198 protein-coding genes, 4 pseudogenes, 1 CRISPR repeat array, 1 riboswitch and 1 other annotated feature (1 of these 205 cut by a window edge) are annotated in these 230,686 nt (G+C 53.6%); of the genes and pseudogenes, 74 read left to right on the top strand and 128 right to left on the bottom strand.

What is annotated here, in order from left to right:
* Together tsf and rpsB are read right to left on the bottom strand one after the other, a co-directional pair.
* Positions 1-138, bottom strand: partial view of a translation elongation factor Ts gene (tsf, locus tag ACQE32_RS16215; protein ID WP_249893523.1) — the 5' end (the start) only. Its footprint begins 714 nt before the window's first position; the window shows 138 of its 852 coding nt (coding positions 1-138); it begins with the start codon at positions 136-138; its stop codon lies off the left edge, out of view.
* Positions 139-384: 246 nt separating this feature from the next.
* The gene (gene rpsB, locus ACQE32_RS16210; RefSeq protein ID WP_165786513.1) at positions 385-1,110 is read right to left on the bottom strand and encodes a 30S ribosomal protein S2; all 726 of its coding nucleotides are present in this window, start codon (positions 1,108-1,110) and stop codon (positions 385-387) included.
* A 365-nt stretch (positions 1,111-1,475) separates the two neighbouring features.
* Here rpsB and map point away from each other — a divergent pair, with 365 nt between their 5' ends.
* From map to ACQE32_RS16190, 4 genes are all read left to right on the top strand, one after another.
* A complete protein-coding gene (gene map, locus ACQE32_RS16205) occupies positions 1,476-2,270 on the top strand; it encodes a type I methionyl aminopeptidase (protein ID WP_085067922.1) in 795 nt (264 codons plus the stop codon).
* Positions 2,271-2,354: 84 nt separating this feature from the next.
* On the top strand, positions 2,355-5,009 hold the full coding sequence (gene glnD / locus ACQE32_RS16200; protein ID WP_427022093.1) for a bifunctional uridylyltransferase/uridylyl-removing protein GlnD: 2,655 nt from the start codon (positions 2,355-2,357) through the stop codon (positions 5,007-5,009).
* A 91-nt stretch (positions 5,010-5,100) separates the two neighbouring features.
* Positions 5,101-5,928 carry a 2,3,4,5-tetrahydropyridine-2,6-dicarboxylate N-succinyltransferase gene (gene dapD / locus ACQE32_RS16195; protein WP_085067924.1) on the top strand — a complete coding sequence of 276 codons (828 nt, stop codon included), beginning with the start codon at positions 5,101-5,103 and terminating at the stop codon, positions 5,926-5,928.
* Between the two features lie 331 nt (positions 5,929-6,259).
* Positions 6,260-6,652: a DUF3461 family protein gene (locus tag ACQE32_RS16190; protein ID WP_085067925.1), complete on the top strand. Its 393-nt coding sequence runs from the start codon at positions 6,260-6,262 to the stop codon at positions 6,650-6,652.
* A gap of 86 nt (positions 6,653-6,738) precedes the next feature.
* Here the strand turns inward: ACQE32_RS16190 and ACQE32_RS16185 are convergent, their stop codons facing one another.
* The 3 genes from ACQE32_RS16185 to dgt form a co-directional block, all read right to left on the bottom strand.
* Positions 6,739-7,896, bottom strand: a complete 1,158-nt coding sequence (locus tag ACQE32_RS16185; RefSeq protein ID WP_250651884.1) for a CdaR family transcriptional regulator — start codon at positions 7,894-7,896, stop codon at positions 6,739-6,741.
* A 191-nt stretch (positions 7,897-8,087) separates the two neighbouring features.
* Entirely contained in the window at positions 8,088-9,512 is a 1,425-nt protein-coding gene (gene degP, locus ACQE32_RS16180) for a serine endoprotease DegP (protein ID WP_426974526.1), read from the bottom strand.
* Between the two features lie 151 nt (positions 9,513-9,663).
* Positions 9,664-11,160, bottom strand: a complete 1,497-nt coding sequence (gene dgt, locus ACQE32_RS16175) for a dGTPase (RefSeq protein ID WP_426982119.1) — start codon at positions 11,158-11,160, stop codon at positions 9,664-9,666.
* 105 nt (positions 11,161-11,265) lie between these two features.
* On the opposite strand from dgt, the gene mtnN reads away from it, so the two are divergent.
* Both mtnN and btuF read left to right on the top strand, forming a co-directional pair.
* Positions 11,266-11,964 carry a 5'-methylthioadenosine/S-adenosylhomocysteine nucleosidase gene (mtnN, locus tag ACQE32_RS16170; protein ID WP_427022092.1) on the top strand — a complete coding sequence of 233 codons (699 nt, stop codon included), beginning with the start codon at positions 11,266-11,268 and terminating at the stop codon, positions 11,962-11,964.
* Complete coding sequence (gene btuF / locus ACQE32_RS16165; RefSeq protein ID WP_427022091.1) at positions 11,957-12,748, top strand: vitamin B12 ABC transporter substrate-binding protein BtuF; 792 nt, start codon at positions 11,957-11,959, stop codon at positions 12,746-12,748. Before mtnN ends, btuF begins: the two co-directional genes overlap by 8 nt.
* A gap of 91 nt (positions 12,749-12,839) precedes the next feature.
* Here the strand turns inward: btuF and erpA are convergent, their stop codons facing one another.
* A complete protein-coding gene (gene erpA, locus ACQE32_RS16160) occupies positions 12,840-13,187 on the bottom strand; it encodes an iron-sulfur cluster insertion protein ErpA (protein WP_085067931.1) in 348 nt (115 codons plus the stop codon).
* A 79-nt stretch (positions 13,188-13,266) separates the two neighbouring features.
* On the bottom strand, positions 13,267-14,685 hold the full coding sequence (clcA, locus tag ACQE32_RS16155) for a H(+)/Cl(-) exchange transporter ClcA (protein ID WP_426974523.1): 1,419 nt from the start codon (positions 14,683-14,685) through the stop codon (positions 13,267-13,269).
* Positions 14,686-14,846: 161 nt separating this feature from the next.
* Between clcA and hemL the strand changes: the two genes are divergently transcribed.
* The gene (hemL, locus tag ACQE32_RS16150) at positions 14,847-16,127 is read left to right on the top strand and encodes a glutamate-1-semialdehyde 2,1-aminomutase (protein ID WP_427022090.1); all 1,281 of its coding nucleotides are present in this window, start codon (positions 14,847-14,849) and stop codon (positions 16,125-16,127) included.
* A 72-nt stretch (positions 16,128-16,199) separates the two neighbouring features.
* Here the strand turns inward: hemL and fhuB are convergent, their stop codons facing one another.
* From fhuB to hrpB, 7 genes are all read right to left on the bottom strand, one after another.
* A complete protein-coding gene (gene fhuB, locus ACQE32_RS16145; protein WP_426982116.1) occupies positions 16,200-18,185 on the bottom strand; it encodes a Fe(3+)-hydroxamate ABC transporter permease FhuB in 1,986 nt (661 codons plus the stop codon).
* Positions 18,182-19,057 carry a Fe(3+)-hydroxamate ABC transporter substrate-binding protein FhuD gene (fhuD, locus tag ACQE32_RS16140; RefSeq protein ID WP_426982115.1) on the bottom strand — a complete coding sequence of 292 codons (876 nt, stop codon included), beginning with the start codon at positions 19,055-19,057 and terminating at the stop codon, positions 18,182-18,184. Before fhuD ends, fhuB begins: the two co-directional genes overlap by 4 nt.
* 15 nt (positions 19,058-19,072) lie before the next feature.
* Entirely contained in the window at positions 19,073-19,867 is a 795-nt protein-coding gene (fhuC, locus tag ACQE32_RS16135) for a Fe3+-hydroxamate ABC transporter ATP-binding protein FhuC (RefSeq protein ID WP_085067936.1), read from the bottom strand.
* Between the two features lie 53 nt (positions 19,868-19,920).
* Positions 19,921-22,089 (bottom strand): ferrichrome porin FhuA, encoded by a 2,169-nt coding sequence (gene fhuA, locus ACQE32_RS16130; RefSeq protein WP_427022089.1) that lies wholly within the window; start codon positions 22,087-22,089, stop codon positions 19,921-19,923.
* Between the two features lie 316 nt (positions 22,090-22,405).
* Positions 22,406-24,340 (bottom strand): methyl-accepting chemotaxis protein, encoded by a 1,935-nt coding sequence (locus ACQE32_RS16125; RefSeq protein ID WP_427022088.1) that lies wholly within the window; start codon positions 24,338-24,340, stop codon positions 22,406-22,408.
* Positions 24,341-24,750: 410 nt separating this feature from the next.
* Positions 24,751-27,288 carry a bifunctional glycosyl transferase/transpeptidase gene (mrcB, locus tag ACQE32_RS16120; protein WP_426974517.1) on the bottom strand — a complete coding sequence of 846 codons (2,538 nt, stop codon included), beginning with the start codon at positions 27,286-27,288 and terminating at the stop codon, positions 24,751-24,753.
* An 80-nt stretch (positions 27,289-27,368) separates the two neighbouring features.
* On the bottom strand, positions 27,369-29,810 hold the full coding sequence (hrpB, locus tag ACQE32_RS16115; RefSeq protein ID WP_427022087.1) for an ATP-dependent helicase HrpB: 2,442 nt from the start codon (positions 29,808-29,810) through the stop codon (positions 27,369-27,371).
* A 76-nt stretch (positions 29,811-29,886) separates the two neighbouring features.
* Here hrpB and thpR point away from each other — a divergent pair, with 76 nt between their 5' ends.
* The 9 genes from thpR to panD all read left to right on the top strand — a co-directional run bounded on the left by thpR (position 29,887) and on the right by panD (position 36,885).
* Positions 29,887-30,420 (top strand): RNA 2',3'-cyclic phosphodiesterase, encoded by a 534-nt coding sequence (gene thpR / locus ACQE32_RS16110; RefSeq protein WP_426974515.1) that lies wholly within the window; start codon positions 29,887-29,889, stop codon positions 30,418-30,420.
* The gene (gene sfsA / locus ACQE32_RS16105; protein WP_426974514.1) at positions 30,417-31,121 is read left to right on the top strand and encodes a DNA/RNA nuclease SfsA; all 705 of its coding nucleotides are present in this window, start codon (positions 30,417-30,419) and stop codon (positions 31,119-31,121) included. Before thpR ends, sfsA begins: the two co-directional genes overlap by 4 nt.
* A gap of 176 nt (positions 31,122-31,297) precedes the next feature.
* Positions 31,298-31,753, top strand: coding sequence for an RNA polymerase-binding protein DksA (gene dksA, locus ACQE32_RS16100; RefSeq protein ID WP_013507920.1), 456 nt, complete (start codon positions 31,298-31,300; stop codon positions 31,751-31,753).
* Positions 31,754-31,818: 65 nt separating this feature from the next.
* Positions 31,819-32,745, top strand: a complete 927-nt coding sequence (gene gluQRS, locus ACQE32_RS16095) for a tRNA glutamyl-Q(34) synthetase GluQRS (RefSeq protein ID WP_426974513.1) — start codon at positions 31,819-31,821, stop codon at positions 32,743-32,745.
* Positions 32,746-32,782: 37 nt separating this feature from the next.
* Positions 32,783-34,189, top strand: a complete 1,407-nt coding sequence (gene pcnB / locus ACQE32_RS16090; RefSeq protein ID WP_426974561.1) for a polynucleotide adenylyltransferase PcnB — start codon at positions 32,783-32,785, stop codon at positions 34,187-34,189.
* A complete protein-coding gene (gene folK, locus ACQE32_RS16085; RefSeq protein WP_426974512.1) occupies positions 34,186-34,665 on the top strand; it encodes a 2-amino-4-hydroxy-6-hydroxymethyldihydropteridine diphosphokinase in 480 nt (159 codons plus the stop codon). Before pcnB ends, folK begins: the two co-directional genes overlap by 4 nt.
* Positions 34,666-34,771: 106 nt before the next feature.
* The gene (gene panB, locus ACQE32_RS16080; RefSeq protein WP_250651871.1) at positions 34,772-35,566 is read left to right on the top strand and encodes a 3-methyl-2-oxobutanoate hydroxymethyltransferase; all 795 of its coding nucleotides are present in this window, start codon (positions 34,772-34,774) and stop codon (positions 35,564-35,566) included.
* Between the two features lie 14 nt (positions 35,567-35,580).
* On the top strand, positions 35,581-36,435 hold the full coding sequence (panC, locus tag ACQE32_RS16075; protein ID WP_426974511.1) for a pantoate--beta-alanine ligase: 855 nt from the start codon (positions 35,581-35,583) through the stop codon (positions 36,433-36,435).
* A gap of 69 nt (positions 36,436-36,504) precedes the next feature.
* Positions 36,505-36,885: an aspartate 1-decarboxylase gene (gene panD / locus ACQE32_RS16070; RefSeq protein WP_038628123.1), complete on the top strand. Its 381-nt coding sequence runs from the start codon at positions 36,505-36,507 to the stop codon at positions 36,883-36,885.
* 39 nt (positions 36,886-36,924) lie between these two features.
* Here panD and ACQE32_RS16065 read toward each other — a convergent pair whose 3' ends face one another.
* The 5 genes from ACQE32_RS16065 to ACQE32_RS16045 form a co-directional block, all read right to left on the bottom strand.
* Positions 36,925-37,497, bottom strand: a complete 573-nt coding sequence (locus ACQE32_RS16065; protein ID WP_427022086.1) for a DUF1349 domain-containing protein — start codon at positions 37,495-37,497, stop codon at positions 36,925-36,927.
* A 20-nt stretch (positions 37,498-37,517) separates the two neighbouring features.
* Positions 37,518-38,072, bottom strand: coding sequence for a sugar O-acetyltransferase (locus ACQE32_RS16060; RefSeq protein ID WP_426974509.1), 555 nt, complete (start codon positions 38,070-38,072; stop codon positions 37,518-37,520).
* A gap of 41 nt (positions 38,073-38,113) precedes the next feature.
* Positions 38,114-38,656 carry a TetR/AcrR family transcriptional regulator gene (locus ACQE32_RS16055; RefSeq protein WP_426982110.1) on the bottom strand — a complete coding sequence of 181 codons (543 nt, stop codon included), beginning with the start codon at positions 38,654-38,656 and terminating at the stop codon, positions 38,114-38,116.
* A gap of 177 nt (positions 38,657-38,833) precedes the next feature.
* Positions 38,834-39,604: an ABC transporter permease gene (locus tag ACQE32_RS16050; RefSeq protein WP_085067952.1), complete on the bottom strand. Its 771-nt coding sequence runs from the start codon at positions 39,602-39,604 to the stop codon at positions 38,834-38,836.
* Complete coding sequence (locus ACQE32_RS16045) at positions 39,601-40,527, bottom strand: ABC transporter ATP-binding protein (RefSeq protein ID WP_085067953.1); 927 nt, start codon at positions 40,525-40,527, stop codon at positions 39,601-39,603. Before ACQE32_RS16045 ends, ACQE32_RS16050 begins: the two co-directional genes overlap by 4 nt.
* A 112-nt stretch (positions 40,528-40,639) precedes the next feature.
* Between ACQE32_RS16045 and can the strand changes: the two genes are divergently transcribed.
* On the top strand, positions 40,640-41,302 hold the full coding sequence (can, locus tag ACQE32_RS16040) for a carbonate dehydratase (RefSeq protein ID WP_208615334.1): 663 nt from the start codon (positions 40,640-40,642) through the stop codon (positions 41,300-41,302).
* A gap of 79 nt (positions 41,303-41,381) precedes the next feature.
* On the opposite strand, the gene hpt is transcribed toward can, so the two are convergent.
* Positions 41,382-41,918 carry a hypoxanthine phosphoribosyltransferase gene (gene hpt, locus ACQE32_RS16035; RefSeq protein ID WP_426974507.1) on the bottom strand — a complete coding sequence of 179 codons (537 nt, stop codon included), beginning with the start codon at positions 41,916-41,918 and terminating at the stop codon, positions 41,382-41,384.
* 248 nt (positions 41,919-42,166) lie between these two features.
* Here hpt and ACQE32_RS16030 point away from each other — a divergent pair, with 248 nt between their 5' ends.
* Positions 42,167-43,450, top strand: coding sequence for a cystathionine gamma-synthase family protein (locus ACQE32_RS16030; protein ID WP_426974506.1), 1,284 nt, complete (start codon positions 42,167-42,169; stop codon positions 43,448-43,450).
* 103 nt (positions 43,451-43,553) lie between these two features.
* Here ACQE32_RS16030 and ACQE32_RS16025 read toward each other — a convergent pair whose 3' ends face one another.
* Both ACQE32_RS16025 and cueO read right to left on the bottom strand, forming a co-directional pair.
* A complete protein-coding gene (locus ACQE32_RS16025) occupies positions 43,554-43,769 on the bottom strand; it encodes a hypothetical protein (RefSeq protein ID WP_426974505.1) in 216 nt (71 codons plus the stop codon).
* A gap of 152 nt (positions 43,770-43,921) precedes the next feature.
* Positions 43,922-45,532: a multicopper oxidase CueO gene (cueO, locus tag ACQE32_RS16020; RefSeq protein WP_426974504.1), complete on the bottom strand. Its 1,611-nt coding sequence runs from the start codon at positions 45,530-45,532 to the stop codon at positions 43,922-43,924.
* Between the two features lie 461 nt (positions 45,533-45,993).
* On the opposite strand from cueO, the gene ACQE32_RS16015 reads away from it, so the two are divergent.
* The 3 genes from ACQE32_RS16015 to speD all read left to right on the top strand — a co-directional run bounded on the left by ACQE32_RS16015 (position 45,994) and on the right by speD (position 48,145).
* Positions 45,994-46,341, top strand: coding sequence for a YacC family pilotin-like protein (locus tag ACQE32_RS16015; protein ID WP_085067958.1), 348 nt, complete (start codon positions 45,994-45,996; stop codon positions 46,339-46,341).
* 107 nt (positions 46,342-46,448) lie between these two features.
* Positions 46,449-47,321, top strand: coding sequence for a polyamine aminopropyltransferase (gene speE, locus ACQE32_RS16010; RefSeq protein WP_250651857.1), 873 nt, complete (start codon positions 46,449-46,451; stop codon positions 47,319-47,321).
* 14 nt (positions 47,322-47,335) lie between these two features.
* Complete coding sequence (speD, locus tag ACQE32_RS16005; protein ID WP_426974502.1) at positions 47,336-48,145, top strand: adenosylmethionine decarboxylase; 810 nt, start codon at positions 47,336-47,338, stop codon at positions 48,143-48,145.
* 42 nt (positions 48,146-48,187) lie between these two features.
* Here speD and ACQE32_RS16000 read toward each other — a convergent pair whose 3' ends face one another.
* Genes ACQE32_RS16000 through dtnK form a run of 3 tightly spaced genes read right to left on the bottom strand, consistent with a single transcriptional unit; the run spans position 48,188 to position 51,203 of the window.
* Complete coding sequence (locus ACQE32_RS16000) at positions 48,188-48,961, bottom strand: DeoR/GlpR family DNA-binding transcription regulator (RefSeq protein ID WP_426974501.1); 774 nt, start codon at positions 48,959-48,961, stop codon at positions 48,188-48,190.
* Positions 48,962-48,967: 6 nt separating this feature from the next.
* Positions 48,968-49,924, bottom strand: coding sequence for a D-threonate 4-phosphate dehydrogenase (locus ACQE32_RS15995; protein ID WP_427022102.1), 957 nt, complete (start codon positions 49,922-49,924; stop codon positions 48,968-48,970).
* Between the two features lie 16 nt (positions 49,925-49,940).
* Positions 49,941-51,203 carry a D-threonate kinase gene (gene dtnK / locus ACQE32_RS15990; RefSeq protein ID WP_427022085.1) on the bottom strand — a complete coding sequence of 421 codons (1,263 nt, stop codon included), beginning with the start codon at positions 51,201-51,203 and terminating at the stop codon, positions 49,941-49,943.
* Between the two features lie 233 nt (positions 51,204-51,436).
* Here dtnK and ACQE32_RS15985 point away from each other — a divergent pair, with 233 nt between their 5' ends.
* From ACQE32_RS15985 to ACQE32_RS15960, 6 genes are all read left to right on the top strand, one after another.
* Positions 51,437-52,585, top strand: coding sequence for an iron-containing alcohol dehydrogenase (locus ACQE32_RS15985; RefSeq protein WP_426974498.1), 1,149 nt, complete (start codon positions 51,437-51,439; stop codon positions 52,583-52,585).
* A 14-nt stretch (positions 52,586-52,599) separates the two neighbouring features.
* On the top strand, positions 52,600-53,484 hold the full coding sequence (locus tag ACQE32_RS15980) for a dihydrodipicolinate synthase family protein (RefSeq protein ID WP_427022084.1): 885 nt from the start codon (positions 52,600-52,602) through the stop codon (positions 53,482-53,484).
* 80 nt (positions 53,485-53,564) lie between these two features.
* Positions 53,565-54,974 (top strand): sodium:solute symporter family protein, encoded by a 1,410-nt coding sequence (locus tag ACQE32_RS15975; RefSeq protein WP_426974496.1) that lies wholly within the window; start codon positions 53,565-53,567, stop codon positions 54,972-54,974.
* Positions 54,975-55,044: 70 nt separating this feature from the next.
* Positions 55,045-56,151, top strand: a complete 1,107-nt coding sequence (locus ACQE32_RS15970; RefSeq protein WP_427022101.1) for a sialidase family protein — start codon at positions 55,045-55,047, stop codon at positions 56,149-56,151.
* Positions 56,152-56,175: 24 nt separating this feature from the next.
* A complete protein-coding gene (locus tag ACQE32_RS15965; RefSeq protein ID WP_426982103.1) occupies positions 56,176-56,652 on the top strand; it encodes a YhcH/YjgK/YiaL family protein in 477 nt (158 codons plus the stop codon).
* Positions 56,649-57,329: an SDR family NAD(P)-dependent oxidoreductase gene (locus ACQE32_RS15960; protein ID WP_426974494.1), complete on the top strand. Its 681-nt coding sequence runs from the start codon at positions 56,649-56,651 to the stop codon at positions 57,327-57,329. Before ACQE32_RS15965 ends, ACQE32_RS15960 begins: the two co-directional genes overlap by 4 nt.
* A gap of 31 nt (positions 57,330-57,360) precedes the next feature.
* Here ACQE32_RS15960 and yacL read toward each other — a convergent pair whose 3' ends face one another.
* The 4 genes from yacL to ACQE32_RS15940 all read right to left on the bottom strand — a co-directional run bounded on the left by yacL (position 57,361) and on the right by ACQE32_RS15940 (position 62,038).
* A complete protein-coding gene (gene yacL / locus ACQE32_RS15955; RefSeq protein WP_250651849.1) occupies positions 57,361-57,723 on the bottom strand; it encodes a protein YacL in 363 nt (120 codons plus the stop codon).
* 211 nt (positions 57,724-57,934) lie between these two features.
* Positions 57,935-60,532, bottom strand: coding sequence for a bifunctional aconitate hydratase 2/2-methylisocitrate dehydratase (acnB, locus tag ACQE32_RS15950; RefSeq protein WP_426974493.1), 2,598 nt, complete (start codon positions 60,530-60,532; stop codon positions 57,935-57,937).
* Positions 60,533-60,894: 362 nt separating this feature from the next.
* Positions 60,895-61,398: a phenolic acid decarboxylase gene (locus ACQE32_RS15945; RefSeq protein ID WP_426974492.1), complete on the bottom strand. Its 504-nt coding sequence runs from the start codon at positions 61,396-61,398 to the stop codon at positions 60,895-60,897.
* 400 nt (positions 61,399-61,798) lie between these two features.
* Positions 61,799-62,038 carry a type II toxin-antitoxin system RelE/ParE family toxin gene (locus ACQE32_RS15940; protein WP_427022100.1) on the bottom strand — a complete coding sequence of 80 codons (240 nt, stop codon included), beginning with the start codon at positions 62,036-62,038 and terminating at the stop codon, positions 61,799-61,801.
* Positions 62,039-62,387: 349 nt separating this feature from the next.
* Between ACQE32_RS15940 and umuD the strand changes: the two genes are divergently transcribed.
* The 3 genes from umuD (at position 62,388) to ACQE32_RS15925 (ending at position 65,275) form a co-directional block, all read left to right on the top strand.
* On the top strand, positions 62,388-62,822 hold the full coding sequence (umuD, locus tag ACQE32_RS15935) for a translesion error-prone DNA polymerase V autoproteolytic subunit (protein ID WP_427022083.1): 435 nt from the start codon (positions 62,388-62,390) through the stop codon (positions 62,820-62,822).
* Positions 62,810-64,075 carry a translesion error-prone DNA polymerase V subunit UmuC gene (gene umuC, locus ACQE32_RS15930; RefSeq protein WP_427022082.1) on the top strand — a complete coding sequence of 422 codons (1,266 nt, stop codon included), beginning with the start codon at positions 62,810-62,812 and terminating at the stop codon, positions 64,073-64,075. Before umuD ends, umuC begins: the two co-directional genes overlap by 13 nt.
* 681 nt (positions 64,076-64,756) lie before the next feature.
* The gene (locus tag ACQE32_RS15925; protein WP_427022081.1) at positions 64,757-65,275 is read left to right on the top strand and encodes a serine acetyltransferase; all 519 of its coding nucleotides are present in this window, start codon (positions 64,757-64,759) and stop codon (positions 65,273-65,275) included.
* 375 nt (positions 65,276-65,650) lie between these two features.
* Here ACQE32_RS15925 and ACQE32_RS15920 read toward each other — a convergent pair.
* The 9 genes and pseudogenes from ACQE32_RS15920 to casA form a co-directional block, all read right to left on the bottom strand.
* A pseudogene (locus ACQE32_RS15920) lies at positions 65,651-65,889 on the bottom strand (helix-turn-helix domain-containing protein).
* Between the two features lie 7 nt (positions 65,890-65,896).
* Positions 65,897-66,232 carry a type II toxin-antitoxin system RelE/ParE family toxin gene (locus ACQE32_RS15915; RefSeq protein WP_427022080.1) on the bottom strand — a complete coding sequence of 112 codons (336 nt, stop codon included), beginning with the start codon at positions 66,230-66,232 and terminating at the stop codon, positions 65,897-65,899.
* Between the two features lie 115 nt (positions 66,233-66,347).
* Positions 66,348-68,818: direct repeats of the CRISPR family, unit length 29 nt; unit sequence CGGTTTATCCCCGCTGGCGCGGGGAACAC.
* 93 nt (positions 68,819-68,911) lie between these two features.
* Positions 68,912-69,196, bottom strand: a complete 285-nt coding sequence (cas2e, locus tag ACQE32_RS15910) for a type I-E CRISPR-associated endoribonuclease Cas2e (protein ID WP_426982099.1) — start codon at positions 69,194-69,196, stop codon at positions 68,912-68,914.
* 2 nt (positions 69,197-69,198) lie between these two features.
* Complete coding sequence (gene cas1e / locus ACQE32_RS15905; protein ID WP_426982098.1) at positions 69,199-70,116, bottom strand: type I-E CRISPR-associated endonuclease Cas1e; 918 nt, start codon at positions 70,114-70,116, stop codon at positions 69,199-69,201.
* A complete protein-coding gene (gene cas6e / locus ACQE32_RS15900; protein ID WP_426982097.1) occupies positions 70,116-70,820 on the bottom strand; it encodes a type I-E CRISPR-associated protein Cas6/Cse3/CasE in 705 nt (234 codons plus the stop codon). The genes cas1e and cas6e overlap by 1 nt, the downstream gene beginning before the upstream one ends.
* Positions 70,820-71,545, bottom strand: a complete 726-nt coding sequence (cas5e, locus tag ACQE32_RS15895; protein WP_426982096.1) for a type I-E CRISPR-associated protein Cas5/CasD — start codon at positions 71,543-71,545, stop codon at positions 70,820-70,822. The genes cas6e and cas5e overlap by 1 nt, the downstream gene beginning before the upstream one ends.
* Positions 71,546-71,554: 9 nt before the next feature.
* A complete protein-coding gene (cas7e, locus tag ACQE32_RS15890) occupies positions 71,555-72,610 on the bottom strand; it encodes a type I-E CRISPR-associated protein Cas7/Cse4/CasC (RefSeq protein WP_426982095.1) in 1,056 nt (351 codons plus the stop codon).
* Between the two features lie 22 nt (positions 72,611-72,632).
* Positions 72,633-73,235: a type I-E CRISPR-associated protein Cse2/CasB gene (gene casB / locus ACQE32_RS15885; protein ID WP_426982094.1), complete on the bottom strand. Its 603-nt coding sequence runs from the start codon at positions 73,233-73,235 to the stop codon at positions 72,633-72,635.
* Positions 73,228-74,787, bottom strand: coding sequence for a type I-E CRISPR-associated protein Cse1/CasA (casA, locus tag ACQE32_RS15880; protein ID WP_427022079.1), 1,560 nt, complete (start codon positions 74,785-74,787; stop codon positions 73,228-73,230). The genes casB and casA overlap by 8 nt, the downstream gene beginning before the upstream one ends.
* A gap of 560 nt (positions 74,788-75,347) precedes the next feature.
* Here casA and cas3 point away from each other — a divergent pair.
* Positions 75,348-78,062: a CRISPR-associated helicase Cas3' gene (gene cas3 / locus ACQE32_RS15875; protein ID WP_427022078.1), complete on the top strand. Its 2,715-nt coding sequence runs from the start codon at positions 75,348-75,350 to the stop codon at positions 78,060-78,062.
* Positions 78,063-78,216: 154 nt separating this feature from the next.
* On the opposite strand, the gene ACQE32_RS15870 is transcribed toward cas3, so the two are convergent.
* The 5 genes from ACQE32_RS15870 to pdhR all read right to left on the bottom strand — a co-directional run bounded on the left by ACQE32_RS15870 (position 78,217) and on the right by pdhR (position 87,026).
* Complete coding sequence (locus ACQE32_RS15870; RefSeq protein WP_427022077.1) at positions 78,217-79,365, bottom strand: acyltransferase family protein; 1,149 nt, start codon at positions 79,363-79,365, stop codon at positions 78,217-78,219.
* 504 nt (positions 79,366-79,869) lie between these two features.
* Entirely contained in the window at positions 79,870-81,294 is a 1,425-nt protein-coding gene (gene lpdA, locus ACQE32_RS15865) for a dihydrolipoyl dehydrogenase (protein ID WP_085067978.1), read from the bottom strand.
* A 219-nt stretch (positions 81,295-81,513) separates the two neighbouring features.
* Positions 81,514-83,409, bottom strand: coding sequence for a pyruvate dehydrogenase complex dihydrolipoyllysine-residue acetyltransferase (aceF, locus tag ACQE32_RS15860; RefSeq protein WP_250651848.1), 1,896 nt, complete (start codon positions 83,407-83,409; stop codon positions 81,514-81,516).
* 13 nt (positions 83,410-83,422) lie between these two features.
* Positions 83,423-86,086, bottom strand: a complete 2,664-nt coding sequence (gene aceE / locus ACQE32_RS15855) for a pyruvate dehydrogenase (acetyl-transferring), homodimeric type (protein WP_426974488.1) — start codon at positions 86,084-86,086, stop codon at positions 83,423-83,425.
* A 175-nt stretch (positions 86,087-86,261) separates the two neighbouring features.
* Positions 86,262-87,026 carry a pyruvate dehydrogenase complex transcriptional repressor PdhR gene (pdhR, locus tag ACQE32_RS15850; RefSeq protein WP_085067981.1) on the bottom strand — a complete coding sequence of 255 codons (765 nt, stop codon included), beginning with the start codon at positions 87,024-87,026 and terminating at the stop codon, positions 86,262-86,264.
* Positions 87,027-87,563: 537 nt separating this feature from the next.
* On the opposite strand from pdhR, the gene aroP reads away from it, so the two are divergent.
* The 3 genes from aroP to ACQE32_RS15835 all read left to right on the top strand — a co-directional run bounded on the left by aroP (position 87,564) and on the right by ACQE32_RS15835 (position 91,471).
* On the top strand, positions 87,564-88,919 hold the full coding sequence (gene aroP / locus ACQE32_RS15845) for an aromatic amino acid transporter AroP (RefSeq protein WP_426974487.1): 1,356 nt from the start codon (positions 87,564-87,566) through the stop codon (positions 88,917-88,919).
* A gap of 165 nt (positions 88,920-89,084) precedes the next feature.
* Entirely contained in the window at positions 89,085-90,500 is a 1,416-nt protein-coding gene (locus ACQE32_RS15840; protein ID WP_426974557.1) for a glycoside-pentoside-hexuronide (GPH):cation symporter, read from the top strand.
* Complete coding sequence (locus tag ACQE32_RS15835; RefSeq protein WP_426974486.1) at positions 90,497-91,471, top strand: glycoside hydrolase family 43 protein; 975 nt, start codon at positions 90,497-90,499, stop codon at positions 91,469-91,471. The genes ACQE32_RS15840 and ACQE32_RS15835 overlap by 4 nt, the downstream gene beginning before the upstream one ends.
* Here the strand turns inward: ACQE32_RS15835 and ampE are convergent.
* Positions 91,442-92,296 (bottom strand): beta-lactamase regulator AmpE, encoded by an 855-nt coding sequence (gene ampE / locus ACQE32_RS15830; RefSeq protein WP_426982089.1) that lies wholly within the window; start codon positions 92,294-92,296, stop codon positions 91,442-91,444. The two genes, ACQE32_RS15835 and ampE, sit on opposite strands and share 30 nt — an antisense overlap.
* On the bottom strand, positions 92,293-92,868 hold the full coding sequence (gene ampD, locus ACQE32_RS15825; RefSeq protein WP_426974484.1) for a 1,6-anhydro-N-acetylmuramyl-L-alanine amidase AmpD: 576 nt from the start codon (positions 92,866-92,868) through the stop codon (positions 92,293-92,295). Before ampD ends, ampE begins: the two co-directional genes overlap by 4 nt.
* 346 nt (positions 92,869-93,214) lie before the next feature.
* Here ampD and nadC point away from each other — a divergent pair, with 346 nt between their 5' ends.
* The 4 genes from nadC to hofC all read left to right on the top strand — a co-directional run bounded on the left by nadC (position 93,215) and on the right by hofC (position 97,307).
* Positions 93,215-94,105, top strand: coding sequence for a carboxylating nicotinate-nucleotide diphosphorylase (gene nadC, locus ACQE32_RS15820; RefSeq protein WP_427022076.1), 891 nt, complete (start codon positions 93,215-93,217; stop codon positions 94,103-94,105).
* Positions 94,106-94,298: 193 nt separating this feature from the next.
* Complete coding sequence (gene ppdD / locus ACQE32_RS15815; protein ID WP_426974482.1) at positions 94,299-94,739, top strand: prepilin peptidase-dependent pilin; 441 nt, start codon at positions 94,299-94,301, stop codon at positions 94,737-94,739.
* A complete protein-coding gene (gene gspE, locus ACQE32_RS15810; protein ID WP_426982132.1) occupies positions 94,739-96,115 on the top strand; it encodes a type II secretion system protein GspE in 1,377 nt (458 codons plus the stop codon). Before ppdD ends, gspE begins: the two co-directional genes overlap by 1 nt.
* Positions 96,108-97,307: a protein transport protein HofC gene (gene hofC, locus ACQE32_RS15805; protein ID WP_427022075.1), complete on the top strand. Its 1,200-nt coding sequence runs from the start codon at positions 96,108-96,110 to the stop codon at positions 97,305-97,307. The genes gspE and hofC overlap by 8 nt, the downstream gene beginning before the upstream one ends.
* On the opposite strand, the gene ACQE32_RS15800 is transcribed toward hofC, so the two are convergent.
* Positions 97,304-98,344: a GMP reductase gene (locus ACQE32_RS15800; RefSeq protein WP_250651838.1), complete on the bottom strand. Its 1,041-nt coding sequence runs from the start codon at positions 98,342-98,344 to the stop codon at positions 97,304-97,306. The genes hofC and ACQE32_RS15800 overlap by 4 nt on opposite strands.
* A gap of 240 nt (positions 98,345-98,584) precedes the next feature.
* Here ACQE32_RS15800 and coaE point away from each other — a divergent pair, with 240 nt between their 5' ends.
* Genes coaE through yacG form a run of 3 tightly spaced genes read left to right on the top strand, consistent with a single transcriptional unit; the run spans position 98,585 to position 100,161 of the window.
* Positions 98,585-99,196: a dephospho-CoA kinase gene (gene coaE / locus ACQE32_RS15795; protein WP_427022074.1), complete on the top strand. Its 612-nt coding sequence runs from the start codon at positions 98,585-98,587 to the stop codon at positions 99,194-99,196.
* Between the two features lie 4 nt (positions 99,197-99,200).
* Positions 99,201-99,944 (top strand): cell division protein ZapD, encoded by a 744-nt coding sequence (zapD, locus tag ACQE32_RS15790; RefSeq protein WP_426974478.1) that lies wholly within the window; start codon positions 99,201-99,203, stop codon positions 99,942-99,944.
* A gap of 10 nt (positions 99,945-99,954) precedes the next feature.
* Positions 99,955-100,161 carry a DNA gyrase inhibitor YacG gene (yacG, locus tag ACQE32_RS15785; protein WP_085067994.1) on the top strand — a complete coding sequence of 69 codons (207 nt, stop codon included), beginning with the start codon at positions 99,955-99,957 and terminating at the stop codon, positions 100,159-100,161.
* A gap of 27 nt (positions 100,162-100,188) precedes the next feature.
* On the opposite strand, the gene mutT is transcribed toward yacG, so the two are convergent.
* A complete protein-coding gene (gene mutT, locus ACQE32_RS15780; protein WP_427022073.1) occupies positions 100,189-100,587 on the bottom strand; it encodes an 8-oxo-dGTP diphosphatase MutT in 399 nt (132 codons plus the stop codon).
* A gap of 231 nt (positions 100,588-100,818) precedes the next feature.
* Here mutT and ACQE32_RS15775 point away from each other — a divergent pair, with 231 nt between their 5' ends.
* A complete protein-coding gene (locus tag ACQE32_RS15775) occupies positions 100,819-101,217 on the top strand; it encodes a hypothetical protein (protein WP_427022072.1) in 399 nt (132 codons plus the stop codon).
* A gap of 724 nt (positions 101,218-101,941) precedes the next feature.
* Here the strand turns inward: ACQE32_RS15775 and ACQE32_RS15770 are convergent.
* The 22 genes from ACQE32_RS15770 to ilvI all read right to left on the bottom strand — a co-directional run bounded on the left by ACQE32_RS15770 (position 101,942) and on the right by ilvI (position 127,925).
* Positions 101,942-102,397: an Hcp family type VI secretion system effector gene (locus ACQE32_RS15770; protein WP_427022071.1), complete on the bottom strand. Its 456-nt coding sequence runs from the start codon at positions 102,395-102,397 to the stop codon at positions 101,942-101,944.
* 210 nt (positions 102,398-102,607) lie between these two features.
* Positions 102,608-105,313, bottom strand: coding sequence for a preprotein translocase subunit SecA (gene secA, locus ACQE32_RS15765; RefSeq protein WP_426974473.1), 2,706 nt, complete (start codon positions 105,311-105,313; stop codon positions 102,608-102,610).
* Between the two features lie 77 nt (positions 105,314-105,390).
* Positions 105,391-105,900: a secA translation cis-regulator SecM gene (gene secM, locus ACQE32_RS15760; protein ID WP_250651829.1), complete on the bottom strand. Its 510-nt coding sequence runs from the start codon at positions 105,898-105,900 to the stop codon at positions 105,391-105,393.
* Positions 105,901-106,185: 285 nt separating this feature from the next.
* Positions 106,186-107,103 (bottom strand): UDP-3-O-acyl-N-acetylglucosamine deacetylase, encoded by a 918-nt coding sequence (gene lpxC / locus ACQE32_RS15755; RefSeq protein ID WP_085072222.1) that lies wholly within the window; start codon positions 107,101-107,103, stop codon positions 106,186-106,188.
* 100 nt (positions 107,104-107,203) lie between these two features.
* The gene (gene ftsZ / locus ACQE32_RS15750; protein WP_085068000.1) at positions 107,204-108,361 is read right to left on the bottom strand and encodes a cell division protein FtsZ; all 1,158 of its coding nucleotides are present in this window, start codon (positions 108,359-108,361) and stop codon (positions 107,204-107,206) included.
* Positions 108,362-108,433: 72 nt separating this feature from the next.
* Positions 108,434-109,690 (bottom strand): cell division protein FtsA, encoded by a 1,257-nt coding sequence (ftsA, locus tag ACQE32_RS15745; protein ID WP_038628246.1) that lies wholly within the window; start codon positions 109,688-109,690, stop codon positions 108,434-108,436.
* Positions 109,687-110,529 (bottom strand): cell division protein FtsQ, encoded by an 843-nt coding sequence (gene ftsQ, locus ACQE32_RS15740; protein WP_426974472.1) that lies wholly within the window; start codon positions 110,527-110,529, stop codon positions 109,687-109,689. Before ftsQ ends, ftsA begins: the two co-directional genes overlap by 4 nt.
* A gap of 1 nt (position 110,530) precedes the next feature.
* Complete coding sequence (locus ACQE32_RS15735) at positions 110,531-111,451, bottom strand: D-alanine--D-alanine ligase (RefSeq protein WP_426982084.1); 921 nt, start codon at positions 111,449-111,451, stop codon at positions 110,531-110,533.
* Positions 111,444-112,919: a UDP-N-acetylmuramate--L-alanine ligase gene (gene murC, locus ACQE32_RS15730; RefSeq protein ID WP_426974469.1), complete on the bottom strand. Its 1,476-nt coding sequence runs from the start codon at positions 112,917-112,919 to the stop codon at positions 111,444-111,446. Before murC ends, ACQE32_RS15735 begins: the two co-directional genes overlap by 8 nt.
* Before the next feature lie 45 nt (positions 112,920-112,964).
* Complete coding sequence (gene murG / locus ACQE32_RS15725) at positions 112,965-114,026, bottom strand: undecaprenyldiphospho-muramoylpentapeptide beta-N-acetylglucosaminyltransferase (RefSeq protein WP_427022070.1); 1,062 nt, start codon at positions 114,024-114,026, stop codon at positions 112,965-112,967.
* Positions 114,023-115,240 carry a cell division protein FtsW gene (gene ftsW / locus ACQE32_RS15720; protein ID WP_426974467.1) on the bottom strand — a complete coding sequence of 406 codons (1,218 nt, stop codon included), beginning with the start codon at positions 115,238-115,240 and terminating at the stop codon, positions 114,023-114,025. The genes murG and ftsW overlap by 4 nt, the downstream gene beginning before the upstream one ends.
* Entirely contained in the window at positions 115,240-116,556 is a 1,317-nt protein-coding gene (murD, locus tag ACQE32_RS15715; RefSeq protein WP_427022069.1) for a UDP-N-acetylmuramoyl-L-alanine--D-glutamate ligase, read from the bottom strand. Before murD ends, ftsW begins: the two co-directional genes overlap by 1 nt.
* Before the next feature lie 2 nt (positions 116,557-116,558).
* Positions 116,559-117,641, bottom strand: coding sequence for a phospho-N-acetylmuramoyl-pentapeptide-transferase (gene mraY, locus ACQE32_RS15710; protein ID WP_085068007.1), 1,083 nt, complete (start codon positions 117,639-117,641; stop codon positions 116,559-116,561).
* Entirely contained in the window at positions 117,635-118,996 is a 1,362-nt protein-coding gene (gene murF, locus ACQE32_RS15705) for a UDP-N-acetylmuramoyl-tripeptide--D-alanyl-D-alanine ligase (protein WP_427022068.1), read from the bottom strand. The genes mraY and murF overlap by 7 nt, the downstream gene beginning before the upstream one ends.
* Positions 118,993-120,480 (bottom strand): UDP-N-acetylmuramoyl-L-alanyl-D-glutamate--2,6-diaminopimelate ligase, encoded by a 1,488-nt coding sequence (gene murE / locus ACQE32_RS15700; protein WP_426974464.1) that lies wholly within the window; start codon positions 120,478-120,480, stop codon positions 118,993-118,995. The genes murF and murE overlap by 4 nt, the downstream gene beginning before the upstream one ends.
* Positions 120,467-122,236, bottom strand: a complete 1,770-nt coding sequence (locus ACQE32_RS15695; RefSeq protein ID WP_426974463.1) for a peptidoglycan glycosyltransferase FtsI — start codon at positions 122,234-122,236, stop codon at positions 120,467-120,469. Before ACQE32_RS15695 ends, murE begins: the two co-directional genes overlap by 14 nt.
* Positions 122,237-122,251: 15 nt before the next feature.
* Positions 122,252-122,572 carry a cell division protein FtsL gene (ftsL, locus tag ACQE32_RS15690; RefSeq protein WP_085068011.1) on the bottom strand — a complete coding sequence of 107 codons (321 nt, stop codon included), beginning with the start codon at positions 122,570-122,572 and terminating at the stop codon, positions 122,252-122,254.
* Complete coding sequence (rsmH, locus tag ACQE32_RS15685) at positions 122,569-123,507, bottom strand: 16S rRNA (cytosine(1402)-N(4))-methyltransferase RsmH (protein ID WP_426974462.1); 939 nt, start codon at positions 123,505-123,507, stop codon at positions 122,569-122,571. The genes ftsL and rsmH overlap by 4 nt, the downstream gene beginning before the upstream one ends.
* A 2-nt stretch (positions 123,508-123,509) precedes the next feature.
* Positions 123,510-123,968: a division/cell wall cluster transcriptional repressor MraZ gene (mraZ, locus tag ACQE32_RS15680; protein ID WP_427022067.1), complete on the bottom strand. Its 459-nt coding sequence runs from the start codon at positions 123,966-123,968 to the stop codon at positions 123,510-123,512.
* Between the two features lie 539 nt (positions 123,969-124,507).
* On the bottom strand, positions 124,508-125,512 hold the full coding sequence (gene cra, locus ACQE32_RS15675) for a catabolite repressor/activator (protein ID WP_426974460.1): 1,005 nt from the start codon (positions 125,510-125,512) through the stop codon (positions 124,508-124,510).
* Positions 125,513-125,706: 194 nt separating this feature from the next.
* On the bottom strand, positions 125,707-126,198 hold the full coding sequence (gene ilvN, locus ACQE32_RS15670; RefSeq protein ID WP_085068015.1) for an acetolactate synthase small subunit: 492 nt from the start codon (positions 126,196-126,198) through the stop codon (positions 125,707-125,709).
* Between the two features lie 2 nt (positions 126,199-126,200).
* Complete coding sequence (ilvI, locus tag ACQE32_RS15665; protein ID WP_427022066.1) at positions 126,201-127,925, bottom strand: acetolactate synthase 3 large subunit; 1,725 nt, start codon at positions 127,923-127,925, stop codon at positions 126,201-126,203.
* A 737-nt stretch (positions 127,926-128,662) separates the two neighbouring features.
* Here ilvI and leuL point away from each other — a divergent pair.
* The 5 genes from leuL (at position 128,663) to leuD (ending at position 133,539) form a co-directional block, all read left to right on the top strand.
* Positions 128,663-128,761, top strand: a complete 99-nt coding sequence (leuL, locus tag ACQE32_RS15660; RefSeq protein ID WP_427022065.1) for a leu operon leader peptide — start codon at positions 128,663-128,665, stop codon at positions 128,759-128,761.
* A gap of 99 nt (positions 128,762-128,860) precedes the next feature.
* On the top strand, positions 128,861-130,426 hold the full coding sequence (leuA, locus tag ACQE32_RS15655) for a 2-isopropylmalate synthase (RefSeq protein ID WP_426974458.1): 1,566 nt from the start codon (positions 128,861-128,863) through the stop codon (positions 130,424-130,426).
* A gap of 2 nt (positions 130,427-130,428) precedes the next feature.
* Entirely contained in the window at positions 130,429-131,520 is a 1,092-nt protein-coding gene (gene leuB / locus ACQE32_RS15650) for a 3-isopropylmalate dehydrogenase (RefSeq protein ID WP_250651816.1), read from the top strand.
* Positions 131,521-131,522: 2 nt separating this feature from the next.
* Positions 131,523-132,923: a 3-isopropylmalate dehydratase large subunit gene (gene leuC / locus ACQE32_RS15645; protein ID WP_426982083.1), complete on the top strand. Its 1,401-nt coding sequence runs from the start codon at positions 131,523-131,525 to the stop codon at positions 132,921-132,923.
* Between the two features lie 10 nt (positions 132,924-132,933).
* Complete coding sequence (gene leuD, locus ACQE32_RS15640; RefSeq protein ID WP_426974456.1) at positions 132,934-133,539, top strand: 3-isopropylmalate dehydratase small subunit; 606 nt, start codon at positions 132,934-132,936, stop codon at positions 133,537-133,539.
* A gap of 55 nt (positions 133,540-133,594) precedes the next feature.
* Here leuD and ACQE32_RS15635 read toward each other — a convergent pair whose 3' ends face one another.
* On the bottom strand, positions 133,595-134,773 hold the full coding sequence (locus ACQE32_RS15635; RefSeq protein WP_250651814.1) for an MFS transporter: 1,179 nt from the start codon (positions 134,771-134,773) through the stop codon (positions 133,595-133,597).
* A 329-nt stretch (positions 134,774-135,102) separates the two neighbouring features.
* Between ACQE32_RS15635 and sgrR the strand changes: the two genes are divergently transcribed.
* The 4 genes from sgrR to thiQ all read left to right on the top strand — a co-directional run bounded on the left by sgrR (position 135,103) and on the right by thiQ (position 140,216).
* Entirely contained in the window at positions 135,103-136,764 is a 1,662-nt protein-coding gene (sgrR, locus tag ACQE32_RS15630; RefSeq protein ID WP_427022064.1) for an HTH-type transcriptional regulator SgrR, read from the top strand.
* Positions 136,765-136,801: 37 nt separating this feature from the next.
* Positions 136,802-136,904: riboswitch (TPP riboswitch) on the top strand.
* Between the two features lie 45 nt (positions 136,905-136,949).
* Positions 136,950-137,936, top strand: coding sequence for a thiamine ABC transporter substrate binding subunit (gene thiB / locus ACQE32_RS15625; RefSeq protein WP_427022063.1), 987 nt, complete (start codon positions 136,950-136,952; stop codon positions 137,934-137,936).
* Positions 137,912-139,522, top strand: coding sequence for a thiamine/thiamine pyrophosphate ABC transporter permease ThiP (gene thiP / locus ACQE32_RS15620; RefSeq protein ID WP_427022099.1), 1,611 nt, complete (start codon positions 137,912-137,914; stop codon positions 139,520-139,522). The genes thiB and thiP overlap by 25 nt, the downstream gene beginning before the upstream one ends.
* Positions 139,506-140,216, top strand: coding sequence for a thiamine ABC transporter ATP-binding protein ThiQ (gene thiQ, locus ACQE32_RS15615; RefSeq protein WP_426974452.1), 711 nt, complete (start codon positions 139,506-139,508; stop codon positions 140,214-140,216). Before thiP ends, thiQ begins: the two co-directional genes overlap by 17 nt.
* A gap of 89 nt (positions 140,217-140,305) precedes the next feature.
* On the opposite strand, the gene ACQE32_RS15610 is transcribed toward thiQ, so the two are convergent.
* From ACQE32_RS15610 to ACQE32_RS15600, 3 genes are all read right to left on the bottom strand, one after another.
* Positions 140,306-141,070: a DedA family protein gene (locus tag ACQE32_RS15610; RefSeq protein ID WP_426974451.1), complete on the bottom strand. Its 765-nt coding sequence runs from the start codon at positions 141,068-141,070 to the stop codon at positions 140,306-140,308.
* 192 nt (positions 141,071-141,262) lie between these two features.
* Entirely contained in the window at positions 141,263-141,727 is a 465-nt protein-coding gene (locus ACQE32_RS15605) for a DUF943 family protein (protein ID WP_427022062.1), read from the bottom strand.
* Entirely contained in the window at positions 141,724-142,563 is an 840-nt protein-coding gene (locus tag ACQE32_RS15600; RefSeq protein ID WP_427022061.1) for a DUF3289 family protein, read from the bottom strand. The genes ACQE32_RS15605 and ACQE32_RS15600 overlap by 4 nt, the downstream gene beginning before the upstream one ends.
* A gap of 198 nt (positions 142,564-142,761) precedes the next feature.
* On the opposite strand from ACQE32_RS15600, the gene polB reads away from it, so the two are divergent.
* The 3 genes from polB to rluA all read left to right on the top strand — a co-directional run bounded on the left by polB (position 142,762) and on the right by rluA (position 148,856).
* On the top strand, positions 142,762-145,122 hold the full coding sequence (gene polB / locus ACQE32_RS15595) for a DNA polymerase II (protein WP_426982079.1): 2,361 nt from the start codon (positions 142,762-142,764) through the stop codon (positions 145,120-145,122).
* A 153-nt stretch (positions 145,123-145,275) separates the two neighbouring features.
* Positions 145,276-148,179 (top strand): RNA polymerase-associated protein RapA, encoded by a 2,904-nt coding sequence (gene rapA / locus ACQE32_RS15590; RefSeq protein ID WP_426974447.1) that lies wholly within the window; start codon positions 145,276-145,278, stop codon positions 148,177-148,179.
* Between the two features lie 23 nt (positions 148,180-148,202).
* Positions 148,203-148,856 (top strand): bifunctional tRNA pseudouridine(32) synthase/23S rRNA pseudouridine(746) synthase RluA, encoded by a 654-nt coding sequence (gene rluA, locus ACQE32_RS15585; RefSeq protein WP_426982078.1) that lies wholly within the window; start codon positions 148,203-148,205, stop codon positions 148,854-148,856.
* Positions 148,857-149,643: 787 nt separating this feature from the next.
* Here the strand turns inward: rluA and djlA are convergent.
* Entirely contained in the window at positions 149,644-150,471 is an 828-nt protein-coding gene (gene djlA / locus ACQE32_RS15580) for a co-chaperone DjlA (RefSeq protein WP_426974445.1), read from the bottom strand.
* Between the two features lie 182 nt (positions 150,472-150,653).
* Here djlA and lptD point away from each other — a divergent pair, with 182 nt between their 5' ends.
* Genes lptD through apaH form a run of 6 tightly spaced genes read left to right on the top strand, consistent with a single transcriptional unit; the run spans position 150,654 to position 157,458 of the window.
* Positions 150,654-153,014 carry an LPS assembly protein LptD gene (gene lptD, locus ACQE32_RS15575; RefSeq protein WP_427022060.1) on the top strand — a complete coding sequence of 787 codons (2,361 nt, stop codon included), beginning with the start codon at positions 150,654-150,656 and terminating at the stop codon, positions 153,012-153,014.
* 53 nt (positions 153,015-153,067) lie between these two features.
* On the top strand, positions 153,068-154,363 hold the full coding sequence (gene surA / locus ACQE32_RS15570; protein WP_426974443.1) for a peptidylprolyl isomerase SurA: 1,296 nt from the start codon (positions 153,068-153,070) through the stop codon (positions 154,361-154,363).
* Positions 154,353-155,345, top strand: coding sequence for a 4-hydroxythreonine-4-phosphate dehydrogenase PdxA (gene pdxA, locus ACQE32_RS15565; protein ID WP_426974442.1), 993 nt, complete (start codon positions 154,353-154,355; stop codon positions 155,343-155,345). The genes surA and pdxA overlap by 11 nt, the downstream gene beginning before the upstream one ends.
* Entirely contained in the window at positions 155,338-156,159 is an 822-nt protein-coding gene (rsmA, locus tag ACQE32_RS15560) for a 16S rRNA (adenine(1518)-N(6)/adenine(1519)-N(6))-dimethyltransferase RsmA (RefSeq protein WP_250651800.1), read from the top strand. Before pdxA ends, rsmA begins: the two co-directional genes overlap by 8 nt.
* Positions 156,160-156,163: 4 nt before the next feature.
* Positions 156,164-156,541 (top strand): Co2+/Mg2+ efflux protein ApaG, encoded by a 378-nt coding sequence (apaG, locus tag ACQE32_RS15555; protein WP_085068036.1) that lies wholly within the window; start codon positions 156,164-156,166, stop codon positions 156,539-156,541.
* Positions 156,542-156,594: 53 nt separating this feature from the next.
* Positions 156,595-157,458, top strand: a complete 864-nt coding sequence (gene apaH, locus ACQE32_RS15550; RefSeq protein ID WP_426974441.1) for a bis(5'-nucleosyl)-tetraphosphatase (symmetrical) ApaH — start codon at positions 156,595-156,597, stop codon at positions 157,456-157,458.
* A 30-nt stretch (positions 157,459-157,488) separates the two neighbouring features.
* Here apaH and ACQE32_RS15545 read toward each other — a convergent pair whose 3' ends face one another.
* A complete protein-coding gene (locus ACQE32_RS15545; RefSeq protein ID WP_426982075.1) occupies positions 157,489-159,372 on the bottom strand; it encodes a PhoX family protein in 1,884 nt (627 codons plus the stop codon).
* A 106-nt stretch (positions 159,373-159,478) separates the two neighbouring features.
* The gene (folA, locus tag ACQE32_RS15540; RefSeq protein ID WP_237172446.1) at positions 159,479-159,964 is read right to left on the bottom strand and encodes a type 3 dihydrofolate reductase; all 486 of its coding nucleotides are present in this window, start codon (positions 159,962-159,964) and stop codon (positions 159,479-159,481) included.
* Between the two features lie 783 nt (positions 159,965-160,747).
* Between folA and ACQE32_RS15535 the strand changes: the two genes are divergently transcribed.
* A complete protein-coding gene (locus ACQE32_RS15535; RefSeq protein WP_426974439.1) occupies positions 160,748-161,284 on the top strand; it encodes a bactofilin family protein in 537 nt (178 codons plus the stop codon).
* Positions 161,285-161,357: 73 nt separating this feature from the next.
* Here ACQE32_RS15535 and carB read toward each other — a convergent pair whose 3' ends face one another.
* From carB to ACQE32_RS15485, 10 genes are all read right to left on the bottom strand, one after another.
* Positions 161,358-164,585, bottom strand: coding sequence for a carbamoyl-phosphate synthase large subunit (gene carB / locus ACQE32_RS15530; protein ID WP_250651796.1), 3,228 nt, complete (start codon positions 164,583-164,585; stop codon positions 161,358-161,360).
* A gap of 23 nt (positions 164,586-164,608) precedes the next feature.
* Positions 164,609-165,757, bottom strand: a complete 1,149-nt coding sequence (gene carA / locus ACQE32_RS15525) for a glutamine-hydrolyzing carbamoyl-phosphate synthase small subunit (RefSeq protein WP_250651795.1) — start codon at positions 165,755-165,757, stop codon at positions 164,609-164,611.
* Positions 165,758-166,212: 455 nt separating this feature from the next.
* On the bottom strand, positions 166,213-167,031 hold the full coding sequence (gene dapB / locus ACQE32_RS15520) for a 4-hydroxy-tetrahydrodipicolinate reductase (RefSeq protein ID WP_426982073.1): 819 nt from the start codon (positions 167,029-167,031) through the stop codon (positions 166,213-166,215).
* A 228-nt stretch (positions 167,032-167,259) separates the two neighbouring features.
* The gene (locus ACQE32_RS15515) at positions 167,260-167,538 is read right to left on the bottom strand and encodes a hypothetical protein (protein ID WP_426982072.1); all 279 of its coding nucleotides are present in this window, start codon (positions 167,536-167,538) and stop codon (positions 167,260-167,262) included.
* Positions 167,539-167,776: 238 nt separating this feature from the next.
* Positions 167,777-168,730 carry a 4-hydroxy-3-methylbut-2-enyl diphosphate reductase gene (gene ispH, locus ACQE32_RS15510; RefSeq protein ID WP_426974434.1) on the bottom strand — a complete coding sequence of 318 codons (954 nt, stop codon included), beginning with the start codon at positions 168,728-168,730 and terminating at the stop codon, positions 167,777-167,779.
* Positions 168,727-169,182 carry an FKBP-type peptidyl-prolyl cis-trans isomerase gene (gene fkpB / locus ACQE32_RS15505; RefSeq protein WP_426974433.1) on the bottom strand — a complete coding sequence of 152 codons (456 nt, stop codon included), beginning with the start codon at positions 169,180-169,182 and terminating at the stop codon, positions 168,727-168,729. Before fkpB ends, ispH begins: the two co-directional genes overlap by 4 nt.
* A complete protein-coding gene (gene lspA, locus ACQE32_RS15500; protein WP_250651789.1) occupies positions 169,179-169,691 on the bottom strand; it encodes a signal peptidase II in 513 nt (170 codons plus the stop codon). Before lspA ends, fkpB begins: the two co-directional genes overlap by 4 nt.
* Complete coding sequence (ileS, locus tag ACQE32_RS15495) at positions 169,691-172,507, bottom strand: isoleucine--tRNA ligase (RefSeq protein ID WP_426974432.1); 2,817 nt, start codon at positions 172,505-172,507, stop codon at positions 169,691-169,693. The genes lspA and ileS overlap by 1 nt, the downstream gene beginning before the upstream one ends.
* A gap of 27 nt (positions 172,508-172,534) precedes the next feature.
* On the bottom strand, positions 172,535-173,473 hold the full coding sequence (gene ribF / locus ACQE32_RS15490; RefSeq protein WP_427022059.1) for a bifunctional riboflavin kinase/FAD synthetase: 939 nt from the start codon (positions 173,471-173,473) through the stop codon (positions 172,535-172,537).
* Positions 173,474-173,527: 54 nt separating this feature from the next.
* Positions 173,528-173,740, bottom strand: coding sequence for a hypothetical protein (locus ACQE32_RS15485; protein WP_426974431.1), 213 nt, complete (start codon positions 173,738-173,740; stop codon positions 173,528-173,530).
* Between the two features lie 50 nt (positions 173,741-173,790).
* Between ACQE32_RS15485 and rpsT the strand changes: the two genes are divergently transcribed.
* Complete coding sequence (gene rpsT / locus ACQE32_RS15480; protein ID WP_038628374.1) at positions 173,791-174,054, top strand: 30S ribosomal protein S20; 264 nt, start codon at positions 173,791-173,793, stop codon at positions 174,052-174,054.
* A gap of 62 nt (positions 174,055-174,116) precedes the next feature.
* Here rpsT and ACQE32_RS15475 read toward each other — a convergent pair whose 3' ends face one another.
* From ACQE32_RS15475 to tal, 8 genes are all read right to left on the bottom strand, one after another.
* Positions 174,117-175,457, bottom strand: coding sequence for a hypothetical protein (locus tag ACQE32_RS15475; protein ID WP_426974430.1), 1,341 nt, complete (start codon positions 175,455-175,457; stop codon positions 174,117-174,119).
* Positions 175,458-175,777: 320 nt separating this feature from the next.
* On the bottom strand, positions 175,778-176,671 hold the full coding sequence (nhaR, locus tag ACQE32_RS15470) for a transcriptional activator NhaR (protein ID WP_426982070.1): 894 nt from the start codon (positions 176,669-176,671) through the stop codon (positions 175,778-175,780).
* 2 nt (positions 176,672-176,673) lie between these two features.
* Positions 176,674-177,849: a Na+/H+ antiporter NhaA gene (gene nhaA, locus ACQE32_RS15465; protein ID WP_426974428.1), complete on the bottom strand. Its 1,176-nt coding sequence runs from the start codon at positions 177,847-177,849 to the stop codon at positions 176,674-176,676.
* A 279-nt stretch (positions 177,850-178,128) separates the two neighbouring features.
* Complete coding sequence (gene dnaJ / locus ACQE32_RS15460; protein ID WP_426974427.1) at positions 178,129-179,271, bottom strand: molecular chaperone DnaJ; 1,143 nt, start codon at positions 179,269-179,271, stop codon at positions 178,129-178,131.
* 108 nt (positions 179,272-179,379) lie between these two features.
* A complete protein-coding gene (dnaK, locus tag ACQE32_RS15455; protein WP_250651783.1) occupies positions 179,380-181,284 on the bottom strand; it encodes a molecular chaperone DnaK in 1,905 nt (634 codons plus the stop codon).
* A 208-nt stretch (positions 181,285-181,492) separates the two neighbouring features.
* Positions 181,493-182,794 carry an MFS transporter gene (locus ACQE32_RS15450; protein WP_426974426.1) on the bottom strand — a complete coding sequence of 434 codons (1,302 nt, stop codon included), beginning with the start codon at positions 182,792-182,794 and terminating at the stop codon, positions 181,493-181,495.
* Between the two features lie 128 nt (positions 182,795-182,922).
* Positions 182,923-183,510 carry a molybdopterin adenylyltransferase gene (gene mog / locus ACQE32_RS15445; RefSeq protein WP_426974425.1) on the bottom strand — a complete coding sequence of 196 codons (588 nt, stop codon included), beginning with the start codon at positions 183,508-183,510 and terminating at the stop codon, positions 182,923-182,925.
* Between the two features lie 135 nt (positions 183,511-183,645).
* The gene (gene tal, locus ACQE32_RS15440) at positions 183,646-184,599 is read right to left on the bottom strand and encodes a transaldolase (protein ID WP_250651781.1); all 954 of its coding nucleotides are present in this window, start codon (positions 184,597-184,599) and stop codon (positions 183,646-183,648) included.
* 208 nt (positions 184,600-184,807) lie between these two features.
* On the opposite strand from tal, the gene yaaA reads away from it, so the two are divergent.
* Positions 184,808-185,584: a peroxide stress protein YaaA gene (gene yaaA, locus ACQE32_RS15435; protein ID WP_427022058.1), complete on the top strand. Its 777-nt coding sequence runs from the start codon at positions 184,808-184,810 to the stop codon at positions 185,582-185,584.
* A 92-nt stretch (positions 185,585-185,676) separates the two neighbouring features.
* Here the strand turns inward: yaaA and thrC are convergent, their stop codons facing one another.
* From thrC to ACQE32_RS15410, 5 genes are all read right to left on the bottom strand, one after another.
* Entirely contained in the window at positions 185,677-186,963 is a 1,287-nt protein-coding gene (gene thrC, locus ACQE32_RS15430; RefSeq protein ID WP_427022057.1) for a threonine synthase, read from the bottom strand.
* A 3-nt stretch (positions 186,964-186,966) separates the two neighbouring features.
* Entirely contained in the window at positions 186,967-187,896 is a 930-nt protein-coding gene (gene thrB, locus ACQE32_RS15425) for a homoserine kinase (protein ID WP_250651778.1), read from the bottom strand.
* Between the two features lie 2 nt (positions 187,897-187,898).
* Positions 187,899-190,361, bottom strand: a complete 2,463-nt coding sequence (thrA, locus tag ACQE32_RS15420; RefSeq protein ID WP_427022056.1) for a bifunctional aspartate kinase/homoserine dehydrogenase I — start codon at positions 190,359-190,361, stop codon at positions 187,899-187,901.
* Between the two features lie 26 nt (positions 190,362-190,387).
* Positions 190,388-190,506: a sequence feature (Thr leader region), on the bottom strand.
* Positions 190,445-190,513, bottom strand: a complete 69-nt coding sequence (gene thrL, locus ACQE32_RS15415; protein WP_071883749.1) for a thr operon leader peptide — start codon at positions 190,511-190,513, stop codon at positions 190,445-190,447. It overlaps the preceding feature by 62 nt.
* Before the next feature lie 206 nt (positions 190,514-190,719).
* Positions 190,720-191,400: a tRNA/rRNA methyltransferase gene (locus ACQE32_RS15410; RefSeq protein ID WP_250651776.1), complete on the bottom strand. Its 681-nt coding sequence runs from the start codon at positions 191,398-191,400 to the stop codon at positions 190,720-190,722.
* Positions 191,401-192,011: 611 nt separating this feature from the next.
* Between ACQE32_RS15410 and arcA the strand changes: the two genes are divergently transcribed.
* Positions 192,012-192,728, top strand: a complete 717-nt coding sequence (gene arcA / locus ACQE32_RS15405; protein WP_085068065.1) for a two-component system response regulator ArcA — start codon at positions 192,012-192,014, stop codon at positions 192,726-192,728.
* Between the two features lie 38 nt (positions 192,729-192,766).
* Here the strand turns inward: arcA and creA are convergent, their stop codons facing one another.
* Positions 192,767-193,240 carry a protein CreA gene (gene creA, locus ACQE32_RS15400; RefSeq protein WP_085068066.1) on the bottom strand — a complete coding sequence of 158 codons (474 nt, stop codon included), beginning with the start codon at positions 193,238-193,240 and terminating at the stop codon, positions 192,767-192,769.
* Between the two features lie 198 nt (positions 193,241-193,438).
* Between creA and robA the strand changes: the two genes are divergently transcribed.
* Positions 193,439-194,317, top strand: coding sequence for an MDR efflux pump AcrAB transcriptional activator RobA (gene robA / locus ACQE32_RS15395; protein ID WP_426974420.1), 879 nt, complete (start codon positions 193,439-193,441; stop codon positions 194,315-194,317).
* A 32-nt stretch (positions 194,318-194,349) separates the two neighbouring features.
* Here robA and gpmB read toward each other — a convergent pair whose 3' ends face one another.
* The gene (gene gpmB, locus ACQE32_RS15390) at positions 194,350-194,997 is read right to left on the bottom strand and encodes a 2,3-diphosphoglycerate-dependent phosphoglycerate mutase GpmB (RefSeq protein WP_426974419.1); all 648 of its coding nucleotides are present in this window, start codon (positions 194,995-194,997) and stop codon (positions 194,350-194,352) included.
* A 51-nt stretch (positions 194,998-195,048) separates the two neighbouring features.
* Between gpmB and yjjX the strand changes: the two genes are divergently transcribed.
* Complete coding sequence (gene yjjX / locus ACQE32_RS15385) at positions 195,049-195,585, top strand: inosine/xanthosine triphosphatase (protein WP_085068069.1); 537 nt, start codon at positions 195,049-195,051, stop codon at positions 195,583-195,585.
* Positions 195,586-195,591: 6 nt separating this feature from the next.
* Here yjjX and trpR read toward each other — a convergent pair whose 3' ends face one another.
* Entirely contained in the window at positions 195,592-195,912 is a 321-nt protein-coding gene (trpR, locus tag ACQE32_RS15380) for a trp operon repressor (RefSeq protein ID WP_426974418.1), read from the bottom strand.
* A 44-nt stretch (positions 195,913-195,956) separates the two neighbouring features.
* Positions 195,957-197,891, bottom strand: coding sequence for a murein transglycosylase (gene sltY, locus ACQE32_RS15375; RefSeq protein ID WP_426982065.1), 1,935 nt, complete (start codon positions 197,889-197,891; stop codon positions 195,957-195,959).
* Between the two features lie 196 nt (positions 197,892-198,087).
* Here sltY and deoR point away from each other — a divergent pair, with 196 nt between their 5' ends.
* The gene (gene deoR / locus ACQE32_RS15370; protein ID WP_427022055.1) at positions 198,088-198,852 is read left to right on the top strand and encodes a DNA-binding transcriptional repressor DeoR; all 765 of its coding nucleotides are present in this window, start codon (positions 198,088-198,090) and stop codon (positions 198,850-198,852) included.
* Between the two features lie 135 nt (positions 198,853-198,987).
* A complete protein-coding gene (ettA, locus tag ACQE32_RS15365; RefSeq protein ID WP_427022054.1) occupies positions 198,988-200,655 on the top strand; it encodes an energy-dependent translational throttle protein EttA in 1,668 nt (555 codons plus the stop codon).
* 30 nt (positions 200,656-200,685) lie between these two features.
* Here ettA and ACQE32_RS15360 read toward each other — a convergent pair whose 3' ends face one another.
* Positions 200,686-201,582: a LysR family transcriptional regulator gene (locus ACQE32_RS15360; RefSeq protein WP_426974414.1), complete on the bottom strand. Its 897-nt coding sequence runs from the start codon at positions 201,580-201,582 to the stop codon at positions 200,686-200,688.
* A 95-nt stretch (positions 201,583-201,677) separates the two neighbouring features.
* On the opposite strand from ACQE32_RS15360, the gene ACQE32_RS15355 reads away from it, so the two are divergent.
* Positions 201,678-202,679 carry a zinc-binding alcohol dehydrogenase family protein gene (locus tag ACQE32_RS15355; protein ID WP_426974413.1) on the top strand — a complete coding sequence of 334 codons (1,002 nt, stop codon included), beginning with the start codon at positions 201,678-201,680 and terminating at the stop codon, positions 202,677-202,679.
* Between the two features lie 352 nt (positions 202,680-203,031).
* Here the strand turns inward: ACQE32_RS15355 and ACQE32_RS15350 are convergent, their stop codons facing one another.
* The 4 genes from ACQE32_RS15350 to serB all read right to left on the bottom strand — a co-directional run bounded on the left by ACQE32_RS15350 (position 203,032) and on the right by serB (position 208,229).
* Positions 203,032-203,940, bottom strand: coding sequence for a LysR family transcriptional regulator (locus tag ACQE32_RS15350; RefSeq protein ID WP_250651769.1), 909 nt, complete (start codon positions 203,938-203,940; stop codon positions 203,032-203,034).
* 619 nt (positions 203,941-204,559) lie between these two features.
* Positions 204,560-205,792 (bottom strand): multifunctional transcriptional regulator/nicotinamide-nucleotide adenylyltransferase/ribosylnicotinamide kinase NadR, encoded by a 1,233-nt coding sequence (nadR, locus tag ACQE32_RS15345; protein ID WP_426974412.1) that lies wholly within the window; start codon positions 205,790-205,792, stop codon positions 204,560-204,562.
* Between the two features lie 63 nt (positions 205,793-205,855).
* The gene (gene radA, locus ACQE32_RS15340) at positions 205,856-207,238 is read right to left on the bottom strand and encodes a DNA repair protein RadA (protein WP_250651767.1); all 1,383 of its coding nucleotides are present in this window, start codon (positions 207,236-207,238) and stop codon (positions 205,856-205,858) included.
* Positions 207,239-207,251: 13 nt separating this feature from the next.
* Positions 207,252-208,229: a phosphoserine phosphatase gene (gene serB / locus ACQE32_RS15335; protein ID WP_426982064.1), complete on the bottom strand. Its 978-nt coding sequence runs from the start codon at positions 208,227-208,229 to the stop codon at positions 207,252-207,254.
* A 180-nt stretch (positions 208,230-208,409) separates the two neighbouring features.
* Between serB and ACQE32_RS15330 the strand changes: the two genes are divergently transcribed.
* Positions 208,410-209,075 (top strand): YtjB family periplasmic protein, encoded by a 666-nt coding sequence (locus tag ACQE32_RS15330; protein ID WP_426974410.1) that lies wholly within the window; start codon positions 208,410-208,412, stop codon positions 209,073-209,075.
* 107 nt (positions 209,076-209,182) lie between these two features.
* Here ACQE32_RS15330 and deoD read toward each other — a convergent pair whose 3' ends face one another.
* From deoD to ACQE32_RS15280, 10 genes are all read right to left on the bottom strand, one after another.
* Entirely contained in the window at positions 209,183-209,902 is a 720-nt protein-coding gene (deoD, locus tag ACQE32_RS15325) for a purine-nucleoside phosphorylase (RefSeq protein WP_427022053.1), read from the bottom strand.
* Between the two features lie 66 nt (positions 209,903-209,968).
* On the bottom strand, positions 209,969-211,192 hold the full coding sequence (deoB, locus tag ACQE32_RS15320; protein WP_426974409.1) for a phosphopentomutase: 1,224 nt from the start codon (positions 211,190-211,192) through the stop codon (positions 209,969-209,971).
* 181 nt (positions 211,193-211,373) lie between these two features.
* On the bottom strand, positions 211,374-212,696 hold the full coding sequence (gene deoA, locus ACQE32_RS15315) for a thymidine phosphorylase (protein ID WP_426982062.1): 1,323 nt from the start codon (positions 212,694-212,696) through the stop codon (positions 211,374-211,376).
* A gap of 109 nt (positions 212,697-212,805) precedes the next feature.
* Positions 212,806-213,585 carry a deoxyribose-phosphate aldolase gene (gene deoC, locus ACQE32_RS15310; protein ID WP_427022052.1) on the bottom strand — a complete coding sequence of 260 codons (780 nt, stop codon included), beginning with the start codon at positions 213,583-213,585 and terminating at the stop codon, positions 212,806-212,808.
* Between the two features lie 350 nt (positions 213,586-213,935).
* Positions 213,936-214,709, bottom strand: coding sequence for a TatD family hydrolase (locus ACQE32_RS15305; protein ID WP_427022051.1), 774 nt, complete (start codon positions 214,707-214,709; stop codon positions 213,936-213,938).
* A 229-nt stretch (positions 214,710-214,938) separates the two neighbouring features.
* The gene (locus ACQE32_RS15300) at positions 214,939-215,127 is read right to left on the bottom strand and encodes a CsbD family protein (protein WP_250651761.1); all 189 of its coding nucleotides are present in this window, start codon (positions 215,125-215,127) and stop codon (positions 214,939-214,941) included.
* A 47-nt stretch (positions 215,128-215,174) separates the two neighbouring features.
* Complete coding sequence (locus ACQE32_RS15295; RefSeq protein WP_003856556.1) at positions 215,175-215,336, bottom strand: DUF1328 domain-containing protein; 162 nt, start codon at positions 215,334-215,336, stop codon at positions 215,175-215,177.
* A gap of 134 nt (positions 215,337-215,470) precedes the next feature.
* Complete coding sequence (osmY, locus tag ACQE32_RS15290) at positions 215,471-216,085, bottom strand: molecular chaperone OsmY (protein ID WP_250651760.1); 615 nt, start codon at positions 216,083-216,085, stop codon at positions 215,471-215,473.
* Between the two features lie 296 nt (positions 216,086-216,381).
* On the bottom strand, positions 216,382-217,971 hold the full coding sequence (prfC, locus tag ACQE32_RS15285) for a peptide chain release factor 3 (RefSeq protein WP_250651759.1): 1,590 nt from the start codon (positions 217,969-217,971) through the stop codon (positions 216,382-216,384).
* 292 nt (positions 217,972-218,263) lie between these two features.
* Positions 218,264-219,298: a hypothetical protein gene (locus ACQE32_RS15280; RefSeq protein WP_427022050.1), complete on the bottom strand. Its 1,035-nt coding sequence runs from the start codon at positions 219,296-219,298 to the stop codon at positions 218,264-218,266.
* A gap of 231 nt (positions 219,299-219,529) precedes the next feature.
* On the opposite strand from ACQE32_RS15280, the gene ACQE32_RS15275 reads away from it, so the two are divergent.
* From ACQE32_RS15275 to treC, 4 genes are all read left to right on the top strand, one after another.
* Positions 219,530-219,835, top strand: coding sequence for a hypothetical protein (locus ACQE32_RS15275; protein WP_426974403.1), 306 nt, complete (start codon positions 219,530-219,532; stop codon positions 219,833-219,835).
* Between the two features lie 45 nt (positions 219,836-219,880).
* Complete coding sequence (gene treR / locus ACQE32_RS15270; RefSeq protein WP_426974402.1) at positions 219,881-220,828, top strand: trehalose operon repressor TreR; 948 nt, start codon at positions 219,881-219,883, stop codon at positions 220,826-220,828.
* Between the two features lie 124 nt (positions 220,829-220,952).
* Positions 220,953-222,371, top strand: coding sequence for a PTS trehalose transporter subunit IIBC (gene treB / locus ACQE32_RS15265; RefSeq protein ID WP_426974554.1), 1,419 nt, complete (start codon positions 220,953-220,955; stop codon positions 222,369-222,371).
* Positions 222,372-222,419: 48 nt separating this feature from the next.
* Positions 222,420-224,111, top strand: a complete 1,692-nt coding sequence (gene treC / locus ACQE32_RS15260) for an alpha,alpha-phosphotrehalase (RefSeq protein ID WP_427022049.1) — start codon at positions 222,420-222,422, stop codon at positions 224,109-224,111.
* Positions 224,112-224,171: 60 nt separating this feature from the next.
* Here the strand turns inward: treC and ACQE32_RS15255 are convergent.
* The 10 genes and pseudogenes from ACQE32_RS15255 to ACQE32_RS15210 all read right to left on the bottom strand — a co-directional run.
* Positions 224,172-224,440 (bottom strand): annotated as a pseudogene (locus ACQE32_RS15255) (integrase core domain-containing protein); the annotation flags it as partial.
* 146 nt (positions 224,441-224,586) lie between these two features.
* Positions 224,587-225,156, bottom strand: a complete 570-nt coding sequence (locus tag ACQE32_RS15250; protein ID WP_427022048.1) for a thiamine pyrophosphate-dependent enzyme — start codon at positions 225,154-225,156, stop codon at positions 224,587-224,589.
* Positions 225,157-225,282: 126 nt separating this feature from the next.
* Positions 225,283-225,468 (bottom strand): hypothetical protein, encoded by a 186-nt coding sequence (locus tag ACQE32_RS15245; protein ID WP_427022047.1) that lies wholly within the window; start codon positions 225,466-225,468, stop codon positions 225,283-225,285.
* Positions 225,465-225,650, bottom strand: coding sequence for a hypothetical protein (locus ACQE32_RS15240; RefSeq protein WP_427022046.1), 186 nt, complete (start codon positions 225,648-225,650; stop codon positions 225,465-225,467). The genes ACQE32_RS15245 and ACQE32_RS15240 overlap by 4 nt, the downstream gene beginning before the upstream one ends.
* Before the next feature lie 100 nt (positions 225,651-225,750).
* Positions 225,751-225,966, bottom strand: coding sequence for a hypothetical protein (locus ACQE32_RS15235; protein ID WP_426982053.1), 216 nt, complete (start codon positions 225,964-225,966; stop codon positions 225,751-225,753).
* A gap of 17 nt (positions 225,967-225,983) precedes the next feature.
* Positions 225,984-226,646: pseudogene (locus tag ACQE32_RS15230) on the bottom strand (RHS repeat-associated core domain-containing protein); the annotation flags it as partial.
* A gap of 142 nt (positions 226,647-226,788) precedes the next feature.
* Positions 226,789-227,160 carry a hypothetical protein gene (locus ACQE32_RS15225; RefSeq protein WP_426982052.1) on the bottom strand — a complete coding sequence of 124 codons (372 nt, stop codon included), beginning with the start codon at positions 227,158-227,160 and terminating at the stop codon, positions 226,789-226,791.
* Positions 227,157-228,719, bottom strand: a pseudogene (locus ACQE32_RS15220) (RHS repeat-associated core domain-containing protein); the annotation flags it as partial. The pseudogene ACQE32_RS15220 and the gene ACQE32_RS15225, both read right to left, overlap by 4 nt.
* Positions 228,720-228,921: 202 nt before the next feature.
* On the bottom strand, positions 228,922-229,191 hold the full coding sequence (locus ACQE32_RS15215; protein ID WP_427022045.1) for a hypothetical protein: 270 nt from the start codon (positions 229,189-229,191) through the stop codon (positions 228,922-228,924).
* An 11-nt stretch (positions 229,192-229,202) separates the two neighbouring features.
* On the bottom strand, positions 229,203-230,686 hold a 1,484-nt coding region (locus ACQE32_RS15210), incomplete at its 5' end, for an RHS repeat domain-containing protein (RefSeq protein WP_427022044.1).

Below are 230,686 nucleotides of genomic sequence, written 5' to 3'. Positions count from 1 at the left end.
CTGACCTGATTTACGCATGTTGTCAATCGCCAGCTCGATGTCGCCATTGGCTTCAACCAGCGCTTTTTTACATTCCATCATGCCAGCGCCAGTACGCTCGCGCAGTTCTTTTACCAGAGCAGCGGTAATATCAGCCATTCTCTCTTCCTCAGTTGTCTGTTGCCTGCGGTTTATTCCCGCTCACGCGGGAAACGGCCGCCACGGTTTTACCAGGACGACCAGTCTGCCTGCCCGCTTATCTGCTGCGGGCCAACAGCGTCTGTTAGCAGGAGTGCTTCGCAGCCAGGCCATGCGCCGGACCACGGTTAAAAAAATAAAGGGGCCATAATCGGCCCCTTACAGATCACATCTGAATGATAAGGGCTCTGTACAGAGCAAACCTTATTAAGCGTTCTCTAAAGAAGCTTCTTCTGCCTGCTCAGCCAGATCCTGAGAGCGGCCTTCGCGAACGGTGGTCGCTACAGCAGTCAGGTACAGGCTAACAGCACGGATCGCATCGTCGTTACCCGGGATGATGTAATCAACGCCATCCGGATCAGAGTTGGTATCAACGATAGCAAATACCGGGATACCCAGGTTGTTTGCTTCTTTGATTGCGATGTGTTCGTGGTCAGCATCGATCACAAACAGTGCGTCCGGCAGACCGCCCATGTCTTTGATACCGCCCAGGCTGTTTTCCAGCTTGGCCAGTTCACGAGTACGCATCAGCGCTTCTTTTTTGGTCAGTTTGTCGAAAGTACCGTCCTGAGACTGAGTTTCCAGATCTTTCAGACGTTTGATTGACTGACGAACGGTTTTCCAGTTAGTCAGCATACCACCTAACCAACGGTGGTTTACGAAGAACTGATCGCAGCTCAGAGCAGATTCTTTGATTGCTTCGCTGGCAGCACGCTTAGTACCAACAAACAGGATCTTGCCTTTACGGGAAGCGATTTTGTTCAGCTCAGCCAGGGCGTCGTTGAACATCGGAACCGTTTTCTCAAGGTTGATGATGTGAACTTTGTTACGCGCACCGAAGATGAACGGCTTCATTTTCGGGTTCCAGTAACGGGTCTGGTGACCGAAGTGAACACCAGCCTTGAGCATGTCGCGCATGGAAACAGTTGCCATGATTACCTCTGTAGTAAGTTTGGGGTTGGGCCTCCACATATCCCATGCAACCGACCTCGAAAGGCACCCCGGCGCATGTGCCGATATGTGTGTGTTATATACACGGGAGATTTATGCGTTTCCAGCAGGGCTTTTCAGCCTTACTTAGAATCGTCGGCGCGCTTTATACCATAAAGCACGATTTGACGCCAATAATTGTTCGTCTCCTTTCTGCGCGCATTGAATAGCACAACGCATTTTCCTTAATGATTACAATTACCGCCGGCCATGGTTAAACGCTCAGTGGCAGCCTACTGGCCGACCTGCTAACATGGCACCACTTGCTTTATTATTGTCGAAAATGACGACAACTGCGGATAAAATTAATGGCAATTTCAATTAAAACCCCAGAAGAAATCGAAAAAATGCGCGTGGCGGGACGTCTTGCCGCTGAAGTGCTGGAAATGATCGAGCCTTTCGTAAAGCCGGGCGTTTCCACTGGTGAACTCGACCGCATTTGCAATGATTATATTGTGAATACCCAGCAGGCAGTTTCTGCCAGCCTTGGCTATCACGGCTTCCCGAAATCAGTATGTATCTCGGTTAATGACGTGGTTTGCCACGGCATTCCCAGTGATGACAAGCTGCTGAAAGATGGCGATATCGTTAATATCGACGTAACGGTAATAAAAGACGAGTATCACGGCGATACCTCGAAAATGTATCTGGTAGGCAAACCCACCATTCAGGGTGAGCGCCTGTGCCGCATTACGCAGGAAAGCCTCTATCTGGCGCTGCGTCTGGTCAAACCGGGCATCCGTCTGCGCACGCTGGGTCGTGAAATCCAGAAATTTGTCGAAGCGCAGGATTTTTCCGTCGTGCGTGAATATTGCGGACACGGGATCGGCAAAGGCTTTCATGAAGAGCCGCAGGTGCTGCATTACGATGCCGACGACGGCGGCGTAGTGCTGCAGCCGGGCATGACCTTTACCATTGAACCGATGGTGAACGCGGGCGATTACCGCATCCGTAGCATGAAAGATGGCTGGACGGTAAAAACCAAAGATCGCAGCTTGTCGGCACAGTATGAGCATACTATTGTGGTGACGGAAAACGGCTGTGAAATTCTTACCTTGCGTAAAGATGACACCATTCCGGCAGTGCTGGTCAACGAAGCCTGAGGGCGCGACACCCGCCTGACCGAAGTTTAACAAGAGCCGACTTTACGTCGGCTTTTTTTATGGCGAAAGCGGAGCAACTCTTCAATGCGCAATGGCGTGACTAATGAAGTAATAAGTAGCCTGGCCGAATCCACGTCAGGCTGGGACGATGCGCAGCTCACCCGAGAGCAGCTAAAGCAGCATCTTGAAGGCTTTCAGCAGCATCTTGCCGCCGCGTTTGACGAAGGAAAAGATGTCGCGGCCCTGATCGACGCCCGCACGCTGTTTATTGATACCTTGCTGCGTCGCCTGTGGCGTTTTTACGGCTTCGAAGCGCGCGATGGCATGTCACTGGTTGCGGTAGGCGGCTTTGGTCGCGGCGAGCTGCATCCGCTTTCCGACATTGATCTGCTGATCCTCAGCCGTAGAGCATTGGATGAGCAGACGGCGGCAGCGGCCAGCGATCTGTTGACGCTGCTGTGGGATCTGAAGCTGGAGGTGGGGCACAGCGTGCGCACGCTGGAAGAGTGCCTGCTGGAAGGGCTTTCTGATTTAACCGTCGCCACCAATCTGATTGAATCGCGTATGCTGGTTGGCGACGTGGCGCTGTTTCTGGAACTGCAAAAGCATATTTTCAGCGACGGCTTCTGGCCCTCCTGGCGTTTTTACGCTGCCAAAATCGCTGAACAGCAGGAGCGCCACAAGCGTTATCACGGCACCAGCTACAACCTGGAGCCCGATATAAAAAGCAGCCCCGGCGGCCTGCGCGATATTCATACGCTGCTGTGGGTGGCGCGCCGCCACTTCGGCGCCACCTCACTGGATGAAATGGTGGGTTTCGGCTTTCTTACTGAAGCCGAACGCAATGAGCTGAACGAGTGTCAGGCCTTTCTCTGGCGTATTCGTTTCGCCCTGCATCTTACTCTGCCCCGTTACGATAACCGCCTGCTGTTTGACCGTCAGCTCACCGTCGCGCAACGCCTGGATTACCAGGGCGAAGGTAACGAGCCGGTCGAGCGGATGATGAAAGATTTTTTCCGCGTTACGCGGCGCATCGGCGAACTGAATCAAATGCTGCTTCAGCTGTTCGACGATGCAATTTTAGCGCTGGACGCCACCGACAAACCGCAGCCGATTGATGACGATTTCCAACTGCGCGGCAGCCTGATCGATCTACGCGATGATGCGCTCTTCAGTCGTCAGCCGGAAGCGATCATGCGCATGTTTTGGGTAATGGTGCGCAATGAAAATATCAAAGGCATCTATTCCTCTACGCTGCGTCAGCTACGCTATGCGCGTCGTAATTTACAGCAACCGCTCTGTAACCTGCCGGAAGCACGACGCTACTTTTTCGCTATTCTACGCCATCCGGGCGCGGTCAGCCGGGCGCTGGTGCCGATGCATCGTCACAGCGTTCTTTCTGCTTATATGCCGCAGTGGAGTAAAATTGTCGGTCAGATGCAGTTCGATCTGTTTCACGCTTACACGGTGGATGAACATACCATTCGCGTGCTGCAAAAGCTGGAAAGCTTCGCCAGCGAAGAGACCCGCTCGCGCCATCCGCTCTGCGTCGAGCTGTGGCCGCGTCTGCCGCAGCCGGAGCTGCTGCTGCTGGCAGCGCTGTTTCACGATATCGCCAAAGGTCGCGGCGGCGACCATTCCATTCTTGGCGCACAGGATGTACTGGACTTTGCCGAACTGCACGGTCTGAACTCACGCGAGGCGCAGCTGGTTGCCTGGCTGGTGCGCTATCATCTGCTGATGTCGGTGACCGCTCAGCGGCGCGATATACAGGATCCAACGGTGATCCAGCAGTTCGCTGAGGTGATGCAGAATGAAAATCGTCTGCGCTATCTGGTCTGTTTGACGGTAGCGGATATCTGCGCCACCAACGAAACGCTGTGGAATAGCTGGAAACAAAGCCTGTTGCGCGAGCTGTTTTTCGCCACGGAAAAACAGCTGCGACGCGGAATGGAAAATTCACCCGATCTGCGTGAGCGTGTGCGCCATCATCGCCTGCAGGCGCTGGCTCTGCTGCGTATGGACAACATCAATGAAGAGAGGCTGCACCAAATCTGGAGCCGCTGTCGCGCCGACTATTTTCTGCGCCATACGCCTAACCAGCTCGCCTGGCATGCGCGCCATTTAATGAATCATGACCTGCACAAGCCGCTGGTATTGGTCAGTCCGCAGGCGACGCGCGGCGGCACGGAAATCTTTATCTGGAGCCCGGATCGCCCCTATCTGTTTGCTGCCGTTGCGGGCGAGCTGGACCGCCGTAATCTCAGCGTGCACGATGCGCAGATCTTTACCAGCCGTGACGGTATGGCAATGGATACCTTTATTGTGCTGGAGCCGGACGGCAGCCCGCTGGCGGCGGATCGCCACCAGATGATTATCCAGGCGCTGGATCAGGCGATTACCCAAACCAGCTGGACGCCGCCGCGCACCCGCCGCCAGTCAGCCAAGCTGAAACACTTTAATGTCGATACCGAGGTGCGTTTTCTGCCCTCTTTCAACGAACGCCGCACCTGGCTGGAGCTGATTGCGCTTGATCGTCCTGGCCTGCTGGCGCAGGTGGGCGAAGTCTTTGCCGACCTGGGCATTTCGCTGCACGGCGCACGCATCAGCACCATTGGCGAACGGGTCGAGGATCTGTTTATTCTGGCTGATGATGAACGCCGCGCGCTGAGCGCCAATTTGCGACATAAGCTGCAACAACGGTTGACAGAGGCCCTTGATCCAAACGATAAAGTGTGACTCAGATCTTTTTACACAGCCGTTCGCCAAATCATCGGAGCAACAGCGATAGTGTGCGATGGTGAATGCAATAACCAGGATGAAAATACACATGCAACAGTTACAGAGTGTCATTGAGAGCGCGTTTGAGCGCCGTGCCGATATCACGCCCGCCAGCGTAGATTCCGCCACCCGCGAAGCCGTAGAGCAGGTTATCGCTCTGCTGGACAGCGGCGCCCTGCGCGTAGCCGAAAAGATTGATGGTGAATGGGTCACGCATCAGTGGCTGAAAAAAGCGGTGCTGCTCTCTTTCCGTATCAATGACAATCAGGTAATCGACGGCGCTGAAAGCCGCTATTACGACAAGGTGCCGATGAAGTTTGCCGCTTATGATGAAGCGCGCTTTAAAAAAGAGGGCTTCCGTGTGGTGCCACCAGCGGCCGTTCGTCAGGGGGCCTTTATTGCCCGTAACACCGTGCTGATGCCTTCCTATGTCAATATTGGCGCATGGGTTGATGAAGGCTCGATGGTTGATACCTGGGCGACCGTGGGTTCTTGTGCTCAGATTGGTAAAAACGTGCATCTTTCTGGCGGCGTCGGCATCGGCGGCGTACTGGAGCCGCTTCAGGCTAACCCGACCATCATTGAAGACAACTGCTTTATCGGCGCCCGTTCTGAAATCGTCGAAGGGGTAATCGTTGAAGAAGGTTCCGTGATTTCCATGGGCGTTTATATTGGTCAAAGCACCAAAATTTACGATCGTGAAACCGGCGAAATCCACTATGGCCGCGTTCCGGCTGGCTCAGTTGTGGTTTCCGGCAACCTGCCGTCAAAAGATGGCTCTTACAGCCTCTATTGCGCGGTCATCGTGAAAAAAGTTGATGCGAAAACACGCGGCAAAGTTGGCATCAATGAGCTGCTGCGCACCATTGATGAATAACGCCTGATCCTCTGCCCTGCCTTAACGGCAGGGCAAGTTCGCGTCTGTTTTCGCCTTTTCCCGCGCCGTTCCGGCCTGCGTTTTCCTTTTTCCCTCACCGTTATCCACGCCGCTTTGCCTGCAAATTAAAGGTGCGTTTATTTTTTACGCAGGCGATAATTCATCTCCGCCATTTCTGCGGCGCAATTTCCCGAAAGTCGTCGTTTATGTCTACAGTGATGACAGGCCCTTTGTGCTGCTTCAGCAGGATGCTCGTACAGCGTCAGGGCCGAAATAAGGTGTAACGGAAGAGTTGCGACGCCCTAATTTCACGTTCACAGGAAACATCGCCATGTATGACAATTTAAAAAGCCTGGGCATTTCCAATCCGGAAGATATCGATCGCTACAGCCTGCGTCAGGAAGCGAATAACGACATTCTGAAAATTTACTTCCGTAAAGATAAAGGCGAATTTTTTGCCAAAAGCGTTAAATTTAAATATCCGCGCCAGCGTAAAACCGTGGTGGCGGATGGCATTGGACAAGGCTACAAAGAGGTGCAGGAGATCAGCCCTAACCTGCGCTATGTGATTGATGAGCTGGATCAGATCTGCCAGCGCGACCAGGTGGAAATCGATCTGAAGCGTAAAATCCTTGACGACCTGCGTCATCTGGAAAACGTGGTTTCCAACAAGATCGCTGAAATTGAATCCGATCTGGATAAGCTGACGCGCAACAGCCGCTAATGAAAAAACAGGATAGCCAACATGCCTGGGTTTTCAGGAGTGAGGTTATCAACACGCCTGATACGCCGCGCTGCGGCGTATTCTCTTTAGGGCTGCTCATCCAGCTGTAGCGCCACGTACAGCAGCAGCCGATCGTCAAAATGGCCCAGGTTAAGCCCGGTCAGTTCAGAAATCCGGTTCAGCCGGTACTCCAGCGTATTACGATGAATAAACAGCGCCCGGGCGGTGGCCGAAGGCTGCACGTTATGAGTGAACCAGGCGATTAGCGTACGCCGCAACAGGCCGTTATTATCCATCGCTTTCAGTTTTGCCAGCGGACGCGACAGCTCATTTGCCTGCCAGCCGCCGCGCAGGCTATCAAGCAGCACCGGCAGCACTAAATCCTGATAAAAAAAGCTGCGCTGTTCCGGCATACGCTGTTTGCCAACGCTCATGGTGGTTTGCGCCGTGCGGTAAGAGCGGGCAATACTGCCCTCGCCGGTAAAGTAGTTGCCCAGCGCAATGCGAATACGCAGATGCCCACTCTCTTTCATGCGCCCTAATAGTTGATCAACGCGCCGCCGGTGCTCATCCTGATCGTAACGGCCATGAGCATTCAGCGCCGGTTTCAACACCACCATTTCCGTAAGGGAAACGATGGCAATCAGATTATCGCGCTCTGGCATGGTCAACAGCGTCTGTAACTGCTGCAGCTCCGCCATCGCACTGTCCACGCCCAGTTGCCCGCTGTCGACCTCTACCACCGCAACCACGCGCGGCTGATTAAGGTCGATACCCAGCCGCTGCGCCCATGCCATCAGCGCCGGAGAAAGGGTTTCACTACGGATAAGATTCAGCACCAGCTCTTCGCGCAGACGGCTATCCTGCGCCAGCATATGCAGCAGTCGCGCCTGCTCCAGCATCATCTCCGCCGTCATACAGACCAACTCGCCATACTGACGCAGTGAAACGGGATCGCCAGTCAGGCCGATGACTCCAACGATTTCACCGGCAATACGCAGCGGTAAATTGATACCGGGCCGTACGCCATGCAGATGGCGCGCAACGGCTTCGTCAATATCCACCACACGCGCTTGCGACAGCGCCAGCAGCGCGCCTTCGTGCAATTCACCAATGCGTTCCCGATCGCCGCTGCCGATAATCCGGCCACGGGCATCCATGACGTTGACGTTACTGTCGATAATTTTCATGGTGCGCGCAACGATATCCTGGGCCAGACGAGCATCCAGGTGATAGTTAGCCATCTTTCACTCCAGTCAGGGCCTGAAGAAGCAGCATACGTTGACGATCGCAGCGAAGCATTGTGCATTTGCACGAAGCACCGCTTCGGTTAATAAATTTGCGGGCGATATCACAAACTAAAAAACGGCCCGACGAACAAGCCGTCGGGCCGTTGAGCTCTCTGTTTTGCTGCGGGTTTCCCGGCAGGAACGCGTTATTGCATAAGCAGATAGATATTGCTGTCGCCGCGTTTGATATTCAGCGCCAGCACGGAGGGCTTGGTATCAAGGATTTTACGTAGCTCGCCAAGATTGGTCACTGGCTGCTGGTTTACACCAAGAATAATATCGTCTTTTTTCAGGCCGATACGTGCTGCGGAGCTGCCAGGTTTAACGCTGTCCACCCGCACGCCTTTCTGACCGTTAACTTCCGCGTTGCTCAGACCCGCGCCCTCAATGCCGGTATAGATGGTTGCGGAATCGACATTACTCTGTGAGCTTTGTTGCAGCTCAACCGTAACCGTCAGCGGTTTACCATCACGCAGCAGGCCCAGTTCCAGTTTAGTGCCAACCGGCAGCGAGCCGACTTCAGCACGCAACGCGGCAAAGCTGGAGATCTGTTTTTTGTTCAGCGAGGTGATCACATCGCCCGCCTTAATGCCCGCTTTAGCAGCGGAAGACTTCGGCATCACCTGGCTGACAAAGGCACCGCGTTGCGCATCCACTTTCATCGCTTTCGCCAGCTCAGAATTCAGCTCGGTGCCCATGATGCCCAGTTCGCCACGTTTTACCTGACCATATTCCACCATCTGTGCAGTGAGGTTCTTCACCATATTGCTGGGGATGGCGAAGCCGATACCAATGTTGCCGCCGTCCGGAGCCAGTATCGCGGTATTAATCCCAATGAGTTCACCGTTCAGATTAACCAACGCGCCGCCGGAGTTACCACGGTTAATGGCCGCATCGGTCTGGATAAAGTTCTCGTAATTTTCCACATTCAGGCCGCTACGACCCAGCGCGGAGACAATACCGGACGTGACGGTTTCGCCCAGCCCGTACGGGTTACCGATCGCAACCGTATAGTCACCGACGCGCAGGGTGTCAGAGTCAGCCATGGTAATGGCAGTAAGATTTTTAAAATCCTGAAGCTGAATCAGCGCAATATCGGAACGCGGATCTTTGCCGATCACTTTCGCCTCATAACGGCGTCCGTCGCTGAGCTGCACCTGAATTTTGGTGGCATTATCCACGACATGGTTGTTGGTGACGACATACCCTTTCTGCGCATTGATGACTACACCGGAACCCAGCGCGCGGAATTTTTGCTGAGGCGCGTTGCCGCCAGGCGCTGCGCCCTGGCACATCGGCGAGTTCAGGAATGGCGAACCATCCTGACAGAACGGCGAGTTATCACCAAAGAACTGCTGGAACTGTGGCGGCAGACGCGGCGTTTTCACCGAGGTGCTACCTTCAACGTTGATGCTGACAACTGACGGCATCACTTTTTCCAGCATAGGTGCCAGGCTGGGGAGTTGCTGAGTGGAGGAAGAGGCTGTTTCAGCAGCCATAACGTAAGTCGGACTCATCGCCATACCCAGGCTGAGAGCTAATGCGCTTAATACAAGAGTTGTTTTTTTCATTCGTCTGTTACTCGTATTGGATCAATGAAGCTGACCATCATTTTGGCCGTGTTGATGAGATTAAATTTTTACCGCAAAGTTCATCAGTAACTTTTTGGCAAAAGTAAAAAAATATTCTGCATCTTTACAAAACTCCTTTTTTATTACTTCACTATTCAACCGCCATTAAACGCCGGTATTCATCCCAGGCATAAAGATCGGTCATTCCACTAATATAGTCCTGAATCAGACGCGCACGATAATAACGTTCCCACAACAGCCGCTGATATTTATGCTCAATTTTCAAAGTGCGCATATGTTGTTGATAAGCACGGCGGTGTTTGCCAGATAGCTTATGAAACAGTCGGGTTTCGATAGGATGTCCGGCCAGGAAATCTTCGGTCATCAGCGTGGTAAAAGCTTCATAATTTAGCTTAAGCAGCGGCTGGTAAACCTCCAGCAGCCCTTTTATTACCCGATAGCCCTGTAATTCGAGCTGTTCAACTTCTGAATGATTAAATACATGGCGGCGCGCGACGGTTTTAAATAACTTCAGCAACCTGCCCTCTTCGCCCTCGTCTTCCAGCAACGCATGATTAAAGTCGCCGTTAAAAATGGCCGCCAGATTATCCACGAAACGATTAACCGCGTGGGCCACCAGCACATTTTGCACGCTCACACGCAGCGACATAAAAAATTGATCGCTTCGGCCGCGAATTTTCTTTCCGTTTGCCTCGCGCCAGGCATAACCAATGGTGCGGCTGAAAGCATCGCCGGGACGCACCGGCCCCCACAGTTTTTCCAGATAGCCATACAGCGTATCAACGTTGAAAATGGCCTTCTCTACTGCATCATCAAGGTCGGCAATACAGTAGGAAATATCATCTGCCGCTTCCATGATCCAGGTTAACGGAAAACGGTGATGCTCCTGCAGCTGCGTGGCCGCGCGCAGTTCGGCAATGTAATGGCGCTCGGAAAGATAAAAGCCCGGCTTTTTCATCAGGGTGCTGAACTGTGCTGGCTTTTCGCCCTGCCACCAGGCGGGCGCGGTATATTTCAAAATACAGGCGACCTGACAGTAGGTCAGGTTTAGCTGCAGTAGCGTATGTACCAGACGAATCGCCTGCGCGTTGCCTTCGAAATGACAAAGATCCTGACGGATAATCGCATTCAGGGCGCTGAAGTCCGCCTGCTGCTGTGCGTCGCCATCGTCTACGCCTGCCACCAGCGGATCCACCAGCTCAGCCGGTAAATTGGCGTCGAACCAGTCGTTGATCGCCGCTTCGCCAAAATGACCAAAGGGCGGGTTGCCCACGTCGTGCAACAAACAGGCCATCTCCACCAGACTTTCAAACGCGCCGGATAGCTCCTGCAGACCATATTTTTCCAGGCCGCCGCGCGTTTTCAGGGTTTCAAGGATCTCTTTTGCGATATAACGTCCCGTCTGCTGCACCTCCAGCGAATGTGTCAGCCGCGAACGCACAGCAGCGTTGCGCTCCAGCGGAAACACCTGGGTTTTCTGCTGTAAACGACGGATGGCGGCTGAATTAATAATACGCCCACGATCGCTTTCAAAATGACGGGTAATGGCATATTCGCCCTGCGGCGCTTCCCGACTGTTCCATGGGCGCTGAAAGCTGATCCGCTGCCGGAAATTAATCTTATCCATTGATTCCCCTTGTTTCTGCATGAAAACATCTTGCCGTGGGCCTGTGTTAGACTATGCAACAGTTCAAATGCTGAATTCCACTTTAATTACTTAGCGAGTAACCCTATGAAAGCAGGCATTATTGGTGCAATGGAGCAGGAAGTCACACTGCTGCGCGATAAAATCGAGAATCGTCAGACTATTTCTGTCGCTGGCTGTGAAATTTATACCGGTACCCTGAACGGTGTGGAGGTAGCGCTGCTGAAATCCGGGATCGGTAAAGTTTCCGCCGCGCTGGGCACGGCCCTGCTGCTGGAACGCTGCAGTCCTGATTTCATTATCAATACCGGATCGGCGGGTGGCCTGGATTCTTCGCTGAAAGTGGGCGATATCGTGGTATCGGACGAGGTGCGTTATCACGATGCGGACGTCACCGCCTTCGGCTATGAGCCGGGCCAGATGGCAGGCTGCCCTGCCGCTTTTCCGGCTGACAGCGCGCTGATTGCCGCCGCAGAAGCGTGCATTAATCAGCTAAATCTGCACGCGGTACGCGGTATGGTCGTGAGCGGCGATGCCTTTATCAACGGCGCAGAACCGCTGGCGCGTATTCGCACCACCTTCCCGCAGGCAATTGCGGTAGAGATGGAAGCCACGGCGATCGGTCACGTTTGTCATCAGTTCGCCACGCCTTTTGTAGTCATTCGCGCTATCTCTGACGTTGCCGATCAGGAATCTCACCTTAGCTTTGAAGAGTTTCTTAGCATTGCTGCTCAGCAATCTTCACTGCTGGTGGAAATGCTGCTGGGCAACCTGGCGCGTGGCTAAACGCCTTATCGCCTTGCTGGCGCTCTGGCTCTTTTCCAGCCTGGCGCTGGCGGCCAGCGCGCCGCGTGTTATTACGCTGGCGCCGCATCTCACTGAACTCGCCTTCGCCGCCGGGATCACGCCGGTGGCAGTTAGCGCCTGGTCCGATTATCCGCCTGAAGCGAAATCGCTGGAGCAGGTCGCTAACTGGCAGGGTATTAAGCTGGAACGCATTCTGGCGCTAAAGCCGGATTTGGTGCTGGCGTGGCGCGGAGGTTCTCCGCAGCGGCAAATCGATCAGTTGCGCACGCTGGGCGTAAAGGTTATCTGGCTGGATCCCGACTCGATTGAAAGCATTATCGCCGCGCTGCATCAGCTGGCGGCGTGGAGCCCCTCTCCACAGCAGGCCCATGATGCGGCAGATCGCCTGGCGGCGCGCTTTAAGGCATTGCAACAACCTAATAAACAACCAAAGCATCGGCGCGTATTTTTACAGTTTGGTCAACAGCCGCTGTTTACTGCCGCACGCGCAACCTTACAAAACCAGCTGTTGGCGCTGTGTGGCGGCGAGAATGTGTTTGCAGCCAGCCCGGTGCCCTGGCCGCAGGTCAGCCGCGAGCAGGTACTGGCACGCCATCCCGATCTGATTATCGTGCCTGGCGACAGCCACGCCGCCGCTCAGACGGCACGATTCTGGCAGCCGCAACTGCTGGTGCCGGTGATAGCGATCCCCGAAGACTGGCTAAGCCGTCCCGGTCCGCGTAGCGTGCTGGCCGCAGAAAAATTGTGTCAGGCGCTGCAATAGCAGGCAAAAATCAGGTGGGAAGCGCGTTTGACGGGCGATAAAGGGCAGGAATAATTAGCGTGCTTTACAGGAAGTAAAGCACGCGCTTCTGTCAGATGCTAAAGGAAGAACCACAGCCGCAGGTGGTTTTAGCATTGGGGTTGGTTACGATAAAACGGGAACCTTCCAGGCCTTCGGTATAATCCACCGCGCCACCCACCAGGTATTGCAGACTCATCGGATCCACAACCAGCGACACGCCTGATTTCTCAATGGTCATATCGCCATCGTTGATTTTGTCGTCGAAGGTGAAGCCGTACTGGAAACCACTGCAACCGCCACCGGTAATATAAACCCGCAGTTTCAGATCAGGATTATCTTCATCAGCAATCAGGGTTTTCACCTTGCTGGCTGCCGCCTCGGTAAATTGCAGCGGCAGTGCTGCTACTTCATCACTCATTGAAACACTCCGCAATTAATCCGGCTCAGGCCAGAAATGGCCGCGCTTGTCAATATTATCTAATAGCCTGGTGCAGCAATCAAGTATCCGCCCTCGCACTCTGTGCCTTTTCCCGATCCTGCTGTGCCTGCTGCTTTGCCAGCGTCCTGGCCAACAGTGAGGAGTAGAGCGGCTTGCCGCCCAGAAACTGCGCCAGCAGCGTTGCGCCGAGGCAGGTAATAATCATCGGTAAAATCAGCTGATAATTATCGGTCATCTCCAGCACCAGCACGATGCCGGTCAGAGGCGCACGCACCGAGGCGGCAAACAGCGCGCCCATACCGGCAATAGCAAAGGTACCAGGATCGAGCGTCAACGCCGGCAGCAGCGAAGCGCAGGCCATGCCGAAAGCGGTGCCCAACAACGTGCCCAACGCCAGCATCGGCGCAAAGATGCCGCCCGGCGCGCCTGAACCGAAACAGAGCAGCGTGGTAACCACGCGCGCGATAAAAATAAACAGCAGCATCCCTACGGTATAGTGCCCTGCCGCCGCGATGGGGATCAGACTAAATCCACCGCCTGCCGCTTCTGGTTTAATCACCGCAAGAACCCCGCACAGCCCACCCAGCAGCGCCCCGATAATCAGCGCTTTTTTCATCACGCCGCCGTGCAGCCGCTGAAAAAAGTCCTGAGTAATAAAAATCAGGCGGTTAAACAGCACGCCGACGATGCCGAACAGCATACCCAGCACCAGATAGAGCCACAGCGTATTAATTGGCGCACTGGCAAGCTTGCCGACGGCAATCACCGCATGTTCGCCGTTGAAATAGCGAAACACGATGCTCGACATGATCACGCCGATAAATACCGCTTTAATGGAGATCAGGCTATAGCGGAACTGCAAACGCATCTCTTCGATAATAAACAGAATGCCGGCCAGCGGCGCATTAAACGCGGCGGAAAGACCGGCGGCGGCTCCGGTAGCCAGCAGCGAATGGCGCGCTTCAGCGCTGCGCATACGGAAAAGATCCAGCACCATGCGCCCAACGTTGCCGCCCAGCTGCACCGTTGGCCCTTCCCTTCCCAGCACCATGCCAGCCCCCAGCGTGCCCATGCCGCCAAGGAATTTAACCGGGATCACGCGCCACCAGCGTACCGGACGCAGTTCTTCCAGCGCGCCTTCGATTTCCGGAATACCAGAGCCGCCCGCTTCTGGCGCAAAGCGCCGCACCAGCCAGTAACCGAAAACGGCCAGCAGCGCCGACAATAAAAAGGCCAGAGGAAAAGCCAGCCACAGATGATCGCCTGTGCTGGCCACCACGCCCAGCCGCCAGGCCTGTACCGCCGTTACCGCTTTCTCAAACGCGACCCCAATCAGCCCGGCCAGCGTGCCGACGATGCCTGCGACAAACAGAATCGCGACGGGGGTTTTATCACGCCGTAGCAGCATCCGCAGAAAATCGGTACGCCGCAGGGGAACCACATGTAACTGCTCGGTGGAGGTGGGTGTTTGGTTCATAACGCTCACATCAGTAAATTAATCAAGTCCGTTATCATACGCCGCACCCCATAAAGGGGCAAAAAATGCCAGCCTGCGCAATACTCTTTTTGCCAGCCATTCAACGTGGCCCTAAGTTCCCGTAGAATGGTCGGGTTTTTCTTTCATTCAGGAGCCGATTAATGAGTAAGTCCGAAAACCTGTATCAGCAGGCGCAGCGTTCCATTCCCGGCGGCGTAAACTCGCCGGTACGCGCCTTTACCGGCGTCGGCGGCGTCCCGTTATTTATTGAGCGTGCCGATGGCGCCTGGCTGTACGATGCCGACGGCAAAGCCTATATCGATTATGTTGGATCCTGGGGGCCGATGGTGTTGGGCCATAATCATCCGGCGATCCGCAACGCGGTCATTGAGGCGGCAGAGCGCGGTTTAAGCTTTGGCGCGCCGACCGAGATGGAAGTGAAGATGGCGGAACTGGTGTGCAAACTGGTACCGTCAATGGAAATGGTGCGGATGGTTAACTCCGGCACCGAAGCCACCATGAGCGCCATTCGCCTGGCGCGCGGCTTCACCCGACGCGATAAGATCATCAAATTTGAAGGTTGTTATCATGGCCATGCCGACTGCCTGCTGGTGAAAGCGGGTTCCGGCGCCCTGACGCTCGGCCAGCCGAATTCACCTGGCGTTCCGGTAGATTTCGCAAAGCATACCCTGACCTGCACCTACAATGACCTGGCCTCGGTACGCGCCGCGTTCGAACAATATCCGCATGAAATCGCCTGTATTATCGTTGAGCCGGTAGCGGGCAATATGAACTGTATTCCGCCGCAGCCCGATTTTCTGCCCGGCCTGCGCGCGCTGTGCGACGAGTTCGGCGCGCTGCTGATTATCGATGAGGTGATGACCGGCTTCCGCGTAGCGCTGGGCGGCGCTCAGGCGCACTATGGCGTAACGCCGGATCTGACCTGCCTGGGCAAAATCATCGGCGGCGGCATGCCGGTAGGTGCATTCGGCGGACGTCGTGACGTGATGGAAGCGCTGGCGCCGACCGGCCCGGTTTACCAGGCGGGTACGCTCTCTGGCAACCCTATCGCGATGGCCGCCGGTTACGCCTGCCTGACGGAAATCTCCCGACCCGGCACGCACGCCACGCTGACCGAGCTCACGACCCAGCTGGCGCAGGGTCTCCGTGCGGCGGCCCAGGCGGAAAATATCCCGCTGGTGGTGAACCATGTCGGCGGCATGTTCGGTCTGTTCTTCACCGATGCGGCACAAGTCACCTGTTATGACGATGTGACGCGATGCGATACCGAACGCTTTAAGCGTTTCTTCCATTTCATGCTGGAGGAAGGGGTGTACCTGGCGCCGTCGGCGTTTGAAGCGGGCTTTATGTCGCTGGCGCACAGCGCTGAGGATATCCAGCGCACGGTTGATGCGGCGCGTCGCAGCTTTGCGCGTTTGTAAGGGTTTACCTGTAGCCGGCTTAACTCGCGCCGCCATCATCAAACGTTAACGGGCGCCCTGCGGCGCCCGTTGTTATTTCACTTTCCGCAGTAGCCAGACAAAATAAGGCGCGCCGATAAAGGTTGCCAGTAGTCCCGCCGGGATCTGATTCGGAAACGCCGCCATTCTGCCGCCCCAGTCGGCCACAATCATCAGACCGCCGCCCATCAGCGCAGCAACCACCATCTGCGGCAGCGCCCGCCGGAATCCCAGCATACGTGCGATATGCGGCGCCATCAGCCCAATAAAACTGAGTGGTCCGATGGTTAGCGTCGCGGCGGCAGTCAACGCAGAAGCCAGCAGCAGCAAACTAAAACGCGCCGGCATCAGTGCGACGCCAATGGAACGCGCCGTGGCGCTGCCCAGCGGCAAAATGGTTAACCAGCGGCTGGCGAGCGGAGCTATCACCACCAGCACCACGGCTACCAGCGCGGTGCGCAACGCCTGTGCCGCATCCACGCCATAGGTTGAACCTGAGATCCAGCTCAGCAGCTGCGCCATGCGCGGATCGCCGCTGGCCAGCAGCATCGCCAGTAATGTGGTAAAGGCGGTGCTGAAAGCCATCCCCGCCAGCAGCATACGCTCCGGCGAAAAACCGCCGCGCCCGGCCACCAGCATAATCAGCAGCAGCGTAACCGCCGCGCCAAGGCTGCCGGCAGGCAGTAGCCAGGCAAAAGCGTCGCCCGGCACCAGAAACAACATCAGCACCACGCCGCAGGCTGCGCCAGAGCTGATGCCCAGCACTTCCGGGCTGGCCATGGGATTACCGGTCAGGCGCTGTATCAGGCTGCCCGCCACGCCCAGCATCACCCCTGCCGCCAGCGCGGCCACCATGCGCGGTGCGCGCCACGGTTGGAGCTGATGCCAGAGTTCGCCGCTCGCCCACAGCCAGCCGTGCGCATCGCGCCCCAGCGATAGCGCGGTAACCGCCAGCAGCAGCAGTACACCAAGCGCCGCCAGCACCCACCACAGCACATGCTGACGCTCCGCAGGCACGCGGTCGCCCTGATTCAGCGGCGACGGCACCGCCCCGGTACGCAGGCGCGGCAACAGCCACAGCAGAACTGGTGCGCCGACCAGCGCCGTTAAGGTGCCGGTTGAAATCTCACGCCAGTTATCGGTCAGCCAAATCACGCACTGGTCCGTCAGCCAAAGCAACAGTGCGCCCAGCAGCGGGGCCAGTAACATACGACTAACCAGACGGCGTGCGCCCAGCAGTTTCGCCATCAGCGGTGAAAACAGCGCGATAAAGGAGATGATGCCGACAGCATTTACCAGCATGCCGCTCAGAATGATTGCCAGCCCCAGCGCCGCCAGCCGCACCAGCGACAGCGCCATACCCAGATTTTTAGCGACACCATCGTCCAGCCCTAGCACCGTAAGAGGCCGCCGCAACAACAGCGCCAGCGCAAAGCCCAGCAGCAGACGCGGCAGCAAAAAGGTCACGTTGCTCCAGTCCTGCTGGCTTAATGAGCCAGTACTCCACAAGAAAAGGTTTTGTAGCTGATCGTGATTGAAGATAGCGAAGATCTGATTAACCGCGCCGCAGTAAAGGCTCATTACCAGCCCGGCGAGGATCAGGGTCACCGGCGACAGCCTTTTCCCCCAGGCGATGCCAAACACCAGCAGGCCGATGAGTACCGCGCCCGTCATCGCAGCGATCTGCTGCGTGAGCATTCCGCCCGGCAGCGCCCACAGGGTTGCAACCGTGATGCCAAGCTGAGCGCCGCTCGCCACGCCAAGCGTGGTCGGCTCCGCCAGCGGGTTGCGTAATACCTGTTGGAAAAGCACGCCCACCAGCCCCAGCCCTGCCCCGGCCAGCAGCGCCACCGCCAGCCTGGGCAGCAGGCTAAAGTGAAACACCATCTGATCGATATTATTGCGATCCGGCTGCATTAACGCATGTAGCCACTGCGGTGTTGGCAGATGATGAGTAAAATTCAGGCCGGTCAATGCCAGCGCGCCCAGAAACAGCGCACCGATCAGCATTACCGGAAAAGCGAAACGCCTGTGCATCATGCCTCCAGCACATTATCGAGAATACGGCAAAACGTCATCGCCGAGAGCGTTGCACCATAAAACCAGACGGTTGGCACGCGGGTAAAACGTTGCTGACGTACAAAAGGCAGCGACTGCCAAAGCTCGGTTGCAGCGATCTGCTTCATTAAGGCATTATCACCGTGGCTCAGACAGAGCACATCCGCATCAACTATGCTCGCCAGACGCTCGATCCCTACCACTGCGCTGCCCCAGAAATTCGTTTCGCCCTGCCAGGCGTTTTGCAGCCCAAGATTTTGCATCACTTCTAAAAACAGGCTGCCTTTGCCAAAAACAATCGCATGACGTTTATCAATTAACGACATCAGCAACAGCGGCTTCGCAGCGCGCGGTGCAAGACGCATACGCATATCGGCAAAAAATTCATCAAGCATCGCCAGGTGTGCCCGCGCCTGCGGCTCTCGGCCGATACGCTGCGCCAGCTGCGTTAGCGACTGACGTGCCGCCGTTAACGGCTTACCGTCGCTGTTGTTAAAGGCGAATCCCTGGCTGGGAGCGATACGCGCCAGAGTTTGCGGTGAGGGGCCATAGCCGCTGGAATAAAGAATCAGAGAGGGTTTCAGTTGCGTCAGCAATTCAAGGTTCGGCTCAACGCGCAGCCCAACATCTATTACGCTCGCAGGCAGTTCAGGCTTGCCGACCCAGTCGCGATAGTTAAACAGTTCAGCTGCGGCCATCGGCACCACGCCCAGCGCCATCATTAATTCAATCGGCAGCCATTCCAGGGCGACAATGCGCTGCGAATCAATTGTTTCAGCCCGCAGCGTTTGCTGCCAGAGCAGCGGAGAGATCGCCATAGCGGTAAGCAAACGACGGCGTGTTATTGGCAACATAACCACATCCTTGTATCAGTAAACAAAGCTGACCGGCGCGCCACCCTGCGGGTGCGGCAGAATGCCCATTGGAATGTTATAGATGCGTTCCAGCACTTCGCTGTGCATGATGTCCGCCGGCGCGCCCTGAGCGATCATCTCACCGGCGCGTAGCGCGACCAGCGAATCGCAGTAGCGTGCCGCCATATTGATATCGTGCAGAACGGCAATTACCGTCAGCCCACGCTGCTGGCTAAGACGCTGGATCAGCGCCAGCACCTCTACCTGATGCGCAATGTCCAGCGCCGACGTAGGCTCATCCAGCAGCAGGCAGCGGCTGTTCTGCGCCACCAGCATCGCCAGCCAGGCGCGTTGCCGTTCGCCGCCGGAGAGACTATCCACCAGACGCCGGGCAAGGGGCTTCAACCCCACCAGCGTAATCGCTTCCTCCACGCGCTGACGATCTTCTTCACCGTAGCGCCCCAGCGCGCCGTGCCACGGATAGCGGCCTACCGCTACCAGCTCCCGCACCGTCATTCCCTCCGCTGGCGGCAGATGCTGAGGTAAATAGGCAATCTGCCGGGCAAAGGCCTTGCTGTTCCACTGGTCCAGCGGTTTGCCATTTAACAGCACGCGCCCTTCGCTGGCGGGCTGATGTCGGCCTAACATTTTTAGCAACGTCGATTTGCCGGAGCCGTTATGACCGATAAGGCCGGTAACTTTACCGCTGGGAAAGGTAAGCGAGAGAGGATGCAGCAGCGTGCGTCCGGGCACGCGAAAACTGACTTGATCGAGCGTGAAGGTGGTTTCCTGTGACAGCTGATGTGACATGGTTATCTTCAACGGTGACGGACGCGACCAAAGCCGCGTCCGGATGGATGGATTTAGAAACGGAATGTTGCGGTAGCAACCACCTGGCGTTCAGCGCCCCAGAAACAGCCGTAAGTCTGGAAGCAGCTGGCGACATATTCGCGGTCCAGCAGGTTATTAACGTTTAACGCGACGCTAGAGCCGTACATGCCAAAGCGGCCAAGGTCATATTTCACCACGGCATCGACCACGGCGGCACTGCCCACTTTAAAAGTATTTGACGGATCGCCATAGCTGGAACCGATTAAACGACCGCCGGTGCCCAGCGTTAAACCGCTTAACGGACCTTCATTAAAGGTGTAATCGCCCCACAGCGAAGCCATATGCTCTGGCACCTGTTCCGGCGTATTTCCCTTCAGCGTAGTGTCTTTGGTATATTCCGCATCAGTATAGGTATAGGAAGCGGTCATATTGATATTTGCCGTTAACGCTGCTTTCGCTTCCAGCTCTACGCCACGCGAGCGAATTTCCCCGCCCTGTATCGATTGAAAAACATTGGCAGGATCGGACATCAGGTTGTTGGTTTTTGTCAGCTGATAGAGAGCTGCAGTCACAACAATCGGCTGGTCTTTCGGCACATATTTAACGCCTGCTTCATACTGGCGACCTTTAGAAGGCTTAAAGGTATTACCCGCAGCGTCTGCGCCGGAGTTTGGCTCGAACGATTCGCTATAGCTTACGTAAGGGGTAATTCCATTATCAAACAGGTAGTTCAGCCCTACGCGTCCGGTAAACTGGCTGTCACTGCGCTCGGTATAGGTGCCTGCCTGATAAGCACGCGTAGACTGCTCTAACCAGTCATAACGCCCGCCAGCCGTCAGAACGAAGCGGTTCCACTCCGCCTGATCCTGTACATAAAGACCCGTCTGCTTCTGCTTGTTTTGTTGATACGGCGTGGCAGCGCCAAAAGCATAATCGCTGTAATTCGGGTTACGTAAGTCCAGATCCGTTCCGGTGCCAAAGAGGGCGCTGATATCGTTGCGCATCTGCTGGAAATCGATTCCCGTTAACAGCGTATGCGTTACTGCTGCCGTAGCAAATTTACTCTCAAGCTGCGTATCAACGGCAAAATTATGCAGTTTTTCATTATCAACAACGGTATTACGCTTCAGAATATAGGGGTTACTGGCATTAACGCCGTTGCCATAAACACTTTTTTGCGCGGTTTTTGCTTCTACATAACGCAGGTTTTGACGCACCGTAAAGGTGTCGTTGAAGCCGTGTTCAAAGCTGTAGCCCACTAATTTATGCGACAGAGAATAGGTATTGTTGCGGGCGCCCTCGTTGAAGCTAACCGGCAGACGTGAGCCGTTCGGCAAAGGCTCAACTGTGCCTTCTTTTGGCAGCCAGCCGTAATAACCGGTTTCCGGAGAATCCTGCAAATTCGCCAATAACGTCAGGTTAGTTTTATCATCAGGACGCCAGGTAAAGGCCGGAGCAATAGCGTAGCGTTTCTCTTTTGCCCGCTCTTGCTGATTATCATTAGAACGCGCTACGCCGGTAAGACGCCAGGAGTATACGCCGGCATCATCAAACGCATTGCTGAAGTCAAATCCAGTCTGCCATAGATTATCGGTGCCCATCTTAAACTGCACTTCACGCAGCGGTTCTGTGGTAGGGCGTTTGCTGGTCATGGTAATGATCCCGCCAGGACTGCTTTTGCCGTACAGCACAGAAGTTGGGCCACGTAATAATTCAACGCGCTCAAGCATATAGGGATCGATGATTACTTCGTTATAGAAGTCGCCCTGAAGTTTCAGTCCATCCAGGTAGTTATTCTGATTGACCGAACCAAAACCCCGAATCTTAACGGCATCATAAGTGTTTGATGCGCCGCGCGTAGCAACCGTCACGCCCGGCGTATAGCCCAGCGCCTCTTTTACGGACGCAGGCTGATGGGTATCCATTTCCTGACGTGTTACCACCGATACTGACTGCGGGTTCTTTTCGATTGGCGTATCGGTTTTGGTGCCGGTTGCGCTGTGCTTAGCGGCGATAGTTGCAGCCGGTCCCCATGCACTTTCCTGCGGCGCGTCGGCTGTGGCATCCACCACCAGCGTCTGCTCTGCGGCAAAGGCAGAGCCTCCTCCCGCCAGGGTTAGCGCCACCAACACCGCCAGCGGACGTTTCAACAAGCCCGCCGTAGCGGAAGCAGTAAAAATTTTACTACGCGCATTTGCCATTATGTTTTCTCTGAGTGGAAATAGGTCAGGCGATGAAAAAGGAAACGCAAACGATAATTATTCGTATGCTTATTGTTGTGGTTGGATAATATGCGAAACAAACTCAGATCTGCAAGCCCTAATGCGGGGATATACGTGCCCTGCAGGCCAGCTTTAAAGCGGTGATCGAGGCGCTATGAGTCAGATCAAAAAACGGGCGCATCCTGATGCGCCCGTACAATCCCTTTGGGTTCGTGGTTTTGTCCCGCCGTCTGTTTTCCCATTCACGGCGGGAAAGCGATCAATGTTACTGTGGCATCGCCCCGCTTCATCTCTATTACGTTTTACTGGTGCGAAACACTGAAATCGCCTCACGCAACGCCCTTGCCCGTTCAGCCAGCAATCCGGAGGCCGCTGCCGACTGCTCTACCAGCGTGGCATTCTGTTGAGTCGAGCTGTCCATTTGATTAACAGCGATGCTGATCTGCGAAATCCCGGCGCTTTGCTCTTCAGAGGAGGACGAAATATCTTTAACCAGCTGCGCGGTCTGTTCGATCGAGGTAACGCTTTGGTTCACTTTCTTCCGGGCATCCTGCACCATATTAATGCCCTGCATAGAATGCACCACCGACTGCTCAATCAGCTGTTTAATCTCACGTGCGGCGGTTGCCGAGCGCTGCGCCAGCGCACGTACCTCAGCGGCGACCACGGCAAAACCTTTACCATGCTCCCCCGCGCGCGCCGCCTCGACCGCCGCATTCAATGCCAGGATGTTGGTTTGAAAAGAGATGCCATCAATCACGCCAATGATCTCCTGAATTTGCCCGGCGCTGTTGTTGATCTGCTCCATAGAGGCTTTAACAGACTCCATCGCTTCCCCGCCGCTTAATGCGGCTTCTGTCGCCTCCTGCGCCATTTCGGCTGCGTGACGCGTGTTATCCGCGTTCTGACCGATAATGGAGGTCAGCTGTTCCATGCTGGCCGCCGTTTCAGCAAGCGATGCCGCCTGACTCTCTGTCCGCTCGGAAAGATTCTGGTTGCCGCTGGCAATCTCTTCAGAAGAGCTGGCGATAACGTCCGAACTCTCCTGAATAGAAAAAACCAGACTCGACAAACGATGGTTCATTTCACTGAGTGAACGCAACAGGGAGGCTGTTTCGTTATTGCCGTCCACCTGAATATTATGGGTTAAATCGCCGCTGGCGACCTTTTGGGCAATCATGGTCGCTTCATTAAGCGGGCGGGTCACTGTTTTTACAATAAATATGGTAAAAGCAACCATCATTAAAGCTATTAAAATCAGCGATCCCAGTAACCATATCTGTGAAAGACGCTTGTTGTCGCTCTGTTGAGTAAGCAGCTGTGTAAGCGAGTCTGCAGCGGTATGACCAAGATGTTCATATTTATTTAAAATCGTATTAAAACGCAGGGTATAATCGCTTTCACTCAATTTAATCGTTTGCCGATGAGTAAAGATATTATCTGCAACCTGTAGCGCCTCCGCCGATACTTTCCATAGTTGTTCAACCGGCTGAGACAGTTTTATCTTTAATTCATCGTTCAGGGCAAATGCCTTCATAAAGTATTTATGGAATATATCCAGCGATCTCTTTGTCTGTTCTATCTGATCGGCAACCCGGTCATAGTCCGCCTCTTTCTTCACATTATTGGTCGCTAAAAACTCGGCCCCGCTGCCTCGCACCTGAGCCAGGCCAGCAATCATCTCCGGGATGCGGTTAAAAGTGCTCAGCATCAACTGATAGCTGTCCAAATCTGCGTCCAGTGACAGCTTTGAAAAATCAAGTACGTCTACAATCACATCCAGCAACGAGGAGATCAGCTTTTCATGCATTATATTATTTTCAGTCAGCGTAAACGCAGGATCGCTTAGCTTGCGCTGCAGCTCTGCCCATATATCTATGGTGCTTTGCATTTTTTTCATCGCAAATTTGGCCTGCATCATGGTCAGGTTTTTAAGCTGAGAGGTTTGCAGCTTCTCTGCCTCGCTTATCGTAGCTGAGTGGGCTGGCGAAGTGCCTTTACCCTTAGAAATGATAAGATGGCTTTCATCCCAGTGACGCTGATAGATACCGAGCAAGGTTAATAGTTCTTTTTCTGTCAGAATACCTCTAATCTCTTGCTGCTTCACATCAATTGCTTCATTGCCTTGTTTAACCAATAACGCGGTAGGTAAAACAAAAAGCACCAGGGCAAACAGGCCCAGCATTGCTAATTTAGCGGATAAATTAATATTCTTTAATAAATTTCCCACAGTAAATTCCTTTTTATTAAGACAGATACCCATATCTTTCGATTCTGCTAGCTAAAAACGCCAACCATAATTAGACAGATTTAACATCCCTGGAAAAATCTGACATTTCTTAACAGAATAAAAAGAAGCAATAAATAGCAAACCATTCACCCATTATCACTCTTCAGCGAAAGCGTTATTGCCTGAAAAAAAATAACACAGCAATTTCTCACAAAGCAATAAAAAACAAGCGAGCTCTTTGTTAAAAGCTAACAGAAAATTTCTTAGATGCGTTTAATGCTTTAAATAAAACCTAATATCCTGTTTAACACAGGCCGTTTTACCTTATCCCTCCATCAGAGCAGACAACGCCAAAAAAACGGGCGCTCCTTGCGGATGCGCCCGTTCTATTTATGGCTCAGTAACGTGGGTTAATTACCGCCAAACATGTCTTTTATCCAGCCGGCAACGCCATCGCTATCCTGTTGTTGCGGTTGCTGTTGTTGCGGTTGCTGTTGTTGCTGCTGCTGTTGTTGCATCTGCTGCTGTTGCAACTGTTGCTGTTGCAACTGTTGCTGCTGCCACTGCTGCTGACAAAGCGCGGTGGCATCCGTGGTCCATACCGGAAGCGTACGCCAGCCGCTGCTGCCGGTATCACAGACAAAATTGCCGGCAGAATCCACGGCCATCGAAGCAATATCCTCCGGCGGCGTCAGCACCAGCGGCATCGGAGCCTGGTTATCCAGATAGCGGCGATAGAGCTGCATCGCGCCTGACGAACCATAGAGCTTCGTCGGCTGGTTATTGTCGCGTCCTACCCAGGTAATCGCCACTTCTTTACCATCCACGCCAGCAAACCAGCTGTCGACCTGATTGTTAGTGGTACCGGTTTTCGCGGCCAGATGCGCGTCAGGATAGCGTGCGCCCAGCGCGTGCGCAGTCCCTCGTGCCGCCACCTGTTGCATGGCATAAAGCGTCAGATAAGCCGCCTGCGCCGGTTCAACACGCTCCGCCTGTGGGAAGCTCTGATACAGCACGCTGCCATCTTCGGCAATCACTGAGCGCACGGCAGAGAGTGACGCACGGTTACCGCCGCTGGCAATCGACTGAAACGCCTGCGCGACTTCAATCGGTGTCAGGTTAAGTGCACCCAATAGCATTGCCGGTACCGGATGCAGCTGATCTTTCGGCAGCCCCAGTTTGATCCAGGTACTCATTACGCTGTCCAGCCCCAGCGTCATTCCCAGGTTGACCGTAGGAACGTTCATGGAGTTGGTCAGCGCGTCTACCAACATCACTTTACCGCTGAAACGACGATTATCATTCTGCGGCTTCCATACCTGACCGTTGGGTTGTTTAAGCGCGATAGGTTCATCAGCGATCCAGGTATTCAGACGATACGTATCCGGCTGTGACAGCGCGGTGAGATAAGTTGCCGGTTTCGCCAGCGAGCCAATGGAACGGCGCGCCTGCATGGCACGGTTATAGCCAGCAAACTGCGGATCGGCCCCGCCGACCATCGCCCGGACTTCGCCGCTAAAGCGGTCAACAATCACCATCGCGGTTTCCAGGTCCTTCAGGCCGCGCTGTTTTTTCAGCTCCGGGATGCCCTCTTCCACCGCTTTTTCTGCCGCATCCTGTGAAACCGGATCGAGCGTGGTGAAAATTTTCACGCCGGAGAGATCTTTTACCTTATCGCCCAGTTTCGCCTGCAGCTCACCGCGCACCATCTGCATAAAGGCTGGCTGCGGCGTAATAACCCCGCCTTTTGGCTGTACACCAAGCGGTCGGGCACTGAGCATGTCATACAGCTCCTGATCGATTACCTTCTGCTGTTGTAACAGACGCAGCACCAGATTGCGGCGCTCCAGCGACAGCGTTGGATTACGCCACGGGTTATACAAGGATGCGCCTTTAACCATACCAACCAGCAGCGCCTGCTGATCGAGGCTCAGCTCATCCACCGGGCGACCAAAGTAATAGAGACTGGCCAGCGGAAAGCCCCGGATCTGATCGTTACCGGCCTGACCCAGATAGACCTCGTTCAGATAGAGTTCAAGAATGCGATCTTTGCTGTAGCGCGCATCCATAATCAGCGCCATGTAGGCTTCATTGGCTTTACGCCACAGGGAGCGCTTGTTGGTGAGGAACAGGTTTTTCACTAGCTGCTGCGTCAGCGTACTGCCGCCCTGCACCGCACGCCCGGCGGTAATATTCGCCAGGAAGGCACGGCCAATCGAGTAAAGGCTAATGCCGTCGTGCTCATAGAAATGACGGTCTTCGGTTGCGATCAGCGTATCAACCAACAGATCGGGGAAACCGGCGCGCGGCACAAACAGGCGCTGCTCACCGTTAGGGGATTGCAGCATAGTGATCAGGCGCGGGTCGAGCCGGAAGAAACCAAAGTCACGTCCGCTATCAAGGTTTTTGATTTCGCTCAGGGTGCTGTTGCTGAACGTCAGACGTGCACGAATTTGCCCTTCTTTACTGTCGGGGAAATCAAACGGACGGCGGATCATTTCGATGCTGTTCGCCTGCACGGTAAACTCACCGGGCCGCGTCATGCGCGTTACCTGGCGATACTGTGTGCCTTCCAGCAGCGCAATCATCTCTTTTTTATTGTAGGCCATGCCTGGCTCAAGGCTGACCATACGACCATACACCGCCGCCGGCAACTGCCAGACTTTGCCATCGATACGGCTGCGAATTTCTGAATCAAGGTAAACGCCATAGGCAGCCATCACCACCACAAACACGATAAATAGCTTAATCAGCCATCCCAGCCATTTTCTTTTTTTGCTGCGCGGCGGCCGCCCTTTTCCTTTACGTGGCACCGGTCTTTCCTCCTGGTAATCATCATTCTCTTCGTCGTTATACTCTTCCCTGCGGCGTCCCGGTCCACCCGATTGACGTGGCGGTTTGGGCTGTTTCCCTTTGCGCCCGATAGGTTCGCGATCGTTCCCAGACATCTGTTTCGTTTCTCCAGGTAATGGCCGGCTACTCTGTTCTTACTACTTCATTTCGAAAAGCAGAACCCTCTGAAAGATGGCTACTGCGGCGACGCATATTTTTTGGTGCGACGCGTAGGTAACGCGCTGGCCGGATCGTCAGGCCAGGCATGTTTGGGATAGCGTCCTTTCATCTCTTTTTGCACCTCCAGATATGCACCCTGCCAGAAGGCGGCAAGATCGCGGGTAATCTGCAATGGCCGCTGCGCGGGCGATAACAGCTCCAGCACCAGCGCTACGCGTCCTTCCGCAATCGTTGGATTTTGCGCCTCGCCGAACATTTCCTGCAGGCGCACCGCCAGCGCGGGCGGCTTCTCACTATCATAGCGAATCGGCAGACGACTGCCGGTCGGCACAGTGTAATGAGTTGGTAACGCACTATCCAGCCGCTGGCGTTGTGACCATGTGAGCAAATGTAATAATGCGCCCGTCAGACTCACCTGACGCAAACCTTTCATATCACGCACGTTGCTCATCTCCGGCAACAGCCAGCTTTCCAGCGTGGCGAGCAACGACTCATCATCCATCGCAGGCCACTTCTCTTCCGGAAGCCACTGCGCGGCGCATTGCAGCCGCAGCCGCACCTGGCTCGCTTCCGGCGTCCAGTTAAGCACTTCCAGCCCCTTTTCGCGGATCCAGCGCAGCATCGCCGGATGCAGTACCTCAGCATCAGGCTTCGCCAGCGGCTGTGATTTCAGCGCCAGCACGCCAATTTTATCGCGCTGCCAGGCGCGCAGTGTTCCTTTTGCTTCATCCCATTCGATATCGGTTTCGCTACGTACCAGGCCGGGGCAGTCGCGCTGAAGTGTCGTAATCTCTACTGGCAGCGCCAGCAGGATACGTGCTTCAGCCTGCGTATCGCCCTGAAGAAGCTGCGGCGCGATCAACCATTCATGCCGCGTGAGTCCATCCTCATGATCGAGCATCGCGCCCGGGCCGCCCGCCAGCTGATAGCGGCCGCTTTCACCCCGTCGGCGTGCCAGACGATCGGGGAACGCCTGTGCCAGCAGCGTTGGCGCCAGCATCGCGTCCGGCTGTCCGCCTGCGTCATTCAATCGCTTTTGTAACTGACGAGCGCGCTGTTGCCAGCCCGCGTGCAGCGTAAACAGATGATCAAGGAGATTACGGCTACCCTGACGCGGCGGTTCTTCAAGGATAGCGGCCAGCCGGGCGGCCGTTGCCTGCGCATCCCGATCGCGGGCGGCGGTTAATAACGCCGCCAGCCGTGGTTCGCTGCCCAGCTTCGCCATTGCGCGTCCCCGTACCGTCAACTGACCGTTTTCGCCAAGCGCGCCGAGCATGCTCAGCAGCTTTTGCGCCGCCAGCAGTGCCGGCGCGGGCGGCGCATCAATCCAGTTCAGCTGGGCCGCGTCATGGCATCCCCACTGCAGTAAATCGAGCCACAATGCGCTTAAATCGCTTTGTAAGATTTCTGGCTCGCTCTGCGCCGCGGCGCGTTCCGCCTGCTCGCGTGCGATCAGATGTAAACAGATGCCGGGTGATAAACGACCGGCGCGTCCAGCGCGCTGCGTCATGGACGCCTGACTGATACGCTGGGTTTGCAGGCGCGTAATGCCGCTGCGCGCATCGAAACGCGCCGTGCGTTCCAGCGCGCTATCCACCACCAGACGAATGCCGTCAATGGTTAAGCTGGTTTCGGCGATATTAGTCGCCAGTACCACCTTACGTTTCCCCTGCGGCGCTGGCAGGATCGCCCGCCGCTGCGCTGCCAGCGGCAGCGCGCCATATAGCGGACACAGCTCAATATCGCTGCTGACGCGCTGCGCCAGCTGGTTTTTCACCCGCTCGATTTCCCCCACGCCTGGCAGAAACAGCAGCAGTGAACCGCTTTCTTCGCGCAGCAGCTGGGCCACCTCGCGTGCGACAGCCTCATCAAACGGCAGTTGCGTCGGCAGGCTGGCATAGCGCCGCTCTACCGGAAAACTGCGGCCTTCGGAAACAATCAGCGGCGCATCAGGCAGACGCACGCTTAACCGCGCATTGTCCAGCGTAGCGGACATAATCAACAGGCGCAGATCGTCGCGCAGCCCCTGTTGAACATCGAGCAGCAGCGCCAGCGCCAGATCGGCCTGTAAACTGCGTTCATGAAACTCATCCAGGATAACCAGCCCAACGCCGTCCAGCATTGGATCCTGTTGCAGCATGCGCGTCAGAATGCCTTCGGTGACCACTTCCAGCCGGGTAGCAGGCCCAACGCGACTGTCGGCGCGCATGCGATAACCCACGGTTGCGCCGGGCTCTTCACCCAGCTGTTCCGCCAGACGCTGTGCGACATTACGCGCCGCCAGACGACGCGGCTCCAGCATAATAATGCGTCCGGCAATGTTGCCCTGCTGTAACAGCTGCAGTGGCAGCCAGGTGGATTTACCCGCGCCCGTCGGCGCAGCAAGCAACACCTGCGGCGCCTGTTTTAATGCCGCCAGCACCTCTGGCAGCACGGCGCTTACCGGTAATTCACTCAAACGAAACTCCGTCCAGCATTGGTCTTATGATGGTGCGCATTGTAGCATTCCTCTGTGTTGTTTACCGGAGAGTGTTATGAGCGCACGTCGTCTCTTTTTCGGCATCGGATTACCCAAACCGTTGCAACAGCAGCTGGTTCGCTGGCGCGCCGAACAGTTCCCCGAGGAGGCAGGGCGACCGGTGGTGGCCGCCAGCCTGCATATTACGCTGGCATTCCTTGGCGAAATCAGCGATGAAAAAGCGCAGGGGCTGCAACAGCTGGCCGGTCGTATTCGGCAGCCGCCTTTTACCCTACAGCTGGATGATGCCGGGCACTGGCCGCGTCCCGGCGTGGTCTGGCTCGGCTGTCGTCAGGCGCCGCGCGGCCTGCTGCAGCTGGCGGAGATGCTGCGCGCTCAGGCGGCGCGCAGCGGCTGTTACCAAAGCCCACAGCCGTTTCATCCGCATATCACCCTGCTGCGCAACGCGACGCGCCCGGTTGCCCTGCCGCCGCGTAATTTCCACTGGCAGTTTACGGTGGATCATTTTTCTTTATACCAGTCGGTTTTCGCCCAGGGGCGAACCCGCTATCGCGCGCTACAAAGCTGGCCGCTGCAGGAGTCCGTATGAATTTTGAACCGGCATTGCGTCCGGCGCGTCTGATAAGCCGCTATAAACGCTTTCTTGCGGATGTCGTCACGCCGGAAGGCGAGGCATTAACGATACACTGCGCCAATACCGGTGCCATGACCGGCTGCGCAACGCCTGGCGATACCGTTTGGTACTCCACCTCCACCAGCCTGACGCGTAAATATCCGCACAGCTGGGAGCTAACGCAAACGCAAACGGGCCATATTATCTGTGTCAATACGCTGCGTGCTAATCAGCTGGTACGTGAAGCGCTGGCAACAGAGCAAATTGCGGAATTGTCTGGTTACCCGCAGTTGCGGGCTGAAGTCAAATATGGCGCAGAACGCAGCCGAATCGATTTTCTGCTGCAGGCGCACAATAAGCCGGAGTGCTATATTGAAGTGAAATCCGTAACACTGTTACAACAGGGTAAAGGATATTTTCCGGATGCGGTGACCGTGCGAGGCCAAAAGCACCTGCGTGAACTGGCCAGCATCGCCCAACGGGGCGAGCGCGCGGTTATGTTATTTACTGTTTTGCACTCGGGGATTGAGGACGTAGCCCCCGCGCGTCATATTGACGCACGTTATGCAGAACAACTGGCACAGGCACAGCAGAGCGGAGTGGAAGTTCTCTGTTATAAGGCGCAGTTATCACCAGCGGGCATGTGGCTGAATCAGCGGATAAACCTGGCGTTGTAATATTTAGTGCGATTTGTTGTGATAAAAAGTAGCGTTGCGCTAAATACGCTTTTCCTCACAGGCTTGTCAAGACATGTTCAGGAATAATTGCCAACCTTGACTGCTTCTGTTATTTATAGCGGCCTGTTTTTTTCCCCTCTGGGGATCGATAGTGCGTGTTATCCAGGAGAAACAACATGCAAGAAGGGCAAAACCGTAAAACATCGTCCCTGAGTATTCTCGCCATCGCTGGGGTGGAGCCGTACCAGGAGAAACCGGGCGAAGAGTATATGAACGAAGCCCAGCTGTCTCACTTCAGGAAAATTCTTGAAGCATGGCGTAATCAACTCAGGGATGAAGTGGATCGTACGGTATCTCATATGCAGGATGAAGCAGCTAACTTTCCTGATCCGGTCGACCGGGCCGCTCAGGAAGAAGAGTTCAGCCTCGAACTGCGCAACCGCGATCGCGAGCGTAAACTGATCAAAAAGATCGAGAAGACCCTGAAAAAGGTGGAAGACGACGATTTCGGCTACTGTGAATCCTGTGGCGTTGAAATTGGTATTCGTCGCCTTGAAGCGCGTCCGACCGCCGATCTTTGCATCGACTGTAAAACGCTGGCGGAAATCCGCGAAAAACAAATGGCTGGCTAACGGCACGTGAAAAGCGGTGGCGCGGGATATCTGTTCCGCGCCGCCGCTGTTACGTGAAAGCGGTTATGTCTACTCCCTGTACAGGACGTTTTGCCCCTTCCCCTTCTGGTGAACTTCACTTCGGCTCGCTTATTGCCGCGCTTGGCAGCTATCTGCACGCCCGTGCTCAGGGTGGCCGCTGGCTGGTACGCATCGAAGATATCGATCCGCCGCGCGAAGTGCCCGGTGCTGCTAACGCGATTCTGCATCAGCTGGAACATTACGGCCTGCACTGGGACGGTGAAGTGGTGTGGCAATCGCAGCGGCATCAGGCCTACCGCGATGCGCTGGAGTGGCTGCGTCAGCATCGCCAAAGTTATTACTGCACCTGTACCCGTAGCCGCATTCAGCAGATTGGCGGCTTTTACGATGGTCACTGCCGCGATCTGCATCTTGATCCGCAGCAGGCGGCATTGCGGCTGCGCCAGCGGCAGCCGGTCAGGCAGTTTCATGATTTACTGCGCGGCGAAGTGCAGGTTGATGCCGCGCTGGCGGAAGAAGATTTTATTATTCATCGCCGTGACGGGCTGTTTGCCTATAACCTTGCGGTAGTGGTGGACGATCATTTTCAGGGCGTGACGGAAATCGTGCGCGGCGCTGATTTAATTGCACCCACGGTACGGCAGATTGCGCTCTGGCGTCAGCTGGGTTGGCAGGAGCCAGCTTACCTGCATCTGCCGCTGGTGCTTAATCATGATGGCAATAAGCTGTCGAAGCAGAACCATGCGCCTGCCCTGCCCAGCGGCGATCCCCGCCCGGTACTGGTCAGAGCGCTGCGCTTTCTGGGACAAGATACGCCGGAAAACTGGCAGGATATAACAACCACGCAGCTGTTAGCGCTGGCTGTTGCGCAGTGGGATTTGGCAAAAGTGCCGCGCGATGACGCGCTGGCTGCCATTGAAACGACAACACCATTCTCAAATGGTTCGCAACAGGCTATGATTAGCCGCTGATTTTACCACCGAATTATCGTCATTATCGAGGTGTCCTATTTTTACCCGAGTAGCTAATTTTTGCCGTAAAGTTCTGAGTCGTGAAGAGACGGCACTGGCAGAGGTTGAGGAAGACGAACTGCAGATGACCGTCATCCCTCGTGAAAGTCACAACATCTCGCGCAAAGACATTAGCGAAAACGCCCTGAAAGTCCTTTATCGCCTGAATAAAGCGGGCTATGAGGCCTATCTGGTGGGCGGTGGTGTCCGTGACCTGCTGCTGGGTAAAGCGCCGAAAGATTTTGATGTGACCACCAACGCCACGCCGGAGCAGATGCGTAAGCTGTTCCGCAACTGCCGTCTGGTTGGCCGTCGCTTCCGTCTTGCTCATGTGATGTTCGGCCCTGAAGTGATCGAAGTGGCTACGTTCCGTGGTCATCATCAGGCTGAAGAAGACAGCAACGCACAGCGCGGCCAAAACGGTATGCTGCTGCGCGACAATATTTTCGGCACCATTGAAGATGATGCCCAGCGTCGCGACTTAACCATCAACAGCCTTTACTACAGCGTGGCTGACTTTAGCGTGCGTGATTACGTCGGCGGCCTGCAGGATTTACAACAGGGCATTATCCGCCTGATTGGCGATCCTGAGACGCGCTATCGCGAAGATCCGGTCAGGATGCTGCGCGTGGTGCGCTTTGCCGCCAAGCTGGATATGACCATCGCGGAAACCACTGCTGAGCCAATACCGCGTCTTGCCACGCTGCTGAACGATATTCCTCCGGCGCGTCTGTTTGAAGAAGCGCTGAAGCTGCTGCAGGCGGGTTACGGTTACAAAACCTATCTGCTGCTGCGCGAATATCAGCTGTTCCAGCCGCTGTTCCCGATCCTGAGCCGTGGCTTTACCGAACACAGCGACAGCCAGATGGAGCAGATGCTGGCACAGGTATTGAAAAATACCGATACGCGTATTCATAACCAGATGCGCGTGAATCCCGCCTTCTTGTTTGCCGCGATGTTCTGGTATCCGCAGCTGGAAAATGCGCAGCGTATCGCACAGGAAAGCGGCCTCGCCTATTACGATGCGTTTGCGCTGGCAATGAATGATGTGCTGGATGAGGCGTGCCGCTCGCTGGCGATCCCGAAACGCATTACCACGCTGGTGCGTGATATCTGGCAGCTACAGCTGCGGATGTCTCGTCGCCACGGCAAGCGCGCGATTAAGCTGATGGAGCATCCTAAGTTCCGTGCCGCATACGATCTGCTGGCGCTGCGCGCTGAAGTGGAAAACAACGCTGAACTGCAGCGTCTGGCGAACTGGTGGGGTGAATTCCAGGCCGCCGCGCCGCCGCAGCAGAATCATATGCTGAAAAACCTCGGCGATGAGCCGGTCGCGCGTCGCCGTCAGCGTCGTCCGCGCAAGCGCCCTGCCGCGCCGCGCCGCGATAACAGCAGCAACGCATGACCCGCGTCTATCTCGCCTTAGGCAGTAATCTGGCCGATCCGCTGCATCAGGTGCGTAACGCACTTGATGCGCTGGATGCCATTCCACAAACGCAGCGGGTCGCGGTCTCCTCTTTTTATCGCACCCCGCCCTACGGACCGCCCGATCAGCCGGACTATCTTAACGCTGCCGTGGCGCTTGATACAGCGCTGTCGCCGGAAGCGCTGCTCGACCATACGCAGCGCATTGAGCTGGAACAAGGGCGGGAGCGTAAAGCGGAACGCTGGGGTCCGCGCACGCTGGATCTCGATATTCTGCTGTTCGGCGATCGGGTGCTGCATACGCCGCGCCTGACGGTGCCGCATTACGATATGCATAATCGCGCCTTTATGCTGGTGCCGCTGCTGGAAATCGCGCCGCAGGCCCGGCTGCCTGATGGCCACCCGCTTGCTGCAGTCGCCGCCGGGCTTGACTGCAGCGCTATCCTGCCCTGGTAACAGGCACGCCCGTTTTACCCGGCGTGCCGCCGCAACGATAAGCCATTCCTCTGACTGCGTCGATGATTTACACTTCGCCAACCAGTAAGTTGACGTTGAGAAAGTCATGAAACCTACCACCATTTCGCACCTGCGCCAGTTAAAAGAGGCAGGCAAAAAATTCGCCTCCATCACCGCCTATGACTTCAGCTTTGCCCGACTCTTTGCCGATGAAGGCATGAAGGTGATGCTGGTCGGCGACTCGCTGGGGATGACGGTCATGGGGTATGAGTCTACCCTGCCGGTTACCGTTGAAGATATTGCCTGGCATACGGCAGCGGTACGCCGTGGCGCGCCGCACTGCCTGCTGCTCGCCGATCTGCCGTTTATGAGTTACGCTACGCCGCAACAGGCCTGTGAAAATGCGGGCCAGCTGATGCGCGCCGGTGCCAATATGGTGAAGCTGGAAGGCGGCGCCTGGCTGACGGAAACCGTGCGTATGCTAACGGATCGCGCCGTACCGGTGTGTGGCCATCTGGGCTTAACGCCACAGTCGGTTAATATCTTTGGCGGTTATAAAGTGCAGGGTCGCGACAGCGAAGCTGCGGATCGGCTGCTTGCCGACGCGCTGGCGCTGGAGGCCGCAGGTGCCCAGCTGATGGTGCTGGAATGCGTTCCGGTGGCGCTGGCGCAGCGCGTCACCGAGGCGCTAAGCATTCCGGTGATCGGCATCGGGGCGGGTAACGTCACCGACGGGCAGATCCTTGTCATGCATGACGCCTTTGGCATTACCGGCGGTCATATTCCCAAATTTGCTAAAAATTTCCTTGCCGAAACCGGTGATATTCGCGCTGCCGTGCGCCAGTATATTCAGGAAGTGGAAGAGGCAAGCTATCCCGCCGCTGAGCACAGTTTCCAGTGAACAGGAGAAAGTCCGTGTTGATTATCGAAACGTTGCCGATGCTACGCCGTGAAATCAGGCGCTGGCGTCAGGAAGGCAAACGCATTGCGCTGGTGCCGACCATGGGCAACCTGCATGAAGGTCATATGACGCTGGTGGATGAAGCCCGCGAGCGCGCCGACATTGTGGTGGTAACTATTTTTGTTAACCCCATGCAGTTCGATCGCGCTGAAGATCTGGCACGCTATCCGCGCACGCTGCAGGAAGATTGTGAAAAGCTGAACCGGGCGCGGGTTGATCTGGTGTTTGCTCCGGCTCCCGCCGATGTCTATCCCAAAGGGCTGGATACCCAGACCTTTGTTGAGGTGCCAGGCCTCTCCAGCCTGCTGGAAGGCGCCAGTCGCCCCGGCCATTTCCGTGGCGTTTCAACCATCGTGAGCAAGCTGTTTAATCTGGTGCAGCCTGATCTGGCCTGCTTCGGCGAAAAGGATTATCAACAGCTGGCGCTGATACGCAAGATGGTTGCGGATATGGGCTACGATATCGATATTATCGGCGTGCCGACGGTGCGTGCGAAAGATGGCCTGGCGCTCAGTTCGCGTAACGGCTACCTGACCGCCGATGAGCGTAAGCTGGCACCGGCGCTGAGCCAGGTAATGAAAACGATGGCGAGTAAGCTGGCCAACGGCGAGCGCCATATTGAAGAGATTATCGAAAGCGCCGAAGCCGAGCTGCGTGATAAAGGTTTAACGCCGGACGGCCTGGCGATCTGTGACGCCCAAACGCTGCTGCCGCTCAATGTAGAGAGCAAACAGGCGGTTATTTTAATGGCTGCATGGCTGGGCAAAGCCCGACTGATCGACAATCAGACGGTTGATCTGACCCAGTAGACAAGCGTCGGTAATCCATGAATACTGTCGCTCAACTTTTGATTCGTTGCAGAACAAGGTAACAGAGATATGGTACGCACCATGCTGCAAGGCAAGCTGCATCGAGTGAAAGTCACTCAGGCTGACTTGCACTACGAAGGTTCCTGCGCCATTGACCAGGACTTTCTCGACGCTTCCGGTATTCTTCAGTACGAGGCGATCGATATTTATAACGTAACCAACGGCCAGCGTTTCTCTACCTACGCAATTGCTGCTGAACGTGGTTCGAAAATCATTTCCGTTAACGGCGCGGCTGCCCGCTGCGCCTGTGAAGGTGATATTTTGATTATCTGTTCTTATGTACAGATGCCGGACGAAGAAGCGCGCCAGTGGCAGCCCAAAGTGGCTTATTTCGAAGGTGATAACCAGATGAAACGCCTGGCTAAAGCGGTGCCGGTGCAGGTTGCCTGACCCTCGCAGCGGGGCAGGGTCGCCCCGCTCGCCTGCTTTTTAACTTAAATCGTGCAGCGCTTTGCCATTCGGCGGCGTCAGGCTTATGTCACTGAACATCACTTCCAGCCCGGCGCGCTCTGGGGTACAACACATTATCCCCACCTGATAACGTTCAGCTTTAGCGATATGACACAGCCGCAGCAACGGCCAGACAACGCCGTCAGCTGAATACTGCAGCCGCAGAGCATGGTCACGCAGCGTTAAGCGCATCCAGAAATCACGCGCATCGCCGTTGAACGGGCCGGTTGCCCAGTCAGAACACCCCTGAGTCAGCACGCTGCCCATCGCCGGCTGTCCATCGTTATATTCAATTCCCGCTTTTAACCAGTGCTGCTCATCAGCCATAAACATAATGCCTGCCTGATCGTACAGGGTATGAAAATCGGCACGCACCCGCGCCTGAAAAGTAAAATCTTCCTGTATCTCGCAGCCCCAAAAGTGGCCGCTGAAGCGGGTAAAACCGTACCAGATTTCGCGCCAGAAATCGGTTTGACCGTCGGTGATGACGGTTAACTGACCGTTCTCATTGCGCCAGACGGCTGGCTCATTAATCCAGTGAAACTGCGGCATAACAAACCTCAGCATAGTGATTAAATTGTTTTTAGTACCCGGCACGGATTTCCCGCCGCCACCACATTTTCCGGCACGCTTTTCGTTACCACGCTACCGGCGCCAATCACGCTGTTATCGCCAATCGTGACGCCTGGCAATATCTGTACGCCTGCGCCAATCCAGACGTTATTGCCGATGGTAACCGGGCGGGCATATTCCAGCCCTCGATTGCGCTGCTCCACGTCCAGCGGATGACCGGCGGTATGAATGCCGACGCAGGGCGCGATAAAAACGTTGTCGCCGATAGTGACCTTGCCGCAGTCAAGGATCACCAGATTAACGTTGGCATAAAAGTTTTCACCGACTTCGATATTTCGCCCGTAGTCGCAGTAAAAAGGCTGTTCAATCAGGATCTGCTCGCCGGTTTTACCCAGCAGCGCCTTAAGCTGTTTCTCCCGCTGCGCCAAATCACGCGGATCGGTGGTGTTGTAGATTTGCAGCCGGTACTTCACCTCGCCACGTTCGGCGATGAGCGCCGGATCGTAATTGGCATCGTAAAGCAGCCCCGCCAGCGCTTTTTCTGCTTCTGTCATAGTCCCTCCATTAGTGCGGATTACAAAGCCAGAAGCCTGAGCTACAGGCTGGCCAGCTGTCGGATGGCATTGGCCACCTGTTCAGGTACGACCGGCATTACTGAACGATGGATCATCATGCCTTCAATAAAAGCGTCGATGGCGACCGCCGCCGTCGGCGAAAAATGGTGCTCCAGCGCGCTGCGGCTGCGTGTCATCCATTCCAGCATCACCGGTTTTAGCTGCGGATGACGGCTGGCGAAAGCGTACAGTTCATAGCTCAGTAGCAGAGTGCGCGATGAGGAAGTGGCATCGCCAAAAATAATGGTGACTACCGCGTCTATCGCCTCCTGCTGTGTTCGTGCGCGGGTGATAAGCGCTGAGAATTGATCGGAAATATGCCGGGAAAGCTGGTTAAAAGCGGCAAAAAGCAGCGCATTCAGGCTGCTGAAATAGTAACTTACCGCGCTAAGCGGCACGGCAGCTTGCGCCGCAACCTTACGATAGGTTGTCCCGGCAACGCCATATTTTACAATTACTTCCAGAGCCGCTTCGGCGATGCGTTCGCGTCGCAGCGGATCCTGGCGCCAGCTTCTCTCTGTCATTTGTGCCTCTCTGTTTTTGCAGCTGACAGCCTGACACAGCCGATGAAATTGTACAGATGTACTAATTGAAGATGTGAGAGCGATCGCAGCCTTTACGTGAGAACAGCAGAAACGCTGCACAGGGGAGAACGCAGGCAAAAAAAACGCGCTCCGGGGAGCGCGTTCAGCAAGCGGGCATCAGGTGCGTAAACCGCGCCCGCGCTGTATCAGCGTCCAGGCGAGAATATAAAACACCACGATAAAGGCGATCAGTACCGAAAGCGTAAACACCAGCGGAACGTCGTTAATGCCCAAAAAGCCGTAACGGAAGCCGCTGATCATATAGACCACCGGGTTCAGCTTCGAAACCGCCTGCCAGAATGGCGGCAGCAGCGTCAGCGAATAAAACACCCCGCCCAGATAGGTCAGCGGCGTCAGAACAAAGGTTGGGATCAGGCTAATGTCGTCAAAGGTACGGGCAAATACCGCGTTCAGCAGGCCCGCCAGAGAAAACATAATCGCCGTCAGCAGCAGCGTAACCGCCACCATCAGCCAGGAGTGCACGTGGAACGGCACAAAAAAGAGCGAGACCGCCGTAACCAGGATCCCCACGCAGATGCCGCGCGCCACGCCGCCGCCAACGTAACCGGCGATCACGATATGGGTCGGCACCGGTGCCACCAGCAACTCTTCAATGTTGCGCTGAAACTTGGCGCTAAAGAAGGAGGAGGCTACGTTAGCGTAGGCGTTGGTGATCACCGCCATCATAATCAGGCCGGGCACGATAAACTGCATATAGCTGAAGCCGTGCATATCGCCGATGCGCGAGCCGATCAAATTACCAAAAATAATAAAGTAGAGCGTCATGGTGATGACCGGCGGCACCAGCGTCTGGATCCAGATACGGGCAAAACGGTTAATCTCTTTGGCCCAGATGCTTTTCAGCGCAACCCAATATAAGTGCATCATGCGTGACCTCCCGTTTTCCCCTGCACCAGACTCACAAACAGCTCTTCCAGGCGATTCGCCTTGTTACGCATGCTAAGCACCTGCACACCCTGCGCGCTAAGCTGGCTGAAAACGCTGTTTAACCCCTGCTCGCGCATGACCTCAACTTCCAGCGTTGAGGTATCCAGCAGGCGGTACTGGAAGCCTTCCAGCTTCGGCAAGGCGCTTTTCGCCGCCAGATCGAGGATAAAGGTTTCCGATTTCAGCTTCGAAAGCAGCCCTTTCATTGAGGTGTTCTCAACCAGTTCACCGCTCTGAATGATGCCGATATTACGGCAGAGCATTTCTGCTTCCTCCAGATAGTGGGTGGTGAGGATAATGGTGGTGCCCTGCGCGTTTAGCTCTTTCAGGAATACCCACATTGAACGACGCAGCTCAATATCGACGCCAGCGGTCGGCTCATCAAGGATCAGCAGCTTGGGCTGATGCATCAGCGCACGCGCGATCATCAGGCGACGCTTCATGCCGCCGGAAAGCATACGCGCGCGCTCGTTGCGTTTGTTCCACAGGTCGAGCTGGGTCAGGTATTTTTCTGCTCGCTGCTGCGCCTCGCGCCGTTCAACGCCATAGTAACCCGCCTGATTAACCACAATCTGAAAAACGGTTTCAAACGGATTGAAGTTAAACTCCTGCGGCACCAGCCCCAACTGACGCTTGGCGTTGACCACATCTTTTTCCAGGTCGTAACCAAAGACACGAACCCGACCGCCGCTTTTGTTAACCAGTGAACTGATGATGCCGATGGTGGTTGATTTACCGGCGCCGTTTGGCCCCAGCAACGCATAAAAGTCGCCCGCCTCAACCGACAAATCGATCCCTTTTAGCGCCTGCACGCCGCCGGGATAGGTTTTGGTGAGCTTTTCAAGTTCCAGTGCATACGTCATAGAAGCGTTATTTACCCTGTTTTGTTAACAATCGTTTTTACCGTTTAAAATTACCAAATGTTGTCCTATAGTACGGAAACGCATTTCTGCTTGTTACAGATCGATAACCATCATGAAAGATATTGATACACTAATCAGCAACAACCGCGAATGGTCCAAATTACTGGTTGAAGAAGATCCCGGCTTCTTTGAACGTCTTGCCCTGGCGCAAAAGCCACGCTTTTTGTGGATTGGCTGTTCTGACAGCCGCGTTCCAGCCGAGCGCTTAACCGGCCTTGAGCCAGGTGAACTGTTTGTTCACCGTAATGTAGCCAACCTGGTGATCCATACCGACCTCAACTGTCTCTCCGTGGTGCAATATGCGGTAGAGGTACTGGAGGTGGAACATATCATCATTTGTGGACACTACGGATGCGGCGGCGTGCAGGCGGCGGTAGAAAACCCGGAACTGGGCCTGATCAACAACTGGCTGCTGCATATCCGCGATTTGTGGTACAAGCATAGCTCGTTCCTTGGCGAACTGCCGCCAGAGAAACGCTTTGATAAGCTTTGTGAAATCAACGTCATGGAGCAGGTTTATAACCTGGGCCATTCAACTATTCTGCAATCAGCATGGAAACGTGGGCAGAAAGTCACGATTCACGGCTGGGTTTACGGCATCCATGATGGCTGCCTGCGCGACCTGGAAGTCACCGCCACCAACCGCGAATTGCTTGAACAGCGTTACCATCAAGGCATTGCTAACCTGCTGAATCAACCTGAAAGCCATCGCTAATCAGGGGCAGCATAATAGCCTTTCCGGCAACCGCTATCTTTAATCGATTGTGCTGTCTCTGGCAGCACAATCGCCTGTATTACTCTTCCAGCATGACTACTTTGCCGATGTAAGGCAGATGACGATAGCGCTGCGCGTAGTCAATGCCGTAGCCAACCACGAATTCGTCAGGAATAGAGAAACCGATATATTCAACGTTCACCGCTACTTCACGGCGCGAAGGCTTATCCAGCAGGGTACAGATGGCCAGTGACTTCGGCTCGCGCAGGCTGAGAATTTCTCGCACTTTGCTCAGTGTATTACCAGAATCGATAATATCTTCCACGATCAGCACATCTTTTCCGCGGATGTCTTCATCCAGATCTTTCAGAATTTTCACATCACGGCTGCTGGACATGCCGCTGCCGTAGCTGGATGCGGTCATAAAATCGACTTCGTGTGGCACTTCAATGGTACGACACAGATCGGCCATAAACATAAAGGAGCCGCGCAGCAGGCCTACCAGCACCATGTCGCTTCCGCTGTCACGGTAGTGCTCAGTGATTTGTTGACCCAGTTCAGCGATACGATTGCGAATCTCCGCTTCGGAGAGCATAACTTCAACGGTGTGTTTCATAGCTTCAGGCTTCGTCATCTGTCGAAAGCAGCAAAGTCTATCATATTTTGTCCGCCAAATACCCCAACGCAGCCAACCTTTGCCCCGGCGAGAAACAGATATACAGACTGCTAAACTTCCAAGACGCGTTATTTAATTATGCTTTTGGTTTTAAAGTTAGAACGTTAAGTCATTTATCAGCCAATGAGCGCCTGTGATAGCGTAAGCTCAATTTATGATGCCAGACGGCTTCATCGCCAGGAGAGATTATGTGCGCTGCTCAGACTAAAAAAACCCATATTGGTAACCGCCCGCTACAGCCGGAAACGCAAATGCTGAACTACGGTTACGATCCTGCCTTATCAGAAGGCGCGGTTAAGCCGCCGGTGTTTTTGACCTCTACCTTTGTTTTCAAAAGCGCTGAAGATGGTCGCGACTTTTTCGATTATGTCTCAGGCCGACGCGAGCCGCCTGCAGGCCTGTCCGGCGGGCTGGTCTATTCCCGCTTTAATCATCCTAACAGCGAGATTGTCGAGGATCGGCTGGCGGTGTATGAGCGGGCTGAAAGCAGCGTGCTGTTCTCTTCGGGAATGTCCGCTATTTCTACCACCCTGCTCGCTTTTGTGCGGCCTGGCGACGTTATTCTGCATTCACAGCCGCTGTATGGCGGCACTGAAACCCTGCTGAGCAAAACCTTCCATCAGCTTGGCGTGGCGGCAGTAGGCTTCAGCGATGGTCTGGATGAGGAAAAAGTACAGGAGGCAGCCGACCGGGCAACGGCGATTGGCCGCGTGGCGGTTATTTTAATTGAAACGCCCGCCAACCCTACCAACAGCCTGGTGGATATCGCCCTGATTCGCCGCGTGGCAGATAAGATTGGCGAACAGCAGGGAAGCCGACCGATTATTGCCTGCGACAATACGCTGCTTGGCCCGCTGTTTCAGCGCCCGCTGGAGCATGGCGCGGACATTTCGCTCTATTCACTCACAAAATATGTTGGCGGACACTCCGATCTGATCGCCGGCGCGGCGATGGGCAGTAAAGCACTGATGAATCAGGTTCGCGCCTTGCGCAGCGCTATTGGTACCCAGCTGGATCCGCACTCCAGCTGGATGCTGGGCCGCTCGCTGGAAACGCTGTCGCTGCGCATGGAAAAAGCGAACAGTAATGCCGAAGCGGTAGCCCGTTTCTTACGCGATCATCAGAAAGTGGAAAAGCTGCACTATCTGAGGTTTCTGGATAGCGACTCTGCGGCGGGTAAAACATTTCAGGCGCAAAGCAGCGGCGCGGGCTCAACCTTTTCCTTTGATGTTCGTGGCGGTCAGCCCGCCGCTTTCCGTTTCCTTAACGCGCTACAGCTGTTTAAGCTGGCGGTAAGCCTCGGCGGTACCGAATCGCTTGCCAGCCATCCGGGCAGCACCACCCATTCCGGCGTGCCCGCTGAAGTACGGCAGCGGATTGGTATTGGCGAAGCGACCATTCGTTTGTCGATTGGCATTGAGAACAGCGACGATCTCATTGAAGATCTCCGCCTGGCGCTGGAGCAGGCATAATCCCGCAGTATGATAAGAAAAGTTAAAGGGCTGTCTGAAAAAGGTGGCCCTTTTATAAAGGGATGGTTTTTAAAAGCACAATGAATAACGCCGCGTGAAATAGTTATGTTTTAGTTTTTTCATCCGTCCCTTTATACCAATGATAAAAAGCTGTTAGCAAATAACAGGATTTATTTACTCCCAGGAATATCAACAGTGCTGCCAGGATATCCGTAAGCTGTTGGCAAGGCGCGCTTACTCTCAAAGAGCTATGCGTAACAATATAAATAGTAGACAGATAACTAATAGAAAAAATAAGCGAAGACTTTTTACGTGTCATAATTACTCCTTTAATTAATTTCCGTATAAATCTATTTTGCTAAGAAAAGTTTTTAATTAACGATACCGCTATTTATCTGCCGCAAATGAAAAATTAAACCATTAACGCCCGATCGCGTTCACCATAATCGGGCATTGGCAAAAGATATGGGGTTATTCGACGGTAAAGCCCAGCATCATGCCGGTATCTTCATGTTCCAGCAGATGACAGTGCGCCATATACGCCTGCTGAGCGCTGGCCTTATGATTAAAACGCACCAGCACTTCGCTACGCCAGCCTTCCACATGCACCGTATCCTTCCATCCCTGCCGGTGCGGCGCAGGCGGCTTGCCGTTTTCTGAAAGAATACGGAACTGCGTGCCGTGGATATGAAAAGGATGCAGCATCGCATCGCCTTCGCCGGAAATGGTCCACTTCTCCAGCTGGCCCTGCTTCACGGCAAACAGTGGCTTGTTCATATCAAAGGCCTGGCCGTTGATCTTATTACCGTTATGGAAATCATAGCCGGAAGCGGTTTGCGGCGGCATATTCTCTATCGCATGACTGTGGTTCTGATGCGTCATTGCCTGATGATCGTGACCGGCTGAATCCGTATGTTGCGCCATAGCATGCCCTGTACTCTCATGGCCCGCCATTGCCTGTTTGCCGTAACGCTGTTGCAGCGCCTGCATCCCCAGCCGATCCAGTTGAGGATCCATCATCAGCTGTAACCAACGGCCCGGAAGGTTATCGCTGGCAGGTAACGGCGGCAAATTAGCCAACGTATCCGGCAGCGAGCCGCTGGCCATTACCCGCAACGGCAAAATATGCAGCAGCGGCAGCGGCGCATCAAACGGCGCCAGCGTCATGCCCATCTGATTAACCGGCAGCGTTACCAAATCAAAGGCTTTGCCATCGCTGGTATCCACCAGCACTTCAAAACGTTCGCCCGGCAGTAGCATTAGTGTTTCTACCTGCACCGGCTCTGCCAGCAGGCCACCATCGCTGGCGATAACGTACAGCGCGCGCTTGTCGCTGGCCGTCAGGTTAAGTGAGCGAGCGTTGCAACCGTTCAGCAGACGCAGACGCAGCCAGCCACGCGGCACCGCTTGCTGCGGATAAGGCACGCCGTTGGTCAGCATCAGATTGCCAAACCAGCCCACTGCGGCATGCATAACGTCCAGCTGATAATCAATGCCGGTACCCTCTGCCGTTAGCTGCTTGTCCTGTAAAATCAGCGGGATGTCATCCACGCCCCACTGCTTCGGCAGCAGCAGCTTTTCTGATTCCTCATCACGCAGCACTACCAGCCCGGCCAGCCCCTGCGCTACCTGATAGCCGGTCTTTCCATGCTGATGCGGATGAAACCAGCAGGTTGCCGCTGGTTGGTCGGGCGTAATGGAAACCGTGCGTTGACCGCCGGGCGCGATCGTGGCCTGCGGGCCGCCATCCACATCCCCCGGCACCTCCAGCCCGTGCCAGTGTACCGTGGTCGCCTGCGACAGGCGGTTTTCCATCAGCACTTTCAGCGTCTTACCACGCGTCATCTCAATCGCCGGACCCAGCAGCGCGCCGTTATAGCCCCAGGTATTGACCGCTTTTCCGTGCCAGTGGCTGGTGCCGGACTGAGCAATCAGGCGCACCGCACCGTGAATATCGGGCTTCAGCAGATCGGGGATCGGTAGCGCCGGGCGACCAGCGGCCAGCGCACGCCCCTGCCAGAAGGGAAACAGGCCTGCGGCACTCAGCGCTGCGGTCAGTTTAAGAAAGTCTCGGCGTTGCATGATGGCGTCCTTTATCATATTGAGGGCGTTATCCTAAACCTTGCCCTAACGGCAAAGTCAAGCTAACAAGCAAATGAACCTAAGATAGCTACATCAATAGGGTTATGGCTTGTTTAATACGCATATCAGGCTTCATCTTTGAAAGGGGCAGATTTATTACTCTTTTTATATCGGGTGGCATCAGAGGAAGGGTTCCTGTGCGGCCTGCATCATAAAAGTAATCGCCTTCAATTCGACCGGCTTTTGTTCAACTCATCTGCCTGCAGACTCTGAGACTTCCCGCAAAATGAGGTGATGACTATCAGACATGGCTCAATTACTGTGTTTCCGGCGTGAAGAAATGGCGCCTGCCAGACTGAATTGGCGATTTTTAGCACAAACGGCAACAAAGCGTAAAAATGGCCTGAAGACGGTGCATAACTGTGCTAACGTCAGATGATTGCAATTTTTAGAGAATGATTATGACGAAGGGCATCAAAGTCCTGTTGCTGTCGGGGCTTCTTGGCTTCTCATCCACCAGCTTTGCGCTTAGCGAATCAGAAGCGGAAGATCTGGCCGATCTGACCGCGGTATTTGTCTATCTAAAAAATGATTGCGGCTATCAGGATCTGCCCGATGCGCAAATCCGCAAGGCGTTGGTTTTCTTTGCCCAGCAGAACCGTTGGGATCTTACCAACTATGGCAGCTACAACATGAAATTACTGGGAGAAGAGAGCTATCGCGATCTGAGCGGCATTGCTGTCTCTAACGATAAGAAATGTAAGGCGTTAGCACGCGACTCGCTCAGCCTGCTGGCTTACGTTAAGTAATTTGCTGCTCTGTGCTCTCCTGCTGCTAATTTGACCGTGCAACCCCATGCAGAGTTAGCTATGATGTGCCGCCCAATTTTCATGGCTATTCTGAGGAGAGCCCCACCATGGCCCAAAATGAAATTTGGTATGAAACGCTTCATGCCGGCTTTGGTCAATATTTCACGGTAGACAAGGTTCTCTATCGTGAAAAGACCGAGCACCAGGATCTGATCATCTTCGAAAATGCGGCTTTCGGTCGCGTCATGGCGCTGGATGGCGTAGTGCAAACCACCGAGCGCGATGAATTCATCTATCACGAAATGTTAACGCACGTTCCGCTGCTGGCCCACGGCAACGCCAAAAAGGTGTTGATTATCGGCGGCGGCGATGGCGGTATGCTGCGTGAAGTCAGTCGTCACGCCGGGCTGGAACAGATTACGATGGTGGAAATCGACGCGGGCGTGGTCGAGTTTTGCCGCCAGTATCTGCCCAACCATAGCGCTGGCGCTTATGACGATCCGCGCTTCCGTCTGGTGATCGACGATGGGGTGAACTTCGTTACGCAAACCAGCGAAAAGTTCGATGTGATCATCTCAGACTGTACCGATCCGGTCGGTCCGGGTGAAAGCCTGTTTACCTCTGAGTTTTATCAGGGTTGTAAACGTTGCCTTAATGAAAATGGCATCTTTGTCGCGCAGAATGGCGTTAGCTTTCTGCAACAGGATGAAGCCGTGACCAGCCATCGCAAACTGGGCCACTACTTCAGCGATGTCAGTTTTTATCAGGCGGCGATCCCAACCTATTACGGCGGCATTATGACCTTTGCCTGGGCGAGCGATAACCCGGCACTGCGTCAGCTTGATACCGCCACGCTGCAGGCGCGCTTTGCGTCAGCAGGCCTGAACTGCCGTTACTATAATCCGGCAATCCATACGGGCAGTTTTGCTCTGCCGCAATATCTGTTGAATGCACTGTCTGCACCGACCGGGCATTTATAAGGAGGTGAACTAAATTGCAAAAGCTGAAACTACATGGCTTCAACAACCTGACGAAAAGCCTGAGTTTTTGTATCTACGACATTTGCTATGCGAACAGTGAGGCCGAACGCGATGGCTATATTGCTTATATCGATGAGCAGTACAACGCTAACCGTCTGACTGAAATCCTGACCGAAACCTGCTCGATTATCGGCGCTAACGTGCTGAATATCGCGCGTCAGGATTATGAACCGCAAGGTGCCAGCGTCACTATTCTGGTTAGCGAAGAGCCGATCGATCCGAAAGATATTGATAATTCGGAGCATCCCGGCCCGCTGCCTGGTTCGGTAGTCGCTCACCTGGATAAAAGTCATATTTGCGTTCACACCTATCCGGAGAGCCATCCCGAAGGCGGATTATGTACGTTCCGTGCTGATATTGAAGTCTCTACCTGCGGCGTTATTTCCCCGCTGAAGGCGCTGAATTACCTTATCCATCAGCTGGAATCGGACATCGTTACCGTTGATTATCGCGTACGCGGTTTTACCCGTGACGTTAACGGCGTGAAGCACTTTATCGATCATGAGATCAACTCTGTACAGAACTTTATGTCGGATGATATGAAGGCGATGTATGATATGGTCGATGTGAATGTTTATCAGGAAAACATCTTTCACACCAAGATGTTGCTGAAAGAATTCGATCTCAAACATTACCTGTTCAACACCAGACCGGAAGACCTGAGTCCGCAGGAACACAAGCGGATTACCGATCTGTTGTGGAAGGAAATGCGTGAAATCTACTATGGCCGTAATATTCCCTCTCTCGGCCTGAAAACGCAGTAAAGCCCCCTGCTTTACCGGGGCGGATCTTCCGCCCCGTTTCGTTTACTTGGCCTGCGTATCCACCAGCGTTAAGGCAAAATCTTCTGCGTTAAGCTGTGCCTGCGCCTCTTCACTTAGCCTGCCGTCGGTAATGACCTCCGTCAGCGCCTGTAACGGCGTTACGCAAAACAGTGACCATGAACCATATTTACTGCTGTCCGCCAGTAATATCCGCTGACGTGCATTAAGCAGCAGATCCTGCTTCAGCCCGGCCTTATCCTCCGTAGGCGTGGTAATACCTTTCTCCAGGCTCCAGGAGTTGCAGCTGACAAAAGCAATATCGGGATGAAGCGTGCGCAACAGGCGGCGTCCGTGTTCACCAATGCATGACTGACTGGAATCATCAATGCGCCCGCCGATAATCGTCACTTCAATTTGTCGGAATCCCGAAAGAAACAGCGCAATATGCAGATCGGCGGTAATGACCCGCAGCGGCAGGTGCGTGAGCTGCCGCGCCAGCTCCAGCATGGTGGTGCCCGCATCCAGCACCACCGCATCGCCCGCTTTTACGCGCGCGGCGGCGGCGCGTGCAATCGCCTGTTTCTCTGCCAGATGGCGCTGGCTTTTTTCTGACGTGGTGGGCTGCTCAGGAATAAAACGGTTTAACGTCACGCCGCCGTGCGTCCTGCTAATAACGCCCTCCCGATCCAGCTTAATCAGATCGCGGCGGATAGTGGCGGGCGAGGCGGAAATGGCCGTTACCAGTTGATCAACGGTAACCAGATTATGTGCTTTCAGATAATCCATAATCTGGTCGAGGCGACTTTGTCCTTTCATCTTTCCCTATGCAAGTTGCATCGCAAGTTGAATCGAGATGGCCATGCTCTCAGACTTCGCTTTACCTGTCCAGGCAATATCAAATGCGGTGCCGTGGTCCGCTGAGGTGCGGATAAATGGCAGGCCAGCGGTGATATTTACCCCGTCGTAGAAGCCCAACAGCTTAAGCGGAATATGGCCCTGATCGTGATACATCGCCACCACCATATCGTACTGTCCTTCATAGCACTGAAGATAAACCGTATCCGGCGGACAAGGACCGCGGGCATCAATGCCCCTCTCTTTCATCGCCTGAATCGCCGGACCAACAATGTTGATCTCTTCATCGCCAAACAGGCCATTTTCGCCGGCGTGCGGATTCACCCCAGCTACAGCGATGCGCGGATGCGTATAGCCGACGCGGCGCAAAAACGTATCGGCCATACCAATCACCGTTTCCACGCGTGGCTGATTCAGCGTATCAAGAAATTTGCGCAGCGCGATATGAGTGGTAACGTGGATCACTTTTAGTCGGTCAGTATAGAGCACCATGGCGTAATCTTTACTTTGAGTCAGCTGCGCCAGCAGTTCGGTATGGCCAGGATAGAGGTGACCAGCCGAATGCAGCGCCTCTTTATTTAACGGCGCGGTGGCGATAGCATGCACCTCTCCCGCCAGCGCCAGCGCCGTTGCGCGCTTCACGCAGCGGTACGCCAGGTCGCCCGCCTGCGCCTGAACCTTACCGGGCACCAGCGCCTGCGGATCGGCCAGCGGTTCATCCAGCACGTTAATGGTGCCGGGCGTGAAGTGCGCCTGCGCGACTGAAGTGATCTCTTTCAGTTCCATTTGCGGGAGTTTGCCCTGCGCCATTACGCGCCTTAACGTCTCCAGACAACCTACCACCACGGCTGGCGCGCCGTTTAACTCCCCTTCCGCAAGCGCTTTAACAATAATCTCCGGGCCGATACCGGCAGGATCGCCCATGGTTACCGCAATGGTTTTAGTGGTCACTGTACATCTCCTCAATAAACGAGAGCGCGTCACAAAGCACACTCTCAGAACCGAAACCGCCGGCTTTGGTAATCACCGGCAAATCATCAAGCTCACTGTTGATAAAACAGCCGCATGGAACGCAGGGCGCAACCTCCTGCTGGATGCGATAGCCTTCCGCGCCCAGCGCATGAGCAACCGCAATGGCAATATCCCCGCCCGTCAGAAACAGCCCGCCGATACGCGTCCTGTCGATAATTGCCAGCGTCAGCTCACCCAGCCGCTGGCTGAGACGCTCGCCTAATAACGCGCGACTGCAGTGAAGCTGCTGGCATAGCGCATCAATTTGTTGTCGATCCGCCGCGCTGCGGCTGGTACGTAAAATCGTGTGCTGACCAGTTGCAAGTAGCGCGCTCGCCTGCTGTACCAGCCCGCTAAAATCGGGAACGTCGTGCATAAGCAACTGCGCTGCGTCGATATCTACTACCTGCGCGCGCTGTTGATTGATAGCCAACGCCACCTGACGACGCGTGGCTTCACTCATTGACCCGGCAATCACCAGCACCGGCAGCGCCTGGCGTTTTGTAATACAGGCGCTGGCTGGCAACGCCGCCGCCAGCCCTGCCGCACCTACCAGCAACGGTGTTTCGGGCAGCGAAAGGGCCGCTTCGGCAATCAGCGCCAGATCCTGTTCGGTTAGCGCATCCACCACGACCATCACCGGTGCCTGATGTTGATACTGCCGCAGCAGCGCAGCCAGTTCACCGCTGCGCACCGCAGGCAACGCAACGTCAATCACCTTTAGCTCGCTTTGCTGCTGCAAAAGGGTTTTGATGCGTGACGAGCTAATCGGCGTGCGCGGATCGCTGGCAAACTCGGTCTGCGCCAGCGGCACCTGATGCACCAGGCACTCGCCGTTAAGGGTGGTGCGGCCTGCGCCAGGGATCGCCGCTGCGATCAGCGCCAGACCTTTACCGCTGGCGTGCAATGCGGCTTCAATTTCCGCTCCGGGATTGCCGCGAAAGGTGGAGTCGATTTTTTTGTAGATCAGCAAATCCTGCTGACGCCAGCGGGCCAGCGCCTGCGTTACTGCATCCGCCGCGTCAGAAGCCCCAAGCGCGCGGCTGTCAGTATTGATCACCAGCACATCGGCGCGGCGTGACGGCGACTGCCGGGCAAAGAGCATTACCTCAGTACGCGCGCCCTTCTTCGCCAGCTGAACCCCGGTATCATTAGCGCCGGTAAAATCATCAGCGATGACGATTAATTTCATACATTCCCCTTACTGGCTGCATCACGCTTCGCTCCCCGTCCTGTTTAAGCGTTGTACGCCGCTTACAAAAGAAACTACCCAACCCGTTAATGATTATATTCAATCATGATTGATTAAATGTGAGCAATCTCAAATTAATCACATGCGATTTCCCCTATAAAATTGACCGACAACAATCGTTTTTGAACAAACTAAATCATCGTTCAGCTTTATGGGGAGAAAAGGCAGACCTTATGAACATCAATAGCACCCTTATCAGCGGCTTTCAGGCGCTAAATGACATCAGCTATCTGCCAGAAATCCGACGCAGCCTGCTGCTGGTCACTGATAAAAATATCATCGCCATTCCAGCCGTTGCCGCGATGATTGAAAAGCTGCGTTATCAGGCAGAATCGCTGACTATTCTGGATAGTGTGCCGCCAGAACCCAGCCAGCATGACGTTGCAGCACAGCTGAAAAGCCTGGAAGGTTGTAAAGTTGAGACGGTAATTGGCATTGGTGGTGGCAGCGTGCTGGATGTCGCTAAGCTGTTATCGGTACTGTGCTTGTCGGGCGCGCCTACGCTTGATCAGCTGCTGGCGGGTGAGAAACCCACGGCACGCCTGCCTTCTCTGTTAATCCCAACCACGGCCGGAACCGGCTCGGAAGCGACGCCTAATGCAATTCTGGCAATCCCGGAACAGGAGACCAAGGTCGGCATTATTTCGCCGGTGATGCTGCCTGATTATGTGGCGCTGGCACCGGAACTGACCACCAGCATGCCGCCGCATATCGCCTCTTCTACCGGTATCGATGCGCTTTGCCACCTGATCGAATGCTTTACTGCCACCGTCGCCAATCCAGTTAGCGATAACTATGCGCTGATTGGCCTGAAGAAACTGTTTGCCAGCCTGGAAACCAGCGTGGCAGAACCGCACAACCTGCAGGCGCGTCTGGATATGCTATGGGCCTCTTATTACGGCGGCGCGGCTATCGCTCATGCCGGCACCCATCTGGTTCACGCGCTTTCCTATCCCCTGGGCGGTAAATATCACCTGCCGCACGGCGTTGCTAACGCCATTCTGCTTGCACCCTGTATGCGCGCTGTCCGTCCGGCGGCGGTGACTAAATTTGCTCAGGCGTATGACCTGTTGCCCAACGCCGATCGCTCCCTGAACGATGAAGAAAAATCCCATGCGCTGGTGGACTATTTTGCCGCGCTGGTGCGCCGTCTGAAGCTTCCCGCCAGCCTTGATGAACTGGGAATCAATGCCGACCAGCTGCCACAGCTGGTGGAGTCAGCGCTGGACGTGCAGCGTTTGATTAAAAATGTGCCCACGCCGGTCAGCGCCAGTATGGTGCGAAATATCTATCTGACGCTGTTCCCGGCCCAATCAGCCTGAATAACGAGGTAACAATGAAACAGAAAATTGAAGGCGTGCTGACTGCGATTGTAACCACCTTTGATGCCGAAGGTGCGTTTAAACCATCGGCACAGCGTGAGCAGGTGCAACGTCAGTTGCAGGCAGGCAACGGCATCTTTTGTGGCGGCACCAACGGCGAATTTTTTGTACTGAATGAACAGGAAAAGCTGGCGGTTATCGAAACCTGCGTTGATGAGACAGCTGGTCGGGCGCCGGTTGTGGCACATATCGGGGAGATCTCCACACGGGAAACGATTCGCCTGGGGAAACAGGTGGCGCAGCTTGGCGTTGACGCCGTGTCGGTCATTACGCCCTGGTTTGTACCACTCAAACAGCAGGAGCTGATCTGGCACTACCGTACGGTAGCAGACGCGCTGAAAGTGCCGCTGTTTTTGTACAACATTCCGGCGCGCACCGGCAATACGCTGCTGCCGGAAACGGTGCGCATTCTGGCCGCGCATCCCAATATTATCGGCATTAAAGACAGCGCTGGCAGTTATGAGAGCCTGAAAGGTTTCCTTGAGACAGCACAGGGGCAGGAAAATTTTTCCGTCCTGAACGGCCCCGATTCGCTGATCCATCGTGGCTTTGTTGAAGGTTGCACCGCCTGTATCTCCGGCCTCGCCAATGTTGCGCCGCGGGAAATCAACGCCATCTGGCGCACTTTTCAGGCAGGCGATCTCGCCGCGTCACAACGGGCGCAGGAAAACGTTACCGGCCTGCGCACCGATTTATACAACGTTGCCTTTTCACCCGCTGCAGTGAAAAAAGCGCTGGCGCTTATGGGCCATGACGTCGGTGAAAGTCGCTATGCCGTGCAGTTCAGCGTGGCAGAAGAACAGCAGATTCGTCAGATCGTGAATCAATACCTGCAATAACTAAAACAACCTATCCACATGATTACGTGAATAAAGGGACTACCCGGTCCCGGGGCTCATTACGTCTGAGAGAGGCCATAATGAAAGAATTTACCGCTATGGATACGCTGATCATTATCGGGATCGTGGTCGCGTATATTTTATTTACAACCTGGATGACCTGGCGGCTGCGGAGTAAAAGCAGCGGGGACTTTATGGAAGGATCGCGCGCGATGCCGGCATTTATCGTTGGCGTCATGCTGATGTCGGAATACATTGGCGCGAAGTCCACTATTGGCACCGCACAGGCTGCCTTTGAAAACGGCTTCGCCGCGTCATGGTCGGTCATTGGCGCGGCGATAGGTTTTCCGCTGTTCGGTCTGCTGCTGGTAAAACGGATCTATAACACCGGCAAAATTACCATTTCCGGCGCGATCGCGGAAAAGTACGGCACCTCCACGAAAAATATCATCTCCATCATTATGATTTATGCCCTGCTACTGGTGAATGTGGGTAACTACGTCAGCGGCGCAGCGGCTATTTCAACCGTACTCAAAGTTAACCTGCCGATAGCCGCCTTTATTACCGCCATTGTCAGCACCTTCTATTTCGCCTTTGGCGGAATGAAAGGCATGGCCTGGGTTACATTGCTGCACAGCGGCATAAAGTATTTTGGCATTTTGGTAATTCTGGGCGTAGCGCTGCATATGAGCGGCGGTATTACGCCAATGGTGCAGCAAATGCCGGACTTTTACTGGACCTGGGATGGCCACATCGGTGCCAGTACGATTGTGGCCTGGTTGATCGGCACGATTGGCTCTATTTTCTGCACTCAGTTTGTTATCCAGGCGATCTCTTCCACCAAAGATGCTGCCTCGGCTAAGCGCGCAACCTGGATTGCGTTCCTGTTCTGCCTGCCGATTGCTATCGCCATTGCGATTATCGGCGTCGCAGCGAAATTTCTGCATCCCAACATCAACAGCCTGTACGCCCTGCCCGTGTTTTTACAGGATATGAATCCCTGGCTGGCTGGCCTGGTAACAACATCACTGGTTGCCTCGATTTTCGTTAGCGTCAGCACTGTAGCGCTGGCTATCGCCTCGCTGATTGTCAAAGACTTCTATGTGCCGATGCGCAATCCTACGCCGGAGCGCGAGTTTAAAATGACGCGCTGGCTGTCACTGGCGATTGGCTTTCTGCCGCTGATATTTGTGCTGTTCGTGCCGGAGGTGCTTAAGCTCTCGTTCTTTACCCGCGCCATTCGCCTGTCGATCTCGGTTGTGGCAATGATGGCCTTCTACCTGCCCTTCTTTAAAAGCACGCGCGGCGCGAATGCCGGGCTGATCGGCGCCTGCGTAATGACTTCCGTCTGGTATCTGCTGGGCGATCCGTTCGGCATCAACAACATGTATATCGCCCTGATTACCCCGGCGGTGATTATGGTGCTGGATCATCTGATCCCGCAAAAACGTCCGGTAACTAAAACCAATATGCAAAAGAGTGGAGCCTGAAATGACGCAAGCAACCCTTAACCTGCCGACAAAAAGCATAACCGAAATCGTGGACGGCGATCCGGGGCGTATGACGGCAATGTTGCCGTCGCCCTGTCCACAAAACCATGCAGCCAATTTACTGCCGCTGCCGAATGGCGATCTGCTTTGCGTCTGGTTTGGCGGAACGCAGGAAGGCATCGCTGATATTTCCATTTACTGCTCGCGACTGAATCACGGCAGCCGTCAATGGTCGACGCCGCAGCGGCTCTCGGAAGACACCAACCGCTCGGAGCAAAACCCGGTGCTGTTTCTGGCCCCGGATAAGGTGCTGTGGCTGCTGTGGACCGCGCAGAAGTCGGGTAATCAGGATACGGCGATAGTGCGTTATCGCCAGTCACACGATATGGGCAATAGCTGGGGCGAGATTAACACCTTGCTGGATAAGCCTGGCACCTTTATACGCCAGCCGATGGTCGTGATGCCTAACGGCGACTGGCTGCTGCCGGTGTTCTACTGTCAGACCGAGCCGGGTGAAAAATGGGTGGGCAACAACGATATCAGCGCGGTGAAAATCTCACGCGATAACGGCCAGAGCTGGCAGGATGTGCCGGTGCCTGACAGTACCGGCTGCGTGCATATGAATATCACACTGCTGAAGGATGGTTCGCTGCTGGCGCTCTTCCGCAGCCGCTGGGCGGATTTTATCTGGCAGAGTCGCTCTTACGACGGTGGCCAAAGCTGGAGTGCGCCGCAGCCAACGGAATTGCCTAATAATAATTCCTCTATTCAGGTGACAACGCTGGCAAACGGCGATTTAGCGCTGGTGTTTAACAAGATGAGCGCCGCAGGCGCCAGCGAGCGGCGCGCCTCACTTTATGATGAGATTGAAGATGATGAAGACGATATTGCCGCCCAGCCCATAATGCCTGCAGGCCGTAGCGCATTCTGGGGCGCGCCGCGTGCGCCGATGACGCTGGCGCTCTCCAAAGACGGCGGCAGAAGCTGGCCGTGGCAGCGTAATCTGGAGGAAGGCGACGGCTACTGCATGACCAATAATTCGCAACAGAAGCTGAACCGGGAGCTTTCTTACCCCAGCATTAAACAGGGACCGGACGGCCTGCTGCATATTGCCTATACCTGGCATCGTCAGGCGATTAAATATGTGTGCGTGGATGAAAGCTGGGTCACGTGTTAACCGCTGTGGGATAAGGAGGAAAGGATGATTGCAGGGAATTTGCAGGCGCTGCCGCTGGCGACGCTGCCCGACACGCTTTACGCGCTGTTGGCGCGCCCGGAATGCGCTTTAACGGCGCTGCAGGCGATGCCCGACGGCCGCTGGCAGCCGGAGGGCGCTGGCTGGTTTTGCACTATCAGCGACAGCGAAACCGCCCCACTCGGGCAGCGGCATACCGAGTACCACCGACAATGGCTGGATATTCAGGTCCTGTTGGCAGGCGAAGAGATTATTCGTTATGACGTGGCGGACGCCCGCCAGATAGTGGCAGAGGAGCGTAAGCCCGATCTGTTTATTGTGAAACATGCGCAGCTGCGTCAGCAGCTTTATTTGCAGCCGGGTGATTTCGCTATCTTTGCGCCTGGCGAAGCGCATCAGGCGCTGTGCGCGGTTGATAAACCTGCGCGGGTACGCAAAGCGGTATTCAAGGTTTCTCCTGAACTGCTGCGAGGAAAACCATGAGCCGTCACGCGTTGGTAACCGGTGCCAGCTCTGGCATTGGGCGCGCTATTGTTGAACGGCTACTGCAGGAGGGCTGGCAGGTCAGTGGGCTGAGCCGTTCAGCAAAAGGCAGTGAGCATCCGGCTCTTCGCTCGATCGCCGTCGATCTGTGCGATCGCACGGCACTGGCGAACGTGTTGAGCGAACTGCCGCCGGTCGATGCCTTTATCCACGCCGCTGGCATGATGCAGGCGGCAGAGCTGGGCGCGCTGAACGAGGAGATCAGCCAGCGGCTGTGGTATTTGCATGTGCTGGTGGCAGAAAGTATAGCGAATGCGCTGGTGGATATTTTGCCCGCTGACGGACGCATTATTCTGATCGGCAGCCGTACCTCACGCGGCGCGGCGGGCCGCAGTCAGTACGTCAGCACCAAAGCGGCGATGACAGGGATGGTGCGCAGCTGGGCGGCTGAGCTGGCCCCACGCGGCATTACCGCGAATGTGGTAGCGCCTGGCGCAACGGCCACGCCGATGCTGAGTCAGCCCGGACGCGCCAGTTCGCCGCCAAAGCTGCCACCGATCGGGCGTTATATTCAACCTGATGAGGTTGCCGCGCTGGTCAGCTTTTTGCTCTCTCCCGCCGCTGCGGCGATTACCGGACAGGAACTGGTGATCTGCGGCGGCGCATCGCTCAGTTAATCAGCGGGGCAGTCGCCGCTGCCCCGCCATCTCAACGCCCCTGCATAAAGGCGCGATAGGCCGCAATCACCGCCAGAAAATCTTCAATGCCGCAAAACGAGAGACTTTCCTCATCGTAATAGCTCATGCCCTCTTCCAGCTCATCGGTATCAAAGGCGAGCTGGTTGGCGCGGATCATTACCTCTTCGCCATTCAGCGAAAGCTGATACTCATGACCCTGATGCAACCACTCTCTTTCGCTGCCTTTGACCTGCGCTGCCGCTGCTTCTACTTCATCAAGCAGCGCCATATTGCCTTTTACTTCTTCATTGAACCAGTGCCCGACCGCCTCATGGCCCATGCTCATGCGCACTTTGACCTGATTGGTGACGTCGCGTAAAAATTCATATTCCATCTTGCTGCCCTTAGCGCATGCTGCTGCGCTTCAATTCACTCGGTTGCGTGCATTATCGCAGCCTGACGTGTGAAAAGCAGCGCCTGACACGGCGCTTTAGCGAGAAAAGCGAGCGGTAAAAGAGGGATAACATACCGGAGAGTGACGCTAACTTTTTACAGGCGTAAAAAAGGGCGGAAAATTCCGCCCTTTTGTCATGCTGTTATGTCTCTCAGACCGCCGTCTGGAAAATCACATCTTTCGCTTTGTCCGTGTACTGATTCAACTGGTCAAAGTTCAGATAGCGATAGGTATCCACCGCAGTTTTATCAACCTGAGCCATAAACTGTTGATACTCGTCTGGCGTTGGCAAACGGCCCAGCAGCGAAGAAACGGCAGCCAGCTCGGCAGAAGCCAGATAGACGTTCGCGCCGGTACCCAGACGGTTCGGGAAGTTACGCGTTGAGGTAGATACCACCGTTGCGCCATCGGCTACACGCGCCTGGTTACCCATGCAGAGCGAGCAACCCGGGATCTCAATACGCGCGCCGCTCTTACCGAACACGCTGTAGTAGCCCTCTTCGGTTAGCTGCGCTGCATCCATTTTGGTCGGCGGTGCGACCCACAGGCGGGTCGGCAACTGGCCTTTATGGCTATCCAGCAGCTTACCTGCCGCGCGGAAGTGGCCGATGTTGGTCATACAGGATCCGATAAAGACCTCGTCGATCTTCTCGTTCTGCACTTCAGACAGCAAACGCGCATCGTCCGGATCGTTCGGCGCACACAGAATCGGCTCCTGAATTTCCGCCAGATCGATTTCGATAACCGCTGCGTACTCCGCATCAGCATCGGCTTCCATCAGTTGCGGATCGGCCAGCCATTTCTCCATGCCCTGAATACGACGCTCCAGCGTACGACGATCGCCGTAGCCTTCCGCAATCATCCATTTCAGCAGAACGATATTGGAGTTCAGATACTCAATGATCGGCTCTTTATCCAGCTTGATGGTACAACCGGCAGCAGAACGCTCAGCGGACGCATCAGACAACTCAAACGCCTGCTCTACTTTCAGATCCGGCAGACCTTCAATTTCCAGAATGCGGCCAGAGAAGATGTTCTTCTTGCCTTTCTTCTCAACGGTCAGCAGACCCTGCTTAATGGCGTACAGCGGGATCGCGTGCACCAGATCGCGCAGGGTGATGCCCGGCTGCATTTTGCCTTTAAAGCGCACCAGCACCGATTCCGGCATATCCAGCGGCATAACGCCGGTTGCGGCAGCGAAGGCCACCAGGCCGGAGCCCGCCGGGAAAGAGATGCCGATCGGGAAGCGGGTATGCGAGTCACCGCCGGTGCCCACGGTATCCGGCAGCAGCATACGGTTCAGCCAGCTGTGGATAATGCCGTCGCCCGGACGCAGCGACACGCCGCCACGGTTCATAATAAAGTCTGGCAGCGTATGGTGTGTCTGCACGTCAACCGGCTTCGGATAGGCGGCGGTATGACAGAAAGATTGCATCACCAGATCGGCGGAGAAGCCGAGGCAGGCGAGATCTTTCAGCTCATCACGCGTCATCGGCCCGGTGGTATCCTGAGAACCCACTGAGGTCATCTTCGGTTCGCAGTACTGACCCGGACGAATGCCGTCCACGCCACAGGCGCGACCCACCATTTTCTGCGCCAGTGAGAAGCCGCGCGTGCTCTGCGCCACATCTTTCGCCTGGCGGAACACATCGCTGTGCGGCAGACCAAGCGACTCACGCGCTCTGGTGGTCAGGCCGCGACCGATGATCAGCGGAATACGGCCACCGGCGCGAACTTCATCCAGCAGCACGTCGGTTTTCAGCGCGAACTCAGCCAGCAGCTCGTTGGTTTCGTGGTGACGCACTTCACCCTTGTAGGGGTAAATGTCGATCACGTCGCCCATATTCAGGTTATTAACGTCCACTTCGATCGGCAGCGCGCCGGCATCTTCCATGGTGTTAAAGAAAATCGGTGCGATTTTACCGCCCAGGACAACGCCGCCGCCTTTTTTGTTCGGTACGTAAGGGATGTCGTCGCCCATAAACCACAGCACCGAGTTGGTAGCGGATTTACGGGAAGAACCGGTACCGACTACATCACCGACATAGGCCAGCGGAAAGCCTTTCGCCTGCAGCGCTTCAATCTGCTTGATCGGACCTACGTTGCCCGGTTCGTCCGGCTCGATGCCTTCGCGGGCGTTTTTCAGCATTGCCAGCGCGTGCAACGGAATATCAGGACGTGACCATGCATCCGGCGCCGGAGAGAGATCGTCGGTATTGGTTTCGCCAGTTACTTTGAATACGGTGACGGTAATTTTTTCAGCCAGCGCCGGACGGTTCAGATACCACTCGGCGTTTGCCCATGACTGCATAACCTGCTGAGCATGCGGATTACCCGCTTTGGCTTTCTCTTCCACATCGTAGAAGTTATCGAACATCAGCAGCGTATTGGCGAGCGCTTTTGCCGCGATGGGCGCCAGCTTCTCATTATCCAGCGCGTCAATCAGCGGATGAATGTTATAGCCGCCCTGCATGGTACCCAGCAGTTCGATCGCTTTTTCAGGTGTTACCAGAGGAGAAGTCGTTTCGCCTTTGGCGATAGCAGCCAGGAAACCGGCTTTGACATAGGCCGCTTCATCAACACCCGGCGGCACGCGATTAATTAACAGATCGGACAGGAATTCTTCTTCACCCGCAGGAGGGTTCTTCAGCAGTTCAACCAGCGCGGCCATTTGGGATGCATCTAAAGGTTTAGCAACAATTCCCTGGGCAGCACGCTCGGCAACGTGCTTACGGTATTCATCTAGCACGACGTTCTCCTCGCTCTCATTGTATATGGCTTTCCGGCCACCTTTTTTCACGGCGATCTGTAGGATGCTTATGTAGGGTAAGGTGTCCGGTTTCGCGTCGGCCAGCATAGCAGGATTTGCTGCACTTGTTAATGCGTTTACAAAAAAGCAACATCTTTTGTCAAAGCTGTTTTCCAGACAGCGCGCCAGTCGTAGCGCTTTATTCATCTTTTTAACGATAAAAATAATTTATGGCTGAGCCGGTTTTGTTAAGGGAATAAACAGCATTGTTGTTGAGAACATAACGTTGAGGCACAAAGGAACAGGCCACACCCGTAACGAGTGTGGCCTGTTTGATGTGCTGCAAAAAGCGAAAGCAGTGCTTAGCGTAGATTATCGGGAAAATTGGCGGGCAGTTCGCTGGCCGGGCAGTTAATGACGGTATCGTCATTTTCACCCACGTCACGGACAAGGGTCAGCGTGGCGAACTCATCGATAACTTCAGTGGGATAAGCCGGGCCGGCCTCGCGATAGCTGGCCATTTCGTCCAGATGTTCGTTCTGGAAACAGACGGTTTTTTCCGGGTTGTTCATTACCCAGCGAGGGAAGAAAATGGTGCCATGAAACACCTTATCGGCGAGGTTCACGCTCAGGCTGACATCAGTGCCGGTAGGCTCTGTCCAGGAGATTTTGTAAACATCGCTGGCAAGACGCGCCAGGTAAACGTGCTGATCTTTAACCCAGCGGTTGCCCACCAGGCCGCTGTGAATACGATAATCTATTGTCTCATTGTTTTTGATATAGATTTCATAATTCCAGCCGTTGTCATAGGTGTAAACAAGATGTTTGCCAACAAAACCACTTAGATCATGTTTATCAAAGCTCATATATTTTACTCCTTTTGGTTAACAGGTAAATTATAGCTCACCTCAGCCCTTCCCCCCGGATAAATAAAATATATTTTGTTTTATATCAAAAAGATTAATGAGTGGACACAATAGAGAAACGGATGCTTGATATTTATTGCGGAATCAGGCGACTCCCATTAAATTTTTATGAATAAATGAAGAGGGAGTACAATTGGAGATATACATTTAAAATAAAGCTTAACCTTATGTGTCATTTAATAAAAACAGACAAGATGAGACATTAATTTATATAAATAAATATTTCAAATAGTTTACACTATTAAATTATAGAATACTTATCTCGCGTATTTTACGCGAGTATTTTATCTAATTAGAATACCCGATTTTTCCATGCGATTTTGCGTACCGCTCCAGCGTTTTAAGGCCAGTCCCCCAGCGGATTTTTCTCAAGATTATTCTTCTCTTGAGCGTAGCAATACAGCGTTCTCGCTATGTTTGTCCCGCCTACCCTCAGCTTGAACAGGCCACTCCCAATTACGCGACTGTGCGGCATCTTTAGCTGGCCTTCTACCTCAAGGCGTTCAATCAGCCGATACATCTGACCACGAAGACGGTCCGGCAGTTCTTCCAGTTCCTGAGCGCAAGTTCGTGTGCTAATACCTTATGCCTCGCGGAGATACGCCCCGACTGACAGCGGCAAAGCCTTGTCGGAACCACTCCGACAGCGCACAAGGCGTCAGAATCGCTTTTAGCGGGTTTGGCTTAACAGGGGGCAAGGGATAACCTATCAAACCTGAACCGGCTACGCCGGGCTACCGGTGCCCTTTACCTGCGCGTACTATTCGGCATGCGCTAACGCGCATCAAAAGCCCCTCACCAAACGCCTTACATGAATCAGATATAATCCTGAACGCCCCCTTTTAATCGACCAGTACCGGCTATAGATGTTGTTGATTTCCAGAAGACTCGAATATACTGGATAAAAAAACAGTATAAAGGTGTTCCCAATGATCCTGACCCCAGTATTCCCCTGTTTGCCTGAAGGCACAGCAGTTGTTCCTTTTTTCGCAGAAACTATCCCTGCAGGACATCCCAGCCCGGCCAGCGGTTATGAAGCTAACGAATTAAATTTACACGACTTATGTGTTAAACACCCAAGCGCCACTTATTTTCTACGGGTATCGGGTAACTCAATGCAAGACGGCAGGATCCATGACGGGGATATCTTGATTGTCGATCGCGCAGAGCAACCTGGTCACGGTAGTATCGTCATCGCCAGCATAGATAATGAATTTACGGTAAAACAGCTGTTACTAAGACCTCGCCCCTGTCTCATGCCCCTTAATCCTTCCTACAGTCCGATATATTTCGAGCCAGATAGTCTGCAGTTGTGGGGAGTTGTTACCTATTCTTTGCAAAAGCATTCAAGATGTTTGCGCTAATTGATGTTAATTCGATGTACTGCAGCTGCGAAGAGGCCTTCAACCCTTCTCTGATCGGCAGGCCTGTAGTAGTTCTCAGTAATAACGACGGCGCGATCGTAGCCCGAAACCGAGCGGCTAAAGCGTTGGGCCTGAAAATGGCTGAGCCCTATTTTAAGGTACGTCCTTTACTGGAACATCATAATGTTGCTGTTTTTTCAAGCAACTATACCCTTTATGCATCGATGTCAGCACGCTTTGCTACGGTCGTAGAGTCACTGGCGCCACGAACGGAGATTTACAGTATTGATGAGCTCTGGTGTGATCTGAAGGGAATGGAAAATGTCATGAGCCCTGATGCATTCGGGCGGCAGCTACGGCACGAAGTATGGCGCCATACGACGCTGACCTGTGGAGTTGGGATAGCTGCAACGAAAACACTCGCAAAGCTATGCAATCACGCGGCAAAGACCTGGACTGCTACGGGTGGCGTAGTGGCGCTAAGTGACCGTCACCGGCTGGAAAAGCTGATGAGCCTTCTGCCGGTCAGTAAAGTTTGGGGCGTTGGGCGTCGCACTGAAAAAGCGCTCAATGCTATAGGGATCAGGACTGCGCTCGATCTCTGCCGCATGGATATACGCCTGGCGCGTCGGCAGTTTTCAGTTGTGCTTGAGCGTACTATCCGGGAACTGCGAGGCGAACCATGCCTCGCGCTGGAAGAGCATGCAGCACCTAAGCAGCAAATCGTTGTATCACGTTCCTTCAGTGAGTGTATTACCCACCTCCAGGATATGCAGTTAGCTGTCACCGGATACGCTGTCCGGGCTGCAGAAAAGCTTCGTCAGGAAAAGCAATTTGTCAGAGCCGTGAGCGTTTTTATCCGTACCAGTCCTTATTCCACTCAGGACATGCAGTACAGCAACCAGTCAACCGAACTGCTTGTCATCCCTTCACAGGATACCCGTGATATTGTCGATGCGGCACAGCGCGCTCTGAAGCGGATATGGCGCAATGGCATTCGTTATGTGAAGGCAGGTGTGATGCTTGCCGATTTGCATGGCCGTGAGGTTCAGCTTGATTTGTTTGACCCTGGATCGATACGTCAGAACAGCGATGCACTGATGTTGACGATCGACAGAATAAACCGGGAAGGAAAGAGTCATATTTTTTTCGCCGGTGAAGGGATTAACCCCGGCTTCGCTATGTGCCGGCAGTTACTTTCGCCTGCATATACAACGAACTGGTCAGAGTTACCTACTGCGGTGATCCGGTAAGCAAACCTGCGCTGGGTGAAATTAATTTATGCAAAGATCGTAATAAAGCCTCCCACATCTCATGTTGGGAGCCTGAAACTGGCTCAAATGAGCTAAACTTATACATTCCGCGAATTTATCTTCCATCGTTCCATCATATAATTTCACCGTTTACTAAATAATGACAATTTGATTTTATTATATTGAAAAAATAACGGCTTATGAGGTTACTTTTGGCATCAAAATCATCGCTTAATAATTGCCATTCAATTGCTCTAATCAGCAACGAACCGGACCCTAACTCTAAAAGAGAATGAATTACACATATAATAATTATTTAAAATTATATTTTAAAATACCTTTACATATTGCGTTAATTCCTTTTCACTCTCCCCTATTTGAACTTTTCAGTATTTAATCTCTATTATCATGATATTTAATCTATAAAAAACCTAAATTCTTGTAGGTGAGTTATTTCTTTGATGCAATCGATTTTCATATTAAAACAAACTAACCCCCCCCCTTTAAATGAGGTGTTATTTAAAAATAGCGCCTAAAAAGCCGCTTATTCTTTCGATTGCCTTTTTGTTTTATGTTTATAATGAAAGAAAAATTCCCCGCAAATAAAATGACAGGTAACACAGCAACTCCTCCTTTAAGTGGAAAGATTGAAAATGTGGATGCTTATGAGCATCTTAAAGAATGCCTGAGAATCGAAGTCTTAAACAGAGATGGAAAGAAAAATTTTCATGGTTTAAGGTTTTGCACCGAGTGGTTTTTGGTTATAAGAAAAATTTTTATTTTTGGTGGCGTCTTGCGAGCTATATGCATACTTGTCCTTCACCAAGATTGAGGAAATGGGCGCGCAAGATAAATCATAAATTATTACGTAAATATGGCACTGATATCAGCTTAGAGGCTTTTATCGGACCGGGGATGAAAGTTAATCATTACGTTGGCATTATCGTTAGAGCTGAAAGCATCATCGGGAAGAATATTAATTTGCGCCAAAATACGACGATCGGGAGGAAGGATTCTGTCGATACATCTGGAAAAATAATTATTGGGAAAAACGTTGATATTGGAGCCCATAGTTGCATTATTGGTGATATTGTTATCGGTGATAATGTAACAATTGGCGCAATGGCATTTATAAATAAAGATGTTCCTGCTAATAGCATAGTTTATTCAGAAAAATCAATGTTTATCCGCTCAAAATGAAGGCTACGGCATTATCAGGGGAGTGGTGAATAAAGAAATCTTGCCCTGATAATGACGCGGGAAACACTATTACGGAGAGCAGTAATGGGCGACAGAGAGCTTAATTTTCAGGTTTTTTATAGAGGAGAGTCTCTGGAGCGTTTCATAAATGGCAGCCAGGTGCTTTTTCAGCGAAGCCGGCAAAGCGGCGGCGGGTATTGGCCAGGCTTACATATGACGGTGTTTTCATCATCGAGCTGGAAAAACCAACTTCACTCTACGAAGAAATAAAATACCTAATGCTCGCGAATGAGATAGCAAGGCAGAGCCATATTTTTGGCGATGATTTTCAGCTTGAGCCATGAAAAAAGCTCGTAGTTACGCAGGCTTTTGGAATCAGAAATAAAGCGTTGCAGATTCAATGCCGCACGCTTTAGCGTAGCGGGCGATTGTGTCGACGCTTGCCGATGTGATGTTTTTCTCCATCCGGGAAACTGTAGGCGGCTTCACGCCCATCCGATCGGCCACCTGTGCGCTGGTAAGCCCGGCGTGCTTCCGCCACTCCAGCAAGAGCCCTGTAAGCGCTCTTTACGCTCTTCGGCTTCATATACGGCGCGATACTCCGCATCTTGCATCATTTCATCATGGATCTGTCGGTGCGTTCTGTATTTCACTCTTCATTTCCTCCAGTCTCCGCCAGGCTGTTTCTATCTCAGCGGGCGGCGTTTTCTGTGATTTCTTGATAAAGATTCTCAGCATGTAGATTTTCTGCCCGGACTGATAAACCCACAGCCCCCGCGATATGTCTCCGCCCAAGGTTCGTACTTCGTAAAGACCGTCACCAATCGGCTTGAAGTGCGGCTCACGCAGCGATCGCGGGTCGACCTCCAGCTTTGTGACCAGCCTATCAAACTTGACGCGGACGGCCAGCGGGAGGCTTTTTAACTCAGCCTTGTCATGATAAATGACCTCAAACAATTCGCTTCCCTCCCTGAACCTAACATTAGCCTATGAGCTAAAGGGCTAATATCAGGCGAATAGATTTTTACGCAAAAACAGCCCTATTTAACATAATGGCTTTTGCGCATCGCCGCGGTTTATCCCCGCTGGTGCGAGGAACACGAAACTCGGGTAAAACCCTGACGTTGACAGGTCGGTTTATCCCCGCTGGCGCGGGGAACACTCATATATGGCTGTTTTTGCATGTCATTTGTCCGGTTTATCCCCGCTGGCGCGGGGAACACTACAACCCCATGAAGCTCTACCGTCTGTCCTCCGGTTTATCCCCGCTGGCGCGGGGAACACCAAGCCCCGGTGAAACGCGTGATCGAGAGACGCGGTTTATCCCCGCTGGCGCGGGGAACACTCCGCATCTAATACCTCCTGGAGAGTGAGAACCGGTTTATCCCCGCTGGCGCGGGGAACACATGATGTTGTGGATCAACTGAAAATACTGCGCCGGTTTATCCCCGCTGGCGCGGGGAACACTCGAACATGCGCGGGCCGTTGTAGCCGCAACCCGGTTTATCCCCGCTGGCGCGGGGAACACTCCTGTACCAGCAAGCGCACAATGATGGGCCGCGGTTTATCCCCGCTGGCGCGGGGAACACGCGACACGTCCAGGATGAATACCCGAAAGAGGCGGTTTATCCCCGCTGGCGCGGGGAACACCGCCAGTCCATGTTATACGGGAACCAGATGGCCGGTTTATCCCCGCTGGCGCGGGGAACACTTCGTTTCCCCCATCATTTCGCCAAAGGCCATCGGTTTATCCCCGCTGGCGCGGGGAACACCTGCACCAGCTCGCCGGCCCGGCGGATCAGCACGGTTTATCCCCGCTGGCGCGGGGAACACGGAACACGATCATCGCCAATGTGCGTAAGTGCCGGTTTATCCCCGCTGGCGCGGGGAACACATACTCCGCGCCGCCAACTGAAATTACGTGCGCGGTTTATCCCCGCTGGCGCGGGGAACACCGAAAACCTAATCTCGGGGCCAGCGCCAGCTGCGGTTTATCCCCGCTGGCGCGGGGAACACGTGCCGGATACGGGGCGCAAATTAAGCAAAACCGGTTTATCCCCGCTGGCGCGGGGAACACAGTTCCTGGTCAGCTATTCCGACGTGCAGAGCCGGTTTATCCCCGCTGGCGCGGGGAACACGTGCTTTTCCTACGCCGTTCACCGGTTTAAGTCGGTTTATCCCCGCTGGCGCGGGGAACACCGCGGTCCACTGGACGACTCCAGACGGGTTCCCGGTTTATCCCCGCTGGCGCGGGGAACACGCCGCAAAAATTCGCGACTTTTCCCGACAGGCGCGGTTTATCCCCGCTGGCGCGGGGAACACCTGAATTTTATAAATAGAGTACATGGCCGAGTCGGTTTATCCCCGCTGGCGCGGGGAACACACGTCGGTAACGACCCGCATAAACGGATCGGACGGTTTATCCCCGCTGGCGCGGGGAACACGCTCATTGGCTGCCCTTTTTCCCCGGCAGAAACGGTTTATCCCCGCTGGCGCGGGGAACACTTCATTCAGAAGCTTTTCCGTTGGCAAATAGCCGGTTTATCCCCGCTGGCGCGGGGAACACCCACAATTTGAGGATATTAAAAGGGCGGTTAACGGTTTATCCCCGCTGGCGCGGGGAACACGCATAATGGTAACTCCCTCAGTGTGGTGAATGCGGTTTATCCCCGCTGGCGCGGGGAACACTCCACAACATCATGACGGAGCAGGACGTTAAGCGGTTTATCCCCGCTGGCGCGGGGAACACGCCTTTTGCTCAGCCAGGGCGAGGATTCTCTCCGGTTTATCCCCGCTGGCGCGGGGAACACTACGCCGTCCGACTGGACGCTAATTACCAGGACGGTTTATCCCCGCTGGCGCGGGGAACACCCTTTCACTTCGGACTTGATGGACTCATTGACCGGTTTATCCCCGCTGGCGCGGGGAACACTCAATATCACCATCACTATTAAGCGCATATTTCGGTTTATCCCCGCTGGCGCGGGGAACACCCCAACCGTCAATCACGTCTATGTGGTCAATCCGGTTTATCCCCGCTGGCGCGGGGAACACCAGGATGGTATGTAGATCAAGGGCATTGGTTACGGTTTATCCCCGCTGGCGCGGGGAACACTTTCCTCTCAGTTCGATGTAGCGCGCATATACCGGTTTATCCCCGCTGGCGCGGGGAACACGTTGTAACGTTTCTCCGGCAGGTTCCTTTTCATCGGTTTATCCCCGCTGGCGCGGGGAACACTGCTGCCTGTTGAGACACGCCAAGTTGTGCGGCGGTTTATCCCCGCTGGCGCGGGGAACACTCATCATTACTCATCTCGGCACTGGTGAAAACCGGTTTATCCCCGCTGGCGCGGGGAACACATTAAACGTCGATCTGGCCGCTTCTGGCGTGGCGGTTTATCCCCGCTGGCGCGGGGAACACATATAAGAAAATTATAAACACACCTGATAAATCGGTTTATCCCCGCTGGCGCGGGGAACACATTTCAGGAGTAGACCCTAGAACTGCTGACAGCGGTTTATCCCCGCTGGCGCGGGGAACACTCTAAAACTATATAACTGATTTATATGATTTTTTTTATCGAGTTAAATTCTACCAACTTCTCTCAAATTTTAAAGAACAGTAACTATTTGATTTTATTGAGGCAGGAAAGAAACAAGCCGTAGTCCATCGAGATCTACCGGAATACGACGGTTTTCACCATAGGTCTGAAACTCGAAACCGGATTCGGAATTTGTTGCCCAGGCCATCACTACATTTCCCTCATCCGCTAACCCGGAAATTTGTTCCCAGATCATTTCACGCATACGCGCCGACACATCGCCGATATAAACTCCCGCACGTATTTCAAGTAACCAAACAGCCAGCCTACCGCGTAACCGCGGCGGCACATTTTCGGTAACAACAACCAGCATACTCATGTCTAACGGCTCCGGTGACCAGCTTCTCCCAGCGAAACAGGAAGCGGAATGGCAACAGGCTGAGCATCTTCAGGTACTGGCGGCGGTTCAATCTCTCCTGCCGCCAGCACCTCCTCAATAAGCGGAATTAACCTGCTCAAGGTCTTACCACTGCGGAAAATATCGCGGCAAGCAATACGCACTTCCCGCTCAGGCTCGGCGGGATTACGACGGGCTATTTCAAAAGCCTTAGGTACAACGGTATCGAATTTGATGATATCAGCAATGTCATAAACGAAAGAAAGCGGCTTACCGGAATGAATAAAACCGATAGCTGGCACATAGCCAGCTGCCAGTACTGCAGCTTCCGTCACGCCATACAAACAAGACGTTGCCGCACTGATACATTGGTTAACAGTATCGCCCTTCGCCCAGTCTTTCGGATCATAACGGCGACCTTTCCACTTAACGCCGTACTGCTGCGCCAGTAATGCATATGTTGCCCGAACACGGCTGCCCTCAATACCCCTTAATTGCTCAACTGAACGGCGGGCTGGCGCAGGTTCACCAAAACGCAGCTCAAACATCTTACGTACTACCTTAAGACGCAGATCCGAATCCAGGGCCAGCTTCGCCTGATACAACAGCTTATCTGAACGGGCACCGCCGGGCTGACCAGAGGCATACACGCGAACACCTGCCTCCCCAACCCAAACCAGTAATGTTCCTACTGTCGCAGCCAGACGCACGGCGGCATGGGAAACTCGCGTTCCGGGTTCCAGCATAATGCAGGCAACGGAACCGACAGGAATATGTGTCCGTACGCCGTTTTTATCAATCAAGACAAACGCACCGTCGATGACATCTATTTGCCCGTACTGAAGGAAAATCATCGAAACGCGATTTTTTAATGGAACAGGATTAAGAGGAAGCCAGTTCATTAGCACTTTCTTCTCACCATTAACATACCGCAACCCAGCGCCTTGCTTTTGCCAAGTCCGTAAAACAATGCCTGTTCAAATAATGCCAGGTTGGTGATACGAAGCGTCCCTTCAAAATCAACACTGCTGAAAACAATGGGTTTTTCCTGGTTTTTACGGATAAAACGGTGCTGATGATACGCCTTTACGCAAGTGCTTCGAGCCAGTGATGCGGAATCCTCTCCCCCAGCCCATAGAGCGAAATCATCTTCCTCCGGTTCGATCAGGCAAAAGCCATGCTTCTGCCCTTGCCTCTCAAGCCACGCCTGCGCCGCTTGCTGCTGTAACATTCCCCATTGTTGCTGAGGCACGCCCTGCGCTTTCGCATGATATTTAGCATCCATCATCACATCGCTACGCTTGTTATTGCGCGTAACAACCGGATTAGCGCGTAGCTGAAAATCGAGCGTTGCGCCTTCTTTAAGCTGCGGTTGAAAACGCTTCGTTTCGATGCTGAACAACGCGTGCTGTGTTAACGGCGGCGTGGCCGACAGAGTAAAAAATCGTCCGTGATCGTCCTGCCGAAACAGAAACTGGCGCGCTTCCTGTTCAGGGAAAAGCTGCCATAGCCATTGATGGCTGGCGTAAAGAGCCGCTGAATTCCATTTAGCCAACATTTGCGGAGATAACTTGCTAAACAAAAGTTGAATACGCGACAGATACATTATTCTCTCCCCCGCAGCTGTCCACAAAATCGTGTGTAGTTGCCAAATTGCCAGCGCTGACGACTTAATGGCTGGTTGCTGCTACGTTGCTTTTGCTGCCAGGCCAGGCTCTCTTCATCAGGATCGTCCCAGTAACAGACACCTTCGCTCAATGTAAAGCCATGCAATTCTTTTGGGGTCATTTCATTAGCTGCCCGACGAAGAACCTCATACAACGAACCTTTCATCAAACGTGGCGCCAGGGGTAACGCCAGAGGACAACATTTTCGCCCCAGATAGAGAGGGAAATGCGGAGCCAGTAGCCCATCGCATAAGGCATCGAGCGAATATGGCGCGCCGGGTGTAATACTTACTGCCACTTGCCAATAGCCATCACATCGATACTCTCGCTGCGAGATCAACGTGCCGACTTCCTCTGGCGCAAGGTAAAGCTCATCTCGCCGAGTGTAATAACCATGTTTTTTATTTTCACGTGGTGCGCTAACGGTGTGATAGTCCCGAAGCCAGCGATCCTGCGAAGCAAGTGCATGCACTGCCAGATGATAATGCTGGTTAAAAAGGTTCAGCTTGTCCTCTTCGTCGCGAGCTATTCCCATTGCTGCCGCCAGTAATCCCAACAGCGCGGAACGGCCGGGAACCGTAGCGGAATGGCGGATCTCGCCGACAGCCTCTTCCCCCCACGAGGCAAGCGGTGAATAGAGCTGGAAAACCAAATATTCCTTCATCGCTCATCCTCACTGGCTGACAAAAGCCAGTAATTCCGCCAGCGTTCCCTGGCTTTCCTGTACGTTTAGCTCTTTATGCGCATCCGTAGAGTGACCGTAAACTTGATCAAAATTGTCTCGCTGCTGTTTTAAGCGGGTAATTGCCGCCGGGATTTGATCGACATCGCGCACCGGCTGAAAGAACGCTGCCGCCAGTGAACGCGGCTGCCGCTGACCTATTTCAGCCAGGGCATAAGAAGCATAAGCGCGGGAAGCAAAGCTGTTTTGTTTACCGGTAGGCGATACCGTTAAGGCCGTTTCTGTCAACGCAGCGATAGTGCGTTTCGCCAGCGCCTCATCGCCGCCAAGATTTTTTACCAGCAGATCACGGCTGATGCAGATATAGGTATAGAAAAGCGCGGAAGCAAAGCCCTGCTCGCCCATATGGCCAGAGCCAGAGTCTTGTTTACTATTTAGATCGTCAACTGCAGTGAAAAAATCATCCTCAATAGTAACGGCACTAACGCCTAATGCATGGGATACCTGACAGGCAGCTTCAACGTTAAATTCGGGTGAAGAGGCCAGCATACGACCAAACAACGCCATATCTACGCTACGTCTTTCTTTGCGCAGCAATTTTACTTCTTCATCGCCAGGCTCGCGTTTGTCAGCAATGAGGGTATCGACCAGCTGCCTGATGAGATTAATTTCATGATTGCTGACATGGACAATTTGTTCAATTTCGAGTTTTTGCTCATCCGTTGCATTCTTATCTTTTTTAAGCTTCCCAAACTGGGCGGCGATTTTTTCCGCCGCCGCAATGGCTGTCTTAGAAGCAATGCCTGCGTCAATCATCGGCCTGTAAACATACTCCACGCCAATGCGACGTGTGCGTTTACCGATATAGCCATCCATCGCATCTTCGAAAGTTTCCGAACAACGCCATGCGCGCTTGAGGCTTTGCGATGAGACACGCAAACGCTCCACGCCCCCCATAAAAGCTGTTTTCGGTCTGCCGGAATCGTCACGGTTGAGGTTAGCGGGCGCGTATGCAGTAAGTAAGTGAAGCTGAATAAAGGTTGTCATGTTTAATTCCTTCTAAAAATGTCTATTTAGCGCGTGCGGTTGACAGGTATTCGCTTGCCCAACGAATACGGTTTCTGGCAAAGGGATTGTGATTTTCAGGTTGATGCTCTTCGCGTTGCTGCCACTCTTCCATCCATAAAAAAATGCTGTCGGCTAAAGAGAGAACATTAACGCCATTATCGGCACGGATTTTTACTGCTCGAATTAACAGTTGGCAAAACGCTTCAGGATCGCTGGCCTTTTGCAGGCGTTCAAAGCGTAAGGAGGAAAGAACCGGGGCCGCGCCATTTACTTTTTCGCCCAGCTGGGCAGCAAAACTTAACGTTTGTTTATTGCTTTTAATATGGGCCGCCACGCTGACAAATAATGCCAGCGCCATCTTATCAATGGCGCGCAGCGGCATATACTCCGTAAGCTGCTCAAGCAGTGCGCCATACCCTTCGCACATCATCGCGCCATAAGGTGGCTCCATACGTTTCATTTCAGCACGCCAGGCCCGGCCATTAACCTGCGGTTTACCGGGAGCTGCATAGCGCTCTGATAACATATCGAACCACTTGAGCAGCGCCTTTTGCGCCTCCGGGTGGGTAATTTTCCGCATCGCGGCGGTATTGCTGTTAAGCATGGTTGGCCTCCTTTTCTTCCCCTGCCTGTGCCAGTACATCCTTACGCGCTTTTAACTTGCGGTAGCTGCTATCCAGCACGCGCCGCGCCTCAATCTGACGCAGCAGAATATCGGTTGGGCTATCGGGATCGGTTAGTGCATCACGGTCAAACACCCGCAACGCATAGGTATGCATTTCGCTTTCCCACTGGCGCAATGCCCGACGCGCTGGCGGCGCTTTACGCTGTGGGTCTGCCATCAGGGCAGACAGCAAGATACGGAAGGCGGGTTCAGTTTCTTGCCAGAAAGCGGTATCTACCATACTGAAGTCGAATTTTGCCTCTTTCGGATTTTCGAATTTGGCGCTTTTTAATGCATTTCGCAGCAGCGTTAGCGTTTCTGATGCCAGTTGCAGGACCAAATGAATGACGTTCAGAAAGGGTTCTGGATCCGCAACCTGTATTAAAGGAATACGATGTTGATACCAGCAGCGCGCTTTGGCGTTATCCATATCCCAGGCAAAGCACCAAAGGCCGGTGTTTTTTCTTCGTCTGGCGGCGCGAACTACCTTCGCAGGCTGGCTTTTATTGAACTGATCAACACGCTCTAAAATCAGTCCCAGCCAGTCTTTATAGCTTAACCCGCCCGGCTGACCCTTTAACGCCAGCCAGGGCGCAGAGGGATCTTTTAGCGCCTGACGATAAGGTGAGAACGGATGCAGCCAGCCGTCATACTGGACGCCATAATTTTTTACGCGCATCTGCATCAACAATTTATCGTGGCTTTCTCCGCATAGATCGCAAACGCCAGCCTGAGTATGGGTAAAGTCGAGTTCAATGCGACGCGGCATTCCCCAGTAAGCCTGTAGCGGATGGGCGTTTTCCGGCGTCACGATGTTGCCAGCTTTTTCACTGGTTTTTGTCGGGGCCATCCAGGGGAAAACATTGGGGAACTGCTCAGGATTAAGATGCTCTTCCTGCGGTAATACATTAAGCCAAAGCTTTTTCCACAGCGGGATTCGTTCCTCTTCCTGCGGGACGACAAGCGTGGTTAACGGCCCACCGCCGCGCATTCCAACGCGATAGCCTGCCCCGCCCGCTGGCGAGTTGGTTTGCACCGCAAACAACGCCATCACCGCACAACAAGAACAGATGCGCTCAATGCTGCCTCGTTTTACAAAATGATCTTTATTGAGCTTAAGCGTATTGCCGCCCGGCGCTTCAATGAGTAACCCGGAGATCGGGCTGCTTTCACTGCTCAGCGGTTCAAGGCTTTGCAGGAACGCGGGTTTTTCCGGGCCGAAATGTAAAGCAGAGGAAACAGAATTTAATGCCTGTGTCCAGCCCCCCTCATCGATCCCATCGTCCCAGCATTCTTGCCAGTCATCTTCATCCTCTGGCGCAACGGTACATTGCAGTACGCCAATCAGCATTTGCCATGCCGCGCCCTGAAAATCAGCCCTGGGATACGCGACATCAATAATATTGTCATTCAATAGTTCAGACAGAGAGATTCTGGTTTTCTTTCCATCAGCAAGGATGACAGGAAGCCATTTCTCCTGGGTTAAGTCCATAGCATTACTCCTGTAAGGCTGGCCCCTCCGGGCCAGCCGGACGTTAGTGCTTCAATCCCGAGAAAAGAAGCGCTAACAAAAACAGCACTTCTTCTTGAGTTAGCGCGAAAGAAATCACCATATTTTATCCTTACAAGATTGCTGGTGACCGAGACGTCCGTTAGAATTCAGTTACCACACTGCTCCAGCCGGACGCCTGCCTCCAACGGCGGGCATCCGTTCTGGATGTATTTCCGTTGTTATACGCATACTAAAGAATCACCCAACCAATATCAATAAGCTAGTACAGTTAAGATTACATTGAAAATATCTTTTTAAGTTGCTATATTTGGTTTGTTCCCTCATGTAGGGTGCAAACTACTAGTACAGTTTCTTAAGAGTACGTTCCCTGCGGCGGCAGGGATAAACCGCTAGTACAGTTCTTTAAATTACGTTCCCCACGTCAGTGGGGATAAACTTCTGCTCTCACAACGAAGACCTCCTGTTTAAAAATTATTTATTCCGCGTGTCATACCGCTTAGTATCCTTAATATTCTTCCTTTTTATGCCAGGATAAAACTATGACAACATTATCCACGCCGGACTTCCTCCGCTATTGGGGGAAAACTAACAAATCTGAAAATAATAAAAATGATCCTTATCATTTATTAGCCTTTCACTGTCTTGATGTTGCCGCATGTGGATACTTTATTGTTAAAAACAATATTTTCAATATTAATAATATGCTTCAAAAATGTGGCATTGCGGATAGAGATGGCGCGAACTGGATAGCCTGGCTTTTTGCCACGCATGATATTGGAAAATTCGCCAGAGGCTTTCAAAAGTTCGCTCTTTTCCCGGACGCACCTTTAGTTCCTCCTGTTAGCAATGTTTCCGCTATCGAGCGCCATGACACGTTAGGTTTTTATCTGTGGAATAAAATCTTTGAGAACTGGTGCAATAATAGTAATGACTTTATTCCCGGCATTGAACAAGAGACTCGCATTAAGTTTGAAACCGCATTAACTATCTGGATGTCCGTTAGCACAGGTCATCACGGCATCCCGCCGGATACATTAAAAAACGGCAGTTCCCTGGCATTTAATACGGAAGATATTGCTGCCGCCACTCATTATCTGGAAGCTTTAAATCAGCTATTCCCCTTCACATTGGTGCAAGAGTGGCAGAAAAAAGCCGGTAAGAAGAATCTAAGGCAGCAAAGCTGGTTTTTTGCCGGCGTGATGACGCTGGCCGACTGGATAGGATCTGATGAAACGCACTTTCCATTGATAAGTTCTCCAATGCCCCTAAAAGATTACTGGCCCCTAGCCTGTGAAAAAGCCCAGCGAGCAATTTTAACGCTTCCGTCTTTGTCAGAGCGTAGTCTTTATCAAGGTCATCAGACGCTGTTCCCCTTTATTAAAACGCTTACGCCACTTCAGCAACAGGCAACGATGCTCGATATTTCTGCAGCCGGACCGCAACTCATTATTATGGAAGATGTAACGGGCGCAGGTAAAACTGAGGCGGCGATGATTCTGGTTCATCGTTTAATCTCTGCCAGTAAAGGTAAAGGTCTGTATGTTGGTCTGCCGACTATGGCCACTGCAAATGCAATGTATACACGACTGGCGAAAGCTTATCGCGCGCTGTTTGCTGAAGAAGCCAGACCTTCGCTGGTGCTGGCACACGGCGGGCGTGAAATGTCTGCCTCTTTTCGTCAGTCGGTATGGCAACGAGATGAAGGCTCAGCGGAAAATTATACGCAGGGTGATGCCAGTGCGCTGGCAGAGTGCCACGCCTGGTTTGCTGACTCACGCAAAAAAGCGTTACTGGCGGAAGTAGGTGTCGGCACGCTGGACCAGTTACTGATGGCGGTTATGCCCTTTCGTCATCAGTCATTACGTCTGTTGGGTATTCAGGAGAAAATACTGCTGCTGGATGAGGTACATGCCTACGATGGCTATATGGTGAAATTACTGGAAGGATTGCTCCGCTTTCATGCTGCACAAGGCGGCAGTGCGATTATTCTGAGCGCCACACTGCCTGCTGCGTTGCGGGAAAAATTGCTTAATGCATTTAATGATGGGGCCGGATTTGCTGCACCAGAAATCGGCGAAGAGGCAGATTATCCCTGGTTGAGTCACCTTTCTTCCGCTGGTCTTACTGAACAACCTTTGACAACGCGCCCGGAAGTACAGCGTACGGTAACCATTAACTGGCTCCAGACGCGAAGCCATGCACTGGATATTATTTATCAGGTAGTAGAATCTGGCGGTTGCATCTGCTGGATACGCAATACCGTTGATGAAGCTATGGAAGTTTTTCAACAACTGCTCAATGAAGGAAAAATCCCAGCGCAAAACATATTGTTATTTCATAGTCGCTTTGCCTTTGCAGACAGAATGGCTATCGAGGAAAAAACGCTTAACTGGTTTGGCAAAGATGCGTTGGTTTCTGAGCGTCGGGGGAAAGTTCTGATTGCGACTCAGGTTGTTGAACAGAGTCTGGATTTAGATTTTGACTGGATGATTTCTGATTTAGCGCCCATTGATTTACTGATCCAGCGAGCCGGTCGTTTGCAACGCCATACCCGTAATGCGCAAGGGGAATGTAAAAATACCTTACCTGATGAACGTCATGCGCCGATCCTGCACATACTTGCGCCTGAATGGCAGCCTCATGCGGAACAGGATTGGTTGGGAGAAGAACTACGCGGCACCGGATTTGTTTATCCGGATCATGCCTGTTTATGGCGGACTCAGGCGTTATTAAGAGCGTCGGGAGAAATTCGTATGCCCGAAAATGCCCGGATGCTGGTCGATGGCGTTTATGAGCAAAAAATTGCTGCACCTGAAAATTTACAGTCTATTGCCGACATGGCATTTGGTAAAATACTAAGCCAGCGATCTGTGGCGGCACAAAATTTATTACAGCGCGATAAAGGTTATGACAGAGAAGCCAGCGATTTCTTTTGGGATAAAGATCGTGAATTCTCTACTCGCCTGGGTGAAGAAAGCATTGATGTTTATCTCGCCTGGCTGGATGAAAACAATGCATTACAACCGATAGTAAGTGAAGGCGAATTTTGTTGGGAACAGAGTCGGGTTTCAGTACGCCGATCCTGGTGGCAAAAACAGTGCGGGGCATTTACATGCCCGAAAGATGAAGCCCTTGAGCTGTTCCGCAAAAAGCAGCACCGTCCAACAGCACACGTTATTTTGGTAACGCCAGCTGGAGAATCACCTTATTACAGCAAAAAATTTGGGTTAACTGGCCGAGCTAAAAGCGAATAAATAGAACGAGCATGGCAAGCTGCCCCGTCACTACCGGAAGAGAATGAAAGATTACTGAAACCACAAAAGCTATGGAAGACGCTAATCACCGTTCAAATAATAATCCCCGCTGGCGCGGGGATTTTTTAAACCGGACAAAGCTAACAGGGAGCACTTATCCCGTTACATCTTGTGCAGAGGGACGCGGAGCCAGTACACGTTTACCCAGCTGAATACCCGGTTTTTCTACAAAGCGATACAGTAACGTAGCAATACCATAAGTAAGCGGCAGGCAGATGCCACAGATGATCGCAAACCGCAGCGGCGCACTTAACGCGTCCATATTATAGTCCCGCAGCAGCAGAGCGATGGCAGGCACCACAATCAACAAATGCACCAGGTAGACGGAGTAAGAAACATCACCTAACCAGGTACTGACACGATTCGTCAAAATGGCGCGCGGCAGTTTTATTAACTTTTCCATCAGCGAGCCTGGACGGTGTTGCCAGAGCACTGCCGTCATGCCAATAATCATGGCCGCCTCAAAGACAATCTGCAGTTTACTAACGCCGATGGCGATAATAGCGCTGACTACGGGTGCGATTAATGCCAGCAGCAAATAAACCAGCTGTTTTTTACGCACCGCTTCTGCCATCAACATTCCGGCAATAAACACATGCAGCTTAATCAGAATCATCGACGGCATAATAAAGGCTTCATAATAGCCTGCCAGCACAAAACGGCCGATGGTACATAACAGCATGATCAGCAACAGGGTTGGCACATATCCAAGCCGCAGCGTCAGTAACATAATAAACGGGAATAGCATATAAAACTGCATTTCCAGCCCGATGCTCCAGTCAGGAAGCACGGTATTGAAACCATATTCAGGTAATAAACCAAAGATAAAACTGATATGCGCAATTATATTGGCAACCGACTGATCGGAATAGCGAGATGTCTCTGTCGCGGTGCTAGGATAAAACTGAGCAATCGTATCGCGCATTTCACCAAACCACGGGCCGTAAGCCACAGCGATAATCAGCAATAAATAGTACAGCGGAGCAATACGGAAAAACCGTCTAATCCAAAATTTCTTAACGGTGTTTGCGCTATTCCACGGCTCTTTTTCCTGGCGCTCGATATAGTTTTTCGCCATCAGATAACCTGAAAGCAAGATAAACAGATCGACGCCAATACTGGGCATAGAAACGATAGGGATCGCGCAATGCACCAGTAGGCTGGCATGCCCCAGCAATACCCAGAGCGAAGCAAATCCGCGCAGGCCCTCTAATTCAGTTGACCACCCTCTTGTCGTTGACATTTTTACCTCTGGTTAAGCCTGGTAATAGATAGAGGAAGGGTAATGAAATAGGATTACTAAACAATGTTAATGTATCCTAAAAGTAAATTATCAGAAAAAACTTAGCGCGTGCGTGGTAAAAAAAGGCCTCTTAAGCCTGTAAAAATGCGGAAATAGAGCGGTAAAATAAATAATGTTATCTTGTAATTACTTAACACGGTTAAATTTCAATACTATAAAACTTAAGCCAGTGTAATTCATATTGTAAAGCCGGGAGTTATGTACTGAAAGAAGCGTTAATTTACTGCATGCGTTATGCTTAAACTGAATTGTGGATCTTAAGTCAAATCCCTGCTGACGGCGGAAAACATGTCCTGATTGTCCATATAGTCATAATCAGAATCGGTCTCCCCCGTTAACGAGCAGAACGAAAAAGCTGTGCGGAAACCGCTGACGTTTCCTTTTAAAACGCAAAAAAAACGGCCCCTTTCGGAGCCGTTAGCATTTTTCTTACCCGCAGAAGCGTTATTTTTTCTTCGCTTTCGGGTTAGGCAGATCGGTGATGCTGCCTTCGAAAATCTCTGCTGCCAGACCAACCGACTCATGAAGCGTCGGGTGGGCGTGGATGGTCAGCGCGATATCTTCCGCATCACAGCCCATTTCGATCGCCAGGCCGATTTCGCCCAGCAGCTCGCCGCCGTTGGTGCCGACAATGGCGCCACCGATCACACGATGAGTCTCTTTATCGAAAATCAGCTTGGTCATACCGTCTGCACAGTCAGAAGCGATAGCACGACCAGAAGCAGCCCACGGGAAGGTGGCCGTTTCATAGCTGATGCCTTGCTCTTTCGCTTCTTTCTCAGTCAGACCAACCCATGCGACTTCTGGCTCGGTGTAGGCGATGGACGGAATAACTTTCGGATCGAAGTAGTGCTTCTTACCGGCAATAACTTCTGCCGCAACGTGACCTTCATGTACGCCTTTGTGCGCCAGCATCGGCTGGCCGACGATATCGCCGATAGCGTAGATATGCGGTACGTTAGTGCGCATCTGTTTATCAACGCGGATAAAGCCGCGCTCGTCCACTTCTACGCCCGCTTTACCGGCATCCAGGTTTTTACCGTTCGGCACGCGACCGATAGCAACCAGCACTGCGTCGTAACGCTGCGCTTCGGCAGGCGCTTTTTTACCTTCCATGGAAACGTAGATGCCGTCTTCTTTCGCTTCAACCGCGGTCACCTTGGTTTCCAGCATCAGATTGAATTTCTTGCTAATACGTTTGGTGAAGACCTTAACCACGTCTTTATCAGCAGCCGGGATAACCTGGTCGAACATCTCAACCACGTCAATTTCTGAACCCAGCGCATGATAAACGGTGCCCATTTCCAGGCCGATAATACCGCCGCCCATCACCAGCATACGTTTCGGTACTTCTTTCAGCTCAAGCGCAGCTGTGGAATCCCAAACGCGTGGATCTTCATGAGGAATGAAAGGTAGCTGAATCGGACGTGAACCCGCCGCAATAATGGCATTATCAAAGTTGATGGTGGTCGCGCCGTTTTCACCTTCAACCACCAGCGTATTTGCACCGGTGAATTTACCGAGGCCGTTAACCACTTTGACTTTACGACCTTTCGCCATGCCAGACAGACCGCCGGTCAGCTGATTGATGACTTTTTCTTTCCAGGTACGGATCTTGTCAATGTCGGTTTGCGGTTCGCCAAAAACGATGCCGTGTTCCGCCAGCGCTTTCGCTTCTTCGATAACTTTCGCTACGTGCAGCAGCGCTTTAGAAGGGATACAACCTACGTTAAGGCAAACACCGCCAAGGGTGCTGTAACGCTCTACCAGTACGGTCTCCAGACCTAAATCCGCGCAGCGAAAGGCTGCAGAGTAGCCCGCAGGACCTGCCCCAAGCACAACGACCTGGGTTTTAATCTCTGTACTCATCATGACCTCTTAATTGACTATCCGGCGGTCAGACGTCACTTACCTGATTCACAGTACGCCCTTCATCCACCGGGACGCGTTCACCGCAAGAGTTTACAGAATTGTTAACAGACTGCAAACCGCTTCGGCTCAGTAAGATCCCATTTCCCAACTTCAGACCGGCTTAGCATGGAAAAGCTGGCCTGTTAAAAGGCCGGCATAAGCCGGCCTTTATTGTTACTACATCACCAGACGGCGGATATCGCTTAAGGTGTTGTTGATGATGGTGATGAAACGCGCACCATCCGCACCATCGATAACACGGTGATCGAAGGAGAGAGAGATCGGCAGCATTAAACGCGGCACAAACTCTTTACCATTCCACACCGGCTCCATTGAGGACTTAGAAACGCCCAGAATAGCCACTTCCGGCGCGTTCACAATCGGCGCGAAGTGGGTGGTGCCCAGGCCGCCGATGCTGGAGATGGTGAAACAGCCGCCCTGCATTTCGCCAGCGGTCAGCTTACCGTCACGCGCTTTTTTGGAGATGGTCATTAGCTCGCGGGAAAGTTCAATGATGCCTTTCTTGTTAACATCTTTGAACACCGGAACCACCAGGCCGTTCGGCGTATCAACCGCCACGCCGATGTTGATGTATTTCTTCAGCGTCAGCTTCTGGCCATCTTCAGACAGTGAGCTGTTGAAGCGCGGCATCTGCTCAAGCGCGGCAGCAACAGCTTTCATGATGAAGACTACCGGAGTGATCTTCACATCCAGCTTACGCTTCTCAGCTTCAGCGTTCTGCTGCTTACGGAACGTCTCCAGCTCGGTGATATCGGTTTTGTCGAAGTGCGTAACGTGCGGGATCATCACCCAGTTACGGCTCAGGTTAGCACCAGAAATTTTCTGGATACGTCCCAACTCCACCTCTTCCACCTCACCGAACTTGCTAAAGTCCACTTTCGGCCACGGCAGCATGCCCGGCAGGCCACCACCGGTTGCGGCAGCAGGCGCGGATTCAGCGCGTTTCACCGCATCTTTCACGTAAGTCTGGACGTCTTCTTTCAGAATACGTCCCTTACGGCCGGTGCCTTTGACTTTCGCCAGGTTAACGCCGAACTCACGTGCCAGACGACGGATAACCGGCGTCGCGTGTACATAGGCGTCATTCTCAGCAAACTCATCTTTACCGGATGCTTTTGCCGGAGCGGATGCAGCCGGAGCCGCCTGCTCAGCTTTTGCTGCTGGCGCGGACGCTTCTTTCTGTGCTGCCGGAGCTGCTGCAGGCGCAGCGCCTTCCACTTCAAACAGCATAATCAGCGAGCCGGTGCTGACTTTGTCGCCGGTGTTGATTTTGATCTCTTTAACCGTACCCGCGAACGGTGCCGGCACTTCCATTGAGGCTTTATCGCCTTCAACGGTGATCAGCGACTGCTCGGCGGTGACTTTATCACCCGCCTTCACCAGGATTTCGGTCACTTCAACTTCATCACCGCCGATATCCGGTACGTTCACTTCTTTGGTAGCCGAACCGCCAGAGGCTGCAGGCGCGGTAGCCGCTTCCTCTTTTACCTGCGGTTTAGCTGCTGCCGCGTTACCGGAAGCTGCGGTTTCAAATACCATAATCAATGAACCGGTGCTGACTTTGTCGCCGGTGTTGATTTTGATCTCTTTAACCGTACCTGCGAACGGCGCCGGTACTTCCATTGAGGCTTTATCGCCTTCAACGGTGATCAGCGACTGCTCGGCTTCAACCTTGTCGCCAACTTTGACCAGGATTTCGGTTACTTCGACTTCGTCGCTGCCGATGTCCGGGACATTCACTTCTTTGCTTTCCGCAGCGGCGGCAGGCTGTGCATCAGCCTTTTTCTCGGCGGCCGGTGCTGGCGCTGCTTCTGCAGCGCCCTCCGCTTCAAAAATCATAATCAGCGAGCCGGTTTCTACTTTGTCGCCGGTGTTGATTTTAATCTCTTTGACCACGCCCGCCTGCGGCGAAGGCACTTCCATTGAAGCTTTATCGCCTTCAACGGTGATCAGCGACTGCTCGGCTTCAACCTTATCGCCAACCTTTACCAGGATTTCGGTCACTTCAACTTCATCTGCGCCGATGTCCGGGACATTAATTTCGATAGCCATTAATCTTTACCTCTTATGCCAGACGCGGGTTGACTTTATCTGCATCGATATTGAATTTGGTAATGGCGTCTGCCACTACTTTCTTATCGATTTCGCCGCGTTTAGCCAGTTCACCCAGCGCTGCTACTACCACATAGGATGCGTCCACTTCAAAGTGGTGACGCAGGTTTTCACGGCTGTCAGAACGGCCAAAGCCGTCGGTGCCCAGTACGCGATAATCGCTGGCCGGGATATAGCTGCGAACCTGTTCCGCAAACAGTTTCATGTAGTCGGTAGACGCAACGGCCGGTGCATCGTTCATCACCTGAGCGATATACGGCACGCGCGCTTGTTCTGTAGGATGCAGCATGTTCCAGCGTTCACAATCCTGGCCGTCGCGTGCCAGTTCAGTGAAGGAAGTCACACTGTAAACGTCAGAGCCGATACCGTAATCTTTCGCCAGGATCTCTGCCGCTTCGCGTACGTGACGCAGGATAGCGCCGGAGCCCAGCAGCTGTACTTTACCTTTGCTGCCTTCCAGGGTTTCCAGCTTGTAGATACCCTTACGGATACCCTCTTCTACGCCCTGCGGCATTGCCGGCATGCGGTAGTTTTCGTTCAGCGTGGTGATGTAGTAGTAAATATTTTCCTGCGCTTCGCCATACATACGCGTCAGGCCGTCCTGCATGATCACCGCGACCTCATAGGCATAAGCCGGATCGTAGGAGATACAGTTCGGGATCGTCAGCGCCTGAATGTGGCTGTGACCATCTTCATGCTGCAGACCTTCGCCGTTCAGGGTAGTACGACCGGAGGTACCGCCGATAAGGAAGCCACGCGCCTGTTGGTCGCCCGCCGCCCAGCAGAGATCGCCGATACGCTGAAAGCCGAACATTGAGTAGTAGATGTAGAACGGAATCATCGGCAGGTTGTTGGTGCTGTAAGAGGTCGCAGCAGCCAGCCAGGACGCGCCTGCACCCAGCTCGTTGATCCCTTCCTGCAGAATCTGGCCTTTCTCATCTTCTTTATAGTAAGCAACCTGCTCACGGTCCTGCGGCGTGTACTGCTGGCCGTTCGGGCTGTAAATACCGATCTGACGGAACAGGCCTTCCATACCAAAGGTACGTGCTTCATCAGCGATGATCGGCACCAGACGATCTTTGATCGACTTGTTCTTCAGCATCACGTTCAGCGCACGCACAAAGGCGATGGTGGTAGAGATTTCTTTGTTCTGCTCTTCCAGCAGCGGCGCGAAATCTTCCAGCGACGGCAGCTCAAGCTTCTCGGTGAAGTTTGGCTGACGGCTTGGCAGATAACCACCCAGCTTCTGACGCTGGCCGTGCAGATAGGTGTACTCTTCAGACCCTTCTTCGAAGGTCACATACGGCAGCGTTTCCAGGTTTTCATCGGTTACCGGAACATTGAAGCGATCGCGAACGTAGCGCACGCCTTCCATGTTCATTTTCTTCACCTGGTGAGCGATGTTTTTACCTTCCGCGGTGTCGCCCATACCATAGCCTTTAATGGTATGTGCCAGGATTACCACCGGCTTGCCCTTGGTCTCCTGCGCTTTTTTAAATGCCGCATAGATTTTCTTCGGATCGTGACCGCCACGGTTCAGAGCGAAAATCTCGTCGTCGGACATATCTTTCACCAGCGCAGCGGTTTCCGGATATTTACCGAAGAAGTGCTCACGCACATAGGCGCCGTTGCGGGATTTAAAGGTCTGATAGTCGCCGTCAACGGTTTCGTTCATCAGCTGGATCAGCTTGCCGCTGGTATCTTTACGCAGCAGTTCGTCCCAACGGCTGCCCCAGATCACCTTGATCACTTCCCAGCCGGCGCCGCCAAAGATGCCTTCCAGTTCGTTGATGATCTTGCCGTTGCCGGTTACCGGACCATCCAGACGCTGCAGGTTACAGTTGATAACGAAAACCAGGTTATCCAGCTTTTCGCGGGTGGCGATAGTGATCGCGCCTTTAGATTCCGGCTCATCCATTTCGCCATCGCCAAGGAAAGCGTAAACGGTCTGACCAGAGGTATCTTTCAGACCACGATGCTCCAGATATTTCAGGAACTTCGCCTGATAGATCGCCGACAGCGGACCCAGACCCATAGAAACGGTCGGGAACTGCCAGAAGTCCGGCATCAGCTTAGGATGCGGATAGGAAGAGAGACCTTTGCCATGCACTTCCTGACGGAAGTTGTTCATCTGCTCTTCGGTCAGACGACCTTCAAGGAAGGCGCGTGAATAAACGCCCGGAGAGATGTGGCCCTGGAAATACACCAGATCGCCGCCGTCTTTATCGTTGCGCGCGCGGAAGAAATGGTTGAAACACACTTCATAAATGGTCGCCGATGACTGGAAAGATGAGAGGTGACCGCCCAGCTCCAGATCTTTTTTCGACGCACGCAGTACCGCCATCATGGCGTTCCAGCGAATTGCGGAACGGATACGACGCTCCAGAGAGGTATTGCCCGGATAGTCCGGCTCTTCTTCAACGGCGATAGAGTTAACATAGTTGCTGACAGCAGAGCCTGCAGCGACATTCACGCCGCCTTTACGCGCTTCACTCAGAACCTGATCGATCAGGAACTGCGCACGCTCAACACCTTCTTCACGGATGACCGATTCGATCGCCTGTAGCCAGTCGCGGGTTTCGATCGGATCCACGTCATTATGTAAACGTTCTGACATGGGGGTATTCCTTATCTGTGTCTAATTCGTTGAATTGTCTGGAGCCTGTCTCCCTGCATTCTGATTCAGTCCAAAATGCAAGGAGACAGGCCCGTCGTTAGTTGCCGCGTATCCCTTTTGTTTTACAGGTTGATGAGCTAACCCTGCAAAATATGTGGTTATATCAGTTTACGCGTTATTCCTTACGTTGCTGTAAACGACGCAGGGAGCGTTCACGACGCGTCTGCTCCCGACTTCTGTCCAGCAATATCTCCTCGATAAACGCCAGATGGCGGTGTGAAGCCTCGCGCGCCTTTTCCGGCTCGCGGGCGACAATCGCCTCAAAAATACTGGCGCGATGACTGCTTACCTGCGCCAGCATTTCCCGGCGTGAGTAGAGCAATTCAAAGTTTTGACGAACGTTTTTTTCCAGCATCGGGCCCATTGAGCGTAGCAAATGCAGCAGCACCACATTATGCGCCGCCTCTGTTACGGCAATCTGATACTGCATAACCGCATCGGCTTCGGCATCCAGATCGCCGCTCTGTTGGGTATGCTGGATAGCCAGATGGCAATCGCGTATGCGCTGCAAATCTTCTTCGGTTCCCCGCAGCGCAGCGTAATAAGCCGCGATACCTTCCAGCGCATGACGGGTTTCCAGCAGGTCGAACTGAGATTCGGGGTGATCGGCGAGTAACGCCACCAGAGGATCGCTTAGGCTTTGCCAAAGATTCTTCTGAACAAAGGTGCCACCGCCCTGTCGACGCAGCAGAAGCCCTTTTGCCTCCAGACGCTGTATCGCTTCACGCAAAGAGGGGCGAGAAACGTCAAACTGCTTAGCCAGCTCCCGCTCAGGGAGAAGCTTTTCACCCGGACGCAGCGTTCCCTCCATGATCAGGGACTCAAGCTGTTGCTCAATTGCATCCGAGAGCTTTGGTTGGCGAATCTTACTGTAGGCCATTGTCCCTTCTTCTGCCAGGCACCGAAGTCAATTGGTAATACCAATTGCAAAAAAGTGAAGCTAAAGTAACAAAGTATTCACCTTCTGTCTATATGGCATCTGCCAGAAGCAGGGTGAAGGTCACGTCCTTAAATGGACGAAAACAGTAACGAAAATGCGTTATTTCCGGTGGGATGCTAAATATTGCCGCTGATTTTTACCAAACCTTACACAGATTTAGATCCGAATCTCATTTTATGTCATAAGCGAAAGCTATTCGTCTTTATTCGAATTAAATGGCACAAAAAAGAAATTCTGGCGTGACGGCAGCAACGTTTTTTATGGCGCGCTGCGTACCGGCAGAGAAAGCAGGTGCATTCGGGCGCGCTTAACATTATTCTTGGCGTCGGGGTAGCATCGCAGGCAATTTGCACTAACCCAAACTGTAAAATAAACAATACAAAAAGCGTAACGGTATAAATACAAGCGTACCGTCTGTCTGCGGGCATTACAGCGCCAACTCTTCAGGGAAGGCGAAGAACTAACACGAGGGTTTTTATGGAACAACAGCAGGGCGATACGCTGAAGCGCGGATTAAAAAACCGTCATATTCAGCTGATTGCATTGGGCGGTGCCGTGGGTACCGGCCTGTTTCTGGGAATCGGGCAAACCATTCAGATGGCCGGGCCATCGGTCTTATTAGGCTATGCCATCGGCGGTTTTATCGCGTTTCTGATTATGCGTCAGCTGGGCGAAATGGTGGTGGAAGAGCCGGTTGCCGGATCCTTTAGCCACTTCGCCTATAAATACTGGGGCAACTTTGCAGGCTTCGCTTCTGGCTGGAACTATTGGGTGCTGTATGTGCTGGTTGCAATGGCTGAACTCACGGCTGTCGGCAAGTACATTCAGGTCTGGTGGCCTGACTTTCCCTCGTGGGCCACTGCCGCTGTGTTCTTCGTTCTGATAAACGCCATCAACATGACCAACGTAAAAGTTTACGGTGAGATGGAGTTTTGGTTCGCCATTATTAAAGTTGTCGCGGTTGTTGGCATGATCCTGTTTGGCGGCTGGCTGCTGCTGAGCGGTCAGGGCGGCCCGCAGGCTTCGGTCAGCAACATCTGGGCGCAGGGCGGCTTTTTCCCGCACGGCATTAGCGGGCTGGTTATGGCGATGGCGGTGATTATGTTCTCGTTCGGCGGTCTGGAGCTGGTCGGCATTACCGCCGCTGAAGCGGATGATCCGTCGAAAAGCATTCCGCGTGCCACTAACCAGGTGATCTACCGCATCCTTATTTTCTATATCGGTTCGCTGGCGGTGCTGCTGTCGCTCTATCCGTGGGTCAAGGTGGTTGGCGAAAGCAGTCCGTTCGTGATGATTTTTCACGACCTTGGTGAAACGCTGGTGGCCAACGTGTTGAACGTGGTGTTTCTGACGGCGGCGCTCTCGGTCTATAACAGCTGCGTCTACAGCAACAGCCGTATGCTTTATGGCCTGGCGAAACAGGGCAGCGGCCCGCAGGCGCTGCTGAAGGTCGACCGTCGCGGCGTTCCTTATGTTGCGCTGGGCGTATCGGCGCTGGCTACGGCGATTTGCGTACTGATTAACTATTTGATGCCGGGCGAAGCCTTCGGCCTGCTGATGGCGTTGGTGGTTTCTGCTCTGGTGATTAACTGGGCGATGATCAGTCTGGCGCATCTGAAATTCCGTAGAGCGAAAGATCGTCAGGGCGTGCAGACCCGTTTCCGCGCCATTCTCTATCCGGCCGGTAACTGGATCTGTTTGGTGTTTCTGGCCGCGATTCTGGTGATTATGCTGATGACGCCGGGCATGGCGATCTCCGTCTGGCTTATTCCGGTCTGGCTGGTAGTGTTGGCGATGGGTTACGCCATCAAAAACCGATCGCAGCGAAGCTGATAATTTACCGGGCGCATAAGCGCCCGGTTTTGTTTGCGCCAATAGTTACGCTCTTCACACTTTTCTCTTCGCAGTTATTTTGTCCATCTTGATGACCAACCTGTATTAGTGCCCGCAATCGTTAAGCCGTAATAATCATTCCAGTGCTCACAGGAGAATAAAATGATGAAAGGCTCTGCGCTTCCTTTTAGAGAAAAGCTGGGTTACGGCATGGGCGACGCTGGCTGTAATATGATTGGCGGCGCCATTATGCTGTTCCTTAGCTACTTCTATACCGATGTCTTTGGCCTGTCGCCTGCGCTGGTCGGCGTGTTACTGCTTTCCGTACGCGTATTGGATGCGGTAACCGATCCTCTGATGGGCGCGATCGCCGATCGCACCCAAAGCCGCTGGGGCCGCTTTCGTCCCTGGCTGCTGTGGGTATCAGTTCCGTATGTAGTATTTAGCGTACTGATGTTTACCACGCCGGACTGGAGTTATGAATACAAGGTGGTCTACGCCTTTGTCACCTACTTCCTGATGTCGCTGGCCTACACGGCAATTAATATTCCCTACTGCTCGCTGGGCGGCGTCATTACTAACGATCCCCATGAACGCGTTTCCTGCCAGTCTTACCGGTTTGTAATGGTTGGCATCGCGACGCTAATCTTGTCGCTTACCCTGTTACCGATGACCGAGTGGTTCGGCGGCGGCGATCGGGCGCGGGGCTATCAGATGGCGATGGGCGTAATGGCCATTATCGGACTGCTGATGTTCCTTTACTGCTTCGCTACCGTGCGCGAGCGTATTCGCCCTGCTGTGCCGAGCAATGACGACCTGAAAAACGACCTGCGCGATGTCTGGAAAAACGACCAGTGGGTGCGAATTTTGCTGTTGACCTTTTGTAACGTATGTCCGGGCTTTATTCGCATGGCGGCCACCATGTATTACGTGACCTGGGTGATGGGTCAATCCACCCACTTCGCTACGCTGTTTATCAGTCTTGGCGTGGTTGGCATGATGATCGGCAGCACGCTGGCGAAGGTCATGACCGACCGCTGGTGTAAGCTGAAAGTCTTTTTCTGGACCAACATCGCGCTGGCTATTTTTTCCTGCGGCTTTTATTTCCTTAATCCACAGGCCACGGTGCTGGTTACCCTGATGTATTTTCTGCTCAATATCCTGCACCAAATTCCCTCTCCGCTGCACTGGTCGCTGATGGCGGATGTAGATGACTATGGCGAATGGAAAACCGGCAAGCGTATTACCGGCATCAGCTTCTCCGGGAATCTCTTCTTCCTGAAGGTCGGTCTGGCGGTAGCCGGGGCGATGGTAGGTTTCCTGCTCTCATTTTATGGCTATGATGCGGGCGCTAAGCAGCAGGGCAGCAGCGCGCTGAACGGTATTGTGTTGCTGTTCACCGTGATCCCCGGCATCGGTTATTTGATTACCGCAGGCGTGGTTCGCCTGTTAAAAGTCGATCGTCATTTAATGCAAACCATTCAGCAGGATCTGGCGAAACGGCGTGAAAACTATCGTGAGCTGAGCGCGCTGCGCGAAGGCAATGCTTTTGATATTAAACCAGAAGGAACGGCATCATGACTCAGTGGCCCAACCCGTTAATTGAACAACGCGCGGACCCCTTTATTTTACGCTACGAGGATCGCTACTACTTTATCGCCTCCGTTCCTGAATACGATCGCCTTGAGCTACGCTGCGCCGACACCCTCGTCGATCTTGCCGCAGCGCAGCCGGTGGTAGTGTGGCGTAAGCCTGATGTCGGTCCGATGAGCGCATTAATCTGGGCACCGGAGATTCATCATATCGATGGGCAATGGGTGATCTACTTCGCCGCAGCACCAACGCGCGAGATTAAAGAAGGTCTGTTTCAGCATCGGATGTACGCCCTGACCTGTGATGATGCCGATCCGTTAAGCGGCAACTGGCAGGAGCGTGGTCGTATCCGCACTCCTATCGACAGCTTCTCGCTGGATGCCACCACCTTTCATCATCAGGGCAAACAGTGGTATTTGTGGGCGCAAAAGGATCCGGCAATCCCGGGTAACTCAAACCTTTATCTGGCAGAGCTGGAGAATCCCTGGACGCTAAAAGGCAAGCCGGTGATGCTCAGCCGTCCTGAATATGAATGGGAATGTGCCGGCTTTAGCGTCAACGAAGGGCCAGCGGTAATTCGTCACGGCAACCGACTGTTTGTGAGCTATTCAGCCAGCGCAACGGATGAAAATTACTGCCTGGGGCTGCTGTGGATCGATGTGGATGACGACCCAATGCAACCAGCCAACTGGAACAAATCAGCCCGACCGGTCTTTTCCACCAGCTGGGAAAACCAGCAGTATGGACCGGGCCACAACAGCTTTACCGTAGATGAGGCGGGTAACGATCTGCTGGTCTATCACGCACGCAACTATACGGAAATTGAAGGCGATCCGCTGTGGGATCCGAACCGCCATACGCGCATTAAAGATATTCGCTGGGATGCTAACGGCATGCCTGACTTCGGCGTGCCGCCAGCCGATACGCTGCTAAACCAGCGTGCCGTAAATAGTCAGTAACGCGACTACGACCACGATCACCAGCGAGACCTTTTTGGCCAGCGCCACGGCTATCCGTGGCGTTTCCACGCTGTCCCACCGCTCGTCGCGCTCCAGCGAATACTGCGCCAGATGCGTTAACACCTGATACTGCGGGCGACGTAGGTCGCTCAGCACAGCAAACCAGGCCGGCAGCGCCCGCTCGCCATGTCCCAGCAGTGCATAAGCCGCACCAGCCAGCCGAACCGGTATCCAGTCGACCCAGTGCAGAATACGGTCGATCCCGGAGCGGGCACGCTCAAGCGGCGTATGGTGCTTTGCCAGCCAGCTCTGCCATGCACGCAGAAAAGCGTAACCCACCAGCAGCACCGGCCCGTAAGCACCGCCAACTACAAACCAGAACAGCGGCGCCAGATAAAAACGGTAATTGATCCACAGCAGCGCGTTTTGCAGCTCCTTCAACGTTTCCTGCTGGTTGCACTCCACCGGCATGCCGTGAATCAGCGTCAGCTCTTCCGCCATCGCGCTACAGGCATTGGCATCGCCATGACTGGCCGCCTTCAGATAAGCATGGTAATGCAGCCGCACCGAGCCCGCGCCGATACACAGTATGCCAATCAGGATCCAGAACAGCAGTTGTACCATGCCAAAAAACAGTCCGCGCAGCGACAGAATCACCACCAAAACCACCAGCATCACCACCAGCGTCATGGCAATGGTTCGCCAGAGTGAAAAGTGACGGCGTTGACGGAAAAAAGGCTCCAGTCGATGGTCAAGCTGCCAGTGTTCGCCCATTTTAAACAGGCGCTCCCAACCTAAAACCAGTAACAAGGAAAAAAGCGTCATGCATTCCGCTCCGGTAAATGTAAGCTGGCGGCTTCCGGCAAGCCGCGCAGAAAGCGAGCCCAGTCAAATGCCGGGCCAGGATCGGTTTTACGCGCCGGTGCAATATCACTGTGCCCGGTAATTTGCGCAGGTGTAATCGGATAATGCTGCATCAGCAGATGCGTCAGGGCCTGTAAAGCCTGATACTGCGCGTCGCTGTAGGCCAGCGTATCGGTGCCTTCGAGTTCAATGCCAATCGAGAAATCATTGCAGTTATCGCGGCCCTGCCAGCAGGAGATACCTGCATGCCAGGCGCGCTTATCGAAAGGAACATACTGCACGATTTCCCCATCGCGTCGAATCAGGCAGTGGGCCGCCACGCGCAGATGCGCAATATTGGCAAACCAGGGATGTGCCTCAGGGTCGAGCGTGCCGGTAAACAAAGCATCAATCCACGGGCCGCCAAACTCGCCGGGCGGCAGGCTGATGTTATGCACCACCAGCAGGCTGGGAGCCTCTCCCTGCGGGCGAATATTGAAATGCGGCGACGGCACATGGCGAACGCCCATTAGCCAGCCATCTTTTAACTCCATGCCTGGGTCTCCTGTTCGTTTTTTTCCACAGCCTAACATGAATTTGTCACTCTCTTTACATTCCTTGTGCCACTGTTAAAAACAGGTCTCCAGCGCCGGTAGGGAGACATCAGTTAACAGGTGCCGTCCGGTAACCGACAGGCCTTTTGTGGGCAGGTTAAAGAGAACATTTACCGTTTCCTTTGCAACCAATTTATTCACCAATACCCTGGCGATAACAAAAGCGCCACCATAAAAACCTTTGTAGCAAAAAAGTTTAGTGCACTAAACTTTTTCACGCTCTACTGGTGCCAGCCAGCCGTCCAGGCTACATTAAGCCCACACTAAAAACCATGACGGGAACCCTATGACACAGCGACGTTATAATCCAGAGAGCCGACGGGCGGCGCTGCTTTCACGTATCGAAGATGACATTCCAGGTAGCGTAGAGCAAGCATTACGCGAAGATCTCGGCGGCGAAATTAATGCAGATAATGATATTACCGCCAGTCTGCTGCCTACCGATAAACAGGCACAGGCCACCGTTATCACGCGGGAAGCCGGTGTTTTCTGTGGTAAACGCTGGGTAGAAGAAGTGTTTATTCAGTTGGGCAATCAGGCGCAGCTAACCTGGCATGTTGCTGACGGTGACACCATTGAGCCGGAACAAAAACTTTTTGACGTTGCCGGTCCGGCGCGCCTGTTGCTTACCGCTGAGCGTACCGCGCTTAATTTCGTACAAACGCTTTCCGGCACCGCCAGCGAAGTAAAGCGCTATGTCACGCTGCTGGAAGGCACACAAACCCGGCTGTTGGATACGCGCAAAACCCTGCCAGGCCTGCGTACTGCCCTGAAGTATGCGGTTTTATGCGGCGGCGGCGAGAACCATCGCCTGGGCTTATCCGACGCCTTTCTGATCAAAGAGAACCATATTATCGCCAGCGGCTCGATTCGCCAGGCGGTTGAAAAAGCGCTCTGGCTTCACCCGGATGTGCCGGTTGAGGTAGAAGTGGAAACGCTGGATGAGCTGGCGCAGGCGTTGGCCGCCGGGGCCGATATTGTGATGCTGGATAATTTTACCGTTGAGCAAATGCGCGAAGCGGTAAATATCAACCAGCGCCGCGCGCTGCTGGAGGTTTCCGGCAATGTTACCGACCAGACGTTACGCCTGTTTGCAGAAACCGGCGTTGATTATATTTCGGTTGGCGCCCTGACCAAACATGTCCGCGCGCTGGACCTTTCAATGCGTTTTCATTAATTCCGCCTGTGGCGCCAGGTTTGCGCGCCACCTTCCCTCAGCCAGATATGCGATCCCGCTTCCAGCCTGCGAGCCATCCAGAGTAACAAACTCATCTTTTTTCCAGTCCTGCTTCCTGTTTGTTTATCCCGTTCTCGCCTCGCCTTGCTCTGTAAATTAACGTCTGCCGGGTTATCAACATGGAGGGTTACATATGCAACAACAGGGTTTTACGCTAATTGAGCTGATGATTGTTATTGGGATCGTCGCCATACTCAGCGCTATCGGCATGCCGGCTTACCAGAGCTATCTGCAAAAGGCAGCCCTTACCGATATGCTGCAAACCATGCTGCCTTATAAAACGGCGGTTGAGCTTTGCGCCGTTGAGCATGGCGCAACGTCTGGCTGTAGCGCGGGCAGCAATGGCGTTCCCACCGCGAAGGGCTCGCGCTATGTCTCTGCGGTAAGTGTGGCATCTGGCACCATTAAGCTGACCGGACAGGAGAGCCTGAATGGCCTGACCGTAACGCTGACGCCGCAGTGGCAAAGCAATGAGGGCCAGATGAACTGGCAACGCAGCTGTGACAGCAGTAACGGCAGCCTGAAAGATAACTGTCGCGCTGTTTTCCGCTTTGATGATATTGAGAATCCATGATGAGAGAGCCAGAAAGCAATCTGCGCGAGCTATGTCGTCAATATCAGGCGGTGCTGCTCAATGAAGACGAGAAAACCATTACCGTTGCGCTGGCTGGAGTGCCCTCTGCCGAGATGCTGGAAGCGCTGCATTTCACCAGCCAGCGGCGCGTGCAAACCGAACGCTGGCCGCAGGCGCGACTGGAGCAATATCTTCAGTCAGAGGGCGACAACGCAGAAAAAGCGCAGGAGCCGATTACGCCGCTGGTCAATCATCTCCTGTTGCAGGCTTTTCAACGCCGCGCGTCAGATATTCATATTGAACCCTGTGCTACAGGTATGCGGGTTCGGCTGCGTATTGATGGAGTGCTGCAGCCGCTGCAAAACATTAGCGAAACCCAGCAGGCGGCGCTGATCGCTCGCCTTAAAATTCTTGGCAACCTTGATATCGCCGAACGACGACTGCCGCAGGATGGACAATTTACCCTGCAGCTGCAGGGCTTACAGGCAGCTTTTCGGCTTTCGACCCTGCCCGTGCGTACAGGAGAAAAAGCGGTGATCCGCCTGCTGCAAAGCGAAGCGCAGGATCTGGCGCTGGACAAGCTGGGTATGCCGCCAGATGCCCTTGCCCATTTTCGCCACGCGCTGGCCCAGCCGCAGGGCTTGATTCTGGTTACCGGCCCTACCGGCAGCGGCAAAACCTTTACGCTCTACAGCGGGTTGCACGCGCTGAATCAGCCGGGAAGAAACGTGTGCAGCGTTGAGGATCCGGTGGAGATTCCCCTGCCGGGCGTTAACCAGACGCAAATTAACCCGCGTGCCGGACTCGATTTTCAATGCGTATTGCGCGCCCTGCTGCGCCAGGATCCTGATGTTATTATGCTGGGTGAAATCCGTGATGCGGAAAGCGCCGGGATTGCGGTTAAGGCGGCGCAAACCGGTCATCTGGTGCTATCCACGTTGCACACTAACTCCACGACAGAAACGCTGACCCGACTGGGGCAAATGGGCATTCCAGGCTATCTGCTGGCCTCAGCGCTGCGCCTGGTCATTGCGCAGCGTCTGGTGCGCCGTCTTTGCCCGCACTGCCGCGCTCCGGCAGAAACCCTCCACGATTTGCCTGAGCAGAACAGGACTGGCCCACTGCAGACCTGGCAGGCGGTGGGCTGCGATCACTGCTTCTCTGGCTATTATGGCCGGCTGGCGCTGTTTGAAATGCTTCCCATAAACAGTGAGTTACAAACGGCTATTGCCGGAAACGCCAGTAGCGAAGCCTTAAGCCTGCTGGCTCAGCGACAACAGCTTAACAGTCTGTTTATTGAAGGGCTGAATGCAGTCAATCGGGGAGAGACCTCACTGGCGGAGGTTTATCGGGTAATAGGTGTCGGCCATGGCTAACTGTCGTCTCTGGCACTGGCAGGCGATGAATCAGCAAGGCGAAATCGTTGCGGGAAGCTGGCTGCTGTCGGAAGAGCAGCAAATTATGACCATTATGGCGCAGCAGCATCTCCTGCCGCTTTCCTGTAAACGCGGCAGATATTACCGCTCAAGAGACTGGAAAACGCCGCAAAAAATTGCGTTGATGCATCAGTTGGCAACGCTGTTAAAAGCGGGCTTAACGCTTTCCGTGGGGCTGCATCTGTTAAGCGAAGGCGAGACGCATGCCGGCTGGCGCGCCCTGCTGCTGGCGTTGCAGGAAGAAGTAGCGCAGGGAACACCTTTTTCTGACGCGCTGGCAAAGTGGCCGATGATCTTCCCGCCGCTCTATGCGGCCCTGATGCAGGTTGGCGAGCTGACCGGTCAGCTGGATCGCTGCTGTTTACAGTTGGCGAGCCAACAGGAGCGGCAGTTGCGCTTACATAAAAAGGTCGTGACCGCATTGCGTTATCCAGGATTTATTTTACTGGTTGCCCTGACGGTGGCGCTTGGCATGCTGTTACTGGTGCTGCCGGAGTTCGTGGCTATTTATCGTGCGTTTAATGCGCCGCTGCCCGCGTTTACCGCCGCCGTGCTGACTCTCTCCGCCGCGCTGCAACGGCTGTTTGTTCCGCTGGCGCTCGCTATAGCGTGCCTGTTTGCCGCATGGCGCTATCTGCGTCAACATCGGCCCGGCTGGCAACGTCGTGAACAACGCTGCCTCTTGCGTACGCCTCTGCTGGCAACCTTGTGGCGCGGTAGCCTGCTTAGTCAGATCTTTACTACCCTCACTTTAACGCAGCAGGCAGGGCTGCCCTTGCTGCAAGGGCTTCAGGCGGTTGAAGATACCCTCACGCCGTTACTGTGGCGCGAAGCAATGCAGCAGCTACAGAGAAAGATTGCTGACGGTACCCAGCTACATCAAGCGATTGCGGATAGCACGCTTTTTACGCCGCTTTGTCGTCAACTGATAAAGGTAGGTGAGGAAGCCGGGGCGCTGGATAACCTGCTGGCACGCCTGGCGCAGTGGCATGAAAACCAGACGCATGAACTGGCGGATACGCTGGCAGCGACGCTGGAACCGGTAATGATGATCATTACCGGTTCCATTGTCGGAACGCTGGTGGTTGCAATGTACCTGCCCATCTTTAACCTGGGCGAGGTGATTGGTTAGCGGTTAAAAACGCGGTTTTCCTGCTCCGCTACGCGAATAAAAGTCGTGCGCTTCGTCAGCTCTTTTAGCCGCTCCGCGCCCACGTAAGTACAAGCGGAACGCAGGCCGCCCAGAATATCGCGCGCCGTTGCCTCTACCGGGCCGCGCAACGGGAGCTTAACCGTCTTGCCTTCGGCGGCGCGATACTCCGCTACGCCGCCAACGTGGCGCTTCATAGCGGATTCAGAACTCATGCCATAAAACAGCATGAATTTTTCACCGTTTTCTTCCACTACGCGCCCTTCGCATTCATCATGCGCGGCCAGCATGCCGCCGAGCATCACGAAATCTGCGCCGCCGCCGAAAGCTTTCGCCACATCGCCCGGCACTGAACAGCCGCCATCGCTGACAATTTGCCCGCCCAGACCATGAGCGGCATCGGCACATTCAATCACCGCCGACAGCTGCGGATACCCTACGCCGGTTTTTACCCGCGTGGTGCACACCGAGCCGGGGCCAATCCCTACTTTCACGATATCCGCACCCGAGAGAATCAGCTCTTCGACCATTTCACCGGTCACCACATTACCGGCGCAGATGGTTTTATCCGGGCAGGCTTCGCGTGCGCGCTGCAGGAATTGTACGAAATGTTCGGAATAGCCGTTGGCCACATCGATACAGATAAATTTGAGTGCGGGAGAAAGCGCCAGTATCGCCTGCAGTTTAGTGAAGTCCGCATCCGAGGTTCCGGTGGATACCATGACATGCTGCAGCACCTGTTCAGGCACGCGTTGAACAAAGGCACGCCACTCATCAACGCTGTAGTGTTTATGCACCGCAGTCAGGATATCAAAGCTGGCCAGCACTTCCGCCATGCGAAAGGTGCCCACGGTATCCATATTGGCGGCAATGATGGGAACGCCAGACCAGGCGATGCCGGAGTGTTTAAAAGTAAACTCACGGCTCAGCTCCACCTGCGAGCGGCTTTTCAGAGTAGAACGCTTGGGACGAATCAGCACATCTTTAAAACCAAGCTTTAGATCTTCTTCAATACGCATAACATCATTCCTGGGTTTTTGGCGACGATCTGACGATCGGGTGCTGCTGCCAGCTCCAGTGACGTTATCATACGCGCTAAAAACGCGCGTACAAGACTGCGAAAATGGCTTTAATTACGCTACAATCCCGTAAATTTACCTGAAGATAGTTAATGTGATCGCCACGGCAAAATTTATAGCTGTCGCTAGCGGTTAATCGCAGGCAACCAGGTGTTTACAGGCGAAGCAGGAACTGAACAGATGTCTTATACAGTCGCGCTGACCGGTGGAATCGGCAGTGGAAAAAGTACCGTTGCTGCCGCCTTTGCCGGGCATGGCGTGGAAATTATTGATGCGGACATTATTGCCCGTCAGGTAGTAGAACCAGGCCAGCCCGCATTGCAGGAAATTGCGACGCGCTTTGGTCCAACGATTCTCCATGCGGACGGTACGCTAAATCGCGCCGCGCTGCGTCAGACTATCTTTAACTCCCCGGCTGAGAAAGCCTGGTTAAATCAGTTATTACATCCACTGATCCATGCCGAGACGCGCCAACAGCTGGCGGCGGTCCGCTCGCCCTGGTGCTTATGGGTGGTGCCGCTGCTGGTAGAAAACCGGTTGGAAAAACTGGCCGATCGGGTACTGGTGGTTGACGTTGAGCCTGAGGTTCAGATTCAACGAACCATGGCCCGCGACCAGATCACGCGCGAACAGGCTGAAAAAATCATTGCGGCCCAGGCCACGCGTGCGGCGCGGCTGGCCGTAGCGGATGACATTATTGAAAACAGCGGGCAACCTCACAAAGTGTTGCCGCTGGTCGCCGAACTGAATCAGCGCTATCTGGCGCTGGCCGGAGCGATAAAACAGGATTAACAGCATGAGCAAAATCGTTCTTTTTGAACACCCGTTAAATGAGAAAATGCGTACCTGGCTAAGAATTGAGTTTTTGCTCCAGCAGCTGCAGGCCAGTATCAATATCACCAGTCACCTTACCGCTCTGACATTTTTCCGCAACATCAGTGAGCTGTTGGATGTTTTTGAACGTGGAGAGCTGCGTACCGAGATCCTTAAAGAGCTGGAGCGCCAGCAACAAAAACTGCTGGCCTGGAGCGATGTCCCGGGCGTGGATATCCAGCGTGTAGAAGCGCTGCGTCAGCAGCTAAAATCACGCGCCAGCGAGCTAATGGCTGCGCCGCGTATTGGTCAGGCCTTACGAGAAGATCGCCTTATTGCGCTGGTGCGTCAGCGTTTAAGCATTCCCGGCGGCTGCTGCAGTTTTGATTTGCCAACGCTCCATGTCTGGCTGCATCTTGATCAGTCGTTGCGGGATACGCAGGTCGCCAGCTGGATGGAGACGTTAGATCCGCTACGCCAGGCATTGTTTATGATTCTGGAGCTGATCCGCCAGTCCGGCGTTTTCCGCCATCAGACCAGCCTGAACGGCTTTTATCAGGATAACGCTGAAGGTGCCGATTTGCTGCGCCTGCAGCTACCGCTGGAAGTCAGTCTGTACCCGCAGGTTTCGGGCCATAAAACCCGTTATGCGATTCGTTTTTTACCGCTCGACAGCGAACGTGGCGAAATTCCGGCACGTCTCGATTTCGAGTTGGCCTGTTGTTAGAGGTGTAATGATGAACAATGATGTGACTACCGTCGCCTGCCCAACCTGCGGCAAGGCGGTTATCTGGGGTGAACAGAGCCCGTTTCGGCCTTTCTGCTGTAAACGCTGTCAGCTTATCGATTTAGGCGAATGGGCTGCTGAAGAGAAACGTATCGCCAGCAGTAACGATCTGTCAGACAGCGATGACTGGAGCGAAGAGGATATTCCCCGTCATTAATTGTCAGGGCTGCAAAGCCGCCTCTGATTACGGGCGCGCCTCGGCCAGCAGGCGCGCAACCAGCTTGTGATTGGCTGGCGGAAATTCGTCAGCAATCAGCTCACGCTGTGGCACCCAACGCTGCGGCTGCCCTTCCCGTCCCCACGGCTCGCCTTGCCACTGTTCAACCAGAAAGAAGTGCAGCGTGACGCGCACATCCTGGTAGGTATGATCGGCATTACCAAATGCGGTAGCCGCGATGACGGCAATGCCGGTTTCTTCCAGCAGCTCACGCTTCAGCGCCTGCTCAGGCGTTTCGCCTGACTCGATTTTGCCGCCCGGGAACTCCCACATATTCGCCATATGGGAATTGGCCGGACGACGCGTCAGAAAGATTTCCTGCTGCGCATTACGGATGATGCCAACAGCTACCTGAAGATGTTTCATTTTCGCATCCTTGTTAATGGAATGAAGGGCAGTATAGCTTGATTTTGTTACGCTTTATACCGTTCCGGCTGCGGATACGAGCGGCTCATCTCGCCTCTCCACCGCCCTGTTCGTTGCGCTTTCTGTTATTTAACGTCACGCCAGAACAGGCCTTGTTAACAGGTCAATTAATGCGCAACTGTTTTCAAGCGGTTATAATGCCAGCGTTTGTTTTATTATGGATGATAAACAATGAATGCTTCGCTTTATTTAAAACGGCAATTACTCGCCGAGAGGAAAATAGCGCAATCGCTGGAAAAAGGGATGCGAGCATCCTTTATTTCGGCGGAGAAAACGCTGGATGATATTTATCATGGCGCGGAGCGTATTTCCTGGTACTCAAGCTGCTTTATCGATAAGCATCATGATGTTTGCCAGCAGCTAAAAACGGAAGATGTGAGGATGTGTAAAGCCTTACTGTCACTTTACAAAAGAAAGGATGTGATCGCCGAACTATTTCAATATTACATTGATTATGTTTTACAAAACATGGAAGTTGAGCAGGCTAAAGTTATTGCGTTAAAGACATTCGGCTTTAATACAGAGAGGCTTACCGCAAAACAACTAATAGAGCACTGGCTTACTCATTAGCGAAAGGAGTTTCTGAATCTCTTGTTATTAGTGCCACCGTAAGAAGCGTATTAAACACAACGGCTTTTAGTGGTTTCAGCATTATTCAATTTTATGGCAAAGCTCAGAAATCAGCCTTAGCTGCGCGTCGATTGAAAGTATTGGAGCCAAAATTTTATAACATTCTCTATCAGGCAAATATAGAAATGCTTTATATCTATGTGGAACCGGTTCTCTATAAAACAATAACAGAAATAAAGGCGTTATCTGATCCCCACCTGGAAGATATTATTGATATTTTAAGAAGGAGCGTTTCATGATAAAGTTTTTAAAAAAGCGCTTTTAGAATTTGTTTTACTGGAAACCTCGCCCATTATTGTTATTATCTTGCTTGGTATTTTCTTCTCTGCATATTTCCCCGAACATTGGGGGAAAATGATGCTGCTTAGCATTATTTTTGTTTTTTACTTTTTCATAAAATTATTTACCCGCCTGGATAAGTAAATGACTCTTTTACAATTGAAGCGATAGCATGATTCGCACAAGACCATAATTAATGATTAAAACTCTAAAAGCAGATCTATTGGCCCATTAATGTAATTTATCTTTTTTATATTAATCATAATAGTATCTGTTTTATTACTGCCAGTTGCAGGAGGAAATTAACAATAGTAACTATCCCAGCACTCTGTTGTTACTGGGCCGATTTACATATGTGATCAAATAAGAGGCGATGTCCTTCTGCTCAAAAAACAGAATGATGATTTTTAATATCCCAGCCGTAGCGGGTTTCCGCGCCTTTGCCGCCTTTGGCCGTCTGCTCCCAGTACTGCATTTTCACCGTATCCGCTTCAAACTGATATTCTATGCTGCCCAGATCGTCACCGTCATTTAACACCACCTGAGCGACAAATACATTCTCCAGCGTAATACGATAGTATTCGATACCACCAGAACCCGCTTTACAGGCTGACAGCTCTACTTTACGGATCCTGCTGCCGTTAGATGCATAAAGTAGCAGCGTCGGTGTGGCTTTATCTATCAGCGCATGGACCGTTAAATTTCTATACTCAACCAGGGCATTGTCTGCGGCACTTCGGCGGTTTCCCCAATTATGGGAAAGTACATCGATCCAGCCTGCATGATGTGCGTCCTGTGATTCTCCAGCTACGTGTTCAACTTTGAGATAAAGACTGCTCATAACTCTGCCATCCTTAAGCGGTTATACTCTGAGCAGGCGAGTATAGCTTTCCTGATTTTTAAAATCTTTAACGGTTCAGTTAATTACGCTGCTGATTTACAAAGATTTTTCACCAGCAAGATATTAAAAATTTCTTAGATCGCGGCGCTACCAACTAATGCACCCAATAAAAAAGGGAGCCTTTTGGCTCCCTTTTCGCATTCGCGTCTATCAGGCCAGGCGGCCGTGACACTGCTTGTATTTTTTACCAGAACCACACGGGCAAGGATCGTTACGTCCAACCTTACGCTCGCCGGTTTCAGCAGCCAGCGCGGCAGCCGCTTCCGTAGCATCATCAACGTGGCTTAACTGCTGCTGCTGTGCCAGACGCTCTGCATCTTCACGGCGCTGCGCTTCCATCGCCTCGACTTCTTCCGGCATACGCACCTGTACTTTGCTCAGGGTGCTGATCACTTCATATTTCAGTGATTCCAGCATGGCAGCAAACATAGCGAAAGATTCACGCTTGTACTCCTGCTTCGGATCCTTCTGTGCGTAGCCGCGCAGATGAATACCCTGACGTAAATAGTCCATCGCCGCCAGATGCTCTTTCCACAGCGAATCCAGCGTTTGCAGCATGACGCCTTTTTCAAAGCTGCGCATCATCTCGGCGCCGACCACTTCTTCTTTACGCTGATATTCTTCTTTCGCCTGCGTCATAATACGCTCGCGCAGCGTTTCCTCATGCAACTCAGGCTCTTTATCCAGCCACTGGCGAATCGGCATATCCAGATCGAAATCGTTTTTCAGGCGCTCTTCCAGCCCGGCAACATCCCACATCTCTTCCAGCGACTGCGGCGGAATATAGCTGTCGATGGTGGACTTAAATACGTCCTCGCGAATGCTGTTGATGGTTTCGCTAACGTCAGCCACGTCCAACAGTTCATTACGCTGTGAGTAAATAGCACGACGCTGATCGTTGGCAACATCATCATATTCCAGCAGCTGCTTACGAATATCAAAGTTGCGGCTTTCCACTTTACGTTGCGCGTTGGCAATGGCCTTGGTAACCCAGGGGTGCTCAATGGCTTCGCCCGGCTTCATCCCCAGCTTACGCATCATATTCGATACGCGATCGGAGGCGAAAATACGCATCAGCGCATCTTCCATCGACAGATAGAAACGGGATGAGCCCTGATCACCCTGACGACCTGAACGGCCGCGCAGCTGGTTATCGATACGACGCGACTCATGGCGCTCAGTACCGATAATATGCAGGCCGCCCGATGCCAGTACCGCATCATGACGCGCTTTCCAGGCCGTCTTAATGGCAGCAATCTGCTCTTCGGTCGGGTTTTCCAGCGCAGCAACTTCTGCCTGCCAGCTACCGCCCAGCATAATGTCAGTACCACGACCCGCCATGTTGGTGGCGATGGTCACCGCGCCCGGCTGACCAGCCTGCGCCACGATATCTGCCTCACGCGCGTGGAACTTCGCGTTCAGTACATTGTGCTTGATACCGGCACGCGTCAGCTCGTTAGATACCACTTCCGATTTTTCGATCGAAATCGTACCAACAAGGATCGGCTGACCGTTGGCGGTACGCTCACGAATATCCTCAATGATCGCATCGATCTTCTCTTTCTCGGTCATGTAGACCAGATCGGGCAGATCCTTACGCACCATCGGGCGGTTGGTGGGGATAACAATCGTATCCAGTTTGTAGATAGAGCTAAATTCAAACGCTTCGGTATCCGCTGTACCGGTCATCCCGGCCAGCTTCTCATACAAGCGGAAGTAGTTCTGGAAAGTGATCGAGGCCAGCGTCTGGTTTTCATTCTGAATCTCAACGCCTTCTTTCGCTTCAATCGCCTGATGCAAGCCATCTGACCAGCGGCGGCCCTGCATAGTACGGCCGGTATGCTCATCGACGATAACCACTTCGCCGTCTTTAACGATGTAGTCAACGTCACGCGTGAACAGCACATGCGCACGCAGGGCAGCAGTAACGTGGTGCATCAGCATGATATTGGTCGGCGAGTAGAGTGATTCGCCTTCCGCCATAATGCCTTCCTGCACCATCAGCTCTTCAATAGCGACCAGACCACGTTCGGTCAGGTGTACCTGACGGGCTTTTTCATCTACCGAGAAATGGCCTTCGCCCTGGAAAGTGTCAGAATCTTCTTTCTCCTGACGGATCAGGTTCGGGATGATTTTGTTGACTTTGATATAGAGTTCAGAGCTGTCTTCTGCCGGGCCGGAGATAATCAGCGGCGTACGCGCTTCATCGATAAGAATGGAGTCCACCTCATCCACCAGCGCATAGTGCAGTTTACGCTGAACGCGCTCTTCCGGGCTGAACGCCATGTTATCGCGCAGATAGTCAAAGCCATATTCGTTATTGGTGCCGTAAGTAATATCGGCGGCGTAGGCTTCACGCTTGGCGGGCGCGGGCATGCCCGGCAGGTTGATGCCCACTGACAGACCAAGGAACTCAAACAGCGGACGGTTGTTTTCCGCATCGCGCTGCGCCAGATAATCATTGACGGTCACCACGTGTACGCCTTTACCGCTCAGCGCATTCAGATAAGCAGGCAGCGTCGCGGTCAGGGTTTTACCTTCACCGGTGCGCATTTCAGCGATACAGCGATCGTTCAGTACCATGCCGCCAATCAGCTGCACGTCAAAGTGGCGCATGCCGAATACGCGCTTGCTCGCCTCGCGAACGGTGGCAAAGGCTTCCGGGAGCAGGCTGTCCAGCTCTTCGCCTTTTTCCAGACGAGCGCGAAACGCCTGGGTTTTCGCTTTCAGTTCATCATCAGAGAGCTTTTCGAAATCGGGCTCCATCTTGTTGATGATTTCTACCGTTTTACGCATGCGGCGCAGCGTACGGTCGTTACGACTGCCAAATACCTTGGTTAACAACTTAGTTAGCATAATAAATACATTCTCATTTTTACCGCCGTGTTTGCGGTTCATTTTTTTATAGTATATGGATTAGGACTGCTCAGGCTTCAGCTGAGAATGTAAGGTCCGGCGCGGATACCCTGTACCTGGGCCAGCCAGATGCCGATATGATAATCTGGCGTAACAGAAACGGCAGGTTGTTGCGTATGGCGGATAATAACCGGCTGACGCGGCTCGTGCGTGAGCAGTGCGTTAAGCGTATCTAACAGCGCCATTTTCTGCACGGCGAGCGGCAGGGTCTCTTCCGCATCAGGCAGATTTTGTGGCGTAAGCGCAAAGGAGAGGTGGCGAATGACGGTGCGGATCGCATGCTGATGCCAGTAATCCACGCTGAAGTTGGCGCGACGGACATTCCCCTGCAGCAGCACAAGATTATCAACCCGTACAGCGCTACCGGTAATCAGTTTTTTCGCTGTGGCTTCAGGGCGACTATTTTGTTCAGCATTCTGGGCGTGCGCAGCAGGCAGGCCAAGGCTTGCCGCCACCATGCCAAATAACAGATGCGGCCAAAAGTAACGCCTGCCTAATTGTCGCCAACGGTGAAAAATAGCGATCACAACGGTTTCCGTCTGGCAGGTAGCGACCTGCCCTTCTTCAATGAATAATTAGCGGCTTTGTTCCATCTGGCGTATCAGGCCGGTTGCCGCCTTTAGCAAGGGCAAATCTTATCATCATTGCGTGCGTTAAACATCAGATCGTAGCGGGAGGAGAAGAAAAGAGCGACAGTCTGAACGACAACGGCGCAAATAATGCGCACCGCAATGCAGAAACAAAAACGACTGGCTTTGCTGGCCGGAGAGAGTGAGCCAACGCTACCAGTCGTTTTAAAAGGTTATAGCCTGTTAAGCCAGAACCAGATTTGTTGCCTTGAACGCCACCGGCAGTTCAGCTTCGTCTTCAAAGGTCGCCCATTCCCAGGCTTCCTGTTTCGCCAGCACCGCCTGCAGCAGTTTATTGTTCAGCGCATGGCCTGATTTGTAAGCGGAAAACGCACCTACAATATTATGGCCGCACATGAACAGGTCACCGATAGCATCCAGCATTTTATGGCGAACAAATTCATCTTCGAAGCGTAAACCTTCTTCGTTCAGTACGCGGAAATCGTCTAAGCCTATCGCGCAATCTAAACTACCGCCCAGGCACAGGCCTTTGGACTGCAGGTATTCGATTTCACGCATAAAGCCGAAGGTTCGCGCACGGCTGATCTGACGCATGAACGCTTCCGTAGAGAAATTCAGCTGATAACGCTGTGAGCTGGAATCAATCGCCGGGTGTTTAAAGTCAATGGTGAAATCGAGTGAGAAACCGTTATAGGGTTTGATCTCAGCCCATTTGTCGCCATCTTCAACACGCACAGCCTGTTTAACACGCACGAATTTCTTCGCGCTGTTCAGCTCTTCAACGCCCGCGTCAACCAGCAGGTAGACGAAAGGCGCGGCGCTGCCGTCCATAATCGGCACTTCAGGCGCATTCACTTCGACAATGATATTGTCGATGCCAAGGCCAGCCAGCGCGGCGTTCAGGTGCTCTACGGTGGAAATACGTACGCCTTCATCATTCACCAGGCAAGTACTTAGCATGGTGTCGCGCACGAATTTTGCATCAGCCGGGAAATCAACCGGTGGATTCAAGTCAGTGCGACGATAGATGACCCCGGTATTAGCCGGCGCAGGGCGTAACGTCAGAGAGACTTTCTTGCCGGTATGCAAACCGACGCCAGTCGCCTGAACAATACGTTTTAATGTCCGTTGTTTGATCATCGTATTATCTCGCAAAATCATCATCCGACCGTCAGTCTATATCACTGACGGGCGAATATTTTAGCACAAAGAGCGGAGAATCCCAATTCTCGGGTTATTCCTAATCCGCCTGCTTGCGCAGGAAAGCAGGAATATCCAGGTAGTCAGGCTCTTTGCCAGGCTGCGAGCTTTGATCGTTGACCACTTTCGCAGCGGGCTTTTGCTCTTGCGGCAGCGGAGACATGCCGTGCTGCTGATAGCGATGATCCATTACCGGCTGGCTGCTTGCCTGCTTGTTGGTTACCAGGGTGATTTCCGGACGTTTGTCCATGCCAATCCCGGTAGCCACCACGGTAACACGCAGTTCATCGTTCATTTCCGGATCCAGAGAAGTACCGATAACCACGGTAGCATTATCAGATGCGAAAGCACGAATCGTGTTACCTACGGTCTCGAACTCATCCAGACGCAGGTCGAAACCAGCGGTGATGTTTACCAGCACGCCGCGAGCACCGGAAAGATCGATATCTTCCAGCAGCGGGCTGGAAATAGCCATTTCTGCCGCTTCTTCAGCGCGATCTTCACCACAGGCCACGCCGGAACCCATCATGGCATAACCCATTTCGGACATCACGGTACGCACGTCGGCGAAGTCGACGTTCATCAGACCCGGACGGGTGATCAGCTCGGCAATACCCTGTACCGCGCCTTTCAGTACGTCGTTAGCCGCACCAAACGCATCCAGCAGTGAAATGCCACGGCCCAACACTTTTAACAGCTTATCGTTGGGGATGGTGATCAGTGAATCAACGTGCTTGGAAAGCTCGGCGATGCCCTGCTCGGCAAACGCCATACGCTTTTTGCCTTCAAAGTTGAACGGCTTGGTCACCACCGCAACGGTCAGAATGCCTAACTCTTTCGCGACTTCAGCCACGACCGGCGCTGCACCAGTACCGGTACCGCCGCCCATGCCAGCTGCGATAAAGACCATATCCGCGCCGTCCAGCGCAGAACGCAGCGCTTCACGATCTTCTTCTGCAGAAGTACGCCCTACTTCAGGGTTCGCGCCTGCACCCAGACCTTTAGTAATGTTGGTACCGATTTGGATAGTCTGGCCAACTGCAGTTTTGCGCAACGCCTGCGCGTCCGTATTCACCGCGAAGAACTCAACGCCTTCGATACGCTCGCGGACCATATGCTCGACGGCGTTGCCACCGCCCCCGCCGACGCCGATGACTTTAATCACCGCGTCGTTGGTTAATTCCATAGGTTCAAACATAATTTCTCTCCGTTATGTGCCTGTCGCCTGGAGATCATAAAATAGTGCTAGCATGATCCCCTTTTAGAAAAATTAAAACTCTTTTTTCAGCCAGCTGTTGATACGTTTAAACCAGTTGCCAACTGAAGCACGTTTTTCAACATCCGCCTCACCGCTCAGGTGAGACTCTTTTCCATAGTGCAGAAGACCTACAGCCGTTGAGTAGTAAGGCTCCTGCGCATAATCCGTTAATCCGGTAATGTTCAGCGGCTGACCGATGCGCACCTGCGTATGAAACACACGTTGCGCGCAGGCGGCTAACCCTTCAATCTGCGCCGCGCCGCCGGTAAGCACAATCCCTGCTGCCAGATGATGCTTAACGCCCTGCTGGCGTAACTGTTCCTGCAACTGCAAAATTTCGTCGTTAACCAGATTCAGCAGCTCGGTATAACGTGGCTCAATCACCTCGGCTAATGTCTGACGCTGTAGACTGCGCGGCGGGCGTCCGCCCACGCTTGGCACCTCAACGTTCTCATCCTTGCCGACAATCGAGCCCAGCGCGCAGCCATGACGAACCTTGATTGCTTCCGCATCGGTCGGCGGCGTGCCGAAGGCATAAGCGATATCGCTGGTTACCACATTCCCTGCATAGGGAATGACTTTGGTATGGCGCAGCGCGCCGCCGGTATATACGGCGATATCCATCGTACCGCCGCCGATATCAACCACACAGACGCCCAGCTCACGTTCATCTTCGGTCAGCACTGCAAAGCTGGATGCCAGACCGGCAAAAATCAGTTGGTCCACTTTCAGGCCGCAACGTTCAACAGCCTTAACGATATTTTTCGCCATATCGTTGTGACAGGTGATCAAATGCACTTTTGCCTGCATGCGCACGCCCGACAGCCCAACCGGGTTTTTAATCCCTTCCTGGTAATCGATCGCGTACTCCTGTGGAATCACATGCAGGATGCGATGCTCATCACGCACGCGCACCGACTTAGCGGTATGCACAACGTTTTCAACATCTTCCTGTGTCACTTCCTCTTCAGAAATCGGAACCATCCCGATTTCGTTCTGGCAACTGATATGTTTACCGGATAAAGCAAGGTAAACGGACGAAATCTGACAGTCCGCCATCAGCTCCGCCTGATCGATAGCGCGCTGTACGCATTTCACTACCGATTCCAGATCGTTTACGCCGCCTTTATCCATACCGCGGGACGGACAACTGCCGACCCCAATAATATTGACCATGCCATCGGGCAGAATTTCCCCTACTAAAGCGGCGACCTTGGCGGTGCCTATCTCAAGTCCTACTACCAGTTTTCTGTCCGTCGCCTTGATCATTGTTGTTTAGCCTGTGCCTGATTCTGTTGCTGATTACTGTCCTGAGGCTCAATAAATGCCGGAGCCCAGCCAACGGCAGCGCCGGAGTCATAGCGCAAATCGACATAACTGACGCGCTTGTTTTCCGCGGTGGCCTGCTGCTGGAGCATCGGCCAGAGTTCAATAAACCGCTTAAGACGCTTCATGTTATCGCTACGGCCCAGCTCAATACGTACATCGTCGCCCGTGACCAATTGCCAGGAGTGGCGAGCAGTCATTGATGCTGCTTTTACGCTAAACTTGCTGGCCGCCAACATTTCATTCATTTGACGATAGCCAGCCAGTACATCCTGCTCGTTTCCTTCAGGGCCATACAGCAACGGTAGCGTTTCTTTGCCGATATGGTTAGCTGGCACGCTAAAAGATTTGCCTTCCGCATCAACCATATGTAAATCATTCCACCGTGCTACCGGCACATACTCAACCAGATGAATCTTTAATTCGTCCGGCCATTGCTTGCGTACGCTGACCTGTTTAATCCACGGCAGACGTTCAATCTGCTGCTGTATCACATTTACATCTTGTGACATAAAAGTGCCGGGCGCGCCCAACGACAGGATGGCCTGACGGATATCGTCGTTGGTGGTGTAATGCGTTTTTCCCGTCACCACCAGTTTTGAAAGCGGCAGACGCGAAGCATCATTCATCCACTTCAGCACCACGAAGCCGCCCGCCAGCATCGTGCCGATCACCAACAGCAGAAACAACATTCCTGCTAACCGAGAGCCATTGCTGCGGCCGGTGCGCGCTTTCGCTTTCTCCTGCGCGTCCCGACGTACGTTCAGAGCCGCCTGCGACATCTTAGTCGGCCAGCTCCAGAATACGCGCCACCAGCTGGGAGAAGCTCATCCCTGCCTGCTTCGCCGCCATTGGCACCAGACTGTGGCTGGTCATGCCAGGAGAGGTATTCACCTCCAGCAGATAGAAGGTGCCGTCACCGTCCATCATTACATCCACACGTCCCCAGCCGCTGCAGCCCAGAGTACGCCAGGCGTTCAACACCAGCGCCTGCAGCTCCGCCTCTTTTTCCACGCTCAGTCCGGCCGGGCAGAAGTACTGTGTATCGTCAGAAATGTATTTTGCTTCATAGTCATAGAAGTCGCTGGCTGGCTGAATACGGATCGAAGGCAAAATTTGATCGCCAAGAATGCCCACCGTGTATTCAGGACCGCTAATAAACTTTTCAATCAGCACATCATCATCATGACGAAACGCTTCTTCCAGCGCCGCTGGCAGCTCTGCAGGCTGATTAACGCGTGAAATACCCACGCTGGAGCCTTCGCTGCTGGGTTTAACAAACAGCGGCATACCCAGCTGGGCGATACGCTGCACCAGCGTCTCATCCAGTCCAGCTTCCATCTGCTGGCGGTTGAGCCACACATAGGGCGCAACCGGCAGGTTAGCGCCCTGCCAGAGCAGCTTAGAGCGCCATTTATCCATAGTGATCGCCGAAGCCATCACGCTGCTGCCGGTATAGGGGATCTGCAGGAAATCCAGAACGCCCTGTAAAGTACCATCTTCACCGCCACGACCGTGCAGGGCGATGAACACTTTTGTGTAGCCTTCTTCTTTCAACCGCATAACGGGGAAATCGCGCGGATCAACGCCATGCGCGTCAATACCCGCCTCTTTCAGACCCGCAATCACCGCCTCGCCAGACATTAACGAGACGTCGCGTTCAGCGGAGGTACCACCCAGCAGTACCGCTACTTTATCAGCCATGATGTTCCTCTTCATTGGTCTGCGGTTTCAGTTTTTGGTCAGCCAGTCGACGAGCAATCTTACCAATGTTACCCGCGCCCTGAACCAGGATCAGATCGTTGCCGCTTAATGTCGGGGCAAGGAAATCAAGGATCACATCATGATCTGGCACCAGGATCGGATCCACCTTGCCACGTCCCCGGATCGTCCGGCACAGCGATCGGCTGTCTGCGCCAGGGATCGGCGTTTCACCGGCGGAATAGACATCCAGCATCAGCAATACATCTACCTGCGACAGTACATTGGCGAAATCATCATAAAGATCGCGTGTGCGTGTATAGCGATGCGGCTGAAAAATCATCACCAGTCTTTTATCCGGCCAGCCTGCTCGCGCCGCCTTGATAGTGGCATCCACTTCGGTCGGATGATGGCCATAATCATCAACCAGCATGGCGGAACCAACGGTGCCGTTTACCTGCTGCAGCGGGAACTCGCCGAGGAAGTCGAAGCGACGCCCGGTTCCCTGGAAGCTTTCCAGCGCGCTGAGGATCTCTTCATCATCAATGCCCTCTTCCGTGGCAACGGCAACCGCCGCCGCCGCGTTTAAGGCGTTATGACGACCCGGTGCGTTGAGCGTCACGCGCATCAGCGGCTTGTCATGACGCACCAGCGTAAAGTGCCCTTGCGCGCCGTGCTGCTCGTAATCTTCGATGCGCACGTCAGCATCTTCGCTAAAGCCGTAGGTGGTGATCTGACGTCCCACTCGCGGGATCAAATCGCGGATCACCGCATCATCCACGCAGAGTATGGCCCGGCCATAAAACGGCAAATTGTGCAGAAAATTAATAAAGGTCTGCTTCAGATTTTCGAAGTCGCCCTGGTAGGTATCCATATGGTCAGCTTCGATATTGGTTACAATCGCCACCATCGGTTGCAGATGCAGGAAGGAGGCATCGCTCTCATCCGCTTCCGCAATCAGGTAACGGCTACTGCCCAGACGCGCATGCGTTCCCGCCGCTTTAACCAAACCGCCGTTAACAAAGGTGGGATCGAGTCCGCCTTCGGCATAGATGCTGGTCACCATCGCCGTGGTGGTGGTTTTACCGTGCGTACCGGCCACGGCGATCCCGTGACGGAAACGCATCAGCTCAGCCAGCATTTCAGCTCGGCGGATCACCGGAATACGCGCTTCACGCGCGGCGATAATCTCCGGGTTATCCTGCGTAATCGCACTGGAGACCACCACGACACTGGCATCGCTGACGTTTTCCGGGCGATGATGAAAATAGATGGTGGCGCCCAGCGCGGTCAGATGCTGCGTCACGGCATTAGGCGCTAAATCGGAACCGCTAATCTGATAACCTTCATTGGCCAACACTTCGGCAATACCGCCCATGCCGGCACCGCCGATGCCGACAAAGTGAATGTGCCGGACGCGACGCATCTCGGGCACGATAGAACGCAGTTTCGCCAGTTGTTGAGTATTCATCTTTTCTTTTGCCTGTCGGTACCGCAGTACCTTCTCTTAATTCTGTTAGCGCGCTACGGCGCTGACTTCTGCCGCTACCCGTTCAGTGGCATCGGGAATCGCTACCTGACGCGCCTTTTGCGCCATCAGCAGCAGCGTGGGTCGATCCCACTGCTTTAACGTTTCCGCCACCCCATTCGCAGTAAACTGCGGCTGCTCAAAAATTTTGGCTGCGCCCGCTTTTTCCAGCGGGAGCGCATTCCAGTACTGCTGACGATCTTTATGCTGAAAAGGCACAAAAATAGCAGGAAGGCCCGCAGCAGCGACTTCGCTTACCGTCAGCGCGCCGGAGCGGCATACCACCACATCGGCCCACGCATAGGCCGCCGCCATATCGTCAATAAACTCAGTGATTTTATGCTGATGCGCGCCATCCGCTGCGGCATAAGCGGCCAGAACATCGCTCTGTGCCCCTTTCCCGGTCTGATGCCACAGCGTAATGCTATCGCCCATCAGCGCCGCAACCTGCGGCATCGTCTGGTTAAGCACGCGCGCGCCCTGACTGCCGCCAACGACCAGAACCCGAATCGGACCTTCACGGCCAGCCAGACGTTGCTCCGGGCGGCTGAGTGCCAGCACATCGGTGCGCACCGGATTGCCCACTACCTCGGCATGCGGAAACGCGCCGGGAAATGCCTGCATCACTTTCGTTGCCAGCTTCGCCAGCCATTTATTGGTTAACCCGGCAATGCCATTCTGTTCATGCAGCACCACCGGAATACCGCAGCTCCAGGCCGCCAGCCCGCCGGGCCCTGAGACATAGCCGCCCATGCCAAGCACGACATCAGGCTTCCAGGCTTTCATAATGCGGCGGGCCTGACGCCAGGCGTTGAAAATCCGCACCGGCGCAGCCAACATCGCTTTAAGCCCTTTGCCGCGCAATCCGCTAATGCGGATAAAATCGATTTCGATACCGTGTTTCGGCACCAGCTCGGCTTCCATACGATCGGCGGTTCCCAGCCAGCGTACCTGCCAGCCCTGCGCCATCAGATGATGCGCAACGGCCAGGCCCGGGAACACATGTCCACCGGTACCGCCAGCCATTACCATCAACCGCTTTCCACTCATCGCGCACCTCGGGTAAACGCCTGCGCTTTGCTCAGACGCGTCTCATAATCTATGCGTAACAACAACACGATGGCCGTCGACATAATGATCAGACTGGAACCACCGTAACTAATTAACGGCAACGTCAGGCCCTTAGTAGGCAGCATACCCGCTGCCGCGCCGACGTTTACCAACGCCTGGAAGCTAAACCAGACGCCAATCGAGCAAGCCAGAAAGCCGGAAAAGCGCTGATCGATCTCCAGCGCACGTCGGCCAATCGACATCGCCCGAAAAGCGACGAAGAATACCATTAACAGCGCTAAAACCACACCGATATAACCGAGTTCTTCCCCGATAATGGAGAAAATGAAGTCGGTATGCGCCTCTGGTAAATACTCCAGTTTTTGCACGGAGTTACCTAATCCCTGCCCCCAAAACTCACCGCGTCCGAACGCCATCAGCGACTGGGTTAACTGGTAGCCGCTGCCAAACGGATCTTCCCAGGGATCCCAGAAGGAGGTGACGCGGCGCATACGATAGGGTTCGGCAATGATCAACAGGATCACCGCAAAGATGCCGGATCCGATAATTGCCAGAAATTGCCACAGCTTGGCACCAGCCAGGAACAGCATCGCCAGCGTAGTAACAAACAGCACCACCACCGTTCCCAGATCCGGCTGGGCCAGCAGCAGCACCGCCAGCACCACCATCACGCCCATCGGTTTACAAAAGCCCCAGAAGTTATTACGTACCTCTTCGACTTTGCGCACCAGGTAGCTGGCGAGATAGCAAAACAGCGAAAGCTTGGACAGCTCGGCTGGCTGAATACGCAGTGGTCCCAGCGCAATCCAGCGCGATGCGCCGTTTACCGAGCTACCAACCACTAATACAATCAACAGCATCAATACCGAGGCCAGTAGCATCATATTGCTGTAACGCTGCCAGACCGCCATCGGGATACGCAGCGTGATCAGCGACATCCCCAATGCCAGCAGCAGATAAAACGCATCACGCTTGGCAAAGTAAAACGGATCTTCTGACAGGCGCTGTCCTACCGGCATAGAGGCGGAAGTCACCATCACAAAGCCGATAATCGCCAGCCCGAAGGTCAACCACAGCAGGGTACGGTCATACAGCACCATGGTGGCCGTATCGCTATTTTCCCGGCTGCCCATTACCCACTCGCGCAGACGTACCGCTACGCCGCCCGCCAGCCCTAAGCCTGGAATACGCATCAGCCCAGCTCCCGTGCCAGCTGGGCGAAACGATCGCCGCGCTGTTCAAAATTACGGAACTGATCAAGACTGGCGCAGGCCGGAGACAGCAGAACGATATCGCCCGGCTGCACCTGCGGCGCGATAGCCCGCATAGCCTGCTCCAGCGTTTCTGTCTGGCTGGAAATTTCCGGGCGCAGCGCCGCCAGTGCCGCACCGTCACGGCCATAACACCAGACACGGATAGCATCACCCTGCAAATAACGCGTCAGCGAGGAGAAATCGGCAGATTTGCCATCGCCGCCCAACAGCAGCCACAGCGTACCCTGCGCTTTTAATCCGCTGAGCGCCGCTTCCGTGCTACCGACGTTGGTCGCTTTAGAGTCATTGATCCAGCGTACGCCGTTGCGTTCATGCACCAGTTGAAAACGATGCGCCAGCCCACGAAAAGTGGTTAAGGCTTTCAGACTGCTGGCGCGAGGAATGCCGACCGCATCCGCCAGCGCCAGCGCAGCCAGCGCATTGGTATAGTTATGCAGCCCAACCAGCGTCATCTCATCGGTATTCAGCACCTTTTCACCCTGCACCCGCAGCCAGATGCTGCCCTGCTGGCGGTTGAGATGATAATCACCTACGTCAACGCCGAAGCTAACGCAACGCTTATCGGCACCGCGTACCGGCATGGTTAACGCATCATCAGCATTCACTACGCAAACCGCCGCATTTTCATAAATACGCAGTTTGGCGGCACGATATTGCTGCAGCCCCAACGGATAGCGATCCATATGATCTTCACTGACGTTCAGAATGGTTGCCGCTGCCGCTTTCAGGCTGTGGGTGGTTTCCAGCTGGAAGCTGGAAAGTTCCAGTACATAAAGCTGGGCCGGCTGCTGCAACAGACTGAGCGCCGGCAGGCCGATATTGCCGCCCACGCCTACGGCCCAGCCAGCAGCACGCGCCATTTCCCCTACCAGGCTGGTGACAGTACTTTTTCCGTTAGAACCGGTGATCGCCACCACTGGCGCCTGTGCTTCACGACAGAACAGTTCAATATCACCAATAATTTGAACGCCCGCCTCTGCCGCTTCCATCAGTAGCGGATGCGCCAGGGCCATGCCCGGACTGGCGACAATCAGATCGGCCGCCAGCAGCCAGTCGCCGTTAAGCGAGCCCAAATAGCGCTCCACGCTATCAGGCAGCTTATCCAGGCCAGGCGGTGACACTCGGGTATCCATCACGCGCGGCGTTACGCCCTGCGCTAAAAAGAAATCAACACAGGAGAGGCCGGTCAGCCCCAGCCCGATAATGACCACTTTTCTACCCTGATAGTCAGCCATAGTTAACGCACCTTAAGGGTTGCCAGGCCAATCAGCACCAGCATCAGCGAAATGATCCAGAAACGCACGATGACACGCGGCTCCGGCCAGCCTTTCAGTTCATAATGGTGATGAATGGGTGCCATACGGAAAATACGCTGGCCGCGCAGCTTAAAGGAGCCTACCTGCAGAATCACCGACAGCGTTTCTACTACAAACACGCCGCCCATAATCACCAGCAGAAACTCCTGGCGCAGCAGCACGGCGATAGTGCCCAGCGCGCCGCCTAAAGCCAGTGACCCCACATCGCCCATAAACACCTGAGCGGGATAGGTGTTAAACCATAAGAAGCCCAGCCCGGCGCCCACAATAGCGGTGCAGACAATCACCAGTTCACCGGCGTGGCGCAGATAAGGAATATGCAGATAGCCAGCAAAATTCATGTTACCGGTGGCCCAGGCCACCAGCGCAAAACCGGCGGCCACAAAGACCGTTGGCATAATTGCCAGGCCATCCAGCCCGTCGGTCAGGTTAACCGCGTTGCTGGTGCCAACGATAACAAAGTAGGAAAGCAGAATATAAAGCAGCCCCAGTTGCGGCATCACATCTTTGAAAAACGGCACCACCAGCTGTGTCGCCGGTGTATCTTTCCCGACAGCATACATGGTGAAGGCTACCGCCAGCGCAATCAGCGACTGCCAGAAATATTTCCAGCGGGCGATCAGGCCTTTGGTATCTTTACGCACGACTTTGCGGTAATCATCCACAAAGCCCACAATGCCATAGCCGATCAGCACTGTTAACACGCACCAGACGTAAGGGTTAGAAGGATAGGCCCACATCAATACTGAAATGGTAATGGAGGTCAAAATCATGATGCCGCCCATGGTCGGCGTGCCGCGCTTGCTAAAGTGCGACTCCGGCCCTTCGCTACGCACCACTTGTCCAATCTGCAACTTTTGCAGCCAGGCGATCAGGCGCGGCCCCATCCACAGCGAGATAAACAGTGCGGTCAGCAGGCTGACAATGGCGCGAAACGTCAAATATGAGAAGACGTTAAAGCCGGAATAAAAAGCGACCAAATGTTCGGCCAGCCAAACTAACATGTTCCTTTCTCCTGTAAGGTTTGTATTACCTGCTCCATGGCGGCACTACGAGAACCTTTAACTAAAACGGTAATCACCTGATGCTCAGCAAGCAGCGATAATAAACGCGCGCTCAGCGCCGCTTTATCGCTGAAGTGTTCGCCGACACTGCTGGCATCGCTGATATGCTGGCTTAACGATCCCACGCTCAGTACCTTATCGATACCGGCATGACGGGCGGCCTCGCCAACCTGACGATGGCATTCAACCGCCTCCTCGCCCAGCTCCGCCATATCGCCGGTAACCATCACGCGATAGCCCGGCATATCCGCCAGAACCTGCGCGGCGGCGGTCATTGATCCGACATTGGCGTTATAGCTGTCGTCCAGCAGCAGCTTTTGCGGACCGAGAATAATAGGGAACAGACGCCCGGGCACCGCCTGCAGCGTGGCTAACCCCTGAGCAATGGCCTCAAGCGGCGCGCCAACCGACAGCGCCAGCGCACTGGCTGCCAGTGCATTAGCGACATTGTGGCGTCCCGGCAGCGGCAGCAGCACCGCCACATCGCCCTGCGGCGTATGCAGCGTAAAAGCCGTTCCCTGTGATTTCACCATCACATCGGTGGCGCAGAAATCTGTGGTTGCCCCTTCGGCGGCGGAAAATCGCCAGACGCGCTGCTGGGTTAACTGGGTTTGCCAGCGCAGCCAGTCATTGCTGTCGGCATTGATAATGGCTGTGCCCGTTGGCGGCAGCCCAAGGAAAATTTCGCCTTTCGCTTTCGCCACGCCCGCCAGAGAGCCGAAGCCCTCCAGATGCGCAGCGGCGAGGTTGTTGACCAGCGCGCTTTCCGGACGCGTTAATCCGGTTGTCCAGGCGATCTCGCCCTGATGATTAGCGCCCAGCTCAATGACTGCGTACTGGTGCGCCGCAGTAAGACGCAACAGCGTCAGCGGCACGCCGATATCATTGTTCAGGTTGCCTGCGGTATAGAGGGTTTCGCCGCACTGACGCAGAATGGCAGCCGTCATCTCTTTTACCGAGGTTTTACCGGAGGAGCCAGTCAGCGCCACCACGCGGGTATTGACCTGTTGGCGAACCCAGGCAGCCAGCTCGCCCAGCGCGATACGCGTATCGCTTACCACCACTTGTGGCACATCAATTTGCAAGCGCTTACTCACCAATAATGCTGCCGCACCTTTAGCAACCGCTTCGCTGGCAAAATCATGCGCATCAAAGCGCTCGCCCTTCAGGGCGATAAACAAACAGCCCGCGCTGACCTTACGCGTATCGGTGGTCACTTCGGCAATCTGCAGATTGCCGCCGATCAGCGTGCCGTTAGCAATTTGCGCCAGCGTTTCCAGGGAAACCGGAATCATGCCATCACCCCCAGCAAACGTGCGACGGTAACGCGGTCGGAATAGTCCAGACGGCGATTACCGACAATCTGATAATCTTCATGTCCTTTACCGGCAACCAGTACGATATCCTGCGGCCCGGCCTGCATAATGGCGTTGGTTACCGCTTGTGCGCGTCCCGCCATTATGCGAGCACGGCCCGGGTCGAGCAGACCGGTGAGAATATCTTCAACAATCGCGCCCGGATCTTCGCTGCGGGGATTGTCGTCCGTGATCACTATAATATCGGCAAACTGTTCAGCAATGGCGCCCATTAATGGCCGTTTGCCTTTATCGCGGTCGCCACCACAGCCAAAGACGCACCAGAGCTGCCCCTGGCAATGCAGACGCGCCGCTTCCAGCGCTTTTTCCAGCGCATCCGGCGTATGGGCATAATCCACCACCACCGTTGGCTTGTCTGGCGCGCTAAAAACTTCCATCCGTCCGCAAACCGGCTGCAGCTGACGTGCGCTGGCAATTAACAGCGCCAGCGGATAATTCAGCGTTAACAGCGTCGCTAACGCCAGCAGCAGATTGCTGACGTTGAAAGCGCCCATCAGGCGGCTTTCCAGCTCGCCATCGCCCCAGCTGGAAGCGAAACGAATCGTGGCACCGTTATCGTGATAATGAATGTCGGTGGCTTTCAGCCAGCGGCCATGTTGAGCGGGCAGTACGTTGTCAGCCATGGTGACGGCAACCGCATCGGGCAGCCTCTCCAGCCAACGCCGCCCCACCTCATCGTCGGCATTGATAATCGCTTCGCCCACCTGATGCTCGGAAAACAGCAGCCACTTCGCAGACTCATAGCGAATCATATCGCCATGGTAATCCAGATGATCGCGGCTCAGGTTGGTAAACACCGCTGCAGCAAAAGGCAGCGCCGCTACACGATGCTGCACCAGCCCGTGAGAGGAAACTTCCATCGCTGCCAGGGTCGCTCCCTGCTCAACCAGCGAGTTCAGCATATGCTGCACATCAACCGCCGAGCCGGTGGTATTTTCAGTGGGGATCAGATGACCATACAGGCCGTTACCCACGGTGCCCATTACCGCGCCGGTTTCGCCGAGCAGATTCGCCCACTGCGCCAGCAGCTGCGTGGTGGTGGTTTTACCGTTGGTCCCGGTTACGCCGATTAAACGCAACTGCTCGCCAGGCTGCTGATAAAAACGCCCGGCAAGCGCCGATAAACGCTGCGGCAGCTGCGACAGATAGACAACCGGTACGCCATGCATTTCGCGAATTTCACCATCCTCCGCCTCGCCGGCGGCTTCAGCGATAACTGCCGAAACGCCCTGAGCGATAGCCTGAGGGATAAAACGTCGCCCATCAACGTTATGGCCGGCAACAGCCACAAACAGATCGCCGGACGCCGCCACGCGGCTGTCCAGTGTCATTTCACGAAGCGGACGCTCCGGCGCGCCAGGCACCCACGGAGCCAGTAAGTCGCGCAAGTTACGATCTGTCACTTGATTCCTCTTTCTTGTTGTTGACAAGGTCATTCTTTTCAACCGGGGTCGGCAAGGCATCTGGCTCAATATTCATGGTGCGCAGAACGCCGCCCATGATGGCGCCGAATACCGGTGCCGACACCGCACCGCCATAATATTTACCCGCCTGGGGATCGTTGATGACCACCACCAGCGCAAAGCGCGGCTGGCTGGCTGGCGCCACGCCAGCGGTATAGGCAATATATTTATTCACGTAGCGGCCATCAGGACCGACTTTTTTCGCGGTCCCGGTTTTGATGGCGATACGATAACCTTTGATCGCGGCTTTGACGCCGCCGCCGCCGGGCAGCGCGACGCTTTCCATCATATGAACCACAGTTTTCACCACCGATTCAGGGAAGGCGCGTTCGCCCGGTACCGGCGGATCCACTTTCGTGATTGAGAGTGGACGCGCAATGCCATAGCTGCCGATGGTGGCGTAAACGCGCGCCAGCTGTAACGGCGTTACCATCAGCCCATAGCCGAATGAGAAGGTGGCCCTTTCAATATCGGACCACCTTTGTTTATGGGGATACAGGCCACTGCTTTCCCCGACCAACCCCAAATTGGTTGGTTTGCCCAATCCAAAGCGTGAATAGGTTTCCACTAGTGCTGAGGAGGGCATCGCTAACGCCAGCTTTGATACACCGACGTTACTCGACTTCTGCAGAACCCCGGTCAGGGTCAGTTCGTTGTAGCGCGCCACGTCTTTGATTTCATGACCGTTAACGCGATAAGGCAGCGTATTCAGCACGCTGTTTTCGCGCACGACGCCGCGCTGCAGTGCGGTCATCACCACCATTGGTTTCACGGTGGATCCGGGTTCAAAGATGTCGGTGATAGCACGGTTGCGCATCACATCTTTTGGCGTATTGCTGAGATTGTTGGGGTTGTAGGCCGGGCTGTTAGCCATCGCCAGCACTTCGCCAGTGTTGACATCAACCAGCACCGCCGTGCCGGATTCCGCCTTGTTAAAGGCCACGGCATTGTTCAGTTCGCGATAGACCAGCGCTTGCAAACGTTCATCGATACTGAGCGCCAGATTATGCGCTGCCTGACTGTCTACCGAAGAGATATCTTCAATCACGCGGCCAAAGCGATCTTTACGTACCGTTCTCTCGCCTGGCTGGCCTGTTAGCCAGCGGTCAAAGCTTTTCTCGACGCCTTCAATGCCCTGTCCATCAATGTTGGTAAAACCGATAAGATGAGAGGTCACCTGACCTGCAGGATAGTAGCGGCGGGATTCTTCCCGTAAGTGGATACCGGGCAGCTTAAGCTTTTTGATATAGTCGCCAATCGCCGGATTGACCTGGCGGGCCAGATAGACAAAGCGGCCTTTAGGATTGGCATTTACGCGGTTAGCCAGCTGATCGAGAGGCACAGAGAGCGCGTCGGCCAGCGCTTTCCAGCGGCTGTCGAGCGTGATGCCGCCGCGATCGTGCAGCTCTTTCGGATCGGCCCAGATGGCGTTAACCGGCACGCTAACAGCCAGCGGCCTGCCGGCACGGTCAGTGATCATTCCGCGCGCGGTAGGAATCGACTGAACGCGCAGAGAACGCATATCACCTTCGCGCACCAGCCTGTCGGGATTAATGACCTGCAAATAGGCAACACGCAACAGTAGTCCGATCAACGCAAGTAAGATGCCGCCGCACAGCAACGCAAAACGCCAGCTGACAAAGCTGGCCTGATCTTCCTGTTTTTTCAACTTAAGCGCTTTGGTAGCGGATCTCATGGAGTCCGGAATTCCTTATTGCTGTACCACAATATTTTCCTGTGCCGGGTCGACATGCTGCATCTGCAATTTTTCCGTCGCCGTGCGCTCAACGCGGCTATGATCGCCCAGCGCGTTCTCTTCCAGAATCAGGTTACGCCACTCAATATCCAGCGCGTCGCGTTCCAGAACCAGCTGTTCACGCTGAGCGGTCAGCAAACGCGTTTTATGCGCGGTTGTAACCACCAGCACCGCTGAAATCAGCACAGCAACCAGCAGCAGCAGCGGAATCTTAGCGTGCCGCAGCAGATCGCCGCCGATAACGCCGGGCAGGCTATGACGTTCATTGCCGATCATGATGCGGTGCGCTCCGCAATACGCAGCACCGAGCTACGCGCACGGGGGTTTTCAGCCACTTCCGCTTCACCGGGCATCATTTTCCCCAGCGCTTTTAACTGGCGACCACCCAGCTTTTGCAACTGCGCTTCCGTCATTGGCAGCCCTGCTGGCACCTGCGGTCCACGGCTCTGCTCACGCATAAAGCGTTTTACCAGACGATCTTCCAGTGAATGGAAGCTGATAATTGAGAGACGTCCGCCCGGCGCCAGCGCAACCAGCGCGCCTTTTAATGCCTGCTCAATCTCTTCCAGCTCGCTGTTAACCCAGATGCGAATAGCCTGAAAGCTCCGTGTGGCCGGATGCTTGAATTTGTCCTTGATCGGCGTTGCGGCGGCAATCACCTCCGCCAGCTCTTTGGTACGAGTCATGGGCTGCAGGCGGTTACGCTCCACAATGGCGCGTGCAATACGTTTAGCAAAACGCTCTTCGCCATAGGTTTTCAGCACAAAAGCGATATCGTTCTCTTCCGCCTGCTGCAGCCACTCGGCGGCCGAAAGCCCGCGCGTTGGATCCATGCGCATATCCAGCGGCCCATCGCGCATAAAAGAAAAGCCGCGTTCGGCATCATCCAACTGCGGCGAAGAAACCCCTAAATCCAGTAAAATACCGTTGATTTTGCCGGTTAAATCACGCGCTTCAACGTAATCCGCCAGCGCGGAAAACGGACCGTGAATAATGGTAAAGCGCGGATCGTCAATCTCTGCGGCCGCGGCAATGGCCTGCGGATCGCGATCGATGGCAAACAGTTTGCCCTGCTCTCCCAACTGAGAAAGGATCAGACGTGAGTGTCCGCCCCGACCGAAGGTACCATCGATGTAGATGCCATCTTCTTTAATATTGAGCGCGTTGACAGCTTCATCCAACAGCACCGTGGTATGTATAAAATTATCCATAGTTATAACGACAAATCCTGCAACCGCTCTGAAAGCGGCTCCTGAGCGGTTTGCTCAGCGTCAATATCTTCCCTGACTTGTTGATACCAGGTCTGTTCATCCCACAGTTCAAACTTATTAAACTGTCCAACCAGCATCACTTCTTTTGTCAGACTGGCGTGCTGGCGCAGCGTACCGGCCAGCAACAAGCGCCCCGCGCTATCCATCTGACATTCGCTTGCATGTCCTAACAGCAACCGCTGCACACGACGCTCTGCAGGGTTCATGCTGGATAAGCGAGAGAGTTTTTGTTCAATAATTTCCCATTGGGGTAAGGTATAAAGCAGCAGGCAAGGCTGATGGAGGTCAATGGTGCACACCATTTGGCCTTCCGACTCCTCAATCAGCATTTCGCGATACCGCGTAGGCACAGCCAGCCGCCCTTTGCTATCGAGGTTGACTAAGGTGGCGCCACGAAACATGTCAGCAAATGCCCTCAGTTACCCTTTTTTGCCACTTTATCCCACAATTTCCCACGAAAGGAGTTTACGGAGCGGAGGAAATCATTGTCAAGCCACGCAATGGGCGAAGCGAAATTATTTCTTAAGGAATAAAAGGAGCAAAAGTTAAGAATGAACTGACTTCGCTAACATCTGAAAAAATAAACTAATGAATAGTGGTAAAAAAATCAGAGATAAAATAAAAATGGGCAAAAAGAATACAATGTTTATTGCCTGTCAGGCAGGGGGACGCTTTGCGACACAGGCGACATTTTAGGGACATTCTGATAAAGCTTGCATGACCCACCTGACGTCTGGCGCGGCGGTTGGCCTGCTGAAGGAAAAGAGAATAAGTGAAGTGGTAAGAGAAAAAAGCCCCCAGCCGCTTTACTTTAATTTACTTAATATGGCTTCAGAGCGCTTTAAAATAAGCCTGTTTTTTATTAGTGGCGATTTTAAAAGCAAAAATATTTAAATATGTAAAAAAGGCAGCAGCGCTGCCTTACAATTAACTATTCATGTTACGCGCGGCTTAATTTTCCGCGTCGAACCAGATTGCGCCTAATCCGGGTTAAACCTGGTTTTGGCCTGCGCGGTTCATCCAGACTTGCCAATACTAATTCCAGTACCCGCTCCGCAACATCGCGGTGACGCTGCGCCACCGCTAATACCGGGCACTCAAGGAAATCGAGCAGTTCATGATCGCCAAAGGTGGCGATAGCCAGATCGGTTGGCAGGCGCCCTTCTCGCTGCAGCGTGACATCCATTACGCCCTGCAACAGACCAAACGAGGTGGTAAAAAGCGCCTCAGGCATTGGATGATCTTCCAGATAATTTTCAAACAGCGTCGCAGCCGCTGCCCGCTCAAAACTGTTGGCATAGATGAAATCAATAGGACGCTTATCATCACGCCAGGCCTCGCGGAACCCCATTTCACGCAGAAAACTCACTGAAAGTTCAGGTAGCGCGCCAAGATAAAGCACGTTTTTTACCGGCAGCTGACGCAATTCAGCTGCCAGCGCCTGCGCATCTTCCTGATCGGCACCAACCACGCTGGTAAAGTGTTCACGATCCAGCGCACGGTCCAGCGCAATAATCGGCAGCGAATTATTCGCCCAGCGCTGGTAGAAAGGATGCTCCGGTGGCAGAGAGGTGGAAACAATGATGGCGTCGACCTGACGCTGTAACAGATGTTCAATGCAGCGCATTTCGTTATCCGGCTGGTCTTCTGAACAGGCGATAAGCAGCTGATAACCGCGCTGACGCGCCTGACGTTCCAGATAGTTGGCAATGCGCGTATAGCTGGTATTCTCCAGATCGGGAATAACCAGCCCGATTGAGCGCGTTCTGCCCGCTCGCAGCCCGGCAGCTACCGCGTTTGGATGGTAATTATGCTCGCGCACGACCGCCATCACTTTCTCCACGGTTTTATCGCTGACACGATACTGCCGGGCCTTGCCATTGATGACATAGCTGGCGGTAGTACGCGACACGCCGGCAAGACGCGCTATTTCATCCAGTTTCACAATCACTCCACATCGGTAATGCCATGGCGCAGGCCAATAGCCGCAGCATAGCTAAAGGTAAGCTTTTTTTACATCTAACCGCAGAAAGCGCCAGCGGGCAACCGCTTTTAATGGCAAAAATGAGGCATATCAGAAAATAAAAAAACCCGGCAGAACGCCGGGTTAGCAACAGAATGGATTATCACCAAGGATGATTAACGCATAATACGATCGCCGCGTGAAACGCCTACCACGCCGGAGCGCGCAACTTCGACAATTTCCGCTACGTCCCGCAACGTACTAAGAAACGCATCCAGCTTATCGCTGGTGCCGGCCAGCTGAACCGTGTAAAGCGTTGGCGTCACGTCAACGATCTGCCCACGGAAGATCTCCGCGCTTCGCTTTACCTCTTCACGCCCATAGCCGCTGGCCTGAATTTTCACCAGCATAATTTCCCGCTCAATATGCGCCCCCTGCCCCAGCTCGGTAACGCGCAGCACGTCCACCAGCTTGTGCAGTTGCTTTTCAATCTGCTCCAGCGCCTTTTCATCGCCAACGGTCTGAATCGTCATGCGTGACAACGTAGGATCGTCAGTCGGCGCGACCGTCAGACTTTCAATATTGTAGCCGCGCTGTGAAAACAGACCGACCACGCGGGACAATGCGCCAGATTCGTTTTCCAGCAGAACCGATAAAATACGACGCATAATTAAGTCCTCTCCGTTTTGCTTAACCACATTTCGTCCATACTGCCACCGCGGATCTGCATTGGATAAACATGCTCGCTGCCGTCCACGTTAACATCCACGAATACCAGACGCCCCTGCGCGACCGTTTCCAGCGCCACCGCCAGTTTTTCTTCCAGTTCAGCTGGATGAGAAATAGAGATACCCACATGACCGTAGGCTTCCGCCAGCCGCACGAAATCCGGCAGCGATTCCATATAAGAATGGGAGTGGCGACCAGAGTAGATCATATCCTGCCACTGCTTAACCATGCCCAGATAGCGGTTGTTCAGGTTCAGCACCAGAACCGGCAGGTTGTACTGCAGCGCAGTGGAAAGCTCCTGAATATTCATCTGGATACTACCGTCACCGGTAACGCAAACCACCGTTTCCTGCGGCAGCGCCAGCTTAACCCCAATCGCCGCAGGCAGGCCGAAGCCCATGGTGCCGAGGCCGCCAGAGTTAATCCAGCGGCGCGGCCGCTCAAAAGGATAGTAGAGCGCAGCGAACATTTGATGCTGGCCAACATCAGAGGTGACATACGCCTCGCCTTTGGTCAGACGCCACAGTGTCTCGATCGCCGCCTGCGGCTTGATCTTGTCACTGTTGCGATCGAACTCCAGACATTTACGCGCGCGCCAGCCTTCGATGCTCTGCCACCAGTCGCGCAGGCTATCGAAATCCTGACGCGTATCCCCTTCCGGCAGCAGCTCCAGCATCTGTTGCAGCACCTGCCGCGCATCGCCGACCACCGGAATATCCGCCGCAACGGTTTTTGAAATCGTCGTCGGATCGACATCGATATGCAGCACGGTAGCGTCCGGACAATATTTCGCCAGATTATTGGTGGTGCGATCGTCGAAACGTACGCCAACGGCAAAAATAAGGTCGGCGTTGTGCATCGTCATATTGGCTTCATAGGTGCCGTGCATTCCCAGCATTCCCAGATTTTGACGATGCGTGCCCGGAAATGCGCCCAGCCCCATTAATGAATTCGTAACCGGCAGATTGAGTTTTTCCCCCAGGGCTTGCAGCTCTTCATGACAGCCGGAAAGAATGGCACCGCCGCCCACGTACATTACCGGCCTTTTCGCCCCCAGCAATGCCTGAACCGCGCGTTTGATCTGCCCTTTGTGCCCCTGAGTGGTCGGGTTATAGGAACGCATGCTGACGCTTTCCGGCCAGACATACGGCAGCTTATTGGCAGGGTTAAGAATATCTTTCGGCAGATCGATCACCACCGGGCCAGGACGGCCGCTGGCCGCCAGCCAGAACGCTTTTTTGATGATGGTCGGGATCTCTTCGGTCTGTTTCACCAGAAAGCTGTGCTTTACGATAGGGCGTGAAATACCCACCATATCGCACTCCTGAAACGCATCGTAGCCGATAAGCGAAGAAGGAACCTGGCCGGACAGCACCACCATTGGAATAGAATCCATATAGGCAGTGGCGATGCCGGTGATGGCGTTGGTTGCGCCGGGGCCTGAGGTGACCAGCACCACGCCGACGTCCCCCGTTGCGCGCGCATAACCGTCGGCCATATGCACTGCGCCCTGCTCATGACGCACCAGTACATGGTCAATGCCGCCTACGGTTTGTAGCGCGTCATAAATATCCAGCACTGCCCCGCCGGGGTAACCAAAAACATGCTTTACGCCCTGATCGATTAACGATCGGACCACCATCTCAGCTCCTGATAACATCTCCATTTTTGCCTCCCGGCTTTCAGTTTGCTTTCTACTCAGGCCGTTACCCACCATCGTCGCGCAATGCACCAGCGCCTGGCGATGGCTCTACGCAGAGTTAAACAGTGTGTTAATGCTCAAACCCTGAAATGCATTTTCAGGGGCAGGTACAGGGGGAATAAAGCCCTTGCAGATTTTTATCTTGGCTTTGGACAATTAACATAACCGCAGAAATCTTGTTGGGTAAACCCTAAACTTGTCGACAGGTTCGCAGTGGTTTTCTTAATTTCGCTGTTAACCAGACCGATTGACAGAAAAAACGCTGAAGCTGCCGCTTAATATCAGCGCATTATGCTGTGTATCGGTTTATTCATAGCAAAAACTTATCATTATCAGTTTTTTTAGCGTAACCGAAGCCGTAAAAGAAAAAACGGGAAATTATCGCTGGTAAGATATTCTGCCATACCCAATAGATTTGCTATTTTGTCCGGCAAATGTGCCGACGTTTCGGGATAAAAAATTCTGCCTTGGCCTTAACAACGCCTTATCAATCAATACCCTTTACATACCCAACATATTTAACCTTTTGATTTAAAAGAATTAAGTAAAAGTAAAAATCAACAAATATCATATATTCTGTTGATAACATCTGCTGTGATATTTATCTCTTTTCCATCAACCCTTTTTATGCAATTTACGGCTCCCCTCAGGGTTGACATCACTCACGCGATCAAGTACCAATAAAAACAGCACAGAAATTAATGGGGCCTGATTCAATGATTCGTTCATTCCGCCTACTCGGACTACTACTAAACGCATATCACTTGCGCGGTAGTCGTGTGGGCGGAATCAGTCACTGATTCAGGCTAACAAAACGAAAAAACCCGCGCCAATGCGCGGGTTTTTTTATGCTCGTGACACAGGCGAACCGGTAAAAGCCAACTGAAAGGAAAAATACGATGAGCCAACAAGTCATTATTTTCGATACCACTCTGCGCGACGGCGAGCAGGCTTTGCAGGCCAGTCTGAGTGTTAAAGAAAAACTGCAGATTGCACTGGCGCTGGAGCGTATGGGCGTTGACGTCATGGAAGTCGGCTTTCCGGTTTCCTCTCCTGGTGACTTTGAGTCCGTGCAGACCATCGCCCGCACCATTAAAAACAGCCGCGTCTGTGGGCTGGCACGCTGCGTGGAGAAAGATATCGATGCTGCTTATGAAGCGCTGCGCGTGGCGGAGGCTTTCCGTATTCACACCTTTATCGCCACTTCGCCGATGCATATCGCCACCAAGTTACGCAGTACCTTGCCAGAGGTGATTGAGCGTGCGGTCTATATGGTAAAGCGTGCGCGTAACTACACCAGCGACGTTGAATTCTCCTGTGAAGATGGCGGTCGTACGCCGATTGATGATCTGTGTCGCGTCGTGGAAGCAGCAATTGATGCTGGTGCCACTACCATCAATATCCCGGATACCGTTGGCTATACCCTGCCGCACGAATACGCGCATATTATCGCTTCGCTGCGTGAGCGGGTGCCCAACATCGATAAAGCGATTTTATCAGTGCATACCCATGACGATTTAGGCATGGCGGTTGGCAACTCCATCGCGGCAGTCATGGCTGGCGCGCGCCAGGTTGAGGGGACGCTGAATGGATTGGGTGAACGCGCCGGTAACTGCGCGCTGGAAGAAGTGATTATGGCAATAAAGACCCGCGCCGCCATGATGGACGTTCACACCAATATTCATCACCACGAAATCTGGCGCACCAGCCAGACCGTTAGCCAGATCTGTAATATGCCGATCCCGGCGAATAAAGCAGTGATTGGTTCCAATGCTTTCGCCCACTCCTCTGGTATCCATCAGGATGGCGTGCTGAAAAATCGTGAAAACTACGAAATCATGACGCCGGAGTCGATTGGTCTGAATCAGGTTCAGCTGAACCTGACATCACGCTCCGGCCGCGCGGCGGTAAAACACCGCATGGAAGAGATGGGTTATCAGGAAAGCGATTATAACCTCGATTCGCTGTATGACGCCTTCCTGAAACTGGCGGATAAAAAAGGTCAGGTATTTGACTATGACCTGGAAGCGCTGGCCTTTATTAACAAACGAAACGAAGAGCCGGAATATTTCCAGCTGAAGGATTTCAACGTCCAGTCAGGCTCCTCCATCACTGCCACCGCCTCGGTGCATATGATCTGCGGCGATGAGATTCAGTCAGAGGCCGCCACCGGCAACGGCCCGGTAGATGCCGTTTACCAGGCGATTAACCGTATCACCACCTTTGATACTGAACTGGTGAAATATCAGCTCACCGCAAAAGGCCACGGCGAGAATGCGCTGGGCCAGGTTGATATCGTGGTTGACTACAACGGGCGGAAATTCCACGGCGTGGGCCTGGCGACCGATATTGTTGAATCCTCCGTTAAAGCGATGGTTAACGCATTAAATACTATCTGGCGCGCCAAACAGGTAGAGCAGGAACTGCAGCGTAAATCGATTAAAGAACAGAAGGAAACGGTATAACCATGACGCAAACTCATCATATCGCAGTATTACCGGGCGACGGTATTGGTCCTGAAGTCATGGCTCAGGCGATCAAAGTACTGGAGGCGATTCGTCAGCGTTTTGGCATGCGCATTACCACCAGTGAATATGACGTAGGGGGCATTGCCATCGATCGTCACGGTGAACCGCTGCCTGCCGCCACGGTGACCGGTTGTGAACAGGCGGACGCAATTCTGTTTGGTTCGGTCGGCGGGCCAAAGTGGGAGCATCTGCCGCCAGCCCAACAGCCGGAGCGCGGCGCGCTGCTGCCCCTGCGTAAACATTTCAAGCTGTTCAGCAACTTGCGTCCCGCCAGCTTATATAAAGGTCTGGAAGCTTTCTGCCCGTTGCGCAGCGATATAGCCGCGCGTGGCTTCGATATTCTCTGCGTTCGTGAACTGACCGGCGGCATCTATTTCGGTCAGCCAAAAGGCCGTGAAGGCAGCGGTATGCATGAGAAAGCCTTTGATACTGAAGTGTATCACCGCTTTGAAATCGAACGCATCGCCCGTATCGCCTTTGAGTCGGCGCGCAAACGCCGCAGCAAAGTGACCTCCATTGATAAAGCAAACGTACTGCAAACCTCGGTTATGTGGCGTGAGATCGTCAGCGAAGTGGCGAAAGATTACCCGGATGTACAGCTGAGCCATATGTATATCGATAACGCCACCATGCAGTTAATTAAAGATCCGTCGCAGTTTGATGTGCTGCTCTGCTCTAACCTGTTTGGCGATATTTTGTCTGACGAGTGCGCAATGATTACCGGCTCGATGGGTATGCTGCCCTCTGCCAGTCTGAACGAGCAGGGGTTTGGTCTCTACGAACCAGCTGGTGGCTCCGCTCCGGATATCGCCGGTAAAAACATTGCTAACCCAATTGCGCAAATCCTGTCGCTGGCGCTGCTGCTGCGCTATAGCCTGGATGCGGATGAGGCAGCTAACGCCATTGAAAGCGCCATTAACCGCGCGCTGGAAGAAGGTTATCGCACCAGCGATTTGGCCGGTAACGGTCCCTCTGTAAGCACCGACGAAATGGGCTCGATGATTGCCCGCTTTATCGCCGAGGAAGTATAAAAATGAGCAAAACATTATACCAGAAGCTGTTTGATGCCCATGTCGTGCATGAAGCGCCCAACGAGACGCCGCTGCTGTATATCGATCGTCACCTGGTGCATGAGGTAACCTCACCGCAGGCCTTCGACGGGCTGCGCGCTCATGGCCGCAAAGTCCGCCAGCCGTCAAAAACCTTTGCGACCATGGATCATAACGTCTCGACGCAAACCAAAGACATCAACGCCTCCGGCGAGATGGCGCGTATTCAGATGCAGGAGCTGATGAAAAACTGCGCTGAGTTCGGCGTGCAGCTGTATGACCTGAACCATCCTTATCAGGGCATTGTGCATGTTATCGGCCCGGAACAGGGGATGACGCTGCCGGGCATGACCATCGTCTGCGGCGATTCCCATACGGCGACGCACGGCGCTTTCGGCTCGCTGGCCTTTGGCATCGGCACTTCAGAAGTAGAGCATGTGCTGGCGACACAGACACTGAAGCAGGGCCGTGCCAAAACCATGAAAATTGAAGTCACCGGCCAGGCCGCGCCAGGCATCACGGCGAAAGATATTGTGCTGGCGATTATCGGCAAAACCGGCAGCGCGGGCGGTACCGGTCACGTTGTGGAGTTTTGCGGTCCGGCGATCGAAGCGCTGAGCATGGAAGGCCGCATGACCTTATGCAATATGGCGATTGAGATGGGCGCGAAAGCGGGCCTGGTTGCGCCCGATGACACCACGTTTAACTATCTGAAAGGCCGTCAGTTCGCACCGCAGGGCGAACAGTGGGAGCAGGCCGTTAATTACTGGCGTACCCTGAAATCAGACAGCGACGCGCATTTCGATGCCGTGGTGACGCTGGACGCCGCTGAAATAGCGCCGCAGGTTACCTGGGGCACCAACCCCGGTCAGGTGATCGCGGTTAATCAGCAGATCCCTGACCCCGCTTCTTTCACCGATCCGGTAGAGCGCGCTTCGGCGGAAAAAGCGCTGGCCTATATGAACCTGCAGCCTGGCATAAAGCTGACCGACGTGAATATCGATAAAGTCTTTATTGGCTCCTGCACCAATTCACGCATTGAAGATTTACGCGCCGCCGCAGAGATTGCCAGGGGGCGTAAAGTTGCACCGGGCGTGGTTGCTATGGTGGTGCCAGGCTCAGGCCCGGTAAAAGCGCAGGCGGAAGCAGAAGGACTGGATAAAATCTTTCTTGAGGCGGGTTTTGAATGGCGTCTGCCCGGGTGCTCTATGTGCCTGGCGATGAACAACGATCGCCTGAATCCCGGCGAGCGCTGCGCCTCCACCAGCAACCGTAACTTTGAAGGCCGTCAGGGCCGTGGTGGACGCACGCATCTGGTTAGCCCGGCAATGGCTGCCGCTGCCGCCATCGCTGGCCGTTTTGCTGATATTCGTGAACTGAACTGAGGAATCGATCGTGGCGAAAAAATTTACTCAACATACCGGTATTGTCGCCCCGCTGGACGCGGCTAACGTTGATACCGATGCGATTATTCCCAAACAGTTTTTGCAAAAGGTGACCCGTACCGGCTTTGGTCAGCACCTGTTTCACGACTGGCGTTTTGAAGATGATGCGGGTACGCAGCCGAACCCCAGCTTCGTGCTGAATAAGCCGCAGTTTCACGGTGCCAGCATCTTACTGGCACGGGAAAACTTTGGCTGTGGCTCATCGCGCGAACATGCGCCCTGGGCATTAACTGATTTTGGTTTTCAGGTGGTGATCGCGCCCAGCTTCGCCGATATTTTTTATGGCAACAGCTTTAATAATCAGCTGCTGCCGGTACGGTTAAGTGAAGAAGAAGTGGATGAGCTGTTCCGTTTGGTCGCGGCCCAGCCAGGCATTGAGTTTACGGTGGATTTAACCAGCCAGACGGTTAATGCCGGCGATAAAACTTACGCTTTTGAAATCGACAGTTTTCGTCGCCACTGCATGATTAACGGTCTCGACAGTATTGGCCTGACGCTGCAGCATGATGCGGCTATCGCCGATTACGAACAGAAACAGCCCGCTTTTCTGCGTTAATCAGTAACAGGCCTTCCGGCGGTTGGCGTCGGAAGGCCTGCTTTTCTATCCAGCCCTATGCGTTGCGTACCCGCGTCGCCAGCGCAAAAGACCCTAGCGCCAGCCCCAGTGCCAGCCAGTAAACCGTATAGTGTCCAAACGACTCCGCCAGCGTTCCCTGTAAGAGACCGGCGAGAATGGTGCCGGTTGAGATACTGTTAGTGAATAAGGTGGTTGCTGCGCCTGGTCGCCCTGGCATTAAATCCTGAAACCACAACATTCCGATTCCGGCGATAATGCCGATAAACAGCGCGTTAAAAACCTGCAAAAACATCAGCGCAGTGCGCGACTGAAACAGCACCAGCCCCAGATAAAACAGCACGCCGGAAGCGATGGCGATCAACATAATACGCCGCTTGCCGGTGCGTTTTACGTAATGTCCGGCTAACAGCATAATCGGGATCTCCAGCCCGGCGGCGGTGCCCATCAGCAGCCCAGCCAGCCGCTCGGGAAGCCCCAGCACCGTACTAATATAGAGTGGCATATCAATGATATACATGGTGTTGCAGGTCCACATCATCATGGATGCCACAAACAGCAGCCGCACATCTTTATTGCGCCAGGCGCTGATCTGCGTCAGCAGCACCTCCGGGGACTGCTCTACGCGCGGCACCGACGGCAGCGCAAAACCAACCAGCGCCAGACAAATCAGAAACAGGATCGCTGCCACCACAAACATCGTGGTAAAGCCGTAATTCAGCGCCAGCGCAAAAGAGAGCGGCGGCCCAATCACCCATGCCAGCGAAAGCTGGGCGCGCATGACCGAACTAAACATCACCACTTCACGCGCCGAACGGTCGGCATATTCCCGTGCCAGCGCAAAGATTTGCGGCATGGAAACGCTGGCCAGCGAAGAGAGCAGCACGCCAAGAGTAATCAGCGTCAGGTAATGACGGTTAAAGGCAAACAGCAGGGCATTCACCAATGCCATCGAGCAACAGAACAGGATCAGCTTACGGCGATCGCCCCGATTATCCGAGCGCTTCGCCAGCAGTAAACTGACCACAATCCCGGCTACCGCGTTAACGGTATAAAACAGGCCTACCCAAAAAGGCCGCACGCCGACTTCATGCGACAGGAACAGGCTCAGCGTTGGCGCCTGCAGAGCGCCAGCGATACCCACCATAAAAGAGACGGCCATAAAAGCGAGATAAACCGGATTCAGACGGCGGCGGCGCGTCAGCAGAAATTTCATAACGTTTCCTGTACCTGGAAAAAAAGAATGGTAAGCACCCGCAAAACAGACGCCGCAGGCAGGCACACAAGCTGCATGGCTACGGTTATCGTTGTAGAAGAAAGCACAGGAAAACGAAAAAAGCCAGCAGCGTCAATGCCTGCTGGCGGTGTAATTGCACTCTACTCAGATGTTATAGCGGGGCGAGAGTTCCACAATATCGAACAGGCCCCGCCAGGATAAAAGTACGCCAGCCAATAAGGCTGCCTCCCGCACTTTTATCTGCCGTTATTATCGCCATAATAAGGAAATGGAAAAACTACCCAATCTTTTAACAGAGTTCCCCTTTTATGCCTTCATCACGCCTGCAACATCATTTTATTCGTCTGTGGCAGAGCTGTAACGGCCAGACGCAGGAAACCACGCTGCAAATGCTGGCGCAACAGATGCACTGCTCGCGTCGCCATATGCGTAACCTGTTAAATGCGATGCAGGCTGAAGGCTGGCTGCGCTGGGAGCCAGAGGCGGGACGCGGCAAACGTTCACAGCTGCATTTTTACGCCACCGGGCTGGCGCTTCGACAGCAACGCGCCGAAGCGCTGCTGGAGCAGGATCGCATTGAACAGCTGGTGCAGTTGGTTGGCGATAAAAACCAGGCGCGACAAATGATCACCTCGCGCCTGGGGCGCAGCTTTCGTCAGGGCAAACATATTCTGCGCATTCCCTATTATCGTCCGCTGCTTAACCTGCTGCCCGGCTCGCCGCTGCGTCGTTCGGAAACCCATCTGGCGCGGCAGATTTTCAGCAGTCTGCTGCGCATAAATGAGGAAAACGGGGAACTGGAACCGGATATTGCCCACCACTGGCAGTGCCTGTCACCACAGCACTGGCGTTTTTATTTGCGTCCCGCTATTCAGTTTCACCATGGCCGCGAGCTGGATATGACGGATGTGATCCTTAGCCTGCAGCGTCTGACGTCGCAGCCGCTTTTCTCCCACTTGAGCGCGATTGAATCGCCTACGGCCTGGACGCTGGATATTCACCTTAGTCAGCCCGATCGCTGGCTGCCGTGGCTGTTAGGCAGCGCCAGCGCAATGATTCTGCCCAAAGAGTGGCCAGAGCTGCCCAACTATAGCCGCCAGCCAATCGGCACCGGTCCCTATTCGGTAGTTCAGAACCAGCACTCGCAGCTTAAAATACAGGCGTTTGATGACTATTTCGGCTATCGCGCCCTGATTGATGAGGTCAACATCTGGGTACTGCCTGAAATCAGTGAAGAGCTGGTTTACGCAGGCGTTAAACTGCAGGGCGGCGGAAAGGATGAGAAATCGGAAGAGAGCCGGCTTGAAGAAGGCTGCTACTTTTTACTGTTCGATCAGCGTTCGGAAAAAGGACGCGATCCACAGATACGCCGTTGGGTCAGCACCCTACTAAACACCATAACGCTGCTGAACAACGCAAGCGCCGGCTATCAGCGCTACTGGTTTCCCGCCTGGGGATTGCTGCCGCGCTGGCATCATCGCCCGCCACAGCATACCCTCGCCAAACCGGAAGGGCTGACTGAACTGACGCTGACCTGGTATAGCGATCATATTGAACATCAGGGCATTGCCAGGCTGCTGGAGCCATTGCTGGCGGCGCAGGGAGTCCGCCTGATTACGCAGGAGATCGATTACGCCAGCTGGTATCACGGCACGGCGAAAAGCGATCTCTGGCTGGGCAGCGTTAACTTTACCCTGCCGCTGAAGTTTTCCGTTTTTGCTCTGCTGTATGAGCTGCCGCTGTTACATCACTGCATCGATATTGACTGGCAGGCTGATGCCGGACGCTGGCGTCGGCAGGAACTATCACTGGCGGAATGGTGTCAGGCGCTGGTGAATAACCATCACCTGCATCCGTTGTTTCATCACTGGCTGCTGCTGGAAGGAGAACGCAGTATGCGCGGCGTGCGGATGAATACGCTGGGATGGTTTGATTTTAAGTCTGCATGGTTTGCACCGCCGGAAACCTGATGCTTTCGTTAACCCACCGAAAACACTACACTAACAGCCGTTCTCAACGGGGTGTGGAAAACAACAAACTTTCCACTGAGAGAAACCCGTCGAACCTGATCCGGTTAATACCGGCGTAGGGATTTGAGATGCGGTATCCCCTCAGATCATGCGCCCTGTTATTTTTCCTCCTCAAGGAGCGCAACGTGTTGAAAAAATTTTTGCCCGTTCTGCTGTTGCTGTCTGCCCCAGTTTTTGCTGCCAGCCCCACGTTAACCGTTTATACCTATGACTCTTTCGCTGCTGAATGGGGCCCTGGTCCGGCGGTGAAGAAAGCATTTGAAGCGCAATGCGGCTGCGAACTGAAGTTTGTCGCACTGGAAGATGGCGTGTCGCTGCTGAATCGTCTGCGCATGGAAGGTAAAAACAGCAAGGCTGATGTGGTGCTTGGGCTGGATAACAACCTGATTCAGGCGGCGGAACAGACCGGCCTGTTTACGCCCAGCAACGTCAATACCGCCAGCCTGACGCTGCCGGACGGCTGGCGTAACCGCACCTTTATTCCCTATGACTACGGCTATTTCGCCTTTGTATACGATAAAAACAAGCTGAAAAATCCGCCGCAAAGCCTGAAAGAGCTGGTTGAGAGCGATCAACCGTGGCGGGTGATCTATGAAGATCCGCGTACCAGCACGCCGGGCCTCGGCCTGCTGCTGTGGATGCAAAAAGTGTACGGCGACGATGCCCCGCAGGCGTGGCAGAAGCTGGCGAAGAAAACCGTTACCGTCACCAAAGGCTGGAGCGAAGCCTACGGTCTGTTTTTGAAAGGCGAAGGCGACCTGGTGCTGAGCTACACCACCTCTCCGGCTTATCACCTGATCGCCGAGAAAAAGGATCACTATGCGGCGGCGAATTTTGCTGAAGGGCATTACCTGCAGGTTGAAGTTGCGGCGCAGCTGAAAAACAGCAGCCATCCGCAACTGGCGCAGCAGTTCATGCAATTTATGATCAGTGAACCGTTCCAGCAGGCGATCCCCACCGGCAACTGGATGTATCCGGTCACCAAAACCGCCCTGCCCGACGGTTTCAATACGCTGACGGTGCCGAAAACGGCGCTGGAGTTTACGCCTCAACAGGTTGCGCAGCAGCGCGCTGAATGGATTACTACATGGCAACGCGCCGTCAGCCGCTGATCCCCGGCTGGCTCTGGCCTGGCCTGCTAACCGCCACGCTGCTGGTTACCGTGGCGCTGCTGGCTTTTGGCGCGCTGTGGTTTAACGCGCCGGAGAGCGACTGGCGCAGCCTGCTGCAGGATAGCTATCTGCGGCATGTGGTTGCGTTTTCATTCTGGCAGGCGCTGCTTTCTGCACTTTTGTCAGTGGTTCCGGCGATTCCGCTGGCACGGGCGCTCTGGCGGCGGCGTTTCCCTGGTCGCCAGCTGCTGCTGCGGCTATGTGCGATGACGCTGGTGCTGCCGGTCCTGGTGGCAGTGTTCGGTTTGTTGAGCGTTTACGGACGCGAAGGCTGGCTGGCGCAACTCTGTGCACTGTTCGGCGTCAGGTATGATTTCTCCCTCTATGGGTTACAGGGCATTTTGCTGGCGCATGTGTTCTTTAATCTGCCACTGGCGACGCGTCTGCTGTTGCAGGCGCTGGAAAATATTCCCGGCGAACAGCGTCAGCTGGCGGCTCAGTTAGGGATCGAAGGCTTTAATTTCTTCCGCCTGGTAGAGTGGCCCTGGCTACGCCGCCAGATTTTACCGGCGGCGGCGCTGATTTTTATGCTCTGTTTCGCCAGCTTCGCTACCGTGCTGTCGCTGGGCGGCGGACCGCAGGCGACCACCATCGAACTGGCGATCTTTCAGGCGCTCAGTTATGACTACGATCCTGCGCGGGCAGCCTTGCTCTCTCTGTTGCAGATGGTTTGCTGTCTGGGGTTGGTGATGCTAAGCCAGCGCCTGAGTAAGGCACTGCCTGGCGGCGATGTTTCTCTGAACGGCTGGCGCGCGGCCCATCGCAGCCTGGGCTCGCGGCTGCGGGATACGCTGTGCATTACGCTGGCGCTACTGTTACTGCTGCCGCCGCTGCTGGCGGTGATTGTTGACGGCGCGCGTCAGGGCTTTAGCAGTTTGCTGCACCAGCCGGCTCTCTGGCAGGCAACCTGGACTTCGCTGCGTATTGCACTGGCCGCCGGTCTGATTGCCGTGCTGTTAACCATGCTGCTGCTGTGGAGCAGCCGCGAGCTGCGTCAGCGTCAGCGTCTGCTGGCCGGGCAGGCACTGGAGATGAGCGGCATGTTGATCCTCGCGATGCCGGGCATTGTACTGGCGACCGGCTTTTTCTTGCTGCTTAACAGCAGCGTCGGGCTGCCGCAGCAGGCAGACGGCATCGTGATCTTTACCAATGCGCTGATGGCGATCCCTTATGCGATGAAAGTGCTGGAAAATCCTATGTATGACATTACCGAACGCTATCAGCGTCTCTGTTTGTCCCTGGATATTCGGGGCTGGCAACGGGTGCGGATGATTGAGCTGAAGGCGCTGAAGCGGCCGCTGACTCAGGCGCTGGCCTTTGCCTGCGTGCTTTCCATTGGCGATTTTGGCGTTGTGGCGCTGTTTGGCAATGCCGATTTCCGTACGTTGCCCTTCTATCTTTATCAGCAGATTGGCGCCTATCGCAGTGCCGATGGCGCGGTAACGGCGCTGCTGCTGCTGCTGCTCTGCTTTATTCTGTTCACTCTTATTGAAAAGCTACCGGGACGCCATGCTAACGCTGACTAATCTCACCTGGATGTATCACCATTTGCCGATGCGTTTTACGCTGTCGCTGCAGCCCGGCGAACGCGTCGCGGTGCTGGGCCCCAGCGGCGCCGGTAAAAGCACCCTGCTCAGTCTGGTAGCCGGATTTCTGTCGCCGCACAGTGGCACTATTGTACTCAACGGCGCGGATCATACGCATAGCGCTCCTGCCCAGCGCCCCGTATCGATGCTGTTTCAGGACAACAACTTATTCGCGCATCTGACCGTGGCGCAGAATATTGGGCTTGGGCTGCATCCGGGATTAAAACTGAATGCGGCGCAGCACCAGCAAATAGAGAACATCGCACGGCGGGTAGGGCTGGAAGCCTGTCTGGATCGTCTGCCAGGCGCGCTTTCCGGCGGGCAGCGCCAGCGGGCCGCACTGGCGCGCTGTCTGGTGCGGGAAAAACCGCTGCTGCTGCTGGATGAGCCATTTTCCGCGCTCGATCCCGCGCTGCGTAAGGAGATGCTGGCGCTGGTGGATGAAGTGTGCCGCGAACGCAAACTTACGCTGCTGATGGTGTCACACAGCCTGGAAGATGCCGCACAGATTGCCGCACGCAGCGTACTGGTGGTTGACGGGCGGATTTACTGGGATGGCGCAACCCATTCCCTGCTGCGCGGAGAAACTGAGGCGGCGGAAGTGCTGGGCATTCACTACCCGCGTAAAGAGTAGATAAGCACTACCGCTTTCTGTGTGAAGCAGCAGACGAAGCGGGTTATCATGCCCGCTTCGTCATGCGTTGTGGATGAGGTAAGTAATTCTTATCCTACGAACACTTTCCATAGTAGCTGGCGGAAAATCGGCATCATTGGGTGGAACTGGATTGCCGTCAGGCTGCCCACGCCAAGTATAAAGCCCAGCGGCGCTAGCCAGCGCAGCCGCTCCACAGGCAGCCAGCGCGTCGCCCAGTCACGCTGTTTGTCGGCGCGCCACCAGCGCCAGCATAGCCATGCCCCCAGCCAAAGCAGCAGTGCCACCGCCAGCAGCAGCCAGATAAAACCGCCGCTCTGCGAATCCTTCGGCACATCGATCGCTACCCCGGCAAGGATGCCCGGCAACAGATAAAGCGGCGGCCATAAGATACTGCCAATGATGCTCGGCAGCAGAAACTTACGCGCCGGCAACTCCAGCATCCCTGCAGCCATCGGAATAAGCGGTCGCGTTGGCCCAACAAAGCGCCCTACCAGAATGGTAAACATGCTGTGCTGATGCAGCGCATGCTCGGTTCTGTCCAGCATTTTCTGGTGCTTTTTCAGATAGCTCCAGCGATGCAGTGGCCCCTGAAATTTCCAGCCAATACCATAGGAGATCCAGTCAGCCAGCAGGCAGCCCACCAGCCCTGCTGCCCAGGCGGGATAAAGCCCCAACTGGCCGCTGCCCACTAACGCGCCCAGGCTAGCCATCATGACCGTGCCAGGCAGCAGCAGGCCAACCAGCGCCAGCGATTCCAGAAACGTTACCAGTGCTACGGCAAATAGCGCCCATTCAAGTGATTGGGTAATTAGGTGTTCCAGCCAGGCTTCCATAAGCGTCCTCTGAGTCATCTTCGGCTGGATTGTCCTGAGCGGATGAGATAGCGTCAAGTAGGGATTTGTATGGGGATATTGACATGAATTGACAACGACTTTACCGCTGTCACAGAGGCGTAGCGCTCTGCCCTGCCACAGAAAAGCACGCTGGTCGGAATGATGGCAGGCTGGCGGCTCCGCCTTCCTGATTTAGTTAAATCCCACTTCAATCAGCTCACCATTCGCTTTTTGTATATAGCGGGTATTATTCAGCCAGTAACTGACTTCACCGTCACGGGTTAAGGTGATATACATTAACCGGTCCTTTTCGATACAGTTTTTTGGCGGTGGCATATCATCAAAACAAAGACGATCATATTTTTCCAGCGCTTTATAACCCTCGCCGAAGGCCCAGATAGCAATATTATAATCCTGTAGATAAGCCTTAGCGGAAAAACCATTCGCTTTCATTAATTCATCTTCATTCTTTAGCCACCAATTTATTTTTTGTTTACTGGTTAAAGGTAAGTGATCAACTAATATATGCCAGGAGTGCGGGCTCCTGTGTGTAGCGATGACGTTAACCGATCGATAAGAGAAATACGCAAAGGCTATTACTGATGTCACCATAACCGTTAAAAGTAAAGCAGCTAAACCAGTTAGTAATTTCCTCATGACTTCCCACCGGATATATTTATAATCGCACTCATATTAGTAAAATAAGGTTTATAGCCGAATCGCTGGTAACGCTGCAAAACAAACCAAATCCGAAAAAACTTAAACTGCCTAAATTTATGTTTCATAATATCAGTTTTATCAAGACCAAAGTGGTCTTGAGCCTGATAATGAACGCGGGCGCGCCATGTCTCTCTGCCCATGTCTAATGATAAAATTTTTATTTTCATGGCATAAATATCATGCACAGTAATACCCAGACCGTTAAAGCTATCCTGCGTTCTGTTGAATTTAGGCAAAATCGTGTCTTCAAATGTCGTGGTTAACCACGAGCTTGCCGAACAAGGGTAAAATCCTTTTTTATAATTTATATATCTGTCTATCGTGGCTTTTATCGCTTCTAGTGTGCTCTTCTCAGAAGAGTCTTTTAATATCTGCTCCCTTAATGCTCTGTCCAGCGCCTCATCACTAAATGGCGCGCCTTTACCATACTCCATATGGTGGATCATTTTATTAATTAGATGACGATAAGGGCTATAAAAAGAAAACGGTAAAGCCAGTCGACGCATTTCATCAAACATTAGCCTGGCACATTCGCGGTAGCTGCATATTTCAGTATCGGCACCACGCATATTATAAAACCTCGATTGTGGCAGATTGAAAGGTGATAATTTTATGCACGTATAAGGATTCACTCTCTCTGAGACATCCGTCAGATGATAAAAATCTTGTAACTGAGAGGCGGTTAAATCGCCATATTTCATATCCGCGGCGGCCGTATCGTTCATCTTCCGTTGCGTGGTAAAAATAGTATAAGGAAAAGTTAACGCTTCCATTCATTATGCTCCCTGCGGAACGTACGATTACCAGCTATTTTTGGAAATTATTTAGCGCCTTATAAATATCTTTAAAGCGCAAAAAAGGATGCAAGACCTGTCCCGAATTAGGTGCTCCGTGTCCATACTCAACGCGCCTCAGGCACTGGATAAATAACCATGTTATACTGCCCTTTGTTTCAGATAAGAGGGCTTCTGGTGAGCAACATCCGCGCAGGCTTTTTGCTGACGCGCCACTGGCGCGATACGCCCAACGGCACCGAAATCGTGCTTTGGCTGGCCACTGACCAGGGGCCGCAGCGTGTTGTATTGCCGCCGCAGGAATCCGTCGCCTTTTTGCCCGCCGAATATCAGCAGCAGGCGCAACGGTTGCTGGCCGATGAACGCCACTGGCGGCTTACGCCGCTCGCGCTGAAAGACTTTCGTCAGCGCCCGGTGCTGGGGCTCTACTGCTCGCAGTATCGTCAGCTACAGCGGCTGGAAAAGCTGCTGCGTGAAAACAACATTCCACTCTATGAAGCAGACGTGCGCCCGCCGGATCGTTTCCTTATGGAGCGCTTTATTACCGCACCGGTCTGGTTTAGCGGAGAGTCCGCAGGCAACGATCTCATCAATGCCCGCCTTAAACCGCACCCCGACTACCGTCCGCCGCTGAAGTGGGCCTCGCTCGATATAGAAACTACCCAGCACGGCGAACTCTACTGTATTGGCGTTGAAGGCTGCGGCCAGCGCATTGTCTGGATGTTAGGGCCGGAAAACGGCGATGCCAGCCAGCTCGATTTCGAGCTGCACTATGTCGCCAGCCGCCCGCAGCTGCTGGAAAAGCTGAACGCCTGGTTCGCCAGGCAGGATCCTGATGTGTTGATTGGCTGGAACGTCGTGCAGTTTGATCTGCGCGTGCTGCAAAAGCATGCTGACCGCTACGGCATTCCGCTGCGTCTGGGCCGCAATCAGCAGCCGCTGGAGTGGCGCGAGCACGGCTTTAAGCCGGGCGTGTTTTTTGCCCAGGCGGCGGGCCGCCTGATTATCGACGGCATCGAAGCATTAAAGTCGGCTTTCTGGAATTTTGACTCTTTTAGCCTGGAGTCGGTGGCGCAACAGCTGCTGGGCGAAGGCAAAGCGATCAACAATCCGTGGCAGCGCATGGAAGAGATCAATCAGCGTTTCGCCAACGATAAACCCGCGCTGGCGCGCTATAACCTGAAAGACTGCGAGCTGGTCACGCGCATTTTTGAGAAAACCGAGCTGATGCCCTTTTTGCTGGAGCGCGCCAGCGTCAACGGTCTGGCGGCGGATCGCCACGGCGGCTCGGTGGCCGCCTTCAGCCAGCTCTATTTTCCGCGTATGCATCGAGCCGGCTTTGTCGCACCGAATCTCGGCGAGATTGCGCCGGAAGCCAGCCCCGGCGGCTATGTCATGGATTCACGTCCCGGCCTGTATGATTCAGTGCTGGTGCTGGATTATAAAAGCCTCTATCCCTCAATTATCCGTACTTTTTTGATCGATCCGGTTGGACTGATTGAAGGGCTGGCGCATCCGCAGGATGACGCCTCGGTGCCCGGCTTCCGTCACGCGCGCTTCTCCCGACATAATCACTGCTTGCCTGCGATGGTTAATCAGATCTGGCAAGGGCGGGAAGAGGCGAAGCGTCAGGGCAATAAGCCCTTATCGCAGGCCTTAAAAATTATTATGAACGCCTTTTATGGCGTACTGGGCACCAGCGCCTGTCGTTTTTTCGATCCGCGTCTGGCCTCTTCCATTACCCTGCGCGGGCATGAAATTATGCAGCAGACGCGCCAGCTAATAGAAGCACAGGGTTTCGAGGTGATTTATGGCGATACCGATTCCACTTTTGTCTGGCTGAAATCGCCCCACGACAGCGCCAGCGCTGATGCCATTGGCCGGGAGCTGGTGAACCATGTTAATCAGTGGTGGCGCGTCCATCTACAGGCGGAATACCAGCTAGAGAGCGCGCTGGAGCTGGAATATGAGACGCACTTTGTTCGTTTTCTGATGCCAACCATTCGTGGCGCGGAACAGGGCAGTAAAAAACGCTATGCCGGTTTGATTCGTGAAGGCGATCGGGAACGGATGGTATTTAAAGGGCTGGAAACGGTACGTACCGACTGGACGCCGCTGGCGCAGCAGTTCCAGCAGGAGCTGTACGGACGTATTTTTCGCGGCCAGCCCTGGCAGGACTATATTCGCACCAGGGTACAGCAGCTGCTGGACGGCGAGCTGGATGCGCAGCTGGTCTATAAAAAGCGGCTGCGTCGCCCTTTGCATGAGTATGAGCGCAATGTGCCGCCGCACGTGCGTGCCGCGCGTCTGGCTGATGAGCATAATCAGAAGCTGGGCCGTCCGCTGCAGTATCAAAAAGGCGGTTCTATCCGCTACGTGATCACCACTTCCGGCCCGGAGCCGCTGGAGGCGCGAACGTCAACGCTGGACTACGATCACTATTTATTTAAGCAGCTACAACCGGTGGCTGACGGGATATTACCCTTTGTGCAGGATGACTTTGCTACACTGATTACCGGGCAGTTGGGGCTTTTTTGACAGGTGACGAATCCATTACCTTCCAGTACCATAGCGCCCTTCCTGAACTTCACCGCTCCTGAGCATCAGCCAGACACCCTATTGCCTGGCCGCAACGCTATTGTCCGAGCGGGAGCATGACATCTGTTATTACGAGAATCGAGCTAAATATCTATGCCTTTTACACTTGGTCAACGCTGGATCAGCGACACGGAAAGCGAGCTGGGGCTGGGAACTGTGGTTGCACTGGATACCCGTATGGTTACCCTGCTTTTCCCTGCTACCGGTGAAAACCGTCTCTATGCGCGAAATGATTCTCCCATTACCCGTGTGATCTTCAATCCCGGCGATACCGTGACCAGTCATGACGGCTGGCAGCTGGAAGTGGCCGAAGTGCGCAATGATAATGGCCTGGTAACCTATATCGGTACCCGTCTGGATACTCAGGAATCCGTAGAGCTGCGCGAAGTGCTGCTCGACAGCAAGCTGGTATTCAGCAAGCCACAGGATCGTCTGTTCGCCGGTCAGCTTGACCGTATGGATCGTTTTGCGCTGCGTTTTCGCGCGCGTCGCTATCAGAGCGAGCAGTATCGTTTGCCTGTTAGCGGTTTGCGCGGAATGCGTACTAACCTGATCCCGCATCAGCTGCATATCGCTCACGATGTGGGCCGTCGCCATGCGCCGCGCGTACTGCTGGCGGATGAGGTTGGCCTGGGTAAAACCATCGAAGCGGGGATGATTATTCATCAACAGCTGCTGGCTGGCCGCGCCGATCGCGTGCTGATTGTGGTGCCGGAGACGCTGCAGCATCAGTGGCTGGTGGAGATGCTGCGCCGTTTTAACCTGCGCTTTTCGCTGTTTGACGATGCGCGCTATGCCGAAGCACAGCACGACAGCGACAACCCGTTCGATACCGAGCAGTTGGTTATCTGTTCACTGGATTTTGTGCGCCGTAATAAGCAGCGTCTGGAGCTGCTGGCGGATGCCGAATGGGATCTGCTGGTGGTGGATGAAGCGCATCATCTGGCCTGGAGCGAAGGCGAACCGAGCCGCGAATATCAGGTGATTGAGCAGCTGGCGGAGCAGATCCCTGCCGTGCTGCTGTTAACGGCAACGCCCGAGCAGCTGGGCATGGAGAGCCACTTTGCCCGTTTGCGTCTGCTGGATCCCGATCGTTTCCACGATTTCGAGCAGTTTGTCGCTGAGCAGCAAAATTACCGTCCGGTGGCCGATGCGGTTGCCATGCTGCTGGAAGATAAGGCGATCGGCAACGATGAGATGAACGCGCTGAGCGAGCTTATCGGCGAACAGGATATTGAGCCGCTGCTGCAAACCGCTAACGGCAAGGGCGAAGGCAAGCAGGCGGCGCGCGAAGAGCTGATTCGTATGCTAATGGATCGCCACGGCACCAGCCGCGTGCTGTTCCGCAACACCCGTAACGGGGTAAAAGGTTTCCCGCAGCGCGTGCTGCATCAGATCCGTTTGCCGCTGCCCACGCAGTATCAGACGGCTATCAAAGTTTCTGGCATTATGGCGGCGCGCAAGTCAGCCGAAGAGCGCGCGCACGATATGCTTTATCCAGAGCAGATTTATCAGGAGTTCGAAGGCGACAGCGGCACCTGGTGGAACTTCGATCCGCGCGTTGAATGGCTGATGGGCTATCTGACCAGCAACCGTGATGAGAAGGTTCTGGTGATTTGTGCCAAGGCGGCGACCGCCCTTCAACTGGAGCAGGTGCTACGCGAACGCGAAGGTATTCGCGCTGCGGTGTTCCATGAAGGTCTTTCGCTGATCGATCGCGATCGCGCCGCTGCCTGGTTCGCCTCGGAAGAGAATGGCGCACAGGTGCTGCTCTGCTCTGAGATTGGTTCAGAAGGTCGTAATTTCCAGTTCGCAAATCGGCTGGTGATGTTCGATTTGCCGTTTAACCCCGACTTGCTTGAGCAGCGCATTGGGCGTCTTGATCGTATCGGCCAGGCGCGTGATATTGAAATCATGGTGCCTTATCTGGAGAAGACGGCACAGTCGGTGCTGGTGCGCTGGTATCACGAAGGCTTAAATGCCTTTGAACAGACCTGCCCGACCGGTCGTACCGTATACGATAGCGTGCACGATCAATTGATCGGATATCTGGCCGCGCCGGAGAATAGCGAAGGTCTGGACGCGTTTATCCATGCCTGTCGCAAGCAGCATGACACGCTGCGCTCTCAGCTGGAGCAGGGCCGCGACCGTCTGCTGGAGCTGAACTCTAACGGCGGCGCGAAGGCCGAGGCGCTGGCCGATGAGATTAGTCAGCAGGATAATCATATTGAGCTGGTGAATTTCGCGCTTAATCTGTTCGATATTGTCGGCATTAATCAGGAAGATCGCAGCGATAATTTGATTGTGCTGACGCCTTCCGATCATATGCTGGTGCCTGATTTCCCGGGGCTGCCGGAAGAAGGCTGTACCATAACTTTCGATCGTGCGCAGGCGCTGTCGCGTGAAGACGCACAGTATGTGACCTGGGAGCATCCGATTATCCGTAATGGTCTCGATCTGATTCTGTCCGGCGATACCGGCAGCTGCGCCCTGTCGCTGTTGAAGAACAAGGCGCTGCCGGTGGGCACGCTGCTGATGGAGCTGATTTACGTGGTTGAAGCACAGGCGCCGAAGCATCTGCAACTGACGCGTTTCCTGCCGCCGACGCCGATGCGTCTGTTGGTGGATCGTAAAGGCACCAATCTGGCCGATAAGGTGGAGTTTGAGAGCTTTAACCGTCAGCTGAACGCGGTGAATCGTCATAACGGTAGTAAGCTGGTGAATGCGGTGCAGCAGGATGTGCATGCTATTCTTCAGCTGGCGGAGCCGCAGGCAGCAGAAGCGGCGCGTAAGCTGATTGACGCCGCACGTGTTGAAGCCGATGAGAAGTTGAGCGCCGAGCTGGAGCGTTTGCAGGCGCTGAAAGCGGTTAACCCGAATATCCGTGAAGATGAGATCGCCGCGCTGGAGAGCAATCGCAGCGAGGTGCTGGCCAGCCTGAACGATGCCGGCTGGCGTCTGGATGCGCTGCGTCTGATCGTGGTTTCTCATCAGTAAGCTAACCGGAGAACGCACAGGCTATGGAACCCTATAACCCGCCGCTGGAACCCTGGCTGCATATTCTGTATCAGGACGATCACATTATGGTGGTCAATAAGCCGAGCGGGTTATTGTCTGTGCCTGGGCGTCTTGAGGAGCATAAGGATAGCGTGATGACGCGTATTCAGCGTGATTTTCCGCTGGCTGAATCGGTGCATCGTCTGGATATGGCAACCAGCGGGGTGCTGGTTGTAGCGCTGAATAAAGCTGCAGAGCGCGAGCTAAAGCGTCAGTTTCGCGAGCGTGAGCCGGAGAAGAGCTATGTTGCCCGAATCTGGGGGCATCCGCAGAAAGACGACGGTCTGGTGGATTTGCCGCTGATTTGCGACTGGCCAAATCGTCCAATGCAAAAAGTTTGTTTTGAAACCGGCAAGTCGGCGCAAACGGAGTATCAGGTGCTGGAGCGGGCGGCAGATAATAGCGCCCGTATTCAGCTGAAGCCGATCACCGGACGTTCGCATCAGCTCCGTGTGCATATGCAGGCGTTAGGTCATCCAATTTTAGGCGATCGTTTTTATGCGCATGAGGCGGCGCTGGCAATGGCATCTCGCCTACAGCTGCATGCGGAGTGGCTGACGATTACGCATCCCGCATTTGGCAATAAGATGACGTTTCGCCAGCCCGCCGATTTTTGACGGATTTGCGGGCGCGGATTGCATCGACTGGTGGTTCGGATGATTGCGTGGCGGGATTGCTTTGCTGATGGTTAGGCGGTAACGCGGCGAAATTGCGTGGGCTGGATGATTGTGAGGGCGTCAGCGGCGGGCGGGTCGTTCCGTAAAGACGCAAAAGACGTCATCCATGACAGCTCGGCCCGCGCCGTCCCTGCCGCGGGACGCTTTACTACACGACCCGCCCGCTGCTTCCCATACTTCTGAGTCGCCTGTTCGCCGCTTCTCAGGCTGCTGCGTTGCTTATTTGCCGCTTCTCATATTACTAAGTTATCTGTTTGCCGCTTTTTACGCTATCGAGTCACCGGAGTGCCGCTTTCCAGGCTATTAAACTGCTTGTCTGTCGCTTCCCATACTCTTGAGTCGCGGGTGCGGTACTTCTCACACTATCGAGCGGCTTGTCTGTCCCTTCCCATACTATTGAGTCGTCGGTTCGCCGCTGATCTATCAACGATGTAGTTTTTATTGGTTAAGTATCGCAAGCGCGGGCTCAAGGGAGTGGGAGGGCCGGGGCCGTGAGGCGGACCTCCCGCGCCAGGGATGGCGCGGGCGGAGGCCCCAGGGATGGGTGCATGCCGTGCCGCCGATGGCCCCGGCCCTCACGCAACCAGCACGGAGCTGCCCTCAGGTTATCCGCTGGCTATCCGGCAACCAGCACGGAGGTGCCTTCAGGCTATCCGCTGGCCTTCCCGCGTTCAGCGCGAAAACAGCTTCAGACCGATGCCATACTCTGCCGCGCCGGTTCAACAAACTATTTAAAATTTCGTTCCTTGCGAATCAGATCCCACGCAGCCTGAATCTCCTGCGCCTTCTGCTTCGCCATCTCCATCATCTCCGGCGGCAGCCCTTTCGCTACCAGCTTATCGGGATGATGTTCCGCCATCAGCTTACGCCAGGCGCGTTTAATGGTCATATAATCATCGGTGGGTTTCACGCCTAACACCTTACAGGCTGCCTCCAGCGTGGGTCCCTGCTGCGCGCCATAACCTTGCCCGCCCTGCCCGCTACCGCCCCACGAATGATATCCGCCGCCAAACTGCTGGCCGCCTTCCATCATGCGCAGAAACTGATCGAACTGCGTGCGCGAAATACCTAACTCTTCCGCGATCACATACAGCACCTGACGCTCGTTAGGATGCAGGGAACCATCGGCAAACGCGGCCTGAATCTGAATCTCTAAAAACATCCTGATCAGATCAAAGCGCCCAAAACAGGCGCTGCGTAACTCACGCAGCTTATGGCGCAGCGGATAATCGCTCTGCTTGCCTTCACGAAACGCCTGCTGCGCCTGGGCGCGCGCCGTACCGTGCAGCTGCATGCGATCCATCTGCTGAGAAGCGATCTGAATATCCGCTTCGGTTACCCGGCCCTTGGACTTGGTAAGATGCCCCATCACCTGAAACGTGGTGCGGAAAAAAATCGACTGTCGGGTCTGATTGTTAGAAAACCAGGCTTTTCCCTGTGTCTCACGGATTTTATCGACTAAGTGGCCCAGCACCAGCCCTAGCAGCAGCCCCCAAAAGCCTGCTCCGGATAACAATCCCAGCAGTAGACCAATTACTTTTCCCCAATAGCGCATATACTCCTCAATTCGCCATGCCGAAGGCTAAAAATTGCATTATCATACCTGTCATTTATCTCACTGCCTAACGGCAACGCGGACAGACAAGGATTAACACTGGCGCAACGCAGTACAGTACGTTAGTCTCTGACCGTTTTGTCGGCATGATGCCAGTAATTACGGAATTCTCGATACCGCGTATGAAAAAACGTATACCCACACTGCTGGCCACGATGATTGGCGCAGCGCTTTATAGTCAGCACGCCCTCGCCGACGATTTAATGTCGCAGTGTATGCTGGGCGTACCAAACTATACCCGTCCCGTGGTTCAGGGTGACGCCAATCAACTGCCGGTAACGATACATTCTGATGATGCGAAGGGTAACTATCCCGACGATGCGGTCTTTACCGGCAAAGTGGATATTCAGCAGGGCAACAGCCGCCTGCGTTCCGACGAAGTTCAGCTGCATCAGCGTCAACAGCCTGGCCAAACCACCCCGCTTCGCACCGTCGATGCGCTGGGTAATGTGCACTATGATGACAACCAGGTCATCCTGAAAGGTCCGAAAGCCTGGTCTAACCTGAACACCAAAGATACCAACGTCTGGAACGGCGATTATCAGATGGTGGGGCGTCAGGGGCGCGGCACCGCCGATCAGATGAAACTGCGCGGCAACAACCGCTACACCATCCTGGAAAACGGCACCTTTACCTCGTGTCTGCCAGGCAGCAATAGCTGGAGCGTGGTCGGCTCGCAGGTTATTCAGGATCGTGAAGAGGAAGTGGCGGAAATCTGGAACGCACGTTTTAAAATTGGTGCCGTTCCGGTTTTCTACAGCCCTTATTTGCAGTTGCCGATCGGCGATCGACGCCGCTCTGGTTTCTTGATCCCTAACGCCAAATATAGCAACAATGATGGCTTCCAGTTTGCGCTGCCCTATTACTGGAACATCGCGCCGCAGATGGATGCCACTATTACGCCAAACTATCAGAGCAAGCGCGGCCTGCAGTGGCAGAACGAATTCCGCTATCTGACCACCGCCGGTAGCGGCCTGATTGAATTTGACTATCTGCCGAGCGACGACGAATACAAGCGTGACGAAGCGGCGCGCGGTCATGACGATGGCGACTCTAACCGCTGGCTCTTCTTCTGGCGTCATTCTGGGGTGTATGAACAGCACTGGCGCTTTAGCGCCAACTACACCAAAGTCAGCGATCCTTACTATTTCAACGATCTCGACTCTAAATATTATTCCACGACCGACGGCTACGCCACGCAGAAGTTCAGCGTCGGCTATGCGGATACCAACTGGAATGCCACGATCTCCAGTAAAGATTTCCAGATTTTTGATACCAACCGTTCAAGAAACGTCTATCGTGCGCAGCCGCAGTTCGACTTTAACTACTACAAAAATGACATTGGGCCGTTCGATACCCATCTTTATGCGCAGGCGGTGCAGTTCTCCAACGTAAACGATGAGTTGCCGGATGCGGTACGTCTGCACGTGGAGCCAACCATTAACCTGCCGCTGGCCAACGAATGGGGCAGCCTGAACACTGAGGCAAAACTGCTGGCAACCCACTACCAGCAGAGCAATGTTGATTATTATAACTCCCGCACCGGTAACGCAGATAATCAGTTAAAGGGAAGCGTTAACCGCGTTATGCCACAGTTTAAAGTGGATGGCCGCATGGTGTTCGAGCGCAACATGAACTGGGCGGAAGGCTATACCCAGACGCTTGAACCACGCATCCAGTACCTCTACGTTCCGTATCGCGATCAGAGCCATATCCAGGCGTATGACTCTACGCTGCTGCAAACTGACTATACCGGCCTGTTCCGCGATCGTACTTACAGCGGTCTGGATCGTATTGCTTCAGCCAACCAGGTCGCCAGCGGCCTGACCTCGCGGATTTATGATACCGATCTGGTTGAACGTTTTAACGTATCCGTAGGTCAAATCTATTCGTTTACCCCGTCGCGTACCGGGCTGAACAGTACCAGCGATGAAGATGACACCGGCAGCCTGATCTGGGCCGGTGACACCTGGTGGCGCGTTAGCGACCGTTGGGGCGTACGCGGTGGCCTTCAGTACGATACGCGTCTGGATAATATTGCGCAGGGCAACGCGGTGGTGGAATACCGTCGTGACGCTGACCGCATGGTGCAACTGAACTACCGTTACATCAGCCCGGAATATGTCGCCAGTGCGCTGAACCGCAACATTACCAACAATCCGATTTACGAAAACGGTATTTCGCAGGTTGGGATGACGGCCAGTTGGCCAATCGCTGACTCCTGGGCCGTAGTGGGCGCGTACTACTACGATACCAAGGAGAAAAAGGCGGCTGATCAACTGGTAGGCTTACAGTATAGCTCCTGCTGTTATGCCATCCGCGTGGGTTACGAGCGTAAAATCAATGGCTGGGAAAACAGCGAAAGTAAGTACGAAAACCAAATCTCATTCAACATTGAGTTGCGTGGCCTGAGCCCGAACTACGGACTGGGCTCCAACCAGATGCTACGTGAGGGCATTCTGCCTTACCAGCGCGCTTTTTGATGTTGTAATGTTTGACAGGCAAACCCGCAGTGCGGAAAGAAAATGGAAAAAGTATGAAGAACTGGAGAATGCTGATACTGGGTGTGGCGCTGGCCGCTAACACCGCGATCGCAGCCCCGCAGGTAGTTGATAAAGTCGCCGCCGTGGTGAATAACGGCGTCGTTCTGGAAAGTGATGTTGATGGCATGATGCATTCGGTGAAAGCGCAGGCGCAGCAGGCTGGACAGCAACTGCCTGATGACCGCACACTGCGCCATCAAATTGTTGAACGTCTGGTGATGGATAACATTATCCTGCAGATGGGCAAGCAGATGGGCATACAGATCTCCGATCAACAGCTGGACCAGGCGATAGCTAACATTGCCGCGCAGAACCGGATGTCGCTGGATCAGATGCGCAGCCGCCTGGCCTATGACGGCGTTAATTACAACGCCTACCGCGAGCAGATCCGCAAAGAGATGCAGATTGCGGAAGTGCGTAACAATGAAGTACGCCGTCGCGTAACCATTCTGCCGCAGGAAGTCGAGACGCTGGCCAAACAGGTTTCTGCACAAAATACGCAGGGCACCGAACTGAATATCAGCCATATCCTGCTGCCGCTGCCGGAAAACCCGACGCAACAGCAGGTTGACGATCAGGAAACGCTGGCGAAACAGCTGATGAGCGAACTCAAGAGCGGCGCTGACTTCGGTAAGCTGGCAGTCACCTACTCCGCCGATCCGCAGGCTCTAAAGGGCGGCAACATGGGCTGGGGCAAAATTGAAGAGCTGCCGACTCTGTTCGCTCAGGCAGTAAGCACTGCGAAAAAAGGTGATATTGTTGGCCCTATTCGTTCCGGCGTTGGCTTTCATATCCTGAAAGTGAATGACCTGCGTGGTGAAAAACAGAATATTTCAGTGACCGAAGTTCATGCGCGTCATATTCTGCTGAAGCCATCGCCGATTCTTACCGATGACCAGGCCCGCCAGAAACTCACGCAGGTTGCTACCGATATTAAAAGCGGCAAAATCAGCTTTGCGGCAGCAGCCAGGCAGTTCTCTGACGATCCGGGTTCAGCGAACCAGGGCGGCGATTTGGGCTGGAGCTCACCGGAAATTTTCGATCCAGCCTTCCGTGATGCGCTGCTTCGTCTGCAGAAAGGCGAAACCAGTCAGCCGGTTCACTCCTCTTTTGGCTGGCACCTGATTCAGCTGCTGGACACGCGTCAGGTTGATAAAACCGATGCGGCGCAAAAAGAGCGCGCTTACCGTCTGCTGTTTAACCGTAAGTTCGCTGAAGAAGCGCAAACCTGGATGCAGGAACAGCGCGCCAGCGCCTATGTAAAAATTCTGGATGCCAATGCTCAGTAACGCTCGCGTTGTTATCACTCCCGGCGAACCCGCCGGGATTGGTCCCGATGTTACATTGCAGCTGGCGCAGCGCGACTGGCCGGTTGAACTGGTGGTTTGCGCCTCGCCCCAGCTGCTGATGGAACGTGCCCAACAGTTGGGTTTGCCGTTGACGCTACGCCAGTATCAACCGGGCACCCCTGCACAGCCGCAGCGGGCCGGTACGCTAACCGTTTTGCCGGTTGAACTGGCTGCGCCGGTTATGGCCGGAAAGCTGGCGGTAGCTAACAGCCACTACGTGCTGGCAACCCTTGCCCGTGCCTGCGATGGCTGTCTCAGCGGTGAGTTCTCTGCGTTAATTACCGGCCCGGTGCATAAAGGCGTTATTAACGACGCCGGTATCGCCTTCAGCGGCCACACCGAATTTTTTGCCGACCGCGCCGCCTGCGAACGCGTGGTGATGATGCTGGCTACCGAAGAGCTACGGGTCGCGCTGGCTACCACGCATCTGCCGCTAAAAGCGGTGTCAGACGCCATTACCGAAGCCAGCCTGCATGAAGTGATCTCTATTCTGCATCAGGATTTACAGCGTAAGTTTGGCATTAGCCAGCCGCATATTCTGGTTTGCGGCCTGAATCCGCACGCTGGCGAAGGCGGACATATGGGTCGTGAAGAGCTCGATACCATTATCCCGGCGCTGGATAAGCTGCGTCAGCAGGGCATGCAGCTCACCGGCCCGCTGCCGGCGGATACGCTGTTTCAGCCCAAATATCTTCAGCATGCCGATGCGGTTCTGGCGATGTATCACGATCAGGGCCTGCCGGTTCTGAAATATCAGGGCTTTGGCCGCGCGGTGAATATCACCCTTGGCCTGCCCTTTATCCGTACCTCCGTTGACCATGGCACCGCGCTGGAACTGGCCGGTCAGGGTAACGCTGATGCGGGAAGCTTCATCACGGCGCTTAATCTCGCCATCAATATGATCAAAGAAGTCAATGAATAATCGTGTCCACCAGGGTCATTTCGCCCGCAAACGTTTTGGACAAAACTTCCTTAACGACTCTTACATTATCGACAGCATCGTTGCGGCGATTCATCCGCAGCGCGGCGAAGCGATGGTAGAGATCGGTCCCGGCCTTGGCGCCCTGACTGAGCCCGTCGGCGAGCGCCTTGATGCGCTGACCGTTATTGAACTGGATCGCGATCTGGCTGCGCGTCTGCAAACCCATCCGTTCCTCGGCCCCAAGCTGACTATTTTTCAGCAGGATGCCATGACCTTCGATTTTGCCCAGCTTGCAGCTGAGCGCGGTCAACCGTTGCGTGTCTTTGGCAACCTGCCCTACAACATCTCTACGCCGCTAATGTTCCACCTTTTCAGCTATACTAGTGCGATCAAAGATATGCACTTTATGCTGCAAAAAGAGGTGGTCAATCGCCTGGTTGCTGGCCCGGACAGTAAAGCCTATGGACGTTTAAGCGTGATGGCGCAATATTATTGTCAGGTGATTCCAGTACTGGAAGTACCGCCGGAATCCTTTACGCCAGCGCCTAAAGTGGATTCCGCCGTGGTTCGCCTGGTGCCGCATGCTGTGCAGCCACATCCGGTTGAGAGTGTTCGTGTGCTGAGCCGCATTACCACCGAAGCCTTCGGCAAGCGCCGTAAGACACTGCGCAATAGCCTTGGCCACCTGTTCAGCGCTGAGGTCATGGAAAATCTGGGCGTTGATGGCAGTCTGCGTGCGGAAAATGTCACCGTTGCGCAATATTGCCAGTTAGCAAACTGGTTATCTGCGCATCCCGAGTCGCAGGAGAGCTAAACGCATGATTGAGTCGTCCCGAGTTTGTGTTCAGGTACAGAGTTTTTACGTCGAATCGCAATCTGCCCCGGATGAAGATCGCTACGTGTTCGCCTATACCATTACCATCCGCAATTTGGGGCACGAAAAAGTGCAGCTGCGTAGCCGTTACTGGTTAATTACCAACGGCAACGGGCGCGAAACGGAAGTTCAGGGCGATGGCGTTATCGGTGAACAACCCTCTATTGCGCCAGGCGATGAATTTCAATATACCAGCGGCGCAGTACTGGAAACGCCGATGGGCACTATGCAGGGGCACTATGTGATGATTGACGAACGAGGCGAACAGTTTCATGTCGACATTCCCGTCTTTCGCCTCGCGGTGCCTTCGCGCATTCACTGATGAGAAACCCGGCTACGGCCGGGTTTGCCGTTTCTTCTCCGGATAATTATTTCATGAGTACATACCTTATTGGCGATGTTCACGGCTGCTACGATGAACTGCACTCTCTGCTGCAACAGGTCGCCTTTGATGCTGAAAAAGATACGCTGTGGCTAACTGGCGATCTGGTCGCTCGCGGACCAGGCTCGCTGGAAGTGCTGCGCTATGTACGTTCGCTGGGCAGCGCGGTACGCATGGTGCTGGGCAATCACGATCTGCATCTGCTGGCGGTTTTCGCGGGCATCAGCCGTAATAAACCGAAAGATCGTCTCACTCCGCTGCTGGACGCGCCTGACGCGGATGAGCTTATCAACTGGCTACGCCGACAGCCGCTGCTACAGGTAGACGAAGAGAAAAAGCTGGTGATGGCACATGCCGGCATCACGCCGCAGTGGGATATTGAAACGGCAAAAATGTGCGCGCGAGAAGTTGAGTCTGTGCTCTCCAGCGACAGCTATCCGCTCTTTCTTGATGCGATGTATGGCGATATGCCGAATAACTGGACGCCCGAGCTCACCGGCCTGGCACGCCTGCGCTTCAGCACCAACGCGCTGACGCGGATGCGCTACTGCTTTCCGAATGGACAGCTGGATATGATTTGCAAAGACGCGCCCAATTCAGCGCCGCCACCGTTAAAACCCTGGTTTACTATCGCAGGCCCGGTAGCACGCGATTATACGATTATTTTTGGTCACTGGGCTTCGCTGGAAGGCAAAGGCACGCCGGAAGGGATTATCGGTCTGGATACCGGTTGCTGCTGGGGCGGCACGCTGACCATGCTGCGCTGGGAAGATCGTCAGCTGTTTATTCAGCCTTCTAACCGCCTGCAGGCCAGTGAAGCCGTAGAAACCACCCCAGCCGCGCTGCGCTCCGAATAATAACCGGGCCAGATGGCCCGGCATTGATTCTTATGCCCCGACAATACCGCCATCTTCGCGAGTGATCATGATCACTGAAGAGCGCGGACGCGGGCTGTTATGAGGGAAGTGAGAATCGCCCTCTTCTCCTGGGTGCTGTACGTTAACAAACAGGGTGCGATAATCTGGCGTAAAGGTGATGCCCGTTAGCTCACAGGATTTCGGCCCTACCATAAAGCGCCGAATTTCGCCGCTGTTTGGATCGCCAACCAGCATCTGATTATTACCCTGTCCCTGATAATCGCCCTCATTGCTGTATTTCCCGTCGGTCAGGATCCACAAACGTCCGGCGCTATCAAAGCCCAGCCCGTCCGGGCTGTTAAAGGTATTGTCTGCCGTGATATTAGGCGTACCGCGCTGCACTCCCTGCGGGTGCGCTATCGGGTTGCCGCACAGCACAAAAATATCCCAGCTGAACTGCTGCGCCGTGGCGTCGCCCTGCTCATCCCAGCGAATAATCTGGCCATAAATATTGTCGGGACGCGGGTTAGCCGCATCCACCGGCATCTTTTCATTACCGCGCTTGTTGTTATTGGTCAGTGTACAGTAGGCGCGACCGTCGTGCGGGTTCACCGCGATCCACTCAGGACGATCCATACGCGTGGCTTTCACCACATCCGCCGCCGCGCGCGCGTTAATCAAAATATCCGCCTGACTCTGGAAACCGTTTTCTGCAGTCAGTCCGTTTTGTCCGTGAACCAGCGCCAGCCAGCGGCCCGAGCCCTTCAGCGGCGTACCGCTTTTATCACCTTCGAACACCGCAACGTACAGCGTTCCCTCATCCAGCAGCGCTTTATTTGCTGCTGGATTAGCGTGATCAACTTTGCCCGTGGAGACATATTTATAGATATATTCGCCACGCTCATCGTCGCCCATATAAACCACCAGCTCACCGCTTTTTGCTACCGTCACCGCCGCGTTTTCATGTTTGAATCGCCCCAGCGCGGTTCGCTTTACCGGCACCGAGGCGGGATCGAGCGGATCTATCTCTACGATCCAGCCGTGGCGGTTGAATTCGTTGGGATTTTTTGCCACGTCAAAACGATCGTCAAAATCGGACCAGTTGCGCTCCGGCTCGCTGGCGTTGAGCGTATAGCGTTTCTGCTGCGCTGTGGGTTTGAAATCAGCGGCTTTGGTGCCGAAGTAAGTATCGAAGTTCTCTTCGCAGGTGAGGTAAGTTCCCCAGGGGGTTTTGCCGTTGGCGCAGTTGCCAAAGGTGCCCAGCACCGTTTTCCCTTCAGGATCGGCTGCGGTTTGCAGCGCCGCATGGCCTGCTGCCGGTCCGGAAAAATGCATCAGGGTGTTGGCAGTAATACGACGGTTATAGCGTGACGGACGCACCACGCGCCAGCGATTATCTTCGCTACGTGCAACCTCAACGATCGATACGCCATGCCCCGCCTGCGATTTTTTTACATCTTCCAGGCTGGTCGCTTTGCTGCCGCCGTGAGGGAACAGGTACTGTTCGTTTACATACTCATTATTGATCGCCATTACGCCACGGTTATCATCCAGGGCGAAAAAGCTCATACCATCATTATTATCACCGAACTGCTTTTCCTGATCGGCAGCGCTGTTATTTCCCTGAGGATCGAACGCAGGCGCGCCATCCACCAGCGGCTCGCCCCAGGAGATAAGCACTTCAGCCCGATAACCCGGTGCGATAGTAATTTCATCAGCGGTAGAAGCAGGAACCGCCTTAAATCCCAACAGCGGGCTACCGTTTGGTGCTGACTGCACTTTAGCCAGAGCAGAAAAGCTGACGCCGCCGCCAAGAAAGCCTGCCAGCCCTAATGCGCCGGTTCCGGCCAGCAATTTACGACGCGCCGGGCTTGGCAGTGATTCCATGTTTAATTCAAGGATTTTATCGCTCATTTTGCATTGCTTCCCGTTATAGTTTCCCAGACTGGAAGCAATGCTAGAGGGCAAAAATGACAGCAATGTTACAGCTGGCGGATAAGGAAGCTTTTAACCGACGTTATCAGCGGCGCTCAAGAATTTCAAAGCAGTAGCTGTGGGAATTTTTCTCATCAGCGTCATGAAATTCACTGAATACCGACTGCCATTCATCCGGTTCGTAGTCCGGGAAGTGCGTATCGCCTTCTACTTCCGCATCAATGTGCGTTAGATAAATACGATCTGCGCGGTCCAGCATCTGCTCATAAATACGACCACCGCCAATGACCATGATCTCTTCAACGTCGCCCGCTGCTGCTAAGGCATCGTCCAGTGAGGTCACCCAGGTTACACCATCCGTTGCTTTTCCTGGCTGGCTGCTGACCACAATATTATGGCGTCCCGGCAACGGGCGGCCTATCGATTCCCAGGTCAGACGCCCCATAATCACGGGTTTATTCAATGTATTACGCTTAAACCAGGCTAAGTCCGCAGGCAGATCCCACGGCATAGCGTTTTCCATCCCAATAACGCGATCGGCTGCTAAAGCCGCTATCAGGCTTATCATCATAAATTCTCAACAGGGTGTAAAATTGGCGCCATCATACGTAAAGGCGAAACTTTCGTCGATAGCCTGATTAGTGGATTTACGTAAAGGTTTTTAAACCGTGACTGATGGTGACAAAGGCGGCTGTTCCAGGCCGATTCGGCACTTTTTCAGGAAAACGCAGCGGCGCATTGTCCTGAAGACATCGGCGAACGCCCTCTTGTTATAGTAAGCAATAATTTGGCTCATTGTTATGCGTTCAGAGCACTTATGCTATTCAACGGGGCTGGATATGCGGGCGATTATTTCTGTGCGGCGCGACAAGAAGTGGTATAACTTCCCTTGAATACTTCCTGAAATATCGATAACTTTAAGTTCAGTTCAATTGTTATTTCCTGTTTAATCTTTAATTCCCGGAATAGCCATCAATTTAAGGCCTACTCTTTGTAATTAAAAATATCAGGATATAGTATATTCCCTAATATAATTTTCTCTACAACCATTTAATAACAAATCAGTACGAACTCTTCGCCAGACGCTCTGCCATTCCAGGAAGAGATAGTCCCGGATGAATATGCTGTTCTTCATCTTATCGCGTGTCGGTTAAATAATTAACACAGACATGGCAGGCACAGGGAGTCATAACAGACTAATATGGACAGGAAATATATTTTCTTTAATGGCGGGATCTGCTGCTGGCTGCTGGGGTTGGTAGCAAGCTTTTTTTCTTTGACCTGGGCGGGGATTTTTGGCCTCCTGGCTGTCGGGTCCTTTTTACTTTACGCATCACAACGGAAGATTGTCACTATGTTTAAAAAACAAAATAAATCAGCAGAAATAGCGTCAAAAAAAGAGCCTGTTACCTCAACGGGATTGCTGGATAAAGCCGCGCCGCATGTGGACGAGCAAACAAATAATACGGTCATTGCTCGTGATGTCTGTTTTGAGGGTAATTTAAAAGCGGTAGGTCAGGTTTATATCTATGGCGAAGTACAGGGAAATATTATCGCTAACGAAGGTGTAGTAAAAGTCATGCGCAGCGGGCTGGTCAACGGCAATATTAGCAGCCAGGAATTAATAATCAACGGCACTGTGAAAGGCGAATGCAAAGCAGAATCGATGGATATTGGCGAACATGCCAATATTAACGGCGCGCTCGATTATGTCACGCTGTCGGTGAAAAAAGGCGCCATGTTTGTAGGCAGCGTGGAAACCTCCAGGAAGCCTGACGCTACGCCTCAAACAAATATTATCGGGCTGGCATCTGCCGCAGCCGCTATCCCCAGCGATCCCGTAATCAACGTAGAAAAGGCAAACCTGCCAACCGGTAAAAAGCGCCCCTGAACGTGGGCTGCCCGCCATAAAAAACGGCTCCCGCAGGAGCCGTTTACGCTATCAGCCGGTGCTCAGGCTGACGTTATTTAGCCTTAAGCTGAGCGTGCATCTCCTGTACGGAAATCACTTTCTCCGTTGGGTCAGCATTCAGCGCCATCGCAGTAGCAAAGCCGCCGTTCAGCGTGGTGTCATAGTGCACTTTGTACTGCAGCGCGCTACGGCGAATGACGCGTGAATCCTCAATGGCCTGCCGTCCTGCAGTGGTATTGACGATATAGCTGTATTCGCCGTTCTTCAGACGGTCCTGAATATGCGGGCGTCCTTCATGCACTTTGTTCACCAGACGGGGGTTAATGCCTGCTTCACCCAGCACAACCGCCGTACCGTGCGTAGCATCAAGCTCAAAGCCGAACTTCAACAGTTTGGCAGCCAGGTCAACCACACGTTTTTTGTCGCCTTCACGCACCGACAACAGCGCCCGGCCCTGCTTTTTCATGTTGGACTGCGCGCCCAGCATCGCCTTGGAGAACGCTTCGGCAAAGGTGCGGCCAACGCCCATCACTTCCCCCGTTGAGCGCATTTCCGGTCCAAGAATCGGGTCCACGCCAGGGAACTTGTTAAACGGCAGTACTACTTCTTTCACTGAATAGTAAGGTGGGATAACCTCTTCAGTTACGCCCTGCTCCATCAGCGTTTTACCGGCCATTACGCGCGCGGCAACTTTTGCCAGCGGCACGCCGGTCGCTTTAGAAACGAAAGGCACGGTACGTGCAGCGCGCGGGTTAACCTCAATCAGATAAACTTCGTTATCTTTTACCGCAAACTGCACGTTCATCAGACCACGTACGCAGAGCTCAAACGCCAGCTTCTCTACCTGCTGCCGCATGACATTCTGAATTTCCTTGCTTAGCGTATAGGCGGGCAGTGAACAGGCGGAATCACCAGAATGCACCCCGGCCTGCTCGATATGCTCCATGATGCCGCCAATCAGTACGCGCTCGCCGTCGCAAATCGCATCAACATCAACTTCTACCGCGTCGTCCAGGAAACGATCCAGCAGCACCGGCGCATCGTTAGATACAGAGACAGCCGTCTGGAAGTAGCGCTTCAGATCCTGCTCGTCATACACAATTTCCATCGCCCGGCCGCCCAGCACATAAGAAGGACGCACCACCAACGGATAACCAATATCTGCTGCTTTCTGTACCGCCTGTTCCAGCGCCGTTACCGTGGCGTTCGCAGGCTGCTTCAGGCCCAGGCGGTCTACCGCCTGCTGGAAGCGCTCGCGATCTTCCGCACGGTCGATAGCGTCCGGGCTGGTACCGATAACCGGTACGCCAGCGGCTTCCAGCGCACGTGCCAGCTTCAGCGGCGTCTGACCGCCATACTGTACGATAACGCCTTTCGGCTGCTCAATTCGTACGATTTCCAGCACATCTTCCAGCGTTACCGGCTCAAAATAGAGACGGTCGGAGGTATCATAATCGGTTGAAACGGTTTCCGGGTTGCAGTTGACCATGATGGTTTCATAACCATCTTCGCGCAGCGCCAGCGCAGCATGAACACAGCAGTAGTCAAACTCAATGCCCTGACCGATGCGGTTTGGTCCGCCGCCCAGCACCATGATTTTTTCACGATCCTGGTTTGGATTCGCTTCGCACTCCTCTTCATACGTGGAGTACATATAGGCGGTATCGGTCGAAAACTCGGCGGCGCAGGTATCAACGCGCTTATAAACCGGATGCAGGTTGTACTGCTGGCGCAGTTTGCGTACTTCTGCTTCGCTCACGCCGGCCAGATCCGCCAGACGCGCATCGGCAAAGCCCTTGCGCTTGAGCGTGCGCAGGAAATCGGCATTCAGGCCGTTAATACCTTCCTGAGCAACCTGCTCTTCCAGACGCACCAGCTCTTCAATCTGTACCAGGAACCAGCGATCGATATTGGTCAGGTTAAATACGCCGTCTACCGACAGGCCAGCACGGAACGCATCGGCTACGTACCAGATACGCTCGGCGCCTGCATCTTTCAGCTCGCGGCGGATACGCGTCAGCGCATCGGCATCATCCAGATGTACTTTCGGGTCGAAGCCGTTAGCGCCGACTTCCAGTCCGCGCAGCGCCTTCTGCATTGACTCCTGCAAGGTGCGGCCAATCGCCATCACTTCGCCAACCGATTTCATCTGGGTTGTCAGACGATCGTTGGCACCGGCAAATTTTTCAAAGTTAAAGCGCGGGATTTTAGTCACGACATAGTCGATCGAAGGCTCGAACGAAGCAGGCGTACGGCCGCCGGTAATGTCGTTCATCAGCTCATCCAGCGTATAACCTACCGCCAGCTTCGCCGCGACTTTAGCGATCGGGAAGCCGGTGGCTTTGGAGGCCAGCGCCGAGGAGCGGGATACGCGCGGGTTCATCTCGATAATAATCAGACGGCCATTTTTGGGGTTCACCGCGAACTGCACGTTAGAACCGCCGGTTTCCACGCCGATTTCACGCAGTACCGCCATCGAGGCGTTACGCATGATTTGGTACTCTTTATCGGTCAGGGTTTGCGCCGGCGCAACGGTGATGGAGTCACCGGTGTGGATGCCCATTGGATCGAAGTTTTCAATGGAGCAGACAATGATGCAGTTATCCTTCTTATCGCGCACCACCTCCATCTCATACTCTTTCCAGCCAATCAGCGATTCATCAATCAGCAGCTCTTTGGTAGGTGAGAGATCCAGACCGCGTTCGCAAATCTCTTCGAACTCTTCGCGGTTATAGGCGATGCCGCCGCCGCTGCCGCCCATAGTAAAAGAGGGACGGATAATGCAGGGGAAGCCGACATCCGCCGCAACCTGCAGCGCTTCTTCCATATTGTGCGCAATGCCGGAGCGCGCCGTTTCAAGGCCAATCTTCTTCATCGCCTTATCGAAACGCTGGCGGTCTTCCGCTTTATCAATCGCGTCCGCTGTGGCGCCAATCATGGTCACGCCGAACTCCGCCAGCACGCCCTGACGCTCCAGCTCCAGCGCGCAGTTCAGCGCCGTCTGGCCGCCCATAGTAGGCAGCACCGCATCGGGACGCTCTTTCTCGATGATTTTACGCACCACTTCCCAGTGGATCGGTTCGATATAGGTGGCATCCGCCATTTCCGGGTCGGTCATGATGGTTGCCGGATTGGAGTTAACCAAAATAACGCGATAGCCTTCTTCACGCAGCGCCTTACAGGCCTGCGCGCCGGAATAGTCAAACTCGCACGCCTGGCCGATAACAATCGGGCCAGCGCCCAGAATCAGGATGGATTTTAAGTCAGTACGTTTTGGCATTATCTCTGTTCCTTTCCTGAAATTTATTTCTGGCCGGCACGGGCCGCTTCAATCAGTTCGATAAAGTGATCGAACAGCGGCGCCGCGTCATGCGGGCCTGGGCTGGCTTCCGGATGTCCCTGGAAGCTAAACGCGGGTTTATCTGTGCGGTGAATGCCCTGAACCGTCTGATCGAACAGTGAAACATGGGTCACGCGCAGGTTGGCAGGCAAATCGTTTTCATCAACCGCGAAGCCGTGGTTTTGCGCGGTAATCATCACGGTGTCGTTATCAAGATCTTTTACCGGATGGTTGCCGCCGTGATGACCCAGCTTCATTTTTACCGTTTTTGCCCCGCTGGCCAGCGCCAGTAGCTGATGACCGAGGCAGATACCGAATACTGGAATCTCTGTTTCCAGGAAACGCTGAATCGCGCGGATAGCATAGTCGCACGGCTCCGGGTCACCCGGTCCGTTTGCCAGGAAAATACCATCAGGATTGAGCTTCAGCACCTCTTCCGCCGGCGTCTGTGCCGGGACCACTGTCAGGCGGCAGCCGCGATCCACCAGCATGCGTAAGATATTTCTTTTTACGCCAAAATCGTAAGCGACCACATGGTAAGGCAGCTCTTCTGCAGTTTTTGCAGCAGGCAGGCCTTCATCCAGCGTCCAGCTTCCCTGCGTCCAGCTGTAGGTTTCGCGGGTACAAACCTCTTTTGCCAGATCCATACCTTTCAGGCCAGGGAACGCCTGCGCTTTTTGCAGCGCCAGCTGCGCATCCGGCGCGTCGCCCGCAATGATGCAGCCATTCTGCGCGCCCTTTTCACGCAGCAGACGCGTGAGTTTACGCGTATCGATATCGGCGATAGCGACGATATTGTTGCGTTTCAGGTAAGCCGACAGCCCTTCTTCGTTACGATAGTTGCTGGCGATCAGCGGCAGATCGCGAATAACCAGACCCTGCGCATGTACCTGAGAGGATTCTTCATCAGCGACATTGGTGCCGACATTACCAATATGGGGATAAGTAAGAGTGACAATCTGGCGAGAATAGGAAGGATCTGTGAGGATTTCTTGATAACCGGTCATTGAAGTATTGAAAACTACCTCTCCCACCGCCGATCCTGTCGCCCCAATGGCCCGACCGTGGAATTGGGTTCCGTCTTCCAGAACCAAAATCGCTGACTTATTCAAAACGTCCTCCAGGGAATAAACAGTCATAATATTTGCATATTAATTCATAACGCATCGATGAATCAATGCAAAAACCGCTGTTATTGTCGATTTTTGGCAAATTGCGCGCATTCTAATGATCGACTTATGGAATGTCTACCCTAAAGGCTATTTTTTATGTCTGTTTTAGCCATCACAGGCTAAAAAGATAAGATTCCCCCTAAAACCGAGGCTATTCCTGGCAAGAAAACCGATTGCATCCAGCAAGCAACAGTAAAAAAGACGTTAACGTGTGAAAAAGTGGACCAAATGGTCAAATTTAGCTTTAGCAGCACAACGGAAAGCAGGAAAACTTATAGAAAAAGCAATCAAAGCAACATAATAGATCAAATGCATTATTATTCAATTAAAGCAAAAAGGGCTAAGAAATAGCCCCTTAAATTCAAATAGTTAAATTAAAACAAATTTTATATATATTACAAATCATCAAGGTTAAGCACGCTTCTCATATCATAAAGGCCTGTATTTTTCCCGCTAACCCACTCAGCCGCCTTTACCGCGCCTTTTGCAAAGGTCATACGGCTGGAGGCTTTATGAGTTATCTCCAGGCGTTCACCAATATCTGCAAACATAGCGGTATGCTCGCCTACAATGTCACCTGCACGTACGGTGGCGAATCCGATAGTTTGCGCGCTGCGCTCTCCGGTATGGCCTTCACGCGCGTAAACCGCATGATCATTAAGCGACCAGTTCATTGCATCAGCAATCGCTTCCCCCATCGCCAGCGCGGTGCCGGAAGGAGCGTCAACTTTATGGCGATGATGCGCTTCGATGATTTCGATGTCCGCATACTCGCCCATGACTTTCGCCGTTTTTTCCAACAGCTTCAGCATTAAATTTACGCCGATGCTGAAGTTAGCGGCAAATACGATGCCGATCTCCTGAGCCGCCTGTTTAATCGCAGCCTTACCTGCATCGTCAAATCCGGTGGTGCCAATCACCATCCCTTTGTTATGACGGCGGCAGAAATCAAGATAGGTCAGCGTTGCTTCCGGGCGGGTAAAATCTATCAGGATATCGAAATGATCTACCACCGCCTCAAGGCTGTCACTTATTGCCACCCCAAGCGTCCCGATACCTGCCAGTTCGCCAGCATCGCTACCTACCAGTGAAGAACCTTCTCGTGCCAGCGCCGCGCCAAGCGAGACACCTTCAGTCTGCTCTATCGCCTGAATTAACTGTCGTCCCATCCGTCCGGGCGCGCCGACGATAGCTATGCGGATATCATTGCTCATATTTATTCATTCCTGACTCAAGTCTGTGCATACAAAACGCAATTAGGTTAAACAGCGGGTGCGGGACGCGCCACCATTAAGTTGGATAATAAGAATTTTAGGCTGCGGGCAAGAAATTATCAGAAAAGCAACTTATGCGGATGAGAAAAGGGAAAATGCGCCGCAAAAGGTTTACGGCGCGCTGAGCTAAACCGCCCGACGATTAACGATCACACCTCACAGAAAAGGTTATTCCACTGGTGTAACCGGTTCAGGCTTGTTTTTGCCTTTGCTGATAGCGGACATAACGATACCCATAATTGTCATCCCGCCTGATATCGCCGTACCGACAATACCTGCTGTCATAGCGACAAAACCCAGCCCAAGGGTAGGCACGCCAAGAACGGCACCGCCAACAATAACGGGAATGTTTAACGCCAGGCCAGCATAGCCCATGCCAAGCATGGCATCGGCAGGCATAAGCGCACCGCTGACGGCCTGAATCTGATTGATTTGCAACTCTCTCATTTGTAACTCCTTTTAACTTTATTATCAGAATGCTACACGCAGTCTGCATCCCTTCGAAATCAACAGGCGTTTAACGCAAAGAATAAAAGCCTGCGTGTAACAGAAAAATGCTACTGCAAGCCTCCTGCTAACTCAATGCAGCCAGAGGACATGAGTAAAATCTAACACTTAAAGGATTCGGCTGGCGGGAAGAGAAATGAAAACGCCCGGAACGGGAAAGCATTCCGGACGATGCAGATCAACCGATCTGGCGGGTTTCGAGACGTAACTCTTTGGGCACCTCAAAAACAATATTTTCTTCACGTCCGCTCAGTTCAGTGACCTCTTCGCCACCAAACTCGCGTAGCCGCTGAATCACTTCCTGTACCAGGATATCGGGTGCAGAAGCGCCTGCGGTAACGCCAACGCAGTCAATGCCCTGTAGCCAACTCTCCTGGATATCAGCGGCGGAATCGATCAGCTGTGCACGCTTACCGGCACGCTGAGCCAGCTCTGCCAGCCGGTTGGAGTTAGACGAGTTTTTAGAGCCGACCACCAGCACCACATCCGCTTCGGCAGCCAGACTGCGTACGGCTTCCTGACGATTAGTAGTGGCATAGCAGATATCATCTTTGCGCGGCCCAACGATATTCGGGAAACGCTGGCGCAGCGCATCGATCACCGCAGAGGTATCATCAACCGACAGCGTGGTTTGCGTCATAAAACACAGGTTATTTTCATTTTTCACCTGTAGTTTAAACACATCCTCTGGCGACTCGACCAGATACATGCCGCCCTGAGCGTTGCTGTATTGTCCCATGGTGCCCTCCACTTCCGGATGGCCCGCATGACCGATCAAAATCGCTTCGGTGCCTTTGCGGCTGGCACGTGCCACTTCCATATGGACTTTAGTCACCAGCGGACAGGTGGCATCAAACAGCATAGTCAGTTGACGCGCTTTCGCCTCGGCCCGTACCGCCTGAGAAACGCCATGTGCAGAAAAAATCAGGATCGCACCATCTGGCACTTCGGTAATTTCTTCAATAAAAATCGCACCGCGCTCACGCAGACTGTTGACGACGTAGCGGTTATGCACCACTTCATGACGCACGTAGATCGGCGCGCCATACATTTCCAGCGCCCGCTCGACAATGCTGATGGCACGGTCAACGCCAGCGCAAAAGCCACGCGGATTAGCTAACAGGATCCTCATGCGCCGTCCTCCAGAACCGGGTTAACTTCCAGTACTTCAATATCGAAATGAACCTTATGGCCCGCTAAAGGATGGTTAAAATCCACGGTGATTGAATCTCCGGCGATCTCGCGGATCACGCCGGGCATCTCGCTACCGTCCATACCGGTAAACAGCATAATGGCTCCGATCTCCGGCTCGCCCGCCTGCATAAAATCACGGCGGGAAAAGTATTGGATCAGATCGGGAATAACGTTGCCAAAAGCCGCCTCCGGCTCAAGCGCGAACGCTTTCTTATCGCCGGACTGCAACCCCAGCAGCGCCGCTTCCAGTGGTTCTGAAAGGCTGCCGTCGCCAAGGCGAAACAGTGCCGGTTTGCCATTAGCTCGCGTGGACTCAGCCGTAGAGCCATCTTCCAGTTTTAAGGTGAAGTGCAGCAGCACCGCGCTATCGCGCTGTACAGAATCGGTCATGCCTTGCCCTTTTGCTTCGCCTGCTTGCCGGAAGGCGTGATAAAGCCCTCCAGCACGATCAGCGCGGCGCCAACGCAGATACCGCAGTCGGCAATATTGAAGGTGGCGAAATGCCACCCGCCAATATAGAAGTCGATAAAATCGACGACAAAGCCGTGCCAGGCGCGATCAAACAGGTTACCCAGCGCGCCGCCAATAATCAGCGCGTAGGCAATATTGTTAAGTTTTTGGCTGGCGGCAGTACGATACATCATTACCAGCAGCGCCACCGCAATCGCGATGGCGATACCCGCAAAGAACCAGCGCTGCCAGCCGCCTTTATCCGCAAGGAAGCTAAAAGCCGCCCCGTAGTTGTGGGCATAAAACAGGTTGAGATACGGCATAATCGGTATCGTTTCATGCAGCGCCATGTTGTTCATCACCCACAGCTTGCTGGCCAAATCGATACCAATGACCACCACCACCAGCCAGAGCCAACGCAGTCCGGTTGCAAAAAGAGATTTACGCATCAGGCAAACTTACGCTCTTCGCCGTTACCGGCAACGTTAGTGACGCAGCGTCCGCAGATATCCGGGTGTGCGGCGTCCAGTCCAATATCGGTAGTGTAATGCCAGCAGCGCGGACATTTCTCGCCTTCCGCTTTATGCAGCACGATTTTCAGACCTTTTAACGCTTCGCTCTGCTGTGCTTCTTCCGGCGCCAGTGCATAATCTGCAACCTGAGCCCCTGAGGTCAACAGCACAAAGCGCAGCTCATTACCCAGCGCGGTCAGTTTCTCTGCCAGCGCGGCATCAGCGTACAGCGTGACCGTTGCTTCCAGCGAACCGCCGATACGTTTGTCGCTACGCGCCTGCTCAATCACTTTGTTTACTTCGCTACGCACTTTCAGCAGCTCAGCCCAATAGGCATCATTCAGCGATTCGCCTTCATCCAGACCAAACAGGCCGTCATACCACTCTTCGGTAAAGACATACTGCGCGCGTTTACCCGGCAGATAGCCCCAGATTTCATCGGCGGTAAAGGACATAATCGGTGCCATCCAGCGCACCAGCGCCTCGACGATATACCACAGCGCGCTTTGGCAGCTGCGACGCGCCACGCTGTCGCTTTTCGCGGTGTACTGACGATCTTTAATGATATCGAGATAGAAAGAACCCATCTCAATCGAACAGAACTGCATCAAACGCTGCACAACTTCATGGAAGTCGTAGCTGGCATAAGATTCAATAATATCTGCCTGCGCTGCCTGCGCACGACCCACGGCCCAGCGATCCAGCACAACCATCTCTTCCGGCTTCAGCAGATCGGTTTCAGGATTGAAGCCGTTGAGGTTCGCCAGCAGGAAACGCGCAGTATTACGGATACGACGGTAAGCATCGGCAGAACGCTTCAGGATCTCATCTGAAACCGCCATTTCGCCTGAATAGTCGGTCGAGGCGACCCACAGACGCAGAATATCGGCGCCCAGCTTATTCATCACATCCTGCGGGCTGACGGTGTTGCCCAGCGACTTGGACATCTTGCGGCCCTGGCCGTCAACGGTGAAGCCGTGCGTCAGTACCTGACGGTAAGGCGCTTTGCCTTTCATCGCCGTGGAGATCATCAGCGAAGACATAAACCAGCCGCGATGCTGATCCGAGCCTTCCAGATACATATCGGCACTGTGACCGTGGAATTCCGGACGTACATCAACCACAGAAGCGTGCGTGGAGCCAGAGTCAAACCAGACATCCAGCGTATCCGGCACCTTCATATAGTTGTCGGCATCATCGCCCATCAGATCGCGCGGATCGAGATCCCACCACGCCTGAATGCCATCCTGCTCAACGCGCTGCGCCACTTTCTCCATCAGCGCCAGCGTATCCGGATGTAGCTGCTCGGTCTCTTTATGTACGAACAGCGCCATCGGCACGCCCCAGGTGCGCTGACGTGAAATACACCAGTCGGGACGGTTGGCAACCATCGATTCAATACGCGCCTGACCCCAATCCGGGATCCACTGCACGCCTTTGATCTCTTTCAGCGACTGCGTGCGCAGCCCTTTCTGATCCATGCTGATAAACCACTGCGGCGTGGCGCGGAAGATAATCGGCGTTTTATGACGCCAGCAGTGCGGGTAGCTGTGATGCATTTTCTCTACATGCAGCAGCGCGCCTTTCTCACGCAGCAGCTCAACGATCATATCGTTGGCTTTGAAGACATTGACGCCATCCAGCTCAGGATAAGTTCCCGGCAGATAGCGGCCATCCGGCCCAACCGGGTTAGCGGTTTCCAGATTATATTTCTGACCGATCACATAGTCGTCCGGGCCGTGGCCTGGCGCGGTATGTACCGCACCGGTACCGGCATCCAGCGTAACGTGTTCGCCCAGCACCACCGGTACGTCAAAAGCGAGGAACGGATGCTGGAAGCGCATCAGCTCCAGCGCCGCGCCGGTTGCATTGCCCAGCACGGCCCACTCGCTGACGCCTGCGCGTTGCATAACGCTTTCCACCAGATCTTTTGCCAGGATCAGCGCGCGGCCTTCAATCTGCACCAGCTGATATTCAAACTCAGGATGCAGTGAAATCGCACGGTTGGCCGGCATGGTCCACGGCGTGGTGGTCCAGATAACCAGCGCGATCGGTCCCTGAACCTGGGCTGCGCCGAATTTAGCCGCTACCGCAGCCGCGTCGATGGCGTTAAACATCACATCAATGGAAGGAGACGTTTTGTCGTAATATTCCACTTCCGCTTCCGCCAGCGCCGAACGGCAATCCAGACACCAGTGCACCGGCTTGGCGCCCTTGTGCAGATGACCGTTGCCGATGATTTTGCCCAACGCGCGGATAATATTGGCTTCGGTCTGGAAATCCATCGTGAGATAAGGACGATCCCAGTCGCCCAGCACGCCCAGACGGATAAAGTCAGTTTTCTGACCGGCAACCTGCTCCGCCGCATACTTACGGCACGCTTCGCGGAACTCCGCAGCGCTGACCTTTTCGCCCGGCTTACCGATCATCTGCTCGACTTTGTGTTCGATCGGCAGACCGTGACAGTCCCAGCCCGGAACGTAAGGTGAATCGAAGCCCGACAGACCCTTGGACTTAATAATAATATCTTTCAGAATCTTATTAACTGAGTGACCAATGTGAATGCTGCCGTTCGCATACGGAGGGCCATCGTGCAGGATAAAGGTTTTTTTCCCTTTTTTGGCGGCGCGGATGATGCCGTACAGGTTGTCATCAGTCCAGCGTTGCAGCATACCCGGTTCGCGTTTGGCGAGATCGCCACGCATCGGGAACCCCGTTTCCGGCAAATTCAGGGTAGATTTATAGTCACTCATCAGATTCTCGATTCCGTGTTTCGGTTGTTACACCGGTGTTTTAAGCCCAAAAAACTCGCGGGCAGTCACCACATCTTTAGCAATTTGCTCTTTAAGCGCATCCAGCGAGGGAAAACGCTGCTCGTTACGTATTTTTTGGCGCAGCACCACGTCGATATGACGCCCGTACATATTCATTGATATATCCAGCAGATGCACTTCCAGCTGCTGACGCAGGCCGGCAACCGTAGGGCGCGTACCTATATTCGCCACGCCAGGCAGCGGTTGCTCGCTAAGTCCATGGACCTCTACGGCGTAAACGCCTTTAACCGGCGATACCATGCGCCGCAGCAGAACGTTAGCGGTAGGAAAACCGATAGTGCGGCCCAGCGCATCACCATGCACGACACGCCCGGAAAGCGCAAATGGATGGCCCAACAGCGACTGCGCCAGCGACAGGTCATCATTCGCCAGCGCCTGGCGAATCGCCGTGCTGCTGATACGTTTGCCGCCTTCACTGAAAGTTTGGGTGCTGATGACATCAAAGCCATACTCCACACCCGCTTTCTGTAATAACAGGAAATCCCCTTCGCGACCAGCGCCGAAACGGAAATCATCACCAACGGCAAGAAACCGCACGCCAAGCTTATCAACCAGCAGATCGTTAACAAAGCTTTGCGCGCTAACGGCGGCGAAACTGCGGTCGAAGCGCACGCACAGCACGGCATCGACGCCCGCCTGCGCCAGATATTTCAGTTTATCACGCAGACGCGTCAGGCGCGCCGGCGCTTTATCAGCGGCAAACAGCTCAAGCGGCTGCGGCTCGAACAGCATGACCACGACCGGCAGATGACGCTGCCGCCCCTCTTCGCACAGGCGAGCCAGCAGCGCCTGGTGGCCCCGATGTACTCCATCGAAATTGCCGATAGTCAGCACACAGCCGTCAGGCTGCGTCCGGAGATTATGAATGCCGCGTATAAACTTCATGGCTGACTCAAGTTGGTGGAAATCGGCGGATTATACCTTGTACAACCGCCAAGGTTAACCCGTCACGGCGCCTTTCCCGCTTTCCGGCGGCGATTTCCGTGCGGTAATGGCCAGGCGGCGGGGATAACGCTTTTTTTCTTGCGAAATACTGTATTCAGGCTGGGGAAACTGGTAGAATCTTGCGCCATCAATTACGTAACCGAGCGTTGTTTGTAAAACGGCGCTTATTTGCACAAATCCATTGACAAAATAAGGCGTAAAAGGCATAGTCCTCGGCCTTTGATTTGTCCGTATAGAACATATTTGGGAGTTGGACCTTGGCTAATATCAAATCAGCTAAGAAACGCGCCGTAACATCTGAGAAACGTCGCAAGCATAACGCAAGCCGTCGTTCTATGATGCGTACTTTCATCAAGAAAGTATACGCAGCAGTTGAAGCTGGCGATAAAGAAGCTGCACAGAAAGCATTTAACGAAATGCAACCGATCGTGGACCGTCAGGCTGCTAAAGGTCTGATCCACAAAAACAAAGCTGCACGTCATAAAGCTAATCTGACTGCACAGATCAACAAACTGGCTTAATCGCCACTTGTTAATCAGCTTTGAAAGAACCGGCCAGTGGCCGGTTTTTTTTCGTCCTGATTTTACGAGTCCCAAATCGCTCCGTAAGCGGCGATGCCCTGCGCTTCACACCCTTCCACTACATAATCGGTTAACGGGCGGTTCGCAATACAGATTACCGCTTCCGCATTAATCTCTTTGACCTTCTGACAGGCCAGCAGCAGCAGATCCGGTTTGCCGTGCGCATCGGTATCCCAAATCAATACGCCTGGGTGGGCCGCAATAATCTCATTAACGAACGCTTCGCCATAGGTCACAACCGGATTACGGGTTGACCAGATCAATTTACAGGGACGCGGATTGTTCACCAGATGCGGCAGCAGCGGACCAATTCCACTTCCGGTGGCGACATAGACTACCGAGTTAAATAGCTTGTTCATGCTGCCAACGCCGGGCGTGGGTATGCCCTTAAACCAGACGTGTGACGGTGGATTATCGATAAAGCGCGAGGTCCAGTCTCCGGCACGGGAGATCAGCATCCGGCAACCAGGTCGTTTTACCAGCGGAATATTGGCAAACGCATGCCATTCCGTTAGCGGATGCAGGCTAATGGCCAGCGTCGAACCAGGAAAGGGATCCTGCGGCAAAGCAAACTGAATAATTACCGCATGGGAAGAAGGCCGCGTCACTTCGATAGGAATGCGCCGTAAACGCAGCCAGGGAAGCAGAATGCTACAGGTAATAGCCAACAGTCCCCAGAAAGCGAAAGCGTGGCTGAGATGATGCCAGCGCCACTCACCGTGATGGCTGTCACGCACGAACCATAAAACCTGTAGCCATGAGAGCGCAAGCGAGCTCCAGCCAACGTAGCGATGCATATGTTCAAACAGGTTATGATAGCGTCGTCTCACCTGCGGCAGCGCCGTCAGGGAAATGGCACACAGCATCAGCACCAACAGGATATTGACCGTAAGAAGCTGAGTGGATAGCCCGCCCTGCGCCTGTTGTTGACAAAAAGCAGCTAACGTAAAAAGCAGCAACCACAGACAGCTAAAGGTGGCACAGCCAGAGTGAAGCCCGCCGAACTGATAAACGTTAGCCAAATGACGCCGCAACCGTAGCGGCCAGTGTACGGGCACACGCCATACCAGCTGAAACAGCCCGTTGATAAGGTATTGCTGACGAATCAGTACCGTCACGCAGAGGTTAGCGATCACCATATTGCCAAAGTTGCCAAGCAAAATATGATTTTCGTCCCACCAGCTACCGCTGACCAAAGCCCAACTCATTATTGACAGATTGATCATGCTGACAGTAATAAACAGCATTTGATAATGAGTAAGAACCGGAGAAGAAAATTGCTGTGTTAATTCCTGGTGAAGAACAGGTAATACCGACGCCGTTTTATTTTTTTCGTTCTGCATACTTCGCTCCTGAGATGACCTTATTCCGTCCGATGGATGGACGCCATACTCCGCCGTCAGCGCGCCGGGGAAATATGGTGGTCCTCAAGGTGGTTGGTTGACAGCGCGTAGCGTAAAGAAAGGTAAAATGGCAGTAAATGGGAAACGGAAAAATGAGACTTTTGCCTAATAGCCCGTTTTTGAATTATTGTTGGTAAATTCTTAATTATTTTATTAATGGCTGGATCGAAGAGTTTCCTCCGCTATTTCTGTTGCCGCCACCAGGCGGCAACAGGAAATAAACACAGCGCTGGAATTAGATCCAGCAAAACTATCAGTTTCTATTTATCACTAAATAAAGCGGTAAAATCTTGATTGCAGATGCGCTGCACCGCAGGATGCTGAATCATCCGCTCGGCGAAGATCACGTAATACTCTTCCATGACATCTTCCAGCCGTCCAACCTCTTTGATAGCGCCATCCTGATAAATCTCCTGGCCGTAGAGCGTCGGGGCCACAAAAATAGCGTGGTTAGCGGCCCCAAATGCTTTCATCAACGCCGCATCATCAAACTCGCCAAGGATCTCTATCTGCAGCTCCTGGTTGCTGATCCACCGTTGCAGCTGACGCCCTAACATTGAGCGACGGCCCGGAATGAGTAGGCGTCGCTCCTCCAGGCAGGCGGGAAAAGGTTTCTGCGGCAGCGGCGGCGTACACCAGAAGCTGATGCCACACTCGCCCAGCTTCACGGAAAACAGCCCCTCCTGCTGAGTCGAATCAACCGGACAATCAGATAAAATCATATCCAGCTTGTGCTGACTCAGCTGCTCCAGCAACATCTCGTGCGTAGACTCAAAACAGCGCAGGTGAATGCGCTCATCATCCTGCACTGCCGTTTCCAGAACTTTACTGACCAGCTGTTTCGATAAGGCATCCGCCACGCCGACATCAAACAGCAGATGCGACTCCTTGCGGTAGTTAACGATATCCATCATCTCCTGACTCAGCGTAAACATCCGATCGGCGTAGCGAAAAACCAGCTGTCCCAGTTCCGTTGGCACGATTCCCCTACCCTGACGTCGAAAGAGCTTGCCCTGGAGTCGCTCCTCCAGGGACTTGATCTGGCCGGTTATGGTTTGCGGCGTTAAGAAGAGTTTCTCCGCCGCGTTAACAATCGATCCCTGCTTACAAACGTGCCAAAAGTAGTAGAGATGATTGTAATTAAGATGTGTCATGCTCAGGTCTTCTTCAGGCTGTGTGGCTGATTTAACTTAACGCGTAACAGCGAATAGCCCACCACGGCAGAGAGCAGCGATCCGATCAAAATAGCCAGCTTAGCCAGTACCATCAGTTCCGCGCTCAGGTCGCCGTAGGCCAGTGAGGCGATAAAGATAGACATGGTAAAGCCGATTCCGCACAGCACGCCTACCGCCATAATGCTGCTCAGGCTGGCGCCTTGCGGCAGTTTCGCTACACCCAGTTTGATGCTCAACCAACAAAGCAGCGTAATTCCCAGCGGCTTACCGATAAACAGTCCCAGTATTATACCCAGCGGCAACATGGAGAACAGCGAATTGAAAGAAACACCATCCAGCGCAACACCAGCGTTAGCAAAAGCGAACAGCGGCAAAATCAGCCAGGTCACCCAGGGATGAAGGCCATGCTCCAGGGCTCTGGCAGGCGATTTCCCATGCTTTTCCGCTAACGGCACAAAGAAGCCTATCACTACGCCTGCCAGCGTGGCATGAACACCCGATTTTAATACCGCCACCCACAACACGACGCCAACCACCATATAGAGCGAGGTGCGGCGGACGTTAAACAGATTTAACAGCGCCAGCACGATAATAGCGCCAGCAGCAACGCTCAGAGAAAGCAGTGACAGTTCGTGGGTATAAAACAGGGCAATAATGACAATTGCGCCCAGGTCGTCAATGATCGCCAGTGCCATAAGAAATACTTTTAGCGCGGGCGGCACCCGGCTGCCTAACAACGCCAGCACGCCAAGCGCAAAGGCAATATCGGTAGCGGTAGGCACCGCCCACCCGTTACGGGTAATTTCATCGGCACCATTAAATGCCAAAAAAATCAGCGCCGGAGCCACCATACCGCCGATAGCGGCGATCAGTGGAAACACAGCTTTATCACGGCTGGCGAGCGATCCTTCAATTAACTCGCGCTTAACTTCCAGGCCGATGACTAAGAAGAACACGGCCATTAGCGCATCGTTAATCCACAACAGCATATTTTTATTGATATGCAGGTCGCCAAAGTGAAACTCTACCGGCATCGCCAGCAGCGAAGCATACACAGGCTGGGTAGCATCCATATTCGCTAACAGCATAGCCAGTATTGCCGCCACGATAAGCACAATGCCCCCGGTTGCCTCATTGGCCAATAAGCGTTTAATCATTTTCCATCTCCTTGCTAAAAACATCGCATTAAGCTTAAGCATACTGGCTTTAACGATTCGGTAAAAACAGGTTATTTGGCATAAATAACTCGGAAAAAGCGAATCATCATCAAGTAATGTTTAACTTACAAGGATAATCATATGAATGATAAAGTTATCGCGCCGAAAAAATCGGTAACCGTTAGTGGCAATTGGCCCGTGGGCCGCCTTTGGCTGGCTGTAAGATACGGTGAAGGGATGGACAAACGCCCCTGAGCGGGGCGTCTGGAGGTGCGCGTTTTAACGCGTCAAATCATCAAAAAATTTCTTCACGCCGTCAAAAAAGCTTTTCGAGCGTGGGCTGTTTTTCTCGCCGCTGGGGCCGCCGAAACTTTCTTCCAGCTCACGCAGTAGCGCTTTCTGTTTTTCATTCAGACTGACCGGCGTCTCAACCACTACGCGGCATAGCAGATCGCCCTGCACGCCACCACGTACTGATTTCACCCCTTTGCCACGCATACGGAACAGTTTGCCGGTTTGGGTTTCTGCCGGCACCTTCAACTTCACGCGACCATCCAGCGTCGGCACTTCAATTTCGCCGCCCAGAGCCGCCATCGCAAAGTTAATCGGCACTTCGCAGTAAAGATTATTGTCTTCACGCTCAAAGATTGGGTGTTTTTTCACCGAAACCTGAACGTAGAGATCGCCGGCCGGTGCGCCATGGTCCCCTGCTTCGCCTTCACCACTGAGGCGAATACGATCGCCGGTATCCACGCCTGCCGGGATTTTTACCGACAACGTTTTCGATCTTTCTACGCGGCCATGTCCGTGACAGGCGTTGCAGGGATCTTTAATGATAGAGCCGCGACCATGACAGCTCGGACAGGCCTGCTGCACGGTGAAGAAACCCTGACGCATCTGTACCTGGCCTGCGCCATGACAGGTTGGACAGGTTTGCGGCTGCGTACCTGATTTGGCTCCGCTGCCGTGGCAAACGTCACATTCCTGCAGGGTAGGAATACGGATCTCTTTGGTCACGCCGCGCACCGCTTCTTCCAGCGTCAGCTCCATGTTGTAGCGTAAATCGGCGCCACGGGCTGCGCGCTGCCGACGGCCGCCGCCGAAAATATCGCCGAACACGTCGCCAAAGATATCGCTGAAATCTGCGCCGCCGCCGCCAAAGCCGCCACCGCCAAAACCACCGCCCATGCCGCCCTGTTCAAAGGCTGCATGTCCATACTGATCGTAGGCGGCGCGCTTTTGCGCATCGGTCAAAATTTCGTAAGCCTCTTTCACTTCTTTGAATTTGGCTTCGGCTTCCTGATCGCCCGGATTGCGGTCAGGATGGTACTTCATTGCCAGGCGTTTATAAGCCTTTTTGATTTCACGCTCATCCGCAGACTTTGGGACGCCTAAAACCTCGTAATAGTCTGTTTTCGCCATTGTTATCTTTCCTGCCCTTAACATGCGTGCACGGGCGTGGAGAAACTCCTACGCCCGTGCTGGTTACCAGCGGTTGTCAGGGCAACCGCCGCGCCCGGTCAGGGGCAATTATTTTTTGTCTTTTACTTCTTCGAACTCAGCGTCGACAACGTCGTCTTCTTTCTTCGCAGAAGCGTCACCGGCGTCAGCTGGCTGGCCCTGCTGCTGAGCGAACTCCATCAGCTTGCCGGAAACCTGTACCAGCGCCTGGATTTTCGCTTCGATCTCAGCTTTATCTTCGCCTTTCAGCGCCGTGTTCAGATCGTTAAGCGCAGATTCGATCGGCGCTTTGTCGTCAGCAGAAAGTTTATCGCCCGCTTCGTCCAGCTGTTTACGGGTGCTGTGGGCAATCTGATCGCCCTGGTTACGCGCCTGTACCAGCTCTTCGAATTTACGATCTGCTTCTGCGTTAGCTTCCGCGTCGCGTACCATTTTCGCGATCTCTTCCTCGTTCAGACCAGAAGAAGCCTTGATAGTGATCTTCTGCTCTTTACCGGAGTTTTTATCTTTCGCCGATACGTGCAGGATACCGTCCGCATCGATATCGAAGGTCACTTCGATCTGCGGCATGCCGCGTGGTGCCGGCTGGATCCCATCCAGGTTAAACTGGCCCAGTGATTTGTTATCCGCTGCGCGTTTACGTTCACCCTGCAACACATGAATGGTTACCGCAGACTGGTTGTCTTCCGCAGTAGAGAACACCTGGCTGTGTTTGGTCGGGATAGTGGTGTTTTTGCTGATCAGCGCTGTCATCACGCCGCCCATGGTTTCGATACCCAGAGAGAGCGGAGTCACGTCCAGCAGCAGCACGTCTTTCACGTCACCCGCCAGCACGCCGCCCTGTACCGCAGCACCTACCGCTACCGCTTCATCAGGGTTAACGTCTTTACGCGGCTCTTTGCCAAAGAACTCGGCAACTTTCGCCTGCACCATTGGCATACGCGTCTGACCACCCACCAGGATCACATCATTGATGTCAGATACCGACAGGCCAGCGTCCTGCAGAGCAACTTTCAGTGGCTCAATAGAACGGGCAACCAGATCTTCAACCAGTGATTCCAGTTTCGCACGGGTCACTTTGATGTTCAGGTGTTTCGGACCGGTAGCGTCAGCCGTGATGTACGGCAGGTTAACGTCGGTCTGCTGAGCAGAAGAAAGCTCGATTTTAGCTTTCTCAGCGGCTTCTTTCAGACGCTGCATCGCCAGCGGATCGTTGTGCAGATCGATACCCTGATCTTTCTTGAACTCTGCTACCAGATAGTTGATCAGACGGCTGTCGAAGTCTTCACCACCCAGGTGGGTATCACCGTTGGTAGCCAGAACTTCAAAGGTTTTTTCGCCGTCAACTTCATCAATTTCGATGATAGAGATATCGAAAGTACCACCACCCAGGTCATAAACCGCGATAGTGCGGTTGCCCTGGCCTTTGTCCAGACCGTAAGCCAGCGCAGCAGCGGTTGGTTCGTTGATGATACGTTTAACTTCCAGACCCGCGATACGACCTGCGTCTTTGGTTGCCTGACGCTGTGCATCGTTAAAGTAAGCCGGTACGGTGATCACAGCTTCAGTTACCGGTTCGCCCAGGTAATCTTCCGCCGTTTTCTTCATTTTTTTCAGCACTTCCGCAGAAATCTGCGGCGGCGCCATTTTCTGGCCTTTTACGTCCAGCCATGCATCGCCGTTATCGGACTGCGTGATTTTGTAAGGCATGATTTTAATGTCACGCTGTACTTCTTCGTCCTGAAAACGACGACCAATCAGGCGCTTGATTGCAAACAGGGTGTTCTGCGGGTTAGTCACGGCCTGACGTTTAGCAGGCTGACCCACCAGCGTTTCACCATCCTGAGTATATGCAATAATTGACGGTGTGGTGCGATCGCCTTCGGCATTTTCCAGCACGCGTGCTTTGGTGCCATCCATAATCGCAACACATGAGTTGGTTGTACCGAGGTCAATACCAATAATCTTACCCATCTAAACGTCTCCCACTTAAAAACGGTCTCAATTAGGGTTGTGAATCAGTTAATGCGGACGATTTGTGTATTTTCAACTGTCCGCCTGCGCGCTTTGCGCTTCACAACGCTGGATGACTTCAAAATGGGGCCGCTTCGCAGCGCATCAAGGGTTAAGTAAAAAAAAATTTTTAGCGACCTGATGGCTGCGATGGTTTTTTTGCCACTAATCAGGCATTCACCTGCTGCAGAATTGCGCCGCGCCGTCCGGCCCAGGCCAGCCACAGCCCGGTCAGGAGGCCGATAAACGCCAGTGCCAGTACGTACCAGGCAGGTGCCAGCGGTGAGAACCTCATTAACAGCGTGACGCAAACGGGCGTCAGTCCGCCAAAGATGGCGTAAGCAAGATTGTAAGAGAATGAGATACCAGTAAAGCGTATCGCCGCAGGAAAAGCGCGCACCATAACAAAGGGCACGACGCCCACCACACCGACGCTTAAGCCTGCCAGCGCATAGGTGATAAACAGTGCCATGACCGAGCTGGCGGCCTGAGTAAAGAAAATCCAGCTGCACAGCGCCAGCAACAAACAGCCGAACGTTAAGACTTTGGCCGCGCCCAGTCGATCTGCCAGCAGGCCAGCAATTATACAACCCGCCAGCAGCATTATGGTCGCCACGCTATTGGCCTGCAGCGTAAGCGCCGCCGACAGCGCATACTGTTTCTGCAACAGGGTTGGCGCCATCAGGATCACTACCACAATGCAGGCTGAGAGCAGCCAGGTCAGCAGCATGGACATGATTACCGCCCGCTTGTGGTGTTGCAGCACGGTCCGCAGCGGCAAGCCGCCAGAAAGGGTTTTGCGCGCCTGCATCTGCTGAAAAACCGGCGTTTCATGCAGCCAGCGCCGCAGATACATCGCCAGCAGGCCGAAGAAACCGCCCAGCAGGAACGGAATGCGCCAGCCGCCCGCCGCGATGGTTTCCGGCGACAGCAGGCTGTTAATCAGCGTGGCTACCAGCGAACCCAGCAGAATGCCAGCCGTCAGGCCTGCAGTTAAGGTGCCGCAGGCGAAGCCTGTGCGTTTTTCCGGCACATGTTCCGCTACAAATACCCAGGCTCCCGGCACTTCACCACCAATCGCCGCGCCCTGCAAAATACGCAACAGCAGCAACAACAGCGGCGCTGTCAGACCAATAGCGTGATAATCGGGCAAGGCGCCCATCGCCAGCGTGGGTAAAGCCATTAACAGAATGCTCAGGCTAAACATTTTCTTTCTTCCAACCCGATCGCCAAAGTGCGCCATGACAATGCCGCCAAGCGGGCGCGCCAGATAACCGGCAGCAAAAATGGCAAAAGTCTGCAGCTGGCGCAGCCAGTCAGGAATATCAGGTGGGAAGAAGAGTTCGCCAATTACCGCAGCGAAAAAAACAAAGATGATAAAATCATAGAATTCCAGCGCGCCACCAAGCGCAGCCAGTGACAACGTCTTGTAATCCTGCCGGTTAAGCCGGCGAGCCTGTGGTTGATCCATGTTTTTTTCGCGCTTCCAGAGGTGAGAAGAAAGTCAGTAACGTGAATTTGTAAAATTCACGTTACTATAGCGTCAACTTTTCTCGCCACACCAGCGGCGCTGGATCTTATACCTGAAAAAGTTGTTTTTCAGGAGTTTGTATCACGTCTGGCGCTTTTAGGGCGAAATGCTGCTACGACATCCGGGTTGGTCTCAATGTAAGGGCCTTCCAGCAGCTGAATACAGTAAGGCACGCTGGCAAAAATACCGGCTACCTGCACCTTACCACTCTCATCTTTTAACCCTTCCAGCGTCTCTTTAATCGATTTCGGCTGGCCCGGCAGGTTAAGAATTAAAGATTGCTTGCGGATCACGCCAACCTGACGTGAAAGGATCGCCGTCGGCACAAACTGCAGGCTAATCTGCCGCATCTGCTCGCCAAAGCCCGGCATTACCCTGTCGGCTACCGCCAGCGTTGCGTCCGGCGTTACGTCGCGTCGTGCCGGGCCGGTACCGCCGGTGGTTAAAACCAGATGGCAAAAACGCTCATCCACCAGCTCGCAAAGCGTCTCTTCAATCAGCGGTTGCTCATCCGGTACCAGCCGCGTTTCGATAATAAAAGGCGTAGTCAGTGCGGAAGAAAGCCAGGCTTCCAGAGCGGGAATGCCCTGATCCTGATAAATGCCATTAGCGGCGCGATCTGAAACCGAAATGAGTCCAATGCGTAACGTATTCATAGTGATATTCATGACAGAAACTGTCGCAACGCGAACAGTTAAGGTTTGGGATTAACGGCAAGAATACTACAGGGTGGGAAAGGATGCCTAACGTGAGCTGCCGCAGCCGGAAACCGGGCTGCGGCAGCTTTGCGATTACAGCAGTTCTGCAATCATTTTTTCCAGCTTGCCCTGGTCAACCGCAAAGTTACGGATGCCCTGCGCCAGCTTATCTACCGCCATCGGATCCTGGTTATGCTGCCAGAGGAATTCCGCTTCGGTCATTTTGGCCGGACGCGCTTTCACTTCACCGCTGAAGGAGAGCTTACGCTCAACGCTGCCTTCGCTTTCCGCCAGCTCTTTCAGCAGCGACGGAGAAATGGTCAGGCGGTCGCAGCCTGCCAGTTCCAGGATCTCGCCCACGTTGCGGAAGCTGGCGCCCATCACCACGGTTTCATAACCGTGCTGCTTGTAATATTCGTAGATTTCACGAACAGAAACCACGCCTGGATCTTCGTGCGATGCGTACTCTTTCTTATCGGTATTGGCTTTGTACCAGTCAAGAATACGGCCAACAAACGGAGAGATCAGGTACACGCCCGCTTCTGCACAGGCGCGCGCCTGGGCAAAAGAGAACAGCAGCGTCAGGTTACAGTTGATGCCCTCTTTTTCCAGCTGCTCCGCTGCGCGGATGCCCTGCCAGGTAGAGGCCAGTTTGATCAGAATACGATCGTTGCTGATACCGGCATCGTTATAGAGTTTAATCAGGCTGCGCGCTTTTGCGACGCTCGCTTCGGTATCGTAAGAAAGACGTGCATCCACTTCGGTAGAGATACGGCCCGGGATCAGCTGCAGAATTTCCAGACCGATATTGACCGCCAGTTTGTCAGAAGCGTACTGAATTTGTTCTTCTTTATTGCTGCTCTGCTGACGCGCCCAGACGATGGCTTCATCGATCAGCTTGCGGTATTCAGGGATCTGCGCGGCGTTAAGAATCAGAGAAGGATTGGTGGTAGCGTCCTGCGGCTGGTACAGCTTCATTGCGGCGATGTCACCGGTATCGGCAACAACGGTGGTCAGCTGACGTAAAGAAGTAAGTTTGTCCGTCATGATGGGTTCTCTTGATATGTAACTGTCAGGGGTAAAATCTGTTGCGATAATATCACGCACGTGCCGACGCGCAATGCGCTGATGGTGCGAATCAAAAGAGGCCAGGCCGATAGTAATGATTTGCCTGGGCTGTGCGCTTTTTTGTTAAAATCAGCGGCCAGAATCAAGAAAAGTTTAAAAACCTGCGGGTTACGCTAAGGAACTATCGATGTTAATGGTCATTTCGCCGGCCAAAACGCTGGACTACACCACGCCGCTGGCGACGCTTCGCTATACGCAACCCGCACTGTTGGAAAAATCACAGCAGCTGATCGCTGTGGCGCGCGATCTGTCGCCCGCGCAAATCGCGTCGCTGATGAGCATCAGCGATAAGCTGGCCCTGTTAAACGCGCAGCGTTTTAACGACTGGCACCCTGATTTCACGCCGGAAAATGCACGACAGGCGATTCTGGCTTTTAAAGGCGATGTCTATACCGGCCTGCAGGCGGAAAATTTCAGCGAAGCGGATTTCGATTTTGCTCAGCAGCACTTACGTATGCTTTCAGGCCTGTATGGCGTATTGCGGCCGCTGGATTTAATGCAGCCTTATCGTCTGGAAATGGGCACCAGGCTGGCCAGCCCGGCGGGTAAAGATCTTTACAGCTTCTGGGGCGATACCATTACCGAAGCATTGAATGAGGCGCTGGCTGCTCAGGGAGATGATTTGCTGATTAACCTGGCGTCGGATGAATATTTCAAAGCGGTACAGCCGAAAAAGCTGAATGCACGCCTGATTAAACCGGTTTTTCTTGATGAGAAAAACGGCAAGTTCAAAATTATCAGTTTCTATGCCAAAAAGGCGCGCGGCCTGATGTGCCGTTATATCATTGAAAATCGTCTGCAGGCGGCGGAGCAGCTAAAGCAGTTTAACCTTGACGGCTATTTCTTCGATGAGGCGAGCAGCCGTGGTGACGAACTGGTGTTTAAGCGTCACGAACAGGCCTGACCTGCGGATAATAAAAAGCCGTCTGCCAGCGAATGAGCGCCCCAATGAACGAGGCGCCCTTCACGGGCAGGCGGCTTTTTTATGGCTTAGCGTCAAAACTGGGTAAGAAACACCCGCAGCTCAGCGAAGTCCGGCTTCATTTTATGCGACAGCAGCGGCAGATCGGCGCGCTCCGCCAGCTCATCCGGCAGCGGCAGCGTCTGCTGCAGGATCTCTTCAACGCTCTCTTTGAATTTTGCCGGATGCGCGGTACCAAGGAACAGACCAAATTCGCCCGGCTGCAGCTGATCGCGCAGCATACGGTAAGCGATAGCGGCATGCGGCTCGGAGATATAGCCCAGCTGCGCCAGCTCTCGCATCGTGCTACGGGTCGTTTCGTCATCCACGGCACCAAAGCCGAGATCGTTCAGGCGCCAGGTTTTCCGACGGAACAGCTCTTCGACGCGCGGCCAGTTATTCGGCTGGCTGACATCCATCGCGTTAGAAAGCGTGGCGACAGTGGTATTCGGCTGCCATGCGCCGCTGGAGAGAAAACGCGGCACGGTATCGTTCTGGTTGGTGGCGGCGATAAAGCGTTTCACCGGCAGCCCCAACGATTTTGCCAGCAGGCCCGCCGTCAGATCGCCAAAGTTACCGCTGGGCACTGAAATCACCAGCTGATTACGTTTTTCCTGCGGCAGTTGCGCCACCGCCTCAAAGTAGTAGCAAATCTGCGCCAGCAGGCGGCTGATATTGATCGAGTTAGCCGAGTTCAGGCCAATGGCTTTCTTTAACACCTCATCATCAAACGCCTGCTTCACCAGCGCCTGGCAGGCGTCAAAGTCACCGTCGATAGCGATGGTGTGAATATTGCCGCCCAGCGTACAGAACAGCTTCTCCTGCAGCGGGCTGATTTTGCCCTGCGGATAGAGGATAACCACGCGCACATTTTCCATGCCGTAAAAAGCATGGGCCACCGCCGCACCGGTATCACCGGAGGTGGCGGTAAGAATGGTGATCTCTTCATCTGCGCCGCTGATATAAGAGAGCATCTGAGCCATAAAGCGGCCGCCGAAGTCCTTAAAGGCTAACGTCGGCCCGTGAAACAGCTCCAGGCAGGCGATATCTTCTGTCACCGGTGCTACCGGCGCAGGAAACGCAAAAGCGGCCTTCACGCGCTGCGCCAGCTGGTGCGGTTCAACTTCATCGCCAATATAAGCAGAGAGGATTTTGCTGCTGCGGGTGACGAAATCCATCTCCAGCATGGCATCAATATCCGTTAGCTCAAATTCGGGCAGCTCCAGTGGAAAAAACAGCCCCTGCTGCGAACCCAGCCCTTGCTTCACCGCCTGCGCAAAGCTTACCTGTTCGTTGTGGTCCTTAAGATTGTAGAGTTTCATGCGTTATCCCAGTTTTCGTGCGCCCGCCGTGTCGGCACGGCAAATATGGACGAAGCCTTCATCATTTTGCAGATAGTTTTGCTGCAGCCAGTCCGCCATGCGCTGCGCCGTTTCCTGATTATCACAAACGGCAAACAGCGTCGGCCCAGAGCCGGAAATACCACAGGCCAGCGCGCCGATATCCTGCGCGGCCTGACGTGCCGCGGCAAAGCCGGGCAGAAGTTTCGTACGGTAAGGTTCGGCAATAACATCGCGCATCAGCTTCGCCGCCAGCTGTGGCTGAGCGGTATGACAGGCATGAATAAAGCCCGCCAGATAACGCCCGTGCTTAATGCAATCCTCTTTACGATACTGCGCCGGCAAAATCGCCCGCGCCTCAGCGGTAGAAACCTTGATACCCGGATAGGCCATTACCCATAGCCAGTCATCGAAACAAGGTACCGCCTGGCTAATAATGCCATTCTCTTCCAGCATCAGCTGCAGGCCGCCCAGAAAACAGGGCGCAACGTTGTCGTAATGCACGCTGCCGGAGATGCGCCCTTCCAGCTCGCCCATCAGCGTCAGCAGTTGAGTATCGTCCAGCGGCCTGCCGCAGAACTCATTCATCGCCATCAGCCCTGCCACTACGGAACAGGCGCTGGAGCCAAGCCCGGATCCGATGGGCATGTTTTTCTCCAGCGTCATGCGCACCGGAACGCTTTTCCCCGTGGCTTCGCAAAAGCGTTTCCAGCACTGGTAAACGATGTTCTCCTGCGGATCGGCGGGCAGCTTGCTGACAAAGCGCCCCTGATTAATCAGGCTGAACGAATCAGCCGCTTCAACGGTCACGCAGTCACCTAACAGGGAACCATCCACCGGCGACACCGCTGCGCCCAACACATCAAAGCCGACGCTGACGTTGCCAATTGAGGCCGGCGCATAAATTTTTACCATGTTTAGACTCCTAACTTCCATGACAGGGTGCGTAACAGATCGGCAAATACGCCTGCGGCGGTAACATCATTACCGGCGCCGTAGCCGCGCAGCACCAGCGGAATCGGCTGATAGTAACGGCTGTAAAACGCCAGCGCGTTCTCACCGTTTTTCACTTTATACAGCGGGTCATTGCCATCTACCGCATCGATTTTCACGCGGCAGCGGCCCCCTTCTTCAATCGCGCCAACAAAGCGCAGCACTTTGCCTGCTGCACGCGCCTGCTCAACCCGATCGGCAAAGACTTTATCCAGCTCAGGCAAGCGTTGCATAAAGGTCCCGACATCGGCAATTGCCGTAAATTCTTCAGGCAGTACCGCTTCAATTTCAATATCGCTCAGCTCCAGCTGGTAACCCGCCTCGCGGGCCAGGATCAGTAACTTGCGCGCCACATCCATACCGGAAAGATCGTCACGCGGGTCGGGCTCGGTAAAGCCCATTTCACGCGCCAGCTTTGTGGCTTCGGAGAGCGTCATGCCCTCATCCAGCTTGCCGAAAATAAAAGAGAGCGATCCAGACAGAATGCCAGAGAAGCTGATTAACTCATCGCCCGCGTTCAACAGATTTTGCAGGTTTTCAATAACCGGCAGGCCAGCGCCGACGTTGGTATCGTAAAGGAACTTGCGACGTGATTTGGCTGCTGCCGCACGCAGTTGCTGATAATAGTTCCACGAAGAGGTATTGGCCTTTTTATTCGGCGTCACCACATGGAAGCCGTCCGTCAGGAAATCTGCATACTGATCGGCCACCGCCTGGCTTGAAGTACAGTCTACAATTACCGGATTCAGCAGGTGATATTCTTTTACCAGACGCAGCAGGCGGTCCAGCTTAAACGGCTCATTTGCTTCAGAGAGCGCGCTTTTCCAGTTGCTGAGATCGATGCCATGCACATTGGTCAACAGCGCTTTGGAGTTCGCGATCCCGCATACGCGCAGGTCGATATGCTTGTTCTTCAGCCATGCCTGCTGACGATGCAGCTGATCCAGCAATGCGCTACCCACGCCGCCGACGCCGACAACAAACACTTCGATCACCTGATCGGTATTGAACAACATCTGGTGAACCACGCGCACTGCGGTGGTGACTTCATCATTATTGACCACCACGGAGATAGAGCGCTCCGATGAACCCTGGGCAATCGCAACGATATTGATATTGGCTCGCGCCAGCGCCGCAAAGAATTTCGCTGAGATGCCGCGCTGGGTACGCATGTTATCGCCAACAACGGAGACGATCGCCAGTTGCTCCATCACATCCAGCGGCTCAAGCAGGCCATCTTTTAACTCCAGATAAAACTCATCCTCCAGCACCCGACGCGCCCGCGCCTGTTCGCCCTGCGGCACACAGAAACTGATGCTGTATTCAGATGAGGACTGGGTAATCAATACCACAGAGATGCCCGCTCGCGACATAGCGGCAAACACGCGCGCCGCCATCCCGACCATGCCTTTCATGCCTGGCCCGGAGACGTTAAACATCGCCATGTTGTTCAGATTGGTAATGCCTTTAACCGGATTGGCATCGTCGCTGGTGTCGCCGCCGATCAAGGTGCCGGGCGCCTGGGGATTGGCGGTATTTTTAATCAGACAAGGGATCTGGAACTGGGCGATGGGAGCAATGGTACGGGGATGTAGCACCTTAGCGCCAAAGTAAGAAAGCTCCATCGCTTCCTGATAAGACATCGATTTCAGTAAACGCGCATCGGGCACCTGACGCGGATCGCAGGTATAGACGCCGTCCACATCCGTCCAGATTTCACAACAGTCAGCACGCAGGCAGGCAGCCAACACCGCTGCGGAATAGTCAGAGCCATTACGACCCAGCACCACCAGCTCGCCGCGTTCATTACCGGCGGTAAAACCAGCCATTAAAATCATGCTATCCAGAGGAATTTGGCTGGCGGCAATACGGCGCGTAGACTCAGCGATATCAACCGTGGATTCAAGATAATGACCATGCGCCAACAGCATGCTGACCGGATCGATAACGCTGACGCGATGACCGCGCGCCTGTAGCAACGCTTCCATGATGGCGATGGAGAGCTTTTCACCGCGGCAGATAATTGCGGCGTTAACGCTGTCCGGACACTGCCCCAACAGGCTGATGCCGTGCAGCATTTGCCGGAGCTGCGTGAATTCTTTATCAACCAGCGCCTGTAGCCGCTCCCAGGCAAAGCCCGGCTGCGCGCGCTGCAATCCCTGCAGCAGCGCAGCAAAAATCTGTTCTGCGTCGCTGATATTCGGCAAGGCATCCTGACCGCTGATGGTTTTTTCAATCATCGCCACCAGGTGGTTAGTGATTTTGGCCGGGGCGGAAAGCACGGTTGCAACCTGTCCCTGCTTCGCGTTGCTTTCAAGTATATCGGCAACCCGCAGAAAACGTTCCGCATTTGCCACTGATGTTCCGCCGAATTTCAGCACTCGCATGGTTAAGGATCTCCTGAATTTAAGCCGAAAAAAAAGCCCGCACCTTATCAGGGTGCGGGCTTTTTCTCTTTTTCCTGTATGCGTCAGCCCGCACCGTTACCTGTGGTAATGGTGGTAGTAATAATGATGGTGTTCAGGCTGTTTGTACGCATGTCGATTTTATCTGTCTGTTTCTGTGTCTGTCTGCTTTTCAGAAGTAAAGCAATCTCCTGATGAAGTCAATGGATTTATCGCCGCCGCAAAACCACTGCCACCACAGCGGAAACGTTAAATTCCGCCGCACCCGGATAAATCTGTTACGCCCTTTCCGCATGATGGAATGATTAACCAGTTTCCCGCACGTAATCCAAATTTTCCTCTAGAGATTTTTTTCAATGTCATGCAGCAATCGGTGCAGCATAGCGCTATCGCGTTGTTCCAGCAGACCGATTCGTTGTTGTATCCAGTCTGCCAGCTTTTCATCATCGGCGACCTTCAGTCGCTCCAGCAGCGCCGCTAAACGCTGGCGCAGCGCATCAAGCTGCTGATGATCTGCCGCGACAGCTGCCGTCGCAGCCACTTGTCGTAACGAAGCCAACTGATAGCAATAGACCATGACCGCCTGCCCCAGATTCAACGAAGGATAATCGTTGGCCATCGGAATGCCGGTTAATAAATCTACCTGTTCCAGCTCTTCATTTGTTAAACCGCTATCTTCACGACCAAAAACCAGTGCCGTACTGCCTGTCCATTGCTGCTTTTCGCGCAAAATCGTTTCTACTTGTTGCGGTGTTGCGTAATAACGGAATTTGGCCCGGCTGCGTGCCGTGGTGGCTACCGAAAAATCGATATCGGCCAGCGCAGCGGAAAGAGAGGAGTAGTGTTGAATATTATCAATGATATCTCCCGCCCCATGCGCCACGATGCGCGTCGCCGGATCGCGCCAGGCTTCGCTCTGAACAATACGTAGCTCAGAAAACCCCATTGTTTTCATTGCACGTGCGGCCGCGCCAATATTTTCCGGGCGGGCCGGGGAAACAAGAACAATCGGAAAATTCATATAAACCCTGAAGATAAATTTATGGAAAGCGATACTGTGACATGACGACATGTTAAATAACAGCATCAATCACATAACATACAATTAACTTATTAAGTTTTAGCGGTAAAAAGTAAGATTTAACGCCTTTAAAGTCTTTAATTAATCAGAACATTAATAACAAAGAAATATCATAAATAAGATCTTATAAATCAAAATTGTCTTTTAATAATTAACTTAGTAAACTTTTGTCCACTATCAGTTGGCTCAGACATGGTTTAAGGACCGATAATTGTGAGCTAAGCTGGCATTCTGGTGAGCATTTTTCACAAAAGTGTTAACGTGCTACACTTGATTTGATATAAGTCAACGAAGCGTTGTTTTAATGCTTATTGGTTGTAGCCTGTGCTGTTATCTTGCTGTTAATGCAGCTAGGATAACAGCCATTTGGCACTGCCGGGGCATGCAGGATTTATCCTTATGGCTGAGCTGACAATGTTGTTGACGTTGATGGATGGTGCATCAAGAACATAATTCTGTACTTCAGTTATCCGGGCAAACGTCTTTTTCACCGCGTTAACGGCAGTACATCCTGTTTCCGATTTTGTTGGCAAATTTTAGGTAGCGAACTCATGCAGATCCCGCATATTCTTATCGTTGAAGATGAACTAGTCACGCGTAACACTCTAAAGAGCATTTTTGAAGCCGAAGGCTATGAAGTGTTCGAAGCGACGGATGGCGCAGAGATGCATCAGGTATTGACCGAAAACGATATTAATCTGGTGATTATGGATATCAACTTGCCAGGTAAAAATGGTCTTTTACTGGCGCGTGAGCTACGCGAGCAGGCAAACGTTGCCCTGATGTTCTTAACCGGGCGCGACAATGAAGTGGATAAAATCCTGGGCCTGGAGATCGGCGCGGATGATTACATCACTAAGCCTTTCAACCCGCGTGAATTAACCATTCGCGCACGCAATCTGCTTTCCCGCACCATGAACCTCTCCGCCATTAGCGAAGAGCGTAAGCAGGTTGAAAGCTATAAATTCAATGGCTGGGAGCTGGATATCAACAGCCGCTCGCTGATCAGCCCGAATGGTGAGCAGTATAAGCTGCCGCGTAGTGAATTCCGCGCCATGCTGCACTTCTGTGAAAATCCTGGCAAAATTCAAACGCGCGGCGACTTGCTGAAAAAGATGACTGGCCGTGAATTAAAACCGCACGATCGTACGGTTGACGTCACGATTCGTCGTATTCGCAAGCACTTTGAATCAACGCCAGATACCCCAGAAATCATCGCGACCATTCATGGCGAAGGTTACCGTTTCTGCGGCGATCTGCAGGAATAATGCTTTAAAAACGGCGAGGCGACTCGCCGTTTCTTCTTTTAGTGCCCCCACGGCATAATGGGAACCGCACTCAGCGCATTTTTAGGCGAGCCTTCCACCACTTTATCTGAATATGAAAGATAAATAAGCGTGTTCCGCTTTTGATCGTAGAAGCGCACCACCTGCAACTTTTTAAACAAGAATGAAGTGCGCTTGCGGAAAACTGTTTCGCCCTGCGCTTTGCCCTGCGCAATGCGATCGCTTAAGGTCACCGGCCCCACCTGCTGGCAGGAAATTGCGGAATCAGACGTATCTTCTGCCAATCCTAACCCCCCTTTGATCCCGCCCGTTTTAGCACGGCTCACATAGCAGGTCACATTTTTCACGTCTGGATCGTCAAATGCCTCAACCACGATTTTATGGTCAGGACCAAAGATCTTGAACACCGTATCTACCGACCCGATCTCTTCAGCGGCCACGCCAGCAGAGAATAAGGTTGCCATTGTAATTATTAATAATTTTTTTATTATCATACCGTTACCATTGTATATTATTAAAGTTGTTCGCTATTACGTCCCGCTAAGGATAAACCGGGCCAATTCTATTGCTCCTCATTTGCATGGGGTATAGCACAATCTAACAAGTAAAACCTTCAGCGGCTTTTGCGCATTTAGTGCTATGATCCCGCGACTTTGCGTTGCCTGCGCCAACTAAGTACAAGAGGATGTTTTATGGACCAAGCTGGTATCATTCGCGATTTGCTTGTCTGGCTGGAGAGCCATCTCGACCACCCCCTGTCACTGGATAATGTGGCGGCAAAAGCAGGTTACTCCAAATGGCATCTGCAAAGAATGTTTAAAGAGGTAACCAGTCATGCGATTGGTGCCTATATTCGCGCCCGACGTTTGTCAAAAGCGGCGGTAGCGCTACGTCTTACCAGCCGTCCGATTCTGGATATCGCTTTGCAGTACCGTTTTGATTCACAGCAAACCTTTACCCGCGCCTTTAAAAAACAGTTTAATCAAACACCGGCATACTATCGCCGTGCATCAGAGTGGAACGCATATGGTCTGCGTCCGCCGATTCGCCTGGATAATTCTACGTTGCCGGAAGCGCGCTTTGTTACGCTGCCGGAAACCGTACTGGTGGGGCAAACGCAAAGCTATACCTGTACGCTGGAGCAAATTTCCCTTTATCGCGACGAGATGCGCATCCACTTCTGGCAGCAGTTCCTGCTGGAAACCGATACGGTTCCGCCCGTGCTGTATGGGCTGCATCAGGTGCGTCCGAGCCAGGAAAAGGACGACGAACAAGAGATACTCTATACCACTGCGGTGCCGTCGGATCAGCTGGCTAAACCCATGCAGTCAGCGCAAACCGTACTGCTGGAGGCTGGCGATTATGTCCAGTTTAATTATGAAGGCCCGCGCAGCCAGCTTCAGGATTTTATTCTGATGCTTTATGGCACCTGTATGCCGACGCTACAGCTGACACGCCGTCAGGGACAGGATATTGAGCGTTTTTATACGCATGGCGGAAAAAAGCTTTCCGAGCCGCCGAAAGAGATCCGCTGCGAATATTTGATCCCCATTCGCCGTACCGACAGCTGATCATTTCGGGCCCGCATTGCGGGCCCGTTTGTTTAGCGCTGCAGTTCATCCAGCGCGGGCAGATCGAGATGCGAAATATCGCCTGCGGTTTCCACTACCCAGCCGCTTGCCAGCCAGGCGCTTTGCTGATGATCGACGCGTGAAAGCGAACAGTTACGCAGCCGCAGCCGCCGTTCCGCATGTGCAGGCAATCCCAATAGTGTGCTGACCAGCACGCCCAGCGCCATGCCATGACTCACCAGCAGCGGACGACTTCCCGCTGGCAGCTCCAGGCAGGCATTCAGCGCCTGATGCATGCGCTCCGCCAGTTCCGTCATACTTTCGCCTTCCGGAATACGGCCATTTTCCGTCCCGTTAACTAACGTACGCCGCCAGCCCTCTTCTTCAGCGCTCAACGTATCGATCGGACGCTGTTCCAGCACGCCCATATTCAGTTCTCGCAATCGTGCGTCAAGCGTAACGCTACAGCCGCAAATGTCTGCGATAATTTCCGCAGTACGACGCGTGCGCCCTAAATCACTGCTGATAACGTGGGTGATCCCCAGCGACTTCACCCGCTCGCCAACCTGACGAGCCTGCCGCTCTCCTTTTTCAGTCAGTGCGCTATCCGACTGCCCCTGAATGCGCCTGGCCGCGTTCCAAACTGTTTCCCCGTGGCGAACAAGATAGACCTGTAACATGCTTTTTTTCCGTTATACTGCGTCAAAATTGCGTAGAAGGTTCAGATAATTATGTACCATGTTGTCGCTGCTACCACCAATCCGGCCAAAATTAGTGCTATCTCTCAGGCATTTCATGATGTCTTCGGCGAGGGATCCTGCCACATTGAGGGCGTTGCGGTCGACAGCGGCGTAGCCGCTCAGCCGTTAACGAATGCAGAAACGCGAACTGGCGCACGCCAGCGGGTGATGAACGCACGTAAGGTCAGGCCTGAAGCCGATTTCTGGGTCGCGATTGAAGCGGGTATTGAAGGCAACGACGCTTTTGCATGGATGGTGGTGGAAGATCACAAACAACGCGGTGAATCCCGCTCGGCCAGTTTTACTTTGCCTGCGCCTGTCATGGCGGGCATCCATGCCGGTCACGAACTGGGTGAAGAGATGGCGCGCCTTACCGGCATTGACAATATCAAGCACAAAGGCGGAGCGATTGGCGTGTTTACTCAGGGTTTGCTGACGCGTAGCAGCGTCTACCATCAGGCGTTAATTCTGGCACTTTGCCCCTTCCATAACGCTATCTATCAGCAGCCGCTTTCCCCGCCGCAGTAAGCCGTATCATTTCACGGATAGCTGCACGTCCAGCCAGGCCTTTAACGCAGGCGGCGCGGCGCGCAGGCTGTTGGAACCACGCGTAATTGTCGCAATACCCACGCCAAGATCGTTTTTCAGCTCACGCTGGCTCATCTCGCCGCGTAACAGCTCCTCAATAATGCGCAGACGTGTGCCAAATGCTTCGCGCTCGTCTGGCGTCATCATCAATTGCAGCAGCGGCAATTGTAAATCCTGCCGGAACGCCTCCTCTAACAGGCTAACAAAACGTAGCCAGTTTTCATCCTGCGGCTCGGCAGTGATCGGGATTGGGGAATGTGGAGTCATGAAATTCTTCCGTACTCATTGGCGAGTACGGAAGAGTAACATATTCAGTAGCGACGCTGCCACTCGGCATCAGAGAGAAGTTTATCCGGCTGCCCCAGGAAATAGCGATAGTAAGCGTCATAGGCGAGTACGTTTTTCACATAGCCGCGCGTTTCTGAAAAAGGAATGGTTTCAATAAAAGCCACCGCATCCAGCTGACCGTTACTGATGCGCTGCCAGGTGCGTACCCTGCCCGGCCCGGCATTATACGCCGCCGAAGAGAAGATACGGTTCTGGTCAAATTGCTGATAAACATGATCCAGATACTGAGTACCGATCTGAATATTGGTTTGCGGATCCAATAGCTGGCTGCTGTTTACATAGCCCGGAATGCTGTACATCTTCACCGTATGGGTCGCGGTAGCGGGCATCACCTGCATTAATCCAGCTGCGCCCACCGGCGAACGCGCTTTAGGATTCCATGCGCTCTCCTGCCGGGCAATAGCCATCGCGTAGCTTGGCGGTATGGTTTTACCACGCGTGTTTTGCGTGAACTGCTCCTGCCACGCCAGCGGGAAGCGCTCGGTGAGATTATTCCACAGCTTGCCGGTTATCGTGGCCTGCACGCTCAGATCCCACCAGCCATGGTTCAGCGCGTAACGCGCCAGCATTTGCTGTTGCGATGCGGTTTTGCTGGCAACCAGTCGGTTCCATTCGCTCCGCGCAAGGTTATCCATTCCCCAATACATCAGCTCACGCACGCGTGCGATTTCCGGGCCGTTATCAAGCGTGCTATCCGGACGTGGCGCTTCATCTACCCGCAGCGGATATTTCTCTCCCAGACGCTGCGCGGCTACCATCGGATAGAAGCCGCGTTCCTGCATAAGCTTACGCAGGATCTCCTCCGCTTCCTCTTTGCGTCCACGCTCCAGCAGCAGATCCGCCTGCCAGTATTGCCACTCATCTTTCTGCTTCGCGTCAGGATCCAGCCGCGCAATCCAGGTGTTTAATCCACGCCGATCGTTATTGCTTAATGCCAGACGAATACGGCGTTCCAGCAGCGACACCGAACCGCTGCTCATTACCGTGTTATCACGCCAGCGCGCCTGTTCGGATGTGACCTCTCTGCTCATTAACTGCCATGCCACCGCCTCCTTCATCTCCTGGATTTCCTGCTCGCTCATCTGCTGTAAGCGTGCCAGCCCGGGGATCATCGCGCGCGCATTCTCCCCATCTTCACGCGCCAGTCGCGCCAGCGCTAATGAGGTTGCCTGTCGGGTAAAGTTTGTTGGCCCAACGCTGCGGGCGAATGCTTCTACCGTGGCGGGATCGTTTTGCAGCGCCATGATGGCGTCGGCCATGGTTTGGTAATTGGAGGGCAGCTGTTTAGCAAGGAAATTAACCAGGCTGGTATTGCCTGCGATCATCGCCAGGCGGATACGCTCCAGCGTGGTAATTGGCGTTTGCTCACCCGCGGCTTGCCAGACAGAAAAAAGTTTGTCACAGCCGCTCGGCAGCGAGCTTCCACGCAGCCAGATTGTCTTCGCCCCTTCCCAGGCAACCTGTTGCTGGCCGGTCGCCCATTTAGCGTAATACCAGTTGCAGCGAGCAGCGACTGGCTGCGGCTCCTGCGGGCTAAATACCAGCAGACCGCGCCAGTCCTCACGGCGCGCCAGCTCATTAACAAAGCGTGACGACAGCGTGCGCACCGGCGGCAACGTGGGATAACGTTTAATAAAAGCGTTAACCGCCAGGCCGGTTTCCTGATCGAGATGCTGCGACAGCTGGCGATATTCCAGATAAGGATAAAGCGGATAATCTTTCAGCGTGGGCATCAGCTGCGCCACCACATCCATCTGATTATTATCCCATGCCTGTTTGATTTGCTGGTAGCGGCTGCGCTGTTCATCCAGCGAATCCGCCAATACGCTGCCGCTGGCGGCAAGCAGGCATAAACCAGCTAACCAGTAACGCCCCCTCTCCTTGCTGTGAGTCACCACACGCTCTCCTCTTACTGTTATCCGATCCGGCCGGATGGCCTGGCTCTCTTCATGCTAACCAGGCGGTTGGCGTCGTGCCACGTTCTTCACAAAATTTACTTTCTGGTCGGGGATCACAGTGACCGCCAGGCAGCGGCTGACGCTTCACTTTTTTAGCGTTAACATAAGGAGAAACAGACCAACAGGGAACGCGATAATGGAAACCCGGCGCGACGAGCGAATTAATAAACTGGCGCAGGCGCTCAAGCGCATCGATAAAATTCATTTGAAAGAGGCGGCGCGGCTGTTAGGCGTTTCAGAAATGACGATTCGTCGCGATCTTAACGAGCAGCCCTCCAGCCTGGTTTTACTCGGCGGTTATATTGTGAGCGATCCGCGAAATGCGCACGGGCACTATTTTGTTTCCGATCAGCAACTGCATAACGTCAATAAAAAACGCCAGCTGGCACAGCGGGCGGCCAGCCTGATTAAACCTAACGATACGGTTTTTTTCGACTGTGGCACCACTATGCCGTGGGTGATCGATGCGATAGATGAAGGCTTGCCCTTTACCGCAGTCTGCTGCGCCATTAATACCTTTCTGGCGCTTAAGGAAAAAAGCGCCTGTCGCGTTATTCTCAGCGGCGGCGAGTTTCATCCTGACAACGCGGTGTTTTCTCCGCACGGCAACCTCTCTATTCTGGATGAGATCTGCCCTACGCTGGCGTTTATTTCCGCTGCCGGTATCGACCCACAACAGGGCGTCACCTGCTACAACTTCAATGAGTTACCCATGAAGCTTCGGGCGATGGCACGCGCGCAGCGCAAGGTGTTGCTGGCTGACAGCAGCAAGTTTAATAAGGTTCTGCCGGCGCGCATTGGCGAGCTGGATCAGTTTGATATGCTGATCAGTGACAGCGCGCCGCCGCAAGCGCTGGCTGAGCACCTGCAACAGCAGGCGGTTACGCTGCTGCTGCCCTGAAAAGACCTGGCACCTGCCAGGCAAACAATCGCCCAGGATGATGGCTGTGATTAAGCAAGGAAAACCGCTAAACTTGCAGTTCTGAGCGGGCGATGTGCCCCGATTACCACACAGACCATAAGAGGCTCATTTCACGTGGCTCAATTCGTCTACAGCATGCATCGCGTCGGAAAAGTTGTTCCGCCGAAGCGTCATATTCTTAAGAACATCTCCCTTAGCTTTTTCCCGGGCGCAAAAATCGGCGTACTGGGCTTAAACGGCGCGGGTAAATCTACGCTGCTGCGCATTATGGCGGGCATCGATAAAGACATCGAAGGCGAGGCGCGTCCGCAGCCTGGCATCAAAATCGGCTACCTGCCGCAGGAGCCGCAGCTCAATCCGGAACATACCGTACGTGAATCGGTAGAAGAAGCGGTAGCTGAAGTGGTTGGCGCGCTGAAGCGTCTCGATGAGGTTTACGCGCTGTACGCCGAACCGGAAGCCGATTTTGACAAGCTGGCCGCTGAACAGGGCAAGCTGGAAGAGATTATTCAGGCACACGATGGCCACAACCTGAACGTGCAGCTGGAGCGCGCCGCTGATGCGCTGCGCCTGCCGGACTGGGAGGCTAAAGTGGCCAATCTCTCCGGTGGTGAGCGCCGCCGCGTGGCACTGTGCCGTCTGCTGCTGGAAAAGCCGGACATGCTGCTGCTCGACGAACCCACCAACCACCTGGATGCTGAATCTGTCGCCTGGCTGGAGCGCTTCCTGCATGATTTCGAAGGCACGGTAGTGGCTATCACCCATGACCGTTATTTCCTGGATAACGTCGCAGGCTGGATCCTGGAGCTGGACCGTGGCGAAGGCATTCCATGGGAAGGCAACTACTCTTCCTGGCTGGAGCAGAAAGATCAGCGTCTGGCGCAGGAAGCTTCTCAGGAAGCGGCGCGTCGTAAATCGATTGAGAAAGAGCTGGAGTGGGTACGTCAGGGCGCGAAAGGCCGTCATTCAAAAGGCAAAGCCCGTCTGGCGCGCTTTGAAGAGCTGAACAGCACCGAATACCAGAAACGTAACGAAACCAACGAACTCTTTATTCCACCGGGTCCGCGCCTGGGCGATAAGGTGGTGGAAGTGAACAACCTGCGTAAATCGTACGGCGATCGTCTGCTGATTGACGATCTCTCTTTCTCCGTGCCGAAAGGCGCGATTGTCGGGATTATCGGTCCGAACGGCGCGGGTAAATCCACACTGTTTCGTATGATGTCCGGTCAGGAACAGCCGGACAGCGGCAGCATCACGCTTGGCGATACGGTGAAACTGGCCTCTGTGGATCAGTTCCGTGACAGCATGGATAATTCAAAAACCGTCTGGGAAGAAGTTTCCGGCGGGCTGGATATCATGAAGATCGGCAATACCGAAATGCCAAGCCGCGCCTACGTGGGCCGTTTTAACTTTAAAGGCGTCGATCAGGGCAAACGCGTTGGCGAGCTTTCCGGTGGTGAGCGCGGTCGTCTGCACCTGGCAAAACTGTTGCAGGTCGGCGGCAACATGCTGCTGCTGGATGAACCAACCAACGACCTGGACATCGAAACCCTGCGCGCGCTGGAAAACGCCCTGCTGGAGTTCCCGGGCTGCGCGATGGTGATCTCGCATGACCGCTGGTTCCTTGACCGTATCGCCACCCATATCCTCGACTATCAGGGCGAGGGTAAGGTGGAGTTCTTTGAAGGTAACTTTACCGAATACGAAGAGTACAAGAAGCGTACCCTCGGTGCGGAAGCGCTGGAGCCGAAACGCATCAAATACAAGCGTATGGCGAAGTAAATCTGAAAGCGGCCTGCGGGCCGCTTTTTATTAGCGATAAAACGCCCGAAACGCCGTGCTTTGCTGGGCGAAGTCGATAAAGCGCGCCAGCGCAGGTGAATTCAGCTTGCGCCCCGGCCAGACCAGCCACAGCTCATTCCCTTCCGTTTCCCACTCCGGCAGAACCTGCACCAACTCTCCACTGGCAATCGCGGCTTCCGTCAGAAAACGCGGCAATAGCGTAATGCCAGCATCGTTGATAGCGCATTCGCGCGCATAAAGCAGGTTATCCGTTAAATGCATAGAGGGCAGCAGCCAGCGATAGTGCTCTTCTTCACGGCGCAGCAACCACTCTTTCCAGGCTCGGTGGGCGATACAGCGATGCGTCGCCAGCTGTTGCGGATGCGTGATCGGCGGATTTTTTGTCAGGTAGTTTGCTGAAGCAACCAGTAGCCGCTGACAAAGTCCAACACGTCGGCCGATGAGCGACGAATCCTGCGGCTTGCCGGTACGCAGCGCCAGATCGAATCCTTCCTGCACCAGGTCGCGCATATCATCAGACACCGACACTTCCAGCGTAACGTCCGGATAGCGCTGCTGGAACTCAGCGTTACAGCGCGCCAGCAGCGTCGCCCCAATACCGGCGGGCGTGGTGATCCGCAATCGGCCGCTTGGGTTGTCGCGCAAGCGCTCAATAGCCAGATCTGCACGTTCGCTGGCCTGTATCATCTCCTGACAGTGAATAAGATAGCGTTCACCTGCGAAGGTCAGGTTGAGCTGGCGCGTTGTGCGATTGAGCAAACGCAAACCTATCGCCTGTTCCAGCTGGCTAATGCGCTGGCTGACGCTCGATTTTGGCAGACCGGCGCGCCGGGCAGCGGCAGTAAAGCTTCCGCTTTCAGCCACCAGCGCAAACAGCGCCATATCCTGTAACCGCTTTAACGCCATTGTTCACCTGTTACGAACACTGTATGAGTTATTGTCCATCTTATCACTGTTGCTCTGGCCTATTACACTGACTCCATCAACTAAGGAGAAATCATATGACTATGCGTGCTATTGCTGTTAATCCTCAAAACCCGGCGCAGTTCACAGAAATTCAGTCGGAAAAACCCACTCCTGGCGAGTACGATCTGCTGGTGGAAGTTAAAGCCGTATCAATCAACCCGGTCGATACCAAAGTGCATAAAGGCGTACAGAAGAGCGGTCTGCAACAGCCGCGTATTCTGGGATGGGATGCCAGCGCAGTAGTGGTTGAGACAGGCAGTAAGGTGACGCAGTTTGCGCCCGGAGACGAGGTTTACTACGCGGGCGATATTACACGTCCGGGAAGCAACAGTACCTTTCAGCTGGTAGATGCGCGCATTGTGGGCCGTAAACCGCAGAGTCTTGACTGGGGCGCAGCGGCAGCCATCCCGCTAACGGCATTAACCGCCTGGGAAGGCCTGTTTGAGCACCTGCGTATACAGCAAGCAACCGAAGAGCAAACCCTGCTGATTATCGGCGGCGCTGGCGGCGTGGGCTCGCTGGCCATCCCCTTTACCAAACTGCACAGCAAAGTTCGGGTCATCGCTACCGCCTCACGTCCTGATTCGGTGCAATGGTGTAAAGAGCGCGGGGCTGATATCGTGATCAACTATAAAAATATGCCGGAGGAGCTGGAGCAGCACGGTATCAAACAGGTGGATTATATTTTCTGTCTGAACGATACCGACGGTCACTGGGATACCATCGGCAAGCTGATTGCGCCGCAGGGCCAGATCTGCACCATTGTTGAGAATGCGCATCCGCTGGATATGGAACAGTTGAAACTCAAAAGCGCGGCGTTGCACTGGGAATTTATGTTCACCCGCAGCATGTATCAAACGCCGGATATGGCTCGTCAGGGTGAGATCCTTAACGAAGTGGCTCAGCTGCTGGATGCAGGAAAAGTAGAGAGTACGCAGAACGAAACGTTACACGGATTAAGTGTTGAAACACTTACTCAGGCACATGCGCGTGTCCTTGAAGGACATATGCGTGGCAAAGTAGTTATTACTTACTGATTGCCGCTGTTCTGCTGCATTAATAGTGCAAAACGTTAAATGTTTCATTAAAAAAGTAAGTGAATCGTAGAGATTAAAAAACGCCCCTGAATCGGGGCGTTCATTTGCGTTAAATAGTTATTATTTTAAGTGATTTCGAAACCGTTTCCTTAACCTGTTTCAGCCCAACCCATTTTACTCCCGCCACCCTATTGCGCAGTTAAATAATGCTAACAGATAATATCTGTATTACCTCTGGTTAAATTTAACTGATGATATTTTTGTTTACTGTTTCGCCATAGATAATTTCTAACAAAAATAAAGACAGCTTTCTTAGACTGTTATTTTTAATAAACCTGCTCTGCTGCTGAGGTTAGAAATCGAGCAAATCTTTCGAGATATCACGCAGCCATTTATGAGAAGAGCAGTTATGATAGCGAGGATGCCATGCCTGAATAATACGCACTTTCGGCAAATCAAAATCGGGCTTAAAAAAGTCCACATCAAGGTTCATTCGCTGTAAAACATCAACAACATACATCGGAACGATACCCAGACTGCGAGTTTGAATAATATTTTCGATAATAGGCAGGTATCCTGCGCTGATACCATGAATTTTGCGTTTATAGCCGCGCTCGCGATAAAGGCTTTCCATCTCTTCTTTCAGCCTGTTTTTGGGCACGATAAGAATAAACTCTTTTAGGTTTTTCAAAGACTTTTCCATCAGAAAAACAGGATGGTCTTTGGTGGCTATCAATACGCATTCACTGTGGCCGATAGTTCGTATCTTCACCTCCGGGCTGAGGCTTTTATCCTCCCCGATATAGAGATCAATATCTTCGCTGCGCAGCACACAGGATGTCGCGTTGTCATAGTTAAAATTAAAGATGTGGTTGGTATTCTCCTGAATGCTTTTTTTCATCAATTTATAGCTAAGCTTAGACATCAGGATATCATTGGTAACGATGTTAAAAGAGCGTGGCAGCTCTTTGCCGTTGAGCTCAATATTTTGGTGCAGAACATTTTGGATATTATCCAGCAGCTCTCTAAGCTGAGGTTTAAGGCGTACCGCTAATGGCGTCAGCTCCAGACTCATGCCAGAACGAACCAAAAGCTGATCCTGAAAGGTGTCTCTGATTTTATTCAATGATTTACTAATTGCGGGCGGAGTCACATTAAGTTTGTCCGCCGTTTTGCTGACACTTTTTTCGTTAAGCAAAGTATCCAGGATAGGCAGCAGGTTTAAATCCATTCTTACCAAATGATTAATATCTTTATGCATATTTTACACTCCCTTGATTCTTCCCGGTTATCTCTGCGCCCAAAATATAAAATTACAGGCTGATTTCACCCTGAAGATAATGTACATGATGCCGTCTCGCATAGAATGACTTCAAAAAATCCACGAACCTGTAACGCTATTAACAACTCCAATTAAAGCAATCCAAATAAAGTAACCTGTTTTCCAAAAGCCGAGAAAGCCACTGTATAGTTAACAATACATGTACTGTGTCTTCATATAATGAAAAGGAAAATTAATATATACAGGCACCTTAGTTAATGAAACCCTGACAATATATAAGCTATGTCTCAAGTTGCCGCTATAATTTCACCCTCCATATCAAGTCAATTTCAGTTTAGCCAATAGCTTAAATAAATAACCTGAGGTTAATTATAAAAATAAACAATAAAATCAACAAGTTAAAGCAAAAAATGCATAAATACTTTCTATTAAGCGTGATAATTCATGGCTTCTTTTAAAGAAACCCTTAAATTAAACTGCAAAAAGTTAGCCTGCCTTATTAAATAACTAAGCTGATTTACTTCGGGAGAGATAACAATGAGAACATTCCGAATAAAATGGCTGACGGTATAATATCGCCATCAGCCGCCCTGCCTTTTTACTTTCCGTTTTCCAGCATATTTCTTACCAGTTCAACACAACGCAGAAAACGTTGGTCATAACTGTCTTCAGTAACATGCTCATATTTTATTTGATTTTCATCTAACATTTTGATTAACAATTCCTGAAACTCACGTCGATCGACGGAGCTACCCAGACTGCGCAGGCCATCTGCGACCCAGGGCACATTGTTTTCCAGCAGGATGACTAAATCGAAACGGTATTCGTCAATCAGCGCCTGTACAAACGGGTGTTCACGCCCTTCGTACTTTTTACAAAATGCCTGGGTAGTCACAAAATCGGTATCGATAAAGGCGACCTTGTTGGCATATTTCACTGCAAAATCAATATACTGCGCCTGCCCTAACGCAATTTTGTCATAGTCGGAATACTGCAACGCCATCTCATCTCCGCCAAGATGCGAGAATACGTAATCCCGTCCATACTCCCAGGCGCTGGAAGTATTAAAAATATTAGCCAGCTTATTCACTAATACTGATTTACCGCTCGATTCCCCGCCCAGTATCGCAACGGTACGTACGAAAAAAGGTTTTACTTCGGTAGGGATATACTCCCAGTATCGAAAAGGATTCTGGCGAATTTGCGCGCCGCTGATATTCATAAAAGAGCGCTGCGGATCGATCACGATGGTTTCAATGCCCAGATGCTCGCGATACTGCGGCGCGTCCAACTCTTCGCTGGTATACACACAGCCTGGCTCAATTCCCTTTTCCGCCATAAAGGCCGTAATGCCCCGACTCCAGACATCCCAACCGTGCGGATAAGGCTCCATCCCCTCTTCATTAAAGGCATGAATGCGAATATTTTTTTGATATTTAAACGTCTGCAAGAGCCAGCGCAGGCGATCGCTAACGGTGGGCTGCTGTGACATGGCGCTGTTTTCAAACAGCTGGCGATCGCGCGGTTCATCATGTCCCATAATAATATGCAGCTCATCAACCTGGCTGCAGGCGCGCTGAATCAGATAAATATGGCCGGTGTGCAGAGGATAGAACTTGCCGAACACCACGCCAATGGTTTTCTCGCGGCGGGGAAATTCCAGACCCAGAAAGCGATGCAGCGCCTCCAGCTTTTGCGCGCTGGGGCTTTTGATTTTGGCATTGAGCAACTGGCTCAGGTAGCCTTTCGTCATTCCGCTGGCGTCTGCAACCTGCTGCAACGTATGTCCCTGCTGGCGAATGGCGGTTTTTAAATATTCGAATGATGACATAATGCCTCCTGCGAAAAGGGGTGGGCAGTGCCCACCCCAACGACAGGTTAACCTGCGCTAAAATTATAACTCATCCAGGATCGCCAGCGCGTCAGCCAGCTTTTTCACCGGATAAACTTTCATGTTCTCCAGCGCCTTTTTCGGCGCATTAGCCGCCGGGACAATAGCGCGTTTAAACCCATGCTTAGCGGCCTCGGAAATACGCTCCTGACCGCTCGGCACCGGACGAATTTCACCGGCTAACCCCACCTCGCCGAAAATCACCAGATCGTTGGGCAAGGGCCGATCGCGCAGGCTGGAAACCATCGCCAGCATCAATGCCAGATCGGCGCTGGTTTCTGTAACCTTTACCCCGCCGACAACATTAACAAACACATCCTGATCGGCCATCTGTAACCCGCCATGACGATGCAGTACCGCCAGCAGGATCGCCAGGCGATTCTGTTCCAACCCTACCGCAACGCGACGTGGGTTAGACATCATTGAATGATCCACCAACGCCTGGATCTCTACCAGCAGCGGACGCGTGCCTTCCCAGACTACCATCACCGAACTCCCGGCGGTAATCTCATCGCCGCGCGACAGAAAAATCGCCGAGGGATTGCTGACTTCACGCATGCCCTGCTCGGTCATGGCAAACACGCCCAGTTCGTTCACCGCGCCAAAGCGGTTTTTATGGCTGCGCAGCGTGCGGAAACGGGAATCCGCGTCGCCGTCCAACAGCACTGAACAGTCGATGCAGTGTTCCAGTACTTTGGGACCAGCCAGGGAGCCATCTTTGGTGACATGCCCAACCATCACAATCGCTACGCCGCGCGTTTTGGCAAAGCGCGTTAAATAAGCTGCGGTTTCGCGCACCTGCGCCACGCTGCCCGGCGAAGACTGAATATCCGCCATGTGCATCACCTGAATAGAATCGATCACCATCAGCTTCGGCTGTTCCTGCTCGGCAATCATGCAGATCTGCTCAATGCTGGTTTCCGACAGCATATTCAGGTTCTCGGTAGGCAAACCAAGACGATGCGCGCGCATGGCAACCTGCTGCAGGGACTCTTCGCCGGTGACATACAGTGTTTTCATATCCACTGACAGCTTGCACAACGTTTGCAGCAGTAGCGTACTTTTTCCGGCGCCGGGATTGCCGCCAATCAGAATAGCGCTGCCGGGGACTACGCCGCCGCCCAGTACGCGATCGAACTCTTTAAAACCGGTTGAGAAGCGCGGCAACGCTTCCAGGCTAATTTCTGACAGCTTCTGCACGCGGCTGACGCCGGCGGTGCCGGAGTAGCCAGACAGACGCTCATTACGCGCCGCAGCCGGCGAGGCCGCCAGCCGCACTTCGGTGATGGTATTCCAGGCGTGACAGGCGCTACATTGCCCCTGCCAGCGCGGATAGTCTGCGCCACATTCGTTGCAGACAAAGGCACGTTTTACCGCTTTAGCCAACTCAGTTCCTCAATTATCGCGTCTCGTGATGCAGGCTGCCGCTGAGGATGCAAAATACGCCCATCAGATCGGCATGCCGAATCGTCACTTCAGTTTGTTCATTAACTTTCGGCTTGGCATGGTAGGCGATGCCTAACCCGGAAGCCTTAATCATCAGTAAATCGTTAGCGCCATCGCCAATCGCTACCGTTTGTTCAACGGGGATATCAAAACGCTGCGCCAGCTTCGCCAGCATATCGGCCTTATACTTCGCATCCACTACCGGGCCAATAACCTCACCGGTAAATTTACCGTCACGGATCTCCAGCTCGTTGGCAGCGATAGCGGCAAGATGCAGCCGGTCACGCAAATATTCGGCAAAGTAAGTGAAGCCGCCAGAAGCGATAGCCACCTGCCAGCCTAACGCCTGCAGCTTCTGCACCAGTGTGCTTAACCCTGGCATTAACGGCAGCGTATCACGCACCTGCTTCAGTATATTGGCGTCAGCGCCTTTCAGCGTAGCCACGCGCTGACGCAGGCTGGCAGTAAAATCCAGTTCGCCGCGCATCGCGCGCTCGGTCACCTCGGCCACCTGCTCGCCGCACCCCGCCAGACGCGCAATCTCATCGATACATTCGATCTGAATCGCGGTGGAATCCATATCCATTACCAGCAGGCCCGGCGCTTTCAGATAAGGAATTTTACCCAGCGACGCTACGTCCAGTCCCCGTTCGTGAGCCAGACGCGCCGCACGCGGCGTCAGCGAGCCCGCCAGACGGATCACCTGATAATCATCCACGCTCCAGGCGCTGACAATCACCATCGCGGCACCCAGCTGGTGTTGATAAGCCGTCAGCGAATCTTTATCCAGCTGATGCCCGTAAAGCAGCCAGCCGGTACGCCCGGCACGATAATCCAGCGGCATCACTTCGTCACCGCTCAGTGAAAGAGGCAAGCCCGGCCAGAGAGAAACATCGGAAGGCAGGTCGCACCAGGTCAAACGATTAGGCATTACAGCTCCTGTCGGAAAGATGATCGGCTGCCGCCATCAAAGGACGTTCTGTTTGACATCCGTGCCGGGCCACAGCCTGTAGAGAAAACCTCGCAAGAGGCTACCCTGTCAGCCGCGCTTCTGGCAACATAAAGTCGCAAAAACAGACTACCGTTTGTTGATTACGTTTTAAGGTTGCCAATGGCTAAATCCAGGCTCAAATTCCGTCTGCACCACACAGCGATTGTGCTGATCTGTCTGACGCTGCTGGTCGTCCTGATGCAGGGCGCTTCATGGTTCAGTCTGGGCCATCAAATGGCGCGCTCTGAACAGGTAGAAGATCTGGCGCGCACCCTGACACGTCAGGTTGCATTTACGCTTACGCCGCTTATGGACAGCCCGGACGATAACCGCACACAAATCGCCGCCATTCTCAAACAGATGACGGATAACAGCCGTATCCTCGACGCCTCGGTTTATGACAGCGAAGGTTCGCTGGTTGCGCGCAGCGGCGAAGGCATCAGCGTGCGCGATCGTCTGGCGCTGGATGGCAAACGCGCGGGCAGCTACTTTAACCATCAGCTGGTGCAGCCGCTGGAAAACAGCGACGGCCCGCAGGGATTTTTACGCGTCACGCTGGACACGCATGTGCTGGTAACCGAAGCGAAGCAGGTGGATAACACCACCAATATTCTGCGCCTGATGATGCTGCTGGCGCTGGCTATCGGCATTATTCTTACCCGTACGCTGTTGCGCGATCGCCGTACCCGCTGGCAACAATCCCCTTTTCTGCTGACCGCCAGCACGCCGGTTAAAGAAGATGATGACGAATCTGATGAGGCGTCAGACGAGGCTAGAAAAAGCTGAGGCGTAGCGTTGTCGGCAGGGGCAAGGCGCTGAAGAAAGCGTAATACAGAAGGCGCAGACGGGCGGAAGAAAATAACCGGACGAGGCAGCCTCGTCCGGTAAATCAGTCAGGCTTTGTCGCCCAACAGTACCGACTCCAGCGCGATTTTAACCATATCGCCGAAGGTGGTTTGACGTTCCGCCGCCGTGGTCTGTTCATGCGTGCGGATATGGTCGGAAACGGTACAGATGGTCAGCGCTTTCGCGCCAAACTCTGCCGCCACGCCATAGATGCCCGCCGCTTCCATTTCCACGCCGAGAATGCCATATTTTTCCATAACGTCGAACATTTGCGGGTCCGGCGTATAGAACAGGTCGGCAGAGAAAATATTGCCTACGCGCGCCTCAATGCCCAGTGCTTTCGCCGCGTCTGCCGCGTTACGCACCATGTCAAAATCGGCGATTGCTGCAAAATCGTGATCCTTGAAGCGCATACGGTTCACTTTAGAATCGGTGCAGGCACCCATGCCGATAACCACGTCGCGCAGTTTCACATCGGCACGTACCGCGCCGCAGGAACCCACACGAATGATTTTTTTCACGCCGAACTCGGTGATCAGCTCTTTTGCGTAGATGGAGCAGGATGGAATGCCCATACCGTGACCCATAACAGAAATGCGACGACCTTTATAGGTGCCGGTGTAACCCAGCATACCGCGCACGTTGTTCACTTCTACCGTGTCTTCCAGAAAGGTTTCCGCGATATGTTTAGCACGCAGCGGATCGCCCGGCATCAGCACCACGTCCGCGAAATCACCCATCTCAGCATTAATATGAGGCGTAGCCATTGTCGTTATTCCTTGAAAAAATGAAACACGCCAGCCCGGCAGCTGGCGTTAAATGAAAGCCGCGTATTACAGCATGCTTTTGCCATATTCCATATCGGAAAGGCCGAAGTATTTTGCTACCGTCTGCCCGATATCGGCAAAGGTATCGCGTCCGCCGAGGAAGCCCGGTTTAACGCCTGGGCCATAGATCAGAATCGGGATATGCTCACGGGTATGATCGGTGCCGTGCCAGGTGGGATCACAACCGTGATCGGCGGTGAGGATCAGAATATCGCCCTCTTTTACCTGCGCCATCAGCTCTGGCAGACGGCGGTCAAACAGCTCCAGGCCACCCGCATAACCGGCAACGTCGCGACGATGCCCCCAGGCGGAGTCGAAATCCACAAAGTTGGTGAAGACGATGGCGTTATCCGGCGCCTGCGCCATCTCTTTAACCGTGGCATCAAACAGCGCATCAAGGCCGGTCGCTTTGATCTTTTTGGTAATGCCGACGTGCGCGTAGATATCGGCGATTTTACCCACCGAGATCACCTCACCCTGCTTCTCTTCCACCAGCTTTTTCAGGATGGTGGGTGACGGCGGCTCAACGGCTAAGTCGTGACGATTGCCGGTACGTTCGAAGTTTCCGGCTTTATCGCCGACAAACGGACGCGCAATCACGCGACCAATGTTGTAATCACCTTTATCCAGCTCTTCACGGGCGATTTCACACAGATCGTACAGGCGTTGCAGGCCGAATGTCTCTTCATGACAGGCAATCTGGAATACCGAGTCGGCAGAGGTATAGAAAATCGGCTTGCCGGTTTTCATATGCTCTTCACCCAGTTTATCCAGAATCACCGTCCCGGAAGAGTGGCAGTTGCCGAGATAACCCGGAAGTCCGGCACGCTCCACCAGTGTATCCAGCAGCGCCTGCGGGAAACTGTTTTCCGTATCGCTGAAATAACCCCAGTCAAACAGCACCGGTACGCCAGCGATTTCCCAGTGGCCTGACGGCGTATCCTTACCGGAAGAGAGCTCCTGCGCCCAGGCATACGCGCCAATGATCTCCGCCTGCGGATCCAGGCCCGGCGGGAAGGTGCCGGTAGAGGCTTCCGCCGCTTTTCCCAGCCCTAACGCGGTCAGGTTCGGCAGATGCAGCGGCCCCTGACGTCCTTTATCCGCCTCGCCGTTGAAGCAGGCCTGCGCAATATGACCCAGCGTGTCTGAGCCTTTATCACCATATTTTTCAGCGTCTTTACTGGCACCGATCCCAAAGGAATCCAGCACCATGATAAATGCACGTTTCATGCTACTCTCCTGCGCTTACGCGCGATGAGAAAAATAAAAAAGCGATCAGAACAGTATGCCGTCTATACCTGTGGTACTTCAAGCCGCAGATGCGTAGGCTGCGCTCATCATTCCGGTCAGTGAGACCTTCAGGCTTTCAGGTTCCCCTTGCCGCCTTCCTGCAGCATGAGATAGTCGGGCGTTAGCTGCTAATTCTGCGATAGATAACCGGCGTTGCAGCAGGTTGACTGTCACCAAGCTTAACCGCCGCTTTGACCGCCTGTGCCGCTTCCTGCCAGCTGGCCTCGCTGGCGGCATGGATCACCGCCAGTGGACGTTCCGCGTCTACGCGATCGCCCAGCTGCACCATCTCATTCAGGCCTACGCTGTAATCGATGCTGTCGCTGGCGCGACGACGTCCACCGCCCAATGCCACGACCGCCAGGCCAAGCGCGCGGGTATCCATTTCATTAACGATACCAGGCGCATCGGCATACACCGCCTTGCTCAGCATCGGGGCCGGCAGGTAGCTGTCCATCCTTTCAATAAAGTCTGTCGGGCCTTTTTGCGCCGCCACCATACGCGCAAATACCTCAGCGGCGCTGCCGTTATCCAGCACTTTCTGCAACTGCTGTCGGGCTGAGGCATCGTCCTGCGCCAGGCCACCGGAAATTAACATTTCACTGCAGAGCGCCAGCGTCACTTCCAGCAAACGCGGATTGCGATAACTGCCGGTAAGGAACTGAACCGCTTCACGCACTTCCAGCGCGTTTCCGGCACTGGAAGCCAGCACCTGATTCATATCCGTCAGCAGCGCGGTGGTTTTACAACCCGCGCCGTTGGCCACGCCCACGATCGCCTGCGCCAGCTGCTCTGACAGTTCAAAAGTCGGCATAAAAGCGCCGGACCCCACTTTCACATCCATCACCAGCGCATCCAGCCCTTCGGCCAGCTTTTTCGCCAGAATCGAGGCGGTGATCAGCGGAATAGAGTCGACCGTTGCGGTAATGTCGCGCGTGGCATAAAAACGCTTATCCGCCGGTGCCAGCGAATTGGTTTGGCCGATAATGGCAACGCCGGTCTGTTTAATAATCTCCCGGAAACGGCTATCGCTGGGGAAAATATCAAAGCCGGGGATCGCTTCCAGCTTATCCAACGTGCCGCCGGTATGACCCAGGCCGCGCCCGGAGATCATCGGCACATAGCCGCCGCAGGCCGCGATCATCGGCCCCAGCATTAGCGAAGTCACATCGCCCACGCCGCCGGTAGAATGCTTATCCACCACCGGGCCGTTTAAATTCAATGATTTCCATGACAGCACCGCGCCGGAATCACGCATCGCCATGGTCAGCGCCACACGTTCCGGCAGCGTCATATCATGGAAAAAGATCGCCATCGCCAGCGCGGCGATCTGCCCTTCTGATACGCTGTTATCACGAACCCCGTTAATAAAGAAGCGGATCTCTTCTTCACTCAGCGCATGGCCGTCACGTTTTTTTCGAATAATTTCTTGTGGTAAAAACAAGGTAACCCCCTGTTTAACGGATCAATAAATCAGGCCTGGTGTCCCGATCCAACGGTGCAGAAAAATTATTTTTAGCGGACGGCAGGCGCCCGCTATGGTGAAAGGAAACTCAGTAGCTGCTGGTGCTGCGCGCGCTTTCATAGCCCGCCGCGTTCAACAGGCTTGCCAACAGGCTGGAGGCACCGAAACGGAAATGACGCGCGTCCGCCCAACCGCTGCCCAGAATGTCATCAGCAAGCTGCAGATAGAGCGCCGCATCTTCTGCGGTACGCACGCCGCCCGCAGGCTTAAAGCCAACGCAATCCTGTACCCCTTTATCACGGATCACTTCCATCATGATTTTTGCCACTTCTGGCGTGGCGTTTACCGGCACTTTACCGGTAGAGGTTTTGATAAAGTCAGCGCCCGCATCGATAGCGATTTCAGAAGCCTGACGGATTAGCGCTTCCTCTTTCAGTTCGCCGGTTTCAATGATCACTTTCAGTAATACACTGGCCGCCGCGCAGGCTTCCTTGCATGCCTTGACCAGTTTAAAGCCGGTTTCGCTATCGCCAGCCATCAATGTGCGATAGGGAAAAACCACATCCACTTCATCCGCGCCATAGGCAATGGCCGCGCGCGTTTCCGCCAGCGCGATCTCAATATCGTCATTGCCGTGCGGGAAATTGGTCACGGTAGCGATACGAATATCGGGCGTGCCCTGCTCACGCAGCGTTTTACGTGCGATGGGAATAAAACGGGGATAGATACAGATGGCGGCAGTATTGCCTGCCGGGGATTTAGCCTGCTGACACAGCGCAATCACTTTGGCGTCGGTGTCATCATCGTTAAGGGTGGTTAAATCCATGAGTTTCAGCGCACGCAGCGCGGCAGCGGTTACATCAGTCATAATGCTCTCCAGAAAGATTCAGTGAGCTTCCGCCAGTGGAAGACTCAACACGAGGTCTTGGTTCCTTGAAGAGGGTTGAGATCCATCTCACCTTGCCAGCGATGCTGATTCGCTTTGATGTTACGATTTTAACATCACGGGCAAACTCTTTATTGTGCGTAAGCTCACATTTAATTAAGAAACGCTACCATCAAGTCTACATTTGATGTGACGTCTATCGCATTAAAAGCGCCACAGCCGTAGGCCGGAAGCGTTTTATGCGCGCTATCATACCGCAGAAGCGCAAATGTGAGAATTATCACATTCGCGCTTTACCTGTTCTTAAGATCCCTTGTGATGCGGTCGTCTTGTTAACATAGCTGAAACAGTTTCTCACTGTTACTGGCAAGGGTGGCCGCGATCTCTTCCGGCGCTTCCTGACGCAGCTCGCATAATGTTTGCCATACCTTTACCACCTGCTCTGGCCGATTGGGCTGGCCCTGAAAGCCGTTCAACGGCATATCAGGCGCATCGGTTTCCAACAGCAGCGCTCCAAGCGGCAGCTGCGCAATGGTATTGCGCGTTTTGCTGGCACGGGGATAGGTAATGGTGCCGCCTACGCCGATAGCATAACCGGCAGCAATAAACGCCTGCGCCTGCTGCACGCTTCCGGCAAAGCCATGTACCACGCCACGGCGCGGCACCTCGATACGTCGCAGGTGCTGCGCCAGTTTGTCATGCGTGCGCCGGGAATGCAGGATCACGGGCAGATCGTATTTCCGTGCCAGCCGCAGCTGCGCATCAAGAAAATATTGCTGGCGATCGAACTGAGGATCTTCCATATAGAGATCCAGCCCGATCTCACCGATCGCCACCAGTTTTGCGGATCGCTGACGTAGCTGCTGCTCCAGCTGCTCCAGCGCCGCATCATTGTGCTGCTGAATCACAATGGGATGCAGTCCCAGCGCGGCATAAAGCGGTGCATGCTGGCGTGCCAGCTGTAACACCCGAGCAAAGCGTGTAGCCTCCACCGCCGGAACGATAATTTTCTCTACGCCTGCCTGAGCGGCGCGTGACAGGCTTTCCTCCTCGTGCCCGGTAAACGGAGGAAAATCGAAGTGGCAGTGGGTATCAATAAATCTCACGTCAGCGCTCCTCAACATATCTCAGGGATTATTCTGCGCTATTTTATTTGCCGCTGCATTGCAGGATGCGTAACGTGGCCTTTTATTCTGGAATGGCAGAATAGTAGCGTAAAAGAGGTGTTTCAGAGGGGGAGGAACAAACAGGTGACGGGGTTAGCCGCGCAGGGACAGAGAAAAAACAGAGGCCGGCACCGCCCTCTACAAAGAAAGCGGGCCAGCTTATAGCAGATCAGCGCAGGGATTTATCGTTTGTGGCATCGTCGTGCTGCTCACGCCCGTAATCTTCCTGCAAAATACCGGAGAGCCAGTCATTGTTTCCTGCCATCCAGGCGTCGTCGTTATCAAACCACTCCGCCCACATCAGCGCCATCTGGCCTTTCCATTGTTTCCATTTGCCTGCAACGATGTCGCTATTCATGACTGGTCTCCGCTAAATTCACTGGATCTGTCTGTTTAGCTGGTTACCTAGGGTCGACGACGACCGGTAAACAGGCTGACGAGGAACAGAATAATACCTACCACGAAGACAATTTTAGCTGCCCATGCGGCTGTACCAGCCAGACCGCCGAAGCCTAATGCCGCCGCGATCAATGCAATTACCAGAAAGATAATACCCCAACGAAACATAAGCCTCTCCTTTACCATAGTTAAAATCGAACTGCTTAGCTCAGCCAATTCATGGACAGTAAACCCATGAACTTTATTTTTTTAACGGGTTAGCTGCGGCACAGACGCCAGAGGTTGACCGTGCCGCAAAAACATTAAGGTTTAACCGTCAGGTCATTCTTAACGCTTTTTACGCCTTCAATAGCTTTGGCGATACTTTCCGCACGTTCTGACTGTGCTTGTTTTTCTACCGTACCAGAAAGCTGGACCACGCCGTTGGTGGTTTCAACTTTAACGTTCCGGGACGGTACAATGTCATCCGCTAATAGCTTAGCTTTGATTTCGCTGGTTGTAGCGGCATCACCTGCATAACCGCTCACTGACTGTTTTTCGCTGTCTCTGACGTGTAGTTTATCGCTGACGGATTTTACGCCCTCAACTTTCTTCACCAGTGCCACAGCCTTTTCAGCCTGATCCTGCGAAGAAACGAAACCGCTCAGGGTCACAACGCCCTTCTGAGTTTCTACTGAGATATCCGTACTTGTAATCGTTTCGTCATCTACCAGCGCAGCTTTCGCTTTAGCGGTGATGGCGCTGTCATCCATAAAACCATCGACTTTTTTCATAGAACTATCGATTGTGGACCCTGCGCTATCCGCAGCATTCTGCGTTTTCTGTGATACAGATTCATCTGCCAGAGCAGAGCCGCTCAGCAGCGCAGAACCCACCATCACAGCCATCAGAGTCTTGGTAATCTTAGTCTTGTTCATCGATATCTTCCTTCTTATACGTTATTCCACTCACAACCGTAAGCGTAGCGGCAACAACCCCATGTGCCGCTTAAATGGATGTCGGGAGGCTTTCGCCGCCGCTTTTTGCATCCGACAAACTAAGCATAGTCAAGGATTGGCATTCGTCGCGTTTTTTTGGTTAAAAAACAGTTAAGAAGGCGTTTTTGAGGACTTTTTAAGAGGAGTCTGTAGCGAAGGCGGATAAATTTGCGCTGGTACTATAAAAACGCATCGCGAAGGAGAGTACGGCCTCCGCGATGCGTGAACAACGCTGATTAATGTTCGCGCGTTTTGCGGAACAGCACTTCAGGATAGCGCTCCTGCGTGAGGTTGAGGTTAACCATGGTCGGGGCGATGTAGGTCAGGTTATCGCCGCCATCCAGCGCCAGATTGACTTCATTCTTACGCTGGAATTCGTCGAACTTTTTCACATCGTCGCATTCAACCCAGCGCGCGGTCGAAACGTTAACCGATTCGTAAATCGCTTCCACGTTGTACTCGCTTTTCAGGCGCGCCACGACCACGTCAAACTGCAGCACACCTACCGCACCCACAATCAGATCGTTATTGGATACCGGACGGAACACCTGTACCGCACCCTCTTCTGACAGCTGCACCAGCCCTTTTAACAGCTGCTTCTGCTTCAGCGGATCGCGCAGGCGAATACGACGGAACAGCTCTGGCGCAAAGTTCGGAATACCGGTGAACTTCATGTTTTCGCCCTGCGTAAAGGTATCGCCAATCTGAATGGTGCCGTGGTTATGCAGACCGATAATGTCGCCAGGGAAGGCTTCTTCAACGTGCGAACGGTCGCCCGCCATAAAGGTAAGCGCATCGGAAATGACCACATCTTTACCGGTACGCACCTGACGCAGCTTCATGCCCTTCTCGTACTTACCGGATACAACGCGCATAAAGGCGACGCGGTCGCGGTGTTTCGGATCCATGTTAGCCTGGATTTTAAACACGAAACCGGAAAACTTCTCTTCGCTGGCTTCAACGCTGCGCGTATCGCTCTGGCGCGGCATTGGCGCAGGCGCCCAGGAAACCAGGCCATCCAGCATATGATCAACGCCGAAGTTGCCCAGCGCGGTACCGAAGAACACCGGCGTCAGCTCACCCTGCAAAAACGCTTCCTGCTCAAACTCATGCGAAGCGCCCTGCACCAGCTCCAGTTCGTCACGCAGCTGCGCTGCCAGATCTTCGCCGACCGCGCTGTCCAGCTCAGGGTTGTTCAGCCCTTTGATGGTGCGCACTTCCTGAATGGTATGGCCTTTACCGGTCTGATACAGATAGGTTTCATCGTTATAGAGATGATAAACGCCTTTGAACAGCTTGCCGCAGCCGATTGGCCAGGTAATGGGTGCGCAGGCGATTTTCAGCTCGTTTTCAACTTCGTCCAGCAGCTCCATCGGATCGCGGATATCACGGTCCAGCTTGTTCATAAAAGTCAGGATCGGCGTATCGCGCAGACGCGTAACTTCCATCAGCTTACGGGTACGATCTTCAACCCCTTTCGCCGCGTCGATTACCATCAGACAGCAGTCAACGGCGGTCAGGGTACGATAGGTATCTTCAGAGAAGTCTTCGTGCCCCGGCGTATCCAGCAGGTTGACCAGGCTATCGCGGTAGGGAAACTGCATTACCGAGGTAGTAATAGAGATCCCGCGCTGTTTCTCCATTTCCATCCAGTCAGATTTGGCATGCTGATTAGAGCCACGGCCTTTTACCGTACCGGCGGTCTGGATCGCCTGTCCGAACAGCAGGACTTTTTCGGTAATGGTGGTTTTACCGGCGTCGGGGTGAGAAATGATAGCGAAGGTACGACGACGCGACACTTCTTGCAAAAATGTGGTATTAGACATCGGAGTTCTTCTGTTGATGCCGTGACGCGACATTATTGCAGGCGTCACAGCCGTTAATTCATGAGGGCCTGCGACATTGCCAGGCCCGGCACCGGAACCATGCAGCGCACCTGAAGCCTACGCGATGTAAGCCTGGTAAATGCTGCAAAAAGACATGATGGTCTACATTGGATCCAGCCCCGTGTAACAATGTTGAAAAGTCAGGCAATGAGGCCGCATAGCTTACCTTAAGTACATAAAAAAAGCAGGCCGAAATCGCGCGTTTTCCGCAGCGGCGCGCAAAGCCCGGGCTTTATTGCACAGCATCCCGATCGGCCTGCAAATGACTAAGCCGGATAAGCGTTATCAGGCCGTTGCTGATGCGCACCGAGAGCACATTATCGCCCTGCTGCCAGCTAAGCCAGCTTTCACCGTTACGCTCATCCGCCTCGCCGGGGCCGTACTTGCGCTCAGCCTCATCAACTGTCATTCCAACATGCACCCCACGATGCGTCGCCAGCGTTGGGTTCACCAGCGTGATTTCGCCCAGATAGTTATCGTCCGGACTGTGCTGTTTTTGCTGCCAGTGTTCATTGCTTGCCACCAGCATTAACGCATCATAGCGGTGCTGGAAATAACGGTAAGCGGCATCGGCGTTTGGCTTTTCTTGCTGTGGCTGCAGGCGCTCCGGCGGCAGACTCATCATAATATCTTCATTCCATACCTGCCCCAGCGTCAGCGCAACGCCATTGACCTGTACGGAAAAATCTTCCACCGTGAGTTCGGCCACCGCAGGCTGCTCACTGTTTTCCAGCGGATAGAAATCGTCAGGCTCCACGCCCGCATCGGTTTGCAGCGTGCCATTGATTTTATTGGCTTTCATGAAAAACAGGTGCGGCGACGTTTCCGGATCGCCGCCGCAGGCCGGATGGTTACGGTTTTCACGCACGTCGATCAGGTAGTTTTCCGGATCATCACTGTCATCAACAAAACTCATGCTCAGGCACTCCGTGGAGAGCGGCGTAAGCTGACGCTGACGGATAGCCTGCAGGGCTGCGCTGATCACCGCATCCTGCTTTATCTCATCACTCTCTGCAAGCGCAGGCGTAACCGCGTCAGCAGCCGACTCCGGCGATAGCGTTGGCGTGCCTGTTGCTGGCGATGAGGTCGCAGGACCTTCCGGTTCGGATAATTGATTATCTGTTGCAGATGCGGTGGGCATCATAGAGAACTGCTCAGCCGGCGGGGTCAGGATCGCGCCGGTAATATCAGGCAGCCCGGCGGCCAGCGCGTAGCTGCCAGTTACCGCCATGATGATCAGCAGTCGTGTTAAACAGGAAAGAAACATAGCTGTGCTCGTCAGAGTCAAAGCGCAATCCGCGCAGAAAGAGGGTTATCATTGTTATCGGCCCGCCAGGAGCCAACTGGAATTTAACAATGGCTTGCCGGAAAGAGTCAAAGAAGATCGGCGCTGTCAGCAGCTTTTTACTTTAGTTACCGGCCTTTCGCACAGAGTCATTGTTCTCAGGACAGGCATCCTCTATCTTGGTGAGTTAGTTCACTAACAGGAAGGCATCCCATGAACGACAAGAAAATGATTTCAATCGATCAGTTTAATGAAAATGAGCGAGCCGTTATAGATGAAACGTTCAGGGGGCTGGTGCAGAAATATAAACTTCGTACCGGCAAAGAGCCTGATGGTAAAAAAGAGAAAGAGTTCACCACCGAAGCCAGACAAATGGTGATGGCCATCAAGCAGAATAATGAGAAGGAAAAAGCGCTGGCGGAGAAAAAGCCGGTGCGTAGAAAGAAACCTTCTGCGCTGGCTGAAAGTGAAGTGGCAGATTTTAACTGGTCCGCCTCAATAAAACGCGGCAAAAGATAAAACTGTAGTATTGATGACTTATTGTTGTTTTCCAGGGAAGAGAGTATGCAGAACCGCCTCACCATCAAAGATATCGCGCGCTTAAGCGGCGTGGGAAAATCGACCGTGTCGCGGGTACTGAATAATGAAAGCGGGGTCAGCGAACGCACGCGTGAACGTGTTGAAGCGGTAATGAATCAGCACAGCTTCGCCCCTTCCCGCTCCGCGCGAGCCATGCGTGGACAAAGCGACAAGGTGGTGGCGATTATTGTCACCCGCCTCGATTCCCTGTCGGAGAACCTCGCCGTTCAGACGATGCTGCCCACCTTTTATGAACAGGGTTATGACCCGATCATGATGGAGAGCCAGTTCTCACCGCAGTTAGTGGCAGAGCATCTGGGCATGCTGCAGCGTCGTCATATTGATGGCGTGGTACTGTTTGGTTTTACCGGCATTGATGAGGAGATACTCACGCCGTGGCAATCTTCCCTGGTGCTGCTGGCCCGGGATGCCGCTGGCTTCGCCTCCGTCTGCTACGATGATGAAGGCGCTATCTTTACCCTGATGCAACGCCTGTACGAACGCGGGCACCGTCATATCAGCTACCTCGGCGTACCGCATAGCGATGTCACCTCAGGACAGCGCCGTCACCATGCCTATCTGGCCTTCTGTCGCCAGCATAAGCTTTCTGCCGTGGCATCGTTACCCGGACTCAGCATGAAGCAGGGTTACGAGCAGGTAGCCAGCGCACTGACAGCGCAAACCACGGCCTTGGTCTGCGCTACTGATACGCTCGCACTGGGCGCAAGTAAATATTTACAGGAACAGCGCATCGACAATTTACAGCTGGCAAGCGTAGGTAACACGCCGCTGATGAAGTTCCTGCATCCAGAAATTATTAGCGTCGATCCCGGCTACGCTGAATCAGGTCGTCAGGCTGCCATGCAGCTGATAGCCCAGATCAACGGCCGCAGCGAACCGCGCCAAATCATTATTCCCGCCACGCTCTCCTGACCACCCAAACAGAAATTATTGTGATCCCCGGCCGGTTTCGGGAACGTTCCCGTTTTACCCGTTGTGCTTAAAGAGTAGGCTTGCGCTCACCTTATACCCCTCCCATCAGTCATGAGGTTTCATGATGAGCAAAGTAAAACAATCGGATATCGACCAGCTGATCGTGCTGGTTGGCGGGCGCGACAACATCGCCACCGTCAGCCACTGTATTACCCGTTTACGCTTTGTGTTGAACGATCCCGCCAAAGCCGATCCCAAAGCCATAGAGACACTCTCGATGGTAAAAGGCTGCTTCACTAACGCCGGACAGTTTCAGGTGGTAATTGGCACTGACGTCGGCGATTACTACAAGGTGCTACTGGCAACCACAGGCCATTCACGCACGGATAAAGAACAAGCCAAAAAAGCGGCGCGTCAGAACATGAAGTGGTATGAGCAGCTGATTTCGCATTTCGCAGAGATTTTTTTCCCGCTGCTGCCTGCGCTGATCAGCGGAGGTTTGATTCTTGGCTTTCGTAACGTCATTGGCGATGTACCACTCAGCGACGGCAAAACGCTGGCGCAGCTCTATCCGGCGCTGCAGAGTATCTATGATTTCCTGTGGCTGATTGGCGAAGCTATTTTCTTCTACCTGCCGGTGGGGGTTTGCTGGTCAGCAGTACGTAAAATGGGCGGCACGCCTATCCTTGGCATCGTACTGGGTATCACGCTTGTCTCTCCGCAATTAATGAACGCATACCTGTTGGGCCAGCAGGCGCCGGAAGTATGGCATTTTGGCCTGTTCACTATTGCTAAAGTAGGCTATCAGGCGCAGGTGATCCCGGCCTTACTGGCGGGCCTGACGCTGGGCTTTATTGAGATCCAGTTAAAACGCATCGTGCCGAGCTATCTCTATCTGGTGCTGGTGCCGGTCTGTTCATTGCTTATCGCGGTGTTTCTGGCTCACGCCTTTATCGGCCCGCTGGGACGTATGATTGGTGACGGCGTTGCCTTTGCGGTACGTCACCTGATGACCGGCAGCTTCGCGCCGATTGGCGCTGCGCTGTTTGGCTTCTTGTATGCTCCGCTGGTGATCACCGGCGTGCATCAGACCACTCTTGCCATTGATATGCAGATGATCCAGAGCCTGGGCGGTACGCCGCTTTGGCCAGTGATTGCACTGTCGAATATCGCCCAGGCCTCGGCGGTAACCGGTATTATTATTGTCAGCCGTAAACATAACGAACGTGAGATCTCGGTTCCGGCGGCAATTTCTGCTTACCTCGGCGTCACCGAACCGGCGATGTACGGCATCAACCTGAAATACCGCTTTCCTATGCTCTGCGCGATGATCGGCTCGGGGCTGGCAGGGCTGCTGTGCGGGCTGAACGGCGTGATCGCGAACGGTATTGGCGTCGGCGGCTTGCCGGGCATCCTCTCGATCCAGCCAACCTACTGGCAGGTGTTCTCTATGGCAATGGCAGTAGCGATTGTGGTTCCGATGGTGCTGACTACGGTGATCTATCAGCGTAAATTTCATCAGGGCACGTTACAGGTTGTCTGACTTTTTCAGGGCGCAGTTGCGCCCTTTTTGCATTTGCAGGAATGAATAATGAGTACATATCCCCACTGGTGGCAGAACGGCGTTATCTATCAAATTTATCCCAAAAGCTTTCAGGACACGACCGGACACGGTACCGGCGATCTGCGCGGCATTCTTTCACGCCTCGATTATCTGCAAACCCTGGGCATTGATGCCATCTGGCTGACACCGTTCTATATCTCTCCGCAGGTAGATAATGGCTACGATGTGGCGAACTATACCGTCATCGATCCCGCCTACGGCACGCTGAACGATTTTGATGAGCTGGTGGAACAGGCACACGCCCGGAACATCCGCATCGTACTGGATATGGTGTTTAACCACACTTCTACGCAGCACGCGTGGTTTCGCGAAGCGCTGAACAAAGAGAGCCCTTACCGCGATTTCTATATCTGGCGTGACGGTACGCCGCAGACGCTGCCGAATAACTGGCAATCTAAATTCGGCGGCAACGCCTGGCGCTGGCATGCGGAGAGCGGCCAGTATTATTTGCACCTGTTTGCGCCGGAGCAGGCGGATCTTAACTGGGAGAACCCGGAAGTACGCAGCGAGTTAAAAAAAGTCTGTGAGTTCTGGGCCGATCGGGGCGTGGATGGCCTGCGCCTTGATGTGATCAATCTTGTTTCTAAAGATCAGGATTTCCCCAGCGATCCGCTCGGCGATGGTCGCCGCTTCTATACTGACGGACCGCTCATTCACCAATACCTTCAGGAGATGAGCCGCGACGTATTTACCCCGCGTAACCTGATGACCGTAGGTGAGATGTCTTCAACTTCGCTGGAGAACTGCCAGCAATACGCCGCGCTGGACGGGCGGGAACTGTCGATGACCTTTAACTTTCATCATCTGAAGGTCGATTACCCGGGCGGCGAGAAGTGGACACGGGCAAAGCCTGATTACATTGCGCTGAAAACCCTGTTCCGCCACTGGCAGCAGGGAATGCACAATATCGCCTGGAATGCGCTGTTCTGGTGTAACCATGATCAGCCGCGCGTGGTATCGCGTTTCGGCGATGAGGGAGAGTATCGGATGCAGGCGGCAAAGATGCTGGCGATGATGCTGCACGGTATGCAGGGCACGCCCTATATCTATCAGGGCGAAGAGATCGGCATGACCAACCCGCACTTTAGCCGTATTACCGACTATCGCGATGTGGAAAGCCACAACATGTTTGCCGCCCTGCGAGCACAAGGACGGGATGCCGACGAACTGCTGGCGATTCTGGCAAGCAAGTCGCGCGATAATGGTCGCACGCCGATGCAGTGGGACGCCTCGCCCAACGCAGGCTTTACCAGCGGCGAGCCGTGGATTGGATTATGTGATAATGCGGCAGACATCAATGTTGAAGCCGCGCTTAATGATCCAAATTCGGTGTTTTATACCTATCAGCGGTTAATTGCATTACGCAAAACCTTGCCGGTGTTAACCTGGGGCGATTACCAGGATCGGCTGCCAGACCATCCAGCGCTATGGTGCTATTGCCGGCACTGGCAAGGAGAAACGCTGATGGTAGTGGCGAATCTGAGCCGCGAGTGCCAGCCATGGCAGCCGGAGCCTGTTGAAGGTGAGTGGCAGATGCTGATAAGCAATTATGCCGAAACCGCCGCCCGACCTGACGCGATGACGCTGCGCCCGTTTGAGGCAGTGTGGTGGCATCGTTGTTGCGCTAATAGCGGAAAAGCACAGCGGTTGTTGGAATAACGCTGGAAGGGAAAAAAGAGGCATGGAAGCTATCCCACACAAAACGTAAATAGAACCTTTTTAGTTCCATGCATTTTTTACCTTCCGGCCAAATGAAGTTGTCGGCGGTATTCCTGCGGCGTCAGATTATTCAGTGATTCATGTGGCCATTCACCGTTATATTCTGACAACTATCTTTCAGTGATTTCCCGTACTTCATTCAATGTTCTGAACAGATAAAAATCCAGAACCTCTGTCCGGTACGTCCGGTTAAACCTTTCGATAAAGGTATTCTGCGTCGGTTTTGCTGGCCTGATAGATTTTAGTTTTGCAGCGTGCTCTTCTGGCCACAAGCAAGATGATCATATCGGAAGGTCTCCAAATATCAATGGCACTATTATATGAGATACTTGCAGGTCACCACTTAGTTTTTGATGGTTGAAAAAGATACACTGGCTTAACGCCCTGTCTGGGAAGTTGAAAATTTCTTTTCCCCTTAAAGATTTGTTACCCGAGGATTGCGACCCAATATTTGTAACGCATCGACTGGGATATCAATGAGCAAAGATTTCATTGATTTCCCGGTTGCTTTATCCAGCAAGAAGCTCAGATTACTCAAATCAGGTGCAAGCTGCTCGGCTTCCCAGCCGCAAGCTCGTGCGATTGCGCAATAATCTAACGACTTGAGGCAGGCGTGATAATTTTTTTCTTCAATTTCCGGCAAAATGATGGGCAGACCCTGTTCGACGATCGAGAAACTGGCGTTATTGATAAGAAATATCACTAATTCTAATTCACTCGCTTCCCCCAATGAACCGGAAAATAGCCGGAAGCATCCATCACCAGTAAAAAGAAATACTGGACGTGTTGGCAATGAAAGTTTCGCCCCAACAGCTGCGCCGAACGCGCCGCCCATAGCTGAACCGCGGTAGAGCGAATAAAAGTGAATATTGTTATTTGGACGCTGGGTAACATATTGCCTGTCTTTGTAAGACAGGCAAACATCATCAAACCCAATAGAACCCGCTGGCCACCAACGATCAAGTTGTAGATAAAGATCGGCCATGTCAACATAACCAGGGCGGGGAGGCGTATATTGGAAGTGGTTAAGATTATTAGGGGCTAAGGGAGAGGAAATGTTGCTGAATGGCCGTTGTTGTGCCGCAGCCAGAAGGCTACGCAATTATAACTATTAGTTAGCGCCTAAATAACCATCAACAGATTTTTCTATGTTATTTAAAACACCAGTAATAGGATGGAGGTAATCGTTATACATTTCTGCATATTTCCGGGAAAAGCCCCGCAGAGGATTATTGAATAAATCATCATCAACAACTTTTAATTTTAGCCTATCAAGGTCAGCAATTAAATCTTTCAAACCTCCTTTTTTTCATTATTCATTACATTTTCAATATAAGCAGTTGCTTTATCTATTTCGCTTAAAAGATTGAATTTTTTCATTATTTTATCAAAGATAACGGAACATCCATTTTCGGACGGCAATAATTTCAATGCCCCTCCCTTGCCATGCTCAGAATATACACTGGTAAAAAATCTCATACCTTAGATCTTTGCCACCATTAGCAAGTGGGACTTTTACTTGAGGCACACCCTCCGTCTTTTGCCATCAATCCCAGAAGCTGCTCTCCAAAATTTGGCATTAAAATAGAGGCTTATACTTTTGTTCTCTGTTTTGTATTTCGATTATAACTTCATAGGCATCCTGCGGACTTTTCATAGCTTTAGTAACCTCCTCTTCGCTAATTTCAGATTGTCTTTCTTTACCGGCTAATTCACCTGAATCATATCTTATATAGAATCTATTATCTGTCCTTATAATATCTATACCGTATTTGCTAAAAGTCATTTTTTCCATTTTTCTTCTCATCAAAATTATAATTTAAATTTAGTTAGCTTGTTTATTATCGCCTCGGAGGCAGGCGTCTGGTCAATAACTTCTTCTGGAATCCCTCCTGAATTTTTTCCGCCCGGAAGCCAGAATCCGTTTGCTCCTGGCTCATTACCAGAGGGCATTAGTAATCCTGTAGGATTCGGAATATCAATCCTTACAGGTGCATAGCCAAGGTCTCCGGGGCTTAGGCCAAGCAAATGTTCAAGCTTAGAAACATTCCCTCCTGATTTCGCAATAAGATCATCTGCAACATGTTTCGGCATGACAAAATGCCCACCGGAAGGGCTAATTTCAGCGCGGTTAACCCCCCACGTGATCTTTGATACTCCGCCACTAAATTGTCCTAAATGCTGCCTTATGTGCGATACATCTAAATATGATGCCGGATTTGGAAAGTTTGGCTTTATCTTCCCTTTTACTGATCTATAGGCCTTAGCAGCGGCTCTTCTAGAGGAGAAAATCCCTTTCGTTTTGCTCTGAAAATTATTCCAACTGTTCTTGCATGACAATCCTAACGGGTCGATCCACCCCAGCGCATTCGGCGCATACTGATACAGGTTCAGCCCGCCCGCCAGCCCTATCGGGTCGGGCTGGGTAAACCGGCCGCTGTCCGGGTCGTAGTACCTGAACAGGTTATAGTGCAGGCTCGCCCTTTAATATTAGTAAATTACAGACTATTGAAATTTTTTCTATCTAATTACTGACTAATCTTAAAAAAATCATCACTATATCCTTCTGGATTACATAAAATCTCAAAAATTGCTGAAGCTTATATTATAAATACCCTTACCCAAAAATACCAATAAGGTTAGAAATATACCTGGCAGGCTGGACCTCAGAGAAAGTAAAAAAAATAAAAAGTTTATGTTTATGAAGGGAGCATTCGCTTTCAAAAAAATTTATTGCCTCGCCTTTATAACTATAGTACCCATTTTTTTTTGGATTCTCTTTTACTCCTTTGATACGCTTAGCAATTTCTTTTTTAAATGACTCATTTTCTAAATCAAAGCGCTTAGAATTAAATAGCGTAAAAATCACTTGGCTGCCGCAAAATGGGCAATCAATAAAGTTTTGCTTATGGACAAAATCGCTTTCAAACCCATCATGCAATAATAAGCTTTTTCCCATAAAGTTTTTTATTAACCTGAATTCACTCATAGCTTTTTTAATACTCCATCTTTTATAAGGTCTTCAACGAAATCATGTGTTTCATATTGCCAACCCATACCAGCTTTCCCAAACCAAGGTATCGCAGGTCCAGCATCAACCTCATAATGTTTCAATACCACATAAGTAGATAATGGTTTTTTTAGCGTATTATCTGGAAGGGCACGCCCTCCAAATGAGGAGCCTGCCGGTGACAAGAAGGTGCCTGTATCCCGAAAACCACTTTCATCAGTCCAGCCACCATAACGATCAACTTTAGTTCCGGGCGTAAGTGTTATTTTCGTCGCATTAACGAAACCGCGATTTGGTGGCCAAGCGCCATCGCCCATAAATTTTTCTAACGCTGTCCAGTCTTGGTTTTTCCATAATTTATAGGCTTTAGCAGCCTCAGTTCTCGAAGCAAACTGACGCTTATTTGACTTCGCCTGAAAATCATTCCAGCTATTTTTACAACTCAACCCCCAGGGGTCAATCCAGGATAAAGCATTTGGCGCATACTGATACAGGTTCAGCCCACCTGCCAGCCCTATCGGGTCGGGCTGGGTAAACCGGCCGCTGTCCGGATCGTAGTACCTGAACAGGTTATAGTGCAGCCCGGTGTCCCGGTCAAGATACTGCCCCTGCATCCGCAGGTTCTGTGCGAACCCCGGTCCCTGCAGCGGCGTTTCCCGCAGCAGCTTACCCCAGGCGCTGTTCTGTGCTTCCCAGCGCAGCTCCCCTTCCGCATCCGTCAGCCGCTCCGGCGTGCCGTTCGGCTGGCAGTGAAACCAGAAAATCTCCGGGTCCGTCACGCCATCAATGCGCGCCAGCGGCTCGTAACTTCCCTCATCGCTGTAGACATACGTCAGCGGTAGCCCGTCATGAATTTCCTGCAGCAGACGGAAGCCGTCCCACACGAAGCGCGTGGTCACCGCTTTCCCCTGCGGCTGCCCGTTCAGCAGCTGGCGGCGCGTTTTGCTGATGCGCCGGCCCAGCGGATCGTAGCGGAAGCTCACCTGCGTCTGCGGTTTGTTGCGGTCCTTCGGCTCACACAGCACTTCCGTCAGCCGGTGTTCGCCGTCGTAGCGGTAGCGCCAGCGCATCCGCGCATTCTCTTTCTCCGTGGTGCGCCCGTGAATGTCATACTGCCAGCGAATACCGTTCAGCTGCGTTACCCGGTTATGGCGCACCGGCAGTGCAGTGCTTTCCAGCGGGTTGCCCGCCGCATCCCAGCGCCACTGCTCCTGCTGTATGCCATCCTGCGTCAGCAGCCGTCCGCTGCCGTCATACTGCCAGCGGGTGGCATTAAACGGATTATCGTCGCGCTCTTCACGCACCGGCTGGTTGCGCCAGTCATAGTCCCAGCGCCGTGACCAGCGACGCGGAGCCGGACGCTGCGCATGTCCGGTAAACACGTCCCGCCGCTGAATGCGTCCCAGACGGTCATACGCCGTGCGGCTGGTCAGCAGCCCCTGGGTCCGGCTCACCTCGCGGTGCAGCGCGTCACGCGTAAAGTCGCTGACCGGCAGGCCATCCAGCGCAATGCTCAGCAGGTGGCCGCTGCCATAATAAAGATGGAACGGCGTTAAGTTGTAGGATAACGCCCGTAACGGGACGTACCAGCTTCCGTCGCTAAACCTTTCCGGCAAATAGCTGCGTGAGGTAGGCCGGACAATGCCGGTAAGGATCGTGAAGAGTTGTCTGAGCCTGACCGCTGGCGACTGAAGATAAAAACACGGGGAACATCTTTCTGGATCCTTCCAGCTATAACTATTAGTTAGCGCCTAAATAACTATCAACAGATTTTTCTATGTTATTTAAAACACCAGTAATAGGATGGAGGTAATCGTTATACATTTCTGCATATTTTCGGGGAAAGCCTCGCAGAGGATTATTGAGTAAGTCATCATCAACAACTTTTAATTTTAGCCTATCAAGGTCAGCAATTAAATCTTTCAAACCTCCTTTTTTTTCATTATTCATTACATTATCAATATAAGCAGTTGCTTTATCTATTTCGCTTAAAAGATCGAACTTATTCATTATTCACTTTCTCACTGTAAGAAGCGTACATCGCTTATCCAACTCATTGGATAGCCTTGTGGCAACAAGATCTGGTCAGCGCCTCCTTTGAGTACTGCACCTGACATCATCGTTTGCTTTTCAACTTTCCCAACCTGAAGAACCGTTCCCTTAGGTACTTTAATAGTCGCTTCAAAGTACCTTGTATTCTTCCACTCGGGCAAAAGTGCCGAATCTATTTTTGCCTGGATTTTATTCAATGCTGGTGATGTACTTACAAAAGAGCCATCCATTTTTGCATTACCACCAAAGACTCTATACAAGGTTACCTCTTCGGTTGTCATTACAGTTTTATATTCACCGTTTTTAAAGGAGTCTTTTATCCAGGCAGGCAAGTCAGTTTTATCAATTTCTTTGTACTTGCCTTCGATACTACACTTGCTCAACCCCCACGGATCCACCCAGCTTAACGCATTTGGCGCATACTGATACAGGTTCAGCCCGCCTGCCAGCCCTATCGGGTCGGGCTGGGTAAACCGGCCGCTGTCCGGGTCGTAGTACCTGAACAGGTTATAGTGCAGCCCGGTGTCACGGTCAAGATACTGTCCCTGCATCCGCAGGTTCTGTGCGAACCCCGGCCCCTGCAGCGGCGTTTCCCGCAGCAGTTTGCCCCAGGCGCTGTTCTGTGCTTCCCAGCGCAGCTCTCCTGCCGCATCCGTCAGCCGCTCCGGCGTGCCGTTCGGCTGGCAGTGAAACCAGAAAATCTCCGGGTCCGTCACGCCATCAATGCGCGCCAGCGGCTCGTAACTTCCCTCATCGCTGTAGACATACGTCAGCGGTAGCCCGTCATGAATTTCCTGCAGCAGACGGAAGCCGTCCCACACGAAGCGCGTGGTCACCGCTTTCCCCTGCGGCTGCCCGTTCAGCAGCTGGCGGCGCGTTTTGCTGATGCGCCGGCCCAGCGGATCGTAGCGGAAGCTCACCTGCGTCTGCGGTTTGTTGCGGTCCTTCGGCTCACACAGCACTTCCGTCAGCCGGTGTTCGCCGTCGTAGCGGTAGCGCCAGCGCATCCGCGCATTCTCTTTCTCCGTGGTGCGCCCGTGAATGTCATACTGCCAGCGAATACCGTTCAGCTGCGTTACCCGGTTATGGCGCACCGGCAGTGCAGTGCTTTCCAGCGGGTTGCCCGCCGCATCCCAGCGCCACTGCTCCTGCTGTATGCCATCCTGCGTCAGCAGCCGTCCGCTGCCGTCATACTGCCAGCGGGTGGCATTAAACGGATTATCGTCGCGCTCTTCACGCACCGGCTGGTTGCGCCAGTCATAGTCCCAGCGCCGTGACCAGCGACGCGGAGCCGGACGCTGCGCATGTCCGGTAAACACGTCCCGCCGCTGAATGCGTCCCAGACGGTCATACGCCGTGCGGCTGGTCAGCAGCCCCTGGGTCCGGCTCACCTCGCGGTGCAGCGCGTCACGCGTAAAGTCGCTGACCGGCAGGCCATCCAGCGCAATGCTCA

It is taken from the genome of Pantoea sp. FN0302, assembly GCF_050113775.1.
In the GTDB taxonomy this organism is placed as follows: domain Bacteria; phylum Pseudomonadota; class Gammaproteobacteria; order Enterobacterales; family Enterobacteriaceae; genus Mixta; species Mixta alhagi.
This window is presented reverse-complemented; position numbering and strand designations above follow the sequence as displayed.

Excerpts from the sequence above, each read along its gene's own strand:
- ACQE32_RS16045 (WP_085067953.1), bottom strand. The coding sequence starts at position 40,527 with ATGACGTATGCACTGGAACTTGAAAAGCTCACCAAAACCTATCCCGGC.
- ACQE32_RS15275 (WP_426974403.1), top strand. The coding sequence starts at position 219,530 with ATGAACGACAAGAAAATGATTTCAATCGATCAGTTTAATGAAAATGAG.
- yacG (WP_085067994.1), top strand. The coding sequence starts at position 99,955 with ATGAACAATGATGTGACTACCGTCGCCTGCCCAACCTGCGGCAAGGCG.
- folK (WP_426974512.1), top strand. The coding sequence starts at position 34,186 with ATGACCCGCGTCTATCTCGCCTTAGGCAGTAATCTGGCCGATCCGCTG.
- speE (WP_250651857.1), top strand. The coding sequence starts at position 46,449 with ATGGCCCAAAATGAAATTTGGTATGAAACGCTTCATGCCGGCTTTGGT.
- ACQE32_RS15515 (WP_426982072.1), bottom strand. The coding sequence starts at position 167,538 with ATGAGAGAGTTGCAAATCAATCAGATTCAGGCCGTCAGCGGTGCGCTT.
- ACQE32_RS15250 (WP_427022048.1), bottom strand. The coding sequence starts at position 225,156 with ATGGCCGATCTTTATCTACAACTTGATCGTTGGTGGCCAGCGGGTTCT.
- murG (WP_427022070.1), bottom strand. The coding sequence starts at position 114,026 with ATGAGTGGAAAGCGGTTGATGGTAATGGCTGGCGGTACCGGTGGACAT.
- cas1e (WP_426982098.1), bottom strand. The coding sequence starts at position 70,116 with ATGAACTGGCTTCCTCTTAATCCTGTTCCATTAAAAAATCGCGTTTCG.
- ACQE32_RS16055 (WP_426982110.1), bottom strand. The coding sequence starts at position 38,656 with ATGACAGAGAGAAGCTGGCGCCAGGATCCGCTGCGACGCGAACGCATC.
- ACQE32_RS15985 (WP_426974498.1), top strand. The coding sequence starts at position 51,437 with ATGAACATCAATAGCACCCTTATCAGCGGCTTTCAGGCGCTAAATGAC.
- leuL (WP_427022065.1), top strand. The coding sequence starts at position 128,663 with ATGGGGCCTGATTCAATGATTCGTTCATTCCGCCTACTCGGACTACTA.
- murC (WP_426974469.1), bottom strand. The coding sequence starts at position 112,919 with ATGAATACTCAACAACTGGCGAAACTGCGTTCTATCGTGCCCGAGATG.
- ftsQ (WP_426974472.1), bottom strand. The coding sequence starts at position 110,529 with ATGTCGCAGGCGGCTCTGAACGTACGTCGGGACGCGCAGGAGAAAGCG.
- ACQE32_RS15215 (WP_427022045.1), bottom strand. The coding sequence starts at position 229,191 with ATGAATAAGTTCGATCTTTTAAGCGAAATAGATAAAGCAACTGCTTAT.
- nhaA (WP_426974428.1), bottom strand. The coding sequence starts at position 177,849 with ATGATTAAACGCTTATTGGCCAATGAGGCAACCGGGGGCATTGTGCTT.
- pdhR (WP_085067981.1), bottom strand. The coding sequence starts at position 87,026 with ATGGCCTACAGTAAGATTCGCCAACCAAAGCTCTCGGATGCAATTGAG.
- serB (WP_426982064.1), bottom strand. The coding sequence starts at position 208,229 with ATGCCTAATCGTTTGACCTGGTGCGACCTGCCTTCCGATGTTTCTCTC.
- hpt (WP_426974507.1), bottom strand. The coding sequence starts at position 41,918 with ATGAAACACACCGTTGAAGTTATGCTCTCCGAAGCGGAGATTCGCAAT.
- ACQE32_RS16060 (WP_426974509.1), bottom strand. The coding sequence starts at position 38,072 with ATGACAGAAGCAGAAAAAGCGCTGGCGGGGCTGCTTTACGATGCCAAT.
- ACQE32_RS15475 (WP_426974430.1), bottom strand. The coding sequence starts at position 175,457 with ATGCAGAACGAAAAAAATAAAACGGCGTCGGTATTACCTGTTCTTCAC.
- zapD (WP_426974478.1), top strand. The coding sequence starts at position 99,201 with ATGAGCAAAATCGTTCTTTTTGAACACCCGTTAAATGAGAAAATGCGT.
- ACQE32_RS15535 (WP_426974439.1), top strand. The coding sequence starts at position 160,748 with ATGTTTAAAAAACAAAATAAATCAGCAGAAATAGCGTCAAAAAAAGAG.
- dnaJ (WP_426974427.1), bottom strand. The coding sequence starts at position 179,271 with ATGGCGAAAACAGACTATTACGAGGTTTTAGGCGTCCCAAAGTCTGCG.
- ACQE32_RS15605 (WP_427022062.1), bottom strand. The coding sequence starts at position 141,727 with ATGAGGAAATTACTAACTGGTTTAGCTGCTTTACTTTTAACGGTTATG.
- cas7e (WP_426982095.1), bottom strand. The coding sequence starts at position 72,610 with ATGACAACCTTTATTCAGCTTCACTTACTTACTGCATACGCGCCCGCT.
- map (WP_085067922.1), top strand. The coding sequence starts at position 1,476 with ATGGCAATTTCAATTAAAACCCCAGAAGAAATCGAAAAAATGCGCGTG.
- thrC (WP_427022057.1), bottom strand. The coding sequence starts at position 186,963 with ATGAAACTCTACAATCTTAAGGACCACAACGAACAGGTAAGCTTTGCG.
- deoR (WP_427022055.1), top strand. The coding sequence starts at position 198,088 with ATGGAAACCCGGCGCGACGAGCGAATTAATAAACTGGCGCAGGCGCTC.
- dtnK (WP_427022085.1), bottom strand. The coding sequence starts at position 51,203 with ATGAAATTAATCGTCATCGCTGATGATTTTACCGGCGCTAATGATACC.
- osmY (WP_250651760.1), bottom strand. The coding sequence starts at position 216,085 with ATGAACAAGACTAAGATTACCAAGACTCTGATGGCTGTGATGGTGGGT.
- ACQE32_RS15835 (WP_426974486.1), top strand. The coding sequence starts at position 90,497 with ATGACTCAGTGGCCCAACCCGTTAATTGAACAACGCGCGGACCCCTTT.
- ACQE32_RS15410 (WP_250651776.1), bottom strand. The coding sequence starts at position 191,400 with ATGAATTTTCCGATTGTTCTTGTTTCCCCGGCCCGCCCGGAAAATATT.
- ACQE32_RS16065 (WP_427022086.1), bottom strand. The coding sequence starts at position 37,497 with ATGCCGCAGTTTCACTGGATTAATGAGCCAGCCGTCTGGCGCAATGAG.
- lpdA (WP_085067978.1), bottom strand. The coding sequence starts at position 81,294 with ATGAGTACAGAGATTAAAACCCAGGTCGTTGTGCTTGGGGCAGGTCCT.
- ACQE32_RS16015 (WP_085067958.1), top strand. The coding sequence starts at position 45,994 with ATGACGAAGGGCATCAAAGTCCTGTTGCTGTCGGGGCTTCTTGGCTTC.
- ACQE32_RS15995 (WP_427022102.1), bottom strand. The coding sequence starts at position 49,924 with ATGGGCGATCCTGCCGGTATCGGCCCGGAGATTATTGTTAAAGCGCTT.
- mrcB (WP_426974517.1), bottom strand. The coding sequence starts at position 27,288 with ATGTCTGGGAACGATCGCGAACCTATCGGGCGCAAAGGGAAACAGCCC.
- sgrR (WP_427022064.1), top strand. The coding sequence starts at position 135,103 with ATGCCTTCATCACGCCTGCAACATCATTTTATTCGTCTGTGGCAGAGC.
- ACQE32_RS15735 (WP_426982084.1), bottom strand. The coding sequence starts at position 111,451 with ATGGCTGATAAAGTAGCGGTACTGCTGGGTGGTACCTCCGCTGAACGC.
- carB (WP_250651796.1), bottom strand. The coding sequence starts at position 164,585 with ATGCCAAAACGTACTGACTTAAAATCCATCCTGATTCTGGGCGCTGGC.
- murD (WP_427022069.1), bottom strand. The coding sequence starts at position 116,556 with ATGGCTGACTATCAGGGTAGAAAAGTGGTCATTATCGGGCTGGGGCTG.
- fhuD (WP_426982115.1), bottom strand. The coding sequence starts at position 19,057 with ATGTTGCCAATAACACGCCGTCGTTTGCTTACCGCTATGGCGATCTCT.
- treC (WP_427022049.1), top strand. The coding sequence starts at position 222,420 with ATGAGTACATATCCCCACTGGTGGCAGAACGGCGTTATCTATCAAATT.
- leuC (WP_426982083.1), top strand. The coding sequence starts at position 131,523 with ATGAGCAAAACATTATACCAGAAGCTGTTTGATGCCCATGTCGTGCAT.
- ACQE32_RS16025 (WP_426974505.1), bottom strand. The coding sequence starts at position 43,769 with ATGACACGTAAAAAGTCTTCGCTTATTTTTTCTATTAGTTATCTGTCT.
- prfC (WP_250651759.1), bottom strand. The coding sequence starts at position 217,971 with ATGTCTAATACCACATTTTTGCAAGAAGTGTCGCGTCGTCGTACCTTC.
- mutT (WP_427022073.1), bottom strand. The coding sequence starts at position 100,587 with ATGAAACATCTTCAGGTAGCTGTTGGCATCATCCGTAATGCGCAGCAG.
- ACQE32_RS15450 (WP_426974426.1), bottom strand. The coding sequence starts at position 182,794 with ATGGATCAACCACAGGCTCGCCGGCTTAACCGGCAGGATTACAAGACG.
- thiP (WP_427022099.1), top strand. The coding sequence starts at position 137,912 with ATGGCAACGCGCCGTCAGCCGCTGATCCCCGGCTGGCTCTGGCCTGGC.
- ACQE32_RS15295 (WP_003856556.1), bottom strand. The coding sequence starts at position 215,336 with ATGTTTCGTTGGGGTATTATCTTTCTGGTAATTGCATTGATCGCGGCG.
- ftsA (WP_038628246.1), bottom strand. The coding sequence starts at position 109,690 with ATGATCAAGGCGACGGACAGAAAACTGGTAGTAGGACTTGAGATAGGC.
- ileS (WP_426974432.1), bottom strand. The coding sequence starts at position 172,507 with ATGAGTGACTATAAATCTACCCTGAATTTGCCGGAAACGGGGTTCCCG.
- aroP (WP_426974487.1), top strand. The coding sequence starts at position 87,564 with ATGGAACAACAGCAGGGCGATACGCTGAAGCGCGGATTAAAAAACCGT.
- ACQE32_RS16030 (WP_426974506.1), top strand. The coding sequence starts at position 42,167 with ATGTGCGCTGCTCAGACTAAAAAAACCCATATTGGTAACCGCCCGCTA.
- cas2e (WP_426982099.1), bottom strand. The coding sequence starts at position 69,196 with ATGAGTATGCTGGTTGTTGTTACCGAAAATGTGCCGCCGCGGTTACGC.
- ftsZ (WP_085068000.1), bottom strand. The coding sequence starts at position 108,361 with ATGTTTGAACCTATGGAATTAACCAACGACGCGGTGATTAAAGTCATC.
- dksA (WP_013507920.1), top strand. The coding sequence starts at position 31,298 with ATGCAAGAAGGGCAAAACCGTAAAACATCGTCCCTGAGTATTCTCGCC.
- ribF (WP_427022059.1), bottom strand. The coding sequence starts at position 173,473 with ATGAAGTTTATACGCGGCATTCATAATCTCCGGACGCAGCCTGACGGC.
- gspE (WP_426982132.1), top strand. The coding sequence starts at position 94,739 with ATGAGAGAGCCAGAAAGCAATCTGCGCGAGCTATGTCGTCAATATCAG.
- ACQE32_RS15965 (WP_426982103.1), top strand. The coding sequence starts at position 56,176 with ATGATTGCAGGGAATTTGCAGGCGCTGCCGCTGGCGACGCTGCCCGAC.
- ACQE32_RS15225 (WP_426982052.1), bottom strand. The coding sequence starts at position 227,160 with ATGAGTGAATTCAGGTTAATAAAAAACTTTATGGGAAAAAGCTTATTA.
- erpA (WP_085067931.1), bottom strand. The coding sequence starts at position 13,187 with ATGAGTGATGAAGTAGCAGCACTGCCGCTGCAATTTACCGAGGCGGCA.
- ACQE32_RS15800 (WP_250651838.1), bottom strand. The coding sequence starts at position 98,344 with ATGCGTATTGAAGAAGATCTAAAGCTTGGTTTTAAAGATGTGCTGATT.
- umuC (WP_427022082.1), top strand. The coding sequence starts at position 62,810 with ATGTTTGCGCTAATTGATGTTAATTCGATGTACTGCAGCTGCGAAGAG.
- ACQE32_RS15695 (WP_426974463.1), bottom strand. The coding sequence starts at position 122,236 with ATGAGATCCGCTACCAAAGCGCTTAAGTTGAAAAAACAGGAAGATCAG.
- fhuA (WP_427022089.1), bottom strand. The coding sequence starts at position 22,089 with ATGGCAAATGCGCGTAGTAAAATTTTTACTGCTTCCGCTACGGCGGGC.
- dapB (WP_426982073.1), bottom strand. The coding sequence starts at position 167,031 with ATGAGCAATGATATCCGCATAGCTATCGTCGGCGCGCCCGGACGGATG.
- cas6e (WP_426982097.1), bottom strand. The coding sequence starts at position 70,820 with ATGTATCTGTCGCGTATTCAACTTTTGTTTAGCAAGTTATCTCCGCAA.
- ftsL (WP_085068011.1), bottom strand. The coding sequence starts at position 122,572 with ATGATCGGCAATGAACGTCATAGCCTGCCCGGCGTTATCGGCGGCGAT.
- ACQE32_RS15960 (WP_426974494.1), top strand. The coding sequence starts at position 56,649 with ATGAGCCGTCACGCGTTGGTAACCGGTGCCAGCTCTGGCATTGGGCGC.
- rapA (WP_426974447.1), top strand. The coding sequence starts at position 145,276 with ATGCCTTTTACACTTGGTCAACGCTGGATCAGCGACACGGAAAGCGAG.
- lpxC (WP_085072222.1), bottom strand. The coding sequence starts at position 107,103 with ATGATCAAACAACGGACATTAAAACGTATTGTTCAGGCGACTGGCGTC.
- mraY (WP_085068007.1), bottom strand. The coding sequence starts at position 117,641 with ATGTTAGTTTGGCTGGCCGAACATTTGGTCGCTTTTTATTCCGGCTTT.
- panB (WP_250651871.1), top strand. The coding sequence starts at position 34,772 with ATGAAACCTACCACCATTTCGCACCTGCGCCAGTTAAAAGAGGCAGGC.
- fhuC (WP_085067936.1), bottom strand. The coding sequence starts at position 19,867 with ATGTCACATCAGCTGTCACAGGAAACCACCTTCACGCTCGATCAAGTC.
- casB (WP_426982094.1), bottom strand. The coding sequence starts at position 73,235 with ATGCTTAACAGCAATACCGCCGCGATGCGGAAAATTACCCACCCGGAG.
- rpsB (WP_165786513.1), bottom strand. The coding sequence starts at position 1,110 with ATGGCAACTGTTTCCATGCGCGACATGCTCAAGGCTGGTGTTCACTTC.
- ACQE32_RS15840 (WP_426974557.1), top strand. The coding sequence starts at position 89,085 with ATGAAAGGCTCTGCGCTTCCTTTTAGAGAAAAGCTGGGTTACGGCATG.
- yacL (WP_250651849.1), bottom strand. The coding sequence starts at position 57,723 with ATGGAATATGAATTTTTACGCGACGTCACCAATCAGGTCAAAGTGCGC.
- ACQE32_RS15350 (WP_250651769.1), bottom strand. The coding sequence starts at position 203,940 with ATGCATAAAGATATTAATCATTTGGTAAGAATGGATTTAAACCTGCTG.
- ftsW (WP_426974467.1), bottom strand. The coding sequence starts at position 115,240 with ATGCGTATTCCAGGCTTAGGGCTGGCGGGCGGCGTAGCGGTACGTCTG.
- ampD (WP_426974484.1), bottom strand. The coding sequence starts at position 92,868 with ATGGAGTTAAAAGATGGCTGGCTAATGGGCGTTCGCCATGTGCCGTCG.
- ACQE32_RS15280 (WP_427022050.1), bottom strand. The coding sequence starts at position 219,298 with ATGTTTCTTTCCTGTTTAACACGACTGCTGATCATCATGGCGGTAACT.
- fhuB (WP_426982116.1), bottom strand. The coding sequence starts at position 18,185 with ATGATGCACAGGCGTTTCGCTTTTCCGGTAATGCTGATCGGTGCGCTG.
- leuB (WP_250651816.1), top strand. The coding sequence starts at position 130,429 with ATGACGCAAACTCATCATATCGCAGTATTACCGGGCGACGGTATTGGT.
- clcA (WP_426974523.1), bottom strand. The coding sequence starts at position 14,685 with ATGAACCAAACACCCACCTCCACCGAGCAGTTACATGTGGTTCCCCTG.
- apaG (WP_085068036.1), top strand. The coding sequence starts at position 156,164 with ATGATTGAGTCGTCCCGAGTTTGTGTTCAGGTACAGAGTTTTTACGTC.
- ispH (WP_426974434.1), bottom strand. The coding sequence starts at position 168,730 with ATGAGGATCCTGTTAGCTAATCCGCGTGGCTTTTGCGCTGGCGTTGAC.
- creA (WP_085068066.1), bottom strand. The coding sequence starts at position 193,240 with ATGATAATAAAAAAATTATTAATAATTACAATGGCAACCTTATTCTCT.
- ACQE32_RS15870 (WP_427022077.1), bottom strand. The coding sequence starts at position 79,365 with ATGTCAACGACAAGAGGGTGGTCAACTGAATTAGAGGGCCTGCGCGGA.
- secA (WP_426974473.1), bottom strand. The coding sequence starts at position 105,313 with ATGCTAACTAAGTTGTTAACCAAGGTATTTGGCAGTCGTAACGACCGT.
- sfsA (WP_426974514.1), top strand. The coding sequence starts at position 30,417 with ATGAATTTTGAACCGGCATTGCGTCCGGCGCGTCTGATAAGCCGCTAT.
- yaaA (WP_427022058.1), top strand. The coding sequence starts at position 184,808 with ATGTTAATGGTCATTTCGCCGGCCAAAACGCTGGACTACACCACGCCG.
- deoD (WP_427022053.1), bottom strand. The coding sequence starts at position 209,902 with ATGGCTACGCCTCATATTAATGCTGAGATGGGTGATTTCGCGGACGTG.
- folA (WP_237172446.1), bottom strand. The coding sequence starts at position 159,964 with ATGATGATAAGCCTGATAGCGGCTTTAGCAGCCGATCGCGTTATTGGG.
- arcA (WP_085068065.1), top strand. The coding sequence starts at position 192,012 with ATGCAGATCCCGCATATTCTTATCGTTGAAGATGAACTAGTCACGCGT.
- ACQE32_RS15610 (WP_426974451.1), bottom strand. The coding sequence starts at position 141,070 with ATGGAAGCCTGGCTGGAACACCTAATTACCCAATCACTTGAATGGGCG.
- tal (WP_250651781.1), bottom strand. The coding sequence starts at position 184,599 with ATGACGGACAAACTTACTTCTTTACGTCAGCTGACCACCGTTGTTGCC.
- ACQE32_RS15775 (WP_427022072.1), top strand. The coding sequence starts at position 100,819 with ATGAATGCTTCGCTTTATTTAAAACGGCAATTACTCGCCGAGAGGAAA.
- ACQE32_RS15975 (WP_426974496.1), top strand. The coding sequence starts at position 53,565 with ATGAAAGAATTTACCGCTATGGATACGCTGATCATTATCGGGATCGTG.
- ACQE32_RS15485 (WP_426974431.1), bottom strand. The coding sequence starts at position 173,740 with ATGCCTTTTACGCCTTATTTTGTCAATGGATTTGTGCAAATAAGCGCC.
- ACQE32_RS15970 (WP_427022101.1), top strand. The coding sequence starts at position 55,045 with ATGACGGCAATGTTGCCGTCGCCCTGTCCACAAAACCATGCAGCCAAT.
- hofC (WP_427022075.1), top strand. The coding sequence starts at position 96,108 with ATGGCTAACTGTCGTCTCTGGCACTGGCAGGCGATGAATCAGCAAGGC.
- aceE (WP_426974488.1), bottom strand. The coding sequence starts at position 86,086 with ATGTCAGAACGTTTACATAATGACGTGGATCCGATCGAAACCCGCGAC.
- ACQE32_RS15240 (WP_427022046.1), bottom strand. The coding sequence starts at position 225,650 with ATGAGATTTTTTACCAGTGTATATTCTGAGCATGGCAAGGGAGGGGCA.
- ACQE32_RS16185 (WP_250651884.1), bottom strand. The coding sequence starts at position 7,896 with ATGGCTAACTATCACCTGGATGCTCGTCTGGCCCAGGATATCGTTGCG.
- trpR (WP_426974418.1), bottom strand. The coding sequence starts at position 195,912 with ATGACTCCACATTCCCCAATCCCGATCACTGCCGAGCCGCAGGATGAA.
- djlA (WP_426974445.1), bottom strand. The coding sequence starts at position 150,471 with ATGCGCTATTGGGGAAAAGTAATTGGTCTACTGCTGGGATTGTTATCC.
- coaE (WP_427022074.1), top strand. The coding sequence starts at position 98,585 with ATGTCTTATACAGTCGCGCTGACCGGTGGAATCGGCAGTGGAAAAAGT.
- ACQE32_RS16050 (WP_085067952.1), bottom strand. The coding sequence starts at position 39,604 with ATGATGCACTTATATTGGGTTGCGCTGAAAAGCATCTGGGCCAAAGAG.
- nadR (WP_426974412.1), bottom strand. The coding sequence starts at position 205,792 with ATGTCATCATTCGAATATTTAAAAACCGCCATTCGCCAGCAGGGACAT.
- cas5e (WP_426982096.1), bottom strand. The coding sequence starts at position 71,545 with ATGAAGGAATATTTGGTTTTCCAGCTCTATTCACCGCTTGCCTCGTGG.
- murF (WP_427022068.1), bottom strand. The coding sequence starts at position 118,996 with ATGATTCCGGTTTCCCTGGAAACGCTGGCGCAAATTGCTAACGGCACG.
- gpmB (WP_426974419.1), bottom strand. The coding sequence starts at position 194,997 with ATGTTACAGGTCTATCTTGTTCGCCACGGGGAAACAGTTTGGAACGCG.
- yjjX (WP_085068069.1), top strand. The coding sequence starts at position 195,049 with ATGTACCATGTTGTCGCTGCTACCACCAATCCGGCCAAAATTAGTGCT.
- ACQE32_RS16190 (WP_085067925.1), top strand. The coding sequence starts at position 6,260 with ATGTATGACAATTTAAAAAGCCTGGGCATTTCCAATCCGGAAGATATC.
- thiQ (WP_426974452.1), top strand. The coding sequence starts at position 139,506 with ATGCTAACGCTGACTAATCTCACCTGGATGTATCACCATTTGCCGATG.
- casA (WP_427022079.1), bottom strand. The coding sequence starts at position 74,787 with ATGGACTTAACCCAGGAGAAATGGCTTCCTGTCATCCTTGCTGATGGA.
- ACQE32_RS15600 (WP_427022061.1), bottom strand. The coding sequence starts at position 142,563 with ATGGAAGCGTTAACTTTTCCTTATACTATTTTTACCACGCAACGGAAG.
- pdxA (WP_426974442.1), top strand. The coding sequence starts at position 154,353 with ATGCTCAGTAACGCTCGCGTTGTTATCACTCCCGGCGAACCCGCCGGG.
- can (WP_208615334.1), top strand. The coding sequence starts at position 40,640 with ATGAAAGATATTGATACACTAATCAGCAACAACCGCGAATGGTCCAAA.
- nadC (WP_427022076.1), top strand. The coding sequence starts at position 93,215 with ATGACACAGCGACGTTATAATCCAGAGAGCCGACGGGCGGCGCTGCTT.
- mtnN (WP_427022092.1), top strand. The coding sequence starts at position 11,266 with ATGAAAGCAGGCATTATTGGTGCAATGGAGCAGGAAGTCACACTGCTG.
- apaH (WP_426974441.1), top strand. The coding sequence starts at position 156,595 with ATGAGTACATACCTTATTGGCGATGTTCACGGCTGCTACGATGAACTG.
- ACQE32_RS15635 (WP_250651814.1), bottom strand. The coding sequence starts at position 134,773 with ATGAAATTTCTGCTGACGCGCCGCCGCCGTCTGAATCCGGTTTATCTC.
- ACQE32_RS15980 (WP_427022084.1), top strand. The coding sequence starts at position 52,600 with ATGAAACAGAAAATTGAAGGCGTGCTGACTGCGATTGTAACCACCTTT.
- hemL (WP_427022090.1), top strand. The coding sequence starts at position 14,847 with ATGAGTAAGTCCGAAAACCTGTATCAGCAGGCGCAGCGTTCCATTCCC.
- umuD (WP_427022083.1), top strand. The coding sequence starts at position 62,388 with ATGATCCTGACCCCAGTATTCCCCTGTTTGCCTGAAGGCACAGCAGTT.
- ACQE32_RS15545 (WP_426982075.1), bottom strand. The coding sequence starts at position 159,372 with ATGAGCGATAAAATCCTTGAATTAAACATGGAATCACTGCCAAGCCCG.
- lptD (WP_427022060.1), top strand. The coding sequence starts at position 150,654 with ATGAAAAAACGTATACCCACACTGCTGGCCACGATGATTGGCGCAGCG.
- thrA (WP_427022056.1), bottom strand. The coding sequence starts at position 190,361 with ATGCGAGTGCTGAAATTCGGCGGAACATCAGTGGCAAATGCGGAACGT.
- ACQE32_RS15300 (WP_250651761.1), bottom strand. The coding sequence starts at position 215,127 with ATGAATAGCGACATCGTTGCAGGCAAATGGAAACAATGGAAAGGCCAG.
- rluA (WP_426982078.1), top strand. The coding sequence starts at position 148,203 with ATGGAACCCTATAACCCGCCGCTGGAACCCTGGCTGCATATTCTGTAT.
- ACQE32_RS15360 (WP_426974414.1), bottom strand. The coding sequence starts at position 201,582 with ATGGCGTTAAAGCGGTTACAGGATATGGCGCTGTTTGCGCTGGTGGCT.
- rsmH (WP_426974462.1), bottom strand. The coding sequence starts at position 123,507 with ATGGATAATTTTATACATACCACGGTGCTGTTGGATGAAGCTGTCAAC.
- robA (WP_426974420.1), top strand. The coding sequence starts at position 193,439 with ATGGACCAAGCTGGTATCATTCGCGATTTGCTTGTCTGGCTGGAGAGC.
- panD (WP_038628123.1), top strand. The coding sequence starts at position 36,505 with ATGGTACGCACCATGCTGCAAGGCAAGCTGCATCGAGTGAAAGTCACT.
- fkpB (WP_426974433.1), bottom strand. The coding sequence starts at position 169,182 with ATGACCGATTCTGTACAGCGCGATAGCGCGGTGCTGCTGCACTTCACC.
- dapD (WP_085067924.1), top strand. The coding sequence starts at position 5,101 with ATGCAACAGTTACAGAGTGTCATTGAGAGCGCGTTTGAGCGCCGTGCC.
- treB (WP_426974554.1), top strand. The coding sequence starts at position 220,953 with ATGAGCAAAGTAAAACAATCGGATATCGACCAGCTGATCGTGCTGGTT.
- treR (WP_426974402.1), top strand. The coding sequence starts at position 219,881 with ATGCAGAACCGCCTCACCATCAAAGATATCGCGCGCTTAAGCGGCGTG.
- thpR (WP_426974515.1), top strand. The coding sequence starts at position 29,887 with ATGAGCGCACGTCGTCTCTTTTTCGGCATCGGATTACCCAAACCGTTG.
- thrB (WP_250651778.1), bottom strand. The coding sequence starts at position 187,896 with ATGGTAAAAATTTATGCGCCGGCCTCAATTGGCAACGTCAGCGTCGGC.
- deoC (WP_427022052.1), bottom strand. The coding sequence starts at position 213,585 with ATGACTGATGTAACCGCTGCCGCGCTGCGTGCGCTGAAACTCATGGAT.
- gluQRS (WP_426974513.1), top strand. The coding sequence starts at position 31,819 with ATGTCTACTCCCTGTACAGGACGTTTTGCCCCTTCCCCTTCTGGTGAA.
- ACQE32_RS15235 (WP_426982053.1), bottom strand. The coding sequence starts at position 225,966 with ATGGAAAAAATGACTTTTAGCAAATACGGTATAGATATTATAAGGACA.
- ilvI (WP_427022066.1), bottom strand. The coding sequence starts at position 127,925 with ATGGAGATGTTATCAGGAGCTGAGATGGTGGTCCGATCGTTAATCGAT.
- degP (WP_426974526.1), bottom strand. The coding sequence starts at position 9,512 with ATGAAAAAAACAACTCTTGTATTAAGCGCATTAGCTCTCAGCCTGGGT.
- ACQE32_RS15330 (WP_426974410.1), top strand. The coding sequence starts at position 208,410 with ATGGCTAAATCCAGGCTCAAATTCCGTCTGCACCACACAGCGATTGTG.
- aceF (WP_250651848.1), bottom strand. The coding sequence starts at position 83,409 with ATGGCTATCGAAATTAATGTCCCGGACATCGGCGCAGATGAAGTTGAA.
- lspA (WP_250651789.1), bottom strand. The coding sequence starts at position 169,691 with ATGCGTAAATCTCTTTTTGCAACCGGACTGCGTTGGCTCTGGCTGGTG.
- ppdD (WP_426974482.1), top strand. The coding sequence starts at position 94,299 with ATGCAACAACAGGGTTTTACGCTAATTGAGCTGATGATTGTTATTGGG.
- ACQE32_RS16000 (WP_426974501.1), bottom strand. The coding sequence starts at position 48,961 with ATGAAAGGACAAAGTCGCCTCGACCAGATTATGGATTATCTGAAAGCA.
- dnaK (WP_250651783.1), bottom strand. The coding sequence starts at position 181,284 with ATGGGTAAGATTATTGGTATTGACCTCGGTACAACCAACTCATGTGTT.
- surA (WP_426974443.1), top strand. The coding sequence starts at position 153,068 with ATGAAGAACTGGAGAATGCTGATACTGGGTGTGGCGCTGGCCGCTAAC.
- dgt (WP_426982119.1), bottom strand. The coding sequence starts at position 11,160 with ATGGATAAGATTAATTTCCGGCAGCGGATCAGCTTTCAGCGCCCATGG.
- rsmA (WP_250651800.1), top strand. The coding sequence starts at position 155,338 with ATGAATAATCGTGTCCACCAGGGTCATTTCGCCCGCAAACGTTTTGGA.
- mraZ (WP_427022067.1), bottom strand. The coding sequence starts at position 123,968 with ATGTTTCGTGGCGCCACCTTAGTCAACCTCGATAGCAAAGGGCGGCTG.
- ampE (WP_426982089.1), bottom strand. The coding sequence starts at position 92,296 with ATGACGCTTTTTTCCTTGTTACTGGTTTTAGGTTGGGAGCGCCTGTTT.
- ACQE32_RS15355 (WP_426974413.1), top strand. The coding sequence starts at position 201,678 with ATGACTATGCGTGCTATTGCTGTTAATCCTCAAAACCCGGCGCAGTTC.
- mog (WP_426974425.1), bottom strand. The coding sequence starts at position 183,510 with ATGAATACGTTACGCATTGGACTCATTTCGGTTTCAGATCGCGCCGCT.
- leuA (WP_426974458.1), top strand. The coding sequence starts at position 128,861 with ATGAGCCAACAAGTCATTATTTTCGATACCACTCTGCGCGACGGCGAG.
- ilvN (WP_085068015.1), bottom strand. The coding sequence starts at position 126,198 with ATGCGTCGTATTTTATCGGTTCTGCTGGAAAACGAATCTGGCGCATTG.
- cas3 (WP_427022078.1), top strand. The coding sequence starts at position 75,348 with ATGACAACATTATCCACGCCGGACTTCCTCCGCTATTGGGGGAAAACT.
- ACQE32_RS15770 (WP_427022071.1), bottom strand. The coding sequence starts at position 102,397 with ATGAGCAGTCTTTATCTCAAAGTTGAACACGTAGCTGGAGAATCACAG.
- cueO (WP_426974504.1), bottom strand. The coding sequence starts at position 45,532 with ATGCAACGCCGAGACTTTCTTAAACTGACCGCAGCGCTGAGTGCCGCA.
- nhaR (WP_426982070.1), bottom strand. The coding sequence starts at position 176,671 with ATGACACATCTTAATTACAATCATCTCTACTACTTTTGGCACGTTTGT.
- ACQE32_RS15925 (WP_427022081.1), top strand. The coding sequence starts at position 64,757 with ATGCCTGAGAATCGAAGTCTTAAACAGAGATGGAAAGAAAAATTTTCA.
- deoB (WP_426974409.1), bottom strand. The coding sequence starts at position 211,192 with ATGAAACGTGCATTTATCATGGTGCTGGATTCCTTTGGGATCGGTGCC.
- ACQE32_RS15945 (WP_426974492.1), bottom strand. The coding sequence starts at position 61,398 with ATGAGCTTTGATAAACATGATCTAAGTGGTTTTGTTGGCAAACATCTT.
- glnD (WP_427022093.1), top strand. The coding sequence starts at position 2,355 with ATGCGCAATGGCGTGACTAATGAAGTAATAAGTAGCCTGGCCGAATCC.